This is a genomic window from Dechloromonas denitrificans, from assembly GCF_020510685.1.
Lineage (GTDB): Bacteria > Pseudomonadota > Gammaproteobacteria > Burkholderiales > Rhodocyclaceae > Azonexus > Azonexus denitrificans_A.
The window spans coordinates 1,195,019-1,424,486 of sequence record NZ_CP075185.1 but is presented as its reverse complement, the minus strand read 5'-3'; the positions used below and the strand labels follow the sequence as shown (position 1 = coordinate 1,424,486).

Sequence of the window (229,468 nt, the reverse complement as noted above, 5' to 3'; positions counted from 1 at the left end):
ATCAAGGTCAGCGCCCGGTATTTTTCGATCTCTAAGCATGGCGAGGAAGGCGCGAGGCTGCTGGCCTTTGCTGCACGGCAGGAGATGGAGACCTTGTGCAGCGGTTACCATGCGCCGCATGTGCCGGAGGGGTTTCAATTGGGTGCGAGCTAAGGGCAATCCAGCGACATCTGAGTAGAGGCAAAGTAGCTGCAATTCGAAGCCATGCCGACCGATGACTGACTGCTCAAATTCAGGTTGCTGACTTTCGTCACTCTGTTTTAGGGATGACGGGATCGGGCGCATCTCGGACTGTCGTTGATAGCGAGCGTGGCGACACAACGTTGCCCTTGAAAGCCCTAGAAGAGAAGCAACTGACCTAAGTCCTGCGTTGGAAGTATTTTTGCGCTCCTACTGGGGAGTCTTATACTTCGGTGCCCCGGGTGAACCTCAATGCATCCAAATGCTGGAGATGATGGAACGGGGCGAAGGTTTTTTTGCCACAAAATACGTCGAAGTGGGCGAGTTGGTAGATAGCAGCCCTCTCACCTGCAGTGCTAAAGCGGACTTTGCGAATGCTTCGAGGCATAATCGCCACCTCAAAAATTAGCCCTTCCTCGGGGGCTACTATTGTCTGTTCTTCGCCACAATCGAAAAATAATTTTCAGCCCTGTGGCGATGGGTCTGGATAACTAGCTTCAACTGATGGGACATCTGATGGGATTTGCCAAGTTACCAAAAACGAAAAACCCGCAATCCATTACTGGGTGCGGGTTTCGCGTTGTCGCTTTGGCGGAGAGGGTGGGATTCGAACCCACGGTACCTTGCAGTACGCCTGATTTCGAATCAGGTACATTCGACCACTCTGCCACCTCTCCAAAGCGGGCAAGATAATAGCACAAGAGATGCGCTGGACGACAAGATTACTACTACTGATTTTGGTTTTTTTCCCTGCCGCCTGCGGCGAGTGGGGAAGTATGCCCCTGCCTTTTCCGACCCCGGCCCAGCACGACCTCGTCGTTCTGACCAATTCGGGGCCGCTGACCCGCGTCGCCGACGACAACGGCAACGTCAATGGCCTTGAGCACGATCTCGCCGAAGCCTTCGCCCGGGAACTCGGGGTTGCGGTAAAGCATGTTGTTGTTCCGCAAGAAGAAATGGATGCCTATCTGGCCCGGGGCAATTACCATCTGGCGGCCGGCTGGCTGTCGCCGGTCGCCGATCGGCAGATTCAGGCGACGCCGCCGATTTTCCAGACCCACGACGTTCTGGCCCAGAACGATGCTTCGCTGCCGCTCACCGAACTCGACCAACTAAGCGGCAAGACCGTGCATGCGATGGCCGGATCGCGTCAGGCCGCCAACCTGCATCGGCTGGCCAAAACCATTCCACAGCTGACGGTCGTCGAAGTCCGGGACGGCGACATTCTCGATCTGCTCGAATCGCTCGGCAACAGCGAGGTCGAACTGGTCGCCATGGACAACAATCTCGAAGACATCGCCAACCAGTTTGTACCGAACCTGCGGACCTCGCTGACGCTCAGCGATGAGCAGCCGATTGTCTGGCTGCTCGGGCCGCACCCCAACCCGGAACTGGCCGCCCGGGCCAAGGCCTTCATCGAGCGCATTCAGCTCGACGGCACGCTGGCCAAGCTGGAAGATCGCTACTTTGGTCACGTTCGCCGCCTGAACCAGGCCGATGTCATCAAGTTCCTCGGCGAGATCGAGACCACCCTGCCGGACCTGCGGAAATTCTTTTACGCCGCGGAAGTCATCAGCGGCATCGACTGGCGATTGATCGCCGCGGTCGCCTATCACGAGTCACATTGGGATGCGAATGCGACCAGCCCGACCGGCGTGCGCGGCATCATGATGCTGACCGAAGAAACCGCCGACCGGATGAAGGTGAGCAATCGCCTCAATCCGCGCGAGAGCATCGTGGCCGGCGCCCGCTACATCAACCAGCTCAAGGAAATGCAGCCGGACGAGGCACGCGAGCCGGACCGCACCTGGCTGGCCCTCGCCTCCTACAACATCGGCCCCGGCCACTTCAACGCGGCCCGCACCATTGCCCGGCAACTCGGCGCTGACCCGACCGCCTGGTTCGAAATGAAGCACATCCTGCCGCTACTGGCCAAGCCGAAATACTACGAGCGGCTGAAATCCGGCCGGGCGCGCGGCGGCGAGGCGGTGATCCTGGTCGAGAACATTCGCAGCTACTACGACATTCTGGTGCGCAACGAGCCGGCCCTGCAGTCGATCTCCAGCAAGATGGAGAAGAGGATCGGCCTGCAGGGCGACGGCCCCGGGCTGAAACTCAAGCGCTGAGCTTCTCCAGCCCGCCCATGTAGGGACGCAGCACGGCGGGAACGGTGACGCTGCCATCGGCGTTCTGGAAATTCTCCAGGATGGCGACCAACGTCCGGCCGACGGCCAGGCCGGAACCGTTCAGCGTGTGCACCAGCTCGGTCTTGTTCTTGTCGTTGCGGAAACGCGTCTGCATGCGGCGGGCCTGGAAGGCGCCGAAGTTGGAACAGGACGAGATTTCGCGGTAGGTGTTCTGGGCCGGCAACCAGACTTCGAGATCGTAGGTCTTGGCGGCGGAAAAGCCCATGTCGCCGGAACACAGCGCCATGCGGCGATACGGCAGTTCCAGCTTTTCGAGAATGGTCTCGGCCTGCCGCGTCAGTTCCTCATGTGCTGCGGCGGATTGCTCCGGGTGCACGATCTGCACCAATTCCACCTTGTCGAACTGGTGCTGGCGGATCATGCCGCGCACGTCGCGGCCGCCGGAACCGGCTTCCGAACGGAAGCACGGGGTGTGGCTGACGAACTTCAGCGGCAGCGCCTCGGCAGCGAGAATTTCGTCGCGCACGATGTTGGTCACCGGCACTTCGGCGGTCGGGATCAGGTAGAGCGGATCCTGATCGCCGCGCAGCACCTTGAACAGGTCTTCCTCGAACTTCGGCAGCTGGCCGGTACCGTTCAGGCTGGCGGCATTGACCAGGTAAGGGACATAGACTTCGGTGTAGCCATGTTCGGCGGTGTGCGTGTCGAGCATGAACTGGGCAAGCGCCCGATGCAGGCGGGCAACGCCGCCCTTGAGCAGCGAGAAACGGGCGCCGGAAATCTTGGCGGCGGTGGCGAAGTCGAGCTGGCCGAGTTGCTCGCCAACATCGGTGTGATCCTTGACCGGGAAGTCGAAAACGCGCGGCGTACCCCAGCGCTTGATTTCGACATTGCCGCTTTCATCGCTGCCGACCGGCACCGACTCGTCGGGAATATTCGGCAACGCGGCGAGGATCGCGTTGAATTTTTCCAGCAGTTCGCCGAGGCGGGCTTCCGAAGCCTTCAACTCGTCGCCCAGCGCGCCGACCTGGGCCATCACCTCGGAGGCGTCCTGGCCCTTGCCCTTCAACATGCCGATCTGCTTGGACAGGCTGTTGCGCTGCGCCTGCAGTTCCTGGGTGCGGGTCTGCAGCGTCTTGCGCTCGGCTTCCAGCGCCTTGAATTCGGAAAAGTCGATCGGCTTGCCGCGCTTGGCGAGGCCCTCGGCCACGGCGTCGAGATTGGAGCGAAGTTGTTGGATGTCGAGCATGTTTTTTCCTGATTTTGGTCGGTCGACCGCAGCAATTATGGCAAAGGGCCGATTATACGCGATGCGACTGGAGGCCCGCGGCAGGTGGGACAAGCGCCCGTTCGGGGATTATCATGGTCGGCACGAATGCCGTCCGCCCCCCTCATGCCCAAGCCCTTCCGCCACTACCTGCCCGCCCTCGCCCTGCTTCTTCCCGTCACCTGTTTTCCGGCGGCCCCGGCGAGCACGCCGCAGCAATGGTGCGCGGCAATCGGCGAGCGCCTGGGCAGCGTCCCGCCGGCACTCTGCAACAAGCTTCAATTGCAGGCCGCCCCGATCCAGTCGGTCCGGCACAACGCCCTGATGTTCCGCGACCTGCCGCCAGCCCCGCGCAAGATTGCCAGCCTTGGCGCCCCCCCGAAACGGCCGCTACGCATCCTGCTGGTCGGCGGCATCCACGGCGACGAACTGACTTCGGCGTCGATTGTCTTTCGCTGGCTGCAATGGGTCGATGAAGCCGAACCCGGGCAGTACCACTGGCGGGTCATTCCGGTGGCCAACCCGGATGGCCTTCTGGCCAGCCCGGCGCAACGAATGAATGCCAACGGCGTCGATCTCAACCGTAACTTCCCGACCCCCGACTGGCACAGCAACGCCCACAGCTACTGGGCCAGCAAGACCCAGCGCGACCCGCGCCGCTTCCCCGGCAAGGATGCGATGTCGGAGCAGGAAACCCGCTGGCTGCACGACCAGATCGAAAGCTTCAAGCCGAACCTGATTGTCAGCGTCCACGCCCCGTTCGGCATCCTCGACTTCGACGGCCCGGCCCGCCAGCCGCGCCGCTTCGGCAGCCTCAGCCTCAACCGGCTGGGCATCTATCCGGGCTCGCTCGGCAATTACGGCGGGGAGCACAAGAACACCCCGGTCATCACCATCGAGCTGCCGCACGCGACCAGCATGCCGCCGCTGCGCGAACAGCGGAAAATCTGGGACGACATGTTGAGCTGGATACGGCAGAACCTGGCCAACAAGAATCTTTCGTGATTTAGCCAAGAACCCTGGCTCCGGCCGGCGCGGATCAAGCCGCCGACCGGGCGATGGTCTGCCCCTGATCCCTTATTTCTTGCCGGCCTGGCGATCCAGTTCGCGCAGATGCTGCAATTTCTCGCCGATCTTGCCTTCCAGCCCGCGCGGCGTCGGCTGGTACCAGCCCGGCTCCGGCATACCATCCGGCAGATAGCTTTCGCCGGCCGCGTAGGCTTCCGGCTCGTCGTGCGCGTAGCGGTAAGCATGGCCGTAGCCGAGTTCTTTCATCAATTTGGTCGGCGCATTGCGCAAATGCACCGGCACCGGCTGCGAACCGGCCTTGCTGACAAAGGCCCGCGCCTGGTTGTAGGCCATGTAGCCGGCGTTCGACTTGGCGGCGACGGCCAGGTAGATCACTGCCTGGCCGAGCGCCAGTTCGCCCTCCGGCGAGCCGAGCCGTTCGTAGGTTGCCGCCGCGTCGTTGGCGATCTGCATGGCGCGCGGGTCGGCCAGACCGATGTCTTCCCAGGCCATGCGGATGATCCGCCGGGCCAGGTAGCGCGGGTCGGCGCCGCCGTCGAGCATGCGGGTGAACCAGTAGAGCGCCGCATCCGGATTGGAACCGCGCACCGACTTGTGGAGGGCCGAAATCTGGTCGTAGAAGGCATCGCCGCCCTTGTCGAAACGGCGCAGGCTCTGGGCCAGCGTGGCCTCGATGAAAGCCCCATCCACCACGGCCAAACCCGCCGTATGCGCCGCCGTGCGGACCTGTTCGAGCAGATTGAGCAGACGCCGGGCATCGCCGTCGGCCAGACCGACCAGCCGTTCGCGGGCGCTGGCGTCGAATTCGAGATCGGCCAGCGCCCGTTCGCGAGCCCGGTCGAAGAGCTGCCCCATTTCGCTCTCGTCGAGCGATTTCAGCACATAGACCGAAGCCCTGGAGAGCAGCGCCGAGTTGACCTCGAACGAGGGGTTCTCGGTCGTCGCGCCGATGAAGGTAAACAAACCGGATTCGACGAAAGGCAAAAAGCCGTCCTGCTGCGCCTTGTTGAAACGGTGGATTTCATCGACGAACAGGATGGTGCGCTTGCCCTGGGCCCGCCACATCTCGGCCTGCACCACCGCCTCGCGCACTTCCTTGATGCCGGAAAACACCGCCGGCAAGGCGATGAACTCGCACTTGAACTGCGTCGCCATCATCCGCGCCAGCGTGGTTTTACCCACCCCCGGCGGCCCCCACAGGATCATTGAATGCGGCTGCCCGGAGGCAAAGGCCAGGCGCAGCGGCTTGCCCGGGCCGAGCAGGTGCTGCTGGCCGATCACCTCGTCCGGCGTCTGCGGGCGCAGTTGCTCGGCCAGCGGCACGCCAGTTTCAGGACCAGATTGGGAAAACAAATCGCTCATCGCCGTCTACCCCCAGGCCCCGGACAACACTTCGTTGAGCGCCGCAACAATACGCTCGCCCTCATCCCGCAGCGAACCGACTCGCGGCCCGAGCGCTTCCAGCGATAGCGAAACGATGTCCAGCGGATTGAGCACAACCGGCCGCCCCTCGACCGTAAAGGCCGGATTGACCGGTGACACTGGCAAATCGACCCGGCGAGCCAGCAGATCGCCGGCCACCAGCGGCACAACCACCCGCCGCCGCCGCGCATCAAAGGCCGCCGACTGCACAACCACGACATACGGCACCTGCGCCGCCTGCCGCCCGATATTGCGATGCACGTCGAACTGGCTCATAGGGTCGAGTGCTCCTCGGCCAACGAACCATGCGCCTCTTCAAAGCGGTTCCAGGCCCCGGACACCTCGGCGTAATGCTGCTGTTGATTCTGGCGCAACTGGCGCTCGCGCGCGACGAACTCGGCCAGCAAGCCGTCGACGGTAGCCGACAGATTGGCGGTGTAAAGACGCGCCTGAACAACGTTGCCGTCACTGAGCAACAGATTCACCGGGCGCTTGGCGGACGAAGGCGGCATGGGATTACTCATATCAATGCAAACGGTGCGCATAGTATGCGCATTCACCTGAGACACCAATCAGCGCACCGCATCAAGCGGCGAAACCACGCCACGCCCGCCCCGATTCAGCACATGGGTATAGATCATCGTCGTCGACACATCCGAATGGCCGAGCAATTCCTGAACGGTACGAATGTCGTAGCCCGATTCCAGCAAATGGGTGGCAAACGAATGACGCAACGTATGTGTCGAGGCTGGTTTGGCGATGCCCGCCAGCCCAACCGCCGCCTTGATTGCCCGCTGCAAGGCCTGTTCGTGCGTATGGTGGCGACGCTCGATGCCGCTGCGTGGATCGGTCGACAACTCACGCGCTGGAAACACCCAGAACCAGCCCCAGGCCTTGGGGGCAGAAGGATACTTTCGCGCCAGCGCCTCCGGCAGATAGACGCCTGGCCGTCCGGCCGCCTCGTCCCGCTCCCACAAGATCCGCACGCGAGCCAGATGCGCCTGCAGTGCCCGGACGGCCGATGCCGGCAGCACCGTCAGCCGATCCTTGCCACCCTTGCCGTGACGCACCGTCAATTCGCCGCGCTCGAAATCCACATCCTTGACCCGCAAGCGCACGCACTCCATCAGACGCATCCCCGTCCCGTAAAGCAAACCTGCCATCAGCGCATGCGTACCCTCCATCACCGCCAGTAGTCGCTCGACCTCACCGCGAGAGAGTACAACCGGCGTTCGCTTCGGCTTCTTTGGCCGATCCAGATCAGTCAGCCAGGGCAGATCGACGGCCAGCACATCACGATACAAAAACAACAGCGCCGACAAAGCCTGCTGATGGGTCGAAGCCGCCACCTTCAACTCGGAAGCCAGATAGCCGAGAAACGCCCGAACCTCGTCCCCCCCCATTTCCCGAGGGTGACGGCGACCGTGAAAAGCCACGAAACGACGCACCCACTCGACATAAGAACGCTCAGTCCTTATGCTGTAGTGCTTATAGCGAATCGCTTCCCGAACGCGTCCAAGCAAGGTCGAGGATTGGTTCAATTCCATGCCGTACCTGCCAACCAAAATATACTGTGTATAAATACAGTAATTCATCTCTAGCCATATGACAAGTACCTTTGGCGGCGCCATGTTCGCCAGCATAGACGGCGCGGGTCCGGGATACATGGCGCTCACGCCGCATATCCTGGCACCACGCCATGTTTCACCGCCATCCATCCTCGGAAATAATCCGGCCACACACCGCACAAGCCGCTCTAACTGGCCTTCTTCGGCTGAAGCGCTGACAAGGATAGATGGCTGTTTTCCAGAATGCATGGCGAAAACGCCATCCACTTCACGTTGGGCGTCATGAGCACGGATTCTCCGGCCTACAACGAGGCGCAGATCAAAGCCCGCGGCGAACTCGTGTCGTTGTGTCGCGCAATGCTGGCAAACGAGCTTTCCTTCTTCGAGGGAGCAATCCGGGCAAATTCTCTTCGTTCCACCGTTGGTACGCCGGACCATGACCCTGACTTAATGGCTTTCGTTGCCATAGCGTCCGAAACTGACCACCTTCCTCCGCTTCATTCTCAGCACCTCTGGTCGGCGAGTGCGCTTCAACGATTGCAACCTGAGTTTGAAAAGACGGAAATTTGGGCAAAGACATTCGCTCCGCAAGCCTGCAAGAATCTCATTGAAAGGTTCGCAAGAAAATGATGCCCAACAATCCGCTCCAGCCGACCGTCAAAAAGCTACGCTTTTTGCCGTCGGCTGAGCTTCCACGTTGGGCGTCGAACTCCCATGTATGACCTCCCAGAGAATTTCGATCCCGCAATATTTGTGGGTGGGCATCTTGAAAAGATTTCTTTCGGGGTTGGAACAATTCACCTCGACTTTGAATTGAACACTAATCTCACGCCAGGGAAATCCAAACCCGCATCAATTGTCGCGCTTTCATACGTGAAGCTTCAACTGCAGGGTTGCGAAGAAAAAATCGCGGTCGGCGCGTACGCGGATATTGGAAAACTTGGCTTGTTGCTCAATGAGTCGGTTACCAGTGCCTCACTGGTGGGGCGTCGAACAGTCAGACTTTACTTTGGCGAAGATCGCATAATTGAACTAGAGGAAGATGGAATTGAATTCGAGAGCTATCACCTTTACGTTCCGGGTTACGACTTAATTTATGTCTAGCCCAAGTTCACCGCACGACGCCCAACACTACGTTCCAGGGGACGGGCTGCAAGCTGCGCTTGCATCCCGCCCCTGAACTACGACGTTAGGTGCCAAAAGCATGGACTGGAACGAACACTTCGCTGCCTGGCTACAGGTTGTGAACAACCCGGGGCCTGAAGAGCACTTACAAATGCAAGCCGCTCGAAAGAGAGTCAAAAACAACTCGCCTAGCGACTGGTCATGGCTTGCCGAGGGAGTGGGCGAACCCAACAAAAAGCTATTTGTAGCCCAAGTCTTTCAACGCCAGCCACTTCCAAAGAGATTGTTCAAACCCTTTCTCTTGGCTGGAGTTCTCGAAAAAAACCCAAGCGCAAATCGCTATTTTATTGAGCCTTGCGTTCGCTCTTTCGGAACCCAAGCAGTTAACGAAGTGCTGCTGCAATATTTGAAAGAAGGTACAAACGAAGAAAAAGCAGGGGCTGCTAGCGCCATGTATTGGGTGCGCGGGGAGCAAAGCGACGAAGTCCGCGCTCAAATTCGAGAGGTATTTCTTCAAGAGTTTGTCGCCAATAAAGACATTGAGGTTCGGCGCCGCATTGTTCCAGCGTTGCAGCTCAATCCTGCGCTCTACAACGAAGAAATTCAGCCTTTAATCACCAAGGCCATTTCAATTGCTCGCACACACAGCGACGAGTACATTCGCCATCGCATAGAGATTCAGCTTGGCAGCGACGGTCCATTTAAAGGCATCCCCACTAACCATGGCACCTAACATTACGGTGAAAGTCGCTCCCTCCGGTCGCTGGACGTCCCGCAAGCGGGCCGCCCTTTACCTAAAACGTTGGGCATCATGAAATTACCAATCCCACGTTGCCTAATCCACTGGTTCGGTGCGTTGCTGTTTTTCGCTTGGGTTCCGGTCTGCCAAGCACAAACGCAGTCAGCACTTGGGCCTTGGTTGATCTTGGAGCGCAATTCAAACGAGCAGCCCGAGATCGTGTCCGTAATTCGAGATTTGCCGAGTAAGGACATACAGCAACGATTCCCAGTATTGCTGGAAATCATGTGGGGTTATGAGGCCTTGCCAAATGGGTTGCCAACGGAACGGGATTTGATACTGGCGAGAAAGCTGTACGCAGCTCTAGATTCTCTAGTTGGTGAGCAGGGTATTCATGCCTTGACGCGTACCGGTGGTGGGGGTCGAACGATGTACTACTACGTCAAAGAAGCGGGGGCGCTTAACAAAGGTATCCGTACGTTTTTCGATGCGTATCCGCCAATCTCTGTGAAAGTCGTTGCAGGTAAAGATCCTGCTTGGCAGCGCGTCAGGGAAATGCTGAGTGCTATCAAACGATGACGCCCAACATCGCAATCCACCGGACCTCCGGCAAGCTGCGCTTGCCTCCGTCCGGTGATTTTCAACGTTAGAGGTCTCTTGTGACCGACACAATTGCCATCGGAATCACGATTGCTGTCTTTGCATTACCGTGCGGGCTATTGGCTATGGCCTTACGGCACTTCGTTCCGCTGATTCGTGGTTTCAATGCACCGCTGTGGGTATATGCGCTTGGTCCAATCGCATTCGCATCAGATCGGTTTCTCTCCGAGGCGGCACGCCCTCACCGAAAACCTTTCATTCGCTATGTCTCAGCTTTTGTAATGGTGTCGCTTGCTTTGCTCGTCATTGCTTCGGGGGGCCTTGCGTGGCACCTCTAACATTCCAATCCACCGGACCGTCAAAAGCTGCGCTTTTGCCGTCCGGTGATTTACAACGTTGGGCGTCATATGCGCACTAGGCTCATCTTCGCCACAGTCGGCTTTCTTGCTGTCGCTGCACCCGCAGCCAGCATTGCAGGCGAACTGTATCGACTCCGCGTTGATCTTGACGGAGATCGGAAGGCTGAAGTTATTGAAGTCGCCACGACCCCAGCAAAGGACGCTTGGCGTTCGCGCGTCAATGTGAAAATTGGCGCAGCGAACTACTTCGCTGAGTTCTTCTCCGCTGAGTCCGACTTACCGGATATTCGGGTGGTGTCGATAGATCGCAAACGGCCCCAACGGCAACTGCTTCTTGAAACACCCGAGGCCGGCACATGCATCTACCATCTGCTCGCGTATATCGGAAACAAGCTCGTACCCTTGTTGCGTTTTGACTCTGGCCCAAGTTGCCAGCCTCCCCAGCCGCAAGGAAACGGCCATGTCAGTGTCTCCACATGGCAGGGGTTCTGGTCGAAAGAGGTTCGGTATCAATTAAGTTCAGATGGGAAGGCTCTCGTGGAAGAGCCGAAAACGATCTACTCGGTTGAAGTTGCCGGGGTTGCAGGGAAGCCTCTTGCCTTGCAAGGTGCCGAATGCCCCGCGCGAGTCATTCCGCCGGGAACCTACGTGAAAGTGAAGCTCTATGACTCGAAGAACAATCAGTATCGCGTACAGACCACAGACGGAAGCTGCGGGTGGATTCCGGCTTCCGATCTGAACTCGTTAGACGAGATAGTGAAAGAACTACCGTGGGCAGGCTAACTATGCCGCCCAATCGGGTAAGGGCCGGCTTCTAACCGGCCCTCCCCACACCACCCGGCATGCGGGTCCGCACCGGGCGGTTCATGAACAGGGCGCACACGATGTCCCTCATGCGTAGCCGTGAGCCTTCATCCAAAGATCGCGGATACTCGCCAGCCCCTGCGCCTTCAACCAATCGTTCGTCATCCCCACCTGCGTCGCCCGCGACCGCGACAAGTGCCAGTAGCTCTTGCTGCTGACGCCCGTCAGGATCGCCGTGCGCTTGCCGACGCCCAGCGCCAGAAGATGGCCGATCTTCGTTCGAGTGAGGCGCCACTGTTTCCAGTAGCACATGCGCACCCGTCGTCGCAGCCATTCGTCCAGTTCGGGAATCGGCCGGTAATACTCGGAGATGCCGAAGTAGCCCATCCAGCCACGCAGGTACTGCCCGAGCTTGTCGAACCGGTATTGCATCGAGACTCCCCAGCTTCGCCCCGTCAATTCCCGGATGCGGTGCTTGAAGTCCGCGAAGGCGGCATCCGACCAACGCAGCTTGCCCCTCTTGAAGGTGAAACCGAGGAACACACACTGGTCGATCTTCACCACTTGGCTCTTTTTCTCGTTGACCGGCAGTTTGAGCTGTCGGCCAAGATACGTGGTCAGACTGGCTTTGACACGCTGGCCTGCCCGTTCGCTCTTGACCAGTACCATCAGGTCGTCGGCGTACCGTACAAACCGGTGGCCTCTCCCTTCCAGTTCCCGGTCCAGATCGTCGAGCAGGATATTGGCCAGCAGCGGCGAGAGCGGTCCGCCTTGCGGCGTTCCCAACTCGCTGGGTTGAATGTCGTCATTGATCAATACGCCTGCCCGCAGGTAACGGCCGATGAGGGCCAGCAACCGCTTGTCGCCGATCCTGATGGCCACGCGGGCCATCAGGATGTCGTGATCGACATTGTCGAAGAACTTCGCCAAGTCGAGATCGACGGCGACGCGGTAGCCGGTCTGGATGTCGGCCTTCACCTGCTTGAGCGCGCCGTGGGCAGAGCGTTTTGGTCGGAAGCCATAACTCGATTCCGAGAATTCCGGATCGAATATCGGCGTCATGACTTGGGCGATGGCTTGCTGGATGACCCGATCAACTACGGTCGGGATACCCAGCGCGCGTTCGCCTCCGTCCGGCTTCGGGATGGTGACCCGTCGGACCGGCTGAGGTTGATAACGGCCATCGTTGAGGCTCTGGCGGATCGCTGGCCACTGGTCGCGGGCATAGGCCGGGAAGTCGTCGATGCGCAGGCCGTCAATGCCCGGTGCGCCTCGGTTGGACTTCACTCGACGCCACGCCTGTTTCATGTTGGCCGGCGACAGTACTGCTTCCATCAAGTCTTCGTGCAAGGCTGGCTGGGCAAGACCACGCCGGTCCCCGGCTCCCCCGGTCGGGTTCAATGTCGGGTTCGAGTGACTCACGGCTCCTCCTTGTCTGTTCATGTTCAGCCCTTCAGTCCGTACCGGCACCTACTACGGCCTCTGCTGACTCCTGACCGGTCACGACGACGATTGCTCGCCGTCGCGCTATGCCCTTCGTTTTCGCTCGCTGCCTGTTCGCTCGTCTGCGGTCGGCAGCTTGCCGCGACGCCTGGACCATTTTGTTGAGCAGCGCTCCCCACTGCTTTTGCGAAACGTCAGCGCATCGCTCGCCGATCAGATCTCCCCAGGTAAGAACGCGATGTGTCCGTGCACAAGCGCCGCATTTACCTTGTCCGCTGTATCCGATGGGCTTCGCCACGAGGTGCCAGCTCGCCCGCAAACCAGGCCTTCTATGCAGTTTCTGTCCGTCGCCTCGCACGTTTGCACTCCGGCTTCCTCCAGACAAGCCCTCACGACCTTGCCCTTGCCTTCGGCTAGTGGTTATCATCAATCCAATATGTCGAATCAATTTCGGTACTCCCACAGGGGACTTACACCCCATTACATCCCGCCCATGCTGGGCGCACACCCTGCGGTGCAGGGGACGCTGCGCGATAAAGCGTCGCGCTGCGCCCCTGACCTTGAACGTTGACGCTGTAGAAAAACCCTTCCCCAGCCCGATTTCCGGCAAAAAAATGGCGCAGGTTTTCTCTGCGCCATTTTGCTTTTTCATGCATCTGAACTGGTCAACCGCTGCATTCTGCTTTCGGGGTCGGCAGCGACCGTCTGGCGAGGGGATTACGCCCTTCTTTTGCCTACTGCCCGAACCCGTGATGCGCCAGCTTCTCGATGTTGTGCACCAGGCAATACAACTTCCACTGCGTGTCGACCTTCTGCCGCCCGCGTAGCGTGAACCGATCCAGCCGCTTGTTGTGCCGGATATTGCCAAACACCGGTTCGACCGTGGCAAACCTTCTGCCGTAACGGGCTTTGCCTTCTTCGCTGTCGATAGCCCGCTTCATCCGGTCGGTGTGGCTTTCTTTGGTTGTACTGGATTTACCCCGGAAGAAAGCGACCTGCCGGACTTTCGTCTTCTCCGGTGTGCGCAGGCATTTGTCACGTTGTGCGCAGGGCAGGCAATCGCGCAGGGTGCCGCTGTATTTGGTGGCGAGGTGGCCGTTGTGGATGCAGTTCGTGCCATTGCGGTAGAGCTGCTTGCCGGCTGGACAGGTGCAAATCCCGGTTTCCGGATCGAGCGTGAAGTCCTGTGGCCGGTATTGTTTTGTGGCTTTCTTCGGGTGCGCCTTGTCGTAGAGCGGATCAGGTTTCTGCTTGTGTTTGCCCTGATCCTTGAAGCGTTCGTCGCGTTGGCGCATGCCGTTGTCCGCAATCAGGGCGTTGATGTTCTCTTGGGCCAACGCCTTGAGGTTGCGTTCCGAGTGATAGCCGGCATCAGCCGTATAGAGCGTATCCGGGGTGGCTTGTGCCTGCGTGGCGCGCACGACCGGCAGCAACAGCTCCTGTTCAGAACCCGTGCCGTGGGCCTGGGCTTCGATGATGATCTGGTGCTTAGCGTCGACCGCAGCCACGCCGGTAAAGCCTTGAATGACGCCTTTGCCGGTCGCCATCTTGGCGCTGTCGGGATCGGTGCGGTTGCTCTTCCTGATGGCGCCCTTGCTGCCCTTTCTGTCTTTGGGGTTGGCGGCCAGCCATTGGCGTAGTTGGGCGGCTTCTTGATTCAGGCTTTCAGCACGTTGCCGAGATTTCTCGGCAAGATCCGGCTCGACAGGCCGGCGGTCGTTCGCGCGGTGGCGCTCAAGCATCTTCTTCGCGGCGGCTTCGAGCTTGTTGGCTTGGTGGGCGAAGTCGGCGCGGGTGCCGCTTTTGGCCTTCGATGCGTTGCTTGGCAACTTGACGCCGTCGATGGCAAACATTTCCCGGCCGATCAGGCCTTGCCGGTCGCAGAGGTAAAGCACCTGGGCGAAGAGCTGGGCGACTTCCTCGTCGAGGCTGGAGACGAAGGCGGCCAGCGTCGTAAAGTGCAGCGCACTATCGCCACTGAGGGCGATGAAGGTGACGTGTTCGCGGCACAGTCGCTCGATGCCCCGGCTACTCACCACGCCCTGGGCGTAAGCGCAGAGAATGACTTTGAGCAGCATCCCCGGCGGATAGGCACAGGCGCCGCTCAGGTCGTTGCGGTAACGGGTGTCGAAGAGGGAGAGGTCGAATTCGTGGTCGAGCAGGTGATGCACGGCATGTTCGAAACTGCCCGGCAGCAACTGCTTCTCCAGATCCACCGCCAGAAACCTCGGGCTGGTGTCGATTGCTTTGTAGCGGGCCATCGCCGTCTCCTGAATTCATCTTCAGGTTGGAACCTTGTTATTCCATATGGTTCACGGCACGATGCGGGCATGAATACACTTTTTCTACAGCTTCGTTAGACCTTTACCTTATGAAAAACTTTGCCCTCGGCTTTCTTAGCTGCCTGATTGTTGTTGCTGGTATTGCCATCCCATACTTTTGGCCCCCTGAGCTTTCGCTTGTGTTCAACAGCGTGTTCTGGTCCTCACTGCTAATGCTCGCGAATTCTGGTTTGTTGGTTGGGTATCTATATATTCGTGGCGGCTCCTCGCAAGGAACACATTTCTTCTTTGCGCTTTTGCTAATTTTGTCCGCCTCTCTTATGTATACAGGCTTTGAACAAATTGCTGCCAACACAGCGGAATGGGAGCCTTTAATGCGGACGAACTATCCGACCCTGTTCGTTCTTCTTCCCCAATTCATCAGCTACACGAAAAACATCGTTGCATTTGGGTTTGCAGCCCTTGGGGCGAGTGTTGCTGCAAATGTTATTACTGCAAGGTTCAAACCCAAGGTCTAACATGGCGTATATGGACTCCCCCAAAAAACAAGGAAACTGATCGATAGGTTTGGCCGTTGGATAACGCATGCAGTCGTATATCCGGCATCGATAGTGGGTTCTATTTGACCCGTGCCGACATGGAATCTGCCCACGGAGCGCCAATCGCTCAAAGCGGCACGCAAGCTGCCGGCAGAGTTAACGGCGTCAATCCGTGTGGGTGCGACCCAATTAGCCATGATGGGCGATCAGTCTCAAAGCAAACGCGAGGTGGGGGAACAACGAAACACGGTTTCTCCTTTCAGGCGGCCATAGCAAATGCTGTACGGTTGAGCTTCTTTTCCTGGTGAGGTTGCGGACTGCCGAACGGCACGTGATCCCGCAATACGGCATAACAGACCCTGGCCAACTTGTTGGCCAGGGCACAAGCTGCCTTGTTGTGATGCGCTCGCGCCTGGATCTCGGTGGCCCAGGTTCGCAAGCCATCAAGCGGTTTGCCTGCTCGCCGGGCCAGTTCGGCCGCGCGCAGCACGGCGCGGGCACCATGCGTCAGCAACATGCGCAGATAGCGATCTCCCTTTTTGGAAATCCGACCGAGCTTGCGACTGTTACCCGAGGAGAACTCTTTCGGCGTCAGGCCGAACCAACTCGCAAAGTGCCGGGCATCCTTGAAGTGGCTGACACTGCCGCCGGTCGCGGCGACCATCGCCGTTGCCGTCAACAGGCCAATGCCGGGAATGGTCAGCAATTCGGTACAGGCCGGGCTTTGTCGGGCGAGTGAAGTCAGCTCCCGCTCCAGTTGTGCGATCCGCAACTCAAGCAGGCGGATTTCCTCAATCAGCAATTTCATTGATTCGCGGATCAGCAGCGGAATGGGCGCATTCGGATCGGCCAGTGCCCGGCTCATGGCTTCGACACCGGTGCGCGCCCCTTGCGGCACGACCAGCCCAAACTCCCGACAAAAGCCGCGCAGCGTGTTGATCCGGGCGGTGCGCGTTCCCATCCAGCGGGAACGGATACGATGCAAGCCCTGCAGTGCCTGCTGCTCGACGGATTTCACCCGCACCGGCACGATGTCGGCACAGCGTGCCGCTTCGAGCAAGGCACAGGCATCGGCGGCATCGGTCTTGTTGCGTTTTACGTAGGCCCTGATATAGGCGGCAGGCAGTAGCTTGACTTCAATACCCAGGCCATTGAGCCAACGACCCCAATGATGCGCAGACCCACAGGCTTCCATGACGACCAGCCCGACGTCACGGTTGTGGAACCAGCATTCGAACTGACTGCGGGTCAGGCGCTGCTGCTCGACGACTTTCCACTTCTCATCAGCAATAGCGATTTGGAATACACTCTTGGCCAGATCAACTGCAACGGTAGTAGCATGCATTTCGGACTCCTTTCGTCGAAGACCGATCCCCATCCCCATGAGCACCGGCAACGCCAATTGGGCGCTGAAAAGACGGGGGAGTCCATCCCATCACTCAACCTCGCTCCCTTCGGTCGCTGGACGCTGCGCGATAAAGCCGCGCAGCGCCGGTTAGATCTACGTTAGAGGTCACAGTGAAAATTCACGGTTACGCTGACGAAGGCCTAGAAATTGAAGAGATCGTGCCTGCTGAGTTGGCCGAAATAACGCTCGTCGCCACACCAGAAGAACTACGGCGCATTGCGAAATTCCTCGAAAACTGTGCAAATGGGATAGAAACTCGTGGCACGTCTTGGGAGCATGAGCACCTTTCCGACAAAGATCGGTTCTTCATGGGCTCTCCTCACTTCGTCGTGTTTAACCCGGAGTGCGGCCAATGACCTCTAACATTCCGGTCAAGGCGCGGCCTTCGGCCGCTGGGACACGCGGCAAGCCGCGTGCCCCTTACCTACAACGTTGGGCATCCTGATGCAGCATTCATTATTTCCATCGGATGAAGCACTCCCGACATGGCTTCATACTTTATTGCTCATTCTTATTGTTTCGCCGTTCGCAGGTTTCCTGTTTTGGTTTGGCGTCAGCGCGGTTACTAGCGCACACCTGGACCCGTTGAGCGGTCCGGAATTTGGACAGTTCTTTTTCGGACCTTCTCCGCTTGAAGGCAAGGCGGCCAGGGTGGCCGGAGTCTCTTTGATCGCCTTTGGCGGTTCTTTCATGGCGATCGCCTTTAGGTTTTCACGCCTTGCAGGCGAGAACAGGCTGCCACGTTTACTGCCGTGGATTTTGCTGGCCATATCCCAGATATTGTCGCTTTGGGCAAAGTCAATCGCATGAATTGTCATGCCTGATCCATTGTCCAAGGGACGCGTCGCGATGGAGTAGCCTCACTTACCTTGAACATTCGGCGTCACAAGGCAACATTGCAACCTCCATCACTGCAATCACCAAACCCGGAAATGAAAGGAGCTAGACAATGATCTACAAAGGCAGTTGTCACTGTGGGCACATTGCATTCGAGGTCGAGAGCGAACTTACCCAGGTCGCCGATTGCAACTGTTCAATCTGCTCCCGGATGGGGGCGCTGCACTGGTTCGTCGCAAGAGATGCGCTGCGCTTACTGACGCCGGAAAGCAACCTTGCTACCTACACCTTCGGAAAGCACGTCATCAAGCATCACTTCTGCCCGAAATGCGGCATTCATCCTTTTGGCGAGGGAACTGATCCTTCGGGGAATCGCAAGGCGGCGGTCAATGCTCGCTGCCTTGAGGACGTCGACCTTTCGTCGCTCCCGGTAATGCATCTTGATGGCCGCTCGCGCTAGGCCATCGTCGAGACATCAAACCGAGCAGCGCAGGAGACCTTATGCCGAGGAATAAATGAACGAGTCCGCGAATCGGATGACCGAACCTGGCACCCCGCCAACCAATTCGGCCGTTGCCGACTGGCTTGGCGAGGATGCTTACCGATACTGGGAACTGATCAGGCAATTGATTGAGCAGAGCTACCCGGGCGTTTTTACGCCCGAGTGGCTGTATGGCGGGAAGAAACACGGCTGGTCGCTGCGGTACAAGAAGAACCGATCATTTTGTACGTTGGTCCCGGAGAAGAATCGCTGTGCGCTGGTAATAGTTTTTGGAGCGGACGAGCGGGCAAAAGTTGAAGCAATCAAGAGTGGCCTGACAACCAAGACCCGGATGGAATACGACCGGACGGCCACCTATCACGATGGAAAATGGCTGCTGCTGGTGATCGACACCGACAGCGTCGTAAAGGATGTCATGCTGCTCCTGGCCTTGAAACGGCGACCAATAAATGCCAAGAATGCATAGCCAACCGACCGAAACGCGAGGCAATTGTCTGGATGCTCTCAGGCGACAGCCGGATGGCTCATGGAAAGCATTTCGCGCCACTTGGAGCAAGCAGGAATGAAACCGAGAATCCGCGTCGAAATCGAGAGCGATCGCCTGTTGCCCAGTTGGGCGGTGACGCATTATCTGCAGCAAACCGAAATCAATTACCTGCGGCTGGTGACGACCCAGGAAATATCGCTGTATGCCCAGCGTGGCTATGACCTCAATCGCCTGGTCGTCGCCACCGAGTCGGCCGATCTTTTTCCCAAGGAACGGATCTCGATCTCGGCGTTCAAGGGCCAGATCGCGTTGACCGAAACACCCGAAGCGGCCGACCGCTTCTGGAAAATCATCGGCCGCCATGCCCGGCCGATGGTTTTCGTCGCCGATCCCGACCGCGCCGCCTATATCCCGCTCTATGACTACCTGGAATCGGAAGCGCTGGTCATTCGTCGCCTTGAAACCAACTCGCCCTTCAATGCCTCGCTGGAAGGCATGGCATCGGCCTTGCCCGACCTGATTTATGCCCGGGAGCGGGAGCAGCGGGCGCGCGATGAATGGCGAAACCAGCAAATCGGCCAGGCCGCCAGAAACATTCAGGACATCGCTACCGCCAGCCAGATCATCAACAGTCAGAACGCCCACCCCGGCCTTCGGTCCTATGCGAACCACATGCTTGAGCAGTTGCTGGAAAATCAACAGAAACTCAACGAGTCGGCCGGCATTACCGTGCGCCGCATCGACCAGGTTGTTTAATAACGCACCCGGCCGGAGCTCGGCAAAAGGCTACGCAATCCGGTAATTCAAACCTTGGTATCCAGTCAGGAGATCCGCCATGGGCAAACGCGAATATTTGCAGAATCAACTTGAACAGAAGATCAAAGGCTTCCGGGACGATTCGGCGCAACACAAGGCCCTGTACCGCAACTTGCGCTATCTGGTATTCGTCCTGACCGCGATTTCCACGTTGCTGGCCGGCCTGGCCCTGAAATTCCCCGAGCTTGGTTCGAGTATCAATGTGGCCATCGTGTTTGTCTCGGCGACAGTCGGCGTCGTCACTTCAATCGAGGGGCTGAGAAAGCCTGCCGAACTGTGGATTCACGAACGCACGACCTATTACGCGCTGATGGATCTCAAGCGGGAAGTGGAGTTCGAGCTGGACACCAACAGCTCCCCCGAAATGCTTGGACGGTACTTCTTCCGGATGCAGGAAATACTGGGTGCCTCGGGAGAAAAATGGACCCGCAGCATCGCCGGCGCTCAGCAACCCCTCAATGCCCACCTTGGTGCAGCCAGGGATAACGCCGCCGGCAAACCTTGAGCTTGCGGATGGCCCAATGCTCATTCCTGCCCCATTGTGCGAGGTATCTGGTAGGCTTCGCCCCTTGCCAGATCCGGCGAGCTTGCCCAGAAAAGCGGTAGCAAGCCCAGCGCCAGAATGCCTCCTTGAATTTGAAGGAGGAACAGCAAAGTTACCAGCCAGCGTTTTGTAGTGCGGAATATCCAGTGCGTGTCGCCGACCAGGCCCGGCACCAACCTTCCTCATTCGACGCCCTTTTTTCCTGTTTCATCTGCCATTTTGGCGATTAGAGGAGGCCTCTTGGCCAAACCAAACTACCAGTTCGAAAAACGCCAACGAGATCTCGCCAAGAAAAACAAGCAGGAAGAAAAGCGACGCCAGAAGCTGGCCGGCAATGCCGCCGACAAGCCGGCGGACGATGAATCGGAAAAACCGGCCGACAGCACCAGCGAAAGTGACGCCGGCCCGAAGTAGCACTACCCTGTTGCCGGGAACCGCGCTGGATCGTCAGGACCCAGCCGTTCCGCCGCAGCAACAGCGAGGCACCCCGACCGGACGGGCGGGACTGAACCAGAGATAGCACGTGACCGACGACACCCAGGCAAAAATTCGCATTGAGGCAATGGCCCCGGAGTTTTCCGACGCGGCACGCGCCTTGGCCGATCAACTCGGCTTGCCGCTTGCCGGCGAAAGCGAATTTGCCCTGCAACTCGGCGCCCACGGCTTGCAATTGCAGGCGCTGGGCGTTGAGCCATCCGGGCCGGTGCGCGTCGATTTTGTCGAGGGACCGTTGGCCCACCGCCGTCAGCAAGGCGGCGGCAGCGGCCAGATGATTGCCAAGGCGGTCGGCATCCAGCCGGGTATTCGCCCGGTCATCCTCGATGTGACCGCTGGTCTCGGCCGCGATGCCTTTGTGTTGGCCCAGCTCGGTTGTCAGGTCACGCTGATCGAACGCCAACCACTGGTCGTTGCCTTGCTCGCCGATGGCCTGCGGCGCGGCCTTGTCGACCAGGAAGTCCGGCCGATTATCGAGCGCATGCATTTGCGCGCCGGCAATGCCATTGAACTGATGCAGGCCTGGTCGGGCGAACCGCCGCAGGTCATCTATCTCGACCCGATGTTCCCGCACCGCGAAAAGAGCTCGCTGGTCAAAAAGGAAATGCGCATCTTTCGCTCTCTGGTCGGCGCTGACGACGATGCGCCGGAACTGCTGCAAGCCGCGCTGGCCCTGGCGAGCCATCGGGTGGTCATCAAGCGGCCGCGCAAGGCGCCGAGCGTCGCCGGTCCGGCGCCGGGCTATACGCTGGAAGGCAAGTCGAGCCGCTTCGACATTTACCCGAAAAAAGCCCTGAAACAGGCCCAGCCGCCGACGACGGCCTGAACGACAGCCGACGGCGCAGGGCTACGCAATCTAACGTATTCCGCCCGGACTCCTCGCTGCTTAATCTGACGCTGCACTGCAACAACGCAGTTTGACCAGATCACTCAACGTCCGAGGAGCTTCCATGAACAATCGTCGCAACTTCATCAAGGCAACCGTACTCTCCGCCGCCCTGGCTTCCATCGGCATCACGGCCCACGCCGCCGACACCATCAAGGTCGGCGTCCTGCACTCCCTGTCCGGCACGATGGCCATTTCCGAGACCGCGCTCAAGGAAACCGTGCTGATGACCATCGATGAAATCAACAAGTCGGGCGGCGTGCTCGGCAAGAAGCTCGAACCGGTCGTCGTCGACCCGGCTTCCAACTGGCCGCTGTTCGCCGAAAAGGCCCGCCAACTGCTGACCAAGGACAAGGTTGCCGTCACCTTCGGCTGCTGGACCTCGGTGTCGCGCAAGTCGGTGCTGCCGGTGTACAAGGAACTGAACGGCCTGCTCTTCTACCCGGTCCAGTACGAGGGTGAAGAACTCGAAAAGAACGTCTTCTACACCGGCGCCGCGCCCAACCAGCAAGCCATCCCGGCCGTTGAATACCTGATGTCCAAGGACGGCGGCGAAGCCAAGCGCTTCGTGCTGCTCGGCACCGACTACGTCTATCCGCGCACCACCAACAAGATCCTGCGCGCCTTCCTGAAGTCCAAGGGCGTCGCCGACGCCGACATCATGGAAGACTACACGCCCTTCGGCCACAGCGATTACCAGACCATCATCGCCAAGATCAAGAAGTTCGCCTCCGAAGGCAAGAAGACCGCCGTCGTGTCCACCATCAACGGCGACTCCAACGTGCCCTTCTACAAGGAACTCGGCAACGCCGGCCTGAAGGCCACCGATGTGCCGGTCGTCGCCTTCTCGGTCGGCGAGGAAGAACTGCGCGGCGTCGATACCAAGCCGCTGGTCGGCCACCTGGCTTCGTGGAACTACTTCATGTCGCTGAAGAACCCGGAAAACGACAAGTTCGTCAAGCTCTACCGCGACTGGGCCAAGAAGGCCAAGCTGCCGAACGCCGACAAGGTCGTCACCAATGACCCGATGGAAGCCACCTACATCGGCATCCACATGTGGAAACAGGCCGTCGAGAAGGCCAAGTCCACCGATACCGACAAGGTCATCGCCGCCATGGCCGGCCAGACCTTCAAGGCACCGAGCGGCATCATGTCGAAGATGGACGAAAAGAACCACCATCTGCACAAGTCGGTATTCATCGGCGAAGTGAAGGCCGATGGCCAGTTCAACGTCGTCTGGAAGACGCCCGGCCCGGTCAAGGCCCAGCCGTGGAGCCCGTTCATCACCGGCAACGACAAGAAGAAGGACGAGCCGGAAGTGAAGTAAGCCGGTCGCACTGTCAGTCGCAACAACGGGAGCTTCGGCTCCCGTTTGTCCATTGATGGCCAGCCATGCCGGCGCAGGCCGGCGACCAGCGATGACAATATCCTTTCGATAGGGCATAGTCGCCCCCCCCCCGCTTACTCCGACTCAAGATGGCTTCCATGACGACAGACTCACGAATGGGCATTCGGCTCGCCCAGCTGCATCTCTACGTCGATATCCATCTGCACGACCGCTATCTGGCGCCGCCGCTGGCCGTGGTGGTCGCCGCGCTGCTGACCAACTGGGTACCGGTGCTGTGGGCCGTCTTGTGGGCGGTGGTGGAACTGCTGATCATCGCCAACTACATCCGCGTCTATCGGGCCTTCAAGCGCAGCGACGTTCAGCCGCGCGACGAACGGCGCTGGGCCAGGCGCATTGCGCTGGCGCACGGGGCGCACATGCTGGCCTGGTCGTCGCTGGTTTTCTGGGCCTGGCACCCGGACAGTTTCCCCAGCCTGGTCTTCATCATGCTGGTGCATATGGGCCTGATCGCGCTGACCACCTCGATGAGCAACGCGCATATGCGCCTACTCTCGCTCGACATGATCTTCCCGGTGCTCGCCCTGCTCGGTCCGCCGCTGGTCGATCCGAGCTGGTTCAATATCGGCTTGAGCCTGCTGGGCGGCGGCTTCAGCGCCCTGATGATCCAGGTCGGCCGGCAGATCAACGCCTACTCGACCGAAGCCCTGGATCTGCGCCAGCGCAACGAGATCCTGATTCAGGAACTGGAGTCGCAGGCATCCCGGGATTCATTGACGGGCATCGTCAATCGCCGCTATTTCCTGGCGACCGCCGGCAAGCATCTGCAGGCCGCGCATCAACACGGCAACCCGCTGGCCCTGATGATCATCGACCTCGATCACTTCAAGCAAGTCAATGACCAGTACGGTCACCTCGGCGGCGACGAAGTGCTGGTCGCCGTCGTTGATGCCTGCGTCGGGCACCTGCGAAGCGGCGACTGTTTCGGCCGCCTGGGCGGCGAGGAGTTCGCGCTGCTCTTGCCCGATTCGTCCTTGCCGGAAGCGCTGGAAACGGCGGAGCGCCTGCGCCAGGCGACCGCAGCGCTGGCGCTGACGGTGCAGGGCAATATTGTCCGGCCGACCATCAGCATCGGCATCACGCTGCTGCAAGCCGGCGACGACAGCCTGTCCAGCCTGTTGCACCGGGCCGATCTGGCGATGTATGCGGCCAAGATGCAGGGGCGCAACCGGGTCATCTGCGCCGAGCAGTGCCCCCCGGAAAATACGCCGGATCTGCTGCCGGCCCTGCAGCCCCAGCCTTAGCCGCCGGGACGGCAGCGGCCGGAGATCCGCCACCCCTTGGGTCATATCCGACGCATTCCGTTGTCCTGTCTGAATCTCCAGCCGTCACCCCGGCAAAAAAAGACTGAACTATCCCGGGTAAACCCTGACCAATGCCCGACCGGTAAGCCGGCCCGACACGACGCTCGATGGCGTCGGTCGCGTCCGTCAGCACCCCGGGTGCCGGCGGCAATCATTCATCAACAGGGATTGGTTCATGTCTGAAATACAAAAAACATACAACGACAAGGTCGTCCGGCAATTTGCCGTCATGACCGTTATCTGGGGCATCGTCGGCATGCTCGTCGGCGTCATCATCGCCGCCCAACTGGTCTGGCCGGAGTTGAACGTCGGACCGTACTTCCATTTCGGCCGCCTGCGTCCGCTGCACACCAACGCGGTCATTTTCGCCTTCGGCGGCAGCGCGCTGTTCGCCACCTCCTACTATGTCGTGCAGCGCACCTGCCATGCCCGACTGTGGGGCGGCCCGCTGATCCCGCTGACCTTCTGGGGCTGGCAACTGGTCATCGTGCTGGCGGCGATCACGCTGCCGCTGGGCATGACGCAGGGCAAGGAATACGCCGAACTGGAATGGCCGATCGACCTGCTGATCGCCGTCGTCTGGATCTCCTACGCCGTGGTCTTCTTCGGCACGATAGCCAAGCGGACGGTGTCGCATATCTACGTCGCCAACTGGTTCTACGGCGCCTTCATCATTGCCGTCGCCCTGCTCCACATCGTCAACAGCATGGCGGTGCCGGTCTCGCTGACCAAGTCCTACTCGATGTATTCCGGGGCGCAGGACGCGATGATCCAATGGTGGTACGGCCACAACGCGGTCGGCTTCTTCCTGACCGCCGGCTTCCTCGGCATGATGTACTACTTCGTGCCGAAGCAGGCCGGGCGCCCGGTGTATTCCTACCGCCTGTCGATCGTGCACTTCTGGGCGCTGATCTTCACCTACATGTGGGCCGGCCCGCACCACCTGCACTACACCGCGCTGCCGGACTGGACGCAATCGGTCGGCATGGTCTTCTCGCTGATCCTGCTGGCGCCCTCCTGGGGCGGTATGATCAACGGCATCATGACGCTGTCCGGCGCCTGGCATAAGCTGCGCGACGATCCCATCCTGAAGTTCCTGATCACCTCGTTGTCCTTCTACGGCATGTCGACCTTCGAAGGCCCGATGATGGCCATCAAGTCGGTCAATGCGCTGTCGCATTACACTGACTGGACCATCGGCCACGTCCATTCCGGCGCCCTCGGCTGGGTGGCGATGGTCTCGATCGGCTCGATCTACTTCCTGCTGCCCAAGCTGTTCGGCCGCACCGAGATGTACAACCACCAGCTGGTGACCGTCCATTTCTGGCTGGCCACCATCGGCACCGTGCTCTACATCGCCTCGATGTGGATTGCCGGCGTGATGCAGGGCCTGATGTGGCGGGCGGTCAATATCGACGGCACGCTGGCCTACAGCTTCGTCGAAGGGGTCAAGGGTTCCTACCCGTTCTGGGCGATTCGCTGGCTGGGCGGCATTTTCTTCCTGTCCGGCATGCTGCTGATGGCCTACAACATGTTCCGCACCATCGCCGTCGGCAAGATCGCCGCCGTGCCGGTCCTGGTGCCGGCCCAACACCACGCCTGATTTCCTTCGAAAGGTTCCCACCATGGATATCAACGAACTGCGCTCGCTCCTTACCGTCGCCGGCTTGCTGTGCTTTCTGGCGATCGTCGCCTGGGCCTACAGCAAAAAGCGCCAGAAGGAGTTCGACGAAGCGGCCAACCTGCCCTTCACCGACCCCGAAGAACTCGACGAGCAGCGCAAGAAACTGCTGCTCCGCCACTGATCCTGTCGTAACCGTGATTGCCTCGCAAGCGTGAGGCAATCACCAGGCCGGCGCCCGGCGCCGGCCCATCAAGGCCGTTCATCATCAACGGCCAACCCGGCGTGGCGCCGACGCGTGTATATTCCGCCCTCGGCCGACAGCCCGCTCCGTTCGCCCCGTCGCGGTCCCGGTCGTTTCCAGAACATTGTCCCGAAACAGCCTTTCCATCGCCCAAAACCATGCCGCTACAGAATATCGTTCCCGCCGAGTACGACGCGCAACTGGCCGACAAGGTCGCCCTGTTCCAACAAGCTTTCGCCCCGCTCGGTGTTGCCGAACTCACCGTGGCCGCCTCGACACCGCTGCATTACCGCCTGCGCGCCGAGTTCCGGATGTTCCACGACAAGGGACGGGTCGATTACGCGATGTTCGCCCCGGCCGACCGGAAGGTGCCGGTGGTCATCGAGAGCTTCCCGGTCGCCGTCGAATCGATCTGCGAGCTGATGCCACGCCTGCGCGACCGTCTGCAAGCCAGCAACACCTTGAAGGATGGTCTTTTCCAGGTCGATTTCCTGGCCACGTTGAGTGGTGAAATGCTCGTCACGCTGATCTACCACCGTCCGCTCGCCCAGCGTTGGGAGGCGGCCGCCCGGGGACTGGCCGCCGACCTCAAGGTGCAGATTATCGGGCGGAGCAGAAAGCAGAAGGTCGTGCTCGAACGCGACTGGGTCATCGAACAATTCGAGCTGAATGGCCGCCAGCTCAGCTACCAGCAAATCGAGGCCAGTTTCACCCAGCCCAACGGCCAGGTGAACCGCCAGATGCTGGCCTGGGCCTGTCAGCAGGCGACCGGCCTCGGTGGCGACCTGCTTGAACTGTACTGCGGCAACGGCAATTTCACCGTGGCGCTGGCGCCGCTGTTCGCGCGCGTCCTCGCCACCGAAGTCAGCACCTCGTCGGTCAAGGCGGCGCAGTACAACATGGCGGCCAATCAGCTCGCCAATGTGGCGGTGGTCCGCCTGGCCAGCGAAGACATCAGCGCCGCGCTGGCCGGCAGCAAGGTTCTCAAGGAACTGCAGGGCATCGAGCTGAGCGACTACCGCTTTTCAACCCTGTTCGTCGATCCGCCGCGCGCCGGGCTCGACGCGCAAACCCTTGAACTGGCGAGCCGCTTCGACAATATCCTGTATATCTCGTGCAATCCGCAATCGCTGCAGGACAACGTCAGCGCGCTGCAGGCCACGCACGAAATCGCGGCCGCCGCGGTGTTCGACCAGTTCCCCTACACCCATCATCTGGAGAGCGGGCTGCTGCTCAAACGGCGGCCCTGAGCGGCGGGCCGCAGCGTGCTGCAAGCCGGTTAGCCGGCTTTCTTGCTGTCGCTGTCGTCCGGCGTGAAATACAGCGCAATGCCGAGGACGACCAGCCCCATCGGCCACCATTTGCGCAACAGGGTCATGACATCGATATCCAGCCAGTCGAGATTGACGGCCAGGACGAGCGCCCCGCTCAGGATCAGGGCAATCGCTGCGAAATTCCCTTTCATCTCCGCTCCTTGAGGCTCAGGCTCGCCGGACGCCCACCACGCCTTCGACGTCGTGGATCAGCGTCAGGGTTCGCTGCATCTGTTGCAGATTGGTCACTTCGACGGTAAAGCTCATGTGCGCCTTGCCCTGCTTGGACTGCGTATTGACGCCGACGACGTTGAGCTTTTCACGGGTGAAAATTTCGGAAATATCGCGCAGCAAGCCCTGCCGGTCGTGCGCATCGACCACGATGTCGGTGGCGAAAACGCCGGTGGTCTGGATGCCCCAGTCGGTTTCGATGACGCGCTCGGGATGCAGCGCAGCGAGGTTGGCGAAATTGGGGCAATCCATGCGGTGGATCGAAATGCCTTTGCCGCGCGTGATGAAGCCCTGAATCTCGTCGGGCGGCGCCGGCTTGCAGCAGCGCGCCAACTGGGTCAGCAGCTTGTCTACGCCGACGATCAGGATGCCCTGATTGCCTTCGACCGGCTTGCTCGGCTTGGTCCGCACCTCGTCCGGCAGCAGGGTTTCGGCCAGCAGGTCGCCGCCGCGCGCCACCGACTGGAACTGCCGCTGGTTGAGTTCGCCGCGCGCCGCCGCGATATACATGTCGTCGGCCCGGGAAAAGCCCAGCTTGTGCGAGAGTTCCTCGATATTCGCGCCGGTCTGGCCGGAGCGTTGCAGTTCCTTGCCGACCAGGGCCCGCCCTTCGGCCAGCGTTTCTTCCAGCGCCAGGTTCGAGAACCAGGCCCGCACCTTGACCCGGGCGCTCTTGGTATGGATGTAGCCGAGCGTCGGATTCAGCCAGTCGCGCGACGGGCCGCCGACCTTGGCGGTGATGATCTCGATCTGCTGGCCGGTTTCGAGCGGCGTATTGAGCGGCACCAGCTGACCGCCGACCCGGGCGCCCCGGCAGCGATGGCCGAGATCGGTATGGACGCGGTAGGCGAAATCGACCGGCGTCGAGCCTTGCGGCAGGTCGACCACCTTGCCCTGCGGGGTGATGACGTAGAGGGTTTCGTCGAGCGCCGCCTGCTTGTAATGGGAGATCCAGTCGGAACTGTCGGCGACTTCGTCCTTCCAGGTGAGCAGTTGGCGCAACCAGGCGATCTTCTCGTCGTAATCGTCCTCGTTCGTCCGCTTGCTGCCTTCCTTGTAGCGCCAGTGGGCGGCGACACCCAGTTCGGCGTGCCGGTGCATTTCGGTGGTGCGAATCTGGACTTCCAGATTGCGCCCGTCCGGGCATTGCACGGCGGTGTGCAGCGAGCGGTACTGGTTGCCCTTGGGATTCGAGATGTAGTCATCGAACTCCTTGGAGATCGGCGACCACAGGTTGTGCACAATGCCGAGGGCGGTATAGCAGTCCTTCAGGTCGTCGACAATGATGCGCAGGGCACGGATATCGTAGACCTCGGAGAACTCGACCCCCTTCTTCCGCATCTTGTTCCAGATGCTGTAGATGTGCTTCGGCCGACCGTAAATTTCGGCCTTGTTGACCCCCGCCGCTGCCAGTTCCTCGCGCACCTTGGCGACGGCTTCGGTAATGAACTGCTCGCGCTCGCTCCGCTTTTCGTCGAGCATCTTGGCGATTTTCTTGTAGGTCTCCGGGTGCAGGAAGCGGAACGACAGGTCTTCCAGCTCCCACTTCAATTCCCAGACCCCGAGCCGGTTGGCGAGCGGCGAATAGAGTTCCAGCGTTTCGCGCGCGACATGCACGCGCAGGTCATCCGGATTGGCCGCGTAATAGCGCAAGGTCTGCGTCCGGCTGGCCAGGCGGAGCAGCACGACGCGGATGTCCTCGACCATGGCCAGCAGCATCTTGCGCAGCACTTCGATCTGCGCCTTCATTTCGGCCGGATTGACTTCACCGGCTTCGATGTTGGCGGCGACGAAGCCCTTGGTGATCGGCCGCAGCTTGTCGAGCCGGGAAATGCCATTGACCAGATGCGCCGCCGCCTTGCCGAAGCGCTCCTCGATCTGGACGATGCCGTGTTCGGCATGCGACGGCACCGCGAACAGCACGGCGGCCATCCGGGAATCGGCGTCGAGCCGCAGCCCGGCAACGATGACCGCCATGCCCAGCGCGTGCGACCAGATGCGCTCGCCACTACCCAGCGTCTTGTCGCCGTAAACCTCCCAGGCGTACTCGACGGCCTTTTGCAGACGCGTCGCGTCGTCGGCGGAAATACCCACCGACAGAATCGCCAGGAACTGATCGAAGTCGCTTTGGGCAGCGACGGAATGAACGACGGAAACCATGTTAGGGATTATACCGTCTGAGCAGCGCTTGCCTGCTCAGGCATAATCCGCGACATGACCGCCAAGCACTCAAATTTTCTGACCAACCCCTATCTGCTGCTCACCCTGACCGCCCTCTTCTGGTCCGGCAACATGGTGATCGGCCGCGGCGTCCGGGCCGACGTCCCCCCGATGGCGCTGGCCTTCTGGCGTTGGGCCATCGCCTTCCTGCTGATCCTGCCGCTCGCCCTGCCGCACTTGAAGAGCCAGTGGCCGTTGCTGAAAAAAGGCTGGCCACCGATCCTGATCCTCGGCCTGGTCGGCGTCGGTGGTTACAACACCTTCGCCTACATCGCCCTGCAGTACACCTCGGCGACCAACGCGGTGCTGCTCAACTCCTTCATCCCGGTCGCCACCATCGCCATTTCCTGGGCCTTTCTCGGCAAACATCTGCGCCGCCTCGAAGCCATCGGCGTCGTCGTTTCGCTGTGCGGCGTGATGACCATCGTCGCCCGCGGCGACTTCAATGTGTTGACCCACCTCAACCTCAATCTCGGCGACGCCTGGATGCTCGGCGCGGTCCTGATCTGGGCCATTTATACCGTCGGTCTCGCCTGGCGCCCGGCCGGCGTGCACCCGATGCTGATGCTCGCCGCGATGACCCTGGTCGGCCTGGCCGCACTGTTCCCGGCCTACCTTTGGGAAATCGGCCAGGGTCGCCAGATCAATGTCAATCTCGGTTCGCTGGCCTCGCTGGCCTATATCGGGATTTTCCCCAGCTTCCTCGGCTACATCTTCTACAACCGTGGCGTCGGCGAGGTCGGCGCCAACAAGGGCAGCCTGTTCATCCACCTGATGCCGGTCTTCGGCACGCTGCTCTCGGTCATCTTTCTCCACGAGATACCGTTCTGGTACCACTATCTCGGCATCGCGCTGATCTTCGCCGGCATCTGGCTGACCACGAAAAAGTGATGGGCCTGTTCGACTGGTTCAAGCCCGACAAAGCCGGCGCCATTCCCGACGCACTGTGGGCGCAGACCATCGCCGGGCTGCCCTTTCTCGGCGACCTGGCGGCCGACGAGCAAGCCAGCCTGAAATTGCTCGCCGAACAATTCCTCGCTGAAAAGGAATTCAGCACCGCCGGCGGCCTCGAACTCACCGACGAAATCTGCGTCGCCATCGCCGCCCAGGGCTGCCTGCCCATCCTCCATCTCGGCCTCGCCGCCTATCGCGACTGGGTCGGCATCATCGTCTATCCCAACGAATTCATCGTGCCGCGCCACGTCCAGGATGAGGCCGGCGTCGTCCATGAATACGCCGACGTACTCTCCGGCGAAGCCTGGCAGGGCGGCCCATTGCTCGTTTCCTGGCACGACGTGCAGATGGCCGGCGACGGCTACAACGTGGTCATCCACGAATTCGCCCACAAGCTGGACATGCTGAACGGCGAAGCCGACGGCATGCCGGCCCTGCACTCCGGCATCGGCGAAGCCGAGTGGCAGCGCATCTTCACCGCCGCCTACGACGATTTCTGCCACCGCGTCGACGCCGATGAAGAGACGATCATCGACCCCTACGCCAGCGACAGCCCGGCCGAATTCTTCGCCGTGCTCTCGGAAAGCTTCTTCGAATTGCCGGACGTGGTGAATGCCGAATACCCGGCGCTCTACGCCCTGCTCAAACGCTACTACCGGCAGGACCCGCTGCAGCGCTGGCCAACCGGCGCATGACGCTAGCCGGACAGGGGATGCGGCGCCCCAGCCAGGCTGTAGGATGATGCCGCTATCAACCACCGGATGAAAATCATGGACGAATTCATGCAAGCGGCAATCGACGAGGCCAGGCTTGGCCTAGCCGAAGGCGGCATCCCGATCGGCTCGGTCATCGTTCATCAAGGGCGCATCATCGGCCGCGGACACAACCGCCGGGTCCAGCAAGGCAGCGCCATCCTGCACGGCGAAATGGACGCCTTTGAAAATGCCGGCCGTCAGCCGCCGCAGGTCTATCGCGAGGCGGTGCTCTACACCACGCTGTCGCCCTGCGCCATGTGCAGCGGCGCCATCCTGCTCTACGGCATCCCGCGAATCGTCATCGGCGAAAATAGGACCTTCCTCGGCGAAGAAGAATTGCTGCGGACCCGCGGGGTGGAGCTCGAAGTCCTCCAGAACCCGGTCTGCGTCGCGCTGATGCAGGACTTCATCGCCGCCAAACCCGAACTCTGGAACGAGGATATCGGCCAGCCGGCGACGGGTTGTTAAGCAGGGCGGGGGCTTGGCTGAAGACATGTTCGTCGAGTTTGAGCGCTCGACCGGAAATATCTCGATACCTGCGATGTGGCAACTATGCCGACCAGGCGCTCCCGGTCAGGAGTGGACCTAGGTCAAATTTGCTGCACCTCCCCCCCATCTCCTTCGGATGTCGTTTGCCATGAAACATGGATCAAACGCCGTATCCATTGCAGATATTGTGTTTCGCTACGAATGCTGCAATGCTTCAACCGCAAGCAATCACTTACCAGATCCAACAATTTCGGCGCCGGTGGTGCAGAATTTATTTCGCCAGCCATGATACTCACCCAAGGAAGCTGACGAATCATGATGTTAGCACTCCCCATCCGATCATATACACCACTGCTGCAGGAAGTAGGCACCTGCATAGGTGCCTACTGAACGTTAGCCATTTCATATCGAACCATGAGCACAAAAGAGATCAAAGTTGGCAATGTCATCCTCACGATTCCGGATAGCTCGGATCTTCACGTCGGGCAACCGCAGGATCGCAAGAAGTTGATCGCGGAAAGAGGCGAAGAAGCAAAACCAATTGCGAGTTTGCCGCACATTCCGAACCCAAATGATTTTGTTGGGGCGAGCACGTTCCAAGTACATGCCATTAGCCGAATTGGCACGTCCGAGAAGAAATGGGTTAACAAGGCGGGATTTCTAATCTTTGGCGTGGCCCCAATCGTCTTAGTGGAAGCGGTTTGTATCTGGGTTTGGGTCGAACAGGGCAAGTGGACTGCATTCGCAATCGCAAATGTGATGATTGCCTTCATCTACAGGCCACAAGGCAAAGCCGCCAGGAAATAGTAAAAATGGCTAACATCACAATCCACCGGACCTCCGGCAAGCTGCGCTTGCCTGCGTCCGGTGATTTTCAACGTTAGACCTTAGGAAATCATGCTCTTCGACCCGTACATATCGTTTTTTGAATCGCTGGTAAAGGCATGGAAGCGTGATGACAAGCGTGTTCGGGCAGCACTATTGCTGGCAACTGCGGCCACAGCTATCGCCATCTCGATCGCGCTGTTTGCCCAATCCGGGTTGGTCGACAAAAAGATCACCGAAACAATTGCTGGAGTAATCGGGGCACTAGCCGGGCTTGTCGCGGTTGGCGTTGCGGCATACCAAGGCCTCGCAGAGCAAGAGGCCCGAGAACAAAAGATCGAGACGGTGGAACAGCGCCTTCGCGAACACCCCGAGAAACCCCAACTCGCATGGGATCTCGCTAGGGTCAAGCTCGAAAGCTACCTAGATCGCAACCTCAGCCAGGTACGGTCGATATATTGGCTCACCCTGATCGTCATGCTCTGCGGCTTTGGCTTTGTTAGCTACGGGCTGTTTCAGGCATCCCAGAATCCCGAAAAGCTACCCGTATCAATTGTTGCTGCCGCTTCTGGCGTACTCATTAGCTTCATTGGCGGCTCTTTCCTGCTCATCTATCGGTCGATTTTGGCTCAGTCCAAGGAATACGTCACCGTCCTTGAGAGAATAAACGCCGTTGGCATGGCGGTACAGGTCATCGCAACAATCCCTGAGGCGAGCGCTGAGCTAAAGAGCCAAACAAAGGCAGAGCTTGCCAAACAGCTCTTAACCCTGTACGCGCACTCTGGCTCGCCAAGCGCTGGCGATAGCATGCCTAAGGTCTAACATGGCGCTCAACCTCGCTGCCTTCGGTCGCTGGACGCTGCGCGATAAAGCCGCGCAGCGCCGGTTAGCTCTACGTTAGGTGTCTTATGTCAGCGATCGCCCGAACACTACTTGGCATCTTGACCGTTCTGTGTTGTTCCTCCCCAGCACTTGCAAATGACCTATGCGTGGAAAGTGGGCTTGCCAGCATTTCACCCAGGAAAGACTGCCATACCATAGACGTCAAACTCGTAGATGGAGACAGCGAATACGTCGTCAAGATGGCACAAGCGTTCAAAGAAATGAAGCGCGACATGGATGTAATTTATGGAGTGAATCATTTCGCACTTCGTGCGCCGGATGGCGAGGTTTTCTATCTCGGAGAATTCAAACCGTGGGTCACGTCGTTATTCTGGCTGATTTGGTCCAGGCCCGACACGCTAGCAATGACAAGAATATACAGCGCAACAGCATCCACCCGAGGTGATGAAATCTTTGAAAAGGTACTGCTCAAACAAGGATCGCGTTTCTGTACCTTGTACAGAATGAAAAAGCCGTTTCTTGGTGAGGTTAAAGATTGCAGCGGAGACTATTCAGCACATATTCATAATTTTTTGCACAACGTTCACATCCTGCCTGATGTAATTCCTCCAAGCCAAGCCTGGCTTGAAGCGTGCAAAGCCTTCCTCGACGGAAGTGCCCAATTTTGCGGGGAGAATTATGTGAATCACTCGGCAACGATCGTGCGTCGCACCAGCGACGACAAGCTTAATTATGTTGTCGAGCTCAGCAATTATTTTGATGACACAAAGACCACAAGAAAAAACCGGCCAAACTATCTCGTTTACGTAATAGACCCCGAAAATAGGACCATACGATTTGTTTCAGCGAATGAAAAAAATAGCGGTCATAAGCAACTGGTCGAAATTGGTCAATAGCAACTGCCTGCCACCTAACAATCCGGTCAAGGCGCTCCCTCCGGTCGCTGGGACAGCCGGCAAGCCGGCTGCCCCTTGCCTAAAACGTTAGGCACTAGGTAATGACATCCATTGTCGTGAAAGTATTTGTCGCTCTAATTGCTATTGCGGCATTTTTCCTTGCAATTGGTCTTTCAGGCGCCGCGTTCTTTCTTTGGCCTACGAGCCTCACCGATCAGGAACTCAAAATCACGCCTGAAGTTCTAGCGGAGCTCCAAAAATTGAAGGAAGAGCGGAAGTTTAGTGAAGATAAAAATACTTTTTACCCCGGCGCTCCGAGTGAAGCTATTCGCGCCAGCGCCCAGGCGTCAGTTGATGCAATCATTCACTCGTTAGTTACTGGGTTACCTGCAAATCCAAGACGCTCGGTTGTACTTGGTACGTTCAAGCGTGCCTTGGCAGGGTTGGAGCAGCACGACTCCGAAGAACGAGACCAAGTCCTTATTTATCTCGAACGCATCATGTCTATTGTCGGGGTCACCAGCTCAGGTGAGCTATTAAATGTCTGGCGCTACGGTTTCCCGTATGGGTGGTTTCAGCACGCCTAACATTCCGGTCAAGGCGCTCCCTTCGGTCGCTGGGACAGCCGGCAAGCCGGCTGCCCCTTACCTAAAACGTTCCTGAACGCCCGCTTTCCATTTCTGGGTACGGCAGCCATAGGCACATTCGAGCCATCCACAAAGTGCAATGACGGCCATTCGATTTTGACCGCCAAGCAAACCGCCCGTTCACCGTTAACCTGCCGACAGCCTCCCGATGAAAGCCTCCAATGCCGCCAGCACCGCGGCCTCCTGATCGCGTTGCGGGGTGTGGCCGCAGTGGGCGAGTTTGAGCAATTGCGTGCCGGGCACTTGTTCGGCGATTGTATCGATCTGGCGCAACGTTGCGTATTCGTCGTCTTCGCCCTGGATGGCCAGCACCGGGCAGCGGATTTTTGCCAGGTAGGCCTCGATGTTCCAGTCGCGGAAGACCGGCGATAGCCAGGTGTCGTTCCAGTCGCTGAAGACCTGCGGCGTCTGGTCGTGGTGGTAGCGGGCCAGCTTCTTGGCCAGGTCGGTGGTTTCCCAGGCCGTGCGGGCGGCGTGAATGCCGGCCAGCGTAACGTCCTCGACGAATTCATGCGGCGCCATGACGGCGATGCCGAGCGGCACGGTCGGGAAAGCTCCGGCGAAGATCAGGGCGATGCTACCGCCGTCGCTGTGGCCGATCAGGATCGGCCGCTCGACGTGCAGAGCGGCGAGCAGGGCCGGCAGCGCTTCCTCGGCCTCGCGGTGCATGTAGCTTGGCGTGCGCGGCGCGGCATAGGGCTGCGAGCCGCCGTAACCGGCCCGCGACCAGACGATTACCCGGCAGCGGGTGGCCGCAGCCAGTTTGGCCGGAAAGTCGCGCCACATGGCGACGCAGCCCAGGCCTTCGTGGAGCAGCAGCAGGGTCGGCCGGCCTTCATCGGCAGCGGGAAGGTCGCGGTATTCAAGGAGCAGGCCATTGACGACAATATGTTTCATGGTTTCAAGAGGAAATCGCGCGCCACGGAAATTTGCGCTTCGTTGAGGAACATCGGCGCATGGCCAACATCGGGAATTTCAGCCAGTTGCGCACGCGGCCCGCGCGCCCCCATCTGCTGCCAGGTTTCGCGCGGCAGCAGGTCGGACTGGGCACCGCGCACGACCAGCGTCGGACAACGCAGCTGCTCGTAGATCGGCCACAAATCGATGTCCTTGTCGACGAAGGTCGCCTTGAACGGCGCGGCAATCGCCGGGTCGTAGAGAAAGCCCCAGCGGCCGTCGGCCCGTTGGGCGACGGTGTTTTCGGTCAGGAACCACCATTCGGCCTCGCTCAGATTGCCGAACGGTGCGCTAATCAGTTTGACGTAGGCCAGGGCGTCGGCGAACGTCGCCCAGGTCGGGTCGGCGCCGACATAGGCCGCGATCCGGTGCAGCGAATCGACGGTGATGATCGGCCCGACGTCATTGAGCAGCAGCTTGCCAATCGGCGTCCCTTCCTGGGCCGCCAGCGCGATGCCGATCAGGCCGCCCATCGAGGTGCCGACCCAGTCGACCCGCTCGACGCCGAGGCGGGCGATCAGCGTGACCATGTCGGCGACGTATTGCGGCACCTGATAGCCGGCCGGATTGCGCAGGTGAGCGCTCTTGCCGCGCCCGACGACATCCGGGCAGATGACCCGGTAATGCCCGGACATGGCCTTGGCCAGGGCGTCGAAATCGCGCCCGTTACGGGTCAGGCCATGGACGCAGACCAGCACGCGCGGATTGTGCGGGTCGCCCCACTCCGTATAGGCCATCCGGTGCAGGCCGGACGGACTGATGCATTGCACCTGCTGTTGCCGATATTCCATGCTGGCACCTCCGCCATAAATTCATCACTTGTCATGCCAATAGCGCCGATAAGCCCGCCGCCAGGCGGTTAGCGTAACACTTTCCGCGCCCAGTCCAATCTCCACCGCGCCATCGCGATCGGTACGCCAGAGGGTCATCGGCAAGGCCTCGTAGCGGGCAAGCACGGCTTCTTTCGGATGGCCGAAACGGTTGCGATAACCGACAGGGATAACCGCCGCCTGCGCCCCGACGGCGTGCAGGAAGGCCGGCGTCGAGGAGGTCTTCGAACCGTGGTGCGGCACGAGCAGGACATCCGCCGCCAGCTTCCCCGCATCACGGGCAAGCAGCGCCGCTTCGTCGGGCGCCTCGATATCGGAAGTCAGCAAAGCTGCCTGGCCGCCGGCTTCGATGCGCAACACGCAGGATAGATGATTGGTCTTGCTGTCCCGCTGATAGGCCTCGGCAGACGGATGCAGGACCCCGAAAACGACGCCGTCCCACACCCAGCGCTGGCCGGCCAGACAGGGTTCGCCATCGATTTCGGGCAGCGACGAACGCAGTTCGCCGACGGCCAGCGCCGCGCGCACCGACGCCGTGCCGCCCGAATGGTCGCTGTCGCGATGCGTCACCATCAGCATGTCGACCCGGTTGATGCCGAGCCAGCGCAGATAGGGCACGACGACGCGCTGACCGGCGTCCGATTCGGCGCTGTAGAGCGGGCCGGGGTCGTAGATCAGCGTGTGTTCGCGGGTCCGCACGACGCTCGCCAGTCCTTGCCCGACATCGAGTACGGTAATCCACGCCTCGCCTGCACCAGGCTTGTCGACCGGCCAGAACAGCGCCGGAATCAGCAGCGGGACGCCGAGCAGCCGGCCGGGCACGCCACGCGGCAGCAGGCAGACGGCGACGCCCAGGCCGGCCGCGACGGCGGCCCACAGCGGCGGCACCGGGGCCTGCCAGACCGGCCAGACGGCGCACCAACCCAAAAATAACATCAGCCAATCCAGCACCCAGTGCGCCAACGCGGCAATCGGCCACCATGGGACCAGCGCCGCAAGCAAGGCAAGCGGCGTGACGACGAAACTGACCAAGGGAATGGCCAGTGCATTGGCCAGCGGCGAGACCAGCGAGAACTGCTGGAAGACGAGCAGCAGCACCGGCAGCGAGGCCAGCGTCGCCGCCCACTGGACAACGCCCCAGGCGCGCACTTGCTGGCGCCAGCCCCGGCCCTCGCCGAGGCGCGCCGAACCGATGTAGAGCAAGGCGCCAACCGCCCCGAACGACAGCCAGAAACCGGCGGCCAAGACTGACCAGGGGTCGTAAAGAAGGACCACCAGCAGGGCCAGCAACAGCGTCCGGCTGGGCGCGATCAGCCGCCCGGAAAGGAGCGCCAGCGCGGCGACCAGCAGCATGTACAGGGTGCGCTGGGCCGGCACGGCGAAGCCGGCCAGCAAGGCGTAGACGAAGGCCGCCAGACACGCCGCCAGCAGACCGGCCTTCTGGGCCGGCAAGCGCAGCGCCAGAGCCGGCACCCGGCGCCAGCCGAAATTGACCAGCCAGCCGAACAGCGCGGCGACCATCGTGACATGCAGGCCGGAGATCGACATCAGGTGCGTCGTGCCGGTGCGGTTGAAGGTCGTCCATAGATCACCCTGGATCGCCCGCTGGTCGCCCACCGCCAGCGCCACCAGAATGCCGGCCCAGGGGTAGCGGTCGGCCGGCAGCATTTCGGCATAGCGGGCGCGCACCGCAAAGCGCAGACGCTCGATCAGGTAGTCCGGCTGCCAGACCATCTCGGCGAGGCGCTGCGGCGGATCGGGGCGGATGTAGCCGGTGGCCCGGATGTCGCGTTCGAGCAGCCAGGCCTCGTAATCGAAACCGCCCGGGTTGGCGTTGCCGTGCGGCCGCTTCAGGCGCACCGTGAAGCGCCAGCGCTCGCCGGGACGCAGCGGCGGGCGGTCGACCGCCGCGTCGGCGCCGCGCCCCTGATACCAGGAAAGCTGCAGCCGGTGCGGGACGACGGCGGCCTCGGTCAGCACCTTATCGACGACGAATTCGAAACGCGTGCCGCTACTGAAATCCTGCGGCAGCGCGGCGATCACACCGACCACCGCGATATCCCGGCCCTCCCACGCGGCGGGCAGCTGCTCGGCCAGCCGCAGATCGGCCCGCCAGCCGGCCCAGGCAAAGCCCAGCGCGCAGCACCCGACGATGGCCAGCAGCCGGCTCGGCCAGCCCGGCCAGCGCCAGCCGGGCAAGGTCAACAGCCCGCCGGCCAAGGCCCACAGCGGCCAGACCGGCAACTCCGGCTGCCTCTGCAGCGCCAGCACGCCAGCCGCAAAAGCGAGAATAAAAAGACGCATGCTGCAATAATAAGTGCATGCGTCACTACCTGAAAAAATACCTGCCCGACCACGAAACGATCCGCCGCAACCCTTGGCTGCGGCCGTTCGAATCAACCTTGTTGCACCCGCGCCTGTGGCATCTGAACCGTCACTCGGTGGCCGGGGGCGTTGCCGCCGGCCTGTTCTGCGGTCTGATTCCCGGACCGCTGCAGATGTTCGCGGCGGCCATCTGCGCCGTGGTTTTTCGCGTCAACCTGCCGCTCGCGCTGCTCGTCACCGTCTATACCAACCCGCTGACCATCGTTCCGCTCTATCTGCTGGCTTACCAGCTGGGCCGGCTGGCGACCGGCCAAAGCAACGGCTTCATCGCTCCGCCGGAATTCAGCCTGACCGACTTTGTCGGCTGGACCGAGGCCATGCAGGCCTGGATGCTGGTCGTCGCCAAGCCGCTCGGCGTCGGACTGGTCATCCTCGCCGCCGGCCTGGCGGTCATCGGTTACTTTGCCACCAAGGCGGTCTGGCGCGCCCACCTGATCGCCGCCTGGCGGCGGCGCAAAGCCATCAGGTCCTGAAGCGGGCCATTTCGCCGCTCAGGGTCTCCGCCAGCTGGCGAAGACTGTCCGCGGTAACTGCGTTGCCGTCGGCCGCCGCATTGTTCTCTTCGGCCATCTGGGCGATGCGCTCGACGTTCTGGGCGATTTCGGTACTCGCCGAGGTCTGTTCGCGCAGCGCCACGGAAATTTCCGATACGGCATCGGCAACCTGATGCGAGCGGGCTTGCACCTTGCCGATCGCGTCGCCGGCCAGCATGGCCTGTTCGACACCGCTTGCCACCCGCTCGACGCCGCGCTTCATGCTGGTCACCGCGGTTGCCGTCCCGGACTGAATGGCGCCGATCATGCCGGCGATTTCCTGGGTCGATTTGGCGGTTCGTTCGGCCAGCTTGCGCACCTCGTCGGCGACCACGGCAAAGCCGCGCCCGGACTCGCCGGCCCGCGCCGCTTCGATGGCGGCGTTGAGGGCGAGCAGATTGGTCTGGTCGGCAATATCCTTGATCGTGCCGACAATGGCCGAAATCTGGTCCGATTGCTGACCGAGTTCCTCGACCGCCGCGGCCGACTGATTGACCGTTTCGGCAATGGCCTGGATCTCGCTGGCGACATCCGCGACGATACGACCGCCTTCGGTCGCCAACTGATCGGAGGCGCGCGAATGGTCCTGCGCATCCTGGGCGTTCTTGGCAATGTGATCGACACCGACCGTCATCTGCTCGACCGCGGCGGCCATGCTCGAGGCGGAATCGCTTTGCGCACTGGTGCTGGTGGAAATCTGATGGCTTGAGGAAGCGAGCTGCTCGGCCGCCGCCCGCAAGTTTTGCACGTCGCTCTGAATGCGCCCGAGCAACTGGCGGAAAGCAACCGCCATGTCGTTGAAATCGCGACCGGCCGCGTGCAGCTCATCCGAACCGGTGCACTCGAAGCGCGTCGTCAAATCGCCGTCGGCCAAGCGACGGGCGCCACTGGAAAAGATATTGACGCTGCCGATCACTGAATAATAGGTCCCGATACTCAGGTAACCGACCAGCGCCATGATCACCGCCGCCAGGCCGAGATCGAAAATCAGCACCTGCTGCGCCGCCGTCTTGCGGCTCTGCAATTGCTGCTCGAACTGCGGAATCAGCGTCTCGAACATCATCTTGTAGCCGAGGTCGATGATCTCGGTGGTCATCGCAAAATAATCTTGCGGCGGCGTGACGAACTTTTCGCCGAGGATATCGTCACGCACCAGCGCCAGGGTCTTGTCGACGCCATCGGTAAACTGCTTGGCCGGTCCGCTCAGGCTGCCCTGCAGCCCGGGGTTGTAGCGCCCGACCTTGTCGAGGTTGTTGTTCTGGGCACGCAGGGTGTTGGCCATCTGCGCATTGAGCGAAGCGATGTCGATCCGCAACTGCGCCGACAGCTCCTTCCGGGTCAGCACACCGGTGCCGCGGGCCCGGGTAATGCCCAGCGGTTCAAGCATGGCCGGCATCTTGGACACCACCGTATCCATGAAATAGTAGGTATCCATCACCGGGTCGAGCGTCAGTTCGGTGGCATCGGCAACATCGATCATGAAGACCAGAACCTTGTCGATCATTGCCGTATGGCGTTTGAGATTATCCGGCGGCGCCCAGCCCAGACCCTGCGTGCGGATTTGCTCCCAATCCTGACGGATCGCTTGCCAGGCCGCCGACTGCCGCAGTTGCGGCGAGAGTTCGGCATCCGTCGCGGCTAGCGCGGCGACGACATCGTTTTCCTTAGCCGCGCGCTTTTCCTTCATCGCCTCGTTGCCGTTCAGCACGCCGGACGACAGACCCCGGTGTTGCTGCATCGACTGCGTCAGACGGTTCATCGGCTTGAGCATCTGCAGGCCCGCCAGTTCCTTGCTGGCCGTTTCGATATCGCGACTGAGATTGATATAAACGGTGAATAACAAAACCAGCATGACGGCAGCAACCGCCGCACCGAGCACGAAAAACTTGCTGGTGTAGCGCAACCGGTTCATCAGGGCGATGGCGGGGGAAAACAGGGCTTGCATGTACTTTTCTCCTGACCAGCTCAGAGGGCTGGATCATTTGCTGCAAAATCGAGCGCCGCAGCTTAAGCGCAAAAATTTCCGTCGTTCAGCATCAACACGCGGTCGGCGCGCGCCGCCAGGCTTCGGTCGTGGGTCACCATGACCAGGCTGGCCTGCTGGGTACGGACCCGCTCGAACAGCAAATCGAAGACCACCGATGCTGTATGACTATCGAGATTGCCGGTTGGTTCATCGGCCAGCAAGCACGATGGATTGCTGACCATGGCCCGGGCGATCGCCGCCCGCTGCCGCTCGCCGCCCGACAACTCACCGGGCCGGTGCTCCAGCCGATGGCCGAGACCGACCGCAGCGAGCATTTCGGCCGCCTTGGCCAGCGCGGCCTGGCGTTCGGTGCGCCGGATCAGCAGCGGCATGGCGACGTTTTCTAGGGCCGAGAACTCGGCCAGCAAATGATGAAACTGGTAAACAAAACCGAGATGCCGGTTTCGCCAATCGCCGCGCGCCACCTCGCCGAGCGCCGAAAAATCCCGGCCCATCAGCTTGACGCCGCCGGCCGACGGCGCATCCAGGCCGCCCAGCAAATGCAGCAGCGTGCTCTTGCCGGAACCGGAGGCGCCGACGATGGCCACCGTCTCGCCCGGCATGATCGCTAGGTCGATGCCGGCAAGGACCGAGACGTCCAGCCCGCCGCCGCGAAAAACCTTGGCCAGCCCGCTGGCCTGCAGAATCGGCTCACTCATAGCGCAGCGCCTCCGCCGGATTGACGCGCGATGCGCGCCAGCTTGGATAGAGGGTGGCCAGCAAGGCGAGCACGAAGGCGATCAACGTGACCCCCCAGACGTCGCTCCATTGCAGCTCGGACGGCAGATCGGAAATGTAATAAACCTCTTTCGACAGGAAATGCACACCCAGCATTCTTTCAATGAACGGCACCACGACATCGATATTCAGCGCCAGCGCGACACCGCCGACGATACCCAGACCGAGGCCGATGAATCCGACCAGCGCACCCTGCACGACGAAAATCGCCATGATCGACCGCGGCCGCGCCCCGAGGGTGCGCAAAATGGCGATATCCGCCTGCTTGTCGGTCACCGCCATGACCAGCGTCGAGACCAGATTGAATGCTGCCACGGCGACGATAAGCGACAAAATGATAAACATCATATTTTTCTCAATTTGGACCGCCCGGAAGAAATTGGCGTGGCTCTTCGTCCAATCGCTCAGATAGGCATCGGCGTCGATGAACCGGGCCAGTTCGCGGGTGATGCGCGGCGCCTGAAAGAGATCGTCCACCTTCAGCCGCACGCCGGTCACCCGGTCGCCCATCTGGTACAGGGTTTGCGCATCGGCCAGATGAATCAGCGCCAAGCCGCTGTCGTACTCGAACATCCCCACTTCGAAAATGCCAACCACGCGGAAAGACTTCAGTCGCGGCACGACGCCGGCCGGCGTCACGGTGCCCTGCGGGGCGATCACGGTGACCTTGTCACCGGTAAAAACGCGTAGCGAACGAGCCAGATCGGCCCCCAGTACGACGCCGAACTCGCCGGGCCGCAAGTCGTCCAGACTGCCGCTTTTGATCGTTGCGCGGAAATCGGCGACGCGATCCTCCTGGTCGGGCAGGATGCCGCGGATCAGCGCGCCCTTGACGCCGTTTTCGACGGTAAACATCGCCTGCGACTGGACGAAAGGCGCACTGGCCTTGACCTCCGGATGATTCATCGCCTGCGCGGCCAGGGCCGGCCAGTTTTCCAGTTCGCCATTGACGCCGGTAATCTGGATGTGCGAGGCGACCCCGAGAATGCGGGTGCGCAGTTCTTTCTGGAAACCGTTCATCACCGACAGTACGACGATCAGCGCGGCGACGCCGAGGCCGATGCCGAGCATGGAAATCATCGAGATGAAGGAAATGAAGTGGTTACGGCGTTTGGCCCGCGTGTAACGCAGACCGATCAGCAATTCGTAAGGCAAGGCCATGAACGAGGGCAGTCGGTAAAAGACGCTATGGTACACTTTTCCACCCTGAACCCCGCCCTCCCCTCCCTGTGCGCCTCACCCTGCTCGTTCCCGAACTGATCTGGCCAGAACCCGCCGACCAGCTGACCCTCGGGCAGCTGCACGCGCCCGGTTTGGCGTGGTTGCTGGCCCACGCGACCGGCGAGCGCCGGCCGCGCCGCCCCTTCGAAGCCGCCCTGGCCGGCCAGTTCGGCCTGGCCAACCCGACCTACGGGGCGCTCCGCCTGCTCGGCGAAGACGTCAGCGAGGCCGCCGTGGATGGACACTGGCTGTGCGCCGATCCGGTGCATCTGCGCTTTCACCAGGAACGCATCATTCTCGCCGATGCCGGCGCCTTCGACGTCGACGACGAAGAAGCCCGGGCCATCGTCAGCGCGCTGAATGCCGAATTTGCCGATATTGGCGAATTTCGCATGGCCACTGCGCGGCGCTGGTATCTGCGCCTGAAGACCGCCGTCGATCACGTCGCCGAGCCGATTTCCGCCGTCGCCGGCCGCCGGGTCGATAGCACGATTTCCGACAAGAACGCCACGCTGACCCGCTGGCTCAACGAAGTGCAGATGTTCCTGCACGGCCACCCGATCAACGAAAGCCGGCAAGCCGCCGGCAAGCCGGTGATCAACAGCCTCTGGCTGTGGGGCGGCGGCGCCCTGCAACGCCCGGGCCCCGGCCATTTCACCGCGGCCTGGTGCGACATCCCGCTGGCCACCGGCCTGGCCCGCGCCGCCGGCACACCGGTGCATCCGGCGCCAGCCGGACTAGCCCAATTGCTCGCCCTGGCCTCCGGCAAGACCAACCAGCTCGTCGTTCTCGACGCTCTGCTGCCGCCGGTTCTCTACGAAGACAGCGAAGGCTGGCGGGCGGCGCTGCTCGCCCTTGAAGCCAATTGGTTCGCGCCGTTGCGCGGCGCCCTCGGCCGCCGGATCCACACCCTGACTATCGTTGCCCCAACCATCTACGGCGAATTGACCTGGACCTTGCGCGGCAGCGACCGCTGGAAGTTCTGGCGCCAGAGTCGCCCGCTCGCTGCACTGGCCGCTCAACTGGCCGAAGGAAAGTCGTGACCCGCATCGTCAACCGCAGCATTCCGCAACGCGTCGTCTGGCAACTGGAACAACAGGGCCTGCATCCGCTGCTCGCCCGTCTCTACGCGGCGCGCGGCGTCAAGGACAAGGCCGAACTGGATTACGAACTGAAATCGCTGATCCCGCCGAGCGCCCTGACCCACGCCACGGACGCCGCCCACATGCTGGCCGATGCCATCGAGGCCGAAGCCCGGCTGCTGATCATCGGCGATTACGACTGCGACGGCGCTACCGCCACGGCGGTCGGCATGCGCGCCCTGAAAATGCTCGGCGCCGACGTCGATTTCCTGCTCCCCGACCGCTTCAAGCTGGGCTACGGCCTGTCGCCGGAAATCGTCGATGTCGCGGCGCAACAGTCGCCCGACCTGATCATCACCGTCGACAACGGCATCGCCAGCATCGAAGGCGTGAACCGCGCCCGCGAACACGGCATCGCAACGCTGATCACCGACCACCACCTGCCGGCCGAAACGCTGCCCGAGGCCGATTGCATCGTCAATCCAAACCAGCCCGGCTGCGACTTCCCGTCGAAATGCATCGCCGGCGTCGGCGTGATGTTCTACGTGATGCTCGCCCTGCGCGCCGAACTGCGCGAACGCGGCTTCTTCGCCGAGCGGCCGGAACCCAATTTCGCCAGCCTGCTCGACCTCGTCGCCCTCGGCACCGTCGCCGACGTCGTCAAGCTCGACCGCAACAACCGCATCCTCGTCAGCCAGGGCCTCAAGCGCATGCGCGCCGGCCAGTTGCACGCCGGCCTGGCGGCGCTGTTCAAGGCGGCCGGCCGCGACCCGAAAAAAGCCACGGCGATGGATCTCGGCTTCATCCTCGGGCCGCGCCTGAATGCCGCCGGCCGGCTGGCCGACATGCGCCTCGGCGTCGAATGCCTGCTCACCGACGATCCGGCCCGCGCCCTCAACATCGCCCAGCAGCTCGACGCGCTGAACCGCGAACGGCGCGAAATCGAATCGGGCATGCAGGAACAGGCGCTGATCCTGCTCGAGTCGCTCGATGCCAACGACAGCGCCTCGGGTATCGCGCTGTTCGACGAAGGCTGGCACGAAGGCGTCGTCGGCATCCTCGCCTCGCGCATCAAGGACAAACTGCACCGCCCGGTGTTTGCCTTCGCCCCCGGCGAAGGCGGCATCGTCAAGGGTTCCGGGCGTTCGATTCCCGGCCTGCACCTGCGCGATGCGCTCGATCTGGTCGCCAAACGCGCCCCCGGCCTCCTAGTCCGCTTCGGCGGCCACGCCATGGCGGCCGGCGCCACGCTGCGCGCCGAAAACTTCGAGCAATTCCGCGAACTGTTCGCCCAGGTCGCCGGCGAACTGCTCTCGCCAGCCGACCTGACCCGCACGCTGGAAACCGACGGCGCCCTGGAAGGCAGCTATTTCTCGCTGGAAACCGCCCGCCTGCTGGACAACGAAATCTGGGGCCAGGGCTTCCCGGCGCCGCTGTTCATCGATGAATTCGAGGTCGAGCAGCAACGCGTGCTCAAGGAAAAACACCTCAAGCTGCGCCTGCGCAAGGGCGAAACGCGGATCGACGCGATCCAGTTCAACTTCAGCAACCAACCGGGAAACAATACCCGGGTCGCTTACCGGCTCGCCATCAATGAATACATGGGCGTCGAAACGACCCAGTTGATGGTCGAGCATCTGGAATAGCGGGGCGATGCCCCTTTCGGAAACGCCCCGCCGACACCAGCTGCCGATCCGCGCGATCGCGCTGTCGCTGCTCTTGCACGGCCTCGTCCTGGTCATTCCGCAGCACGCGCCGGAGGGCACGGATCGGCCGGCCCGGCGCATCGAAGCCAGGCTGGCCCAACCGGCCCCGGCCACCCCGGCGAGCGCAGCGCCAGCAAAATCGGCGAGCAAGGCAGCGCCGGTCAAGCCGCGGGCGGAAAAACGGGTGATCGCGCTCGAGCGCGGCAAATCCGCCGTAACCAGCCCGCCGGCCCGCCAGTGGTCGGTCAAAGAGCGGGAAGAAATGAACAACTTCCTCAACGAGCTCGGCGCCCAGGCCCGCCCCGCCCCGACGCTGGCCCAGCGCTCGCTGGCCATGGCCCGCGAACTGGGCCGCGAACAGGCCCGCCAGGACGGTGAGGACAACGTCGAGCTGGAGCGCCTGCCGAACGGACCGCCGGCTGATCCATTCAGTCTCGAAATGTATCTCGATGCGATGGTCAAGAAACTCAACCGCAGCGCCGCTTTCGTCAGGAACGACCCGCGCGCCAAGGGCGTCCGCAGCGCGCTGGTCCGGGTCCGTCTCAAACCGGACGGCTCGCTGCACAGTTTTCAGGTGCTCAACGCCGCCGACCAGCAGGACGAAATCGCTTTCATCAAGGCCGTCGTCGAGCAGGCCGTTCCCTTCGCCGCCTTCCCGGCTGACTTGCGGAAATCGGCAAAATCGCTCGGCCTGCTGATCTGCATCCGGCCGCCGAGCAGCAGCGGCGGCTTCGGCTTCAGCCGCGACACCTCGGGACGAGGCTGCTGAAACGACAGGGCCGGCCTTCTCGCGAAGGCCGGCCCTGAGTACGATCAACGAAGATCGACTGGTTCTAGCTGGCGCTGGCCGAGCGCTTGCGAGCCACGGCAATACCGACCAGAGCTGCGCCGAGCAAGACCAGCGTGCCGGGTTCCGGAACATTCTGGTCGCCACCCGGATCGCGCGCCCACAGGGCGATGTGGGAAATGCTCTTCTGACCGTTAAAGACAGTGGTCAGATTCCAGTCACCCTCGAAATTAAGGATGGGATCGAGATAATTCGGCGGCGGTGCGACGCCGAACTGATCCGAGGTGAAGTCATAGACCGCGAAGCCGCCCTTGTCTCCACCGCCCTGCTTGAAAACCAGCGCAAACTGGTCGAAATAGTTCTTGCCGAACAAGGGTGCGGCATCGATGGCGATATTTTTGTCCGGCGTGAATTTCCAGGAACCGACGCCCGTAGCGGTGTCGTAGGAGGCCGAGAATATTTCGCTGCCGAACAAGGTATTCGGCAGACCGGCGATGCTGCTGACCGCCTGGAAGGTACCCTTGCCATTGTCACCGAAGTTGAGGCTGCCGAGGTAGATCCAGCCCGGATCGGGTTTGTTGTCACCGTTCAGGTTCGACGCCGGGTACTGGGCGGAAGTGAACTCGTAGCCGGTAAAAAAGCTGCCCTGCTTGTTCGGCTCGCCATTCATGTAGCCGTCGCCATACCAGCCCAGATTGGTCGTCGGCAGGGCATTGCCCGGCGCAACACCGGGTACGTCATTGCCGGGATAGACGCCGACGCAACTGTTGTATCCGATGGTTCCGGTAACGGTGGTCGTGCCAGGATTTTGCGCCTGGTAATACTCCGTGACATTGACATAGGAACCGCTCTGGTTGCATGCGAGTTGGGCCGCAAAGGCAACCGTCGAGCCAATGCTCAAGGCAAAGCCGACAGCCAGAAATTTCTTGTTGATCATGATTTGTTCCTCCAACACGATTGCTGGCCGTAAAGCACAGCGATTACCAATTTTTACGCCAATGAAAATACGCATCGGCGCGTCAGCAAGATCGGCTTACCGCCAGTGGCGATGAACACAAGATCGCCCCGCAACCTTACTTTGGTAATAGCAAATCGGGTGCCACTTCAACAAATCACTGATTTTTAACAAATAAAATATGACAACACTAAAAATCGCCAAAAACTGTAAAAAATGTCGACACTGACAAAGCACTGGTCAGCGATCGCTCAGTAGCGCACCCCGGCCGGCGGGGTGAACGAATCGAGCGCATGCAGATAGGCGGCGCGGGCGAAGGCACTCGGATCGGGCAGGTTTTGCTGGCTCATCGAACCCTTGAGCTGGCTCACCGATTCGTACTCCCGGACCTCCATCCAGTGCTTCAGGCCATCCAGCACCTCCATCAGGGCCGGCGGTCCGGATTGCAGCAGGGCGCTCGCCATATGCACGACGTCGGCCCCGGCGAGCAGCATTTTGAGCGCGTCTTCGGCGGTATGCACGCCACCGCTGGCCGCCAGCGTCAGTTCGGTCCGGCCACGCAGAATGGCGATCCAGCGCATGGTCAACAGGCCGTCGGCCGAACTCGACAACTGGACGCGGTCGACGACGCTCAGGCTGGCCAGATCGATATCCGGCTGGAAGAAGCGGTTGAACAAGGAGACGCCGGCCGCCCCGGCCTGCCTGGCCCGGTGTACGAAATTCGGCAGCGACGTGAAGAACGGTGACAGCTTCATGCTGACCGGAATGCCGACCACCGCCTTCAGTTCGCCGAGCAGCGACAGGTAGCGATCTTCCAGTTCTTCGCCGCCGAGCATCGGGTCGCCCGGCATGAACCAGGCGTTGAGTTCCAGCGCATCGGCCCCGGCCTCCTGCATTTCCTTGCCGAGTTCGACCCAGCCATTGAGCGAGGAGCCGTTCAGGCTGGCGATCACCGGAATATCGAGCCGCGCCTTGAGCGCCTGCAATTGTTCGAGATAGCCGTCGAGCTGGCTGCGGTAATCGCGGCCGGCCGGCAGGTGGCCGCTCGCCTCGCCAAAGCTGTCCGGATGGACGAGAAAGCGGTCGATCATCTTTTCGTCGTTACGGACCTCTTCTTCGAACAGCGAATGCATGACGATGGCCGCCGCGCCGGCATCTTCCAGATGCAGCACCGCGTCGAGGTGGCGGCTGAGCGGCGTCGACGACGGCACCAGCGGGTTCTTCAGCGCCAGGCCGAGGTAGGTGGTGGACAGATCAGGCATTGGGGGTCTCCTTTTGTTCGGCGGCTTCCTGGGCTTTTTCCTCGATCAGCGCCTCGGGCAAGGCCAGTTCGGCCAGCTCGACATATTCCTGATGGCGCAGTCGGGCATCGTTTTCGGCCTGGACCATGAAGCGTTCGGCGGCCTCCGGATGCTGGCGCTCGAGCACGGTAAAGCGCGCTTCGTTGCGGGCGAAATCGCGGAAGGGAATGCTCGGCGCCGCGCTATCGACCGACATCGGATTCCTGCCCTGCTCGCGCAGCCGCGGGTCGTAACGCAACAGCGGCCAGTGACCGGCCTTGACCGCCAGATCCTGCTGACTGTGGTTGTGCGACATATCGACGCCATGCGCGATGCACGGGCTGTAGGCGATGATGATCGAGACGCCGGGATAGCTCTCGGCATCGAGGAAAGCCTTCAGCGTATGGGTGTCCTTGGCGCCGTAGGCGACCTTGGCGACAAAGACGTTTTCGTAATCCATGGCGATGCGCGCCAGATCCTTCTTGCGGTTCGGCTGGCCGCCGGCGGCGAATTTGGCGACCGCACCGCGCGGCGTCGCCTTGGAATTCTGGCCACCGGTGTTGGAATAAACCTCGGTATCGAGGACCAGGATATTGACATCGGCTCCCGAGGACAGCACGTGGTCGAGGCCGCCGAAGCCGATGTCGTAGGCCCAGCCGTCGCCGCCGATGATCCACACGCTGCGCCGGATCAGGTATTCGGCGACGGCGGCCAGTTGCGCCGCGGCCGGCGTGGCGATGTGGGCCAGCTTGGCGAGCAAGGCGGCGACCCGCTCGCGCTGCTCATGGATGCCGGCTTCGCTGCTCTGGTCGGCATTGAGCAATGCGGCGATCATGCTGTCACCGACTTCCAGCGCCATCGCCTTCAATTGCGTGCGTGCCGCATCGGCCAGTTGGTCGGTAGCCAGCCGCATGCCGAGGCCGAATTCGGCGTTGTCCTCAAACAGCGAATTGTTCCAGGCCGGCCCGCGGCCTTCGGCGTTGGTCGTGTACGGTGTGGTCGGCAGGTTGCCGCCGTAGATCGACGAACAGCCGGTGGCGTTGGCGACCAGCATGCGGTCGCCGAACAGTTGCGTGGCGAGCCGGATGTAGGGTGTTTCGCCGCAGCCGACGCAGGCCCCGGAGAACTCGAAAAGCGGCGGCAGCAGCATCGAACCGGGAATGGTGTTGCGCTTGACGACATTGCGGTTGTAGTCGGGCAGCTTCAGGAAAAAGTCCCAGTTCTCGGCTTCCTGGGCACGCAGCGGCGCCTGCTCGGCCATGTTCAGCGCCTTGCGCGAGACGTTGCTCTTGTCGCGGATCGGGCAGATATCGACGCACAGCGTGCAGCCGGTGCAATCTTCCGGCGCGACCTGGTAGCTCATCTGCCAGCCGGCCGGGTAATCCTTGCTGCGCGGCGTCATGTGCTTGAAGGTCGGCGGCGCCTGCTCGGCCAGTTCGGCCGGGAACAGCTTGGCGCGGATGGCCGAATGCGGGCAGACGAAAACGCACTTGCCGCATTGCGTGCAGAGGTCGGTTTCGACGACCGGAATCTGCAGCGCCAGATTGCGCTTCTCGTATTTGGCGGTGCCGGTCGGCCAGGTGCCGTCGGCCGGGAACAGCGAGACCGGCAGCGCATCGCCGTGGCCGGCGATCAGCGGGATGGTCAGCTTGCGGACGAAATCGCTGAGTTGCGGCGCGGCGATGGCCGGGGCCGCAGCGCTGAGCGGCGCGCCGGCAAACGCCACCTGGTGCAGGCAGGCCAGCGTCTTGTCGATGGCCCGGAAGTTCAGCTCGGCGATGCGCCGGCCCTTGCGGCCATAGGTCTTCTCGACGGCGCGCTTGATCGCGGCAATCGCATCGTCGGCCGGCAGGATGCCGGAAATGGCGAAGAAGCAGGCCTGCATCACCGTATTGATGCGCCGCCCCATGTCGGCTTCGAGCGCCACTTGATAAGCATCGATGACATAGAAACTGATCTGCTTTTCGACCATCTGCCGCTGCATGGCCGGCGGCAGCGTGGCCCACACGCGGTCGGGCGGCAGATGGGTGTTGAGCAGGAAGACGGCGCCCGGCGCGGCATGCACCAGCAGGTCGTGGGTTTCGAGAAAGAGCGGCTGATGGCAGGCGACGAATTTCGCATCGCCCGCCCCGGTCAGGTAAGCCGAGCGGATCGGCTGCGGGCCGAAGCGCAGGTGCGAGACGGTCATCGCCCCCGACTTTTTGGAGTCGTAAACGAAATAACCCTGGACGAAGAGATCGGTCGCGTCGCCGATGATCTTGATCGAGTTCTTGTTGGCCGACACCGTGCCGTCCGAGCCGAGGCCGTAAAAGACGGCGGCGAAGGTCTGCTGCGCGGCGTCGGTGCGGAAAGCCGGATCGAACGGCAGCGACAGGCCGCTGACGTCGTCGCGAATGCCGACGGTGAAGGCGCGCCGCGACCGGGGCTGGGCCAAGGCGTCAAAAATGCCGCTGACCATGGCCGGGTTGAATTCTTTGGACCCCAGCCCGTAACGCCCGCCGATGACTTTCGGCAGGCTTGCGAAACGCGGCGCCTCGCCGGTGAAATCTTCGGCCAGCGCGACCAGCACGTCCTTGAACAGCGGCTCGCCATCGGCCCCCGGTTCCTTGCAGCGATCGAGCACGGCAATGCCGGTGGTCGTCGCCGGCAAGGCGGCGAGCAAGGCGGCCGGCGCCCACGGCCGGAACAGCCGGACTTTCAGCAGGCCGACCTTGGCGCCCTGGCGGTTGAGGTGCTCCACCGTCTCCTGCACCGTTTCAGCGCCGGAACCCATCAGCACGATGACCCGCTCGGCATCCGGCGCGCCGACATAGTCGAATAACTTGTAGTGGCGACCGGTCAGCTTGGCGAACTGGTCCATGCGTTGCTGGACGATGCCGGGGAAGGCGTCGAACCACGGATTCTGCGCTTCGCGGGCCTGGAAGAAGACGTCCGGATTCTGCGACGTGCCGCGCAGCACCGGGTGTTCCGGCGACAGCGCGCGACCGCGCAGGGCACCGATCAGCTCCGGCGGCAGCATTTTCGTCAGGACGGCATCGTCCACCGCGGTGATCTTGGCCACTTCATGCGAGGTGCGGAAACCGTCGAAGAAATGCAGCACCGGGATGCGTCCGGCCAGCGTCGCGGCAGTGGCGATGACCGCCATGTCGTGCGCTTCCTGCACCGAATTGGAGGCCAGCATGGCAAAGCCGGTGGCGCGCGTCGCCATCACGTCGGAATGATCGCCGAAGATCGACAGGGCGTGCGTCGCGACGGCGCGGGCGGCGACATGGAAGACGGTCGGCGTCAGTTCGCCGGCAATCTTGTACATGTTGGGAATCATCAGCAGCAAGCCTTGCGAGGCCGTGAAGGTGGTGGCCAGCGCCCCGGCCTGCAAGGCGCCATGCACGGTGCCGGCGGCGCCGCCTTCCGATTGCAGTTCGACGACATTGGGAATGCTGCCCCAGATATTGGTTTTGCCCTCTGCCGCCCATTCGTCGGAGAGTTCGCCCATGCCGGACGAGGGAGTGATCGGGTAGATCGCAATCACTTCGGAGACGCGGAAGGCAACCGAGGCAACGGCCTCGTTACCATCGATGGTAAATATCTTGTTCATGATAATTCCTGGCGAAACGGGCTGAATGCTGCAATGCAACATCCTAATTTTACGCCTAACGACCGCAACTTATGCCGGACCGGAGATATTTTGGCCGGCGCCAAGCGCCGCCCGGCCAGCGACCAGCCGGCGTCAGGCGCCGGCGCTTAGCTGCGCCGCCGCAACCCGCGCCGCGTTGTCCTGGAGAAAGGCCGGCACGGTGTCGGCCGGCAGGGCCTGCGAAAACAGGTAGCCCTGGAATTCCTCGCAACCGAGGCAGCGCAGGATCTCGAACTGCCCCTGGCGCTCGACGCCTTCGGCGACGATGCTCAAGCCGAGGCTTTGGCCGAGCGAAATGACGGCGCGCGGAATGGCCATCGCATCGGCATCGCGGTCGCATTCCATGACGAAGGAGCGATCGATTTTCAGGATGTCGAGCGGGAAACGCTTCAGATAGGCCAGCGAGGAGTAACCGGTGCCGAAATCGTCGACCGCGATGCGCACGCCGAGTGCCTTCAGATCGGACAGCGTGCGCACCGTCAGTTCGACATCGCCAGCCAGCATCGTCTCGGTCAGTTCCAGTTGCAGACAGGCCGCCGGCAGGCCGGTTTCGGCCAGCACCGTGCGGATCTTGCTCGCCAGATCCTGATCGGCGTACTCGCGGGCCGACAGATTGACCGCCATGGTCAAGCCGGCCCACCCGGCTGCCGCCCATTTGGCTGCCTGCTGGCAGGCGGCCCGCAGCACCAGAGCGGAAATCGGAATGATCAGGCCGGTTTCCTCGGCCAGCGGGATGAAACGTACCGGCGAGACGCTGCCCAGGGTCGGACTCTGCCAGCGGACCAGCGCCTCGAAACCGGCGACCCGGCCGGTCGCATCGACTTTCGGCTGATAGTGCACGCACAGCTCGTCGGCGGCCAGCGCGCTGCGCAGCGCCATCTCCATCTCGAGCCGCTCGTAGGCGGCGCTGTTCAATTCCGGCGTGTAGAAGCGGAACTGCCCCTTGCCGCCGGCCTTGGCGTGGTACATCGCGGCATCGGCCTGGCTGAGCAGCGTGGCGAAATCCTTGCCGTCGTGCGGGTACACCGTCACGCCGATCGACGCCCCGACCCGCAGATCGTGGCCGTCGAGGAGGACCGGCTCGGCAATGCATTCCTGAATGCGCTCCAGCGTTTGCGCCAGATCGCGGACGCTGGCCTGGTCGGCCAGGATCAGCACGAATTCGTCGCCACCGTAGCGCGCCACGGTATCGACTTCGCGCAGGCTGCGACTGAGACGCCGGGCGACGACCTGGAGCAGGCGGTCGCCGACGGCATGGCCGAGACTGTCGTTGATGATCTTGAAATTGTCGAGGTCGACAAAGGCCACCGCCACCTGCCGACCGCTGCGCCGGGAGCCGCCCATCGCCTGGTTCAAACGGTCCTGCAACAGATTGCGGTTGGGCAGGCCGGTCAATGGGTCGTGCGTCGCCTGATATTCCAGCTCGGCCTGGTGCTGGCGACGCTGGGTGATGTCCTCGACGGTGCCCTCGTAATACAGCAGGGCGCCCTCCGGACTGAGCACGGCATGGGCGTTTTCGGAAATCCAGATGCGGCTGCCGTCGCGCCGATAGACCTCCGACTCGAAATCGCGGACCAGACCGTTGCGCCGGATTTCACCGGAAAACGCGGCGCGCCGCGCCGGATCGACATACAGGCGGTGGGCGATATCGGCAATTTCATCGATCAGTTCGCGCGGCGTCCGATAACCGTACAGATCGGCCAGCGCCTGGTTGGCCGCCAGATAGTGGCCGTCGCTGGTGGTCTGGAACATGCCGACCACCGATTTCTCGAAGACGCTGCGAAAACGCATCTCCGCCTCGGCCAGCCGGAGCTGCCCGGCAACCCGCTCGGTAATGTCCTCGATAAAGCCTTCCAGTACCCGGCCGCCGAATTCGTCGATGACGCAGGTGCCGCGCTCCATCACCCACTTGTGCGCGCCGTCGCGGCAAACGATGCGGTATTCGATGCGATAGGGGGCGCTTCCTTCGACCGCCGTCATCACCGACTGCCGGACCGCTTGCCGGTCGTCCGGATGGATCAGGCCTTCCAGCGAGATGCGCTGGCTGCGTTGAAGTTCGTCCGCCGTGTAGCCAGTCAATTCGTGACAGCCGGCGCTGACGAAATGGACCGTCCAATCGGCATCGATGGCGCAGCGAAAGAGCATCCCGTCGAGATTGCCGACCAGCACCTTGAGCACCCGTTCGCTGTCGATCTGCTGCCAGATGCTGGTCTTGCCGGCCAGTTGGCCGGAGAAGAACGCCGAGAGGGAATTGACGCCTTGTCTCATCCGGCGACCGCGCTGCTCATTTCTGCCATCGCCGCCTGGCGCAGCAAGCCTTGCAGTTGCCCGCCGCTGTCGTCGATCCAGGCCACCACCGCATCGATCGCCCGACTGGCAATGACGAAATAGGCGTCCGGCGAAACACTGACCCCGTCGTTGAGCAGCATGCTGGTGCGCACGACATGGGTCAGATCGCCGATCATCGAGCGGGCCTGCCGGCTGATCCGGCCATCGTCAGCGGCCTGGGCGGCCTGATCGAGCAAGGCTTCGGCCCGGCCGACCAGGAACATCAGGCGGACCCGCGCCACCGCCGAACAGGCCTGGCGCGCCGCGACACTGCTGCCGATCGCCCGGGCCTGCCCGAGACACTCGGTGAGCAACGGCAGGCGATGGGCAAAGTTGCGCACCCGGCCGAGCTGATCGCCGGCGAACAGCGGTTCGATCCTCCGTTCGCCGAGCGCCGACAGCCAGCGCAAAAGCTGGGCGATCAGCTGGCCATGCTCGGCAATGCTCTGCTCGGCCTGCTTGCCGGCCTGCGACTCGACCAGATTGCGCCAGCGGAAAATAAACAGCCCGACCTCGTTGGCGGTAAAGCACGGCAAGGGCCGGGCGCCTTCAAGACGGGCGTGAGCTTGCAAGGCCGGCAACAGGGTTTCGACCAGAACCGCCTGGTCGCGCAGACGCGGCAGGAATCCGGCGTCGCCGGCCAGCCAGGCGCTGCTCATCCCACGATGTTTCTGGACATGGATCAGCAGCATGAAGAGGTGACGACTGACGGCCAGGGTTTCCGGGAATCCCGGCAGACCCTTGCGCCCACGCCCGCGCTGGCTCTGCCACAACATCAGCAGCGCGGCACTCGGCGCGAGAGCGGAAAGCAACAGGATCAATGGTGAGGTCATGGGCATTTTGATGCCGCGGTCACTTTTGCCGACCACGGCCTGATTCGGCGTCGATAGCAGACATTGCGCGACGCAAGCACAGCACTAGCAAGCCCTGTACCAGATCGACCGAGACAACGGACCCTTTTGAAAACAATGACATTTTTTCCGGCAAGGCCGCTGGCACCCGATCGTCATCTGAAAACATGCACCAATCCGGTGCAATCAACCCCATTTACATCGCCAGTCATTCCGTTGACTATGTTGTCGATGCAGACCAGCTTGGAGCATAGATACCGCAATGGCCCCCTCCAGCTTCTCCCTGAGCAGCCGACTCTGGCTGGTGTTGGCACTGGCCATGCTGCCGTTGTTCGCCTTGACGATTTACGACTATCGCAACCAGCGCCGCAACGCCATTGCCAGCATCGAGCAGGATGCGCGGCTGATGCTCCAAGCGACGCGCATCGAAGAACAGGCGGCATTGCGCCAGGTCCGCCAGATGCTCCGCATCATGGCGGCGGCCGACAACCTCAAGCAGCTCGATCCGGCCGACTGCACCGGCCTCGTCCAGCGCTTGCTCAAGTCGTCGGAGCACGTTTCCAACCTCGGCGCCGCCTACCCGAACGGCGATGTCTTCTGCTCGGCCGTCCCGTCGCCCGCCCCGATCAACGTCGCCGATCGTTCATGGTTCCAGAACTCGCTGACCAACCACGACATCTCCGACGGCCAGTTCCTGATCGGTCGCTTTTCCGGAAAGCCCGGTATCACCTTCGGTTTGCCGATGCGCGATGCGACCGGCAAGCTGCTGGCGGTTCTCTTTATCGCCAGCGACATCACCTGGTTCGATCGGCTGACCGAGAACTACCAGTTACCGTCAGGCTGGATCTCCACCCTCTTTTCCAGCGACGGCGTACCGATCTCGCGCTTTCCCGACCCGGACACCTGGCGCGGCAAGCTGCTGAGCGCCGACAGCAAGGCACGCTTGCTCGCTGCCCTGCAAAATTACCGGGGCAGCGTCGTGATGAGGAGCCTCGACGGCGTCGAGCGCCTGTACATCCTGCTGCCGATAAAAATCGCCAGCCAGTCGTTGATCGTCAGCATTGCCGTACCGGTCAACGAAACGCTGAAAGTCGTCGAGCGCCAATTCTGGCTGCGCCTGGCCATTCTGTCTGTCGTCACCCTGCTTTCGATGCTGCTGGCGCGCTATTACCTGCACAATCTGGTCGAGCGCTGGGTTGCCCAAATCAAGAATGCCAGCCGCAAAGTGGCCGACGGCGACTATGCGGCACGGATTGTTTCCGACAAGGAGCCGACCGAACTGGGCGAGCTGTCCAGACACTTCAACGACATGGCGGCGGCGCTGGAGCAGCGGGAAATCGAGCAACAGGAAGGGCGCCAGGCCATCGAAGCGCTCAATCAGCTGCTCGCCGCCAAGCTTGCCGAACTGGAAAACGCCGATCTCGATCTGCGCCAACTGTCGACGGCCGTCGAGCAAAGCGCGGCGAGCATCGTCATTACCGACGTCAACGCCCGGATCATCTACGTCAATCAGGCCTTCACCAGGGCCAGCGGCTACACCGCCGCCGAGGTCATCGGCCGGAACCCCAACGTGCTGCAGTCCGGCGACACGCCGCCAGCGACCTACCGGGAGATGTGGGCGACGCTGTCGGCCGGCCGTATCTGGCGCGGCGAATTCCTCAACCGGCACAAGAACGGTTCGCAGTACATCGAACTGGCGACGATCTCGCCGATCCGCCAGAGCGATGGCCAGATCGGCCAGTACGTCGCGGTCAAGGACGATATTACCGAGCGGCGCAAGAACGAGATCGAACTCGAGTCGTATCGCCACCACCTCGAGCAACTGGTCGAACTGCGAACCAGCGAACTGGCCGTCGCCAAGGACGCCGCCGAACGGGCCAACCGCGCCAAATCGGAATTCCTGGCCAACATGAGCCACGAAATCCGCACCCCGATGAACGCCATCATCGGCCTCAACTACCTGCTGACGCGCAGCCCGCTGACACCGGAACAGCAGGACAAGCTGCAGAAGGTAGCGGCGGCCTCGAACCACCTGTTGCAGATCATCAACGACATTCTCGACCTGGCAAAAATCGAAGCCGGCAAAATCGTCCTTGAGCGCCAGGTCTTTTCTCCAGCCGATCTGCTGCATTCGGTGGCCGACGTGATCCACGACCAGGCTGCCGACAAGGGGCTGCAACTGCTGGTCGCCAGCGGCGACCTGCCGGCCCAGGCGGTCGGCGACGCCACCCGGCTGGGCCAGGTCTTGCTCAACCTCGCCGGCAATGCCCTCAAATTCACCACGGACGGGTCGATCACGCTATCCGGCCAACTGCTGGCCGAGCGCGACGGCCGGCTGCTCTGTCGCTTTGCCGTGAGCGACACCGGCATCGGCATCCAGCCGCAGGACATTCCCCGCCTGTTCCACCCCTTCGAACAGATCGATGCGTCGACGACGCGGCGCTTCGGCGGGACCGGCCTGGGTCTGGCCATCGCCCGCCAACTGGCCGAACTGATGGGCGGCGAAGTCGGGGCCGACAGCACGCCCGGCGTCGGCAGCACCTTCTGGATCAGCGCCAGCCTGGAAGCAGCGCCGAGCGACCCCGTCCTGCCCCGAGCTGCCGCCAGCGCCCCGAACGACGAAGGCCGGGTGCATGGCCGCATCCTGCTGGTCGAGGACGACCCGATCAACCGCGACATCGGTGTCGACCTGCTCAGCCTGGCCGGCGCCGAGGTGATAACCGCCGAAGACGGACTGGCGGCGGTCGAGCGCTGCCAGCAGCAAAGTTTCGATCTGATCCTGATGGACATCCAGATGCCCCGGCTCGACGGCCTCGACGCGACCCGGCAAATTCGCGCCCTGCCCGGCTGCCAGTCCACGCCGATCGTCGCCCTGACGGCCAACGCCTTCGTCGAAGACAAGAACCTCTGCCTGGCCGCCGGCATGAACGATTTTCTCGCCAAACCGGTGAAAACCGAGGCCCTTGCCGCGATCTTGCGCAAATACCTGAAACGCGGCCCAACGGAGCGCCCGGCGGGCCTTACCGCCGCGACGGAAGCGCCGCCCGACCTGAGCCGGCTGGCCGTCGAGCTCGAGGCGCTGATTCCCCTGTTGATGACTGGCGACGTCGAAGCCAGCCGGAAATTCTCTACGCTGCAGCAGCCGCTGCGTGCGGCCTTCCCCGGCGAATTCAGCACGCTGCAACGGGCCATTGCCGCCTTCCATTACGAACAGGCGCTGACCATTGTCGATGCGCTGGTCGCCCGGCTGCGCTGACACAATATCGCGCCCGGCGGTTCGTCTCCCTTGCTTGCTGGCCCGTGGCGGGGGAAACTATCCGCTACCAATAAATATCCACCGAGGAGTGCCGAATGAACGATCTGGAGCGGGAATCAAAGGGCGAGTCACGGCCCGTCGTTCTCGCCGTGGATGACGTTCCCGACAACCTGAGCACTCTTTCCGAGTTATTGCGCGAACTGGATGTCAGCGTCCGGGTCGCCAACAGTGGCACGACAGCGCTCCGTTATGCCGATCTCGAGCCGCGCCCGGATCTCATTCTGCTCGACGTGATGATGCCGGGCATGGATGGCTATGAAGTGCTGAAGGAATTGCAGGCCAAGCCGGAAACGCGAAACATTCCGGTCATTTTCGTCACTGCCCTCGACAGTCCGTGCGAAGAGGAAGTCGGCCTGCGCCAGGGTGCCGCCGATTACATCGCCAAGCCGATCCGGCCGGCCGTGCTGAAAGCCCGGGTTCTCGCGCAACTCGAACTGAAACGGTCGCGGGACCGGCAAGCCAGCCAGCAAGCCGAACTGGAAAAGGAAGTCAGCCGCCGGGTCGCCGAAAACACCAAACTGCAAGTCCACCTGCAACTGGCGCTGGCCGCCGTCGGTTTCGGCACCTGGGAGCTGAACCATCAAACCGGGTTCACCGAATGGAACCAGTCGCTGTGCCAGATTTTCGGCCTCGAGCACAGTCCGTCCAGGGTTTCCGAGTTTCTCGACATGGTTTACCCGGATGACCGCCCGAGCCTGGAAAGCCGGCTTGCCGACTTGCGTCGCCCGGGCGACGAACTGTATTTCGAAGAATTCCGGATGCGCCACCAGGATGGCCACTGGGTCTGGATCGAAGCGCGTGGCCGGACGATCGAGCGCGACGCCCAAGGCGGCGCCCGGATTGCCGTCGGCAGCATGACCGACATCAGCCGACGCAAGCAGGCCGAAGTTGAACAGCAGCTTTCCTCGGTGGTTTTTACCAGCATCAGCGACGGCATCTGCATAACCGACCCGGACTGCCGGATTCTGCTGGTCAATGAGGCGTTCTCGCGGATGACCGGCTATGCGGCCGGCGAAGTGAAGGGCGAAAAGCCGAGTGTGCTCAAATCCGGCACCCATGGTCCGGCCTTCTTCCAGGCGATGTGGGCGGCGATCGATCGGCACGACAGCTGGCAGGGTGAAATCACCAACCGCCGCAAGGATGGCGAATTGATTACCGAATGGCTGAGCATCTCGGCCATGCGCGATGCAGGCAAGCGCCTGACCCATTACGTCGGCATCTTCAGCGATCTCTCGGAGCGCAAGTCGGCGGCCGAACGCATCCAGTACCTGTCAAGCTTCGATGCGCTGACCAACCTGCCCAACCGCAACCTCTTCGCCGACCGCCTGACCCAGGCCCTGATCAGCGCCCGCCGCTTCGGCCGGCAAACGGCGACCATCCTGCTCGATCTCGACCGTTTCCGCTTCATCAACGAAACGCTCGGCCCGCCGGCCGGCGACGAGGTCCTGCTCGAAGTGACCCGCCGCCTCAACCTGCAGGTGCGCGATGGCGATACGGTCGGCCGCCGGTCGGGCAACGAGTTCGGCTTCGTGATGGCCAACCTGAGCCAGGAGCACGATGCGATCGCCCTCGCCCAGCGCATCCTCGAGGCGATCTCGGTGCCTTTCGTGGTAGCCGGGCAAACGCTGGTCGTTACCGCCAGCATCGGCATCAGCGTCGCGCCGCGCGACGGCACGACGGCCGACGAACTGCTCAAGACGGCCGACACGGCACTGACCCGGGCCAAGGCGGCAGGCCGCAATACCTTCCGCTTCTATTCGCCGGAAATGGATGCCGACGCGGCGCGCCGGCTCGGTCTCGAAGCGGCGCTGCGCACCGCCCTGCAGAACGACGAGCTGAAAGTCTTCTACCAGCCGCAGATCAGCCTGGAGAGCGGCAACATCATCGGCATGGAGGCGCTGCTGCGCTGGAACAGCCCGCTGTTCGGCGCCGTCTCACCGGCCGAGTTCATCCCGATTGCCGAAGAAACCGGCCTGATCCTGCCGATCGGCGAATGGGTCCTGCGTACCGCCTGCCTGCAAACCCGCCAGTGGCTCGATCTCGGGCTGGCCTCGTTGCGCATTGCGGTCAACCTGTCGACGCGGCAATTTCGCCAGGCCAATCTGGTCCTGGTCGTCCGCCAGACGCTGGCCGACACCGGCCTGCCGGCCGCCGCGCTCGAACTGGAAATCACCGAAAGCGCCTTCATCGACGATGCCGAGGAAGCCATCGCCATGTGCCGCGCCCTGAAGGTCCTCGGCATCAAGCTGTCGCTCGACGACTTCGGCACCGGTTACTCGTCGCTGGCCTACCTTTCCCGCTTCCCCTTCGACAAGCTGAAGATTGACCAGGCTTTCGTCCGCGACATCACCGAAAACCCGGTCAACGCGGCGATTGCCACGGCCGCCATCGTCATGGCCCGCAGCCTCAATCTGTCGGTCCTCGCCGAAGGCGTCGAGACCGAGGCCCAGGCCAGCTTCCTGCGCGGCCGGCGCTGCGATGCGATGCAGGGTTTCCTGTTCAGCCGGGCGCTGCCGCCCGACGAGTTCGAGCAATTGCTGGCCGGCAACAAGCGCCTGCCGATCGCCGACATGCCGACCGACAGCGGCCAGACCCTGCTCCTCGTCGACGACGAGCCGAACATCCTGAATTCGCTGAGCCGCCTGCTGCGCCGCGAGGGTTACACGATATTGACGGCGACCTCGCCGCTCGACGCTTTCGAATTGCTCGCCCAGCAACCGGTGCATGTCATTCTGTCCGACCAGCGCATGCCGGAGATGTCGGGGACCGAATTCTTTTCCCGCGTCCGCCAGCTTTACCCGGACACCATCCGCATCGTCCTGACCGGCTACACCGATCTCGACTCGGTGACCGGCGCAATCAATCGCGGCGCCATCTACAAATTCCTGACCAAACCCTGGGATGACGATCTGTTGCGCGAACAAATCCGCGAAGCTTTCCGGCTGGTCAAGGAAACACGCCACAACCGCCGCCTGCCGGGGCAATGATGAGCCTGCCGCTGCCCAGCGCTCCCGAACACTACCTGACGCTGGCCATTGCCATCCTGCTATGCGGCATCGCCATCGGCCGCCTGCTCCGCCGGCCGGCGCGGGAGCGCGAGGCCGAGCAGCATTTCCATGCGATCTTCGACCATGCCATGCTCGGCATGGCCCGCTCGGGACTCGACAAATGCTGGATCGAGGTCAACCCGGCGCTGTGCAAGATGCTCGGCTATTCCGCCGCCGAACTGACCGGCAAGAGCTGGACCGAAGTGACGCACCCCGACGACCTGCCGGAAAATGCTGCCAAGTTCGCTGCCGTGCTGCGCGGCGAAGCCGACGGCTACGAGATGGAAAAGCGTTTCATCCGGCCGGACGGCTCCGTCGTGCACACGGCGATTGCGGCGCGCGGCATCCGCAAGGCCAACGGAGCAATCGACTCCTTCTCGGTAGTCATCGAGGACATCACGCAACGCCGCGAAACCGAAAGGCAACTCGCCCGCCAGGTCGAGCGCTCGCGGGTTTTGCTCGAACTGCCGCTGAAGGCCGAGCAGTTGGCCGAGCGGGAATTCGTCCAGTTCGCGCTGGAACAGGCCGAAACGCTGACCGGCAGCAGCATCGGCTTCCTGCACTTCGTCAATCCGGACGGCGAAAGCATCGAACTGGTCGCCTGGTCACGCAACACGCTGGAGAAATACTGCAGCGCGGCCTTCGACTGCCATTACCCGATCACCCAGGCCGGCATCTGGGCCGATGCCGTGCGGACCAAAGCGCCGGTCACCATCAACGATTACGCCACGGCGGCCAATAAACGCGGCCTGCCCGACGGCCACTCGACCCTGACCCGGCTGCTCAGCGTGCCGGTCATGGAGGATGGCGCCGTGCGCATGATGACCGGGGTCGGCAACAAGGCGACGAACTACACTCCTTTTGATGTCGAAACACTGCAACTGATCGGCAACGAAACCTGGCGTATCGTCCGCCGGCAACGCGCCGACGTCGCCTTGCGCCAGGCGACGCAGGTCGTCAATGCCAGCCCGGTGGTCTGTTTCCGCTGGGCGGCGTGCGACGGCTGGCCGGTCGTTTTCGTTTCCGACAATGTGCAGCAATGGGGCTATAGCGCCGACGACCTCAAGGCCGGCCGACCGGCTTTTGCCGAACTGGTGCATCCCGACGATCTCGCGCGTGTCGCCGCCGAGGTGGCGCGCCACACGGCAGCCGGGCAGGCCAGTTACGAGCAGGAATACCGCCTGATCACCGCCGACAACCAGGTGATCTGGGTCGTCGACCGGACGCAAGTCCTGCGCGATGACGACGGCCAGGTCGTCTTCTACGACGGGGTGCTGACCGACATCACCGAGCGCAAGCAACAGCAACTGAAAATCTCGGAAAACCTCTTCCAGCAGCAAAAACTCAACAAGCGTCTGGAAGAAGCCAACAACCAGTTGCTGCAGTCGGAAAAAATGGCCTCGATCGGCCAGCTGGCGGCCGGCATTGCCCACGAACTGAACAATCCGATCGGCTTCGTGCATTCCAATCTCGGCACCCTGGATGGCTACCTGCGCGACCTGATGGACATCATCGACACCTACGAGCGGATCATCAACGCCCCCGACAGCACTTGCCAGCAATCGCCGGCTCTCGAACATATCAAGGAAGAACGCGACTTCGCCTTCCTGCGGACCGATATCTTCAACCTGGTCGCCGAATCGAAGGACGGCCTCGGCCGGGTCCGCAAGATCGTCCAGGACCTGAAGAGCTTCTCGCGCGTCGGCGAGCAGGAATGGCAGGAAGCCGACCTCCACCAGGGGCTCGACTCGACGCTGAACATCGTCTGGAACGAACTGAAGTACAAGTGCAAGGTGGTCAAGGAGTACGGCGTCATCCCGCACATCCATTGCCTGATCTCCCAGCTCAACCAGGTCTTCATGAATCTGCTGGTCAATGCCGGGCACGCCATCGAAAGCGAAGGGACGATCACCATCCGCACCGGCTGCACCGGCGAGGACCGGGTGTGGGTCGAGGTCAGCGATACCGGCAAGGGCATCGCCCCGGAAAACATCAGCCGGATTTTCGAGCCCTTCTTCACGACCAAGCCGGTCGGCAAGGGCACCGGACTCGGCCTGTCGCTCTCCTACAGCATCGTCGAGCGGCACCACGGGCGCATCGAGGTCGACAGCGAACCGGGCCGCGGCTCGACCTTCCGGGTCGTGCTACCGATCCACCCGCCGTTTGCGCCGAGCGATAAAACGGCAACCGAAACGCTGGCCGGCTGACGCTTCGGCAAAATACCGGGCAAGGGCCGATCCTGGCGTTGCCAATCGCTGCTCAAAACGAATGCGCATACCCTGCGGGGCGACCGGATTGCCCGGACCAGCCATCGCCGACCAGTTGCCGGCCACACTCGTCAATCAAGCCAAAGACGGCATCGACGGCCAGCGTTGCCCCCGCGAAGTACTCCGGCACCGTCACGGAAATTTCCGAACTGACCAGCATTCGGGTGCGCACCAGCTCGGCCATCTGCTGCACCGCAAGCCTGGCGCCCGCCGCCTGCGCACTGCGCATGTCGCCCTCGGCAGCCTGCTTGAGCAAGGCCTCGGCGCGAGCAATCAGGAACATCAGGCGGACCCGGGCCACGGCGGAGCAGGCCTTGCGGGTCACCACGCTCAACCCGACGGCGCGCGCCTGACCAAGGCATTCGGCAAGCGCCGGCAGGCGGCTGGCGTAGTTGCGCACCATGCCGCGCGCGCCGCGGTCGCCGACCAGCGGTTCGAGCCGCGCCTCACCGAGGGCGGACAGCCACTGCAGGAGTTGCTCGATCAACCGACTGTGCTCGGCGATGCTTTGCTCGACCGACAGGCCGGCCAGTTTTTCCCGCAATTCCTGCCAGCGGCGCTGCAACAGTGAAAGGTCGTTGGGCGTCAGGCAAGGATGGGGTTTGTCGCTTTCACTACGGGCCACCGGGCGCAACGACTGGAACAGGGCGTCGATTTCCCGTGCCTTGCTGTCGAGCTTGCTGGCGAAACTGCGATCGCCGGACAACCACGCCGAACTCATGCCGCGATGCTGCTGGAAGTGCGCGGTCAGCGCCAGCAACGAACGGCAGCCGGCCAAGGAATTATCCAGCGAGCGCCCGGAATCGACCCAGCGTCGCCGCCGCTGCAGCAGCAGCGAAAGGCCGGCGATCAACACGGCCGCCCCGAGCATCGGATAAAAGATCCATTCCATCGCCATACCTCATTCGTATTGGTAGTTGTTCAGGGCGCCGGTCAATTGCACGGCCAAATCGCTCAGATAGCGCGACAGTTCGCTGTTTTCGCTGACCAGGTGTTCGTTGGCATCGGCCAGTTGCGCGACTTTCTCGATATCGCGCGCGATGTTCTGGCCGGCTTCGCTCTGCTCCCGACTGGCCGCGGCGATGTCGCGAATCAGGTCGAGCGTGCGCTGGGCGTTTTCCTCGACCCGCCGCAGGTCGCCGACCGCCTCGCCGGCATCGGCCAGGCTGTGGGCCGCCTCCCGGTTGGTCTGGGTCATCGCCGCGATCATGCCGGCGACTTCGCCATGCACGCCTTCGATCCGTTCGCCGATTTCGCGGGTGGCGCCGCTCGTCCGTTCGGCCAGCTTGCGCACCTCGTCGGCCACCACCGCGAAGCCCCGCCCCTGCTCACCGGCCCGCGCTGCCTCGATGGCGGCATTGAGCGCCAGCAGATTGGTCTGGGCGGCGATTTCCGAAATCAGTCCGACAATCGTGTCGATTTCCCGCGACCGCTCGCCCAGCCGTGCTGCGCTGCCCGCCGTTCGATCCACCGTCGCCGCCAGATCCTGCAGGCTGGCAGCCAGCCCCCCCACCCGCTCGCCCCCGGCCAAGGCCATCCGGCGCGACGCCTCGGCCACCTCGGCGGCGCCCTGCGCGCTGTCGCTGGTCATGCCCAGGCTGACCGTCAGTTCTTCCAGCGTTGCCGACGACGAGAAGGTGATATCGCGCTGGCGACGCACGCCGGCATCGCCGCCACTGGCGTTCTGCCGACTCTCGCTGGCGACGCTGGAAATTTCCTGCGACATCCGGGCGAAGCTCAGGAACAAGCCGGCCAGCGAACGCGCCATGCCATTCAGGCGCTCGGCCAGCGGCGCCAGCACGCCGCACTGCCGCGTATCGAGCCGCGCCACCAGCTTGCCGGCGGCCAGATCGTGGGCGAAGGCATCGATCATCGCCAGGCCATGCGCCAGGCTGTTCACCAGACGACTGGCGAGCAGCGCCGAAATCGCCAGCCCGAGACAGCCCAGCCAGCCGACGAAAAGAGAACCACCGCCGGCAAATCCGCGGGCCATGGCGGCCCCGGCGAGCGCGGCGAGCAGCCAGGAAGTCAGTAGAGGCAGGCGCAGCCTGGCCTGGAAGGGTTGGGCAGCAAACGAATCACGGTCGGTCATGGGGAGTCTCGGGCGTTATTGATATTGTTGCGTTGCAATATGCAAAACCCTTGCCACGTCGAAAGCGACGATATTTCCCATACGAATCAACAAAGCGCCAAAGGCCAGCTGTCAGCAAGGCCGGCGCGAATCCCAAAATGAGGCGCCCCCGGAAAATCCGCACCGACCGCGCACCGCCCTGGTGCCTGTCGATCTCGCCGCAGCCCCGGCCGAATGCCCCGGGTAACAGGCCGGTCATATTCCGGGCGCTCGCCAGCTATAATCCCGCCTTTGCAATGCACTGGAATTAGCCTCATGGAAGCCGAACAACTCAACAGCATCTCCAACAAGCTCGACGATCTGGCGCAACGCGCCGCCGAGCTGCGGAGGTATCTTTGACTACGATCACAAACGCGAACGCCTGACCCTCCTCAACCAGGAGATGGAAGATCCCAAGATCTGGGACGATCCGAAACGCGCCCAGGAACTGGGCCGCGAGAAAAAAGCGCTGGAAGACATCGTGCTCGTTCTGGAGGCCGTACAAGGCAGCCTCGACGACGGCCGCGAACTGTTCGCCATGGGCAAGGAAGAAGGCGACGACGAGACGCTGCATGCGGTCGAGGCCGATAACGCCGAAACCGAAAAGAAGATCGCCGCCCTCGAATTCCGCCGGATGTTCAACAACCCGATGGATCCCAGCCCCTGCTTCCTGGAAATCCAGGCCGGCGCCGGTGGTACCGAAGCCCAGGACTGGGCCTCGATGCTGCTGCGCATGTACCTGAAATACGGCGAAAAGAAGGGCTTCACGGTCGAAGTGATGGAAGAATCGGAAGGTGAAGTCGCCGGCATCAAGGGCGCCACCATCAAGTTCACCGGCGACTACGCCTACGGCACGCTGCGTACCGAAACCGGCATCCACCGGCTGGTCCGCAAGTCGCCGTTCGACTCGGCCGCCCGGCGCCACACCTCGTTTACCAGCATTTTCGTGTTCCCGGAAGTCGATGATTCGATCGAGATCAACATCAACCCCTCCGACGTGCGCACCGACACCTACCGCGCTTCCGGCGCCGGCGGTCAGCACATCAACAAGACCGACTCCGCCGTCCGTCTGACCCACGTGCCGACCGGCATCGTCGTCCAGTGCCAGAACGACCGTTCGCAGCACCGCAACCGCGACGAAGCCTGGCAGATGCTGCGCGCCCGCATCTACGAGTTCGAGCTGCGCAAGCAGCAGGCCGAACAGCAAAAGCTGGAAGATGCCAAGTCCGACATCGGCTGGGGCCACCAGATCCGTTCCTACGTGCTCGACCAGTCGCGCATCAAGGATCTGCGCACCAACTACGAAACCGGCAATACCCAGGGTGTCCTCGATGGCGACCTCGATCCGTTTATCGAGGCCAGCCTGAAACAGGGCGTTTAAGGCCGTCGCGGCCATCGCTCAGTGATGCGCCTCCTCGCCTGGCTGGCCGGCACGCTGCTTCTGCTCGTGCTGGCCGCCATCCTGCTGGTCCTGACGGCGCTCGACAGCACGCCGCTGGTCAGCCGTAGCGCGACCATCTCGCCGCAATCGGTGGCCGAGGCCCGCTGGCTGTTGCTGACCAACGATCCGCGCCGGCTACGCTCCGGCGAGGCACGCCGCACCGCCATTCCCGCCGCGCTGATCGACGAAGGCATCAACCATGTCGCGACGCGCTTCCTGCACGGCCGGGGCGCCTTGCTGCTCGGCGAAAATTCGGCCGAGATCCGCCTGACGCTGCAACCGCCGCTGCTGCCCGGCAATCGCTTCCTGAACATCAGCGCGATGGTGCAGGAAGTCGCCGGCCAGCCGCACATTTCCAGCGCCCGTCTCGGCCGCCTGCCGATCCCGCCGGCCTTGCTCGAACTGGCGCTGCATGGCGGATTTCGCCTGGCCGGCTACCAGCGGGAACTGACCCTCGCCCTGGCCGCCGTCCAGGAACTCCGCTTCGAACCCGAGCGCCACCGCGTCATCGTCGGCTACATCTGGGAACCGGCCCTGCTCGAGCGGGCCCGCTCGATCGCCGTCAACCCCGAGGATCTGGCCCGTATCCGCTCGGCCCACGAAATGCTGGCCGGCCTCCTTGACCACCATCGCCCCGGCGCCCGGGTCGCTCTGCCGGCCCTGCTCGGCCCGCTGCTCGACATCGACGGCAGCGACCAGCGCGCCAACCGGCGGGCCGCCATCTTCGTGCTGGCCGCCTATCTATCGGAAAAAAATCTCGCCGCGCTGATCCCGGAAGCCGCCAACTGGCCGAAGGTTCGCCCGGTCATGCCGACGCTGCTCGGGCGCGGCGACAGCGCCCAGCATTTCGTCGTCTCGGCAGCACTGGCCGCCTGGGCCGGCGAACCGATTGCCGAGGCGATCGGGCTCTACAAGGAAATTGCCGATGCCCACCACGGCAGCGGCTTCTCTTTTGCCGATCTCGCCGCCGACCGGGCCGGAACGGCCTTTGGCGAGTTGCTGCTCGGCCCGCCGGACAAGCTCGACCAGTTGCTGAAAACGCCCTTCGTAGACAGCGATCTTGCGCCATCGCTGGCCGGTTTGCCGGAAGGCCTCGGCCAACGCGAGTTCCGCCAGCGCTTTGGCGACACCGGCAGCCCGGCCTACCGGCAAATCGTCGCCGAAATCGACCGCCGCCTCGCCGCGCTGCCCCTCTATCGCCCGAGCGGAAAATCCTGAGCATGCTGACCAATCTTCTCGCCGCCCTGCCGACCCAGCTGACCGCCGAACAGTTCACCGAACTGCTCGCCCGACCCGGGCTGCGCATCGAGCGCATCGTATCGACCGGCCACCGCAGTCCGCCCGACTTCTGGTACGACCAGCCGGACGGCGAGTGGGTGCTCCTCCTGCAGGGCGAAGCGCAGCTCCGTTTTGCCGACGAAACCGACCCGCGCCGCTTGCAGGCCGGCGACTTCATCGATATCGCGCCACACCGCCGACACCGCGTTGACTGGACGCTGCCGGATCAGCCGACGGTCTGGCTGGCCATTCATTACGCGGCCAACTAACGCGGCACGCTTTCCCTGAACGGCCAAATCGGCGAAAATTCAGGGTTCTACGCGGTCCACCGCAGCAACCCCCCATTTCCAAGGACTATCCGCATGGCCACCACCGACAACGCCGAACAGCAAGTCCCGGTTCAACAGGACGAAAACCAGCTCATCGCCGAGCGCCGTGCCAAGCTCGCCGAATGGCGCAAGACCGGAAAAGCCTTCCCGAACGACTTCCAGCGCGAGAACACCGCCGCCAAGCTGCTCGAAGGCTACGATGGCAAGACGACCGAAGAACTGGCCGAACTGCCGGTCGAAGTGAAGGTCGCCGGCCGCATGATGCTGAAGCGCGTCATGGGCAAGGCCTCGTTCGCCACGTTGCAGGATCTCTCCGGCCGCATCCAGATCTACGTCACCCGCGACCGGGTCGGCGAAGAAGTCTATGCCGACTTCAAGACCTGGGATCTCGGCGACATCGTCGGCGTCGTCGGTACGCTGATGAAGACCAAGACCGGCGAGCTGAGCATTCAGGCCGCCGAAATCCGCCTGCTGACCAAGTCGCTGCGCCCGCTGCCGGACAAGTTCCACGGCCTGGCCGACCAGGAAATGAAATACCGCCAGCGTTACGTCGATCTGATCATGAACGAGGAAACCCGTTTCACCTTCCTCGCCCGCAGCCGCATCGTCGCCTCGATCCGCAACTACATGAATGGCCACGGCTTCCTCGAAGTCGAAACGCCGATGATGCACCCGATCCCCGGCGGCGCCTCGGCCAAGCCCTTCGTCACGCACCACAACGCGCTCGACATGCAGCAGTTCCTGCGCATCGCCCCCGAGCTGTACCTGAAGCGCCTGGTCGTCGGCGGTTTCGAGAAGGTCTTCGAAATCAACCGCAACTTCCGCAACGAAGGCCTCAGCCCGCGCCACAATCCGGAATTCACGATGATGGAATTCTATGAAGCGTATGCCAACTACCAGACGCTGATGAATTTCACCGAAGGCCTGCTGCGCCACGCCGCCCGCGAGGCGCTGGACCGCGAAGTGTTCACCTATCAGGGCCGCGAACTCGATCTATCCAAGCCCTTCCATCGCCTGACCATGGTCCAGGCCGTGTTGAAATACTGCCCGCAGTACAGCGAATCCCAGCTCAACGACGCCGACTGGCTGCGCGAGCAGCTAACCGCCCGCAAGGTCGAAATGCGCGGCACGCCGGGCCTCGGCAGCCTGCAACTGCTGTTCTTCGAGGAAACCGCCGAAGCCCTGCTCTGGGAGCCGACCTTCATCATCGACTACCCGGTCGAAGTGTCGCCGCTGGCCCGTGCCTCGGACAGCAACCCGGACATCACCGAACGCTTCGAACTGTTCATCGTCGGCCGCGAAATCGCCAATGGCTTCTCCGAGCTGAACGACGCCGAAGACCAGGCGGCGCGCTTTGCCGAACAGGCCAAGGCCAAGGATGCCGGCGACGAGGAAGCGATGTACTACGACGCCGACTTCATCCGCGCCCTCGAATACGGCCTGCCGCCGACCGGCGGTTGCGGCATCGGCATCGACCGGCTGATCATGCTGCTGACCGATGCGGCAGCGATTCGCGATGTCATTCTCTTCCCCCAAATGCGTCCCGAATGATGTGGTCGGCTGCGCTTGCCAATACGGCGTTGCAGCCGAGTTTGCATAGCGCTGCTATGCGGCACTCGGCTGCGCCTTGTCTTGGCTGCGCTCGCTCGACCACGGGCTATTAGTGAACGAAGAACAAACCCTCCAAGCCGCCGCCCGGGCGGCTTTGGCGGCCCACCCCAGTCGCGCCCTGGTGTTCGACCACGCCGGTCGACGCTATGTCGTCAAGAAGCTGGCGGCAAAGCCGCGCAAGCTGCTGCAGACGCTGTTCATGCGCTGGCTGGTCAAGCGCCTGACCGGCCAGCCCTTGCCGCTGAGCACCCTGGCCCTGGCGGAAGCAGCCGGGAGCATGGATTTCGAAGCCAATCGCCTGAAGGCACTGGCCAAAGCAGGCGTCCGCGTGCCGCGGGTGGTGCTGGTCACCCCGGAATTCTTTATCCTTGACTACTGCGGCACGGTCGTTGCCACGCTACTGGAAGACTGGCCGGCAGCCACCTGGCGTAGCGAACTGACCCGGCTGGCCGGCGAACTGGGCGAATTCCACCGGGCCGGTCAGTGGCATGGCGGCGCCCAGATCAAGAACATCACACTGCACGACGGTTTGAGCTACCGCATCGACTTCGAAGAGAATTTCGGCGAATTCCTGCCCTTGAGCGCCGCCCAGACGGCCGATCTCGTGCTGTTCCTGAATTCCATCTCGCTGGCCGGGCCGATTACCGAAAGCGAATCCCGCCAGTTGCTGCCGCAACTGCTCGACAGCTATTTCGCGGCCAACCCGGATCCGGAAATCAAACAGGTCATTCGCCGCGCCCGGCCGGTGCTCAAGCGACTCGCCGCGGTCGCCGGCCTCTTTCAGCGCTGGTCGAAGAAAGGCATCCGCCGGGTACTGATTCTGGTCGACGTGCTGGATGGCGTGAAATAAATGGACCTGCATCAGCTCCAGATCGCCAACGACAGTGTCCAGGATCGCCTGGTGCTGCGCATCGGCACCGAGGCCAACGAAGAGTTCCGGATCTATTTCACCCGCCACTTCCTGCGTGAAATCTGGCCGCACCTGACTGCCATGCTGAGCGGCCATCTCGGCGCAGCCGCGCCGGCCGCCCTGCCCGAGAGTGAGCCGGAGGCCGAGGCGGCCGGCTTCGCCGAACCGTTCCGCGAGGATCACCCCCGCTATCCGCTCGGCAGCACGCCGTTGCTGGCCAGCGAGGCGACGCTCGAAGCCGGCGCGCCAGGCGAGGCCCGATTCACGCTGCGCGAAGGCCGGGAACGCAGTTTCACGCTGGATCTCGACGCCGAGTTGCTGCAGATCCTGTGCGCCATGCTCCACGCCGCCAGCGAGCAGGCGCAATGGGATCTGCTCCTCGACTACGATGCCCCGGCCGCCATTGCCGGCCCCGGCGGGCCATCATCCCTGCTCCATTAGTGGACAAGCTGCAGCCCGCCCGCCTCGAATACGCCACCTGCGGCACGCCGTACTCGACGGCCTATGACGATCAGTATCACTCGGCCTACGGCGGCCCGGCCCAGTCGCGCTACGTCTTCCTCGGCGGCAACGAACTGCCGCAGCGCTGGCAAGGCAAGGACCGCTTCGTCATTCTCGAAACCGGCTTCGGACTCGGCCTGAATTTCCTGGCCACCTGGCAGGCCTGGCGCGCCGATCCGCAGCGCAGCCGCCGCCTGCATTTCGTCTCCTTCGAGAAACACCCGTTCACTGCCGCCGACCTCGCCATTGCCCACCAGGCCTGGCCGGAGTTCGCCGAGTGCGCCGGCCAACTGCAACAGCACTGGCCGGTCCTGACGCCGGGCATGCACCGCCTGCACCTCGATGCCGGCCAGGTCGTCCTGACCCTGATCTTCGGCGATGCCGCGACGCAGTTGCGCACGGTCAATGCTTCGGTGGACGCCTTCTTTCTCGACGGCTTCTCGCCGGCCAAGAATCCGGAATTGTGGTCGCCCTATCTGTGCCGGGGCCTCACCCGGCTGGCTGCCCCGGGCGCCACGCTGGCCACCTGGACGGTGGCCGGCGCGGTGCGGACGGCGCTCAACGACGCCGAATTCGAGATCCGGAAACGCCCCGGTTTTGCCGGCAAACGGCAGATGCTGGTCGGCCGTTTCCGCTCGCAACGCCCGAACCGCCACGCCGCGCCGACCGACCGCCGGGCCATCGTCATCGGGGCCGGGATCGCCGGCAGCACGACGACCTACCGCCTGGCTGCCGCTGGCTGGCAGGTCACCGTACTCGAACAGGCCGCCGCCCCGGCCAACGGCGCCTCCAGCAACCTGGCCGGAGTCTTCCGGCCACTGCCCAGCGCCGACGACAACCGCCTTTCGCGCCTGACCCGTGCCGGCTACCTGGCGACCCGCGCCCTGCTGACCGAACTGCCGGGCGCCCGCTGGGCCGCCTGCGGCGTCTTGCATGTCGGGCGCGATGCCGAGCATGAAGCGCAGCAACGCCGCGCCGTCGAGGCGCTCGGCTGGCCGCCCGAACTATTGCAATTCGCCGATCGCACAGCCGCCAGCCACCACCTCGGCTGGCCCGTCACGGCCGGCGGCTGGTGGTTCCCGGACGGTGGCTGGGTGCAACCGCCATCGGTCTGCCGGGCCGCCCTGGCGGCCTTCCCGGAACGCATCACGGTACGTTTCAATGCGCCGGTGGAACGTCTGGCGAAGACCGATAGCGGCTGGCAAGCCATCGCCGCATCCGGCGCCGTACTGGCCGAAGCGCCGGTGCTGATCATGGCGAGCGGCGTGGCCGCGCCGCGCTTCGCTCAATTCGCCTGGCTGCCGCAGTATGCTGCCCGCGGTCAGGTCAGCCATCTGCCGGCCCGGACCACCGCGTCGCTGGCGGCGGTCGTCGTCGGCAAACCGGGCTATGCCATGCCCGAGGTCGACGGCCTCTGCCTGATCGGCGCCACCCAGCAGGACGGCGACCTCGACCCGAATGAACGACAGGCCGACCATCGCGCCAACCTCGAACGCATCAACCGCCTGCTGCCGGGCTTCACCGAGGCCATCGAGCCGGCCGGCCTGCATGGCCGCGTCGGCTTCCGCCCGATGTCGCCCGACCGCATGCCGATCGTTGGCCCGGTACCGGAGGCCAGCGCCGCCGGCCACGGCCACCACCGTCTGCATACCCTGCCCCGCCAGCCGGGCCTGTGGTGCGTGCAGGGCTTTGGAGCGCGCGGCATCGTCTGGTCGGCGCTGATGGCCGACCTGCTGGTCAGCCAGATCGAAGGCGAACCGCTGCCGCTGGCCAACGACCTGGTCGATGCGCTCGCCCCCGGCCGCTTCCTGCTCAAGGCCAAGCAAGCGCCAAGCGAAGCGGGCGACGATACCTGAGACGAGCCGCTTCGCCTTGACATTGGCATTGACAGAGCGATCCTCGTGTAATAAAACCTCACTCGCTGCAGACCATTCCCCGATAACGACAAAGTTGCCATATCCAGCGTTGCAGCAGGCGTAGCGCCGGTCAGGCAGCGTTTTTCTCCCCAGCCCCTTGAAAGCGATCGTTTCATTTCAGGAGTTGTACGACGATGTTCGGCAAAATTGCTCGTTTCATTCGCGTCGGCGAACCAGCCGCCGCGCAGCAACATCCCCTGCTTGCCCAAGTCATTGCCACCGTCGGCGGCAATATCGAGGAGGCCCGCGACTTTACCAAGCTGGTGATACCGGCCATCGAGGGCATGCTCGCCTATCTTGACCGACAGATTGCCGCGCTGCCCGGCCCGGCTGCCGTCTCGGAACAGTTGTTCGGCACCGATCCGGTGGTCTCCACGCTGTTCCCCGAGGCCGACGAGATCGGCCGCGCATTCGGACGCAGCCTGGCCGTCAAGGAAACCCTGCCGGAGCTGGCGCGCGGTGGCCACGACGAGATTCACGCCCTGCTCGGCATGCGCTGCAAGCCGGCCAATGGTGCGGTGGCCGGCTTTGCCGACCATGTGCTGCACAGTCTGGCGCCGAGCGATTCCGATGCCCGGGAAGCGCTGCGCCGGGCAGCCTTCGACCGGCTGTTGCGGAACTTTACCGAACACGTCGAGAAACTTCGGCGCAAGGAACGCCTGCTCAAGCTCGAATGGGAATGGAACCTCCGCCATGACGTGGCCAAAACCATCGAAACGGCCGACGAGCCGGAATTCGTCTATGCCGCCCAGGAACTGACCCCCGACAATCTGCTGCGCGGCCTGATCGCCTGGCTGAACACGCCGGAACGCTTCTTCCGCCTCGAAGGCAGCGGGATCAGCATGCCCGGGGCACCGGCCGCGGCATCCAGCGAGCCGCCGGCCAGCCTGCCGATGCTCCACTGCAGCGACCGGCGTCAATGGCTGGTCTGCTTGATCCGTTTTTCGGCGGCCGACGCCTTGCAGGCATTGCAGCGGGAAACCCACACCCATCGCTACATTTTCATCTGACGCACGCTCTCCGCCCGGCAGGCGGCCCTGCTAAACTCTTCCTTTTCACGCCGACAAAGAAGAGAGACACGCATGAAGATTGAGACCATTGCCGTCCACGGGGGCTACTCGCCCGATCCGACCACCAAGGCCGTCGCGGTGCCGATTTACCAGACGACCTCCTATGCCTTCGACAGCACCCAGCATGGTGCCGACCTGTTCGACCTGAAGGTTCCCGGCAACATCTACACCCGGATCATGAATCCGACCCAGGACGTGCTGGAAAAGCGCGTGGCCGAGATGGAAGGCGGCATCGCCGCTCTGGCCATGGCATCCGGCATGGCGGCGATCACCGCCGCGATCATGACCATCGCCGAAGCCGGCGACAACATCGTCACCTCGAGCACGCTGTACGGCGGCACCTACAATCTGTTCGCCCATACCCTGCCGCAATACGGCATCGACGTCCGCTTCGCCGACTACCGCGACCCGGATGCCTTCGAAAAGCTGATCGACGGCAAGACCAAGGCCGTCTTCTGCGAATCGGTCGGCAATCCGCTGGGCAATGTCACCGATTTCGAAAAACTCGCCGAAATCGCCCACAAACATGGCGTGCCGGTCATTGTCGACAACACCGTGCCGTCACCGTACCTGTGCCGCCCGTTCGAGCATGGTGCCGACATCGTCGTCCACGCGCTGACCAAATACCTCGGCGGCCACGGCAACAGTATCGGCGGGATCATCGTCGATAGCGGCAAATTCCCGTGGGCCGAGCACAAGACCAAATTCAAGCGCCTCAACGAGCCGGACGTTTCCTACCATGGCGTCGTCTATACCGAAGCCCTCGGCGCCGCCGCCTACATCGGCCGCGCCCGCGTCGTGCCGCTGCGCAACATGGGCGCCGCGATCAGCCCGTTCAACGCCTTCCTGATCCTCCAGGGCATCGAAACGCTGGCCCTGCGCATGGACCGCACCTGCGAAAACACGCTGGCCATCGCCAAGTTCCTGCAAAACCATCCGAAGGTCGGCTGGGTCAATTACGCCGGCCTGCCCGATCACAAGGACCATGCATTGGTCCAGAAGTACATGGGCGGCCGCGCATCCGGCATTCTGAACTTCGGTGTCAAGGGCGGCAGCGTCGCCGGCGGCAAGTTCCAGGATGCGTTGCAACTGGTAACCCGGCTGGTCAACATCGGCGACTGCAAGACGCTGGCCTGCCATCCGGCGTCGACGACGCACCGCCAGTTGTCGCCGGCCGAACTGACCAAGGCCGGCGTGTCCGAAGACATGATCCGGCTCTCGGTCGGCATCGAGCATATCGACGACCTGATCGCCGATCTCGATCAGGCCTTGAACGCCGCCTGATCTTTCAGCACCGCACAAAACAAAACCCGGCCTGGCGCCGGGTTTTGTTTTTGCAACTCGAATTATTTCAGCCGTCGACCGCGCCGTTCGACGCCGGCAATGGCGGCTGCGGCCGGCTCACCACGTAGAGCACGATGGCGCAGAAGCCAAGGAAGATAACCGTGGTCAGCGCACTCGGCGTCCACGTGTCGGTCAGACCGCGCTCGCGCCACAGCCAGAAAAAAACACCGAAAACCGGCAGGGCCAGCACGGCACAAAAAACCGCCGCGACCAGCGCCACTTTTTGTCCGATGTGACGTTTCAGATTATTCACTCCACTTCCTCCACCATGAGCCAGATTGAGCGATTGTCGCGGGCATCGCTCGTTGACAGGCTGAGCGTTCCGCTCTGCTTGCCGGTTGCCTGGCGGCCGCCACCACCCAGTTCGATCCATTCGCCGAGCCGACCGGAAACGGTGGTCGACAAGCGCTGGGTATCGATAGTACCCCGGCCGTAGCCCGCCGGGCGGTCGGCCTGCTGGGTAATATCGAGGGTCACCCGATTGCCGTTCAAGCGCGGCGTCGCGTAAAACCCGCGCCCGACATCGCGGTAGAGCACGGTCTCGTTGATCACCGCGCCACCGGGACCGATCACCACCTGACGCATCGGAATCGGTAGCGAGCGGCCAATCTGGATGAAGGCCTCGCCGCCTTCGACAGTCTGCACCATTTGCCCGGCACTATCGCCTCTGACGCTCTTGGTGTCCCAGACGCGTGCTTCGACATTCGAACGGCGCGTGCTGCCGAGTACCACCTGCCCACTGGCCGCTGCACCGCGCTCGGCATCCTCGGCTTGCCGGTTTTCAGCGACGCGGATGATCAGCCGCCGCGTCGGCTTGTCGATCGCCGCCAGCGCCCGCTTGATCTCGGCCCGGTTCCTCGGCGAAGCGCGCAGAAAGAGCTGGTTGTTCGTCCCGCTCAGCGTCCCACCCGGCTCGACCAGCGGCAGCAGGATAGGCAATACCTGGTCGACGGTCTGGCTCTTTAGTTCGATGACTTCCAGTTGCTGGGCGGCGACCAAGCCGACCCACAGCGCGATGGCGGCGGACAACAGCATTTTCAGGGCGAATTTCATCGGTAACTCCTCACGCCGTCGTCAGGTGCGGCAAAGCGAGATATTCCTTCGAATGCATCTCGGTCAGGCGGCTGACCGTGCGGGCAAACTCGCTGGCCTGCGTGCCTTCCGTATAGAGCGCCTCGGGAGCGCAATCGGCGGTGGCGATCAGCTTGACCTTGTGGTCATAGAAGACATCGACCAGCCAGGTGAAACGGCGGGCTTCCGAGGCCTGATGCTGGGTCATTCTCGGGATATGCGAGAGCAGTACCGTATGGTAAGCCCGGGCGATTTCGAGGTAATCGTTCTGCGAGCGCGGGCCGCCGCACAGGGTCCGGAAATCGAACCAGATCACACCATGCCCACGGCGCAACGTCTCGACGTTCCGGCCGAGGATTTCGACCTGCCCGCCCTTCTTGCCATCCTCACCGGCCACCATGCGGAAGTATTCGAACATCTTCTTTTCGGCAGCCGCATCGGCCGGGTAGTGAAAGATTTCGACCTGCTCCAGGGCGCGCAGCCGATAGTCGACACCGGCCTCGACTTCGAAGACATCGAGATGCGTGTTGAGCAGCGCAATGGTCGGCAGAAAGCTCTCGCGATGCAGGCCGTTCGGATAAAGCCGGTCAGGCGGGTAATTCGAGGTCATGACCAGGATCACTCCCTTGGCGAACAGGCCTTCCATCAGGCGGCCGAGGATCATCGCATCGGCGATGTCGGACACGTGGAATTCGTCGAAACAGAGCAGCCTGACCTCGCGGGCGATTTGCTCGGCAACCTTGACGACGGGGTCGGCTTCGCCCTTGTATTGCTCCAGGTCACGGTGAATCTGCTGCATGAAGGCATGGAAATGAATGCGTCTTTTCCGGCGATAAGGCACGGAATCGTAAAAGCAGTCCATCAGGAAACTCTTGCCGCGCCCGACGCCGCCCCAGAAATAGACGCCCTTCGGCGGCTTCGGCGGAGTCAGCAGGCGTTTGAAGGTACTGCTGCGGTTTACCTTGAACGAGAGCAGATTTGTATAGAGGTCCTGCAAGGCGCTGGCAGCCGTCAGCTGGGCAGCATCGGCGATATAGCCGCGGGCATCGAGAAGATTCTTGTAGGCGTCGAGCATGCCCTGCGCGGCGACATTGAGTTTTCTATGGGGCATCGGGGGCAATTCAGGGGTAACGAAAGATGTATTGTCGCAAAATAAAAGGGCGGGTGCGTTGCCGCAACCCGCCCTGAAGGCTTGGAACGTCGTGCTTAGAAGTGCAGCGGACGCTTGTCGCAAGCCAGCGCGGCTTCGTGCACCGCTTCCGACAGCGTCGGGTGAGCGTGGCAGATGCGCGCCAGGTCTTCCGAGGCACCACCGAATTCCATCGCCACCACGGCTTCGGAAATCAGTTCGGAGGCATTCGCGCCGATGATATGGACGCCGAGGATACGGTCGGTCTGCGCACAGGCCAGCATCTTGACGAAGCCGGACGGTTCGCCCATGCCGAGCGCCCGGCCGTTGGCCATGAACGGGATCTTGCCGACCTTGTAGGCCACGCCATCGGCCTTCAATTGCTGCTCACTCTTGCCAACCCAGGCGATTTCCGGCGCGGTGTAGATGACGCCGGGAATGGTGTCGAAATTGCAGTGACCGGCCTGGCCGGCGATCAATTCGGCCACCATGACGCCCTCTTCCATCGCCTTGTGGGCCAGCATCGGGCCGCGCACCACGTCGCCGACCGCCCAGACACCCGGCAGATTCGACTTGCAGTGGCCATCGACCTCGACAAAGCCGCGGCCATCGAGCTTCAGACCGACCGCTTCGGCATTCAGGCCGTCGGTATTGGGCACCCGGCCAATCGAGACGATCAGGCGATCGGCATCGAGCTTCTCAGCTTTGCCGTCCTTGGTTTCGTAGGCAATCGAAACGCCCTTCTTGGTCGTCTTGATCTCGCCAATCTTGACGCCGGTATGAATGTTCAGACCCTGCTTGCCAAACAGCTTGGCCGCTTCCTTGGCGATATCCTGATCGGCAAACGACAGGAAGTCAGGCATCGCTTCGAGAATGGTCACTTCCGCGCCAACCCGCCGCCACACCGACCCCATTTCCAGACCGATAACGCCGGCACCGATAATGGCCAGCTTCTTCGGCACGGATTCCTGATTCAGCGCGCCTTCGTTGTCCATGACGATTTTCTGGTCGACCGGGACGTTCGGCAGATGCCTGGGCTTCGAGCCGGTCGCCACGATGACCTGCTTGGCCAGCACTTCCTCGCCACCAACCTTGACCTTCCACAGATCGCCTTCCTTGGCCACGAATGAGCCATGGCCGGGCAGCATGGTGACCTTGTTCTTCTTGAACAGGCCCTTGATACCGGAGGTCAGCTGGGTAACGATGGTGTCCTTGCGGCCCTTCATCACCGGCACGTCGATGCTCGGCTTGCCGACCTTGATGCCCTGGGCTTCAAAGCTGTGACCAGCTTCTTCGAACAGGTGCGAGGTATGGAGCAGCGCCTTCGACGGAATGCAGCCGACGTTCAGGCAGGTGCCGCCGAGGCGCGGTTCGCCCTTCGGATCGGCATAGGGATTGGATTCGCAGCAGGCGGTAGCAAAACCGAGTTGGGCAGCGCGGATCGCCGCGACATAACCACCGGGGCCACCACCAATGACGAGGACGTCGAATTGCTTGGACATGAATATCCTTTCAGATCTCAGATGTGCAAAAGGCGCCAGTCCCCTCCGGGAACTGGCGCCGGCGCAGAATGATTAGACGCCGAGGAGCAGGCGCGACGGATCTTCCAGCGCTTCCTTCATGGTCACCAGACCAAGCACGGCTTCGCGGCCGTCGATGATGCGGTGGTCGTAGGACATCGCGAGATAGTTGATCGGGCGGACGACAACCTGACCGTTTTCAACCATCGCCCGGTCCTTGGTGGCATGAATGCCGAGGATCGCGGATTGCGGCGGATTGATGATCGGCGTCGACATCATCGAACCAAAGATGCCACCGTTGGAGATCGAGAACGTGCCGCCGGTCAGGTCTTCGATGGACAGCTTGCCATCCTTGGCCTTGGCGCCGAATTCGGCAATCTTCTTCTCGATTTCGGCGATGCTCATCTGGTCGGCATTGCGGATGATCGGCACGACCAGGCCGCGCGGCGAACCGACCGCGATACCGATGTCGATGTAGCCGTGATAGACCACGTCATTGCCGTCGACCGAAGCGTTGAGAACCGGGAACTTCTGCAGGGCGGCGCAGGCAGCCTTGACGAAGAAACCCATGAAGCCGAGGCGAACGCCGTGGGCCTTCTCGAACTTCTCGCCATATTGCTTGCGCAGCGCCATGATCGGGCCCATGTTCACTTCGTTGAACGTGGTCAGGATGGCGTTGGTCGCCTGCGACTGCAGCAGGCGTTCGGCGATGCGGGCGCGCAGACGCGACATCGGGACGCGCTGTTCGGTGCGCGGGCCGGTATCGACACCGGTTGCCGGGGTCGGCAGGGCTACCGTAGCGGCAGTTGCTGCGACGACCGGGCCAGACGGCGCGGCAGATTTCGGCTGGGCAGCCACGGCATCTTCCTTAGTGACCCGGCCGCCACGGCCGGAACCGGTGACATCGGCGGCGGCAACACCCTTTTCGTCAAGGATCTTGCGGGCCGACGGGCTGGCCGTACCGGCCGGCGCAGCAGCAGCCGCTGCCGGAGCAGTTGCGGTGGCCGCGGCCTTCGGCGCTTCAGCCGCCGGGGCGGTTGCACCAGCCTTGGCTTCGGTATCGATGCGGGCAATCAGTTCGCCGGAGACGACCGTCTCGCCGTCCGCCTTGACGATCTCGACCAGCACGCCAGCACCCGGCGACGGAACTTCGAGGACAACCTTGTCGGTCTCGATATCGATGAGGATTTCGTCGCGAGCAACGGCATCGCCGATTTTCTTTTTCCACGAGGCCAGCGTGCCTTCGGCAACGGATTCGGACAGTTGCGGAACTTGTACTTCGATGATCATAGTGACTCCACTCTGCTTTAGTTATTAGTACTCGATCTTGCCCAGTGCGGACTCGATCAGTGCCTTTTGTTGCTCGTTATGCTTGGCCAGGTAACCGACAGCCGGCGACGGCGATGCCGGACGGGCGACCAGCAGCAGCTTCTTGGCACCCAAAGCAGTGTCAAGATGGTGACGCGAGGCGAACCAGTACCAGGCGCCCTGGTTGCGCGGCTCTTCCTGACACCAGACGACTTCGCTGGCTTTCGGATACTTCGCCATTTCCTTCTCGAGAGAATCCTTCGGGAAGGGATAGAGCTGCTCGATACGGACGATGGCGATGTCGCTGATCTTCTTCTCGCGACGGGCGGCGACCAGGTCGTAATAAACTTTGCCGGAACAGAGGATGACGCGCTTGACCTTCTTGGCGTCAATCGCATCGACTTCACCGATAACCCGCTGGAACTCGCCGTTGGCCAGTTCTTCGAGCGATGAGGCGGCATCCTTGTGGCGCAGCAGCGACTTCGGCGTCATGACGATCAACGGCTTGCGCTGCATACGCACGGCTTGACGGCGCAGCATGTGGAATACCTGCGCGGCATTCGACGGCACGCAGACTTCCATGTTCATCTCGGCGCAGGCCTGCATGTAGCGTTCGAGGCGAGCCGACGAGTGCTCTGGACCCTGACCTTCGTAACCGTGGGGCAACAGCATGACCAGGCCGCAGGCCCGACCCCACTTGGCCTCACCGGAAGAAATGAACTGGTCGATGACGACTTGGGCGCCGTTGGCGAAGTCGCCAAACTGGCCTTCCCAGATAACCAGCTCGTACGGATTGGCGGTGGCGTAACCGTAATCGAAGGCGAGCACAGCTTCTTCGGACAGCACCGAGTCGAAGCACTGGAAGCCGGCCTGCTTTTCCTGCAGGTTCTGCAGCGGCAGGTAGGTGCCTTCGTCCCAGTTTTCGCGGTTCTGGTCGTGGAAAGCCGCATGGCGGTGGAAGAAAGTGCCACGGCCGACGTCTTCACCGGAGATGCGAACACCGTAGCCGGAAACCAGCAGCGAGGCGTACGCCAGATTTTCGGCCATGCCCCAGTCAACCGGCAGCTTGCCCTCGCCCATCGCGGCGCGGTCTTCGGCGATCTTCTTCACACGGGAGTGCAGCGTGAAACCCTCAGGCAGGGTCGTCAGGCGCTGGGAAAGACGCTGCAGCTCCTTCATCGGCACCGTCGTATCGCAGGTTTCGATGTATTTTTTCGGCAGGAACGGCGTCCAGTCGATCATGTTCGGATGCTTGTAGCCGGCCAGCACCGGGTTGTACAACAGTTCGCCCTTGTCCAGATGTTCGCGGTACTCCTTGATCATCAGGTCCGGACCATCGGCCGGCAGCACGCCTTCGGCAATCAGCTTGTCGCCATAAACCTTGCGGGTGCCCGGATGCTTGGCGATCTTCTTGTACATCAGCGGCTGGGTGACCATCGGCTCGTCCTGCTCGTTGTGGCCGAGCTTGCGGAAGCACAGGATATCGATCACGACATCCTTCTTGAAGGTCTGGCGGAACTCGACGGCAAGCTGGGTGACCAGCGCGACTGCTTCCGGATCGTCACCATTGACGTGGAAGATCGGCGCATCGGCCATCTTGAAGATGTCGGTACAGTAATGGCCGGAGCGATAGTCGCGCGGGTCGCTGGTGGTAAAACCGATCTGGTTGTTCACCACGATATGCAGCGTGCCGCCCGTGCCGTAGCCGCGGGTCTGCGCAAAATTGAGCATTTCCTGATTGACGCCCTGGCCGGCAACAGCCGAGTCGCCGTGGATAATGACTGGCAGGACCTTGGACTTGCTGCCTTGGCCACGGCGAACCTGACGGGCGTAAACCGAGCCTTCGACCACCGGGTTGACGATTTCCAGGTGCGACGGGTTGAAAGCCAGCGTCAGGTGGCATGGGCCGGTCGACGTCGACACGTCGGACGAGAAACCCATGTGGTACTTGACGTCGCCAGCCGACAGATCGCTCTTCTTCTTGCCTTCGAATTCGGAGAACAGCATGGACGGGGCCTTGCCCAGCGTATTGACCAGCACGTTCAGACGACCGCGGTGGGCCATGCCGATGACGATTTCGTCAACACCGAAGTTGCCGCCAGCCCGGATGGTTTCGTCCATGGCGACGATCAGCGATTCACCGCCTTCGAGCGAGAAACGCTTCTGGCCGACATACTTGGTGTGCAGGTAACGCTCCAGCGTTTCGGCCGCGGTCAGCCGTTCGAGAATACGTTTCTTCTGGTCGGCCGAATAGGTCGGGCGCGAGCGGATGGTCTCGAGACGCTCCTGTAACCAGCGCTTTTCGGTGTACTCGGTCATGTACATGTACTCGATGCCGACCGAACCACAATAGGTTTGTTTCAGCGTTTCGAGAATGTCGCCGAGCTTGGCGTTGTCCGGCAGGCCTTTCAGGGAACCGACACTGAAGGTCTGGTTCAGATCGGCATCGGAAAACCCGTAAAAACCCAGTTCGAGTTCTTCGATCTTCGGACGCGGCAAGCGCTTCAGCGGATCGAGATCGGCCCAGCGGGTACCCATCGAGCGGTAAGCAGTAACCAGCTGCCCCACTGCGGATTGTTTCTTGTTGTCGCCACCAGTCGCGGCAGCCGGACGGAAACCACCATCCTTGGCCAGCTCGGCGAAGGCTGCAATGACCGGCGCATGCGCCACATCACGAGCAACAAAGCCGGGCATCTGGGCCAGGCGGTCAAAATAATCACGCCACTCCGCCGGCACAGCGGTCGGATTGTCGAGATAATTTTCGTACAGTTCTTCAACAAACGGCGCATTGCCGCCGAAGAACATCGTGCTGTCGAACAGTTGATTCATCGTAGTCATTGGCGTCCCCTTGAGGGTGTTGTCTTTTTGGGTAGCTGCGGGTCGCGGAGTGACAGAACTCCGCAGGTAGAAAAAGGGCGACCAAACGGCCGCCCGATTTTCAACTTAGCCGCGTTGGGCGAGCGGTACCACGTTGCGCTTGGCGGCGCCGATGTACAGCTGGCGCGGCCGGCCGATCTTGTATTCCGGATCGGTGATCATTTCTTCCCACTGCGTCATCCAGCCAACCGTACGGGCCAGCGCGAAGATACAGGTGAACATTTCGGTCGGAATGCCGATCGCCTTCTGGACGATGCCGGAGTAGAAGTCGACGTTCGGGTAGAGTTTCTTCTCGACGAAGTACGGATCTTCCAGAGCGATCTTTTCCAGTTCCATGGCCAGCTTGAACAGGCGATCGTTTTCCAGGCCCAGTTCGGACAGGACTTCGAAACAAACTTTGCGCATCAGCTTGGCACGCGGATCGAAGTTCTTGTAGACACGGTGACCGAAACCCATCAGCTTGAAGGAGTCGTTCTTGTCCTTGGCGCGGTTGATGTACTCGCCAACACGGGAAACGTCGCCGATCTGTTCGAGCATCTGCAGACAGGCTTCGTTTGCCCCACCGTGCGCCGGGCCCCACAGGCAAGCGATACCGGCAGCGATACAGGCGAACGGGTTGGCACCGGAGGAACCAGCCAGGCGCACCGTCGAGGTCGAGGCGTTCTGCTCGTGATCGGCGTGCAGCGTGAAAATGGTGTCGAGCGCATTGACCAGCACCGGATTCGGCGCGTATTTCTCGCACGGGTTACCGAACATCATGCGCATGAAATTGGCGGTGTAGTCCAGATCGTTGTCCGGATACATGAACGGGGCGCCGGTGTTGTACTTGTAAGCCATGGCGACGATGGTCGGCAGCTTGGCAACCAGACGATTGAAGCTGATATTGCGATGTTCAGCATCGGAAAAGTCCATCGCGTCGTGGTAGAAGGCGGACAGCGCGCCAACCACACCGGTCATCACGGCCATCGGGTGGGCATCGCGACGGAAACCGGAGAAGAACTTGGTCAGTTGCTCATGCACCATCGTGTGCTTCTTGATGGTGGTTTCGAAATCGCTCTTCTGCTTGGCGTTCGGCAGCTCACCATTCTTCAGCAGATAGGTGACTTCGAGGAAGTTGCAGTTTTCGGCCAGTTGTTCGATCGGGTAACCGCGATACAGCAACTCGCCTTTGTCACCGTCGATGAAGGTAATCGTGGACTTGCAGCTGGCGGTGGAGAGGAAACCGGAGTCGTAGGTGAACAAGCCGGTCTTGCCGCCCAGCGTACGAATATCGACGCAGTCATTGCCGTGCGTCGGGGACATGATCGGGAAATCGACGGGCGCCAGTCCATCGATTGTCAAAGTTGCCTTGCGTTCGGTCGTCATGGTTCTATTCCCTGTTCAGGTGTTGGTTATCACTGCACTGCCAAAAAAAGCGGTCAACGTTCCTAAGTTAAAACGCCAACCTTACTCAACTCTTACGAAGCATTGCCACGATTGGCTCCAACCGGGGATCATCACACTCGGCCTGACCGCTGATCAGGTGCCAGAGGTCATGATCCTCCATGTCGGCAAGCTCCACGAACGCCTGCTGCTGCTCTTCGTTCAGCTGCTCGAACTGCTGGTCGAGAAAGCGCGTCAGCGCGATATCGACCTCGAGCAGGCCGCGACGGATACAGCGCCAACGCAGGCGTTCGTAGTCTTTTCTTTCCATCAGACAGCGCGGCGAACCATCATGTCCTTGATTTTGCCGATGGCCTTGGTCGGATTCAGACCCTTCGGACATACGTCAACACAGTTCATGATGGTATGGCAACGGAACAGGCGATACGGGTCTTCGAGGTTGTCGAGACGCTCGTTGGTCGCCTGGTCGCGCGTATCGGCGATGAAGCGGTAAGCAGCCAGCAGGCCGGCCGGGCCGACGAACTTGTCCGGGTTCCACCAGAACGACGGGCAGGCCGTCGAACAGCAGGCACACAGGATGCACTCGTAGAGACCATTCAGTTCTTCACGGTCTTCCGGCGACTGCAGACGTTCGCGTTCCGGCGGCGGATCGTTGTTGATCAGGTACGGCTTGATCGAGTGGTACTGCTTGAAGAACTGCGTCATGTCGACGATCAGGTCGCGGATGACCGGCAGCGCCGGCAGCGGCCGCAGCACGATCGGCTGCTTCAGGCTGTCGATGTCGGTCAGGCAGGCCAGGCCATTCTTGCCGTTGATGTTCATGGCATCCGAGCCACAGACACCTTCGCGGCAGGAGCGCCGGTAGGAGATCGTATCGTCCTTGGCCTTCAGCTTGGTCAGCGCGTCCAGCAGCTTGCGGTCGGTCGGATCTAGCTCGACCGAGATGTCCTGCATGTAGGGCGCGTCGTCCTTGTCCGGATCGTAGCGATAGATACTGAATTGAACCATGCGTTTGCTCATTCTGAACTCCAATTAGTACGAGCGCGTCTTGAGCTCGACAGGCTCGACGGTGTGGGGTTGCATGTTGACCGGCTTGTAGCTGATCGAATTATCGACCGGCGAAAACAGGGTGTGCTTGAGCCACACCTTGTCGTTCCGGCCATTCGGGAATTCAGCGGTATCCGGGGCATCGTCGCGCACGTGTGCGCCGCGCGACTCCTTGCGTGCCTCGGCAGAGATCATCGTGGCCTTGGCAACCTCGATCAGGTTTTCCATCTCGAGCGCTTCGGTACGAGCCGTATTCCAGGCCATGGACTTGTCCTTGATTTCGAGATTGCGGGCAGCCTTCTCGATTTCGAGGATCTTCTCGACACCCTGTTTGAGCATGTCGTCAAAACGGAAAACGCCAGCATGATCCTGCATGGTGCGCTGCATCGCCAGACGGGTTTCGTGCACGTTGGCACCGCCCTTGCGGTTGTCCAGCGCGCTGATCCGGGCCAGGGTCTTGTCGGCAACATCCTTCGGCAGATCGCGGTGGGCGCGGCCGGCCCTGAGATCTTCCACCGCGGCATCGCCGGCCGATTTGCCAAAGACCAGCAGATCGAGCAGCGAGTTGGTACCGAGGCGATTGGCGCCGTGCACTGAAGCGCAGGCACATTCGCCGCCGGCATAGAAACCGGGCACCACGGCACTCATGTCACCACCTTGCGGCATCACGACACGGCCGGAGTAGTGCGTCGGGATACCGCCCATCATGTAGTGACAGGTCGGCACCACCGGCAACGGCTCCTTGATGCAGTCAACGCCGGCAAACTGGATACCGATTTCGCGGATACCCGGCAGGCGCTTCATGATATTGGCGGGATCGAGGTGGGTGATGTCGAGCAGGACGTAGTCCTTGTTGACGCCGCAGCCACGGCCTTCCTTGATTTCGGTGGTCATGGCGCGGGAAACCACGTCACGCGACGCCAGATCCTTGGCGTTCGGCGCATAGCGCTCCATGAAGCGTTCCTTGCTGCTGTTACGCAGAATGCCGCCTTCGCCGCGCACGCCTTCGGTAATCAGCACCCCTGCACCGGCCACGCCGGTCGGGTGGAACTGCCAGAACTCCATGTCTTCGAGCGGAATGCCGGCACGTGCCGCCATACCCAGGCCGTCACCGGTATTGATGAAAGCATTGGTCGAGGAGTAATAGATACGGCCAGCACCGCCGGTCGCGAAAATGGTGGCGCGAGCGTGGAAAATCACGATCTGGCCGGTTTCCATTTCCATCGCGGTCACGCCGAGGACATGACCTTCTTCGTCACGAATCAGATCAAGCGCCATCCATTCAACGAAGAATTGGGTATTGGCCTTGACGTTGCGCTGATACATGGCGTGCAGCATGGCATGACCGGTACGGTCAGCGGCAGCGCAGGAGCGACGCACCGGCTTTTCGCCGAAGTTCGACATGTGACCGCCGAACGGACGCTGGTAGATCTTGCCGTCGTCGGTCCGGTCAAACGGCATACCGTAGTGTTCGAGCTCAACGACCACTTCGTTGGCTTTCTTGCACATGAACTCGATCGCGTCCTGGTCGCCGAGCCAGTCGGAACCCTTGACGGTATCGTACATGTGCCACGTCCAGTGGTCTTCCTCAGAGTTACCCAGGGAAGCAGCAACACCACCCTGCGCCGCAACCGTGTGCGAGCGGGTCGGGAAAACCTTGGACAGCACGGCCGTCTTCAGGCCGGCTTCGGACAATTGAATCGCGGAACGCAGACCGGCACCACCGGCACCGACGATCACCGCATCAAACTTGAGAACAGGAATACTCACGCTTACAGCCTCCAGAGAATCGCAGCAGCCCACGCCGTGTAACCCACCAGCGCAGCAATGGTCAGAACGTGCAAGGTCAGGCGAACGCCCGTCGGCTTGACGTAATCCATCCAGATATCACGCACGCCAATCCAGGCGTGGTAGAAAAGGCTAACGAAGAAGAGGAAGGTCAGGAACTTGATCACGCCGTTCGAGAAGACACCTTGCCAGGCCTCGAAAGTCCCCGGACGGACAATCAACAGAACCGCGGCAATCAAGACCGAATAAACGGCCATGATGACAGCCGTCGCGCGCTGAGCGATCCAGTCCTTGAGGCCGTAATGAGCACCAACAACAGTACGGTTGATCACAGCAACACCCCCCAGAGAACCAGGGTCAGCGGAATGCTGACAGCGAGCACGATGCCGGCCGATTTGGCAGCAGCTTCCTTCTCGATACCGACATGCAGATCGAGCAGCAGAAAGCGGATGCCGGCGCAGAAATGGTGCACAAAGGCCCAGATCAAACCAGCCATCACAACTTTTGCCGGCAGCGTCGAAAACACCGACTTAAAGGTGGCGAAAGTCTCCGCCGAAGTCAGGCTGGCCGAAAAAAGCCAGAGCATTACCGGCAAAAAAAGGAACAAGCCGGCACCGCTAACGCGATGAAGGATTGAAACCTTGCCAGCCAAAGGCAACCTGATAGTGGTCAAGTCCAAATTCTTTGGACGCTTCTTGATGGTCATTTCTGCCATGAACGTCATCCCTCGCGTGAGTGTGCGGTTTTCCGCTTGTACGTGGTTCGAAAAGAACCGTAATTATACAATCAAAACCAGGCCGGACACGCCGGCCCGGGCTATTTCAAGCCGATCGGCAAGCCCGCCACTGCTAACCCAAATCATTGCGGTAATAGTGGTGGCGCGTGCAATAAAGACCACGTCGCCACTCAACCGGCTTGTTTCCATAGGTGTAGGCAGTCCGCTCGACAAGGAGCAGCGGATCACCCTCACCAACGCCCAACAGACCGGCACTGCGAGCATCGGCGGCAATTGCCCGGAGATGCTCTTCGGCCCGAATCATGCGAACGCCGAAATCGCTTTCAAACAAGCTGTACAGCGAGCGCTCCCCGCTCCGCAAGAGCTCCAGCGTCAGCCCGTCAAACAACTCGCTGGCCAGATAGATCTGATCGAACACCACCGGCTCGCCGCCGACCCGCAGCAGACGCTCGACACAAATCACCGGATCACCGACCGCCACGCCCAGCGCGGCAGCGACATCGACCGATGCGGGAATCGCCTGGCAGGAAAAAGGATCGCTGACCGAATGCGCCACGCCACCACCGTCCGGAACCAGGCGCAAAAAACGATAGAACGAACGCGGGTCGTTGTGGGTGGCGACAAAGGTGCCCTTGCCCTGCCGACGGACCAGCATGTTCTCGGCGGAGAGTTCATCGATCGCCTTGCGCACAGTCCCCTGGCTGACGTTGAAACGCCCGGCCAACTCGCCTTCGCTGGGAATGGCATCGCCCGGCCCCCACTCCCCTTCTTGCAGACTATGGATCAAAAAATCCTTGATCTGGCGATAAAGCGGACTGAAAGTCGGCGACGGGGGGCGAACGGCAGGACGGGAAGCGTCAGAAGTCATAGGGGTGAAATTTCAGCACAATTCCGGCATAGCGTCCACGAAAAGTTGTCTTATATAAGACAGATGATGATTTGACAGTGGCCCGCCGAACTTCTAACATCTTTGTCTCTCGCGCTTGCTGACGCAAGGTGCACTACCAAAGCTGGCGTTTGAGCAGACACGAACAATTTCAATCACGCTGTTTCATACAGGAGCGACATATGTCCAAAGCCCCCATGCGCGTTGCCATTACCGGCGCCGCCGGCCAGATCGGTTATAGCCTGCTGTTCCGCATCGCCTCCGGCGAAATGCTCGGCAAAGACCAGCCGGTCATCCTCCAGTTGCTCGACCTGCCGCAAGCTCAGCAGGCCGTGAAGGGCGTCATGATGGAGCTGGAAGACTGTGCCTTCCCGCTGCTCGCCGGCATGGTTGCCACCGATGACCCGAACGTTGCCTTCAAGGACGCCGACGTCTGCCTGCTGGTTGGTGCCCGTCCGCGCACCAAGGGTATGGAACGCGCCGACCTGCTGACCGCCAACGGCGCCATTTTCACGGTGCAAGGCAAGGCCATCGCCGAAAACGCCAAGGAAGACGTCAAGGTCCTGGTCGTCGGCAATCCCTGCAACACCAACGCCTTCATCGCTGCCGCCGCCGCCAAGAAGGTTGGCCGCACCAACCCGAACAACTACCACGGCATGCTGCGCCTCGACCACAACCGCGCCCTGTCGCAACTGGCCGGCAAGGCTGGCCGCGACGTTTCTTCGCTGAAGAAGCTGGTCGTCTGGGGTAACCACTCGCCGACGATGTACGCCGACTACCGTTACACCACCTCGAACGGCGACAGCGTCAAGGCCCTGATCAACGATCACGCCTGGAACAACGACGTCTTCCTGCCGACCGTCGGCAAGCGCGGTGCCGCCATCATCGAAGCCCGCGGCCTGTCTTCCGCTGCTTCCGCCGCCAACGCCGCCATCGACCACGTGCATGACTGGGTCCTCGGTTCCGACGAATGGGTCACCATGGGTGTGCCGTCCGACGGCTCCTACGGCATCCCGGCCGGTATCGTCTTCGGCTTCCCGTGCGAGTGCAAGGGTGGTTCGTTCAAGATCATCCAGGGTCTGGAAATCGACGAGTACAGCCGTGAGAAGATCAACATCACGCTCAAGGAACTGACCGACGAAGCCGAAGCCGTCAAGGACATGCTCTGAGAGTCGTTAGCTGCTAGTGATTAGTCGCTAGCAAAAGCAAGCAAGGGCCGCGGTAAAATACCGCGGCCTTTTTCGTTTCCAGATCAAGAATAGCCAACAACCGATAACCAGCGACCAACAACCACCATGCGCCATCCTAACGCGGTTCTTTTTGCCGGCGAGAAGCCCTTTCCCATCCTGCCCGCGGTCGACCACTACGCCGGCTCGGAAAAGCTGATGAGGAAGGCGCTGCAACTGCAGAAGGAACTCGGCCCGATCTTCGACATCACCTGCGACTGCGAAGACGGCGCCCATGCAGGAGCCGAGCGCGAGCATGCCGAAATGGCCGCCGCCGTCATCATGTCTGACGACAACCTGTTCAATCGGGTTGGCGCCCGCGTGCATGACGTGACCCACCCGCACTGGCGCCAGGACATGGAAATTCTCGTCCGCCTGGCCGGCAACCGCCTGCCCTTCATTACCCTGCCAAAGCCATGCAGCGCCGGAGATGTTCGCGTCCAGATCGAAGCACTGCGCGAGATCGAGGGCGAATTCGGCGTCGAACGCAGCATTCCGTTGCACGTACTGATCGAAACCCACGGCGCCCTGCGCGAAGTCTGGGAAATCGCCGCCCTGCCCGGCGTCGAGAGCCTTGACTTCGGCCTGATGGATTTCGTCTCCGGCCACCACGGCGCGATTCCCGGCAGCGCCATGCAGAGTCCAGGCCAGTTCGATCATCCGCTGGTCGCCCGCGCCAAGTGCGAAATCAGCGCCGCCGCCCTGGCCTGCGGCGTGGTGCCATCGCACAACGTAACGACCGAGTTGAAGGATATCGACTACATCAGGAACGACGCCCGGCGCGCCCGCAGTGAATTCGGCTTCCTGCGCATGTGGAGCATTCATCCGAACCAGATCGTTCCGATCGTCGAAGCCATGCGCCCCGACTTCTCCGAGGTCCAGGCCGCCAGCGAAATTTTGTGCGCCGCGCAAGACACGGACTGGGGACCAACCCAGCATGCCGGCAAGCTGCATGACCGGGCCTCCTACCGCTACTACTGGGAACTGCTCGAGCGGGCGCACATCACGGGCATGGATATCCCGGCCGCGGCGAAGAGCCGATTCTTTGGCTGAGCAGTTACCGATTCTCTATCGCGACGAACACATCGTCGTCATCGACAAGCCGCCCGGCCTGCTCGTCCACCGTTCGGAAATCGACCGCCACGAAACGCGTTTTGCCATCCAGATCCTGCGCGACCAGATCGGCCAGCGCGTCTGGCCGGCCCATCGACTCGACCGGGGCACTTCGGGCGTGCTGTTGTTCGGCCTGAGTAGCGAAATTGCCAGCCAGCTCGGCCGGCAGTTCGCAGCCGGTACGGTCGAAAAGCGCTACTGGGCCGTCGTCCGCGGCTATCCGCCAGCCGCCGGCAGCATCGATCATGCCCTCAGCCGGCAGCGCGACGCCTACGAATTCAGTGGCGAGCGAAGCAGCAGTGAAGCCCAGCCTGCACTGACTCATTTCCGGAAACTGGCCGAAATCGAATTGCCCGTCGCCGTCGACTGCTATCCGTGCAGCCGTTACGCCCTGCTCGAACTCGACCCGATTACCGGCCGGCGCCATCAATTGCGCCGCCACCTGAAACATCTGGCCCACCCGATCATCGGCGACGCAACCTACGGCAAGGGGCGGCACAACCGCTATTTCGCCGAACATCTCGATTGCCACCGACTGTTGCTGGCCTGTACCGAATTGACGTTCGAGCACCCGCTCAGCGGCCAGCGGCAACAAATAAAAGCGCCAGTATCGGGCGAGTTTGCCGCGATACTGGCGCGTTTTGGCTGGCAGCCGGTTCAGTAGCCGATCGAACTCTCGAGGCTTTCCTGACGACTGAGTTCGCGCTCAAGCTCGACAATATCCTGGCCGAGCGCATCGCGGGCCGAGACCATACCGACCGGAGCGCCATTGCCATCGATCACCGGCACGTGACGAAAGCCGCCTTCCGCCATCATGAGTAAGGCGTAGGCCAATGGTTTGTCGAGCCGGATTGTTTGCGGGTTGGCCACCATCACCCGGGACAGCGGCGTTGCTTCCGGATCGAGGCGGCCCGCCAGAACCTTGTTCAGCGCATCGCGCTCGGTGAAGATGCCGGCGATGCGCCCGTCTTCGACGACCAGCAGGGCCCCGATTTTCTTCTCGGCCATCAGGCACGATGCGGCACGCACGCTCATTTCCTTGTTTGCCGTAATCAGGGTGTGGCCGACGAGAATGTCACTGATCATTTTCCTGGGCATGTTTGTCTCCTTTTATTGATTGATGGGTGACGATATTGTGACCAATTCGGCGCAAAAGGCACAGCCTGCCGGCGCACTATTTCGACTTGATGACAATCACCGCGATGGCCACAAAGATGATGACCATACCAATCAGCTCAAGGTTCAATGACCACCCCGAGCAAGGAAAATCCGCTCAGGGAGCGAATTCATAGACCACCCGGACGCGCGCGTCGGCCTTGGTCAATTCAACAAAGCCGATACCGCCCGGATGCGACGCCACCCATTTGAGGATTTCATCCGGCGTATTGACCTTCTCCGGCGGTTGCATGCGGCCAGAGAAGACCTGCCGCGACCAGTACGCATTGACGTCGGACAAGTCCTTGCCGACCAGCGCTTTGTAGAAGCGCGCCCGATCGGGATGCGAGTCGACCAGATCGACCGGCTGCGCTTCAACCCCGTTGAAAAACTGCCGATAGCGACCGAAGAAAATATTCACGATTTCATTGCGCGTCATCACCGCGACGCCGGATCTGGCATTGACGATGACAACCAGTTCGGCCTGCGCCTCGCCCGCCGGCATCAGCGCCAGCCAGACACTCAGCAACAGGAAGCGAAGTAGGCCTTTGGTCATCGTTTTAAAAAACAAAATCCATGGTCAGCGAAAATACATCCATTCTGCCTGGCCACTCGCCTGTTTCGCGACGGTAGGGAAAAATCGACCGGGCATCGCCACGAATGGCATCCCACTGCGCCTTGAGGGCGACGTTGCGCGCCACATCCCAGCGGGCGCCGACTATCGCCGTTTTCTGATCGGACGCGGAATCGGCCATGACGTGCGCCACCGCCGGGTTCATGGTATTCCCGCGCCGCTTTGACTCGACCCGTGAATAGCCCAGATAAGGCGTCACCGGGCCGATCCGATAGCCGGCCAGGAGATAGCCGGCATCGGAACTCTGGAAAGCGTTGCTGCCCTGCTCGACATGGTTGAGCATCAACTGGAACTGCCACGGACCATCATCGTAAACAACGCCGAACGAGTAATAGTGGCTGCGCGTGCCGGCGGTTTCGAGATAGTCGAGCGAGGCACGGACGTCGGCCGGCGAAAACTGGGCAGCCGGAATGGCATAAAAATCCCGCGCTATCGGCAGGCTGTTATGGAATTTGATATTGGCGTAACCGAGACGGAACTGCCACGCCGCAAGCTGGTAATCCAGGTATCCGCCGACCATCGGCGAGCCATCCAGCTTCCATTGCTGATCGGCCAACGGAATATTGCCGTCGGAAATGCCGTAATAGAGCTTGCCGCGCAACACGTTGTCGCCAAGCGGCACGGTCAGGGCGACATCGGCGCCGTCAATGCTGGAAAAGGGCAGATACCAGAAATAATCGCCAAGCGGGCGGACCGTCAGGAAGGAATAACCGACCTGACGGGAATCGGCCAGCATGAAAAATTCCGTGCCCAGCCGCCCAGCCCGCAAACTGAGCGTTGGCGTCGGATCGTATTTGAGATAAGCCCAGGCAATATCCGGCGTAAAGGTCCGGTCGTAGCGATAACGGCTAACCCCCTGGACCACGGCCTCCAGCCCGGGAATGATGCGCCAGTTGGCCTGCAGGCCGAGCACGCTATCGACCCGCCCGTCCCACTGCGTCCGCGCCCCGCGCGGCTGCGAGATGTCGCGGACGAATTCGACCTCTTCGCTGGTCGTGCGCGCCACCCCGAGCGTACCGAAGCCGTGGACGGTCAGCGCTTGCGAATGCCCATCCTCATGGTCGGCCCGGACACCGGCGGAAAAGAAGGCAAAGCCGATGCCCGCCACGATGGCGTACAACACCCCGCGCCCCCGACGCGCTCGCTGACAAGCCGCTGCCAATAACGTACGAATCACAACCCCCAAGAAAAAACCCGACATCAACGCAGCCGGGTTTTTATTTTTCTCAAATCCCCGACTCAGGCGACCTGCGCCTCCGGCAACGCCACCTTCTGATCGACACTGAACTGGTAGTCCTTGAAGATATGCTCGGCCGACAGGAGCTGATAGCTGCCGTCGGCCAGACGATGCGTCGTGTCCTTCAGACGGTAGGTCAATTGACCACAGGTCCACAGGTCGAAATTGCGCATGTGGGTACACAGACAGGTCTTGTCCATCACCGTCACCTTGCGCGCCTCCGGATGGGCCAGCACTTCGCGGTTGTAGGCCGTGACATAGGCGCACTTGCCATTGGCGTCGAGCAGGTAGCCATACGCCTCGCAATTCGGGCGGATGCCATCGCCGATCGCCGGGCTGCCCTTGAGCATGCGCATCGGATAGCCGGTCGGGGATATCTGATTGACTTCGATATCGTCTTCGCTGGCCTTGAAATATTCCTGCTGGACCTTTTCCGGCAGGCCGCATTCCTTGGCGACGGTAAACCGCGTCGCCACCTGGACGGCGGCAGCACCGTGTTCGAGAAAACCGGTGGCATCGCTACCGGTAAAGATGCCGCCGGCGGCAATCACCGGAATGTCCAGATGCTCGTCCCGCAGGTACTTGACGACTTCGGCGATGATGGTCGCCAGATCGTACTGCGCCCAGTCCATGCCGAAACCGAGGTGACCGCCGGCCAGCGGGCCTTCGACCACGATATAGTCGGGCATGCGGTTGGTCCGGGCACTCTTCTTCAGGAACAGTTGCAGCGCCCGCAGCGACGACACGATGATGCCCAGCTTGGCATCGCGGAAGCGCGGGTGATCCTCGATCAGCGCGAAAGAGCCGAGGTGCAAACCGGCAGCCAGCGTGATGCCGTCGATGCCGGCATCGAGCGCCGCATTCATGCGAACCTTGAGCGTCTCTTTCGGCGCATTCATGGTCAGCTTTTCCATGCAGTTGATGAAGACCAGCCCTGAACCCTGCTTGCGCTCCATGGTGCCCTGAACGTGCAGGCGGGTGGCTTCAACCAGCTTGCCGAGGTCGAACTTGACCACGGACTTGTCTTCGTTCTTGACGTTGTACTTGTAGATCGCGAGCTTTTCCTTGACGAACTTGGTGTCGTAGCGCCGGTCGGCAACGGTCTTGATCATCGCGTCGGAAATGTGGCCGACGCCGCCCAGACGGGCCGCCTCCAAAGCCAGATCGGCGGTCGAAATATCAACACCCATGCCGCCGATCATGATCGGCACAAGTTCATGCTTGCCAAGCCGCAAGCGGAAATCATCCACACGCTTCATCTTCATCCTTCAGGAAAGTAGCCAGGCCCGGATTGCGCAATCGTAACTATGGCTAAGGGCAGAATTTTACGCGAATGTAGGGCTTCTTGCTTGCCCGCTCTGGGATAAATCAAGTCGACACGCACCGGACATCGCTAGACTTGCTGCTTTGAACACCAGTCGCCGTGAAAGGTTCGCCATGCGCTTCATCAACCACCCCCTCTGGCTGGTCGGCTTTCGTCCGTTTTTCGCGCTGGCCTGCCTGGCCGGAATGAGCCTACCGGTCGCCTGGGCACTGATCTTCAGCGGCTTGATGCCGGCCCCGGCCGCCACCTTCACCGCCGTTCAGTGGCACGCCCACGAAATGTTTTTCGGCTTCGGCTGGGCAGTGCTCGGCGGCTTTCTGCTGACCTCGACCAAGAACTGGGTAAATATTCGCGGCTACCATGGGCCGGCGCTGATGCTGCTGGCCGGGACCTGGATCCTCGAGCGAATCGGCATGAGCTTTGGCGGCAACTGGCCGGCGCCGTTGCCGGCAATCGCCAACAATCTGTTTCTCGGCAGCATCGTCGCCATGCTGCTGTGGACGCTGATCCGCCACCGCGCCCGCGACAGCTATCGCGACAACGTATTTTTCCTAGTGTTGCTGCCGGCCTTCCTGGTCGCCAAATACCTGATGCTCTACGGCAACGATTTCCCGGCCGGCTACAGCATGGCCATCGGCCTGTTCCGGCTGGCCTTGCTGGTGATGCTCGAACGTACCCTGACCGGTTTCATGAAAGCCGCCTTCCAGGCCAACATCCTGCGCCAGCCGAAACTGGACATGCCGATCAAGCTGCTCGGCCTGCTGCTGGTCGTCGAATTCGCCTTGCCCCGGCCATTGACCGCGGCAATCGCCTTCGCGCTGGCGATTCTGCTCGGCATCCGCTTCGTGTTCTGGAAACCGCAACTGGCCTGTAAACGGATCGACATCGGCATCATGTACGTCGGCTATCTGGCCATCGTCGGCCAGTTGCTGATCGAGGCGCTCGGGCATGTCTGGCAGTTCGTCTGGATCGGCTCACTGTCCGTCCATCTATTCACTTTCGGCGCGATGGGCACGGTCATTCCGGCGATGATCATCCGCATTTCCAAGGGCCACACCGGGCGCAAGGTGGTTTTCGACCGGCTCGACAAGCTGGCACTGTACATCATGCTGGCCGCCCTGCTGGTCCGCGTCGTCGTGCCGCAGATCTACCCGGCCGGCTACCTGCTGTGGATACAATTGTCGGCCGCCTGCTGGCTGGCCTGCTTCGGCATCCTCGGCTGGCGTTATATTCCGATTCTTTTCCAGGCCCGCCTGGACGGCAAGGAGCACTGATGCAGATCTGGGTCGATGCCGACGCCTGCCCCGGCGTCATCAAGGAAATCATCTTTCGCGCCGCCGAGCGGCTGAAAATCCCGACCATCCTGGTCGCCAACCAGATGTTGCGGACGCCGCCGTCGCGTTACATCCGCGCCATCCAGGTGCCTTCCGGCTTCGATGTCGCCGATCGCCATATCGTCGACCAGCTCGCCCCGGGCGATCTCGTCGTCACTGCCGACATCCCGCTCGCCTCGGGCGTCATCGCGCGTGGTGCCCATGCGTTGAATCCGCGCGGCGAGCTGTACACCACGGCCAACATCCAGGAACGCCTGACCATGCGCAACTTCATGGAAGAACTGCGCAGTGCCGGCATCGAAACCGGCGGTCCGGCGGCGCTCGGCCAGGCCGACCGGCAAGCCTTCGGCAATGCGCTCGACCGTTTTCTGGCGAAATACGCCGGCCAGTAATCAGGCAGCCACTTCCATACCGCGAAAGATCGAACAGCGCCGGAAAACGTCGACCGTCGGCGGCAGCGCTTTCTGATTGCAGTATTTGGTCACCAGCTTGGCCAGCCCCTTGATGTCGCGGCCGGTAGCTTCGGGAAAGATATCCGGCAGGCGTTCGAGCAAGTCGGGTTCGATCAGCAGGCCGAACTGCTCGGTCATCACGCCCCAGATTCGTCGGCGATCTTCACGCCCCGGCGGATGGAACTTGATCAACGCGATGCAGCGCGAAACGATCGCCTCGTCGATATCGTCGACCCGGTTGGTGGTCAGGAACAACAGCCCGTTGAAATATTCCAGCACACGCAGAAAGACGCCGACCACGGCATTCATCGTGATGTTGTCGTCACGCTTCTTGATGTAAACATCGGCCTCGTCGATCAGCATCACTGCGCCCCAGCGCTGGGCACGGGTCAGCACTTCCTTGAGCGCCGTTTCCATCGCCGCGACGTTCAGCCCCAACTGCCCGGAATGCACGCGGTAAAGCGGCCGCTTGATGATTTCCGAGTACACCTCGGCGGTCAGCGTCTTGCCAACCCCGGCCGGCCCGGCACAGAGCACGGTGGTGCCGCCCGACTTGCCGGCGACGATGTCGTCCATCAGCACGTCCATCTCGGCGGTCAGGATGTCGATCAGGTCGGTCTGCTCGGGCGGCAGCACCAGCTTGTCCTTGAGTTCCGGCTGGTAACGATAGGGCTGCATGTCGTCGACATGCACCCACAGGTAATGGTGCAGTTCGAGGTGGAACATCAGCATGTAGAAATGCACTGGCAGTTCGGTGAACATACCCTTCGGCAGCGTCGCCTGGGTCGCCTCGACCTCGGCTTCGTCCTTGCCGGACAGCCGCGAATTGCGGGCGATCCGGCGGACGAACTTGCACATGATGTCGCCGGTCGGATCGAGCGCCAGCACCCGTTCGCCGAGAATGCTCTCGTCGTTCACCAGGCGAGCCGCCGAGCCGGTCGACGACAGGATGATCAGGTCCTTGCGCGAATAATCGGTATCGCGATGCGTCGCCGTCGGGTTCTCGGCAAAGTAGCCGACGCCCGAACCGGAGAATTGCGCGCCGTACTGCGCCCGCCAGTCGAAATAGCGCGCCGCCGTTTCATCGTAGCTTTTGAGCAGGGCCGGCGTTTCCTTGACGAAGCCCTTGGCGGCGAAGATTTCGGCCACCGTCCGGCCGGCCACATCCGGCCCGGCAATGCGCAGCGTCGCCGTGGCCAGCCGCGCCTTGGCGTTGGCCTTCAATTCGATGAAGACCTTGCCGGTTTCCTCGTCCGACGGCGGCGTGAAGTCGAGCCGGGTCACGACGTAGGCCAGCGGCTTGCCGGTGATGTGGGCGGAAAACACCCAGCCGCGGCTCGAGTCTTCCGCCAAATAACGGGCGATGGCCGGGACCAGCATTTCCAGGTCTTCGGCTGCAAACCGGGTGCCGACATCGTGCAGGGCTTTCTGCAGCGTGGCGATCTGCGCGGCACGGGCGCGCAATTCCGGGCCGCCATCGGCATACAGGCCGCGGAGAAAATCGAGTTCCTCGTCGCTCAGCAGGTTGAACGCCAATTCGACCTTGTTGCCGAAGCGCAACTGCTCCTGCACGAAAGCCAGCCGCGGAAAGGCCTCGATCATCGCGGCGATGTGCGGCCGCTCGATTTGCAACTTCATGCTGGTCACTCCCTTGAGCATCGTTGCCTGACCTTCAGCGAATTCCATGCCGAGCGGATTACGCGGCGAAAACCGCTTTCAAACAATAACTTGCCGCAAAACGGGCTTTGTCGTTCTTGCGACAATCATTCCGTGGGATACTCCGCCCCCTCCCCAAAAATCGGAAAAACGCAATGACGGCCCCCGCCCAGAAACCCGGACTGCACCCCCGCAACAAGAATGCGGCCGGCTACGATTTCGCCGCGCTGACAGCGGTCGCGCCGGGACTCGTCAAGTTCGTGATCACCACCAAGGCGGGCACGCCGAGCATCGATTTCGCCAACCCGAGCGCCGTCAAGGCCTTCAACCGCGCCCTGCTCGCCCTGCACTACGGCATCAAGGGCTGGGAAATTCCGGCCGGCTACCTGTGCCCGCCGATTCCCGGCCGCGCCGACTACATCCACCACGCCGCCGACCTGCTCGCCACCTGCAACAAGAAAGTCATCCCGACCGGCGCCGGCGTCCGCGTGCTCGACATCGGCGTCGGCGCCAACTGCGTCTATCCGCTGATCGGTGCCGCCGAATACGGCTGGCACTTCCTCGGCGTCGATATCGACGAAGCGGCGCTGGCCAATGCCCAGATGATCCTTGGCAAAAACGAGCAGTTGGCCGGCATGATCGAACTGCGCCACCAACCGGTGTGGGACAACATCTTCACCGGCCTGCTGCGTTCCGGCGAAAACTTCGAATTGAGCATCTGCAACCCGCCATTCCACAATTCGCCGGATGACGTGCATGCGGTCAGCCAGCGCAAGTGGAACAATCTGAACAAGCCCGGCGCCAAGAAGGGTGCGGTGCAGCAGCCCCGCCTCAATTTCGGCGGCGGCGGCACCGAACTGTGGTGCAACGGCGGCGAGCGCGCCTTCGTCAAGAACATGATCGAACAGAGCGCCAATATTCCGAAGCGGGTGATGTGGTTCACCAGCCTGGTCTCGCAAGCCGACAACCTGGTGCATATCGAAGCCGCGCTGAAAAAGGCCCGGGTCGTCGACTCGCGCACCATCGCCATGGCCCAGGGCCAGAAGCAGAGCCGCTTCGTCGCCTGGACCTTCTGCGGCAACGGCGAACGCGAGAAATGGCGCAAGGAACGCTGGTCGGTGGCAACACCCACCGCCGACCAGGCACCGCGCTTCCCGGTCAGCACAAGCGCCGAACCAGCCACCGCGACGCCGGCGACGGAACTGCCGCTGGCCGGCAATACCGACTAAGCTTCGCCCTCGCCGCGCGCCGTGCTCAGGTAGTCGCGCCAGAGATGGCCGTACCGGTCGTCGAAAGTTTCGCTGAGCAGTTCGACGCTCTTGATCCGATCGACCCGGAAAGTCCGGAAGGCCTGGCGCAGCTCGCACCAGGCCCCGAGCGTCCAGCAATGCCCCCAGAAAACCAGACCGAGCGGCAGCAGCGTGCGTTGTGACAGCTCGCCGTCGGCCCGCCGGTAGCTGACCAGCACCTTGCGGCCGCTTTCCATGCCGGCCCGCAACTGCGCCATCGGTTCGCGCAGCGGCGCCGGCTGCAGGCAATCGAGTGCCAGGAAGCGCCGGCTCGCCGCGCCGACCTTCTCCTCCAGCGCCCGCGGCAGAACGGCCTCGATGCGCGCCATCGCCTGCTCCGCCGCCTTGCCCAGCGCCGAATCGCCCCAGGCCTGCACCAACTTGGCGCCGACCACCAGGGCTTCCAGCTCGTCGCCGGTAAACATCAGCGGCGGCACCTGGTAGCCACGGCGCAGGCGATAGCCGACGCCGGCCTCGCCGTCGATCGGCGCCCCGGATTTCACCAGATCGGCGATGTCGCGGTAGATGGTCCGCTCGGAAACTTCGAGCGCCTCGGCCAGCGTGGTGGCCGTAACGACGCGGCCGTGGCGGAGCAGCAGGATGATCTGGAACAGTCGGTCGGCCGGGCGCATGTCATGACGGGGAAAACAGGAATTTCAGCATAGCACGCCGTTTCGCAGGGCCGGCAATGCCTCCTGACACCATGCTGTCAGGAGCCCCCGGCCAGAATGCACGGCATCAACGGCACCCCGCCGCTGAACTTCATCAAGGAAAACATCATGGACAATCCGCTACGCTGGTTTGAAATTCCCGCCATCGACCTTAATCGGGCCGTCACCTTTTACCAGACCATCCTCGCCGTCGAACTGCGCCGAGAACACTGCGGTGGCGGCAACATGGCCATCTTTCCCTACGCCGAGCCCTACCCGAGCGGTGCACTGGTCGCCATGCCGCAGCTCGAACCGCGCGACAACGGCACGCTGATCTACCTCGATGGCGGCGCCGACCTCAATGCCGTTCTCGAACGCATTCCGGCGGCCGGCGGGACGATCGTCATGGCCAAGACCGACCTCGGCAACGGCATCGGCCACATCGGCCTGTTCATCGACAGCGAAGGCAACCGGGTCGGGGTCTACTCGCTGCACTGAGCCCCGGTCGCCCGGCGGCAGGGCGAAGGTAGGATGCAGGGCGGCTAGCCCTTATAATCGCGGGTTCCCGTTTTCATGGCTGCCACTGTGTCCGATCGCCTTGCCGTCCTGCCCCAATATCTGCTGCCGAAACAGGCGCTGACCATCCTCGCCGGCAAGCTCGCCGCCAAGGAGGCTGGCAAATTGACGACCGGCGTCATCCGCTGGTTCGTCCGCCGCTACAACGTGAACATGGCCGAAGCGGCCAATCCGGACATCGCCGGCTACCAGAGTTTCAACGAATTCTTCACCCGGCCACTGCAGGCCGGGGCCCGGCCGCTCGCCGATGCGGATTTCCTCTGCCCGGTCGATGGCGCGATCAGCCAGTTCGGCACCATCGAGCGCGACCAGATTTTCCAGGCCAAAGGCCACAGCTATTCGACCACCGCGCTGGTCGGCGGCGACCGCGAGCTGGCGAAGAAATTCGAGAATGGCAGCTTCGCGACGCTCTATCTCTCTCCGCGCGACTACCACCGCATCCACATGCCCTGCACCGGCAAGCTGCTGCGCATGATCTACGTGCCCGGCGCGCTGTTCTCGGTCAATCCGACCACGGCGCGCGGCGTACCCGGCCTGTTCGCCCGCAACGAGCGCGTCGTCTGCGTTTTTGAGACGGCGAGCGGTCCCTTCGTGCTGACCCTGGTCGGCGCCACCATCGTCGGCAGCATGGCTACCGTCTGGCACGGCATGGTCAATCCGCCGCGCCCGGGCGTCGTCCGCGAATGGCGTTACGACGACCGCAACATCGTCCTGCAGAAAGGCGACGAGATGGGCCGTTTCCTGCTCGGTTCGACGGTCGTCATGCTCTTTCCGAAAGCGGCCCTGACCTTCAATCCGGACTGGGCGCCGGCCGGCCCGGTGCGCATGGGCGAAACGATGGGCCGCACGCCGACCCAGGTCTGAACCCGCTCGCTAACCGGCGGAGCCGCGGCCAGCGGCTTACTCCGCCGGTTTTTCCTGGATGAGGCGGACTTCGCGCTGCGGGAACGGAATCTCGATGGCGTGGGCGCGGAAAATGCGCCAGATGGCGAGGTTGATGTCGGACACGACATTGCCCTTGCCCTCCTCCGGATCGCTGATCCAGAAGCCGAGTTCGAGGTTGATGCTGCTGTCGGCGAACTGCGTCAGAAACACCTTGGGCGGCGGATCGGCCAGGACGCGATCCTGGGCGCTGGCGGCCTCGGTCATCAAACGCATCGCCAGGTCGATATCGCTGTCGTAGGCAACCCCGACCACCGTCGTCAGACGCATCCGGGTATCCGAATAGCTCTGGTTCTGGACCACACTGCTGATCAGCGTCTCGTTCGGCACGATGAACTCGGTACCGCCCGGGTGCTTGAGCACGGTGTAGCGCGTCGTGATCTGCGTCACCTGCCCGACATCGCTGCCGACCTGGACGATGTTGCCGAGCCGGATCGAGCGGTCGAGCAGAATGATGAAGCCCGAGACATAGTTGCTGGCGATTTTCTGCAAGCCGAAGCCGAGGCCGACACCGAGCGCCCCGGTGAATACCGACAAGGCCGTCATGTCGATACCGACCAGCGACAGACTGGCGACCAGCGCGATCACCGTCAGCAAGGCCCGGGTAACCCGGATGCCGACGATGCGCAGGCTGGAATCCATCGATTCGACACGCATCAGCCGGGCTTCGATGACGCCGGCCACCCACAAGGCAAAAACCACGGTCAGGAAGACGGTGACCACGCCGTGCGAGATGGTCCACAAATCGAAGCGCTGCTTGCCGATGGCGAAGTCGACCTGCTCCAGCGCTTCGATCGCATACGGTGCCAGATCGGTGATGTAGAGCGCCATCCAGCTCCAGACCACGGCGGCGATGATGCGCTCCCAGGCGGTCAGCCAGGTGGCGCGCGGGAAGGCCTGGCGAAGCACGAAAACCACGCTGCGCACCAGGGCCATCGAGCCGAGCAGCGGCAGCGCCAGCTTGAGCAGATTGACGTGGAAAAACGGTTTCAGGGCCAGCCGGGTCAGGCCGACCAGGACCATGCCGGTCAACGGGAAAGCCAGCCGGGATCCGGCATCGCTCAACCGCCCGGCGCCCTCGACATGGCGCCCGCGCCACCAGCGCTCGATCAGGAAAGCGGCAGCCAGACAGACGAGAAGGGCAATGACCTGCCAGATGAAGTCGGGATCCCGAAAATCATCCCGCAGATCGTTGAACAGCCTCAGCGCCTCGCTGGCCTGACTCATGCCTTCTTGTCCAGAACGGCGGCAAAGAAGCCATCGGTGTTGTGCTGATGGGGCAACAGGCGCAGATAGTCGCCTTCCAGCGCGATGCCGTGCCTGGCCAGCACCGTCGCGGCCGGGGTCAGCGTGAACTCCGGATGGCTGGCCAGGAAGGCTTCGATGATCGCGTCGTTCTCGGCGGTCAACAGGCTGCACGTGGCATAAACCAGGCGACCGCCCGGGCGCACCATCTTGGCCGCGGCATCGAGGATGGACGCCTGCTTGACGGTCAGCTCGGCGACCGAGGCTTCACTCTGCCGCCATTTCAGATCCGGGTTGCGGCGCAGGGTGCCGAGGCCGGAACACGGGGCATCGACCAGTACGCGATCGGCCTTGCCGGCCAGGCGCTTGATCTTGGTATCGCGTTCATTCTCGATGCGCGCCGGATGGACGTTGGACAGGCCGGAGCGGGCCAGCCGCGGCTTCAGCTTGGCAAGCCGCTTGTCGGACACATCGTAGGCGTAGAGACGGCCGGTATTTTTCATCATCGCGCCGAGCAACAGGGTCTTGCCACCGGCGCCGGCGCAGAAATCGACGACCAGTTCGCCGCGTTTCGGCTCCATCAGATAGCCGAGCAACTGGCTGCCTTCGTCCTGAACCTCGAAGGTCCCTTCAAGAAACAGCGCATGCTTGGCCAGCGCCGGCTTTTCGCGCAGGCGCACGGCAATCGGCGACAACGGACCGGGAATGGCGGCGATGCCCTCCTCGGCAAAACGGGCCAGCAGGTCTTCCCGGTTGGTCTTCAGCGTATTGACGCGCAGATCGAGCGGCGCCGGCAGGTTCAGCGCGGTTGCCAGCTTGACCACTTCCTCGGCGCCGAATTGCGCTTCCAGCGCGGCATACAGCCATTCCGGCAGATCGCAGCGGACGGCCGGTGAAAACTCGCTTTCCGGCATCGCCCGGGCGGCAGCCAGCCATTCCTCTTCGTTCGCCTTGAGCACCGGCGCCAGTTCGCGCTGGCTCCAGCCGCGAATCACCGTCAGCGCGACAAGCAAGCGGCGGCGATCCGACAACTGGCCGGCACACCGCGCTTCCAGGCTGCGTCCCCGGCGCAACACGGCAAACACCGTTTCGGCGACAAAAGCCCGGTCGGCATGGCCGAGTTCGCGGTGCTCGCGGAAATAACGCGAGACAACAGCATCGGCCGGATGCTCGAAATTCAGCAACTGACCGAGTACGGCTTCGGCATGGGCAAACAGGGCGGGCGTAAAACGAGCTTTCATGGCAATCCTAATTCGGTGGCGACCTGCTCAAAGCTTTCGCCCTTTTTATCTGTAAAACGAATTTTAACCGGCAAGCGGTGATGATCGAGCGCGATCCAGATTTCGGTGACGTTATCGGTCTGCGCCCGCAGATGCAGCGTACGGAAATGGCCGGCCGGCACGTCGATCTCCTCTTCGCCGAGCGAATCGAGCCCGTAGCGCTCGTATTTCTTGCCGGTGACGACACCGATCGAACTGCCATCCTCCGGCTTCTTCAGGTAGGCGAGCTGGAAATTGAGCGACAGGATGTCCTGGGCGCCGGGCGCAATCGGCCGGACGCTGCCATCCCGGGACAGGCGCACGGCGCCGGACGACCAGTCGAAATCGGCATTTTCGTTGGCGTCCTGGCCATTCTTCAGGCTGCGCAGGGTTTCCGGCTGCAAACCGCCGGCCACCAGCCGGCCGCGGCTTTCGATCTCGAGGCGCACCGGCTTCAACAGGGCGGCCAGACCACTCGTTTCGGTCGTCCCGGTCAGCCGATAGCTGCCATCCTCGGCGAAGACCCAGCGATGTTCGGCGCGGCCGACCTGGAAGCCGAGCGACTCCTTGAAGATGGCGAAGCGGATCACGCCCTCCGCCGGAAGCACCGGCCTGGCCGGTGGCGGCGGAGGCGGCATGGCGGGTTCGGCAACGGACGTTGCCGGGACGCTTTCCGGCGCCACATCAGGCTCGGGTTGCGCCGGCACGGTGGCCGGCGCCGGCCGGGCACTCGCCATAGTGTGTCTTTTTGCCGACTTGGTCCGCGGCGGTTTGCTTTTTAACCGTGCCGCTTCGACCGGCGCGGCGGGCGGTGGCGGCTGCAACTCGGCCTGTAGCGGCGCCGGCTCCGGGCCGCCGCCGAACAACTCGACATCCGTCCCGAACAAGGCCGCCCCGTGGATCGCCAACGAGCCGATCAGAGCCAGGACGAAGACGATCGGCATTGCCGCTCAGCGCACCTCGGGCGAAATCAGCACGGCGCTGTCGACCGTATCGGCCGCCAGACGTACCCGCCCGTTTGCCAGCTGCAATCTGTCTTCGGCAAACCAGCGCACCGCCTGCGGGTAGATCCGGTGTTCCTGCTCGAGCACCCGGGCGGCCAGGCTGCTTTCGCTGTCGCCGTCGAGCACCGGCACGGCGGCCTGGATGATCACCGGGCCGTGATCGAGCGCCGGGGTGACGAAATGCACGGTGCAGCCATGAATCCGCACGCCCTCCTCGAGCGCCCGCTGGTGGGTGTGCAGACCGGGGAAGGCCGGGAGCAGCGACGGATGGATGTTGATCAGTCGGCCGGCGTAATGGGAGACGAAGCCATCGCTCAGGATGCGCATGAAGCCGGCCAGCACCACCAGATCGGGCGAAAATTGGTCGATGCACTCGGCCAGCGCGGCGTCGAACGCCTCGCGCCCGGCAAAGCCCTTGTGGTTGATGAAATGCGTGACGATCCCGGCCCGGGCCGCCGTCTCCAGCCCCGGAGCATCCGGCCGGTTGCTGATCACGGCGGCGATGCGGACCGGCAGATTGCCGGCATCGCGGGCGGCGATCAAGGCTTCCATGTTGCTGCCGCGGCCGGAAATCAGGATGACGATATTCTTCATTTCAAAAAACTCACCGGTAAAAAAATTGTGCTGACGACCGAATGGCCCAGCCGGGAAACGGTTCGGCCATTGCGGTCGGCGACGACCTTGGCCATGAAATCGAGCAGGCCCATCAGGCGGCCGAATTCGCGCTCGAAGGAGAGGTTGCGGTTGGCCGGATCAAGCTCGTTGGCAAGCAGGAACAATTCGCCCGCCGCATTGCGGTCGTTGCCGAGTTTCCACACCGCCACTTCCATATTGCGGGCGCAGTTGAACAGCTTCATTTCGTCGAGGCTGTCGAGCACGTAGAACTCCGCCTTGTGATCGAACGCGGCGTCGGCCATGGTCAGCAAGCCGAGCATCAGCGCTGCCACCCGGTCGCCGCTATAGGTTTCGCTGAAGGCCAGCGCCGCCGCCTTGCCTTCGCGCAGCCCGCCGAGCTCGGGCAGGCTGCGGTAATGGCGCATTTTCAGCCGTTCCAGCGCCGCCTCGCGACTATCGACGCCGGCTTTCTTCCATTCCTTCGGATTGCGCCGATACAGTTTGTCGGCGATCAGCATCAGACCGCCCATCACCTCGGCGCGATTGGTATCGGCGAAGCGATCGACCTCGGTCTTGGCCAGGTATTTGACATCCATCTCGGACGTCGTCCGGCCATCCTTGCCCAACTTGGTGGTGCACGCCGGCAGCGCCAGGATGAGCAGAACGGCCAGCCAGGCGGTCATCAGGCCGCCTTGCTCTTGAGGTACCCGACGCCAACCGGAATCAGCGAGAAAACGACGATGCCGATGATGATCAGCGACAGATTGGTCTTCACCCAGGCGATGTTGCCGAGCCAGAAACCGGCCAGACAGAGCGAGGCCACCCAGGCCAGCGCACCGATCAGGTTGAACAGCGTGAATTTGGCGTAGGACATCGCACCGATCCCGGCGACAAACGGCGCGAAGGTCCGGAACAGCGGCAGAAAGCGCGAAATGACCAGCGTCTTGCCGCCGTGCTTTTCATAGAAGGCATGCGTCTTGATCAAGGCATCGCGATTGAAGAAACGCGAGTTTTCCCAGTGGAAGACTTTCGGCCCGAGAAAACGGCCGATCTGGTAATTGACGGTATTGCCGAGGATGGCCGCCGCCGCCAGCACGCCCATCAGCACGAAGATATCCATGCCGCCCTCGCCCAGCGCGGCCAGTGCGCCGGCCACGAAGAGCAACGAATCGCCGGGCAGGAAAGGGGTCACGACAAAACCCGTTTCGGCGAAGATGATGAAGAACAGAATGCCGTAGATCCACAAGCCGTATTGCTGAACCAGCAGCATCAGATGCTTGTCGAGGTGCAGGATGATTTCGATGAACTGCGCGATGAATTCCATGCGGGTAACCGGGGTCTGGGAACAGACCGGGATTTTACCCCAAGGGTTGGCTGCCGGCCGTAGCGAAGCGACAGCCAGCCCCGGCCATCGCCGAGCCTGACTATGGACGTCTAGACCGGGCGGGAAGCCGAGGCCGAATCGAGCAGTTCCCGGAAGCGGCCAAGCGCCGTGGCGCAGGCGCTGCCCCCGGTTTCGGCCACCGACTCGCCGACGGCGCGCTGCCATAAACGCAAGGCGGCTTCGTCATCGAGCCCGGCCTGGCGGGCAAACCAGGGCAATACTTTCGGGGCGCGCAGAGCCGTCAGCTGACGCTGGAACTCGCCCACTTAAAACACCGGATTGATGAATACGTCTTTGAAGTAGGCATCGACGTCGTTCTTCAGCGGACGGAGACCCGGCAGGAAGTTGCGCGAGTCGCCGGCAATGGCGAGCGGCGCGTCGGCCTCGCCATTGAAAATGCTGGCATAGTCGACGGTTTCCGCGTCCTTGCAGCTCTGCTGGCCGAACGCATGAGCGAAAAATGATTTGATGGACATTTGCTGTACTCCTTTTATGACCTGCTTTGTTTGTTATTGGAAATATAGGAGTTATGCTGCACTGCAGCAAACAATCGTTTATTATGTTCGACATTAGATATACTTAACTCGATGCCTGCCTTGGGAGTTCGTCGTGGCCTACCGTCTGCCTCCCCTTTCCACCTTCCGGACCTTTGAAGCGGCAGCCCGCCAGCTCAGTTTCAAGTTGGCGGCGGCCGAGCTGCACGTCACCCCGGCGGCGGTAAGCCAGCAGATCAAGGCGCTCGAAAGCTATCTCGGCGTCTCGCTGTTTGTCCGCCGCTCGAACGGACTGCGCCTGACCGAAGACGGATCGGCGATGTACCCGAAAATCCGCGATGGCCTCGACTCCTTCGCGGCGGCCGTCGAATCGACCCAGCATCGGCGCCCCCCGGCGCTCAACGTCACCGCCCCGCCGGCCTTTGCGACGCGCTGGCTGGTACCGCGCCTGGCCCGCTATTCCGCCGCCAACCCGGCGGTAGCGATCCGCATTTCGAGCAACCCGGACAACATCGATGGCCAGTCAAGCCAGCCCGTGCCGCACAAGGAACTGATCGACCCGCGCCGCGACACATGCGAGGTCGAGATCCGCTACGGCAACGGTCATTACCCCGATCTGCTGGTGGAAAAGATGCTGACCCCGGACTACGTACTGGTCTGCAGCCCGCGCCTGCTCGAGGGCGAAGGGGCGCTGCGCACGCCGCAGGATTTGCACCGGTATACCCTGATCCACGACGAATCGATTCCCGCCGTCGACCAGCGGCCGAGCTGGCGGCTATGGCTGAAGCTGGCGGGCGTCAGCGGTATCGACAGCGAACGCGGGCCGCGCTTTTCCAACTCGATCATGGTTCTCGAAGCCGTTATCGAAGGCCAGGGCGTTGCCCTCGCCCTCCGCCAGCAGGTCGAGGCGGACGTCCTGGCCGAACGCCTGGCCATCCCGTTCGGCATCAGCATGCGCTCGGCCTATTCCTACTACCTCGTGATGGCCAAAGCGGTGGCCGAACAGCCGGTGGTGCAGAGCTTTCGACAATGGTTGCGGGCCGAGATCGGTCCGCTCTACGGCGACTGAGGCGGCCGGCGCGCGAAATCGCGTTCGTCCTTGCCGGGCAATCTGGGATAATCCCGCCATGCCGACGATTGCCCGCCTCCCCGACCTGCTGATCAGCCAGATTGCTGCCGGCGAAGTGGTCGAAAGACCCGCCTCCGTGCTCAAGGAACTGCTCGAAAACAGTCTCGATGCGGGCAGCAAGGCGATCCAGGTGCATCTCGAGGAAGGCGGCGTCAAGCTGATCCGCATCACTGACGACGGCTGCGGCATCGCGAAAGACGAACTGGCGCTGGCCCTGACCCGGCATGCCACCTCGAAGATCGTCTCGCTCGACGACCTGGAACGGGTCGGCACCCTCGGTTTTCGCGGCGAGGCGCTGGCTTCGGTCGCCTCGGTCGCCCGCCTGGCGATCAGCAGCCGCGAGCGCGGCGCCAGTCATGCCTGGAAGCTGAAAGCCGAAAGCGGTGCCGAGCCGGAACCGGCGGCGCTGATGGCCGGCACCGTCGTCGAGATGCGCGACCTTTATTACAACACCCCGGCCCGCCGCAAGTTCCTCAAAGCCGAGGGCACCGAACTCGCCCACTGCGCCGACGCCGTCAAGCGCCTGGCGCTGACCCGGCCGGATGTCGCCTTCAGCTTGACCCACAACGGCCGCAACCTGTTCCAGCTGGCGCCGGCCGACAGTGCCCGGCGCATCGCCGACATCCTCGGCGACGATTTCCTCGGCGCCGCCCGCCGCCTCGAAGCGGCCGCCGGTCCGCTGGCCATCGCCGGCTTCGCGGTCGACCCGACGCGCGCCACCGACACCAAGGACGGCCAGTACGTCTTCGTCAATGGCCGCTACGTGCGTGACAAGATCATCAGCCACGCCCTGCGCGAAGCCTACCGCGACGTGCTGCACGGCAGCCGCCAGCCGGCCGTCTGCCTGTTCATCAACATCGACCCGGCGCTGGTCGACGTCAATGTGCACCCGGCCAAGACCGAAGTCCGCTTCCGCGATTCGCGCGCCATGCACCAGTTCGTCTTCCACGCCATCCAGCGCACGCTGGCGACGGCGGTGACCGCGGAAAACCGCGAGTTTTCCGCCCCGGCCGGCGCTTTTCCCGAGGCATCGGCGGACCTCCGGCAAGCGGCGACCGCGCCGAGCGACTCCAGCTACGCCGCCAACTACCCGCCACCGCTGCGCCACCAGGCCAGCCTTGGCGTCGCCGAACCGGCCGCCGCCGCTTACCTCGCCTTCGCCAAGGCCACCCAGCATCTTGGCAGTCCGGCCTATGCCTCGGCCAATCCGGCCGGCGCCCCGCAGTTCAGCCCGGCCGAACCGGCAGAACAGAACGGCCCGCCGCTCGGCTATGCCCTGGCCCAACTGCACGGCATCTACGTGCTGGCCCAGAACGCGCGCGGCCTGGTGCTGGTCGACATGCACGCGGCGCACGAACGCATCCTTTACGAAAAGCTGAAGACCGCCTTCGACAACCGCCAGATCGCCACCCAGGCGCTGTTGATCCCGGCCGTCTTCTCGGCTGAGGCGCTCGATATCGCCGCCGTCGAGGAACACGCGGAAGCGCTGGCCGAGCTCGGTTTCCAGATTGCCCCGCTCGGCCCCAACCAGCTCGGCGTGCGCGCCGTGCCCGCCCTGCTCCAGTCCGGCGATCCGGCCGCCCTCGCCCGCTCGCTGATCGGCGAACTGCGCGAGCATGGCATCACCCAGCTGGCCACCGCCCGGCGCAACGAACTGCTCGCCACCATGGCCTGCCATGGCGCGGTGCGGGCCCGCCGGCAACTCACCGTGCCGGAAATGAATGCCCTGCTGCGGCAAATGGAAGAAACCGAGCGCGCCGGCCAGTGCAATCACGGTCGGCCGACATGGACCGAACTTGCGCTGGATCAACTCGACAAACTTTTCCTGCGCGGACAATAGGCCCATTTTTCGCCTATGACCGCCATGGATAGCGAACCGCCTCACCCGCATTCATCGGCCGACCGCAGCACCGACTCTTCGCGACGTATCGTCATCATTGCCCTCGGGGTGGCGGCTTTCTGCACCTACGTCGGGCTCGGCCTGGTCGGCCTCAAGCAATCGTACGACCGCGAAATGGAGTTCGCCCGGCGCAGCCAGGAAAACCTGGCCAAGGTCCTGGAAGGCCATGCCCGGAGCACGGTAGACAAGGTCGACACGGTACTGATGGCCGGCCAGTTGCGGCTGAACCAGGCCTTCGCCGGCGAAACGATGGATACGGCGACGATCAATGCAACGCTATCCCGCTACCTGGCGCTGATCGACGAATCGCAAAGCCTGCGTATCGCCAACCGGGACGGTCGTTTCATTTACGATTCCTCGGGCGAAATCGCCACGGCCCGGATTGCCGACCGCGCCTATTTCCTGCGCAACCAGGCCGAGAACAGCGGAAAACTGGTGATCTCCGAACCGCTGTTCGCCCGCATCACCAAGAACTGGGTGATCACGCTGAGCCGGCGCCTCAACGACCGCCACGGCAATTTTGCCGGCCTGGTCCAGGCCGCCGTGCGTGCCGACCATTTCGAGGCCTTCTACGCGGCCCTGCATCTCGGCCCGAGCCACAGCGTCACGCTGATCGACGACCAACTGCGGCTGGTCGCCCGCTATCCGGCGGCAGCCGAAAAACTCGGCCAGGCGATCGACAGCGCCACACTGCGCCAGCTGGTCAACGGCGGCAGCGGCCAGGACGGCCTGTACACCGCGCACTCCGGCGTCGATGGCGTCGAACGCCTGTACGCCCTGCGCAAGGTCGGCGACTACCCGCTCTATGTGCTGATCGGCCACGCCACCACCGATTACCTCGCCAACTGGTATCAGCAGGTCTTCTGGGGCGCCGTCAGCGCCTGCATTCTGGCCGTCGTGCTGGCCGGCTGGATCATCGTCTGGCTGCGCACCTACGACAACGCCCGACGCCTGGCGCGCGGCATGACCGAAGCCTACGAAACGACCATGCGGCGAACCCGGGCGCTGCTCGACAGCCTCCCCGACCCAGCCTGGCTGACCGACCGCAACCAGCGGATGATCGCCGTCAACGAGGCCTACTGCCAGGTCAGCGGCCGGCGCGAGACGGAAATACTCGGCCGCACCAGTGCCGAAATCTGGCCGGAAGAAACCGCCCGCGCCCTGCAACAGCAGGATGCCGAGGCCCTGAGCAGCCGCCGGCAGCAACGCCGCGAAGCCAGCCAGGAAGTATTCACCGGCGGCCGGCGCCACTTCGAATACATCTCCACCCCGGTTCTCGACAAGGCCGGCGGACTGGCCGGCGTCGCCGGCGTGGCACGCGACATCACGCAGCTGCACGAAGATCAGCAGCGCATCCGCTACCTGGCCGAACACGACATCCTCACCGACCTGCCGAATCGGGCGATGCTCGGCACCAGCATGGCGCTGGCGCTGGCCGATGCGCTCGGCGAGCAGGCGCAAATCGCGCTGCTGTTCCTCGATCTCGATAACTTCAAGTTCATCAACGACACGCTCGGTCACGAAGCCGGCGACCAGCTGCTTCTGCTGGTGGCGCAACGCATGCGCGCCAACCTCGACGAGCGCGACACGATCAGCCGCCAGGGCGGCGACGAATTCGCCGTTCTGCTGCAGGGCTTCAGCAACCTGTCCCGCGTCGCGATCATCGCCCAACGGCTGATCGACTGCATCAACCAGCCGTTCCAGATCGCCGGCCAGGAACTGCTGGTCGGCGCCAGCATCGGGATCAGCGCCTACCCGCAGGACGGTGCCGACATCGGCACGCTGCTGAAAAATGCCGATACAGCGATGTACCAGGCGAAAGAAGCCGGCGGCAATGCCTACCGCTTCTTCACGCCGGAGATGAATATCCGCATTTCCGAACGCGTCGCACTGGAAAACAGCCTGCGGCGCGCCATCCTCGGTCAGGAATTCCGTCTCCACTACCAGCCGCAGGTCGATGGCGCGAGCGGCAAACTGATCGGCCTGGAAGCCCTGATCCGCTGGCAACACCCGGAACGCGGCGAAATACCGCCCGGCCGTTTCATTCCGATCGCCGAGGAAAGCAACCTGATCAACACCATCGGCGAGTGGGTGCTGCGCGAAGCCTGCCGGCAGAGTCGGAGCTGGCTGGATCAGGGCTATCCGCCGGTGGTCATGGCCGTCAACCTGTCGGCCGTGCAGCTTCGTCAGCGCAACCTGACCGCCCAGGTCAGCGCCGCCCTGAGCGATTTCGGCCTTGAAGCGCACTGGCTGGAACTGGAAATCACCGAAAGCGCCTTCATTCGCGACACCGAACTGATCATCGAGATGCTGCACGAACTCAGCAAACTGGGCGTCAAGCTGTCGGTCGACGATTTCGGTACCGGCTATTCCAGTCTCGGTTACCTGAAACAGCTGCCCTTCACCCGGATCAAGATCGATCAGTCCTTTGTCCGCGAACTGCCGGACAACGAGGATGACGCCGCCATCATCCGCGCCATCGTCGGCATCGCCGACAGCCTGCAGAAGGAAGTCATCGCCGAAGGCGTCGAGCACCCGGCCCAGCGGGACTTTCTGCTCAGCCACGGCTGCCGGCTGATGCAGGGCTTTTATTTTGCCCGCCCAATGACCGCTGCCGCGCTCGAACCGCTGCTGGCCGATGACCGGACGTTTCCACCGGCCTAGGCGGAAGCGCCATCGCCGTCAATCGTAGAGCTAACCGGCGCTGCGTAGCTTTATCGCACAGCGTCCGCGACTGAAAGGAGCGGGGGTTGAGTGCCGGGGGTTAGGGATTTTCTTCCGTAAGCATGACACTGAAATCCGTTATTTCCTTCAAGTTAGGAAATTCTTCACTGCGCTGACCCCACCAATAAATGGACTCTCGGTACAGCAAATATAGAAACTTGTGATACTTCTGGTAGAACTCACTGAGGCTGAGAGTTGATGCGCGCTCATAGGCGACATGACCTATCGCCTTATTTCTGAACTCTCTGAAATCTTTCGCGAAATCAGCAGGAACGATAATGTCGTAGCAGCTAATGTGATTTACCCAAGATGGAGCTGTTCCATGTCTTATGGCATCTCGGTACTGATCCATAATTCGCTGAGCATGATGCATTACATACCATTCAATTATCTTTATTCGTTGATCACCCTTTTTGTTTGTGATGTCTGTGTTCTTGGCATCGCGAGCATGGCACCCCATGAGAAACTCGTACAAATGATGTATGAAGCTTGTATAGGCGTTGTAGGTTTTGTAGGTTTTGTAGGAAAGTTCTCGTGATTGGCCTCGCATTATCATCTGTTCGGCATGCTTGCTGAATTCTTTGAAAGCATCGTCGCACCTCAAGAACTCATGAGTTAACACGGTACAGTGATCATTATCTACGTCATCGCCAACCTCAAATTTCACCGTTCCCTCCAAATGCCTAACCGCGATCGAGCCGTCACTGTCCGGGCTCCTGACGCAGCTGGCGGTGCACCTCGCCGATATCGGGATTGCCCGGCAACACTTTGCCGTTGACTTCCAGCACCGGCAGATTGATCCGGGCCTGCCCGTCGCCGGCAATGATCGAATGCAGGCGCTCGGCCGCCCCGTTGTCGCTATCGACCGCATACAAGGTGTAAGCCAGCCGGTTGGCATCGAGCCAGGCGCGCATCCGCTCGCAATCGGTGCAACCCGCGATAACGTAGATATCAATCCGGTTGTTCCGGGCGTAATTGACTGGCGCCCCCGGCTCGACTGAATCTTCCTCGGCCTCCGCGGCGACGGCATCGCCCTGGCCAACCCGCATCGCCTGCAGGAAGCGCCCGGTCATTTCCGGATTCTGCCCGATACCGCGGAAGATCAGGCCGGACAGCACGGCCAGGGCAAGCAGGGCCATCACCACCCGCGCCCCGCCGCCGGCCGGCACCATGCCATGATCGTTTTCGTCCGCATCGCCGCCGATGAAAAGCAACGCCAGCGCCATCAGGGCGCCGAGCAGCGGCACCAGCGCAACCAGCGCCAGCCAGCCGGTCCGTCCGGTATCGTGCAGACGCAGCGCGATACAGCGCAGACTGTAAATCAACGACAAAAACAACCCGAAGCCGACAAACGCCGGTTTTCCGACGTATACCGCGAGCACTACGAAAGCCAACCACAGCGCACTGCTGACCAGCGAGCCGGCAAAATAATCGAGACGACCGAGCCGCCCGGCGAAGCCGATGCCGATGACGGCTGCCTGCGCTGCGCCGCTGGCCGGCCGTGAGCCGCCCGAGGTCGACCGGCGGGCCGCCAGCTCGGCCGCCCGTTCCTCGCGCGCCTGCGCTTCGGCCGCCGCCTGGGCGGCGAGATAGCGCGGCATGTCGAGGCCGCATTGCCGACATAGCGTGCGCTTGGGCTGTAGCGCACCACATTTCGGACATACCACTTCGCCACCGGCCACTGCCGCCGGGTCCGCCCCGTCTTGCCCGCCGCCTGGCGAGGCGCTCGCCTCGGCGACCGGCCGGGGCGCGATCAGCGCAAACAATTCGTCGCTGGTCGCTGCGGCCACCGCCGACGGTAGCGGCGAGGCGGCTGGCAATTCGCGAGGAGGTTCCGGCGGCACGGCGACCGGCGTCGGCGCGACAGCCGCAGCCAGCGGCTCGATGCGGGCCTGGAGATCGACCGAACGTAAACGGGAGGCCAGTTTTTCGGCCGCCTCGGCGGTCGCGCTGCGGGCCACAACGACCGGCTTGCCGCTCAGCATGCGCTCGAGTTGCTCGCCCTGCAGGCGGAATTCCCGTCCGACGTTGTCTTTGATATCGGCCAGCGCGCCGCCAGAAAGCGTCCGCCCGGACAAAACCACCCTGTATTGTTGTGTCATTTTTTGAATTTGGATACCCGACCAGCCGGCATTCTGCGCCGAATCATGCGGTTTGACTAATGGGCGGGCAGCGGCCACGTATAATCCGCGGACTTCCCCGCCACCCCGCCTACCCATGCTGATTCTCCCGCTTCCGGCCCGTCACGACTGGACTCGCCCGCCGCTGGCGACCATCCTGATCATGATCCTGTGCCTGATCGCCTTCCTGATGCAGGGCAGCGACCAAAAACGTTCGGCCGACGCCTGGCGCTTCTATCAGCAATCCGGCATGGCGCCGCGCGAAATGACCGCCTATCTGGCCGACCTCGAACTCCGCGGCAAAACGGCCCGGGCCGCCGAAGTGCGGCAGCAAACGGCGAGTCACGATGCCGCCGCGTTCCAGACGATGGAACGCGACATCGACTTCATGCAACGTCTACGCAGCAACCGGGTGATCACCGCTAGCCATGCCGATTTCCCGACCTGGCGATCCAACCGGACCCATTTTGAAGCCTTGCGCGCCCGCATCGTCACCGAACGCTTCAGTCTGAACGGACAAGACCCGAGCCTGGCGTCGCTGATTACCCACATGTTCCTGCATGGCGACATCATGCATCTGAGCGGCAACATGGCCGTGCTCTTCGTCGTCGGCTACACCGTCGAAGCGGCGCTCGGCCCACTCGGCTTCCTCGGCCTCTACCTGATCGGCGGCCTGGGGGCTGCACTGCCCGACCTGCTGGTGCCGTCCACCGCCTACAGCTATTCGCTCGGTGCCTCGGGCGCCATTTCGGCGGTGATGGCTGCCTACCTGGTGTTGTTCGGCCGGCGGCGAATCGATTTTTTCTACTGGCTGTTTTTCGTTTTCGGTACGGTACGCTGGCCGGCGCTGGCCATTCTGCCGGTGTGGCTGGCCAACGAATTGCTGCAGAATTTCGTCTTCGACCGCGGCGGCCACGTCAATTACATGGCCCATTTCGCCGGCTTGCTGAGCGGCGCGCTATTGATCGGCGCTTACCGCTGGCGACGCCAGGGCCAGAGCGCTGCGCTGGTGCACCGCCAGGACGCCGACCAGGCGCGCCTGCTCCAACAGCGAAAAGCTGAACAACTGGTGGCCGAAATGCAGTTCGGACCAGCCGCACTGGCCTACCGAAAACTGCTCGCCGAATACCCACCGGCCGAGCCGCGAATCGTCGAGGAATACCTGCGTATCGCCCGCCTTGCCCGCCAACCGGAACTGCTCACCGACGCCCAGCGGCAGCTGCTGAAAGCCGCTGCCGACCAGCCGCGATCAGTCGATCCGGCACTGTTGGCCGAAGCGCTCGACGCCATGCCGCGAGCCTTGCCGAAACTGACGGCGACGCAGTGGGAAGGCATTGCCGGACGACTGATCGTCAGCGGCCAGCTGGATAGTGCCGAACGCCTGCTGCTTCGCCTGATGTCCCATCCGGATAGCCGGAGCGCCGCGCTGCGTCAGGCCGACCGTCTGGCCGACGCCTTCATCGCCATCGGCGACACCGAGCGGGCCGCGCTGATGCGCCGTCTTTCCGGCAGTCGGCTCGCCGCGACGGCCGCGCCCGCCGAATAAGCCACAGCCCTGCCGGCGAATCAGACAGCCGGCGTTGCCGCCAGCCGATCGAGCAGCTCATTCAGGCGGGCGGCTTCGGCGGCCGCCGGCGTCTCCGGATAATGCGCGCGAATGGCAGCCAGCACCCGCCGGGCCTGCGCTTCGTCGCGCTGATGCTCAATCAGCAGGCGGGCGCCCAGGACATAGATCGACGCGGTGTCGGCATGCCCGGGAAAACGCCGGTCGAAGCCCTTGATCAGGCGCGCTGCGCCTTGCGGCCGGCGCGTTTCGAGAAAGGCTTCGGCGAGTGGCAGAATGCAGCTGCCCTGGGCCGGCAGATAGTCGGCTTGCTGCTGCCAGATGGCTTCGATCACCTCGATGGCCTGGTGCGTCCGCCCGGCTTGCAGCAGACCGGGCAGCCAACCGGCGGCATGGGCCAGCATCGCCTTTTCCTGACCGGGAACTGCCAGCAGCAAGCGATGCAGACGCAGGTTGCCGGCCGGATCGCCCGGCTGCTCGCCCAGTTCGGCCCGGGCAACGGCAATCGCCTCGTCGTAACGCCCTTCCTTGAGCAACGCGGCGGTCTGCGCGGCGCGCCGTTTTGCCGGGTCTTCGCCGGTACCAATCGTGGTCTGCCGCTCGAAATCGACGTCGACGGCCAGCCCGACTGTGTCGTGATACTGGTATAGGGCGTAGCCCATCAACCGGAACATCACGATGATGAAATAGGCGCCGAAGAAGCCGGCCAGCAGGCCGACCAGCGCCTGCGGCACGATCGGCATCAACAACTTGAGCAGGCCGCCGCTGCTTGAAGTGAGCAACAGCAGGCAGGCGCAGAGCCCGAGATAAGGACGACCGATACCGTACATCAAGGCCCACAGATGACCCGGCGACATCGACTCGCCGAGATCGTCGGTAACCGCCAGGACCATCACATTGGCCGGCAGAACCAGCGCGAAGAGGACGAACAGCACCATCGCCAGGTGGTAGCCGGCGATCGCCGCGACGTAGGCGCAGATCGTCAGGCCCACGGCAATCACGACCAGTTGCTTGTAGGGCCGGTACTTGCCGCCCCCGGCCGCAGCGTCGAACGCCGGACTATCGTCGAGATGGCCGCGCGCCGTGCGTTCGAGGACCCGGTAGCCGTGGCGCAGCGTGGCGATGAAGATGAGCAGTTCGAGCAACAGGTCGGCCGGCGAGAACAACATCGTGGCCAGAGCGGAAAGCAGCCCGAACGCGGCGCAGGCGAGCAGCGGCTCGATCGACAGCGGATAGAGGAAAAAACTGCCGAGTCGTGTCCAGTACGGCGGAACGGCGGATGGAGGTGCAATCATGAGGGCAAACCAGAAGTGGCGAGGCGGAAAATATCGGCGGCTATTCGATATGGATTTTTCGCCCCATTATCGCCTACCGGGAAGGCGGCAGCCCGGACAATTCCGCACATCCGTCAAGCGAGCGGCACTGCCTCGATTTGCCGAATCGGCAGCCAGACGGTAAACGTCGTGCCCCGCCCAAGCTCGCTGGCCACCTCGATCTTGCCGCCGTGCTTTTCGACGATGCCGTAGGAAACCGACAAACCGAGTCCTGTGCCCTTGCCGACCGGCTTGGTGGTGAAGAACGGATCGAAGATGCGATCGACGATTTCCGGCGAGATGCCGCTGCCAGTGTCGCCAATGGCAATCCACACCTTGTCCGCGGCACAGCCGCTGCGCAGCGTGATTTTGCCTTGCCGGGAGATGGCCTGGGCGGCGTTGACCAGCAGATTCATGAAGACCTGGTTGATCTGCGACGGCCGGCACTCGACCTGGGGCAGCGTGCCGTACTCGCGCACCACTTCGGCCTTGTACTTGATCTCGTTGGCGACGACGTTCAGCGTGCTTTCCAGGCCGGCATGCAGATCGACCCACTCGAGGTCGACTTCGCCGGTCCGCGAAAAATCGCGCAAATCCTGCACGATCCGGCGAACCCGGGCGGTCCCGTCGATCGACTCGGTGATCAGGCTGCCGATGTCCTCGCGCAGAAAATCGAGATCGGCCTTGCGGTGCAGTTCCTCAAGGCGCTCCTTGATGGCCGGATCGCCGGCGAGCAGCGGTTCGACCGTCAGCAGCGCGTCGTCGATCAGGTTCAACAGTTGGCCGACGTAGTTCTTCAGCGTGCCCAGGTTGGAATTGACGAAACCGATCGGGTTGTTGATTTCGTGTGCCACGCCGGCCGCCAGCTGGCCGATCGAGGCAAGCTTTTCCGATTGCAGCAACTGGTTATGGGCCTCCTCCAGCTTCAGGATCAGGGCGTGCTGCTCTTCCTTTTCGCGCTGCAAGGCACGGTTGATCCGTTCGTTCTCGCGGAAGGCCGTTTCCAGCGCCTGCGTCCGTTCGCGTATCTGGTTTTCCAACGTGACCGCATTCTGGAACATGCTGAAAGCCGAGCCCTTGGCGCCCATGTCGCGCTCGGCCCGGTTCATCAACGAGGTGATGATCTTGTTCAGACGGGCGATTTCGGCCCGCAGTGCCGCCTCATCGGGCGGCAAAGCAGTGCCTGCCGGTTCAGTCATCGATTTTCCCGAGCGGAGTGCCAATCGCAATGCCGGTAAAAGTCTGATTGACGTGGACACCGCCGTACTGTTCGCCATAGGTACTGAAACCGATCGTGTTGTGGCGATCGAATAGTTCGCCGGTCTTCCCGGTGAGTTGTTTGCGGACGAGTTCCAGATTGCGCAGGATACAGTCGCAACCGATGCACAACTGAAGCGGGCCGATTTCTTCCTGAACATGCTCGAACGCCTGTTGCAGATTGGCCAGGATATCGACGCCGCGCGCCACGCGCAGAACCAGCCCTTCCTCGATGGCGCAATAGAAGGTCAGGCTGCCGTCCGGATTGGCCTTCTGGATCGAACGCACATAATCGGTGCCGTCGATAACGACAACGATGGGCGTTTCGGCAAAGCGCTCCGGCGTCAGGTCCTCGACCGCCACGCCGAGAACGCGGGCGTATTCCCCGGCGGCTGGCAGACCGTTGATTTCCTTGACGATGCGATGTGTCGCATCAGCCTCGGTGACGACCAGCCTTTCGTTCTCGCTGATGAAATGCTGAGTTTTGAAAATACGGAATGGCAAAGGCGTACTGATCAGCACCAGCAGGGCGCTATCGTTATGGAAAGCCCCGTCGTGGAAAATCCAGGTGCTGACAAATTTCAAGTCGTCGCCGGCCGAACCGCCGCATAACGGGATGTTGCCGAGCACCGATTGCAGGGTATAGACCACCGGCTCTTCGCGCACCGACAGACCGTCGATCAGCAGCAGGGCGAAAGTATTGGCCGACGACACCGCGGGTGAAAGGCTACCCAGGCGGTCGACCAGCCTCTTGGCAAAGGCTTGCCCCTGCGCCATGTTGAAATTCTGCAGTTGCGGATAGCGATCGACGGCCGCGACGCAGACCGTCGAGGAAAAACTGACGCCGGACAGGCTATGGCCGCAATAACCGCCGGGACCGATTTCCCCCGCCGTGGTACAGCCGACCAGCGGCACATCGCCGAACAGGCGCTTCAATTCATCGGCCAGCGCAGCGAGATCGTAGGCGCTGGAACAAAAAAATATTACCAAGGCCATATCCGGCTGAATGACCCCGGCGTGGAACTCGCGCGCCGCCTGGCGCGCCTCGCTGGCGCGCGAATGGGCTCGGCGGAAGAAGCTATCGGTCGGCATGGTGTCTCCAGTATTTTCCGGTATTTATGTCGAGCTTTTTTGCTTTGACGCACAGCCAATTATCCTGAATTTCGGTTTCGTTTCGCGCCTTTTTTTGTTCTCACGGCCTGCTGCTCGCCAGCCGGCGCAACGGCCTATTCATGCGAAAATACAAAGATCGCTCAGGGGAAGTTTCCTCCTGACTTTTCCGGCGAGGCCGCGATAATTTAAGAATGATCCCTGAATGGCACATGACGTTTCCCTGATTACCACGATAGCTGCCGCCTTCGGCTTTGCCCTGATCCTCGGCTTTGTCGCCGAGCGCCTGAAGATGCCGGCGCTGGTCGGCTATCTGCTGGCCGGGATACTGATCGGCCCGGCGACCCCGGGCTTCGTCGCCGACGTCAATACGGCTTCCCAGTTGTCGGAAATCGGCGTGATGTTGCTGATGTTCGGGGTCGGCCTGCATTTTTCGCTCGGCGACCTGCTCTCGGTAAAACGCATCGCCCTGCCCGGCGCCGTGGTCCAGATGAGCCTGGCCACCGCACTGGGCACCGGGATCGGTTGGTGGTGGGGATGGGATTTGGGCGCCGCGCTGATCTTCGGCTTGTCGCTGTCCTGCGCCAGCACGGTGGTGCTGCTCAAGGCCCTGGAGGCGCGCGGCATACTGGAGTCGATGAACGGGCGGATCGCCGTCGGCTGGCTGGTCGTCGAGGATCTGGCGACGGTCCTCATCCTCGTGTTGCTGCCGCCGCTCGCCGGCGTCCTCGGCGGCACCGGTGGGCCGGTCGAAGGCGCCGCGCCGCTCTGGCAGACGATCGGCAAAACACTGTTCCAGGTGGCGGCGTTCATCGCCCTGATGCTGATCGTCGGCCGCCGCGCCCTGCCCTGGCTGCTCTGGCAGGTCGCCCGTACCGGTTCGCGCGAGCTGTTTACGCTGGCCGTGATCGCCAGCGCGATCAGCATCGCCTACGGCGCCGCCCAATTGTTCACCGTGTCCTTCGCCCTCGGCGCCTTCTTTGCCGGCACCGTGATGCGCAATTCGGAATTCAGCCATCGGGCGGCTGAGGAATCGCTGCCGCTGCGCGACGCCTTTTCGGTGCTGTTCTTCGTCGCGGTCGGGATGCTCTTCGACCCCCTGGTTCTGGTCGAAAAACCCGGTCACGTCTTCGGCACGGTGGCGATTATCATCGTCGGCAAATCGATTGCCGCGCTGGCTCTGGTGCTGACGCTGCGTTACCCGCTCAACACGGCGCTGGTCGTCGCCGCCAGCCTGGCCCAGATCGGCGAATTTTCGTTCATCCTGGCCGGCCTCGGCATGTCGCTCGGCCTGTTCTCGCAGGAAGGCATGAGTCTGGTGCTGGCCGGCGCCCTGATTTCGATTGCCCTGAATCCGTTCGTCTTCGCCGCCGTCACCCCCTTCCGCAACTGGGCGCTCAAACGCTCGGAACTGGCCCGGAATCTCGAGTGCCGGGAAGACCCCTACGCCGAACTGCCAACCAGTACGGAAGGCAAGTACCTGGCCGGCCAGGTCGTGCTGGTCGGTTTCGGCCGGGTCGGGCGGCGCATCGCCGACGCCTTGAGCGAGCTTGCCATTCCCTATGTCGTCGTCGAGCAGAACCGCGAGCTGGTCGATGCCTTGCGCAAACGCGGCGGCGCCGCCGTATCGGGCAATGCCGCCGACCCGGCGGTACTGATCCAGGCCCACATCGCGCACGCCGCGATGCTGGTCATCGCCACGCCGGATACCATCAACGTGCGCCAGATGTCCGATACGGCGCGCACGCTGAATCCGGCCATCGAAATCGTCCTGCGCACCCACAGCGAGGATGAAGCGGCCCTGCTCGACAAGGAAGGCATCGGTACCGTCTTCTTTGGCGAAGAAGAGCTGGCCAAAGGCATGACCAACCACGTCCGGCAACGTTTCTCGCCGCAGCTGACGGCGGCCGATTCCTGACCGTCCGGTGGCCGGGGCGCCTTACTGGATCGGTTTGGCTAGCTGGCTCTTGACGATCGGGCCGACCGCCTGCCAGACCATGCTGCCGCCACCGACCAGCACGGCCAGGCCGACGATCAGCTGAATCAGCAGGATGATCAGATCCGACTGCTGGCGGCTCATCTTGCGCCCGGGGTTGGTGGCCCCGCAATCGGGACAGGCTTCGGCCGAGGTATCGACTTGGTATCCGCAGGCGCGGCAGGGTACGAGCGACATGAGAACTCCCGAGGTTTTGTGCCGATTATAGGCCGGAGCGGCGGGCTGGCTGCGTGGTAGCATTCGCCGCCATGAATTCGCCCCGCCTCCCCCCCGCCATCCTGATCATGGGCCCGACCGCCTCGGGCAAGACCGCCGTCGCCCTCGAACTGGCCGACCGTTTCCCGGTCGAGTTGATCAGCGTCGATTCGGCCCAGGTTTTCCGCGACATGGATGTCGGCACGGCCAAGCCCGACCGGGCCACGCTGGAACGCTACCCGCACCGCCTGATCGACCTTATTTCGCCGGAGGAAAACTATTCCGCCGCCCGCTTTTGCCACGATGCGCTGGCCGCGATGGCCGAGATCAGCGCAGCCGGCAAGGTGCCGCTGCTGGTCGGCGGGACGATGCTCTATTTCCGCGCCCTGTTGCAAGGCCTGGCCGACCTGCCGCAGGCCGATGCCGCGCTACGCGCCGAGATCGATGCCGCGGCGGCGGCCGACGGTTGGCCGTCGATCCACGCCAAGCTGGCCCAGCTCGACCCGGTCACCGCGGCCCGTCTGCACAGTACCGACAGCCAGCGCCTGCAACGGGCCCTCGAGATCTGCCTGCTCACCGGCCGGCCGATGTCGGCCTTGCTGGCCGAAAGCGAACACCAGCGGCCGGCCTACGATTTCCTGTCGATCGGCCTGTTGCCGTCCGACCGCGCCGTGCTGCACGAGCGCATTGCCCGGCGCTTCGACGAAATGCTGCTGGCCGGGCTGGCTGACGAAGTGCGGATGCTGCGCGAGAAATACACGCTGCGTCCCGATCTGCCGTCGATGCGCTGCGTCGGCTATCGCCAGGCCTGGGAGGCGCAGGATGGCACGATCACCAAACGGGAATTGCGCGAGCGCGGCATCTTCGCGACCCGCCAATTGGCCAAGCGCCAGATCACCTGGCTGACCAATTCCTTCGCGGCGGAAAATTTCGACTGCCTGGAGCCGGCGCTCGGCGGCCGGATCGCCGCCCGCGTCGCCGCCTTCATCAACTCCTGAGCAGCCCTTCGAGGCTGCCCGCCAGGCCCTGCAGTTGTTCGATGGTGACCAGGCTGGCGTCCTGGGCGCCAACCATGCGCTGCATGAAACCGCCGGCCAACGCGGTCATCTCGTCTTCCTGCTGCTCGGTCAGGCCGAGGCTGACGAAGGACTTGATCAGCGCCTCCTGGAATTCGATCATCACCTGGGTCAATTCCAGCGAATTGCGCCGGTAGTTGGCTTGCACCGCCTCGAGCGTAGCGTGCACCCGCGGCAGCGCGGCTTCGATGCCGGCCCGTCGGCGCTGGGCCAGCGAATCGACCTCGATGGCCTGCATCCGCGCATCGGCCCCTTCGGCCAGCAAGGCGCCATTGTCCCGGATGCGGCCGCAGCGATCGGGATCGTCGAGCGGCATGTTCTTGACCATCAGCGTCACCCGACCGTAATTGAAGACGCAGCGCGAACTGAACTGGAATATCCGCCCGGACTGCCGGACATGGTTGAGCACCGACACTTCGAGCGGCAAATCGTGGCCGTGCTGGCTCAGCGAATAAGTCTCTTCGCCGAGGCGGAGTTGCACCGCCGCATCGAGCTCGTATTGGCGCATCGAATCGAGCAGCGCCGCGGCCAGTTCGGCGACGCTGCCGCAGGCGAAAGACTTGCTGAGGAACTGCAACACGACCCCCAGCTCGCCCATGCTGACCATCGCCGACATCGCGGTGCGCTGGGCGTAGCCGGCCTGTTCGTGCAAGGCCTTTTTCTCGGCCAGGATGCGCTTGGAAACCTGCAGTTTGCGCAATAGCTCGGTCGGCTCGAAAGGCTTCTGGATGAAGTCGTCGCCGCCGGCCTCGTAACAGAGCAGCCGGGTATCGATGTCGTCGCTCGCCGAAACGAAGACCACCTGAATATCCTGGGTGTCCCAGTCATTCTTCAAGCGGTGGCACAGATCGAGGCCGTCGATGCCGGGCCGCGCCATTTCGAGCAGGACGATTTCGGGCTTGTCGGCGGCGATTGCCGCGAGGCAGTCTTCGCCATTGGTAAAGCAGGTACGGCGAAAGTCATCCTCCAGGATGCCATCGATGGTTTTAAGGACGATCGGATCGTCATCGACGATATATACGCGCAATCTGGACTCCATTCGGTTCTTGATATTGTAGTGAGGGTACAGCGAGCATCCCGGCCATGTCGATGCCAATCGATTATTCTGCGACAGCCTCCTTGCGCTCGGCCAGCAGCGAATACACCGTCGGCACGACGAACAGCGTGAAGAAGGTCCCGAGCAGCATGCCGCCGACAATGACCCAGCCGATCTGCTGGCGCGACTCGGCACCGGCACCGCTGGCCAGCGCCAGCGGCACGGCGCCGAGGACCATCGCCCCGGTAGTCATCAGGATCGGCCGCAGACGCAGCGTCGATGACTCGATGACCGCTTCCTTCAGGCCGCGCCCCTTCTCCTGCAACTGGTTGGCGAATTCGACGATGAGGATGCCGTGCTTGGTAATCAGGCCGACCAACGTCACCAGACCGATCTGGCTGTAAACATTGAGCGTGCCGCCGCTCAGCCACAGCGCAAGCAGCGCCCCGGCGATCGACAGCGGCACGCTGAGCATGATAATGAAGGGATCGCGAAAGCTTTCGAATTGCGCCGCCAGCACCAGGTAAATGAAGGCCAGGGCCAGGCCGAAAGTGAGCAGCAACGAGGATGACGACTGGCGGAATTCGCGCGACTGGCCGTTGTAATCGACCGCATAGCCCGGCTGCAGGATCCGCCCGGCGACGCCGTCCATGTACGTCAGGGCTTCGCCCATCGTGTAGTTGGGCGCCAGATTGGCGGTGATGGTCACGGCGCGGCGCTGACCGAAGTGATTCAGTTCGCGCGGCGCAATCGTCTCCGAGACGCTGACCAGATTGTCGAGCGAGATCATGCTGCCGTCGCGGCCGCGGGCGTAGATGTCGCGAATGTCGTCCGGATTGCTGCGGTCGACGTCCGCCACCTGGACAATCACGTCGTATTGTTCGCCGTCGCGCTTGAAGCGGGTGACCTGACGGCCGCCGAGCAGGGTTTCCAGCGTCCGCCCGATGTTTTCCACGGAAACCCCCATGTCGGCGGCCTGGTCGCGCTTGACCACCACCGACAACTCCGGCTTGTTCAGTTTGAGGTCGGTATCGACATTGGTCAGCCCCGGGTTCTTCGCCAGTTCGCCAAGGAACTGGCTGGTCACCTGCTCCAGCTCCTCATACGAGGCCGACGTCGCGATGACGAAATTGATCGGCCGTTCGCGCGGGCTCTGGCCGAGCGAGGGCGGCGTCACCGGGAAGGCCAGGACACCGGGAACGGCCTGGAATTTCGGGAACAATTCCTTGGCGATATCCGGCGAACGGCGGCTGCGCTGACTCCAGTCGGTCAGGCCGACGAAGGAAATCCCCTGACTGACGATCGGGTTGCCGGCGACCACGAAATAACGGTCGATTTCCTTGGTCTGGCTGTAGATGTCTTCGAGCTGGCGGGCGTATTTTTCGGTGTAGCCGAGAGTCGCGCCATCCGGGCCGGAGAAAATGCCGAGAATGACGCCGCGATCCTCGATCGGCGCCAGTTCCGATTTCAGCGCCTTGAGCAGGAAGCCGCTCGAGGCCGCCACCACGACGAAGCCGAGCATGACGATCCAGCGCCGCTGCAAGGCGGTGGTCAACACCCGCTGGTAACCGGCATTCAGCCAGTTCAGGAAAGTCTCGATGAGGAGAAAGACCTTGCTGTGCTTTTCCTCGTGCTTGAGCAAGGCGCCGCACATCATCGGCGACAGGGTCAGCGCGACGAAGCCGGAAACCAGCACGGCGCCGGCCAGGGTCAGCGCAAATTCGATGAACAGCTTGCCGGTCCGGCCGGTCATGAAAGCGACCGGGGCATAGACGGCGGCCAGCGTCAGCGTCATCGCCACCACGGCGAAGCCGATTTCCTGCGCTCCCTGCAAGGCGGCCTGGCGGCGCGGCATGCCGTCCTCGATATGGCGATAGATGTTTTCCAGCACGACGATCGCGTCGTCGACGACCAGACCGATCGCCAGCACCAGGGCGAGCAGGGTCAGTGTATTGATCGTGAAGCCGAGGGTGAACATGATGGCGAAAGCGCCGACCAGCGACACCGGAATGGTGACCAGCGGAATCAGCGTCGCCCGCAAATTGCGCAGGAAGAAGAAGATGATCGCCAGGACCAGCAGGATCGCTTCGCCGATGGTCTTGAAGACGGACTGGATCGAGCGGTCGATGAAGATCGACGAATCGTAGGAGATATCGGCCGTCATGCCGGCCGGCAGTTCGCTGATCAGCTTCGGCAACTCCTTGCGCAAGGCCTGCGAGATCTCCAGCGGATTGGCCGTCGCCTGCTTGATGACGCCGAGCGACACCGCCGAACGGCCCTTGAAGCGCACCGAGGTGCGCTCGGCGGCCGGGCCGATTTCGACGCGACCGAGGTCGCTGATGCGGACCGGGTAGCCGTTCGCCGTTTTGACGATGACCGCGCCGAACTCTTCCGGCGTTTTCAGATCGCTGTTGGCGACCACCGAAAACTCGCGCTCGCGGCTCTCGATGCGGCCGGCCGGCACTTCGACGTTCTGCTTGCGCAGCGCGTCCTCGACGTCGGCCGGGGTCAGCTGGTAGGCGGCCAGGCGCTGGCGATCCAGCCAGATCCGCATGGCGAAGCGACGGTCGCCGAAAATCCGCACATCGGCCGCCCCCGGCAAGGTCTGCAGCTTGGGCTTGACGATGCGGTTGGCAATATCGGTGACCTCCAGCGCCGAATGCTTGTCGGAGGAAAAGGCGACCCAGATGATCGGGTTGGCGTCGGCCTCGACTTTGGCGATCACCGGCTCGTCGGTTTCATCCGGCAGCTTGTTGCGCACCCGGGAAACCCGGTCGCGCACGTCGGCCGCCGCCGAATCGGGCGCCTGCTCGAGCTTGAAACGCACCGAAATCTGGCTGTTTTCGGCCCGCGAAATCGAGGTAATCACTTCGACGCCTTCGATGCCGGCCAGCGAATCCTCGAGCGGCTTGGTCACCTGCGATTCGATGATGTCGGCCGACGCACCACGGTAGGTGGTGCTCACCGTCACCACCGGCTCGTCGATCTTCGGATACTCGCGGACCGGCAAACGGTCGTAGGAAACGATGCCGAGCAGCATCACCACCAGCGACAGTACGGTGGCGAACACCGGCCGCTTGATGCAGACCTCGGAAATCTTCATTTGGCGGCAGCCCCGGCCGCCGGCGTGTCCGCCCCGACGGCGCGCACCGCAGCGCCTTCGCGCAGCTTCAACTGGCCGGCCGTGACCACCACATCGTCGGCCGCCAGCCCATCCACCACTTCAACCTGGGCGGCGCGGCGGACGCCGAGCTTGACCTTGACCAGCACCGCCTTGCCATCGACCACCCGGTACACCGCCGGCTGGGTGCCGGGAACGATGGCCTGCTCGGGCACCATCAGCACCGCCTGGCGCTCGCCAAAGAGCAGGCGGACACGGACGAACAGGCCGGGCCGCAGCTTGCCGGCCGCATTGTCGAGCCGGGCCCGGGCGGAAATCGCCCGGCCGCCCTGATCGACCAGCGGATCGACGGCTTCGAGCCGTGCCGGGAAACGCTCGCCGGGCAAGGCATCGCTCGTCACTTCGACGCTCTGCCCCGGCTTCAGCCGGCCGAGATAACTTTCCGGCAAGCGGAAATCGACGCGCAGCGTGGCGATGTCTTCAATATTGATCAGGTCCTGGCCTTCCTTGACGTAATCGCCGACGCTGATGTTGCGCAAACCGACCATGCCCTTGAACGGCGCCACGATCCGGGTCCTCGCCACCTTGGCGGCCGCCAGCTGGACGGCGGCTTCCTGAATCTTCAGGGTGGCGGCGGAACTTTCCACGGCCTGTTCGCTGAGGAATTTCTTGCCGAGCAATTCCTGATTGCGCTGATGATTGCTTTTGGCCAGGGCCAGATTGGCCTTGGCCTGCGCCAGCTCGGCCTCGGGAATCGCCGCATCGAGCGCCACCAGCAAGGCGCCGCGGGCGACGATGGAGCCATCCTTGAAGCCGACCGCCGATACCCGCCCGGGCGTCTCCGGACGCAGCACGACGGATTCGCGGGATTTCAAGGTACCGACCGCCGCGACATCGTCGGCAAAGTCGCTGACCTTGACCCGGGCCACTTCGATGGCCATCGCCGAACCGCCCGGCTTGCCACCGGCGCCGCCCGCTCCCGGCGCTGCGGCGGCCGGCAGCGGCCCGTTGGTCGGCGCCCGGTTGGCGACATAGGCGAAATAGCCGACCGCCAGCAAGCCGGCAAGCGCCAGCGCGACGATTCCTAAATGGTTTTTTTTCTTCATGAGAGTGGCCAAGGCTGCACGCGGACCCGGTGGTCAGGCGAAAAACGGATTGTAACGAAGTGCCCGGTGGGCCAAAAATAAATCTGCCCGACCGACGCCAAACCCTCTAGTCGCCGGCCACTTGGTCGAAATCGGGCAAGCGCGGCGGGCGGCCGCAGGAGGCACATTCGACTTCCGGCTCGAAGGCGGCGCGACAGACATCCGCCCCCAGCCCCTCGACACCTTTGCGCAACGCCGCAACGCGAACCAGCACGACGCCGGCACTGAGCATTTGCAGATATTCCGCCACGCCGCGCGAGACGTCGATGACCCGCCGCCGGTGTTTGACATGCATCCGGTCGTTGACCTTGACGATGGCGCACAGGTCGCTATCCAGGCGATGCACGGCGACCAGGCTGCCGAGCGGGAAGTGATTGCTCGCCCCGGTGAATTGCCGGACATCGAAGGCTTCGCCGGTCGCCGTCTTGCGCCCCTGGAAACCGTGGCCGTAAAAACTGGCATGGCCATGCAGACCGACGGTGTCGGCGTCGAGAATTTCGGCCGGCCCGATGGCCGGAAGTACGGATTTTTTTGGCGGAGCGCCTTTGCCGGCAGCCTTGACCGGCTTCTTGGCCGCCTTGCCGGCCGGCGGCTTGGCGGATGGCGTCTTGCTCGCCGCCCAGACGGTCGACGAGACTTGCCACAACAGCAGGCTGCACGCCAGGGCGGCAGCCCGCCGCAGGCTGTCAGACCACGAGGGTCTGCGCTTCGTCACCCTGACGTGCCCGAATCTTGCCGATGTTATAGACGGCTTCGCCCTGCGCCTTCAGTTCGGCGATGGCGGCATCGGCATCGGCCGCCGCAACGACGATGACCAGGCCGATACCGCAGTTGAAAACGCGGTGCATTTCGTTCTCGGCGACATTGCCTTCGGCCTGCATCCAGTCGAACAGCTTCGGACGCGGCCAGGCAGCCTTGGTCAGTTCGGCGACGGTGTTTTCCGGCAGCACGCGCGGCACGTTTTCGAGCAGGCCGCCGCCGGTGATATGGGCCATGCCCTTGACCGCGACCTTTTCGAGCAGCGCCAGCACCTGCTTGACGTAGATGCGGGTCGGCGCCATCACGACGTCGGCCAGCGTCCGCTCACCATCAAATTTGGCATTCATGTCCGGATTGGAACGTTCGATGATCTTGCGGACCAGCGAGTAGCCGTTCGAGTGGGCGCCCGAGGAAGCCAGGCCGAGCACGACGTCGCCGGCGGCGATCGACTTGCCGTCGATGGCTTTCGATTTCTCGACGACGCCGACCGCGAAACCGGCCAGATCGTATTCGCCGGCCGGGTACATGCCCGGCATTTCGGCGGTTTCGCCGCCGATCAGCGCGCAGCCGGCCAGTTCGCAGCCCTTGGCGATGCCGCCGACGACGGCAGCGGCCGTATCGACATCGAGCTTGCCGCAGGCAAAGTAGTCGAGGAAGAACAGCGATTCTGCGCCAAGCACCAGGATGTCGTTGACGCTCATCGCGACCAGATCCTGGCCAACGGTGTCATGGCGGTTCAGATCGAAAGCCAGACGCAGCTTGGTGCCGACGCCGTCGGTACCGGAAACCAGCACCGGCTCCTGGTAACGTTTCGGCACTTCGAACAGCGCACCGAAGCCGCCGATGCCGCCGAGCACGCCTTCGCGCAGGGTCTTCCTGGCCAGCGGCTTGATACGTTCGACAAGGGCATCGCCCGCATCGATATCGACGCCGGCATCACGGTAGGAGAGGGAAGTAGTCTGGGTCATGGTCTGGGGAACTCGCCGGGCGCGGCGGTCAGCCGCTGGAAAAAAAGGCGATTTTACCCGAAACCGGCAGGCGCCCCTAACCTGCCGTCAGGCCACGAGATTTCGGCCGCCGCCAATGGCAACGGGATGAATTATCATGACGCCCATGAAAATCCTGATCGTCGACGATGAACCGGCCATCTCCGACACGCTGGCCTACGCCCTGCGCGGCGACGGCTTCACCGCCGAAAGCTGCACCCTCGGCGCCGAGGCCCTGACCTTGCTCGGGGCCGGCGGACATGATCTGGTCGTGCTCGACGTCGGCCTGCCCGACATGAGCGGTTTCGACGTTTGCCGCGCCCTGCGCCGCCATTCCGACGTGCCGGTGCTGTTCCTGACCGCCCGCTCCGACGAGGTGGATCGCATCGTCGGCCTCGAACTCGGCGGCGACGACTATGTCGCCAAACCGTTCAGCCCGCGCGAAGTGGTGTCGCGCATCCGCGCCATCCTGCGCCGGCTGCATCCGGAACCACGCCGGGCGCCACCGGCCAGTCCGCCGACCGGACGTTTCGCCGTCGATCGCGACGGGCAGCGTATCGCCTACCGTGGCACCTGGCTCAACCTGACGCGCTACGAATATCAGCTGCTTGCGCTGCTGCTGACCTGCCCGGGCCGCATCCTGAGCCGCGGCCAGATCATGGAAGCGATCTGGCAGGACGGCGGCGAAAGCCTCGAACGGACGGTCGACACCCATATCAAGACGCTGCGCGGCAAGCTGCGCAGCGTGCACGCCGACGAGGAAACCATCCTTACCCATCGCGGCCTCGGTTACAGCGTCGTCGCCGGATAAGGCCGCGATGAACATTTCCGTCCGGCTGTTCTTTGGCTATTTCCTGGTGGTCGGCCTGGCCGCCTGGTTCGTGCTCAACACCTTCACCCATGAAACCGAACCCGGCATCCGCCAGGCCACCGAGGAAACCCTGGTCGATACCGCCCACGTTCTCGCCGAGATGGCCGCCATGGAGCTGTCGGCCGGCCGCATCGGGCAAGGCGCCTTTGCCGACTCGCTGCGCGCCGCCACCCGGCGCAGTCCGCGCGCCAATATTTCCGGCGTCGAGAAGGAAACCATCGATTTCCGGGTCTATGTCACCGACCCGCACGGTATCGTCGTCTACGACTCCGAAGGCACGGCCGTCGGGGCCGATTACGCACAGTGGCGCGACATCGCCCGCGTCCTGCGCGGCGAATACGGCGCCCGCAACACCCTCGAAAACCCGGCCGATCCGAACTCCTCGGTGATGTACGTCGCCGCCCCGATCTTCTGGCAGGGCGAACTGATCGGCGTACTGTCGCTGGCCAAGCCGCTCGCCTCGTTGCACCCCTACATCGCCCGCGCCGAGCAGCGCGTCAAGCAGTCCGGCCTGTTGCTGCTCGCTGCCACCGCGGCGATCGGCCTGTTCTTCTCCGGCTGGCTGAGCTGGTCGATCAACCGGCTGCGCGCCTACGCCCGCGATGTCGCCGACGGCCGCAAGGCGGAACCGCCGACCAGCGGCGGCCGGCAGTTTTCCGAGCTGGCCCGCGCCCTGGCCGAGATGCGCGAACGACTGGAAGGCAAGCAGTACGTCGAAAGATACGTGCAGAACCTGGCGCATGAAATGAAAAGCCCGCTGACCGCGGTGATCGGCGCCGCCGAAATCCTCGAAGGCGATCCGCCGGCCGCCGACCGCCGCCGCTTTGCCGACAGCATCGGCGAGCAGGCGCGCCGCCTGCAGGCGATCATCGACCGCATGCTGATGCTTGCCCGGGTCGAACAATTGCAGGCGCCGGAAGGGATTGCCACGGTCGATCTGGCCGAACTCCTGAAAACCTGCATCGAACTGCGCCGCCAGCAGCTCGACGCCCGCCACCTCGATTGCCGGCTGAGCGCTACGCCGGTCAGCATCCGGGGCGACGCCTTCTTGTTGCAACAGGCCGTCCTCAACCTGCTCGACAACGCCATCGAATTCTCGCCGGAAGGCGGCCTGATCGAGCTTGCCCTGAGCCACACCGAAGAAGGCAGTGAAATCACCGTGCGCGACCACGGCGCCGGCGCCCCCGACTATGCGCTGCGGCAACTGTTCGACCGCTTCTACTCGCTGCCCCGCCCGGCCACCGGCCGCAAAAGCACCGGTCTCGGCCTGGCGCTGGTCAGGGAGGTGGCGCGGCTGCATGACGGTGATGCCGAGTTCGCCAATCACCCGGACGGCGGCGGGGTCGGACGGATTCGGCTACCGCCTGGTTAAGGCGAAAAAATGCGGCGAGTGTGAAATTTCTCCTTGCCTTCGCTCCGAAAACCCCCGGCAAAATAAAACGTAAGCCACTGTTTTTAAAAGAAATTTGTGTCGATATTGCTTACACTTGCCGGGCCGGCATTTGCCTGAAACTATCTGAATAGTTAAAAAATCAAGGGCTTGTCTTCGGTGGCCCCGTTTTTGCTGATAGCTGGTTTTTCCCGGACCAGCCTGACCATGAAAATTCTCAAATCCGCCCTTCTCGCCGGCCTGATTGCCACCGCCGGTGCCGCCCAGGCCGCTGCGGTCACGATTACCTTCGCCAACCCGATCTTCGATAGCCTGCCCGGGGCTGACTCGGACGCGGTGCGGGCGACCTACAAGACAGGCAACAGCACGCAGAACTTCTCGGCAAACGTCGGGCTGTTCACCGGTTCAGCCAGCAAATTGAGCGGCGTCGAAGCCGGCATCTTCATCAACGGGGTCAATGACGTACTGATGTACTGCTACGACATTTTTCAGTCGATCTCGGGTGGCAACAAGGTCGATTACACGATCAACTTCAATGGCCCGACCCAACGCACGCTCGATTTCCTCGGTGCGGTGAACTACGTGATGAACGGAAACTCGAACAGCTGGAACGACCCCTTCGCCTGGGTGCGGCCGCTGACCGGGTTGCAGGGCTCGGCCATCCAGCTCGGCATCTGGGAAAGCCTGTACGAAAATCCGTCGAAGAATTGGGACATCACTAAAGACGGCTTCACGGCCACCGATTTGCAGGCCGAGACCAAAGACTGGCTGACCAATTTCTTCAACGCCATTCCGGCGGCCAAGAGCCTCGACAAGAAATACGCAATGACGCTCACCTCGCCGTATTACCAGGACATGATCACCGCCGACCCACCGGTCGCTGCCGTCCCGGAACCCGAGTCGCTGGCCCTGCTTGGCCTGGCCCTTGGTGCTCTGGCTCTGACGCGCCGCAAAACTCGCCTCTAAACGGTCGTCCGGCGCCAGCTTGCTGGTGCCGCCCGAGCAAGGCCCCGGCCGCACTGGCCCGGGGCCTTTTCCATTTCAAGTCCGGCCCGCCTCATTGGCTGGCAGCACGGCGCAGCGCGATCAGGCCGGACGGACGCCGGCCATCCAGCGATAGAACATCCGCTTGGCCAGTTCGACGACCAGCAGGTAGGCGACGACCATCGCCCCGAGGATCGCGTAGAACTTCAGGGGTGGCGCGACGAAGCCAAAGTAGCTGCCGACCGGCGTGAAAGGCAGAATCACCGCCAGGCCGACGATCAGCAGCGAGGACGCGAAGAGCACCGGATGCGGACGGCTTTTGAGCAGGTTTCCCCGGGTCCGGATGATGAAGATGACCAGCACCTGGGTGCAGAGCGATTCGACGAACCAGCCGGTCTGGAACAGCTTTTCATCGGCCTGCAGCACGGAGAGCAGGATGTAGAAGGTCAGGAAATCGAACAGTGAGCTGATCGAGCCGATAACCAGCATGAAATTGCGCACGAAGGCCATGTCCATGACGCGCGGCGTGCGGATATCGACGGCATCGACCTTGTCCAGCGGGATGGGGATTTCCGACAGGTCGTAGAGGATGTTGTTGAGCAGAATCTGGGTCGGCAACATCGGCAGGAAGGGGAGGAACAGCGCCGCGCCGGCCATGCTGAACATGTTGCCGAAATTGGAACTGGTGCCCATCAGGATGTACTTCATGATGTTGCCGAAAGTCCGTCGCCCTTCCTCAACCCCGGCATGCAGGACATGCAGGTCATGGCGCATGAGGATCATGTCGGCTGCTTCCTTGGCCACGTCGACGGCCGAATCGACCGATAGCCCGACGTCGGCCGAATGAAGCGACGGCGCGTCGTTGATGCCGTCGCCAAGATAGCCGACGACATGGCCGCGCGCCCTCAGGGCGCGAATGACCCGTTCCTTCTGGGCCGGATTGACCCGGCAGAACAGGTTGTTGTTATCGACCCGCGCCTGCAGCGCATGATCGTCCATCTCGGCGATTTCCCTGCCGAGCAATATTCCGCTGACCGGTATTTTCAACTCGCCGCAGACATGCCGGGTGACCAGTTCGCTGTCGCCGGTCACCACCTTGATGCTCACCCCGAGCCGGTTCAGCCCAGCCAGCGCGGCAGCGGCACTGGCCTTCGGCGGATCGAGAAAAGCGGCAAAGCCGGCCAGCACCAGTTCGCTTTCGTCGCTGACCACGGCATGCGGATGATCCAGCGGCACCTCCCGCCAGGCGATCCCCAGCGCCCGGAAGCCTTCTTCCTCCAGCGCATGGAACTGCCCGGCAATGGCGGTTCGCGCGGCGTCATCGATGGCCAGCGGACTTTCGCTGGCGGCCGTCTGGTACTGGGTGCACAGCCCGACGATCTCGTCCGGCGCGCCCTTGACCACCAGCCAGCGGGTCTTGCCGTTGTCGATCAGCACCGAGACACGACGCCGCTCGAAGTCGAAGGGAACCTCGTCGATCTTTTTCCACTGGCTGCTATCGATCTGTTGATGCGCCAGGATCGCCTCATCGAGCGGGCTTTTCAGGCCGGTCTCGAAAAAACTGTTGAAATAGGCCAGTTCAAGGACGCGTTCGCTCGGCTTGCCGTCGGCATCGAGATGCTTTTCCAGACGAATCTTCGCTTCGGTCAACGTGCCGGTCTTGTCGGTGCACAACACGTCCATTGAGCCGAGGTCCTGGATCGCCGACAGGCGTTTGACGATCATGTGCCGCTTGGCCATCCGCAACGCGCCGCGCGACAAGGTCACCGAGACCACCATCGGCAGCAGCTCCGGCGTCAGGCCGACGGCCAGCGCCACGGCGAAGAGGAAGGATTCCAGCCAGGGCTTGTCGAAGAACATATTGACGAGAAGGACAAACATCACCATGAGGACCGTCAGGCGCATGATCAGCATGCCGAAACGGCGGGTCCCCAGCTCGAAGGAGCTGGCTTCCGCCGGTTTGGCAACGCTGTCGGCAATTTCGCCGATCGCCGTTGCCGCACCGGTCTTGACCACCACCACCCGGGCGCTGCCGCTGATTACCGAGGTGCCCATGAAAACCGCGTTGGTCGCCTCCTGCAGGTCATCGCCACTACCCGACGGCGGGCCGGGGCGTTTCTCAACCGGGTAGGTCTCGCCGGTCAACAGCGACTGTTTGACGAAAAGATCGCGCGCCTCGACCACCAGCCCGTCGGCCGGAATCAGGTCGCCGGCCGACAACAGGACGAGATCGCCGGGCACCAGTTCGCCGACCGGGACATCCCTCGACACACCATCGCGCAGCACGGTGGCCCGCACCGAGACCGACTGCCGCAACTTGTCGGCGGCGGCGTTGGCCCGATGCTCCTGGACAAAATCGAGGGTGACGCTGAGCAACACGATGCTGCCGATGATGATGAAGTTGGTCACCTCGCCGGTCAGCGCCGAAACGCCGCTGGCGACCAGCAGGATCAGGACCAGCGGATTCTTGAAACGGGCCAGGTACTGGCGCCACAAGGCTTTCTGGGGACGGTCGCGAAATATGTTGGGACCGAACTGGTCAAGACGCGCCTTCGCCTCGGCCCCGGACAAACCCGCCGCGGCAACTGCCGCCCCCTGCTCCCCCGGCGTTTGCGCCACAAGCCACCACGGCCGAACTTTTGCATCTGCCGGCATTTGACATCTCCTGACTGGCCAGTTGGCCACCGGCGTTCAGGATAAGCCGATTTGGCCGATCCGGCAGCGCCATGAGCCCCGACTTCACGCCCGCTTCACACGGCTTCACCCTGCCTTCGACAGGCGTTCACGCGACGCGCCGAAACTTGGCTCACTTTCAAACAAGGGAGCCTGAAATGGACAAGAGACTGTTCTACAAGATTGCCGCGATCTGCATCATGTCGCTTTTGCTGCTGGTGCCGCTGGCCCTGATCAAGGACCAGATCCGCGAGCGCAGCCAGCGCCAGAACGAAGTGCAGGCGAGCATCGCCAACAGTGCGGCCGGGCCGCAGACGCTGGTCGGGCCGATACTTGCCGTGCATTACCGCGAACAGGTCGAGATCGCCGTACCCAAGGAAGAGCAGTCCGGGCGGGGCGAAACCCGAATGCAGGTGGTCGAGCGGACCCTGCTGTTGCCGCCGGAAAGCCTCAACATGGCCGGCGAAACGGTGGTCGAAACGCGCAACCGGGGTATCTACCAGGCCCGGCTGTTCCGACTCGGGCTGATCAGCAGCGGGCGTTTCGTCGTCAAGCCCCTGGCCGAGACGCGCACCGCCGGCCGTATCCTCGAGGCACGGGCCGAACTGGTGCTCGGCATTTCCGATCCGCGCGGCGTCAATAACGACCCCGAGGCGATCATCAACGGCAAGCCGCAGCGTTTCGCCTCGCCCGGCGCCACTGGCGCGGATGGCAAGGAGTCGCCGGTACGCCGCCTGAGCATCAACCTCGGCCCGCTCGATGTGCAGCGCGAAAGCCGCTTCGACTTCAGTTTTCCGCTGCAATTGACCGGCACCGCCCGACTGGCCATCGCGCCGACCGGCGAAGCGAACCACATCGAGTTGAAATCGGCCTGGCCGCACCCGAATTTTGCCGGCCGTTTTCTGCCCACCACCCGCACGGTGAGCAAGGACGGCTTTACCGCCGATTGGCAAATCTCGCATCTGGCGCGCAACTTTGAGGCGACGCTGAACCCGGCGCGCGGCGAATTCCTGAGCATCGATTTCGTCGATCCGGTCAATGTCTATCTGCAGTCCGAACGCGCCGTCAAATATGGCGTGCTGTTCATTGCCCTGACTTTCGCCGGCTTTTTCCTGACCGAAATCCTGCGCCGTTCGCCGATCCACCCGATGCAGTACCTGCTGGTCGGTCTGGCCCTGGCCATCTTCTTCCTGCTGCTCATCGCCTTCTCGGAACATCTGCCCTTCCCTCTCGCCTACGGCCTGTCGGCGGTGGCCTGTATCGGGCTGATCGCCACCTACCTTTCCGGCGCGCTGGGCGGCGTCCGCCAGGGCTTTGCCTTCGGCGCCGGACTGACCGGCCTCTACGGCGTGCTGTACGGCGTCCTGCTCTCCGAGGACAACGCCCTGCTGATGGGCAGCCTGCTGCTCTTCCTCGCCCTCGGCGCCACCATGCTCGCCACCCGCCGCCTCGACTGGTATCGCCTCGGCACCCAGCTCAACGGCCAGGCCGAACAATGAACCGCCAACCGACCGGGCGGCTGGCCTGCGGCGCCGCCCTCCTTTTTCCGCTGCTGCTGCTCGGCCTCGCCTGGCACCTGAAGCACCCGCTGCTGTACTGGCTGCGTCACGTCGAAACGCCGCTGCTGCTGGCCCTGGCGACCGGCGGCCTGGCTTGGCGGCGCGGCTTTCCCGGCCGCCTGCCGGTGGCCTTGCTGCTCGCCGTCATCGTTGTCACACTGGCCCGCGAAGGCGAGTATCAAGCCCAGCGCGCCGCCGTGCTGGCCGGCGGCGACAGCCTGCGAACGGTGGGGGAGCATTTCATCGTCGGCTTCACCGACTTTGCCGAACTGCAGCCGCTGGCCGCCGGCGGCCTGATCGGCGGCATCTACCTCGGCAAACGCAATCTGCGCGGCCGCAGCATGGCCGCCGTGGCGGCCGACATCGCCGCCCTGCAGGCCGTTCGACGACGGGCCGAGCTGCCGCCGCTGATCGTCGCCGGCGACCAGGAGGGCGGCCCGGTGTCGCACCTCTCGCCGCTGCTCGAAGCGATGCCACCGCTGGCCAGCCTGGTCGGCAGCAACGATCCGCCGGCCGCGGCCCGGTGCTACGGCGCCCGCCAGGGACGCGGTCTGGCGGCGCTCGGCGTCAATCTGAACTTCGGCCCGGTACTCGATCTGCGCCCGGCCGCGCCGGACCAGCCGCACGATCGGCTGAGCCGGATCGCCGCCCGCGCCATCGCCGCCGACCCGGCCACCGTCGGCGCGGTGGCATCCGGTTACATCGACGGCCTGGCCGACAGCGGCGTGCGCGCCACGCTGAAGCACTTCCCCGGCCTCGGCCGGGTGCGACAGGACACCCATCTGCGGGCCGCCCAGCTCGACGACTCGCCGGCAACCCTGGCCGCCGATTGGCAACCGTTCCGCCAACTGGCCGGCCATTCCGGCGCGGCGATGATGCTCGGTCATGTGACGCTGGCCGCCATCGACCGGCAACGCGCCGCCTCGCATTCGGCGGCGGTGATCGATGGCCTGCTGCGTAGCGAGTGGGGCTACGACGGCGTGCTGATCACCGACGACCTCAACATGGGCGCCGTCTACGATCTGGGCATTGGCCGGGTGGCGAGCGAAGCACTGGCGGCCGGCGTCGATCTGGTGCTGGTTTCCTACGACCCGCGCCAGTTTTACCGGGCCGTGTACGCGGCGGCCGACGCGCTGGAGCGCGGCGCAATCGCCCATTCCCGCTTGCGGCACAGCGCCCGGCGGCTGGCCGAGTTGCTCCCGCCGGCCGAAAGCCGAGCCGAGTTCCGGAGCAATGCTAAAATCGCGGCCCCTGTTTCATTCCCATGTCCCGATGCGCCAGCTGATTCTCGATTTGCTGCCGGAAAGCCCGCCCACGCTGGATAACTTCGTGCCCGGCGGCAATGCCGAAACGCTGGCGGCGCTGACCGGCTGGCTGGCCGGCGCCCGCGCCGAAACCTCGTTCTACCTGTGGGGCGAAGCCGGCTCGGGATGTTCCCACCTGCTGCTCGCCAGCGGTTTTGCCTACGTCGATGCGGTCAGCGATCCATCACTGGCCAAGGCCCCGGCCAGCGGACAACTGGCCGTGGACCACGTAGACGAATTGAACGACGCCGGCCAGATCGCGCTGTTCAATCACTTCAACCGCCTGAAAATGGCCGGCGGCATGCTGCTCACCGCCGCCCCCCAGCCGCCGGTGCATCTGGCCCTGCGCGAAGACCTGCGGACCCGGCTCGGTTCGGGCCTGATCTACCGCCTGCAACCGCTGTCCGACACCGAGAAGGCCGAAGCGATTGCCGCCCAGGCCAAGGAACGCGCCTTGAAACTGTCGCCGGAAGCGATCAACTACCTGCTGCGCCACGCGCCGCGCGACATGCGCACGCTGTCGATGCTGGTCGTCGCGCTCGACCAATACACCCTCGAACAAAAACGCCCCGTCACGCTGCCGCTGCTGCGCGAACTGCTCAACCTGGAAACGAACGCATGAACCTCGCCCTCTTCGACCTCGACAACACCCTGCTGATCGGCGATTCCGATTTTGAATGGGCGCAATTTCTGATCAGCAAGGGCGTCGTCGATCGCGAGTTGCAGGAAGCCAAGAACATCGAGTTCTACGAGCACTACAAGGCCGGCACGCTGGACATCTACGAATTTCTGATCTTCCAGTTGGCGCCGCTGACCCGCCACAGCCGGGCCGAACTCGATGCCTGGCACCGCGAATACATGGACCGCCACATCCGCCCGATCATCAGCCAGCCGGCCCGCCAACTGGTCGACGAACACCTGGCCAATGGCGACCTGTGCGCCATCGTCACCGCCACTAACAGTTTCGTCACCGGGCCGATCGCCCGCGAACTGGGCGTTCCGCACCTGATCGCAACGACCGCTGCGGTCGATGCCGCAAACGGCGCCTTTTCCGGCGGCCCGCGCGGCACGCCATCCTTCCGCGACGGCAAGATCGTCCGCGTCGAAAGCTGGCTCGAATCGCTCGGCCTGTGGTGGGGCAGCTTCGACGACAGCTTTTTCTACAGCGACTCGCACAACGACTTGCCGTTGATGGGCAAGGTGAAGACGCCGGTGGCCGTCGATCCGGACGACAAACTGCGTCAGCACAGCAGCGAATTGGGCTGGAAGATCATTACATTGCGGTAAAATCCGCCTTTTCCCGTAGCGCCTCGGGCGCTCATTGAACGGTAATACGTGATCCGCAAACTCATTTCCCGCGTTTTTGGTGGCAAGAAGCCCTCGGCCAACCACCACGAGCCCGCTGTCATTCCCGTCTCCACCCACGGCATCACCCGTGACCGCATCAGCGTCGGCAGCCGGCGCACCTGCGAAACCCTGCAGCAGCATGGCCACAAGGCCTACGTCGTCGGCGGCGCTGTGCGCGACCTGCTGATCGGCGCCGAGCCGAAGGATTTCGACATCGCCACCGATGCCACGCCGGAAGAAGTACGCCACGCCTTCCGCCGCTCGCGCATCATCGGCCGCCGCTTCCAGATCGTCCATGTGATGATGGGGCAGGAGACGATGGAGGTCACCACCTTCCGCGGCACGCTGGGCGCCGACACCAAGACCGACGAACATGGCCGGGTGCTGCACGACAACGTCTTCGGCAGTCAGGCCGAAGATGCCGCCCGCCGCGACTTCACGGCCAACGCGCTGTATTACGATCCGATCACCGAGGCGGTCATCGACTATCACCATGGTGTCGGCGACCTCAAGCAAAGAACCCTGCGCATGATCGGCGAGCCGCGCGCCCGCTACCGCGAAGACCCGGTGCGCATGCTGCGCGCCGTGCGCCTCGCCGCCAAGCTCGGCCTGACGATCGACCCGGCGGCCAGCAAGCCGATCCGCGAAATGGCCGGCCTGCTCGAAAACGTGCCGGCCGCCCGCCTGTTCGACGAAATGTTGAAGCTGCTGACCTCCGGCCACTCGGTCAAATGCATCACCCAGTTGCGCGACGAAGGCCTGCATCACGGCCTGCTGCCGATGCTCGACGTGATTCTCGAACAGCCGATGGGCGAAAAATTCGTGATGGCCTCGCTGGCCAACACCGATACCCGCGTCCGCCAAGGCAAGGGCGTCTCGCCGGGCTTCCTGTTCGCCACGCTGCTCTGGCACGAAGTGCTGGCGCACTGGGAAAAGCTCAAGGCCAAGGGCGAACCGAAGATCCCGGCGCTGCATCAGGCGATGGATACGGTGATCGAGGTGCAGGGCGAAAAGCTCGCCATCACCCGCCGTATCGCCGGCGACATCAAGGACATCTGGGCCCTCCAGCCGCGCTTCGAACAGCGCGCCGGCAAGCGCCCCTACGGCCTGCTCGAACAGCCGCGCTTCCGGGCCGGTTACGACTTCCTGCTGCTGCGTGCCGAATCCGGCGAAATCGACATGGAACTGGCCGAGTGGTGGACGCGCTTCCAGAATGTCGATGGCGACAAGCGCGCCGAGATGCTGATGCCGGAACAGGCGGCCGACAAGAAACGCCGGCGCCGCCGCAAGAAACCGGCCGAAACCGCCGCCGAATGAACACGGCCTACGTCGCGCTCGGCGCCAATCTCGGCGACCCGGCCGCCACTGTCCGCGCCGCCTTCGGGGCGCTGGCCAATCTGCCGGAAAGCCGTGTCGCGCAATGCTCCTCGCTTTATCGCACGGCGCCGGTCGGCAAGCTTGATCAGCCGGAGTTCGTCAACGCCGTCGCCCGGCTGGAAACGACACTGGCCCCGGAAGCGCTGCTCGACGCACTACATGAGTTGGAGCAGCGCTTCGGCCGCGTCCGCGCCGAGAAAGACGGGCCACGGACGCTTGATCTCGACCTGCTGCTCTACAACGACCACTTTCTCGACCTGCCGCGTCTGACCCTGCCGCACCCGCGCTTGCACCTGCGCGCCTTCGTCCTCTACCCGCTGGCCGAAATCGCCCCCCAGCTGATCATTCCCGGGCGCGGCGCCATCGCCGCCTGGCTGCCGGCCGTCGCCAACCAGGGTATCGTCAAGCTGTGAACCTGTTCGGTTTCAACATCCCCGTACTCTGGCAGACGGTGGTGCTGCTGGCCCTGTCGAACGTCTTCATGACTTTCGCCTGGTATTCGCACCTCAAGCATCTCAACGAAAAGCCGTGGTGGATCGCCGCGCTGATTTCCTGGGGCATCGCGCTCTTCGAATACCTGATCCAGGTGCCGGCCAATCGCATCGGCCATACCGAAATGAGCCTCGGCCAGTTGAAGATTCTGCAGGAAGTCATCACCCTCGCCGTCTTCGTTCCCTTCGTCGTTTTTTACATGGACCAGCCACTCAAGCTTGACTACTTGTGGGCGGCTCTGTGTATCCTAGGCGCCGTCTATTTCGTTTTCAGGACTTGAATGTCTGCCCAAACCATCACCCGCCGCCTGACCCAGGCCGACCTCGCCAAGCTCTACGCCGCCGGCGAAAAAGTCGTCATGTTCACCTGTTACGACGCCAGCTTTGCCCGTCTGCTTGACGGTGCCGGCGTCGAATCCCTGCTGATCGGCGACTCGCTGGGCAATGTCATCCAGGGCCACGACACCACGCTGCCTGTCACTGTCGCCGACATCGCCTACCATACCGCCGCTGTCAAGCGCGGCTCGGATCGCGCCTTCATCATTGCCGACATGCCGTTCGGCAGCTATCAGGAATCGCCGGAACAGGCCTTCCGCAACGCCGTCACGCTGATGGCGGCCGGCGCCCAGATGGTCAAGCTGGAAGGCGGCCAGGACATGGCCCGGACCGTCGAATTCCTCACCCAGCGCGGCATCCCGGTCTGCGGCCACCTCGGCCTGACACCACAATCGGTGCATGCGCTGGGCGGCTACAAGGTCCAGGGCAAGGGCGAAGCCGCCGCGCAACGCCTGAAGGACGACGCCCTGGCCCTGCAAAATGCCGGCGCGACGATGCTCGTTCTTGAAGCCATTCCCGCCGTGCTGGCCGGCGAAGTCACCGCCGGCCTGGGCATCATCACCATCGGCATCGGCGCCGGCAAGGATTGTTCCGGCCAGGTCCTGGTAGTGCACGACGCGTTCGACATCCCGCCGGGCAAGAAAGCCAAATTCGTCCGCAATTTCATGGCCGGCGCCAGCAGCATCGCCGACGCCGCCAGCCTTGCCGTTGCCGCCATCAAGGACGGCAGCTACCCCGCCCCCGAACACACTTACGCCGCTTAACACCATGCAAATCCATTCCTCCGTCGCCGACCTGCGGGCGGCGCTCCAGGGGCGCGCTCGCGTCGTTTTTGTGCCGACCATGGGCAACCTCCACGCCGGCCACATCAGCCTGATGGAACAGGCGCGCGCCCACGGCGACACCGTGGTCGCCAGCATCTTCGTCAATCGCCTGCAATTCGGCCCGAACGAGGATTTCGACCAATACCCGCGGACCCTGCAGGCCGATGCCGAGAAGCTGGCCGCGGCCGGCGTCGACGTGCTGTTCGCGCCGGGCGAGGCCGATCTCTACCCCGAGCCGCAGGAATATGTCGTCGAACCGCCGGCCATCCAGCATCAACTCGACGGCGAGTTCCGCCCCGGCCATTTTCGCGGTGTCGCCACCGTGGTTCTCAAGCTGTTCAACATCGTCCAGCCGCAGGCCGCCCTGTTCGGCAAGAAGGACTACCAGCAGTTGATGGTCCTGCGCAACATGGCCCGTCAGCTGGCGCTGCCTATCAACATCGTCGGCGGCGAAACGGTACGGGCCGAGGACGGCCTCGCCTTGTCGTCGCGCAATGCCTACCTGAGTCCGGCCGAGCGCAACGAAGCGCCGCGCCTGTATCGCGAGCTGAACAAGATCCGCGACGCCATCCGGGCCGGCGAAAGCGACACGACCAAGCTGGAAGAAGCCGCCGTGGCTGCATTGACCGCCGCCGGCTGGAAACCCGACTATGTTGCAGTGCGGCAACAGTCCGACCTGGCCGCACCCAAGGGTACAAACCTCCCGCTGGTGGCGCTGGCCGCCTCCCGGCTCGGGACCACCCGGCTCATTGATAACATTGAAATTTGAGGCGTTTTTTGGTGCCGACCAAAGCCGTTGACAGGGGGGCTATTGTCGCTACAATGCCCTTCCCCCAACTTCTGGATGAGTGGAACCATGCAGAGAACGATGCTGAAATCCAAGTTGCACCGCGTGACGACCACCCACGCCGACCTGCACTACGAGGGTTCCTGCGCCATTGATGAAGACCTGCTCGAAGCGGCCAACATCAAGGAATACGAACAGATCGACATCTGGAACGTAAACAACGGTGAGCGTTTCACCACCTATGCCATTCGCGCCGAGCGCGGTTCCGGCGTCATCTCCGTCAACGGTTCGGCCGCCCGCCGCGCCGCCCCGGGCGACATCCTGATCATCGCCACCTTTGCCGTATACAACGAGATCGAACTGGCCAAGCACGAGCCGGATCTGATCTACGTCGATACGCAGAACCGCATCACCCGCCACGGCCACAAGATCCCGACGCAAGCTGCCGCTGCCTGATCGCTCGGCCGCAACGCCCGCCGCCAGTCATTTGCCGAACGAGGCCGAACCGCATGGTTCGGCCTTTTTTGTCTGGCCGGCCCGGCAAGGTGGACCGCCGACCGCCCGGCCGTTAAGATTGCCGGATGAACACACGTATCCTGCTCGTCGAAGACGACGAACGGCTGGCCGAACTGACCGCCGAATACCTCACCAAGAATGACCTGACGGTCAGCATCGAGCCCCGTGGCGACACGGCCGAGACGCGCATTCTGGCCGAACAGCCCGACCTGGTCATTCTCGACGTCATGCTGCCGGGCAAGGACGGCTTCGAGGTCTGCCGGGCCGTCCGGCCGCAATACCGCGGCGTAATCCTGATGCTGACCGCCCGCGACGAAGATTTCGACCAGATTCTCGGCCTCGAAATGGGCGCCGACGACTACATTGCCAAACCGGTTCAACCGCGCGTGCTGCTCGCCCGCATCAAGGCACTGTTGCGCCGCCTGCCGGTGGCCAGCGACAGTCAGGGCAGCGAAACCGAAGCGATGGTCTTCGGCCAGTTCCGGATCAGCCAGTCAACGCGGACCGCCTCGCTGGGCGGCACCAGCATCGACCTGACCACCGCCGAATTCGACCTGCTCTGGCTGCTCGCCTCGCATGCCGGCAACGTGCTATCGCGCGACGACCTGCTGCAGGAACTGCGCGGTATCGGCTTCGACGGCCTGGATCGTTCGATCGACGCGCGCATCTCGCGGCTGCGCAAGAAACTGAACGACGACCCGGACAATCCGACCCGCATCAAGACGGTGCGCGGCAAAGGCTATCTGTTCAGCAAGCATGACTGGAACTGACCCCGGAGAGCTGGCCGAGAAAGAGCGCAATCACGGCCTCGCCCGGTCGCTCTTTCGCGTTTCGCTGCCGCGCTGGCGGGGTGGACGCTACAGCCTGTCGAAGCTGTTCTTCAATTTCTACCTGCTGGCGATGGGCTCCTTCGTGGCCATCGCCTTCACCGCCGACTTCGTCATTTCGACCGCCCAGCGCGGCATCACCGACGACTATGCACGGCGCTTCATGCGCGGCACGATCACGCTGATCGAAGACGAACTGGCGCGCCAACCGCGCAGCACCTGGCCGCACAAGATCAAGCAGATCGACGACAAGTTCTCCTATCGCCTCGGCATCGTCGAGCGCATCACGCTCGACCGGACGCTGACCCCCTACCAGGTCGACAAGCTCGACGCCGGCGACATTGCCATCGATCACGATGGCGACATCATGTACCACCGGCTGGGCACCAGCAGCCAGGTCCTCGTGGTCGGGCCGCTCGCCTCGAACCGCAATCCGGAGCTGAAGGACCGCCTGCCGCTCGAATTGCGCCTGCGGTTGCTGACCTGGAGCCTGACCGGCCTGATTTTCGGTATCGCCCTGTGGTTCTGGGTCCGCCCGGTCTGGCGCGACCTCGAATCCCTGCGCCAGACAGCCCGCGACCTCGGCGACGGCGACTTCGAGGCACGCTCCCCGCCGGCCCGCAGCCAGCTCTTCTCGTCGCTCTCGGAGACCATGAACAGCATGGCCGAGCGCGTTCAGCAACTGCTCGCCACCCACCGCGAGCTTTCCTGCGGCATCTCGCACGAATTGCGCACACCGATCGCCCGCATGCGCTTTGCGCTGGAAATGCTGGCCGAAACCGATGAACTGGCCGAGCGCCAGCGGCTGTGGGCGATGATGGAGGACGACCTGGACGAGCTCGACCACCTGATCGATACCAGCCTGACCTATGCCCGTTTCGAGCGGGAAGCCCCGGAACCGCATTTCTCCAGCGTGCGCTTCGCCGAGTGGCTGACCCAGGAGGTCGATTCGGTGCGTCTGCTCGGCCGCAAGCTGTCGGTCACGGTGGATACCGGGAAATTGCCGGAAAACCTCAACGTCGATCTCGACCGCAAGGCGATGCCTTACGCCCTGCGCAATCTGCTGCGCAACGCGTTCAAATACGCCAGCCAGCAAATCCGGGTCAGTGCCGAAATGATCGACGACCGCATCCTGATCCACGTCGACGACGACGGCATCGGCATCCCGCCGGCTGAGCGCGAGCATATTTTCTCAGCCTTCACCCGTCTCGACCGGTCGCGCGACCGCGCCACCGGCGGCTACGGCCTCGGTCTGGCGATTGCCCGCCGGGTACTCGAACTCCATGGCGGCAGCGCCACGGCGGATGCCGCACCGCTCGGCGGCGCGCGCTTTACGCTGTGCTGGAAAGCGCACCAGTAACGCCCCTGCCGGCGCCGTTACAAAGCGTCATCAAAGATCAAACCCTGTTACGGCGCGGCAACGCTTGCGCAACAGACGCCTGGCCGGCCCCTCCGTAAAATGCAAGGCATTGAAGAACAACAAGCCCGGCAAGAGGAGAAACAGGAAATGATCGAAATGACTATCAAAGAATTTATGGATGCCGCCCGCCTCTACCTTTTCGGCATGCCGCCGGCTCCCCAGCCGGTCCTCGCCAGAATTCCGGCCCGCCCGATCCGCTAATGTCCATGGCCGACCATCTGCCCATCAGCGAAAGCCTGGGCGTCTTTGTCGGAGTTTCCGGCTTTGACTGGCTGGCGGAAGGACAGGCCGAACCGCTGAAGGCGGTCCTTGCGGCGATTGCCACCGGGGCGGTGATCATGGTCAGGCGACACTGGTTGCAAAAGCATCGCAAGGATTAAGCGACAGATTTACCCCCTCGAAATCCCCCCTTTCGAGACCTCCCTGTTACCCCGCCTTCGTGGCGGGGTTTTTTTTGGGCTGGAGGTCAGGCAGGAAATTGCTCTTGCATTTTGCCGGGGATCATCCAACATCACCCGTAACCCGCAAACAGGAGGCTCCCCCAATGAAATCCCGACTTGTCGTCTTGCTGCTGTTGATCACCACGCTGCTCTCGGGCTGCGGCTATAACCAGGTCCAGACCAATGACGAGGCGGTCAGCGCCGCCTGGTCCGAAGTGCTCAACCAGTACAAGCGGCGCGCCGACCTGATTCCCAATCTGGTGTCCATCGTCCAGGGCTACGCCGCACATGAGAAGGAAGTCCTGACCAAGGTTACCGAAGCGCGCGCCAGTGTTGCCGGGATGAAGGCAACGCCGGAACTGGTCAATGACGAAGCCGCTTTCGCCAAATTCCAGAAGGCCCAGGCCGATCTCGGCGGCGCCCTGGCACGGCTGCTGGTGGTTGCCGAAAACTATCCGCAGCTGAAGGCCGACGCCAATTTCCGGGATTTGCAGGCGCAGGTCGAAGGCACGGAAAACCGCATCGCCGTAGCCCGCAATCGCTATATCAAGGCGGTCCAAGAGTACAACGTTTCGGTGCGCACCTTCCCGAACAACCTGACGGCAATGGCGATGGGCTGGAAACCGAAAGCCAACTTCACGGTCGAGGACGAGAAGGCCGTGGCGACGCCGCCGACCATCCGTTTCGACAACCCCGCCCCGGCGCCCGCCCGCTAAGTCTTTCGCATGCGCCGCCTGCTGGCCCTTCTGGCGCTCTGCCTGCCCGCCCTGCTGGCGGTTGCGGCGGCAGAAGCGGTGCCGATTCCGGCCCTGACGGCACGGGTCACCGATCTGACCGCCAGCCTCTCGGCGGCCCAGGCCGGCGAACTGGAAGCCCGGCTGGCCGCCTTCGAGGCCAAAAAAGGCAGCCAGGTCGTCGTCCTGGTGCTGCCGACGACGCAGCCGGAGCCGATCGAGCAATTTGGCATTCGCCTGCTCGATGCCTGGAAGATCGGCCGCAAGGGCATCGATGACGGGGCGATCCTGATCGTCGCCAAGGATGACCGACGCCTGCGCATCGAAGTCGGCTACGGCCTGGAAGGTGTGCTCAACGACGCCACCGCCAAACGGATCATCGACGAAACCATTACGCCGAAATTCAAGGCCGGCGACCTGCCGGGCGGCATCGCCGCCGGCGTCGACGCCATCCTTGCCGCCGTCGACCGGGAAGAACTACCGGCCGCCACAGCCCGCGCCAACAGTGCGGCCTCGGGTGGTGGCCGGCTGAATATCGACAGCTTCGGCGAAAACACCTGGCTGATCGGCCTCGGGATCATTGCCGTCGGCGGCGCCATCATCCGCTATTTTCTCGGCAACCTGCTCGGCTCGGGCGTCGTCGGCGGCGTCACGGCGGGGCTCGGCTGGCTGTTGACCGGAAGTATCCTCGGCGCACTGGCCGGCGCGGCCATCGGCTTTTTTGTCGCCTTGCTCGGTCTCGATCTGTTGCTCAGCGGCCTGGCCAGTGGCGGGCGGGGCGGCAGTTCAGGGGGCGGCGGCTTCGGCGGTGGTGGTGGTTCGGGCGGCGGCGGTGGCGCCTCGGGGAGTTGGTAAATGACGATTAAACGCATTCTGCGGCACTGGCTGCTCCCGCCCTGGCTGGTCAGGCGCCGTTTTGGACCGGCCCTGCTGGCGGCCATCGCCGCGGCGATTGGCGAATCGGAAAAACTGCACCGCGGCGAACTGCGTTTCGTCATCGAAGGTCGTCTGTCGCTACTCCAGCTATTGCGCGGACTGAGCACGCGGCAACGGGCAATTGAGCAATTCGCCGACCAGGGGGTCGGCCATACCGCGGAACATAGCGGCATCCTGATTTACCTGCTGCTCGCCGAACGGCAGGTCGAAATCGTCGCCGATAGCGGCATTACGGCGAAGGTCGAACAGGCCGAGTGGGATGCGCTGTGCCACGGCATGACTGCACAGTTTGCCCAAGGGCATTACCGCGAGGGCGCGCTGCAGGGCATCGCGCAAGCCACCCGCCTGCTCTCCCGACACTTTCCGGCCGGGGCCGACAACCCGAACGAACTGGCCGACCCGCCGCTGCTCGTCTAATGCCGGGCATTCTTGGCCTCCGCCCAGGCTTGGCGCCGCTCCTGGCGCTGTGCCTGCTGCTGCCGCTGCCGGCCGGCGCGCTGCCCGGGCTGGCCGAGGTCAAAGCCGCCTACACCGCCTCCGAAGCCATGCTGCTGGCACGCGACGGCCGGCCGGTGCACCGTCTGCGCCTCGACAAGACGGTGCGGCGCCTGGCCTGGACACCGTATGCCGAGATTTCGCCGGCCCTGATTCGGGCGGTCATCGTGTCGGAAGACCAGCGTTTTCTCGAACACGAGGGAATCGACTGGCGGGCGGCCGGCAAGGCGGCCTGGACCAACTTCTGGGGCGGCCGGACGCGGGGCGCCAGCACCCTGACCATGCAACTGGCCGGGCTGATCGACGAAGATCGCCAGCAACGCGGCCGTCGCTCGGTTTTCGGCAAGATCTCGCAGTCCGCCGCCGCGCTGCGTCTTGAAAGTTTCTGGAGCAAGCGGCAGATCATCGAGGCTTACCTGAATCTGGTCAGCTTCCGCGGCGAATTGCAGGGGGTCGGCGCAATGAGCCGACAGTTGTTCGGCAAATGGCCGCATGGCCTGGACGAGCGCGAAGCAGCGCTGGCCGCCGCCCTGCTCCGCTCGCCGAACGCGGCACCGGGGCGGGTCGTCAAACGCGCCTGCAAGCTGCTGCAGGAAATGGACCGGGCCGGCGAATGCGCCGGCCTCGAAGGCTTTGCCGCACAGGCCCTGAACGGCGGTCTGCAGGACACGACGTCCGGCGACGGCGAACAATTGGCGCCGCATCTGGCCCGCAAGCTGCTCCAGCAGCCCGGCCAGGCCATCCGCTCGAGCCTCGATGCCGATTTGCAGCGTTTTGCCAGCGCCGCGCTGCGCCGCCACCTCGCTGCCCTGAACCGGCAGAACGTCGAGGATGGCGCGCTGCTGGTCATCGACAACGCCAGCGGCGAGATTCTCGCCTGGGTCGGTTCGAGCGGCGATCTGTCGGGCGCCGCCGAAGTCGATGGCGTGACGGCATTGCGTCAGGCCGGCTCGACGCTGAAGCCCTTCCTCTACGCGCAGGCCTTCGAGGCCCGCCAGCTGACGCCGGCCTCGCTGATCGAAGATGCTCCGCTGAGCCTCGATACCGGCAACGGTCTATACACCCCGCAAAATTATCAAGCGCATTACCAGGGCTGGGTCTCGGCGCGCCGCGCGCTGGCCGGCTCGCTGAATGTGCCGGCCGTCAAAACGCTCGTCCGCCTCGGGCCGGACCGCTTCCAGCAGCGCCTGAAAGAGACCGGCTTCGCCAGCCTGACGGAAAGCGGCGACTGGTACGGTTACAGCCTGGCCCTCGGTTCGGCCGACATTTCGCTGCTGATGCTGGCCAACGGCTACCGGACGCTGGCCAACGGCGGCGTCTGGTCGCCGCTGCGCGCCACGCCGGGCCAGGTTCCGCCCGCACAGCCCTGCCGAAACCAAGGCTGCGCGGGCGTTTTCAGCGGCAAGGTGCACGCCGCCTATCGGCCGGCCAGCGCTTTTCTGATTGGCGACATCCTGGCCGACCGCAGCGCCCGTGCCGCCACCTTCGGCCTCGAATCCTGGCTGGCCACGCCGTATTGGGCTGCCGTCAAGACCGGCACCAGCAAGGACATGCGCGACAACTGGTGCGCCGGCTATTCGCCTCGTTACACAGTCGCCGTCTGGGTCGGCAATGCCGGCGGCAGCCCGATGCACGATGTTTCCGGCATGTCCGGGGCGGCGCCGGTATGGCGCGAGGTGATGGACTGGCTGCACCGCGGCGAGACGACCAACGGCCGCCCCCGCCAGAGCAGCCGGCCGCCGGCCGCACCGGCCGGGATCGTGCGGATACCGATCCGCTTTGTGCCACCGCACGAGCCGCCGCGTGACGAATGGTTCGTCGCCGGCAGCGAAATGCCGGTGATCCGCGCCGCCCAGGCCGGTGCGCTGGCCCGCATCAGCTACCCGGCGGCCGGCAGCATCATCGCTCTCGACCCCGACATTCCGCCCCACCTGCAACGGATACCGCTCCGCCTCTCGGCCCCGGCCGCCCCAGGTTGGATCTGGCGCATCGACGGACAACGACTTGGAACCGCCGGTACCAACTCCCGCTGGCTGCCGCAACCGGGACGACACCGTCTGACGCTGGAAAACGGCGCGGGCGAGACACTCGACAGCGTCGTCCTCGACGTCCGCTCCCTGAAGGGACGCGGACGATAGCACGGTATATCCAGAACGCTTAACGGTGTAAATTGAGGTTACAAAATATCCATAACCTCAAGAAGGGGAATAATCATGTTCAGCATGAGCATTCGTGGGCGCCTGATTGCGCTCGTCACATTTCTTGCCGCAGCCCTGATCGTCACCGGCAGCATCAGTTTCTACATTGCCCGCAGCGCCGAGGCCGAAATCGAATCGATTTTCAAGCACGAGGCAGTGCCGATGCGCGAACTGGCCCGGATTCGTCGCCTGGTCGTTGAAAACAGCGGCCAGATATTCCGGGCCATGCAGCACAACCCCGGCACTGACTATGCCAAGCTGCACGACCACCCGGTCAGCGCGCACCTTGAAGTGATCGAGAAGAACCTGAAATGGATGGACGAGACCTTCGTTTCCTTCAAAGCCAATCTGCTGCCGGATAGCGAGGAACTGAAGCTTTTCCAGGAATTCGAGCCGCTCTACGCCCGCTATGCCAGCGAAGTCGTCCAGCCAACGATGACGGCGCTGGTCAACAGCGACTATTCGGCCGCCACCGTGGCGCATTTTCTGAAGGCCAACGCCCAGTTTGAAGCCAAAATAAACCCGTTGATGCGCAGCATCGCCGAGGCGCAGGAAAAGGCGGTCAAGGCAAGTTACGAAACCTCGACCGTCCAGAACCGGCGTTTCATCTGGATCTCCGTGGTCACGCTGGGTCTTGGCCTGCTGATCGGCCTGCTCATCGCCGTTCACACCATCCGTTCGATCACCCTGCCGCTCGACGAGATGCAGGCGCTGATCACCCGTGCCGCGCGCGACAAGGATTTCACCGGCAGCATTCGGATCCGCAGCCGGGATGAGGTCGGACTGACGGCCGAAGCGTTCAACGATTTGCTCAAGGCGTTGCAGCAAAGCCTGGGCGCCGTCCGTCATGAAATCATCAAGGTCGACGAAGCGACGGCCACGCTCTCCCAGGCCGCCAGCCAGGCGGCTCAGGCGTCGGCGGCGACCAGCGAGTCGTCGTCATCGATGGCGGCCTCGCTGGAAGAACTTTCGGTCAGCATCACCTCGGTATCCGACCACACCCGCGAGGCCCTGGCCCTGGCCAACCAGGCCGGCGAGCACTCGGAAACCGGGGGCAGCGTGATCGGCAGCGCGGTTTCCGCGATGGCCGCTATCGCCGTCGAGGTACGCAGCGTCGGCGCGACGATCAGCGAACTGGGCCAGCACTCCGATCGCATCTCCTCGGTGGTACAGGTGATCAAGGATGTCGCCGACCAGACCAACCTGCTCGCCCTGAATGCCGCCATCGAGGCGGCCCGGGCCGGCGAACAGGGACGCGGATTCGCGGTGGTGGCCGACGAGGTGCGCAAGCTTGCCGAACGGACGAGCAAGGCCACCGGCGAGATCGGCGGCATGATCGGCGACATCCAGAGCCGGTCGAAGAGCGCCGTGCTCGCCATGGACGGCGCCATCAGCCGGCTGGAAAACGGCTCGGAGCTGGCCAACCGGGCCGGCCAGGCGATTGCCGCGATTCGCAGCGCCAACAGCGAGGTCCAGCGCGTCTTTGCCGATATCGACGAGGCCATGCATGAGCAGGGTGCCGCCAGTTACGACATTGCCCAGAAGGTCGAGCAGGTCGCCCAGGCTTCCGAAGAAAGCAGCGTCAGCGTCGGCATCTCGGCCAGCGAAGCGGCCAATATCCGCGATCTGACCAACAGCATGCGGGCCACCGTCGAGCGCTTCAAAATCTGACGTCCCGCCAAGGCAGCCCACGCGCCGGCTGCCTTGTGGCAAACTCCGGCCCATGCACGCGCTCCCCCACCTCACCGCGATCGACTGGCTTTCGATAGCCATTTTCTTTGCCTGCTGGGCCGGCTATGCCTGGTTTTCCGAGCATAGCCAGAGCGGCTCCGCCGGCCTGATCGGAACCAGCCAGAGCTATCGCCTGCTGTGGGCCTTCCGCATGCTGGAACGGGACAACCGGGTGATGGATTCGACGCTGATCGGCAACCTGGTGACCAGCGTCTCCTTTTACGCCAACACCACCATCTACATCATCGCCGGCCTGGTCGCGGCGCTCGGCGCTTCCGACCGGCTCCTCAGTTTCACCACCGAGTTGCCTTTCGGCGGCGCCGGCAACCGCGAACTGCTCGAAATCAAGCTGATGCTGCTGCTGGCTTCCTTCGTCTTTGCCTATTTCAAATTCACCTGGTCGCTGCGCCAGTTCAACCTACTTTCCATCCTCGTCGGGGCCGCACCGCTGGGCAAGGCCGGCGAGCCCGGGATCGACACTTACGCCCACCAACTGGCGATCGCCAACAATCTGGCCGGCGACGATTTCAATCGCGGCATCCGTGCCTATTACTTCGGCCTGGCCGCTTCCGGCTGGCTGCTCCATCCGCTGGCCCTGGCCACGCTGGCCATCCTGGTGCTGATCGTGCTCTATCGCCGCGATTACCGCTCGGCCGCGCTGGCCATGCTGCGTCGCGGGCGCTGAAGACATGCAACGGCAAAGCCAGCTGGCCGGTATCGGCTTCGGCCTGCTGGCTTACGTCATCTGGGGCTTTTTCCCGCTCTATTTTCGGCAGCTGACGCACATTCTGCCGATGGATGTGCTGTCCAATCGTGCCGTCTGGGCCTGCGTCTTCGTCGGCATCCTGCTGACGCTGCGCGGCAGCTGGTCGAAAGTGGTCGCGGTTTTCCGAACGCCGCGCCAGTTCGCCATGCTGACGCTGGCCGCCCTGCTGGTCGGCAGCAACTGGCTGATCTTTCTCTGGGCGGTCGCCAATCAGCAGGTCGTCGCGTCCAGCCTCGGCTATTTCCTGACGCCGCTGATCAATGTCCTGCTCGGCCTCTTCGTACTCAAGGAGCGCCTGAACCGGCTGGAATGGATTTCGGTCGCCTTCGCCATTGCCGCGATCGCCAACGAGATCATCACCCTCGGCAGCCTGCCCTGGGTTTCGCTCCTGCTCGCCGCCACCTTCGGCACCTACGGGCTGGTGCGCAAGCAGGTGCCGGTCGACCCGCTGTCCGGTCTCTGGCTGGAAACGCTGGCGATGCTGCCGATCTGCGGCATCTACGCGCTCTGGCAGGCGGACAACGGCCATCTGGTTTTTGCCACCCACGACACCGCTACTGCCGCCTTGCTGATCGGCGCCGGCATCGTCACTGCCTTTCCGCTGATGGCCTTCGCCGCCGCCACCCAGCGCCTCGGCCTGGCCACCCTGGGCATGCTGATGTACATCAATCCGACCCTGCAATTCGTCACCGCCGTGTGGATCTTCGGCGAACCGATGCAGACGGAGCGGCTGATCAGTTTCGCCCTGATCTGGCTCGGCCTTTTCGTTTACAGCTGGAGTTTGTGGCAGAAATTCCGGCGACCGGCCTGATGCGCCGTCAGCTGATCTACGCCATCGTCTTCATCGAAGGCTTCTGCTCGCTCGGCGCCGAAGTCATCGCACTGCGCCGGCTGGTGCCGCATATCGGCAGTTCCATCGTCGTCACCGCGCCGACCATCGGCTTCTTCCTGCTCGCCCTGGCTCTCGGCTACGCCTCCGGCGCCAAGGTGGCGGCCAACTATCCGGCGGTCGTCGCCCGCAATTTCCTGATCTCAGCCGGTCTGGCCGGCCTCGGTCTGGCCGGCGTCACCGTCGATGGGCTGTTCGCCCACCTGCAACCGGCCTGGATCGCCTACCTCTTCTTCATCGGCGGCGTGCTCTGCCCGCTGGCCTGGTTGCTCGGCCAGACCGTGCCCATCCTGACCAACCTGATGAAGCATCAGCGCACCGGCGAGGCGAGCGGCATGGCGCTCTACTGGTCCACCCTCGGCTCCTTTCTCGGCTCGCTCAGCCTGTCGCTACTGGTCATGCAGTGGCTCGGCGTTTCCGCCGCCGCTTTCGCCTGCGCGCTGGGGCTACTGATCGGCACGCTGCTACTCACCGGGTTGCAGTGGAAAACGGTCTTTTTCTCGCTGGCGACCGCTGCCCTCGCCGCTGCGGTCAACCTGCAGCATCCGGTAACCGCCGATACCGCCTACGCCGAATACATCGTCGGCAATGTCGACCTGCCGGGCCAGCAAAACCCTCGCGCCTTGTGGGTGAACAAATCGGTCGCCTCACTACTCGACGATTCGCAACCGCCCAATTACACGCGCTACATCAAGCACCTGCGGCAGATCCTGCTCGACGATCTCGGTTTCAAAGACAAGGAAATACTCGTTCTCGGCGCCGGCGGCTTCACGCTATCCCACCGGGAGCCGCTGAATCGCTACACCTATGTCGATATCGACCCGGCGATCAGGGAGATCGCCGAGCGATACTTCCTGCACGAACCGGCGCGTGGCGAATTCATCGTCGACGATGCCCGCCGCTTCGTTGCGACCAGCGAGCGGCGCTTCGATGCCGTGGTGGTCGATGTTTACAGCTCGCACACCTCGATCCCCAGCCACCTCGTGACCCGCGAATTCTGGGCCGGCACCCGGCGCGTGCTGAAGCCGGACGGCATCCTGCTGGCTAACCTGATCCTCGACGGCAAGCTGGAAAGCCCTTATGCCCGCAACCTGCTGGCCACCATCGACAGCGTTTTCGGCCGTTGCGCCATTGCCGTGCTGCACAAGGCCAAACCTCTGGCCAACGTCGAAGTCAGCTGTTTCGCCAGCAGCCGCCCCGGGGAAACCGGCATCTATGTCGATGAGAAAAACCGGGCTGATCTCGACCGGGCGAGGTAAGTTCAGCCGAGTCGGCAGCGTCCGGGTTCATCCCCGGCGGCGCAAGGCCATGTGTGCCGTAACCATCTGCGGGATCTGCCGGTCGAGATCGGAATCTCTCTGGCAACCGAGCATCAGATACAGCAAGCCGCGTGCAAACGCCCAGGTATCGCGGGCCGCCGCCGACGGTTCGAGGCCTTCGCGCAAAAAACCCTGTTCAGCAGCCCGGCGATAGACCCGCTCCATTTTTTCCAGGAATTCCTTGGCCGGACGGGAAACATCCTCCTGCACACTGGCGAACTCATCGACATATTCGCAACGCGAGATCATGATTTCAAAAACCTCGCGCAGTGCCGCACAGTCATCCAGCATTCGGTAAAAATCCTTCAACGAGGCCTCGATGGCATCGAGCGGATTGTCATAGGCCTCGGACTGCATCAGCGCATCGGTCCGTTGGACCATCGGCCCAAAGACATCATCACGCATGGCAAAGAACAACTCGGCCTTGTCCTTGAAATGCCAGTACACCGCCCCGCGCGTGACACCGGCTTCCTTGGCGATCTTGTCCAGTGTTGACCGGCTGACGCCGCACTGGTGAAATACCGCACGCGCCGAATCGATGATGTCCTTGCGGGTTTTCTCCGCATCTTCCTTGGTTTTTCTAGCCATTGTCTCCCTCTCGGCCCAGTCGCATCACTCGGCCTCTGCAAACATCTCAAGTCGATCGGTTGATCGCCGAAAGAAATTTACATACATTCGTGATTGTATATAATAGCTCAAAATAACTCTCAATGGAGTACCCCAATGACTTCCGGAAACCTGCCGCGGCGCAAAGCCCTGTCACTCATCATCGGGGCCACCGCCCTCAGCGCCGCGCTGCTCGCCGGCTGCTCGGACAAAAAGCCCGCCGCCCCGGCAATGGGTCCGATGCCGGTCACCGTGCTCGAAGTCCAGCCGCAGCGCGTACCGTCCTCCATCGAAGTCATGGCGCAAACCGAAGGGGCGCGCGAAACCGAAGTGCGCGCCCGGGTTGGCGGCATTCTCGTCAAGCGCCTTTATCAGGAAGGCGAGACGGTCAAGGCTGGCCAACCACTGTTCCAGATTGACCGTTCGACCTACGAAATCGCACTGGCCGACGCCAAGGCCAAGGCCGAGCAGGCCAGCCGCGAAATGCATCGGCTGAAAGGCCTGATCGATGCCAAGGCAATCAGTCAACGCGAATACGACGACACCGTTTCTGCCAATGCCATTGCCCAGGCGGCACTGCATCAGGCCGAGCTGAACCTGTCCTGGACGACCGTCACCGCCCCGGTGGCAGGCACCACCGGCCGGGCCACGAAGTCGGAAGGCAGCCTGATCAGCATCGGTGCCGACAGCCTGCTCACATCGGTCTATCAGAGCAATCCGATCTGGGTCAGTTTCAGTCTGGGTGACAGCGATCTGGCCAAGCTGCCGAACGGCCGGGTCACTGCTACTAATGTCAGCGGGGTCGAACTGATCCAGGGCAATGGCACGGTCTATCCGAAGCCCGGCAAACTGAATTTCCTGGCCAGCAACATCGACACCACGCTCGGCACCCAGCAATTGCGGGCCGAATTCGAGAACCGCGACAACCAACTGCTGCCCGGCCAGTTCGTCCGCATCCGCCTGCTCACCGGCGAGCGCGACGGCGTCTTCCTGGTGCCGCAATCGGCCGTGGTGCAAACCGAGCAAGGCCCGATCCTGATGCTGGTCGGCGAAGGCGACAAGGTTGCGCCACGCCCGGTACAAGCCGGCGAGTGGTACGGCAAGGACTGGGTCATCCTCGGCGGACTGAAAGCCGGCGACAAGGTGATCATCGACAACCTGATCAAGCTGCGTCCCGGTGCACCGGTCGCCCCGCACCCGCCCGCCGCCCCTGCGGCGCCTGGCGCGCCGGCTGCGGAAAGTGCTGCCAAGCCGGCGGCCAAGGGCTAAGGGGTCGCCATGTCAAAATTCTTCATCAACCGACCTATTTTTGCGTCGGTCATCTCGATCATCATTGTCATCGCCGGGCTGGTCGCCGCCCAGGTGCTGCCGATCGCCCAATATCCGCAGATCGCCCCACCGACGGTACTGATTACCGCCACCTACCCGGGCGCTTCGGCTGAAACGCTGGCCAAGACGGTCGCTGCACCAATCGAGGAGCAGTTGAACGGGGTCGAGAATCTGCTTTATTTCACCTCCTCGGCCTCGGCCAACGGCTCGCTGACCATCACCGCCACCTTCGAGGTCGGCACCAATGTCGATGCCGCCTCGGTCAACGTCAACAACCGCGTCAAGGCGGCCGAACCACGGCTGCCGGAAGAAGTGCGGCGTAACGGCGTGATCGTCCAGAAGCGCTCGAACGACATTCTGAAAGTCATCGCGCTGGAGTCCGAGGAAAACCGTTTCAACACGCTTTTCCTGTCCAACTACGCCAGCCTGAACATTGTCGACGAGTTGAAACGGGTCAAGGGCGTCGGCGACGTCATCATTTTCGGTGCCCAGGACTACTCGATGCGCGTCTGGCTGAAGCCGGACCGGATGGCCCAGCTCGGTCTGACGACGAGCGAAGTCGCCGCGGCGATTCGCGCCCAGAACGCCCAGAATGCCGCCGGCAAGATCGGCCAACAACCGGCACCAAGCGACCAGATGCTGGCCTACACGGTGACCGCCAAGGGCCGCCTGCTGACCCCGGAAGAGTTCGGCAACATCGTCATTCGCGCCAGCGGCCCGAACGGCGTGCTCTATCTCAAGGACATCGCCCGCATCGAACTCGGCGCCTACAGCTACGACCAGAGCGTCAAGGTGGACGGCAAGCCGACCATCGGCATGGGCGTTTTCCTGCAGACCGGTGCCAACGCGCTGGAAGTGGCCAAGCTGGTCGAGAACAAGATGCAGGAGTTGAAAACGAAATTCCCGGAGGGCATGGGTTACATCACGCCTTTCGATACCACGCGCTTCGTTTCCGCCTCGATCAATGAAGTGGTCAAGACCCTGATCGAAGCCATGGTCCTCGTGCTGGCCGTCGTCTATATCTTCCTGCAAAGCTGGCGGGCCACACTGATCCCGATGGTCGCCGTGCCGATCTCGCTGATCGGCACCTTTGCCGGCCTCTGGCTGTTCGGTTTCTCGATCAATACGCTGACGCTGTTCGCGATGGTGCTGGCCATCGGCATCGTCGTCGACGATGCCATCGTCGTGCTGGAGAACGTCGAACGCCTGATGGCCGAGGAAAAGCTGTCGCCCCGGGATGCCGCCATCAAGGCCATGCACCAGGTTCAGGGCGCCCTGGTCGCCATCGTCCTGGTGCTCTGCGCGGTGTTTATTCCGGTCGCCTTCCTGGGCGGCATTGCCGGCCAGCTCTACAAACAGTTCGCAGTCACCGTCGCGGTCGCCGTCGTTCTTTCCGGCGTCGTCGCGCTGACCCTGACGCCGGCGCTGTGCGCCCTGCTGCTCAAGGCGCAGCATACGGAAAGCAAGCTGTTTGCGCCGTTCAACCGCCTGTTCGAGCGCTTTACCCGTTCCTACACCACGACGGTCGGCCTGACGCTAAAGCACGGCATCATTGGCGGCGTGATATTCGCGCTGGTGATCGGCGTGACGGTCTTTTTCTTCCGCATCATCCCCGGCAGCTTCGTCCCGGCCGAAGACCAGGGCTACCTGATTTCGGCACTGATGCTACCCGATGGCGCAACCCTGAAGCGCACCGAGCAGACCGGCGAGAACATCCGCAAGATGATCGGCAGCGATCCGGCCGTCCGGCACACTTTCGTCGTCTCCGGCTTCGACCTGATCGGCGGCGGCAACAAGCCCAACGCCGGCACCATCTTCATTCCGCTCAAGGACTGGAGCGAGCGCGAAGCCAAGGCGCAGGATCTGGCCGGCAAGTTCATGGGTATCGGCATGATGCAGCCGGACGGCATGGCGCTCGTCTTCAACCCGCCACCGATCATGGGCCTGGGTTCGGCCGGCGGTTTCGAGGTTTACCTGCAAAACCGCGTCGATGGCGATACCAAGCGACTCAACGAGGTGGCCCAGGCATTCATGGCCGAATTGCAGAAGCACCCTGAGTTCACCCGTATCTCCACCTTCTTCCGGCCGACCGTGCCGCAACTGTTCGTCGAAGTGGACGAACCGAAGGTGCTCGCCCTCGGCATCCCGCTGACCAGCGTCTATGAAGCCCTGCAAAGCACGATGGGCGCGCTCTACGTCAATGACTTCAACAAGGCCGGGCGGGTCTATCGCGTGCAGTTGCAGGCCGAGGCCAGCTACCGGATGAAACCGGAGGATCTCGGCAAGATCTACGTCCGCAGCACGACAACCCAGGCAATGATTCCGCTGTCGGCGATCAGCAAGGTGAAGAACGTCGTCGGTCCGGAGCAGGTCGAGCGCTTCAACGGCTTCGTCGCCGCCAAAATCATGGGCGACAGCAAGCCCGGCATCAGTTCCGGCGACGCCATCAAGATCGTCGAGGAAGTGGCTGCCGCCACGCTGCCCAGCGGCTTCGAAATTTCATGGACCGGTCAGGCCTTCCAGGAAAAACGCAGCTCGGGCTCGTCGCTCTATGCCTTCGGCTTCGCCATCATCATGGTCTTCCTGATCCTCGCCGCCCAGTACGAAAAGTGGTCGCTGCCGCTGGCCGTCATCATGGCTGTGCCTTTCGCGCTGATGGGTGCGCTGACCGCGATCTGGCTGCGCAACATGCCGAACGACATCTACTTCCAGATCGGCCTCGTCGTGCTGATCGGGCTGGCCTCGAAAAACGCCATCTTGATCGTCGAATTTGCCGCCCAGAAGTACGCCGAAGGGATGAACGTCGTCGATGCCGCGCTGGAAGCCGCCCGCCTGCGCCTGCGGCCGATCGTCATGACCTCGCTCGCCTTCGTGCTCGGCGTCTTCCCGCTGGTCAAGGCCAGCGGGGCCGGCGCCGCGGCCCGCCAGTCGATGGGGACCGGCGTCTTCGCCGGGATGATCGCCGCCACCTTCATCGCCACGATTTTCATTCCCCTCTTCTTCATGTGGCTGGAGCGCGGCAAGCAGATACTGCCGGCCGGCCACGACGATGTCGCCCACGCGGAGGAAAACTAAGATGCGTACCCTGCCTCCCACCCTGCCGAAAATCCGCCTCGCCGCGGCGTTGGCCACAGCCCTTGCCCTGAGCGGCTGCGCCATCGGCCCGGATTACCTGCGACCGAGCAACTGGCTGCCCGCCACCTTCAGGGAAGCGGCCCCTGCCGCTGTCCAGCAAGATGCCGCGTCGAACAGCGCGGTCGACGCGCAGTGGTGGTCGCTGTTCGCCGATGCCACGCTGAATGAACTGGTCGATCAGGCACTCGCGAATAACGCCGACCTGCGCACTGCGATTGCCCGTCTCGAACAGGCCAACGCCCTGGCCCGCGAGGCCGGTGCCGCCTTCTTCCCGGAAATCGACGGCGAAGCCAGCGGCAGCAACCGGAAACTGAGCACCAAGACCGCCACCTGGACGAGCAGTTCGCCGAAGTTCCAGCACGCCCGCAGTGCAGCGCTGACGACGTCCTACGAGCTGGATATCTGGGGCCGCGTCCGGCGCGCCAACGAATCGGTTCAGGCCAGCCTGCTGGCCAGCCAGTATTCGCGGGACGCCATCCGGTTGACCGTGGCCGGTCTGGTTACCAGCAATTACCTGGCCCTCCGTGCCTACGATGCGGAACTGGCCGTTACGGCCGAGTCGCTGGCCAGTCGGGAAGCCAGCCTGAAGCTGGTGAAGACGCGGGTCGATGCCGGCCTCGTGTCGCCGCTTGACCTCTATCAGGCCGAAGGCGCGCAAGCCGCCCTCCAGGCCCAGCAAGCCGACCTGCGGCGCCTGCGGGCCCTGGCCGAGCACCAGCTGGCGCTGCTCACCGCCAAGCCGGACCTGGCGATCGCGGCCGGCGACATCCGCCAGTTGCCGCTGCCGCCGATCCCACCGGCCGGCCTGCCGGCCGACCTGATCGAAAGCCGGCCCGACGTCCGCGAAGCCGAGCAAAAGCTGGTCGCGGCCAACGCCAATATCGGCGTCGCCAAAGCCGGCTACTACCCGAAATTCTCGCTGACCGGCAGCGTCGGCACGGAAAGCAAGACGCTCGGCGACCTGTTCGGTGCCGGCGCCAACACCTGGTCGATCGGCCTCGGGCTGCTCATGCCGATCATCGATTTCGGCCGCACCTCGGCCCGTGTCGATCAGGCCAAGGCACTCAACGAGCAGTCGCTGATCGCCTGGCAGAACACGCTGCAGACCGCCTACAAGGAAGTCCGCGATGCGCTGGTCAATCTGCGCGAAAACGGCAATGCCGAAACAGCGCAGAACGTCCGGGTCTACAACACCCAACAGGCGCTCGACATCGCCAACCGGCGCTACGACGCGGGTTATTCCGGTTACCTGGAAGTACTCGATGCCCAGCGCAGCAACAACGATGCGCTGCTCGCCATGATCGCCACCCGCCAGGCCCGGCTGGTCGCCGCGGTCGAGTTGTTCAAGGCGATTGGCGGCGGCTGGAAGGACCAAGCGGCGAAGCGCGGCTAAGGCCTCCAGCGCCACCGCTGCCGCCCGGGCAGCACGGCGATGAAACCTGCCCGTAGTCGGCCGCAAGGCCAACTGCCGGCAGGTTTTTTTTATGTACAATGACTCACAAAAAATTGACAAATAACGGAGACAAATGATGGGCGTCGTATTCGCCAAAACCCCCAAGGGCCAGGATGAAATTACCAGTAAAGCGGGCGGACTGACGCCACGCGTTCGTCGCGTGCTGATTTTCGTCGATGGCAAACGGACCGTCGATGAAATGCGCGGCATGTTGCAGGCCGACGATCTACAGCACACTCTGGGCATGCTCGAGGAGGCCGGTTACATCGCCCTGCCCAATGCCGCTTCAAGCCAGCCGTTGCCCTCGATCACCGCTTTCGGCAAATTGCCGGCAACGCACGATCCGGTTCGCCTGCAACAGGCACGCAATTTCATGATGAACACGGTAAACGCCTTTGTCGGCGCGCTCGGTGCCAGTTCCCTGCTCGATCGCATCGAGAAAGCCGACAGTCACCCCGGCCTGCGCGACCTGTACGACGAGTGGTATCACGCCATCGTGATGTCGCGCGATGGCAAGCGCGAAGCCGAAGCCTTGCGCAGCAAGTTGCTGAACGTCATTTAAGCCGCGGCTCCGCTGCGTTCAGGGCGAAACAAGCTGCACCCTGAACGCCTCGCTCACTCGCTGCTGGCTTTCGGCTTGCGGCTGCGCGGCTTGCGCGCTTTCGGCGCCTCGGCCGGCTGCACGGCCTCAACCACCACGGCCGGCGGGGTGCTTTCCGCCTCCTGACGCGGCCGGCGACCACCGCGCCGGCGCGGACTGGCCGCTACCGGCACATCGACTGACGGGGCCGGCGTTTCGACAACGACCACCGGCACCGCTTCGACCGGTGCCACCTCAGGCTGCACTGCCACCGCCGGCTCCTTGCGCGGCCGGCGACCACGCCGGCGCGAGGCCTGGCCGGCCACCGCCGGCTCGTCAGCGGCGCTTTCGGCCTTGACCGGCTTTATCTGGTCGACCACAGCCGGCGCGATGTCAACTGGCAGGGCGACAGGCTCAGTCACGGTTTCTGCCGCAGCACTGGCCAGCTCCGCTTCCGGCGCCGCGACACGCGCTTGCACCCGCGTCACGTAAGCGCCGGATTTGTCATCGCGCCCGAAGCCGAGCAGACCGCGATTGGCCGCCTCTTCCAGCAAGTTGCCAAAACTGCGGAAACCGTAATAGTTTTCGTTGAACCCGGGGTTGCGGCGCTTGATCACTTCCTTCAGCACCGAGGCCCAGATCCGTTCGGTTTCGCCGCGGTCGGCGATCAGGTCGGCGAAGGTGGCGGTGGCCAGTTCGATGGCCTTGGCCTTGCGCGCTTCGAGTTTTTCGCGGCGGCCCTTTTCCTCTTCCGGCGAACGGCGCGGCGCCGGCTCGCGATTCTCCCGGCGGCCGGCATGATTGCGTTCGCCCTCGCGGTCGCGCACCAGATCGTCGTAATAGATGAATTCGTCGCAGTTGGCGATCAGCAGATCGGAGCACGACTGCTTGACGCCGACGCCGATCACCCGCTTGGCGTTTTCGCGCAGCTTGGAGACCAGCGGCGAGAAGTCGGAATCGCCGCTGATGATGACGAAGGTATCGACATGCGACTTGGTGTAGCACAGGTCCAGCGCATCGACGACGAGACGGATATCGGCCGAATTCTTGCCGGATTGGCGAACGTGCGGGATTTCGATCAGTTCGAAATTCGCTTCGTGCATCGCCGACTTGAAAGTCTTGTAGCGATCCCAGTCGCAATACGCTTTTTTGACGACAATGCTGCCTTTGGCGAGCAGGCGCTCGAGCACCGGCTTGATGTCGAATTTTTCGTACTGGGCATCGCGCACGCCAAGGGCGACGTTCTCGAAATCACAAAAAAGGGCCATGCTGGCGGTATCGTTGGGGGCGGCCATGGGATTTAGTCAGTTATCAGGAAAAGCCGAGTATACCTGCCTGCCGGATGCCGATGCACCGGAATGCCGAGAGGCCGGTATCATGGCGGCTCACCGAACCGATCGCCCCGATGCCCGACGCACCTCCTCCGCCACCCCGCCTGTACGATCTGCTGCTGGCGAGAACCACCCGACTTCCCGTTACGCTGCTGCTGATCGCGACCAATGCGCTGATTTTCGGGCTGATGCTCAATGCCGGCGCCGGACTGTGGCATTCGAACAATGGCGTGCAACTGGCCTGGGGGGCCAATTTCGGACCGGCCACGCAGGACGGCCAGTGGTGGCGGCTGGGCAGCGCGCTGTTCCTGCATTTCGGCCTGATCCACATCGTCATGAACCTGTGGGCGCTATGGGATGGCGGACAGCTGGTCGAACGCATCTACGGCCACCTGCGCTTTGCCGTCATCTATTTCGTCAGCGGCCTGAGCGGCAACCTGCTCTCGCTGGTCATCCAGGGTAACGATGCCGTTTCCGGCGGGGCCTCCGGCGCCATTTTCGGAATTTACGGAGCCTTGCTGATCTACGTCTGGCGCGAACGCAAGCTGCTCGACCCGCATGAGTTTCGCTGGTTGTTCTGGGCCGGTGCCGCCTTTACCTGCGTCAGCATCGGGCTGGGCCTGGTCGTTCCGGGCATCGACAACAGCGCGCACATTGGCGGCCTGCTCGCCGGCGCCCTGCTCGGCACGCTGCTTGGCCGACCGGTGCTGGGCGACAGCCCCTGGCCGCGGTGGCAGCGCGGTGCCGCCGGCTTGTCGTGGGCGGCCGCGATCGCTGGCCTGCTGACCCACATTCCGCCGCCGAGCTATCGGTGGAGCGAGGAAATCGCCGCCCGCCAGGAAATCCGCGAATTCCTCGAACGGGAAACGCGGATCCAGGCCAGTTGGCAGGACATCATCCGGCAAGACCGGCTGAATGCCGAGTCCATCCAGGAGCTGGCCAAACGCATCGAATTCGAGATTACCGAACCGTACGGCGAAAGCCTCGAGCAATTCTCCCAATTGACCCTCGACGAATCCGCCCCGTCGGCCGAGCAGATCGAGTCGCTACGGGCCTATAGCGAAAAACGCCGGGAGGTTTCGCAAGCCCTGGCCGATCAACTGCGGGCGAGAAGCCAGTTCGGCCCGACTCTGCCGCATCGGCGAGGCATGCCACCGGCTGCCCCAGCCAGCCCGGACACGGCCGGACAGTAGCCAAATCCGGCTGGCCGGCAACCATTCGCCGGGCAAAATTCAAGCTGCCGGCGCTTGCCGTCTATTTCAACTGCATTCCGCTTTTTTAGCCGACATCAAAGCCCCCCGCCGGCGTCGCCGCCTAACATCGGCCCGCCAAACAATTTCCGAAAGGGGGAATAAACATGAGCGGCGCGTTCACCAAATCGATGGCGCGGAACATTTTTTACGGGGGGACGGTTTTCTTCTTCCTGTTGTTCCTGGCGTTGTCATTCGACACTCACTCGCAACTTCCCAAACGCGACATGCGGCAGAACATCACGCCGCAGATCGCCGAGGGCAAGAAGCTGTGGGAAGTAAATAACTGCATCGGCTGTCACACCCTGATGGGTGAAGGGGCCTACTTCGCACCGGAACTGGGCAATGTCATCGTCCGTTACGGCGACGAAGGCGTCAAAGCGTTCATCCAGAGTCGCCCGAAAGAAGGCATCCCGGGTCGCCGCAGCATGCCGCAGTTCAACTTCACCGACGAGCAATTGAATGCCATCGTGGCCTTCCTGAAGCACGTCAATTCGATCAACGATGCCAACTGGCCGCCCAACGACCAAGGCTGATCGAGAGGAGAAACTGAACATGCAATTCAAATCGCAAGCGGTTGCAAAACCCTACTTCATCGCGGCAATCGGCCTTTTCGTCGGCCAGATCCTGTTCGGCCTGGTTCTTGGCCTGCAGTATGTGATCGGCGACTTCCTGTTCCCCGCCATTCCCTTCAACGTGGCCCGCATGGTCCACACCAACCTGCTCATCGTGTGGCTGCTCTTCGGCTTCATGGGCGGCGCCTACTACATGATCCCGGAAGAATCCGAGACCGAACTGTTCAGCCCGAAACTGGCGCTGCTGATGTTCTGGATCTTCCTGGTCGCTGGCGCGCTGACCATTGTCGGTTACCTGACCGTACCGTACGCGACGCTGGCTGAAATGACCGGCAACAACCTGCTCGAAACGATGGGCCGCGAGTTCCTCGAACAGCCGCTGCCGACCAAACTCGGCATCGTCGTCGTCGCCCTGGCCTTCCTGTTCAACATCACCATGACGGTGCTGAAGGGCAAGAAAACCTCGATCTCGATCGTGCTGCTGCTCGGCCTGTGGGGACTAGCCGTCTTCTTCCTGTTCTCCTTCTACAACCCGGTGAACGTCGTTCTCGACAAGTTCTTCTGGTGGTGGACGGTGCACCTCTGGGTGGAAGGCGTCTGGGAACTGATCCTCGGTTCGTTCCTGGCCTTCGTGCTGATCAAGACCACCGGCGTCGACCGGGAAGTCATCGAAAAGTGGCTGTACGTGATTGTCACCATGACGCTGATCACCGGCATCATCGGTACCGGTCACCACTACTACTGGATCGGCACGCCGGAATACTGGCAGTGGTGGGGTTCCATCTTCTCCGCTCTGGAACCGATTCCGTTCTTCGCCATGACCGTGTTTGCCTTCAACATGGTGAACCGTCGCCGCCGCGAGCACCCGAACAAGGTTGCCGTACTGTGGGCGTTGGGCACCGGCGTGATGTCCTTCCTCGGCGCTGGCGTGTGGGGCTTCCTGCACACCCTGGCTCCGGTGAACTACTACACGCACGGCACGCAGATCACCGCCGCTCACGGTCACATGGCGTTCTATGGCGCCTACGTGATGGTCGTGCTGATGATGATCTCCTACGCCATGCCCATCCTGCGCGGCCGTGCTGCCAACACCAACAAGTCGCAAGTCCTGGAAATGTGGGCGTTCTGGCTGATGACCATCGCGATGACTTTCATCACGCTGTTCCTGACCGCCGCCGGCATCCTGCAAGTCTGGCTGCAACGCGCTTCCGACAGCCCGCTGCCGTTCATGGTGGCGCAGGACAAGATCGCGATCTTCTACTGGTTGCGTGAAGGCACCGGCGTCATCTTCCTGATCGGCCTGCTGCTCTATGTCTCCAGTTTCTTTGTAGGTGGAGACAAGAAGGAAGCCGCTTAAGACTGATTCCTCCTCAAGTAGCATTTATGGCGCGGGTTGCGAAACCCGCGCTTTTTTTATGGTCGTTCCCCGCCTCGCCCGGCCAACGGCCAGCCCAATCCGGTGTCGGATTTCTTTACAGTCAAAAGCGGTTATTAGTCACATTTATGTAACCTGCCGTGAATCTATTCACGTTTGCTTTTTCCTCTCCGTGAAATAAATCACGTTTTTTATTCGGCAACAGCCACTGCTGTCGTCTATTTTTACAATAATGCGACCCGGCTTCCAATCACCCCACAGTTAATGCCGATTGAATTTCTTTATAAATACAATACGTTGTTTTTAAACACAATAAATAAACTGGCACGCACATTGCTTTTTTACTCCGGAAACAATTTCTTTGGGAGTAAAAAATGAAAAAAGCTCTATCCATTATCAGCTTGGCCTTGGGCATGCTCGGTAGCCAGTCGGCCACCGCACTGCCTTACACCGAAGTCGGCGATGCAGGTTATTCGCTGGCCACCGCGCAATTGCTGCCCGGTGCCACGACATCCATTTCCGGCACGCTGGATACCGTCGATATCTACCGTTTCTCTTGGGCCGGCGGCCTGTTCTCGGCGTCAACCAGCAGCAACTTCGACCCGATGCTTTACGTCTTCAATCTGGCCGGCAACACCCTGGCATTCAACGACGATAATTATTCGCTCCAGTCCTACGTAGCAGTGTCCCTGGCCCGGGGCGATTATCTGCTGGCGATCGATCACTACTCCTACAACTACGGTGGCAACCTTGGCGGATTTGCCAATGCCGGCAGCAGCGTTGGCGGGCAGTCCTATACCATCAACCTCGGGCAGCCGACCGTTTCGTCGACCGTCCCCGAGCCGGCCTCCCTGGCCCTGGCTGGTCTCGCCCTGGCCGGACTGGCCGTCAGCCGGCGCAAAAGCCGTTAATCATCGGCACCTCTGCAAACCCCGCTGCGGCGGGGTTTTTTATTGTCTGATGCTTTTCATCGCGGCCGGCGCGGTGGCTGTTCGACCGGGCATGCCGAGTTCTCCGGTCGTTACTTAGGACACATCAAGTTATCACCGGGCAACGCTCGCTATGATCTGCCGCATGACTGCAATCACCCTGCCTGTAGCCGCGACTTCGGACAAACGCCTGCCCGGCGATCTCGCCATCTGGTTCTTCATCCTGGCCGAGATGCTGGCGTTTGCCGTGTTTTTCGCCTCCTACGCTTTCGCCCGCGCCCACGACGTCGAGCTGTTCAATACCTACCAGCGGACGCTGGATCGCAATGCCGGGGCGCTCAATACGCTGCTCCTGATCACCGGCTCGTGGTTCGTCGTACTCGCCGTCCAGGCGGCACATCGCGATGACCGGCCGGCGATCAGCCGCAATATCCTGCTCGGCTTTATCTGTGGCGGCGGCTTCCTGACCGTCAAGGTCTTCGAATATGCGGAAAAGTTCGGCGCCGGCATTTCGCTGTCGACCAATACCTTCTACATGTTCTACATCTCGCTGACCTTCTTCCATTTCATGCACGTCATCCTCGGCATGGTGATTCTCACCGTGCTCTGGGTGCAGTCGCGCAACGGCGCCTACGGCAGCCATAACGCGCATGGCCTGGAAAGCGGCGCGGCCTACTGGCACATGGTCGATCTGCTGTGGATCATCCTTTTCCCGCTCGTTTATGTGATGCGCTGATGACTGCCCTGAAAAACCCCGCCCACCGCGCCTGGCTCGTGCTCATCGTCGCCACCGGCATCACCTGGTATCTCGGTGAAGTTGGCGCCGCCGGCACCTCGGCCATCGTCGCCATGCTGGTCATCGCCTTCATCAAGGGCCGGCTGGTCATTCTCGATTTCATGGAGTTGCGCAGCGCGCCGCTGATGTGGCGCCTGCTGCTCGAAGGCTGGTTGATTCTCGTCTCCAGCCTGATATTGCTGGCTTACTGGATGTCTCTCAAATGAACGATCTGCCCTTCTACGAACCTTCCGGCAACGAAATCGCGCTGTTCGAACACGCCTTCCAACAGCGCCTGCCGCTGCTGATCAAAGGCCCGACCGGCTGCGGCAAGACGCGTTTCGTCTCGCACATGGCGGCCCGCCTGAAACTGCCGCTGTACACCGTGGCCTGCCACGACGATCTGACCGCCGCCGATCTGGTCGGCCGCCACCTGATTTCCGACCAGGGCACCTACTGGTGCGACGGCCCGCTGACCCGCGCCGTGCGCGAAGGCGGCATCTGCTATCTCGACGAAGTGGTCGAGGCACGCAAGGACACCACCGTCGTGCTACATCCGCTGGCCGACGACCGGCGCATCCTGCCCATCGACCGGACCGGCGAAACGCTGGAAGCACCGGCCAATTTCATGCTGGTGGTTTCCTACAACCCCGGTTACCAGAATCTGATGAAGGGCCTGAAACCCTCGACCCGCCAGCGCTTCGTCTCGATGCGCTTCGATTTCCCGGGCGCCGAGCGCGAACGTTCCATCCTGATCGGCGAAACCGGCTGCGATGCCGATCTCGCCACCCGCCTGGTCGGCATCGCCAAATCCTTCCGCGCCCTCAAGGACCGCGATCTCGAGGAAGTCGCCAGCACCCGCCTGCTGGTCTATGCCGCGACGCTGATCAAATCCGGCTTCGATGTCTCCGCCGCCTGCCGCGCCGCCTTGGTCGAAAGCCTGACCGACGACGAGGAAACGGTCGAGGCGCTGATGGAAATCGTCAATGCCACTTTCGGCCGATAAACCGGCAGCCGATGGCCAGACCCTGGCCATCCTCGCCGAAGCGCTCTACCTGGCCAACCTGCTGGTCGCGCCAGGCATCGCCTTCGGCGTGCTGTGGTGGCTGTGGCGCAAGAACAAGGACAGCGCTGCGCCGCTCGCCCGGCAACATCTCAAGCAAACCACCTTCGTCAGCCTGTACGGCGGCATCCTGATCGTCGCGCTGACCGCCATCTTCCTGGCCGTCGGCGGCCTGCACTGGGAATGGACCTGGGTCGTCGTCATCCTCTATTTCACCTGCTTCCACTCGACCCTGGTCATGTTCGGCATGTTCGGGCTGGCCAAGGCAATGGCCGGGCAAGTCTGGCGCTTCCCGCTGATCGGCCCCTCCCTCAAGTGAGCAAGCCGGCCCTGCAGCGCTACCGGGTGCTGGCGCAAATCGGTTTCTTTGCGCTCTTCACGCTGACGCCGATTTTCGACCTTTTCCGTTACGACCTGACCGAAAAGCACGCCTACTTCCTGACCATGCCCTGGCACCTCGGCATCGACGACCTGATCGCCGGCCGGGTCGATGCCGGGGCGGCGGCGCTCAACCTCGTCCTGTATCTGTTCCTGCCGGTCCTCGGCACCTTGGCGCTGATCGTCGGGGTCGCCTGGAAATGGGGCCGGCTGTACTGCGGCTGGCTGTGCCCGCATTTTTCGGTGGTCGAAACGATCAACCGGCTGATGCTCGCCGCCACCGGCAAGCATTCGGTCTGGGACCGCAACAAGACGCCGCCCTGGGAACCGGATGGCAGCCCGGCCCGGCGCGACAAACGCTATTGGCTGCTGGTCGTCCCGGCGGCCATCGGCTTCGCCTTCGCCTGGGCGGTCGTCGGGCTGACTTACCTGATGCCGCCGTTTCAGGTTTATGGCGGCCTGCTCACCGGCACGCTGTACCGCGGCGAAGTGATTTTCCTCAGCGCCGCGACGACGGTACTGAGCCTCGAATTCCTTTTCGCCCGCCACCTGTTCTGCCGCTACGCCTGCGCCATCGGCATCTTCCAAAGCTTCGCCTGGATGGGCAACAAGCAGGCGATGGTCGTCGGTTTCGAACGCGAACGACTGACCGACTGCGCCTCCTGTCTCGACGGCAAGGGTTCGGCCTGCGACGCGGTCTGCCCGATGCGGCTGAAACCGCGCAACGTCAAGCGCTGGATGTTTGCCTGCACGCAATGCGGCCAGTGCCTGTCGGCCTGCGGCACGGTCAACAAGGACAACCCGAACGGCGCCTTGTTGCATTGGGTGAAGAACGACGAAGCGCGGCGCAATGAGGCGCGTTTTTCGGTTCTATCAAATACCGACGAAGACGCGGGCGGGAAAATATAGATATGGAAGAATTCGTCGGAAAAGTCTGGCACAACTGGGTCACCCGCACCGCCGCCGGGCACTACCCGGAAGCAGCCGTCAAACTGGCCGAAGTCGAAAAGACCGTCGGCATCCTGTTTCGTGCCTTCGGTGGCGACCCCGGCCTGAAGGTCGCAGCGGCGACGGCTGAAACGCACGGTGCCCGACGGCGCTGGCTGCAGCGGCTGGCCGGCACCGGCGAGAAACAGGCGCTGGCCCGGCGCGATGCCGAAACCCTGCGCCTGCCGCCGGAAATCACCGCTTTTCCCGACAAGACGCTGAATCGCGATCTTTATCTGTGGCTGGCCGCCCTTGCCGCCAGCGACGTCGCTCCCGAGCAGCCGTGGTTCATCCGCAACCAGCGCGCCAGCCAGGCCGCGCTGTCCAACTACCCGGGACTGGCCGCCCGCTATAGCCGACTGGTCGCCGCCCATCTGGCCGCCCGCATCGCCCCAGCCGAACTGCAAGCCGACGAAGCGGCCCAGGAATCGGCCATCCGCCAGGCCCTGCTCGAACCGGCCTCGGTCGATGGCCTGCCGCCGCTGAATTCCCGCCAGTCCAGACCGCCGCAGCCGGTACTGCTCTGGCTGATCGCCGCCGAGGCGCCTGTCACCGGCCAGGTTGCCGACCCTGGCGAGCATCTGCCGCCGGAAGGCAGCAGCAGTTCCGAGCCGGGTAAAGATGCCCACAAGGCTGAACAGGTCGAGACGCCGGACAACAAGGCGCCGATGCTCGCCAGTTTCCGCGCCGAAAGCCTGCCGACCTGGGCCGAGTACGTGCGGGTCAACCGGGCCTACGACGACGACGAAGATCCGAACGCCCGCAATGTCGCCAACGATCTCGACAAGCTGTCGCTGACCCGCGACGGCCAGACCGCCGTTTCCCGCGTCAAGTTCGACCTCGACCTGCCCTCCGCCGCCGAGGATGACACGCCGATCGGCCCCGGTATCGCGCTGCCGGAATGGGATTACCGCAAGGCACTGCTGCTGCCGAAACACTGCCATCTACAGCCGATGATCGCCCACGATGCCGGGCGGGCCGCCTTGCCGCCCGAACTGGCGGCCACCGCCAGGAAGCTGCGCGGCCAGTTCGCCGCCCTCGCGCCGCAACGGCGCTGGCTGAAAGCGCAGCCGGACGGCGCCGAACTCGATGTCGATGCCTGTGTCCGCAACCACGCCGACCGCCACTCCGGCCATACGCCGGAAACCGGCGGCTATCTCGCCCAGGCCCGCTGCGAGCGCGATCTGGCCTGCCTGCTGCTGGCCGACCTGTCGATGTCCACCGATGCCTGGATTTCCGACACCCACCGCATCGTCGATGTCATCCGCGATTCGCTGCTGCTCTTTTCCGAGGCGATGACCGCCACCGGCGACCGCTTCGGCATCTACGGCTTTTCGTCGCTGCGCCGGCAGAACATCCGCTTTCATCTGCTCAAGGATTTCAACGGCCGTTACGACGACGCCGCCCGCGCCCGCATCCTGGCCATCAAGCCCGGCTTCTACACCCGGATGGGTGCCGCGCTGCGTCAGGCAGCGAGCATCCTCTACGAACAGCAGGCCGGCCGCCGGTTGCTGCTGATCATTACCGACGGCAAGCCGAACGATCTCGATCTCTACGATTCGCGCTACGGCATCGAAGACACCCGGATGGCCGTCTATGAGGCCCGGCGCATGGGGCTGACGCCGTTCTGCGTGACCATCGACCGCGAGGCCGGGACCTACCTGCCCTACCTGTTCGGCCCGGCCGGTTTTTGCGTCATCCGCAAGCCGGAGGAACTACCGCGCCGCCTGCCCCTGCTCTACGCCCAATTGACTAGGGATTAGTCCCTACGTCGTATTGCTGCTGAACTAGCCCGATGCCACCATCGGCCGGTCACTTTGAGGCAGCAAACTACATGCAGGCTAATCACCCGATCAATATCGAGGCCCTTTTAACCCACGTTCCACTGTTCAACGGCCTGGCTGCCGAAGAAATCGCCCGCATCGCCCGCTCGACCCGGGAAAGCCACGCCAGCAAGGGCGACATCCTGTTCCACAAGGGTGATCCCTGCAACGGCTTCCATCTGCTGGTCTATGGTCAGGTCAAGCTGGCCTTCACCTCGTCGCAAGGCACCGAAAAAGTCGTTGAAATCCTGACCCAGGGCCAAAGTTTTGGCGAAGCGCTGATGTTCCTGGAAAAACCCTACATCGTCTTTGCCCAGGCACTGACCGACTCGCTGCTGCTGCATGTCTCGAAAGCGGCGGTCTTCGAGGAATTGCAGCGCGACCACAACCTGTGCCGCAAGATGCTGGCCGGCATGGCAATGCGTCTGCACGAACTGATGAGCGATGTCGAATCCTATTCGCTGCACTCCGGCAAACAGCGCATCATCGGCTACCTGCTGCGCGAACTGCCGGATGAGGACCTCAAGGGTACCAACGTCGCAATCACCCTGCCGACCAACAAGGGCGTCATCGCCTCCCGTCTCAACCTGACCCAGGAACATTTTTCGCGCATCCTGCACGAACTGACCGAACTCGGGCTGATCGTCGTCGAGGGACGGAAAATCCACATTCCCTGCGTCGCCAATCTGCGCAAGCACGAGTAGAGCGAGGCACGGCACGCAGCAAAAAGGGGCGGAAAACCGCCCCTTTTTCATGCTTTGGCGCGGTCCATCAGTCGGTCAGCAGCTTGCCCTTGGTCAGCAGGTCCTGAATGATCGCCACATCGTTGAGCGTACCGCTCGCCGTCAGATCGACGTTGGACAGCACGATCTGCTGCGTAACGCCACCGGCCGCCCCGGTCGGGCGGACATCGATCACCGTATCGAGACCCGATTTGGAGAAGTTCAGATAGTTGTCGAGCGTCGCCGCATCGGTCGCACTCGGCAGCAGATCGCGCAGATCGAGCACATCGCCGCCAGCCGCTTGCGCCGCCGGAGAAAAGTCGGTAATCGTATCGCGGGCCGGAATGGCCACTGTTCCCTGATCGGCCAACGACCAAGCAAAGGTATCAGAACCCAGGCCACCGGTCAGCGCATCGCTGCCAGCCCCTCCGATCAGCCGGTCGTCGCCAGCGCCGCCGATCAGCATGTCATTGCCAGCCAACCCGGACAGCACATCGTTACCGTCGCCACCGGCCAGGACATTGTGATTGGCGTTGCCGACCAGACTATCCGCCGCTGCCGTACCGACGACTGAGTCGCTGTCATTGACCACGGACAGCTGTTTGCTGACCGTGCCGTTGGTGGCATTGGTGGCGCTTACCGTAATCATGTAAGAGCCGCTGCCGTAGTCACTGAGCGCCACTTCGGTGGCATTCCATCCGGAAATATCGACCGTGCCGGAGGCATCGACCAAAGCGGAATGGGCACCGGAAGAAACCACCGTGCCACTCACCAGACCGGACAAAACAGTACTGACCGCATCATGGACGTCCAGGGCGAAACGAATCGTCTGACCGTCATTGGCAATCACGTTGCTTTGATTGCCCATCAATTCGGTCTCGTAGATCGCCTGAATCTGGCTCGCCGTCAGCGTCTGGTCGTAGATCCGAACGTCCTCCAGAGTGCCGTTGAGGAAGCGGTGCGCCGCCCCACCGTCATCCGCAGTAACGCCCAGTCCGAGGAAGTTGTTGGGGACGATGATGCCGGGATTCAATATACGACTGGCTTCCAGTACGCCATCCACGAATACCCGCGTAGCACCTGTTTCAAAATCATGCGTGACAACAACCTGGTGCCACACACCATCGTTGATTGACGTGCTACTCATCACCCCGACGTCATCCCGCATGCCGAGGCCAATCTGTCCGGCCGCATTGATTGACCCCCACTGGATGTCGGCAATCCAGCCATTGTTCTCCGTACCGATGACCGACGGCGAATTCCAACCGACACCACTCCCGACCTGTGTCGTCTTGATCCAGAAGGACAACGCGGCTTCCTGAGAAGCGGCATGCCCGGCCAGCGCTTCCGTCACACTCGGGGCAAGCGCCAACCAACCGCCATCCCGTTGTGCCGAAGCCCCACCCACACCATGAAATTCGATGGCAGTCGAGCCATTTCGTCCGGTCGTCCAGGTAGGAGAAAGATCGGCTGCCGGATTCAAGCCCGCCTTGTTGTTGTCGGTAATCGTCGCAACCTGATCGACGAGCGGATTGTAGTTCGTGGTAGACGCACCAGCCCCTTCATTGAACTGCCAGTAATCCACCCAACTGGCGGAAAGGGTCGGTGCCGTCCCCGCAGTGTTGACGCTGTAGCCTTCGGTGTCGACGCCGGTGGCGCTGTTGCCGGCGGCATCGGTGGTCGTCACGCTGGCCTCGATGGTGCGGTCCGGATCGGCGGCCAGGGCGCTGCCCGGGACGTCGATGCTGAAGGTGTGGCCGGCCAGCACCGGGCCGGTGTAGGCCGTGCCGTTGATCGTCAGGGTGACGGTGTCGCCGACCTGGACGTCGCCGCCGACCGTGCCGGTGATGGCGATGGTCTGGCCGGCTTCGGCGGCACTGATGATGTCGTCGGCCGTGATGTTCGGGTCGAGCGTGATGCTGGCGACCGGCGCGGCGGTGTCGATGCCGACCGTGTCGCTACCTGCCGTGCCCGGGTTGCCGAGCGCGTTGCTGTAGCTGCCGGTGCCGACCGAGACGCTGCCCACGCCGGTGTAGCCGGGGTCCGCCGTAAAGGTGGCGGTGAACACTTTCGGGTCGGCCGTGGCGGTCAGGCCGCTGACCGTACCACCGCTGGCGACGATGTCGATGGCCGTGAAGCCGAAGGGCACTTCGCTGAAGGTGAAGGTGACGGTGGAGACGTTGTCGGCAACGTTGAGCGCGGGGTCGACGATGTTCACCACGACGCTCGGGCTGCCGGTGGCGACGCCGTAGCCTTCGGTGTCGACGCCGGTGGCGCTGTTGCCGCCGGCATCGGTGGTCGTCACGCTGGCCTCGATGGTGCGGTCCGGATCGGCGGCCAGGGCACTGCCCGGGACGTCGATGCTGAAGGTGTGGCCGGCCAGCACCGGGCCGGTGTAGGCCGTGCCGTTGATCGTCAGGGTGACGGTGTCGCCGACCTGGACGTCGCCGCCGACCGTGCCGGTGATGGCGATGGTCTGGCCGGCTTCGGCGGCACTGATGATGTCGTCGGCCGTGATGTTCGGGTCGAGCGTGATGCTGGCGACCGGCGCGGCGGTGTCGATGCCGACCGTGTCGCTGCCTGCCGTGCCCGGGTTGCCGAGCGCGTTGCTGTAGCTGCCGGTGCCGACCGAGACGCTGCCCACGCCGGTGTAGCCGGGGTCCGCCGTAAAGGTGGCGGTGAACACTTTCGGGTCGGCCGTGGCGGTCAGGCCGCTGACCGTGCCACCGCTGGCGATGATGTCGATGGCCGTGAAGCCGAAGGGCACTTCGCTGAAGGTGAAGGTGACGGTGGAGACGTTGTCGGCGACGTTGAGGGCGGGGTCGACGATGTTCACCACGACGCTCGGGCTGCCGGTGGCGACGCTGTAGCCTTCGGTGTCGACGCCGGTGGCGCTGTTGCCGCCGGCATCGGTGGTCGTCACGCTGGCGTCGATGGTGCGGTCCGGATCGGCGGCCAGGGCACTGCCCGGGACGTCGATGCTGAAGGTGTGGCCGGCCAGCACCGGGCCGGTGTAGGCCGTGCCGTTGATCGTCAGGGTGACGGTGTCGCCGACCTGGACGTCGCCGCCGACCGTGCCGGTGATGGCGATGGTCTGGCCGGCTTCGGCGGCACTGATGATGTCGTCGGCCGTGATGTTCGGGTCGAGCGTGATGCTGGCGACCGGCGCGGCGGTGTCGATGCCGACCGTGTCGCTGCCTGCCGTGCCCGGGTTGCCGAGCGCGTTGCTGTAGCTGCCGGCGCCGACCGAGACGCTGCCCACGCCGGTGTAGCCGGGGTCCGCCGTAAAGGTGGCGGTGAACACCTTGGGGTCGGCCGTGGCGGTCAGGCCGCTGACCGTGCCACCGCTGGCGATGATGTCGATGGCCGTGAAGCCGAAGGGCACTTCGCTGAAGGTGAAGGTGACGGTGGAGACGTTGTCGGCGACGTTGAGGGCGGGGTCGACGATGTTCACCACGACGCTCGGGCTGCCGGTGGCGACGCTGTAGCCTTCGGTGTCGACGCCGGTGGCGCTGTTGCCGCCGGCATCGGTGGTCGTCACGCTGGCGTCGATGGTGCGGTCCGGATCGGCGGCCAGGGCACTGCCCGGGACGTCGATGCTGAAGGTGTGGCCGGTCAGCACCGGGCCGGTGTAGGCCGTGCCGTTGATCGTCAGGGTGACGGTGTCGCCGACCTGGACGTCGCCGCCGACCGTGCCGGTGATGGCGATGGTCTGGCCGGCTTCGGCGGCACTGATGATGTCGTCGGCCGTGATGTTCGGGTCGAGCGTGATGCTGGCGACCGGCGCGGCGGTGTCGATGCCGACCGTGTCGCTGCCTGCCGTGCCCGGGTTGCCGAGCGCGTTGCTGTAGCTGCCGGTGCCGACCGAGACGCTGCCCACGCCGGTGTAGCCGGGGTCCGCCGTAAAGGTGGCGGTGAACACTTTCGGGTCGGCCGTGGCGGTCAGGCCGCTGACCGTGCCACCGCTGGCGATGATGTCGATGGCCGTGAAGCCGAAGGGCACTTCGCTGAAGGTGAAGGTGACGGTGGAGACGTTGTCGGCGACGTTGAGGGCGGGGTCGACGATGTTCACCACGACGCTCGGGCTGCCGGTGGCGACGCTGTAGCCTTCGGTGTCGACGCCGGTGGCGCTGTTGCCGCCGGCATCGGTGGTCGTCACGCTGGCGTCGATGGTGCGGTCCGGATCGGCGGCCAGGGCACTGCCCGGGACGTCGATGCTGAAGGTGTGGCCGGCCAGCACCGGGCCGGTGTAGGCCGTGCCGTTGATCGTCAGGGTGACGGTGTCGCCGACCTGGACGTCGCCGCCGACCGTGCCGGTGATGGCGATGGTCTGGCCGGCTTCGGCGGCACTGATGATGTCGTCGGCCGTGATGTTCGGGTCGAGCGTGATGCTGGCGACCGGCGCGGCGGTGTCGATGCCGACCGTGTCGCTGCCTGCCGTGCCCGGGTTGCCGAGCGCGTTGCTGTAGCTGCCGGCGCCGACCGAGACGCTGCCCACGCCGGTGTAGCCGGGGTCCGCCGTAAAGGTGGCGGTGAACACCTTGGGGTCGGCCGTGGCGGTCAGGCCGCTGACCGTGCCACCGCTGGCGATGATGTCGATGGCCGTGAAGCCGAAGGGCACTTCGCTGAAGGTGAAGGTGACGGTGGAGACGTTGTCGGCGACGTTGAGGGCGGGGTCGACGATGTTCACCACGACGCTCGGGCTGCCGGTGGCGACGCTGTAGCCTTCGGTGTCGACGCCGGTGGCGCTGTTGCCGCCGGCATCGGTGGTCGTCACGCTGGCGTCGATGGTGCGGTCCGGATCGGCGGCCAGGGCACTGCCCGGGACGTCGATGCTGAAGGTGTGGCCGGTCAGCACCGGGCCGGTGTAGGCCGTGCCGTTGATCGTCAGGGTGACGGTGTCGCCGACCTGGACGTCGCCGCCGACCGTGCCGGTGATGGCGATGGTCTGGCCGGCTTCGGCGGCACTGATGATGTCGTCGGCCGTGATGTTCGGGTCGAGCGTGATGCTGGCGACCGGCGCGGCGGTGTCGATGCCGACCGTGTCGCTGCCTGCCGTGCCCGGGTTGCCGAGCGCGTTGCTGTAGCTGCCGGCGCCGACCGAGACGCTGCCCACGCCGGTGTAGCCGGGGTCCGCCGTAAAGGTGGCGGTGAACACCTTGGGGTCGGCCGTGGCGGTCAGGCCGCTGACCGTGCCACCGCTGGCGATGATGTCGATGGCCGTGAAGCCGAAGGGCACTTCGCTGAAGGTGAAGGTGACGGTGGAGACGTTGTCGGCGACGTTGAGGGCGGGGTCGACGATGTTCACCACGACGCTCGGGCTGCCGGTGGCGACGCTGTAGCCTTCGGTGTCGACGCCGGTGGCGCTGTTGCCGCCGGCATCGGTGGTCGTCACGCTGGCGTCGATGGTGCGGTCCGGATCGGCGGCCAGGGCACTGCCCGGGACGTCGATGCTGAAGGTGTGGCCGGCCAGCACCGGGCCGGTGTAGGCCGTGCCGTTGATCGTCAGGGTGACGGTGTCGCCGACCTGGACGTCGCCGCCGACCGTGCCGGTGATGGCGATGGTCTGGCCGGCTTCGGCGGCACTGATGATGTCGTCGGCCGTGATGTTCGGGTCGAGCGTGATGCTGGCGACCGGCGCGGCGGTGTCGATGCCGACCGTGTCGCTACCTGCCGTGCCCGGGTTGCCGAGCGCGTTGCTGTAGCTGCCGGCGCCGACCGAGACGCTGCCCACGCCGGTGTAGCCGGGGTCCGCCGTGAAGGTGGCGGTGAACACTTTCGGGTCGGCCGTGGCGGTCAGGCCGCTGACCGTGCCGCCGCTGGCGATGATGTCGATGGCCGTGAAGCCGAAGGGCACTTCGCTGAAGGTGAAGGTGACGGTGGAGACGTTGTCGGCGACGTTGAGGGTGGGGTCGACGATGTTCACCACGACGCTCGGAGTTCCAGGAGTTCCAGGGGTACCGGCCACATCAACGGTTCCCCCTGTCGGAATCAATGCGCCACCATCGAAAGTCTCGACGGTACGGCCCTGCGGCGTGCCAAACTGGAAAGCCAGCGGATCGACCGCTTCGACGACGCGCAGGAATTCGACGAAGGTGTGACCTTCGTTGCCGCCCGGGCCAGCCGCCCCGGCTGCCGGATCTTCCAGCAAGGCATCGAGATCGCCGCCGGTGGTCAGGGCCTTGGTAATTTTCTCGAAGCCTTTTTGATCGTTGACCACGGCGCTATCGAAAGCATCCGGTTTTTCCAGCGCCACGACTTCGGCGTCGAGGCTGACCGTTTCGCCCGGCGCGACGATCATCTGGCGGCCATCGGCCAGCAACAGCGTTACTTCGCCACCATCCGCCGCGACCACTGCTTCGCCTTCGCGTATCGCATCCCCCGCCTTGAGGCGCCGCATCTTGCCATCCTGGTCGCGGGCGAATGCCGCACCGGAAATAGAAGCGACGGTGGCAACGATTTGGGCTTGAGGCATGGTGATACTCCGGACACTGTTAGCGATTCGGCCAGTGTACGGAGCCCGGGACTGGAGGGCTATTGCACCAAAGTACAGTTCTCCACGGCAGCGTGAAATACCTCACGCCGGCCAGCCATGCTCAGCTGTTTATTTTCAGCGAAAGCTGGAGACGATCGCGCAGACCGAGTTTTTCGAAAATCGAGGTCAAATGCGCCTTGACCGTTCTTTCCGAGATCGACAGCTGGCTGGCGATTTCCTTGTTGCTGGCCCCGCCGGCAACCTGTTGCGCAACCTGGGTTTCGCGCTCGGAAAGCAACGCTGCCCAGTCGTCATTTCTGGCGTCGCCGGCGCGCTGACCGAGGAGACGGGCGGTACTGCCGACCAGCCGCTGCAACAGCGACTGCCCGATCCACAGCCCGCCATTGCCGACGACGAGGGCAACCTGCTTCAGCACCTCGGGCGCCGCGTGGGTGTTGCAACAACCCGCCGCGCCGGCGCTCAAGGCCTGCATCACCACACCCTCATCCGGCTCGTCGCAAAGCAGTACCAGATGCTGTCGCTCGGCCAGGCCAAGCCTGGGCAATACGGTGCCGATCATTTCGCCGGCCCGCAGACGAAACCACAGGATGCCCGGCTGGCTGGCCGGAATGCCGTGCACCTCGGCGCGCGCCAGCAATTGGGCGGCCGGCATTGCCTCCAGCCAGGTGGCAACCGGCCGCGTGCCGCTATCGCATATCCAGTGCTGCATCAGCGCTCCGTCATGGCGACGCTCTTGGCGCGCAGTACCGGTTTCAACAGATAGGCCAGGACGCTTTTCTTGCCGGTCAGGATATCGACTTCGGCGATCATCCCGGGAATGATCGGCAGATTGGCGTCGCCAAAGCCGGGCCGGTTGGTTCTGACCCGAACTGTGTAAAAGGCATTGCCCTTGTCGTCGGTGACGGTATCAGCGCCGATATGCTCGAGCGTGCCCTCCAGCCCGCCGTAGATCGAGAAATCGTAGGCGGTGAATTTGACCATGGCCGGCTGGCCCGGACGCAGGAAGGCGATGTCGCGCGGCTGAACGCGCGCTTCCAGCAACAAGGCATCCTCCAGCGGCACGATCTCGATCATGTCCTTGCCAGGCTGCACCACCCCGCCAACGGTATTGACCAGCAGACGCTTGACCGTGCCCTTGACCGGCGAACGGATCGACGACTGCTTGACCCGGTCGGACAGTGCAACGCCGCCCTCGGTCAGGCTGTTCAGCTTGGCCACCGTTTCCGAAAGCTCCTTGCCGGCGTCGTTGCGGAAGCTCAGCTCGACCTCTTCGATCTTGCGATGCGCCTCGTTGATCGCCGCCTGGACGCGGGTTATCTGCGCCGAAGCCATGTCACGCTCGCCCCGGTAACGGGAGACGTCGCGCTCGAGCCGCAACAGTTCGACTTCCGAGACGGCGCCGGAATTGATCAAGGGCCGGGTCACCGTCAATTCCCGGGAAGTCAGGTCGTAGCCTTGGGCCGCCTGGGCCCGCCTGGCCTGCGCCTCGTTCAGTTCCTGCTGGCGCTGGGCGAGCTGCTGGCGGGCAATGGAAACCGCGGCATTCATTTCGTCCCGCTTGGCCTCGTAAAGCTGCAGTTCCTGCTGGACAATTTCCGGAGCCCCCTTGGCGACCTCGGCCGGCGGAATGAAGGCCTTGCCGTCGGACAAGGCCTTCAGGCGGGCCGCCCGGGCCATCAGGCCGAGGGATTGCGACTGGTTTTCCTTGACCGAGGAGGCAAAGCGCGTTTCATCGATTTTGATCAGCAACTGGTTGGCCTGAACGATATCGCCTTCGCGCACGAGAATTTCCGAAACCAGGCCGCCATCGATGCTCTGCAGCACCTGCAACTGGCGCGACGGAATCACCTTGCCTTCGCCGCGCGTCACCTCGTCGAGCTGCGCCACGGCGGCCCAGAGCACGAAGATCGCGAAGACGATACCGATCGAGCGCAACAACACGCGGGCCCGCAACGGCTCCTGGCGCAGCATGGCCAGATCGGCGTCGGTGGCGAAATCGACCACTTCGATTTCTTCCCGGCTCGGCAAACGCCCGAGAATCCGCTCGACCCGCGGCGCATTCCTTTCGGCGACCCGCTCCAGCCAGCCATGCACGGCCGCCAGCATCGATTTCAGGCGACTCATGATGCCCTCCCGACCCGGCCGCTCTGCAGGGCCTGGATGACCTGATCGCGCGGACCGTCAGCAACGATGCGGCCATCGTCCACGACGATCACGCGACTGGACAGATCGAGCAGGCTGTTCCGGTGCGTGACGATGAGCACGGTTTTGTGGGCGGCAGTCGCCTTGAGGCGCTGCTTGAACTGTTGTTCGGACGAGAAATCCATCGCGCTGGTCGGTTCGTCGAGCAGCAAGATCGGCGGATCCATCAGCAGCGCGCGAGCAATTGCGACGCCCTGGCGCTGGCCACCGGACAGCGATTCGCCGCGTTCGCCGATCATCATCTCGAAGCCATCCGGATGGCGATTGACGAAGTCGCTCAGGCCGGCCGCTTCGGCCGCGGCGAGGATGGTCGCATCGTCGGCATAGGGGGCACCAATCGCGATATTGTCGCGCAAGGTCCCGTAAAACAGCGTGACATCCTGGGCGACGTAGCCGATATTGCGCCGCAGATCGGCCGGATCCAGCTGGCGCAGATCGACGCCGTCGATCGTCACCGCCCCGCCGGTTGGCTGATAGAGGCCGAGCAGCAGCTTCTGCAGCGTGGTCTTGCCGGAGCCGATGCGGCCGATCACGACCACTTTCTCGCCGGCCGCGATCTTGCAGCTGAAACCTTTGAGCGCCGTCACCGAACAGTTCGGGTAAGAAAACTCGACGTCGCGAAATTCGATATTGCCCTTCAGCTCGGGGCGATGGACAAAAGCCGCATCGGCTGGCCGCTCGACCGGCCTGGTCATCACCTGTTCCAGCGAGGCCAGAGACACCTTGGCGTTGTGATACTGCATCAGCAGACCGACCATCTGGCCAAGCGGGGCAACCGCCCGCGAGGTCAGCATGGTGCAGGCGATCAGGCCGCCCATGCTGAGCCGGCCGTCGCCGATCAGGTACACCCCCGCAATGACCACCACGACATTGACCAGTTGCTGGATTTCCATGGCACCGTTGGTCGCGGCAGCCGACAGAAAACGCATCTGGTTATTGACCCGGGAAACGAAAGCCACCGATTTTTCCCACTTCGACTGCATCACGCTTTCCGCGCCCTGGGTCTTGATCGTTTCCAGCGCGGTCAGACTCTCGATCAGCGTCGCATTGCGCAGGGCGCCCGCCCGATAGGTCGTTTCTGACAGTTCGTGCATCTTGTGCTGCAGGATATAGGCGTAGATCGCCACGGCGACGATGGCGAGCAAGACTGGGATGACCAGTTGCCAGGCGATGATGGCAATGACGAAGACGAAGAGAAAGGCAAACGGCAGGTCGATAAAGGCGGTGACCGAAGCCGAGGTGATGAAATCGCGCACCGATTCGAAAGAGCGCAGATTGGCGGCGAACGCCCCGACCGCCGCCGGCCGCGACTCCATGCGGACGCCCAGCACCCGTTCCATGATCGTCGCCGACAGTTGCATGTCGATGCGCGCACTGGCCAGATCGATGAAATAGCCGCGCAAGGAACGCAGCATCATGTCGATGCCGATCAGCAGCACGACCCCGAGGCCGAGCACCCACAGCGTCTCGAGGGCGCGATTCGGAATGACCCGGTCGTACACATTCATCGTGAACAGCGGCATGGCCAGGGCCATGACATTGATCAGCAGGGCGGCCCCGAGGACATCACGGTAAACCTGCCACTGGTCGGACAAGGCGCCCCAGAACCAATGGCGGAGCTTGATCTCGCCGACCTGCGGCGTCCGTTTGTCGAAACGGAAATGCGGCCGGGAAAAAATCGCGACCCCGGTGTAACGGCTAGCCAGCGCCGCACGCGACAACAGGACGGAACCCTGCCCGGTTTCCGGGAAAAGAAGCCGGGCGTTTTCGCCCGATTCGTCCCAACCGAGCAGGACGCAGGCCTCTTCGCCCTTGAGCAGCAGAATGGCGGGCAGCAGCACCGCGTCGATCCGATCGAGCGCACGCCTGACCAGTTTGGCGGAAAGACCGGCCCGACTGGCCGCCCGACCAAACAACGACGGGGTCAGCGCGCCTTTTTCGAGGGGCAGTCCGGCGACCAGCGCGGCGCGGGTGCTTGGCCGGCCATGGATGCGGGTGAGTTCGACCAGGCAGTCAAGCAGTGGGTCATGGTGCAAAACATCCTCCCGCACCCCGGAATTGCCTGCCTCAGCCAGGCTGCTCATATCCTCCACCATGCCGCTGCTCTACGCTTCTGATTTGGCCAAAAAACGGAGTCTAAAGAAATCAAAATAAAAAAGGCGGTCGAAACCGCCTTTTTCAATTGGAGTGTGAAATTTCACACCATTAAAGGCACGATCAGGAGCGCTACCAGGTTGATGATCTTGATCAACGGATTGACCGCCGGCCCCGCCGTATCCTTGTAGGGATCGCCAACGGTGTCGCCGGTCACAGCGGCTTTATGTGCATCCGAGCCTTTTCCGCCGAAATGTCCATCTTCGATGTATTTCTTGGCGTTATCCCAGGCCCCGCCGCCCGTCGTCATCGAAATGGCGACGAACAGCCCGGTGACGATGGTCCCGACCAGCAGGCCACCCAGTGCCACCGGACCGAGAAGCAGACCAACGACGATGGGCACGGCGACCGGCAGAATCGACGGAATCATCATTTCCTTGATGGCCGCCACGGTCAGCATATCGACAGCCTTGGAATAATCCGGCTTGGCCGTACCTTCCATGATGCCGGGAATTTCCTTGAACTGGCGGCGCACTTCGACAACCACGGCACCAGCCGAACGGCCAACCGCTTCCATGGCCATCGCGCCGAATAGGTAGGGAATCAGACCGCCGATGATCAGACCGATGATCACCATGTGGTTCGACAGGTCGAAGGTAAAGGGCAGACCCGTGGTTTTATCCAGGCCGAGCGCATGCGTGTAATCGGCGAACAGCACCAGGGCGGCCAGACCGGCCGAACCGATGGCATAGCCCTTGGTCACCGCCTTGGTGGTGTTGCCCACCGCATCAAGCGGATCGGTGACATTGCGCACTTCCTCGGGCAAACCGGCCATTTCGGCGATACCACCGGCATTGTCGGTAATCGGACCATAGGCATCGAGGGCGACGACGATACCGGCCATCGACAGCATCGAGGTGGCAGCGATGGCGATACCGAACAGCCCGCCCAGTGCATAGGCGGCGTAGATCGAGGCGCAGACCGAAAGGACCGGCAGCGCCGTCGACTTCATCGACACGCCGAGACCGGCGATGATGTTGGTCCCGTGCCCGGTGGTCGAGGCTTCGGCAACATGCTTGACCGGCGCATAATCGGTACCGGTGTAGTACTCGGTAATCCAGACCAGCGCGGCAGTCAGCACCAGGCCAACGAGAGAACAACCGAACATCGTTGCCGTATTGATCGTCGAGCCATCCGGCAGCACCGCCCCGGCGCCGATCAGCCAGGAAGTCACCGGATAGTAGGCAGCCAGCGCCAGCACCCCGGCGACGATCAGGCCGCGATAAAGAGCGCCCATGATCTTGCCGCCCTCGGTGGCCTTGACGAAATAGCAACCGATGATCGAGGCGATGATCGAGACACCGCCCAGGGCCAGCGGATAGAGCAACAAGTTTTCACCCAGCGCCGGCGTCGCCTTAATCGTCAACGCCGCCAGGACCATGGTCGCAACCACGGTCACGGCGTAGGTTTCGAACAGGTCGGCCGCCATGCCGGCGCAGTCACCGACGTTGTCGCCGACGTTGTCGGCGATCACCGCCGGATTGCGCGGGTCGTCTTCCGGAATACCGGCTTCAACCTTGCCGACCAGGTCGGCACCGACGTCGGCGCCCTTGGTAAAGATGCCACCACCCAAACGGGCGAAGATGGAAATCAGCGAGGAACCGAAGGCCAAACCCACCAGCGGCTCGATGACATGACTCAATTCGGCATCCGGTGCATTAACCGACTTGAGGAAGACAAAGTAGCCGGCCACGCCGAGCAGCCCGAGCCCGACCACCAGCATCCCGGTAATCGCGCCACCCTTGAAGGCGACATCGAGCGCCGCCGCAATGCCACCGCGGGCGGCTTCGGCCGTCCGCACATTGGCGCGCACCGAAACATTCATGCCGATGAACCCGGCCGCCCCCGACAGCACGGCGCCGATCAGGAAGCCGATGGCCGTCAGCCAGCCCAGCTTGGGCACGAAGCCAATGACCAGGAAGAGAACAATGCCGACCATGGCGATGGTTTTGTACTGTCGGCTGAGATAAGCCTCGGCGCCTTCCTGGATCGCCTTGGCGATCTCCTGCATGCGGTCGTTGCCGGCCGGTAACGCGAGAATCTGTCGACTGGAAACCCAGCCATAAAGTACTGCCAAAACGGCGCACCCAAGCGCCAACCACAACGCTTCAGACATATTCACCCTCCCTTGGCTAAAAAATCAAACCTTGAACGCACCCAGTTTTTTTGTGACGGTCACGTTCTTCAGACGAACATAATCAGGTAGCCCGTTGCGATACGGCGGCGGATCCTCGCCTTCGATCAGCGGCTGCAAATAGGTGCGGCAGGCATCGGTAATGTGGAAACCGTCGGCCGAAATGAATTCAGCCGGCATCTTGCGTTCGACGTTGGCGATATCCTTCAGCGGTGCATCGCCGATTTCCCAGCGGTAGGGCTTGTCCGAAAGGCGTTTGATGGTGGCCATCACCGCATTCTTGCCCTGCAGCGCGAGATCGACCGCCGCCACACCCAGCGCATGCGCCTGCTCGACATCGGTCCGCGAAGCGAGATGGCGGGCCGAACGTTGCAGGTAGTCGGCCAGCGCCCAGTGATACTTGTAGCCGAGCTTGTCCTTGATCAGTTGGGCAACGATCTGACCAACGCCGCCCAGCTGCGAATGACCGAAGGCATCCTTGCTGCCGGACTCGGCAATCAGCTTGCCCGCGGCATCCGACAAGCCCTCGGATACGGCAACGGTGCAATAACCGTAGCGCTTGACGCATTCGTCCGCCCGCGCCAGGAAACGCTCGGGATCGAAAGGCACTTCGGGGAATAGCAGGATGTGCGGCGGTTCCCCGGCATTCTCGGCAGCCAATCCACAGGCGGCGGTGATCCAGCCGGCGTGACGGCCCATCACTTCAAGGACGAAAATCTTGGTCGAAGTCCGGGCCATCGAGGCCACGTCGTAGCCCGCTTCGCGGCTCGAGGTGGCGACATATTTGGCGACCGAACCGAAACCGGGGCAGCAATCGGTCAGCGGCAGATCGTTATCGACCGTCTTGGGAACGCCGACGCAAACCACCGGGTAACCCATTTTTTCGGCGATCTGCGACACCTTCCAGGCGGTGTCCATCGAATCGTTGCCGCCGTTGTAGAAGAAGTAACCGATGTCGTGCGCCTTGAATACCTCGATCAGGCGTTCGTACTGGGCACGATGCTCGTCCACGCTTTTCAGTTTGTAGCGGCAGGAACCGAAGGCGCCGCCCGGCGTAGAACGCAGGCGGGCAATATCGGCGTCGGATTCGAGGCTGGTGTCGATCAGGTCTTCCGTCAGCGCACCGATGATGCCATCGCGACCGGCCAGCACTTTCCCGATTTTATCGGGATGGCGGCGCGCTTCCTGGATGAGGCCGCACGCCGTCGCATTGATGACGGCGGTGACGCCCCCCGACTGCGCGTAGAAGGCGTTTTTCACCGTCATTTTCCTTCTCCTATTTCAGCGCGTCAAAAACGCTCTTGGTGATGCCATCGACGCTGCCGACGCCAGCCACCTTGCGCACTTTCGGTGCCTTGGCATCGCCGGCGGCCGCCCACTGGCTGTAGAAATCGACCAGCGGCTTGGTCTGCGAATGGTAGATTTCCAGACGCTTGAGGACCGTTTCTTCCTTGTCGTCGTCGCGCTGGACCAGATCTTCACCGGTCACATCGTCCTTGCCAGCCACCTTCGGCGGGTTGAACTTGACGTGATAGGTGCGACCGGAAGCCAGGTGAGCCCGGCGCCCCGCCATGCGTTCGACGATATCGCTATCCGGCACATCGATTTCGAGCACGAAATCGAGCGGAACGCCGGCATCCTTCATTGCCTGAGCTTGCGGAATGGTGCGCGGAAAACCGTCGAACAGGTAACCGTTCTTGCAGTCGTCCTGGGTCAGGCGGTCCTTGACCATCCCGATGATCACGGCATCGGGCACCAGGCCGCCGGCGTCCATGTGTTTCTTCGCTTCCAGACCAAGCGGCGTACCGGCCTTGACCTGAGCGCGCAGCATATCGCCTGTGGAAATTTGCGGGATGCCGAATTCTTTAGAGATGAATGTGGCTTGCGTACCCTTGCCGGCGCCGGGTGCGCCCAACAGAATCAATTTCATTAACAGTCCCTCGGATTTAACTATCGAAAAATATTATTATCGGCTTCGAAAAGCCTTGTTGGCAGCCGTTCTCTAAAAGAGAAAAATTACTCGCTATTTCAAACTCGGTCAAACAGTTTGCGCATCCGCTCAGCATCTTCGGGGGTATCGACCCCCGCTGCCGGCGCCGCGTCGATCAGCGCGACACTGATCCGGTAGCCATGCCAAAGCGCCCGCAATTGCTCGAGCGATTCGAACTGCTCGGTCGGCGCTACGCTCAATCCGGCATAAGCCTTCAAAAAGCTGGCCCGATAGGCATAAAGCCCGACGTGGCGATAGGCCGGAAAACCGGCCGGCAAGGTCTCGCCGCCATTTTCGCGGGCGAAGTGATCGCGGGCATAGGGAATCGGCGCCCGCGAAAAGTAAGCGGCATCGCCATCGGCGCGACAAACCACCTTGACGACGTTCGGATTGAAGAAATCGCCGGCCTCGGTGATCGGATGCGCTACCGTCGCGATGTCGGCGCCACTGGTCGCCAGTTGCCGGGCCGTCTGGATGATGATTTCCGGATCGATCAGCGGCTCATCGCCCTGCACATTGACGACGATGGTCTCGCCACTCCAGCCACGCTGTTCGACCACTTCGGCCAGACGATCGGTACCGGTCGGATGGTCGGCCCGCGTCATCAGCGCGGCGATTTCACAGGCCTCGGCCGCGGCACGCACTTCCAGGTTGTCGGTCGCCACCCATATCTCTTCCGCCCCGGCAAGCCGGGCCCGCTCGGCGACCCGGACGATCATCGGCTTGCCGCCGAGATCGAGCAGCGGCTTGCCCGGCAAGCGGGTCGACGCGTAGCGCGCCGGAATGACGATCTTGAAGGCCACAGCGGACATTACTGACCGTCCGCCGGCAGTTGTCTCGCCTCGTCCTCGAGCATGATCGGAATGTCGTCGCGAATCGGGAAGGCCAGTTTGCACGGCTTGCAGACCAGTTCCTTTTCGGCTTTGCGGTGTTCGAGATTGCCCTTGCAAATCGGGCAGACGAGGATATCAAGCAGCCTGGCGTCCATGGAGTTTCTCCAGAATAAGTTCAATGAGGGCCGGCGACAGCTCGGCCTCGACGGGCAAAACCCAGGTTTCGCCTGCCGTCAGACCGGCGCATTTTACTGCATCCTTCTCGGTCATCAGCAGGATGCCGTCACCGGCGAAAGCCAGATCGGCAGCCGAATAGGCGTGGTGATCGGGAAACGGGTGTTCTGCGCAAACCAGACCCAAGCCTGCCAGGGTGCGGAAAAATCGCCCCGGGTCGCCAATCCCGGCTAGGGCGTAGAGCTTTCGTCCGGCCAAGGACTCGGCGCCGCAGGTCTGCCGGGAATCGCCAAGCCGGTAAAAGTTTTCGGCCCGCAGGCGCATTGCGAACTGCGCCACCGCTTCGCCAATCCGGCTGTCAGGCAAGCCATTGCAGACAACTGCGTCGACCGTCGCCAGACGGCTCAAGGATTCGCGCAACGGCCCAAGCGGCAGACGCCAGCCGTTGCCGGCCCCCCGACCATCGAAGACGGCCAGTTCGACATCGCGCGCCAGCCGGTAGTGCTGCAGACCATCGTCGCACAACACAATATTCACTTCGGGATGCGCCGCCAGCAAGGCCTGGCCTGCCGCAACCCGATCACGACCAACCCAGACCGGCCGGCCGCTGCGGCGGGCCAGCAGAATCGGCTCGTCGCCGACCTCGGCGGGCGACGAAGTGCTCAGCACCGGACGGGCTTGCGCGTTGCTGGCACCGTACCCCCGGCTGACGATGCCCGGCCGCCAGCCGCGAGCGCTTAACTGGCCGGCCAGCCAGATGGTCAGCGGCGTCTTGCCGGCGCCCCCGACGGTGATATTGCCAACCACGACGACCGGCACCGGCAAGCGCACCGGCCGGGCCTGCCGACGATTCACCCAGGCGAGAAAAACGAACAGCCCGGCGAGCGGCAAAAGCAGCGGCAGCAAAAGCCACAACGCCGGCGAAAGCCGGCGTTGCTCAAACCATTGACGCTGCAGCCAGCCAGCCAGCATCAGCGTGGCGCTTGGGTGGCGAAGGAAATATGCGGGTAACCGGCGGTCTGCGCCGCCTGCATCACATCAACCACGCTCTGGTGCGTCGCCTTGGCATCGGCATTGATGACGATCACCGGATCGGCGCGCGTCCCGGCGGCCCGCTGCAGGGCTTCGGAAATCCCCTTGACGTCGGTGGCGGCCAATGGCGACTTATTGACGAGAATCTGGCCGGAGGCCGTTACCGCCACATCGATCTCGTTCGGCTGTTCCGCCTGCTTGCTGGCGTCCGCCGTCGGCAGATTGATTTCCAGACCGGAGAATTTCGAATAGGTCGTCGTCAGCATCAGAAAAATGATGATGACCAGCAACACGTCGATCATCGGGATCAAATTGATTTCCGGCTCTTCCCGGCTACGCCCACGCTGGAAATTCATGGCTTACTTCCGGTCACCATGCATGTATTCGACCAGACGGACCGCCTGCTGCTCCATCTCCACCACGTAGCCATCGACCAGCGCGCGGAAATGCCGCCAGAAGATCATGCTCGGAATGGCAATGAAGATACCGAAACCGGTGTTGTACAGCGCCATCGCGATGCCGTGTGCCAGTTGCTGCGGATTACCGCCGGTCGGGGCCTGCGAACCGAAAATCTCGATCATCCCGACAACCGTGCCAAAAAGCCCCATCAGCGGGCTGATCGAAGCGATGGTGCCGAGCGTCGTCAGATAACGACTCAACTCGTGAGCGACCGCCGCGCCAGCCTCCTCGATCGATTCCTTCATGATCTCGCGGGAATTGCCGACGTTGCGCAAGCCGGCCGACAGCACGCGGCCGAGCGGCGAATGGCGTTCCAGTTCTTCGAGCAGCTTGTCGTTATTGGCGCCGCGCTTGAATTCGCCGACCGAGCGCTGGAGCAGGCCGTGCGGCACGACCTTGCTCCGCCGCAAGGCGACCAGGCGTTCGATAATCAGGGCAACGGAAATGATGGAGGCCAAAAGCAGGGGCCAGATGGGCCAACCAGCAGCCTGAACGATTGCAAACACGTGGGGAATCCTCGCTGGAAATTTAACCCGGGATTTTGCCTCGCCTGAGTAACAGGGGCAAGCGACAATTTGCCGCAGCAAAATCCGGGCGTATACCGCTTATCCCCAAAAGCTGTGGATAAGTCTGTGAATGACTTGTCATCAACTGCGCTAAACCCAGCCCGGCAAAGGATTTTTCTTGCTCTGCCAAAAAACAAGGCAACTAGTTTATATCTCTAATAATCAATAACTTGACAAATTATCGCCGTGTCAAGGCCACGCCCACCGAGGAGACCTTCAGGTTACAATCGGCCGATGGTCAGCCCTACACCACCTGTCAATAATTCCATACTCTCCGTCTCCGCCCTGAACCGTCTGGTTCGCGAATGCCTGGAGAGCGCCTTTCCGCTCACCTGGATTGGCGGCGAAATTTCCAACCTGACTTACGCGGCTTCGGGCCACGTCTATTTTTCACTGAAGGATGCCAGCGCCCAGGTGCGCTGCGTCATGTGGCGCAGCCGGGCACAACTGCTCGGCTGGCGCCTGGAAAACGGCCAGAAGATTGAAGCGCGCGTCCTCGTCTCGTTTTACGAGCCGCGCGGCGAATTCCAGCTGAATGTCGAAGCCATTCGCCGGGCCGGCCAGGGCGACCTGTTCGAACGCTTCCTGCGTCTCAAGGCCCAACTCGAAAGCGAAGGCCTGTTTGCCGTGGAAAACAAACGGCCGCTCCCCAGCTTTCCACGCCACCTGGCCATCGTCACCAGCCTGCAAGCCGCGGCGCTGCGCGATGTCCTGACCACGCTCCGCCGCCGGGCGCCGCATCTGCGCATCACGCTTTTCCCTTGCACGGTTCAGGGCGAAGGGGCCGGCGAAAAAATTGCGGCGGCCCTGGCCCTGGCCAACACCGATAGCTGCGACGCCATCATCCTCTGTCGCGGCGGCGGCAGCATCGAAGACCTCTGGGCCTTCAACGAGGAGTGCGTCGCCCGCGCCATTCGCGCCTCGGCCATCCCGGTCGTTGCCGGTGTCGGGCACGAAACCGATTTCACCATCGCCGACTTTGCCGCCGACCTGCGCGCCCCGACCCCGACCGCCGCCGCCGAACTGCTCAGCCCCGATCGCGACGCCCTGCTCGCCCGGCTGGACGGGCTGCAAAACCAGTTAGCCCGGCGCATCGAGCGCTCTTTGGCCGAACGCCAGCAGCATCTCGACTGGCTCGCCACCCGGCTGCTGCACCCGGCCGAGCGGATCGCCCAGCGCAAGCTCGACGTTCAGGCGCTGGCCCGTCGCCTGCACCACGCGCTGAGCTACCGGAGCGAAGCCGGCCAGCTGCGCCTGAACATTTTCCGGCAACGCCTCAACGCCGCCCGGCCGCAGCCGCGCACGCAGGGCGAACACCTGACGCACCTGCACTACCGCTTGAATCATCTGACCCACTGGCAAATTTCCCAGCAGGCGGCGAAACTTAATTCGCTAGCCAGTGGTCTGAGCCAACTTGACCCGAGCGCGGTACTCGCTCGGGGTTATGCTCTGGCCATTGACCGGAACGGGCGCGCCGTTCGCGACGCGGCTGCACTGACTCCCGGTGAAACGCTCCGCCTGAGCTTTGCCCGGGGAGCGGCCAGCGTCGTCGTCGATAAAGTTGTCGCACCGCCCGAAGCTGACTAGAATTTTCGATTTACCCCTCAATACAACGGAGAAAATAAATGGAACACCAACTACCCCAACTGCCGTTCGCCAAAGATGCCCTCGCCCCGCACATGTCGGCCGAGACCTTTGATTACCACTACGCCAAGCACCACCAGGCCTACGTCACCAACCTGAACAACCTGATCAAGGGCAGCGAGTACGAAAATCTCGATCTCGAAGCCATCGTCAAGAAGGCCCCGGCCGGCGGCGTGTACAACAACGCAGCGCAGGTCTGGAACCACACCTTCTTCTGGAACTGCCTGAAGCCGAACGGCGGCGGCGCTCCGGCCGGTGCGCTGGCCGCGGCAATCAACGCCAAATGGGGTTCGCTGGATGCCTTCAAGACCGCCTTCCAGACCTCGGCCGTCGGCAACTTCGGTTCCGGCTGGACCTGGCTGGTCAAGAAGGCCGACGGTTCCGTCGACATCGTCAACATGGGCGCCGCCGGCACCCCGCTGACCACCGGCGACAAGGCTCTGCTCTGCGTCGATGTATGGGAACACGCCTACTACATCGATTACCGCAATGCCCGTCCGAAGTTTGTCGAAACCTTCCTGAACAACCTGGTCAACTGGTCGTTCGCGGAAGCCAATTTCGCCTGATTCGGCTCAGCTAAAAGACAAAACCCTCGCCGCGGCGAGGGTTTTTTCATTTCAGGCGAAGGATTTCCGGCAGAAAGACTTCGGTGACCAGCACCTGCTGCCCGCCGAGACGGTGCGCTGAGCGGCGTGCCCAGAGATACTCGCCGAATGCCCCGAGCATGGCGGCCCGCCGATAGAGCGGATGACGCCGGTCCAAGCGCCGATACTCGATGCCCCCGCGGTGAAAGCCGGGAAAGAAAAACAGCAGCGAACCGAGCGAACGCGTGCCAAGACGGGACAGCCAGCGGGTCAGGCGGCCATTGGCGGCGGCAGACAGCGTGGTATGGGCAAAAATCACCGGGACGCCGTCGCATTCGAGAACCACTTCGCGTACCCGCACCAACGCCGGGCCGCCCGCCTCGTCGGCCAGCGCCGCGCCCTTGCCCTGGGCCAGCAGGCGCACCCGAAAATCGGCACACTGGCGCTGACAGCGGGCGGTCAGCGAACCGGGCTCGGTCAGCCAGGAACGCAGGCGGGGTTCCGGGGCGGCACCACGAAAGCGTCGATACCAGCCGCTGCGCCGACTCACTGCGGACGCGGCGCCTTGTCGATCCCCTTCAACTTGGCGCCGGGCTTGATGCCGCGCTGGGCGAACCAGCCGAGATTCATTTCCAGCGCATAACGGGCCGGCACCTTGGCGCAATGGTTATTCTCGGTCTGCGGCTGCATGTTCTCGATATTGATGATGGTGCCCTCGGCATCAAGGAAGGCCACTGAAAGCGGGATCAGCGTGTTGCGCATCCACATGCAATGGGTGTTTTCCTGCGGGAAGACGAAGAGCATGCCGCGCTGCGGCGCCATCGCCGCGCGATTCATCAGGCCGATCTGGCGGTTCTGGTCGCTCGCCGCCACTTCGGCCTCGATGCGGTGAAGGCCGGCACTCAGTTCCATCACCGGCATGGCATTCTGTCCCCAGCCGGCAGCACTGAACGTTAGGCCGCAAAGCGCTGCCAAGACGATTTTATTCATTGAATTTTCCTTGCAAATCCTGGTAACTGCCGTCGATCTGTCGCCATTCACCGAGCGCCAGACCGTCCAGCGTCGCCGCCCCGATGGCAGCCCGTATTAGACGCAGCGTAGGATAACCGATGGCTGCTGTCATCCGCCTGACCTGGCGATTCTTGCCTTCGCTGATGCGGATTTCCAGCCACGAAGTCGGGATCGCCGCGCGAAAGCGGATCGGCGAATCGCGCGGCCACAACCCGGCCGGCTCGTCGATCAGCCGGACCCTGGCCGGCCGCGCGGTGAAATCCGAGAGTTTGATGCCGGCCCGCAGCCGGTCCAGCGCCGCCTCGTCCGGCACACCCTCGACTTGCACCCAATAGGTCTTTTCCAGCTTGTGTTTCGGGTCGGCGATCTTGGCCTGCAGCTTGCCGTCGTCGGTCAGGATTAACAGCCCTTCGCTGTCGGCATCGAGCCGGCCGGCCACGTACACATCCTTGACCGGAATGAACGCGTCCAGCGCCCGCCACTTGCCTTCCGGCGTGAACTGGCTGAGAACGCCGTAGGGCTTGTTGAACAAGACGATGGAAGACACGGCTGCAGGGCTTCTCGGGCTAAGGGGACTGCAATTTTCGCCGATTTTCACGGTTACCGAAGGAATCCGGACAAAAGGGCCGGTCGGCCTGAGACGTAAAGCATTTGGTGCCTTGGGCGAGACTCGAACTCGCACAGCTTGCGCCACTACCCCCTCAAGATAGCGTGTCTACCAATTTCACCACCAAGGCTGCTGCATCCGGAGATGCTGACTTGCTTCATACGTCGACGAAGGGGCGCGATTGTAACGGGGAATTGGCCTCCCGTTAAGCCCCCTTCAATGATAGAAGGCGTAACCGATGAGAATCGCCCCGACCAGCCCGACGGCGTCGGCAATCAGGCCACAGGCCAGGGCATAGCGGGTCTTGGTGATATTGACGCTGCCGAAATAGACGGCCAGTACGTAGAAGGTCGTTTCCGTCGAACCCTGGATGATCGCCGCCAGCTTGCCCTGGAAGGAATCGACGCCGTAGGTCGTCATCACATCGACCATCAGGCCGCGCGCGCCGCTGCCGCTCAGCGTCTTCATCAGGCCGACCGGCAGCGCCGGCACGAAATCGTCGTTCAGGCCGACCGCCAACACGGCGCGGCGGATGGCCTCGATGACGTAATCCATGCAGCCGGTGGTACGAAAAACCGAAATCGCCACCAGCATGGCGATCAGGTAGGGAATGATCTGCACCGCGACGCCGAAGCCCTCCTTGGCGCCCTCGACAAAACTCTCGTAGGCATCGATGCCGCGCCAGGCCGCGACGACAACGAACAGCACGATGATCGAGACGATCAGGCCGCTACCAAGCAGGCCGATCATCTGCGCCATCTGCTCCGGCGGCAGACTGCCCAGCCACCAGTACAGCCCGCCCATCAACCCGACAAAGCCGGCGAAGAAGGCCAGCACCGGCCGGCAGAACAAGTTGATGCGCTGCCAGATGGCGACCGCCACCAGCCCGGCGCAGAACGAGACGAAGGTGCCGAGCAGGGTCGGCAAAAAAATGTCGGCGGCGTTGAAGCCGACCAGCCCCTGCTTCAACGCGATGCTCTGGCGGATGGCGATCACCGAGGTCGGAATCAGCGTGATGCCGGCCGTGTTGAGGACCAGGAACATGATCATCGGGTTGCTCGCCGTGTCCTTGTGCGGATTGATCTCCTGCAACTCGCGCATCGCCTTCAGGCCAAGCGGCGTCGCCGCGTTGTCGAGGCCGAGGATATTGGCGCTGACATTCATCACGATGCTGCCACTGGCCGGATGGCCGGCCGGGATATCGGGAAAGACGCGGCGAAAGAACGGCCCCAGCGCCCGACCGAAAAGCTGGATCAGCCCGCCCCGTTCGCCGATCTTCATCACCCCCAGCCACAGGCTCATCACGCCGACCAGCCCGAGCGAAATATCGAAACCGGTCTTCGCCGTATCGAACAACCCGGTCAGCACACGCGTGAAGATTTCCAGATCGCCTTGCAGCAACTGGACCACCGCCGCAACAAAGCCGACGAGGATGAAAGCGACCCAGATTCGATTGAGCACTGGCGGACCGGCGGGAAGGTTGAAAGGCCGCCAGTCTAGCCGGCTAGCCAGAGGCTGTCACCGCGCCGCCCTGGCGCGGTTCGAGGCTCGGCCCTATGACACGAACTGCGGCAATCCCCAGGCCTCGCGCCAGCGCTCGTACTCGGCTTGCGGCAACTGCACCAGCAGCGGCGCCGCCGCACCGTCCAGCCAACCGGCAATCGCCGTCATGTCGGCCAGCGACATCGCCGTACACCCGGCCGTCGGCACACCTTCGGACTCCCAAACATGCAGGAAAATACACGACCCGGCGCCCGGCACCGACGGCGCGCTGTTATGCGCCACCACAGCCCCCACGACATAACGCTGGTCGCTACGCAGCATGTCCTCGCCGGAAGCCCAGTCGGGCTGAGCTACTGATGACTGATCGACGATCTGGTTGTAGTAAGCAGAGGCCGGGTCGTCGATGGCCTTGAGATCGGGCGTCGCCTGCCGGTAAGGCAGCTTGGCGACGCTGGCGAAAGCGCTGTCCGGCGCGGCATCACCGAACAACGCGGCGATCGCGAAAATACCGGCCGGCGCGCAGCCGTCGCCTTCGCGCTTCTGGCGCTCTCCCTCAATGACCTGCCGGGAATGCAGCCCCCGCCCCCAGGCCAGCCCGGCACGCCCGAGCGCCACGGCAACCGGCGGCCCGACAGGCTGCCAGTCGTCGGCAGAACCAGAACGCGCGAAGCGCAGAAGCCGAGCGCACGTTCCATTCCAATCAGCTCCAACACATAGCAATAGCTGATTCGATGGCAGCGCGGATTTTGAAGATGAATCCATCATAGAAGACAGAAGATCACTATAAATTGAGGTGATTGGACAAGCCGCAATTTGGCTGAGTATCCGCCAATGATCCAAGGGATGCGCCAATCTCAAGTATTAGGAGCCCATTCTGACTATTCTTGAGCGACGTCGCAAACCGGCCACAACCGGTCCCTCAAGAAAGCGCCGCATAACGGACATTGGCTGGTCCGTATGATTGTTGATTGATAAGGAGACCGGCATCAGATAATCTCTTTGTCATTCACAAGCTTACAGGCGATTCAATCGTGTCCCTATTATCAGCAATAACGCTGACGTTTCTGCGCCTGAATAGCTGTTATGCCTATTCAAACTGACCTCGGATTTTCGGTTGAAGGTTTCCTTGCGAGACAAAACCGTGCATTGCTGCGCGACTTCTCCAAGTCTGGCCTGTCCTTGGTTGCAGCCTCGCCAGAAAAGCTGAAAGACATGCAGCGTTTTTGGGGTTGGACTGTAGAGCAGTTGCCGGGGTGTTTGCCATCAAGCGCCTGCGTCGTAAGAAAGGGCGGCAACTTTGATCCAGAGTGCTGGGCACGTTGGGACTACCGAGGCTATCGAAAAGCATTCGCTTCCTATTTGTGCGTTTGCTACCCAGAGTTCAATTCAATATTGGGTGAGAATGTCCATGTCGACCACCTTGAACCACGATTCCGATTTTCAAAGGGAGACAGCTATTTCGTCCGTCTTCATCTCATCAGAAGAAATGTTAATGCAGCGTATGGTGCTGGGTTTGAAAGAAACTTTTACCAAGCCGAGCGCAAAAAATCATTACATGGAGCGATTCACATGTCGTGGCTAGGCTTTTGTAAAGCATATGGCATCCTTCCACCTGGAAAAAACGTCGGCACTGCTGCATGGCAAACGTGGGCAAGAAATCAGGCAAGAGAGTTTGCCCAAGAGTCCGGCGAATCAGCACCGGATGCATATGCCGGGCTACTCGGCGTTCTTCAACTTGGTTACACAGGGTACTACTCAGGTGAGGCTCAGGACTTTGACTTTGAATCGGTACGCCGCGCCTATCAATGAATATGCATAACCCTGCGCTCGAGGCGACCTGCGCGAAAAGCCGCGCAGGCCGTTCACTTCCACGTTAGATGCTTACCGACCCTTCATCGACCTTTCAGCTAATTGACCAATCCACATTTCGGGTAGGAGGTCGAGTGCTGTCGTGTTGTTACTGCGACCCACCTTTTGATGGGAAATACAGGTATTTAGCAGACGGGACTTCAGATGAGCGCGACAACATCTGCGAGCATCTTTTCATTCATGACTTTAGAGACACGCGCCCAACTGATTTACCAAATGGCATTTCAATAACTATAGTCAATCCAAGGTCTGAATTTCGGCACGTTAATTTTGCCAAGATCAGGAAGGTCGACGACCGGTCGGAACTCGTCATCGTTCTCTGCTTTGACTATCCGGACTGGCACCTACCTGTAAGTCTTCCCCACTTTGCCGAGAGTTACTGCGAAGCACTCAATCAACAAGTTGAGGGGGCCATTCAAAGTGATATCGAACACTCGGATGTCGGCCTATTTATCTCCTGTGCAATCAGTGTTCCGCCATCTATTAACTTTTGGTCTGCTTATCAAAAGGCGAACGGCCAAATACTTTCTGTCTATCGAAAATGTCTCGCAGACATTTGCAAACGACAACACCAACCGACATACAAAGCGCAGCCGCAGGGCGATGAGAACTCAGGCGCCAAGTGGTGGTTTAGATACGTCATTGTTCCCGTACTTGGGAGTGGAGCTGTTGCAGCAGTGGCGGCTGGGATAGCAGCGCTATGGAAGTAAAAGCATCTAACACTACGTTCGAGGCGACCTGCGCGAGAAGCCGCGCAGGCACCTCAACTTCACGTTCCTGAACGTCCGCTTCCAAATCTGGCTACGACAGCAAAGGGCACAGAACCGTCACCCAAATAACTATCTGACCGCCCGCGGCCGCAACAAGCTCAGGCCGCCGCCGATCATCCTTCATCAGTGACTCGTCCCCTCCGACTTGCTGATCTTGTTCCACACGTTGTACTTGCCGACCGGCTTGTTCATCGGCAAGCGCTTCACTTCCTTCAGCGTCGCGGCGTCGTAGATGATCAGCGCGCCGTCGTTTTCCCACAGGCTGGCCAGCACGTATTTGCCGTCGCGGGTGAATTCGACGTGGGCGAAGGTCTTGCCCGGCTCGGGCTTGAGTTCGGCGACGATTTCGAGTTTTTCCTTGTCGATGATCTGCATGGTGTCCTTGAACTCCTTGCTCATCATCGAATCGGTCCAGGCATAGCGGCTGTTTTCGTGGCTGCGCATGAAGAAGCCGGGGCCGCGCGTCTTGATCTGCTTGATGGTCTGCCAGGTCTGCATGTCGATGATGCTGATCAGGCCCTCGTTGAGATTCGGCGTCGCCATTACCGTCCGGCCCTGCCAGGTCCAGCTGATGCCTGAACCGAGGTGCGGCATGCCGGGCAGTTCGAGGTCGGCGATTTTCTTGCGCGCATCGAGATTGACTACCTGGCCGCTGACAGCGCTCTTGGCGTCGTTGCGCGAGGCGCCCATCACTTCGTCGTAGCCCTGCGTGAAGTAGAAGTCGTCGAGGTAATCGTCGAGCTGCGTGCGTTGCGGATTCAGAAAGCCGGGAATGAAGGCGCCTTCGCGGTACTTGAAGTCATGGATCATGCCGGCCGGAATGTCATCCGCCTTCGGGTTGTAGGAGACCTCCCACACCTCTTTCACGTCCTTTAACGCGGCAACGAAGCTCTGGCGCGGCGCCGCATCGTAGACGGCGGAAACCCGTGAGCTCACCTTGCCGTCCTTGTCGGCGACCGGCAGGATTTTCTTCAGATTGAGGTCGGCATCGAGGATGACCAGGCTGTGCGGCAGGTAGTTGGCCACCGCCACCCACTTGCCGTCGCCGGACACGGCCGCGTTGCGGGTATTGATGCCGGCCCGCACTTCGGCGATGACCTTGAGGTTCCACAGGTCGAACTTGGTGATCCAGCCATCGCGCGAGGCGAAGAAGACGTAGCGCCCGTCCGGCGTGAATTTCGGCCCGCCGTGCAGGGCGAAGCGCGACTGGAAGCGATGGATCGGTTCGAGCTTGTCGCCGTCGAGAATGGATACGTGGTGATCGCCGGTTTCGACGACGACAAACAGGTTGAGCGGATCGGCCGTGAATTGCGGCTTGTCCGGCAGGCTGCCCGGTGCGTGATTGACGATCCGCGAGGCGGTGATTTCCTTCTCGCCCCAGGCCGGCATCGGCTTGATCGGCGCATAGGCGTAATCGACCAGCGCCTTGATTTCGTCGGCCGACAGCTTGTCGCCAACGCCCAGCATCTGGGTCGCCGGGCGGCCGTCACGAATGACTTTCTCGGCCTCCGGTTTGCGCAGGCGGCCGAGGTTTTCGGGCAGCAGGGCCGGGCCGATGCCGCCCAGACGGTCGGCGCCATGACAGGAAGCACAATGCTGTTTGAAATTGGCCGGGGCATCGGCCGCTTCCGCCAGCTGTGCCATGCCGAACAGGAAATAGACGGCAAAGCCGGCTGGAATCAGGATCTTCCAGTTCATGATGCAATTTCCTCATCGGCCAGGTAGCAGCCCGGGTCTTCCGCCCAGGCATCACCGGTCATTTGTTGCGCCCGCACCCGGGTGTTGCCGTTGCAGATCTGCCGATAGGCGCATTCGCCACAGCGTCCCTTGACCGCCCGCGGGTGCTGCTTGAGGCCGGCCATCAGCGGATCCGAGGTGTCCGGCCAGATCTGCGAGAACGGTCGCTCCTTGACGTTGCCCAGATTGTGGTGCCACCACATGGTGTCCGGATGCACGTTGCCGAGGTTGTCGATATTGGCGACATTGACGCCCGATGAGTTGCCGCCCCACTGGCGCAGCTTGGCCTCAACATGCGCCGCCTGCTCCGGAAAACGCCGGCGTACCCAGTGCAGGAAATAGACGCCGTCGGCGTCGTTGTTGCCGGTGGTGAATTCCTTGTTCAGCCCGCGCTGCTGGTAGTCCCAGCAGGTATCGAACAACAGGTCCATCGCCTGCCGCGTCAGCTGGTGTTGCGCGTCGTCCTTGCGGTTCTTGTTGCCGCGCCCGGCGTAATTCAGATGCGAGAAATAGAAGCGGTCGATGCCCTCGTCCTCGACCAGCCTGAGCAGGCCCGGCAGGTCGTGCGCGTTGTCCTGGGTCATCGTGTAGCGGACGCCGATTTTCAGGCCGAGGTCGCGGCACAGCCGGATGCCCTTCAGCGAGGCGGCAAAGGCGCCGTCCAGACGGCGGAACTTGTCGTGCGTCGCGCCGATGCCGTCGAGCGATACCCCGACGTAGTTGAAGTCGCATTCGGCAATCCGGGCAATATTGCTTTCGTCGATCAACGTGCCGTTCGACGACAAGCCAACGTAAAAACCCTTGGCCTTGGCCCGTTTGGCGATATCGAAGATATCCGGCCGCAGCAAAGGCTCGCCGCCGGAGAGGATGAGCACCGGGACGTGGAATGCCTTGAGGTCGTCCATCACCGTGAAAACCTGATCGGTGGTCAGCTCGCCGGGAAAGTTGGTGTCGGCCGAAATCGAATAACAATGCTTGCAGGTCAGGTTGCAGCGCCGGATCAGGTTCCAGATCACAACCGGGCCGGGCGGATTGCGCTTCGGACCGAGCGGCGTCGGATCGGCAATTTCCTGCATGTACTGGGAGATGCGGAACATGGATTTCTTCCTTTTGGACGTGCTGTATTCAACGGCAGGCTGCCGGCCAACTCCTTGATGCGCGTCAACCGCCGAAAAATTCAGGCGTTACAGAGGCACCCGGCCCTTGCGATATACTCTTTCAATGACCCTCAACGCCTCGAACACCATCGCTAGCGAACCGACGCTACCGACTACCTGGTCCGGACAGCTCAACGGCCAATTGCAGGACGGCGAAACACTGCAGGCCTGGCTTGAAATCGACCTCGACAGCCGTTTGCACTTTGCCAGCGGCCTGGTCGCCGTCACCGACCGCCGCCTGCTCGCCCGCGCCACCGATGGCAGCGCCTGGCTGAGCTGGCCGCTACGCGCCGGCCTTCATCTCAATCATCTCGATCACGCCGGCGTCGGCACGCTGGAACTGGTCGACGAGCAGGGTCGCCTCGCCTGCTGGCGCTACACGCTCGGCCACAACCTCGCGGCCCTGCGCATCATCACCGAATTCGACCTGCACGTAAAAAGTCTCGTCAGCGGCCAACCGATCGTCCGCCTGAGCGACGATTTTTGCCCGAAGTGCAAGGCGCCGCTCGAACCCGGGCAGGACGAATGCCCGATCTGCACCCGCGAAATCTCGACGCCGCCGTCGACCTGGACGCTGTTCCGCCTGTGGCGCTTCGCCCGTCCCTATAAATGGAAGCTGCTCGCCGGCTTCTCGCTGACCCTGCTATCCACCGCCGCCACCCTGGTCGCCCCCTACCTGACCATGCCGCTGATGGACAAGGTGCTGATTCCCTTCCAGAACGGCCAGCCGATCGACTGGGATCTGGTCAGCCTTTACCTCGGCGGCCTGTTCGGCGCAGCCTTCTTCGCCTGGCTGCTCGGCTGGCTGCGCACCTACATCCTGGCGCTGGTTTCCGAGCGCATCGGCCGCGATCTGCGGACGACGACCTACGAACACTTGCTCAACCTGTCGCTCGAATATTTCGGCGGCAAGCGGACCGGCGACCTGATGGCGCGCATCGGCACCGAAACCGACCGGATCAATGTCTTCCTGTCGCTGCACCTGCTCGATTTCGCCACCGACGTGCTGATGATCGTGATGACCGCCGGCATCCTGTTCTCGATCAATCCGTGGCTCGCGCTGGTCACGCTGGTGCCGCTGCCCTTCATTGCCTACATGATCCATTACGTACGCGACAAGCTGCGCACCGGCTTCGAGAAGGTCGACCGCGTCTGGGCCGAAGTGACCAATGTGCTGGCTGACACCATTCCCGGCATTCGCGTCGTCAAGGCCTTCGCCCAGGAAAAGCGCGAAGCCGAGCGCTTCCGTGAAGCCAACGGCCGCAACCTGGCGATCAACGACCGGCTGAACAAGACCTGGTCGCTGTTCTCGCCGACTGTCACGCTGCTCACCGAAGTCGGCCTGCTCGTCGTCTGGGCCTTCGGCATCTGGCAGATTTCCAAGGGCGACATCACGGTCGGCGTGCTGACCGCTTTCCTCGCTTACATCAGCCGCTTCTATACCCGGCTCGATTCGATGAGCCGCATCGTCTCGGTCACCCAGAAAGCGGCGGCCGGCGCCAAGCGGATTTTCGACATCCTCGATCACGTCTCCAGCGTGCCCGAGCCGACCAACCCGGTGCATCTGGGCAAAGTCGAAGGCCGCCTCGAATTGAAGAAGGCCAGCTTCCGCTACGGCACCCGCGCCGTCACCCGCGATGTCGATCTGGTCATCGAGCCGGGCGAAATGATTGGCCTCGTCGGGCACAGCGGTTCCGGCAAGAGCACGCTGGTCAACCTGATCTGCCGCTTCTACGACGTCACCGAAGGCGCGGTTTTCATCGACGGCGTCGATGTCCGCTCGGTGCCGATCGCCGAATTCCGCCAGAACATCGGCCTGGTGCTGCAGGAACCCTTCCTGTTCTTCGGCACGATTGCCGAGAACATCGCCTACGGCAAGCCCGATGCCAGCCGCGCCGAGATCATCGCCGCAGCGCGCGCCGCGCACGCGCACGAATTCATCCTGCGCCTGCCGCACGGCTACGATTCGCTGGTCGGCGAACGCGGCCAGGGCCTCTCCGGTGGCGAGCGCCAGCGCATCTCGATCGCCCGCGCCCTGCTGATCAATCCGAAAATCCTGATCCTTGACGAAGCGACCTCCTCGGTCGACACCGAAACCGAGAAGGAAATCCAGAAGGCGCTCGACAACCTGGTACGCGGCCGAACCACCATCGCCATCGCCCACCGCCTGTCCACGCTCAGGAAGGCCGACCGACTGGTCGTCATGGATCGCGGCCGGATCGTCGAAGTCGGCAACCACGACGCCCTGATGGCGGTCGAAGGCCACTACTACAAGCTTTATCAGGCGCAGGCGCGCAACGTCGATACCGAACAGGAAAGTCGCCGGGGCGGTGACACGGCCAGCAAGGAAAACACCAAATGACAACGCCGGATTTCACCCTGGAACGCAACGCCTACGGTCAACTCGTGCTGACCAGCCCAACCGGCGATCGCCACGTCGGCATTGTTCCCGTCCGTGCCTTCCCGATTGCCGCACCCGACGAAGGCATTGCCCTGGTCAACGCCGAAGGCCACGAAGTCGGCTGGATCGACAGCGTCGCCAGCCTGCCGCCGGCGCTCAGCCAGCTGGTCGACGAAGAGCTGGCCAGCCGCGAATTCGTGCCGGAAATCGAGCAGATCGTCGAGGTCTCCAGCTTCGCCTGCCCGAGCACCTGGCAGGTCGTCACCAGCCGCGGTCAGGCCGCAGTGGTGTTGAAGGGCGAGGAGGACATCCGGCGTCTTTCGCAAACCCGGCTGATGATCGCCGACACGCACGGCATCCAGTTCCTGATTCGCGACATCGGCAAGCTCGACCGCCACAGCCGCAAGCTGCTCGACCGCTTTCTCTAACGCAGCCAGCCGGACAGCAACATTTTTTTGCCGGCAGTCAGCCGGGCGCTGACGAAAGCGTTAATAATTGTCAGCTGCCCCAACAATTACTACAGCCAACGACGGAGCTGGGCGAAACAAGCATGAAGAAAAACGAAATCATCATTCGGGACATCATTACCCTGCGTGGCCCGAACATCTGGACCTATCGGCCGGTACTCGAAGCCTGGGTCGACATCGGCGAACTGGAAGACTTTCCCTCCAACAAGATTCCCGGGTTTTACGAACGCCTCGCGGCCTTGCTGCCCTCGCTGGTCGAGCATCGCTGCAGTTATCAGGAGCACGGCGGCTTCCTGCGCCGCGTTCAGGAAGGCACCTGGGCCGGCCACATTCTCGAACACGTAACACTTGAATTGCAGAACCTGGCCGGCCTGCCCGGCGGCTTCGGCAAAACGCGCGAAACCTCCGAGCGCGGCGTGTACAAGGTTGCCGTCCGCGCCTGGCACGAGGAAGTCACCCGCACCGCGCTGTACACCGCTCGCGATCTGGTGATGGCGGCGATCAACGACACGCCCTTCGACATCGAAAGCACGGTCGAGAACCTCGGCGACATGGTCGACTCCAAGTGTCTCGGCCCCTCGACCGCCAGCATTGTCGATGCCGCCGACGAGCGCGACATTCCGGCCATCCGCCTGCTCGACGACGGCAATCTGGTGCAGATCGGCTACGGCGCCGCGATGCGCCGCATCTGGACGGCGGAAACCGACCGGACCAGCGCCATCGCCGAAACCATTTCGCGCGACAAGGACCTGACCAAGGAATTACTCTCCTCCTGCGGCGTGCCGATCCCCGAAGGGCGCGAAGTGCGCAGCGCCGAAGATGCCTGGGAAGCCGCCGAAGACATCGGTCTGCCGGTGTGCATCAAGCCGGTCGACGGCAACCATGGACGGGGCGTCTTCATCGACGTCAAGACCCGTGAAGAAGTCGAAAAAGCCTACGCCATCGCCGTCGAGGAAGGCAGCGCGGTCCTCGTCGAGCGCTCCCTGCCCGGCACCGAACACCGCCTGCTGGTCATCGGCAACAAGCTGGTCGCCGCCAACCGGGGCGACATGGTGATGGTCACCGGCGACGGTAAGTCGACGGTCCGCGAACTGATCGAAATCCAGGTCAATTCCGACCCACGCCGCGGGCCGACCGAACTGCATCCGCTGTCAATCATCCGCCTCGATTCCGCCGCCCGGATGGAACTCGAACGCCAGAACCTGACCGCCGACGCGGTACCGGCCAGCGGTCGCGAAGTGCTGATCCAGCGCAACGCCAACCATGCCTTCGACGTCACCGACGACGTGCATCCGGAAACGGCTGCGCTGGCCTCGCTCGCCGCCCGCGTCATCGGCCTCGACATCGCCGGCATCGATCTGGTCTGCGAAGACATTTCCAAGCCGCTGGCCGCCCAGGGCGGCGCCATCGTCGAAGTCAATGCCGGCCCCAGCCTGCTGATGCACCTCCGCCCGGGCGTCGGCAAGCCGCGCCCGGTAGGCAAGGCGATTGTCGCGAACCTGTTCGGCGAAAAGGAAAATGGCCGCATCCCGGTGGTCGGCGTCACCGGCACGCACGGCAAGACCTCGGTCGCCAAGCTGGTCGCCCATCTGATTTACATGTCCGGCAAGCGCGTCGGCCTGGCCTGCAGTGACGGCGTCCATCTCGACCGGCGGCACGTCCAGAAGGCCGATGCCGCCAACTGGACGGCCGGCCATCGCCTGCTGCTCAACCGCGCGGTCGATGCGGCGGTGATCGAGAACGGCGCCCGCACCATTCTCGGCGAAGGTCTGGCCTACGACCGCTGCCAGGTCGGCATCGTCACCAACATCGATCAGGCCGCCGAAGATCTGGCGCGCTGGGACGTCCATCCGAGCGGCGGCGAGTTCTACACGACTTACCGCAACACCTATCGCACCCAGGTCGATGTCGTGCTGAGCAAGGGTTATGCCGTGCTCAATGCCGAAGACCCGGTGGTCGCCGACCTCGCCGAACTGTGCGACGGGGAAGTGATCCTGTTCGCCGCCAATCCGGCCTGCCCGGCCCTGGCCGCCCACCTGGCCGCCGGCCAGCGCGGCGTCTTCGTCCGCGAGGGGCGGATCACCGTTGCCACCGGCAATGACGAAGCCTGGCTGCTGTGCCGCCTCGGCGACGTACCGGTGATCGGCAAGCAGAAAGACCCGGAAACCATCGCCAACGTTCTGGCCGCCGTCGCCGCCGGTTGGGCGCTCGGCATCACCTTCGATGCGATCGGCACCGGCCTCAAGACCTATGGCCTGGAACTGCCGGCCCTCTCCTCGCTGCTCACCCAAACAGCCAAGAAGCCGCGCAAAGCGGCAACCCGAAAATAACAAGGATTCAGCGTCATGGACGTTACCCGTATTCGTGCCCTGCGCGGCCCCAACCTGTGGAGCCGGCACACGGCGATTCAAGCCATCGTCACCTGCCAGGATGCCGAATGTGCCATCGCCAATTTGCCAGGCTTTGAAGCCCGCCTGCGCGAGCGTTTCCCGGAACTCGGCGACCTGATCCCGGCCGACCATCTCGACACCGTCTCGATGGCCCATGCGCTGGAATTCGCTGCCCTCGGCCTGCAGGCCCAGGCCGGCTGCCCGGTCACCTTCAGCCGGACGGCCCAGACGGTCGATAGCGGCGTTCTCCAGGTCGTCGTCGAATATACCGAAGAGGATGTCGGCCGACTGGCCTTCGAGCGCGCCGAGCAACTCTGCCTCGCCGCCCTCAACGACACGCCGTTCGACCTCGACGCCACCCTGAAGGAGCTGCGCGATCTCGACGAAGACATTCGCCTCGGCCCATCGACCGGCGCCATCGTCTCGGCCGCCGTGGCACGCGGCATTCCCTATCGTCGCCTGACGCAGGGCAGCCTCGTCCAGTTCGGCTGGGGCAGCAAGCAGAAGCGCATCCAGGCGGCGGAAACCTGTTTCACCAGCGCGATTGCCGAATCGATCGCGCAGGACAAGGAACTGACCAAGAAACTGCTGCACGCCGCCGGCGTCGCCGTACCGCTCGGCCGGCCGGTCGAGAATGAGGACGACGCCTGGGCCGCCGCCCAGGAAATCGGCCTGCCGATCGTCGTCAAGCCGCGCGACGGCAACCAGGGCAAGGGCATTTCGGTCAATCTGACCAGCGAGGACCAAGTCCGCCGCGCCTATCGCGTCGCCATCGAATTCCGCGACGACATCCTGGTCGAAAAATACCTGCCGGGCCACGACTACCGCCTGCTGGTCATCGGCGACAAACTGATCGCCGCCGCCCGGCGCGACCCGCCGCTGGTCATCGGCGACGGCGTGCACACCGTCCGCGAGCTGGTCGATATCGTCAATCGCGACCCCCGCCGTTCCGACGGCCACGCCACCTCGCTGACCAAGATCCGTTTCGACGAAATCGCCCTCGCCCGCCTCGCCGAGCAGGGTTTGGAGGCGACCACCGTGCCGCCGCGCGGGACGCGCGTCATCCTGCGTAACAACGCCAATCTGTCGACCGGCGGCACTGCCACCGACGTCACCGACGACGTTCACCCGGAACTCGCCGCCTGCGCCGTCACCGCCGCCCAGACTGTCGGCCTCGACATTTGCGGTATCGACGTCGTCTGCGACACGATGTTGAAGCCGCTCGAAGACCAGGGCGGCGGCATCGTCGAAGTCAATGCCGCGCCCGGCCTGCGCATGCACCTCGACCCGTCGTTCGGCAAGGGCCGCGCCGTCGGCGAGGCCATCGTCGGGATGATTTTCCCCGATGGCGACAATGCCCGCATCCCGGTTGTCGCGATTGCCGGCACCAACGGCAAGACCACGACCAGCCGCCTGATCGGGCGCATTTTCGAAAGCAACGGCCTGCGGGTCGGCATGACCAGTACTGACGGGGTTTATATCGAAGGCAAGCGCACCGACGACGGCGACTGCAGCGGCCCGCGCAGTGCGCGCAACGTGCTGCTCCACCCCGACGTCGATGCGGCCGTCTTCGAGACGGCGCGCGGCGGTGTGCTGCGCGAAGGCCTTGGCTTCGACATGTGCGACGTCGCGGTGATCACCAATATCGGGATCGGCGACCACCTCGGCCTCAATTTCATCACCACGGTGGACGAACTGGCTGTCGTCAAGCGCGTCATCGTCGAGAATGTCGCCCCGAAAGGCACCGCCGTCCTCAATGCCAGCGATCCGGTAGTGGTCGCCATGGCCCAGCACTGTCAGGGAGACGTCATCTTCTTTTCCCAGGATCGGGCCAACCCGGTGCTGGCGACGCACCGCGCCCAGGGCAAGCGCGTCGTCTATGTCGAACGCGACGCGATCATCTGTGGCGAAGGACGCAAGAAACACAGCATCCCGCTCGCCAATATCCCGCTGACCCGCAATGGCACGATCGGCTTCCAGGTCGAGAATGCGATGGCCGCCACCGCCACCGGCTGGGCTCTCGGCTACGACTGGGAAGTCATCGAGCGCGCCCTGGCCGGTTTTGTCAGCGATGCGCAAACCGCCCCCGGCCGCTTCAACGTGTTCGACTACAAGGGCGCCACGCTGATCGCTGACTACGGCCACAACCCGGATGCCATCCAGGCGCTGGTCGGCGCCATCGAGAACATGCCGGCCAAGCGCCGCTCGGTGGTGATCAGCGGCGCCGGCGACCGGCGCGACGATGACATCCGCCAGCAGACCGAAATCCTCGGCGATGCCTTCGATGACGTCATCCTCTATCAGGACGCCTGCCAGCGCGGCCGCCAAGATGGCGAAGTCATTGCCCTGCTCCGCCAGGGCCTGGCCCATGCCAGCCGGACCAAGCAGATCGATGCGATCACCGGCGAGTTCATCGCCATCGACAGCGCCCTGGACCGTCTGCAACCCGGCGACCTCTGCCTGATCCTGATCGATCAGGTGGAAGAAGCCCTGGCCCATATCGCCAAGCGGATCGCCGACGCCGGTTAAGGCGGACTACCCCGGCCAAGCAAAGAGCCCGGTTCAGCCGGGCTCTTTGCTTTTCGGCGTGGCGGAACGGCCAGCCTTGCTGCCGTTATGTCGCGAGGCGCAGGCCGGACTTCTTGAGGATTTTTGTCGAATAGAGAATATCGCTGCTCCGACAGGCATCGCCAAGCAGACGACCAATTTCGGCCGCCTTTTCGGCGCACTCGTCGCGCGAACTGCCATGCACCATGGCGAACAGGTTGTAAGGCCAGGCCGGCAAGGCACGCGGACGACGATAGCAGTGGGTGACGAAAGGCAAAGCACCGACGGCCGCTCCCAGTTCGTCGATCCGCTCGTCGGCGACATCCCACACCGTCATGCCGTTGGCTGTCCAGCCGATGGCGTAATGGTTGGGCACGGCACCGATGCGGCGGATGACGCCGGAATCAAGCAGTCCCTGCAGGCGGCGCAGCACCGTCTCGGCCGGCAAGCCGAGTTGCTCGCCGAGCGCCTGATACGGTCGCGGGACCAGCGGCAGCCCACCCTGGGTGGCAACGATCAACGCCCGGTCGAGATCGTCGATCATGCGCGCACCGCCAGCTTCATTTCGACAAAATATTCGCGTTCTTTCGGAAAGGCATGCACGCTCAGGCCGGTATCGCGCTCGATGCGCGCCACGGCGTCGGCGATGCCGGCCGGTGTTTCGGTGGCGAGGACGAACCACATGTTCAGGGTGTGCTCGCGGCGATAGTTGTGGGCAACCTGCGGCAGCGCATTGACCAGCGCCGTCACTTCGTCGTAGCGCGCTTCCGGCACGGCCAGGGCGGCCAGCACGAAAGCACCGCCCATCCGCTCGATGTGCACCATCGGCCCGAAGCGGGTCAGTATCTTGTCGGCCAGCAGGCGTTCCAGGCGTTGCAGCAATTCCTCTTCGCCTATCCCCAGCCGGCCGGCCACTTCGGCATAGGGCCGGTCGCAGAGCGGAAACCCGCCCTGTAATTTATCGATGATCTGGCGGTCCACCGCATCCAGCTCACGCATAGCGCGCCCCGTTCTGCTTGAAGCGGGTCAGCGAGAACAGCACGTCGTGCGCGCAATCGGCGAGGCCATGGCGCTGGCGCAGTTCGGCTATGGTGCCTTCGACCTCGCTGCGTTCGCGGCCGTGGATCATGCAGAACAGGTTGTACGGCCATTCCGGCAGGTGGTTCGGCCGGCGATAACACAGCGTCACCGCCGGTTCCTCGGCGAGCGCCCGGCCGATTTCGCTGACCCGGTCATCGGCGATGGCGTGCACCAGCATGGCGTTGGCCGTGTAGCCCAGCTCGTGATGGCGGACGACCACGCCGAAACGCTTGATCGCGCCCTCCTCCTGCCAGCGCCGGATGTGGCCGAGAACATCTTCCTCAGAACTGCCAACGCGCTCGGCGATCAGCGCAAAGGGCCGGCTAAACAGCGGCAAGCCTTCCTGCAGCACCGAAACCAGGCGGCGTTCTGCTTCGCCGAGCGGCGCGGCCGGCGGCACGGCCTGGACGGCGGCCGGGCGTTTCTCGGCATTGCCGGACAGCGAAAAGCCGAGATCGATGTGGAATTCCTCAAGCAGCGGCAAGGCCAGCAAGGGATAACCGCTGGCCTGTTCAATCGCCCCCAGCGCCGCCTGCAACCGCCCTTCGCTGGCGGCCGTGACGACGAACCACAGGTTGTAGCGATGTTCGCGCTCGTAGTTGTGATTGACCTCCGGAAAGCGGTTGACCGCGGCGGCCACGGCGGCGAGGCGCGCCGGCGGCACAGCCATCGCGGCCAGCGTCGAAGCGCCGATCCGCTTCGGCGCGAAAACGGCACCGACGCGGGAAATCTTGCCCGCCCGGCGCAACGCTTCGAGGCGGCTCAATATCTGCCGTTCGGCAATCCCCAGGCGCTCGGCGAGCTCGGCAAAAGGCGCCGGACAGAGCGGGAAGTCGCGCTGGAAGTCGTTGAGCAGGCGAAAGTCGAAGGAGTCTTCCATCAGAAGCCAATGCGCGCGGCGCGCGTCGTGAAAAAAATACCGGAAGGGTTGTCCACGGCGATCTCGCCCAGTTTGGCGAAATTCTCGGTGTTGTAGATCAGTACCTTGTTGTCATCGCGCGCCGACAGCCAGACGTTTTCGCCACGCGGCGCGAATTCCATGTGCAGGATGCCCTTGCCCGGCTCGAAGGCATGCGTGACCTGGCCGGCCAGCGTGTCGATGACATCGATCTTGCCGTTGTCCGGGAAAGCGAAATTGACCCAGACCTGCCGGCCGTCCGGGCGTGCCATGACAAACACCGGCTGACCGCGCACCGGAATGCGGCCGACTTCCTTCCAGGTCGCGACATCGACGATCAGCACCTCATGGCGGCCGATCGCCGGCAGATAAGCCTTGCCCTGCGCCACCGACCAGCCGCGCAGGTGCGGCATCTTGAAGACCGGCAGCTTTTCCTCGCCGCGACCGTACTTTTCGAGGATCTTGCGGGCGCCCTTGTCCGGTTGCCAGAGGTCGAGCATGGCGACGCCATCCTCGCCGAACAGGCCGGTCAGGAAATAGCGGCCATCAGGCGTCACCAGGCCGTCGTAGGGCTGATTGCCGGCCGGGAAGCGCTGCGTCGTCGGCTGACGCGGATTGGAAAAATCGCTGACCCAGATTTCGCCGCCCTCGAACAAGGCGTAGGCAAACTTGTTGCCCGCCGTATCGGCCAGGCCGACCACCTTGGAGAATTTGCCCGGCGCGTACTCGGCCGGCACTTCGGAGAGCAGTTCCAGCGTCTCGGCATCGAAGGCCTTGATGCCGCCCGGTGTGTAGTTCTGGGCGACGACGATGCGCCCATCCTGAGAAATCGAGCCGCCGATCGCATTGCCGGACTGGATGACGCGCTTGACCAGCTTCGCTTCCAGCAAATCGATCTTGCTCAGCCCGCCATCGCGGCCGAAGACATAGGCGTAGCGGCCATCGCGCGAATAGACGGCGGACGCGTGCGAGAGATCGCCGAGGCCGTCGATCCGGGCGTACGGCTGGCGAGACGTGGTATTGACCAGCGTGACGCGCCCGGCGGCCCGTTCGATGATCAGGCCGAGATCGCCGGTGCCGCGCAATTGGGGCGCCGCGCAGGCATTTACCAGCAAGGCCAGCAGAAAACACAGGAACAGACGCATCACACCCTCACTCGGGAAAAGCCGTCATCAATTTTTGCACTATCCAGTCCGCCTCGTTTTCCGACATGAACTGCTTCCATGGCGGCATCGGCGTTCCGGGGCGTCCGTAATAAATCGTTGCGGCCAGCCCCTCGGCCGGCTTTTCGGCCAGGTTTTCCGGCAGCAAGGGCGGGCCGAGCCCGCCTTTCAGCGTCATGCCATGACATGACCCGCAATCCTGGCGGACCAGATGGATCAGCTCCTTTTGCCGTGTTGCATCGGGCTCGCCCGCCCAGGCCGCGGCGGATGCCAGCCACAGGGCAATAACCAGCCTACTCGCCGACATGGATCACCCCGGTCATTTCCGGGTGCGGGCCGCAGTGGTATTCGTAGCGACCGGCCCGCTCGAAGCGGTACGACCAGCTTTCATCGGGAAACATTCGTTCCGACTCCGGCACGCCGCCAATCGGCAGAATCACCGAATGACTGGTGCGTTTTTCGTGATTACTCCAGCGCACCGTGTCGCCGACATGAATGCTGACTTCCGGCGGGTTGAAACGGTAATTTTCGATCCGCACATCGACCACTTCCTGAGCATTCGCGCCAGCGGCAAGGAGCGCTGACAGCGCCAGCACTCCTTGTTGCCTCGACCACCCGGCGCGCATCATTGTTCCGCTGCGCTCATCGCCTTATTGCTTGACCGCCTTGACGTCGCCATCAACACCGAGACCCAGCGTGTGGCCAAAGGAAACGTGATGGAAACGGCCGCCGGCATTGTCGGCGTGAATCGCTACGCCAAACGGCACGGCCTTGCCGGCTGCCAGATGGACGCCACCAGCCAGCTTGCGGGTAAAGGTCACCGTGTAGGTATCGCCGGCCTTGCCGCCTTCGGCCGTCACGCCAGCCTTGCCACCTTCCATGTTGCGCTTGTCGGTAACCGTACCGTCGAACGCCTTGCCACTGCTCCGCCACTGCATCAGGTCCATCGCCCCCGGCGTCGCGTACTTGGTCTTGGTATCGGCCGCCCCCGGCATGGTCCGGGCGTCCTTGTGACAGGCCGCCCAGCAGCCGACCTGATCGCCCATCGCCACCTTGTCGTTGGGGAACATGACGCTGGCCTTGACCTCGTTGTCCTTGTCGGAATGGTCGAAACCACCGCCTGGTGCCTTGAACGTCAGACGCACATAAAGGTTGGTCGCATCGTAGGCGGCCTGCACGCCGACCGGGTAGGTCATCGTCTTCGGCGCGCCTTTCGGTTCCATTTCCTTACTGGCCAGACGCTTCAGATCGAGGCTCAACTTGCCGTCTTCAACGTGACAGCCGGCACAGCTCTCGCCTTTTTTCAGGCCGCTGGCGCCGCTGTGGTCGCCCTTGCCGGTCACCCACTCGATCGGGGCGGCGCCCGGATGGAAGACGTGCAGCTCTTTCTTCGGTACCTTGCTCCAGTCGGGGGTGGCCAAGGCAGCCTGTGAGCCGAGAGCCAGGAAAGCGCCCATGACAGCCAGCGAAACGAAATTCTTTTTCATCGTGGTATCTCCACTTAAAACGATCGGCGGCGACGAAACCAGTCGTCATCCTGTTGTCTGCGTTCCATATGCTACGGGGGCTTTCGCCCCCGTAGCTTTGTGACAAGTCAAATAATCGGCAGGCGATTAATAGATGTCGTGCTGCGTGTTATAGACGTTGAACTTGCCGGTCGGGGTGATCATCTTCGGATCGGTAATCACCTTCTTCACCGTCAGCGTCGCATCATCATAGACGACGATGGCCGACTGGTCGGTCTTGCCGCCCCACAGGGAGATCCAGACTTCCTTGCCGTCGGCGCTGTATTCCGGATGCACGGCGCGTTTCACAGCCTTGGTCGGCGGCAGCCCGGAGTCCTTGGCCACGTTGATGACCCTGGTCGGCTTGGAAAGATCGGCCATGTCCCAGACCGAGACGGATTCAGCCAGATCCTTGTCGGAATTCTGTGCCGAGTCGGCCCACAGGTGCTTGGACTTCGGATGCGTCTTGACGAACAGATTGCCCGGCACGTGCTTGATTTCCTGGACGACCTTCCAGTTGTACTCCTTGAACTTGGCGTTCTTCTTGTCGTCCGACGGCGTCGAGATCAGCGTCAGGACATCGGCGCCGAGGTGACCCGTCGCCCAGACCGGACCGAACTTGGGATGCGTGAAGTTGGCGCCGCGACCCGGGTGCGGGATCTTGGCGACATCGACCAGCGCGGCCAGCTTGCCGGTCTTGGTATCGACTGCGGCAATCTTGTTGGAGGCATTGGCCGCCACCAGGAAGTAGCGCTTGGAAGCATCCCAGCCGCCGTCATGCAGGAACTTGGCGGAAGCGATGGTCGTGGTCTTCAGGTTTTCGATGTCGGAGTAATCGACCAGCAGGATCTGCCCGGTTTCCTTGATGTTCACCACCCATTCCGGCTTGATGAAGGAAGCGACGATCGAGGCGACGCGCGGTTCCGGATGGTATTCGCCATCGACCGTCATGCCACGGGTAGACACCACCTTGCGCGGCTTCAGTGTGTCGCCGTCCATGATCACGTACTGGGGCGGCCAGTAGGAACCGGCGATGGCGTACTTGTCTTCGAAGCCCTTGAACTTGGAGGTATCGACCGAGCGGGCATCGAAACCGATCTTCACTTCAGCCACGACCGCCGGCTTTTCCATCCACAGGTCGATCAGGCTCAGACGGCCGTCGCGACCGATCACATAGACATAACGGCCGGAAGCGGAAAGACGGGAGATGTGCACCGCGTAACCGGTCTTGACGATGCTGCGGATTTCCTTGGTGTCGCCGTCGATCAGCGCCACTTCGCCGGTGTCGCGCAGGGTGACCGAGAACATGTTCTTCAGGTTGTAGTTGTTCATCTGCTTGGTCGGACGATCCTTGACCGGCACGATGACTTTCCAGGAATCCAGCGTTTCCTTGAAGCTGTATTCCGGCGGCACATCCGGCGTGTTCTGGATGTACTTGGCCATCAGCGACAACTCTTCCTTGGTCAGGATGTCGTCGAAGTTCACCATGCCGCCATCGGTGCCGTAACCGATGATCTTTTCCAGACGTTGCTGACCGAGCTTCAGCGTACCGCCCTCGGTGACGTTGCCGTCCTTGTCCTTCTTCGACCAGTGCGGCTCGAGATTCTTGCCGGTGGCGCCCTTGCGCAGCACGCCATGGCAGCCGGCACAACGCTCGAAATAAATCTTCTTGGCCTGCTCCTTTTCAGCAGCCGTCATCTCCGGACCCTTGGCGGCCTCCTGAGCAAACGCAGAACCCATGGCTGCAGCCATGGCGGTCATCATCAGCATCCCCACTACGGTTTTATTCATCTTCCCTCTCCTGGATAGAAACAAAACACCTTTAACCCTCAACGGGATGGGCGCTAGGTTGAACCTCCGCCCGACTCGCATCCTTGATGCCCATCAATCTTTTTTTGATGCTTTATTATTTGAATTCAGGAGCTTGTAATCACAAATAACTATGTGATTAGTTCTTTGGTTGTAGATCGCACGATTCCCTTACCAAAGCTATTGGCACACGCCTGATCCAGCATTAGCATGGCCGCCCAAAGGCAGGGAGAAACCATGAACAAAGCGAACAAACTGGAAGGTGGCAAGGTCTGGCTGGTCGGTGCCGGACCGGGCGACCCGGACCTGCTCACCGTCAAGGCCGCCCGCCTGATCGCCCAGGCCGATGCGCTGGTATACGATCATCTGGTCGGCGAAGGCATCATCCAGCTCGCCCGCCCCGACGCCCGGCAAATCTACGCCGGCAAGGAAGCCTCGAAACACACGCTGCCCCAGGATTCGATCAACCAGTTGCTGGTCGACCTCGCCCGCGAAGGGCTGTCGGTCGTTCGTCTGAAAGGCGGCGACCCGTTCATTTTCGGCCGCGGCGGCGAAGAACTGGAAACCCTTGCCGCCTCCGGCATTCCCTTCGAAGTCGTCCCCGGCGTCACGGCGGCGGCCGGTTGCGCCGCCTATTCGGGCTTTCCGCTGACCCATCGCGACCATGCCCAGGCCCTGACCTTCGTCACCGGTCACCTGAAGGACGGCACGGTCAACCTCGACTGGCCGTCGCTGGCCCGCCCCAATCAAACCGTGGTGTTCTACATGGGCATCGGCGCCGCCGAAGAAATCTGCCGCCAGATGATCAAGCACGGCCTGCCGTCGATGACCCCGGCCGCCGTGGTGCGCAACGGCACGCTGGCCAGTCAGCAGACATTGCTCGCCACACTGGGTACACTGCCGCATCGCGTCGTCGAATCCGGCATCAAGCCGCCCGCGCTGATCATCGTCGGCAGCGTGGTCGGCCTGCACAAACAACTCAACTGGTTTGAAAAAACATGAAAATCCTCTGGCTGATCGCCGCCCTCTTTGCCACCCAGGCACATGCCTACAGCAGCGACGAGATGCGCGGCGACTGCCAGGCAGCCGAAGAGTTCTACCAACAGAAAAAAAACAGCGACCCCTTCCAGTCGATCCGTAGCGCCCGCTGCATCGCCTACGTCGCCGGATTCGCCGATGGCTATGCGGTTAGCGACTACCTGGCCGACAAGGTTGGCGTCAAACTCAACGCCTTCTGCCTGCCGAACGATAGCGATCTGTCCTTCCGTCTGGTCCGCGCCGTCCTCGCCCACCTCGACCGCCAGCCGCCCAATTCGACAACCAGCACGGCGATGCTGGTCGCCAACGCGCTGGCCAAATCCTTCCCCTGTGCGGATTCGCTTGAACCAAAGAAGTGATTCATGGATAATTCGGCCTCCATTCGCCCCGATGGCGGAATCGGTAGACGCAGCGGATTCAAAATCCGCCGCCGAAAGGTGTGCCAGTTCGAGTCTGGCTCGGGGCACCAGTAATAAAGTGCTTAGCCCAGTTCACAAGACTGGGCTTTTTGCTTTCTTGTTTTCAGCTTTTTCTCGGTAGCCGGTCCGGCCTGACACCAAGATGAAGCGCATCCGGGAATACCCAGCCCTTGCGTGAATTGTTCCTTGAAATAGCCGGCGCCATCTGGCTCAGAGCAAACCTCTTGGCTGGCCATGCCCTGTTGAATCTGCTGGACGACCCGGCCATCCTGGCGATCGGCTTCTGCTGATCGAATTGCGCCTGGTATCTCCAGGAATGCGACCTATACTGAAAGTGCCTACCTGATAACGGTTGCTGCCCGCGATGGTTGCAGTCGGCACCATCTGGCGCGGGACGTTGGTCTCCAACCGCCGTAGGATAGGCTAGCCGGCGAGACCGGTGGCGCGGTTTGATTCTCAGATTGCTGAGCGCCTTGAAAAATCAGCTAAAGCGACAGGAAACCCGTTCGAATGTAAAGATTCGAGCGGGTTTCTCATATCCGGCGGGCTCATTGGCAAGCGCGCTGCCGTCACTTCGGCCTTCGTCAGAAGACGGGCATTCAGAACTTCCAGCCGTAGGCGATCCCAAGAATGTCTTCCGACAGGTGGATATCTGCCTCGCCACCGCCGTAAGCGGCCGGGATCGAGCCGGATCCCTTGACGGTTTTCTTGAAGCCATGCGTGTAGGCCAAGCTCAGTTCGCCGTCCTTGCCCAGATTCCAGGTCGCGCCCAGGCTCAGGTGATCCTGGATCGCGCCCGGCGCCAGAATGTTGAGGAAAGTCTGATCCGCCGGGATCGGCTGGCTGGCATGGCTGTAGCCGGCCCGCCAGGTCCAGTCGCGCCATTCGTAGCTGACACCGAGTTTGGCCACCGTAACGTCCTTCCAGCCGAAACCCGGGCCATTCGAGGAGCCGAAGAGATTGCCCGAAAACAGCGTGGCAATCGGGGTGCCGACCGACTTAATGTCGCTATATTCGATCCGTTGCGCGTCGAGCGCCAGCGTCAGCGCAGAACTCGCCTGCCAAGCCACGCCGATACCGTAATTGGCGGGAATGTCGAAGCCGCCGTCTTCGGCAAACAGGCCCTTGTACTTGTCGAGATTGCCCATCCGGGTCTTCGAGGCCCAGGTGGCTCCGATGCTCAGTTCGGGGGTCAGTTTGCCGGTATAGCCGAGACGAAAACCCCAGCCGGTCGATGAGTCGACGCCGCGATTGGTCAGACTGTTCGGCGCCGCCGACGAGCCGGCAAACGGCCCGATGCCTTCGGCCTTGAAGCGTTGATAGGCGAAATTGACGGCCAGGCCGAGCGCATGATTTTCGTTCAGCTTGTAGGCGAGCGACGGCGAGATGAACAACTGCTCAAGGTTTATGCCGGCCGAACCACTGGCACCGAAGGCACGAAAGGGATTGCTGCCGTAGTCGGTATTCATCCCACCGTTGCCATAAACGGCGACGCCGGCCGCGAGCTGCGGCGACAACTGGCGGACGTAGCCGATTTCGGGAATCAGGAAATTCCGGGTGTCGTTGGCATCGTAACTGCCATTTGCCGTCGCGCCACCGGGCAGATTGTTGCCGGATATTTCCGCGCCACGGCTCGGCCGAAACAAAGTGGCGCCGATGTCGAGCCGATTGCCGACGAAGGCGGTGCCGGCCGGGTTGGTCGCAGCGGCCAGCGCATCCTGTGGCAAGGCAATGCCGACACCGGCTATGCCCTGCGACTTCACACCAAAACCGTGTGAAAAATAACCGTTGGTGGCAAGCGCCAGGCCGGGGACTAAAACGACCGGCAGGATGGCGGCCTGAACAATTTGGCGGATTCTCATTGTGGGGGACCTCTGAATCATCGTTGTGGGTTAAGCGAAGACGCCACCCTAAGCACCCCCGCCACGCAACCAAACGAATCACTTCTGCAATGCTTATCGGCGGCAGCCGTTATATTGAAATAACCGGAAACAGGCGGTCTTCAGTTGCTTGCCGACGCCTTCAGCCGGCGTTTTCGTGCGCCACGCATCCATTCGTAAGCCTCCATGCCAAATATCATGGCGATGACGAATACGGCGGCCGGCAGATAGCCCGCCCCCAGGCCGACCAGGGCCGGCCCCGGACAAAGGCCGGACAAGCCCCAGCCGATGCCGAACAACACGCTGCCAACGATCAGCGGCCGATCCACTGCGCCGGCCTCGGCCGGTGGATAGACACCGCCCAACCAGCTCTTGGCGCGCCGCCCCGCCCTCCGGAAAGGCCAGACGGCAACCCCGATGGCACCAGCCATCACCAGCCCCAACGACGAATCCCAAAGACCGGCGAAGTCGAGGAAGGCCAGCACCTTGGCCGGATCGGTCATACCGGAAATGATCAAGCCGAGACCGAAAAGCAGGCCAAGCAACAGGGCAATCAAGACATGCATATCAGCCCCCAACCAGGTGACGGGTAACGAACACGGTGACCGCCCCGCTCGCCATAAAACTCAGCACGGCCGCCCCGGAACGCTTCGAAAAGCGCGCCAGGCCGCAAACGCCGTGACCGCTGGTGCAGCCATTGGCCAGACGGGTGCCGAATCCGACCAGCACGCCAGCCACGCCGACGATGGCCCAGTCTCCGGGGCCGGACTGCACCGGGCCGACCGGCGCCAGCCCCTGCTGCGTGCACAGCAACCAGAGCCCCGGCGAGACGATCAGCCCGAGCAGGAACATGGCCCGCCACCCCACCCTGTCGCGCTCTCCGGCGATCAAGTTGCCGAGCAGACCGCTGATCCCGGCGATCATTCCGTAGGAACGGAAGAGCAGTGCGGCACTGAGACCGATCAGGCTACCGCCGACCAATGCGCTCCAAGGAGTGAAGTTTCCCCAATCGATGATCATCGAACCCATCCTGTTGCAAAGGCGCGAAATTAGAGATTTCGCACATTCCAGAAAAGGATCAAATTTTCATATCAATATACCGGCCATCGGCTAAAGCCCGGGAGCCCGGCCCGTCAATGCGCCCGGCTTGTCTACAAGGCGTTGGCCGGCTTGAGCGGCAGACTGACTTCAGGCCGGAACACCACTTTCAGCAGTGCGCCACCCAGCGCGACGGACTGCATGGCCAGCACGCTGCCGCCATGTTGCCGGGCAATTTCCCGGACGATGGCGAGGCCGAGTCCATTGCCGTCGCTGACGCTGCCCGGCGGCCGGTGGAAGCGCTCGAAGACTCTCTCGCGCTCGCCTTCGGCGATGCCCTGGCCGCTGTCTTCGACGGTCAGCCAGGCCCCGCTCGCGCTCTGGCCGCAACTGACCGTCACCGTGCCGCCTTCCGGCGTATAGCGCAGCGCATTGTCGAGCAGGTTGCCGAGCAGCTCCTGGAGCAGCAGGCTATTACCCCGCACGAACGCCGGCCGCAGTTCGAAGCCAAGATCGATGTGCTTGGCGATGGCCGCCGGCAGCCAGGTTTCGGCCGCCTGGCAGGCGATCTCTTCGAGCGACACCTCGGGTTGCGTCTGGGCGAGCGTCGGCTCAGCCCGGGCCAGGGAGAGCATCTGGTCGACCAGGTGGGAGAGGCGCTGGGCGGCTGCCCGAATGCCTTCCAGCTTGGCCGGGGTGTCGGGCGAGGATTCGCTGATGCTGGCTTCGACCTGGGCCTGCAGCGCGGCGATCGGCGTGCGCAGCTGGTGGGCGGCATCCGAGATGAAATTGCGCTGGCTGGACAGCGAGCGATCAAGGCGTTGCAGCAGCTCATTGATCTCGGTCACCACCGGTTGCATTTCCTCCGGGACATCGACCCGGACCGACCGCAGGTCGGCCTGCGAGCGACCGGCCAGCTCCTGGCGCAACGAGGCCAGCGGCCGCAGGCCGGAGCGCACGCCGAACCAGACGACGCTGATGCTGACCAGGGCGAGAAGCAGTTCGGGCAGCAGCATGCCGAGCAGGATTTCGCGGACCAGGGCGTTCCGCTTGATCAGCGTTTCACCGGCCAGCACCGTCAGGTCATGACCGGACAGCTGCTTCTGCAACGCAGCGACGCGGATCGGCTCGCCATCGAGCTGGGCATTGAAATAGGATCGCCCCTCGCTGCCCGCCGTCCGGAAGTTTTGCGGCGCCGGCATCGGCAGGCCGGCATTGCCGTCGAGCAATTCGCCCCGGGGGCCGCGCACCGAATAGAACACGCGGTCGAACTTGTCGGTCAGCAGGACGGCGCGCGCCTGTTGGGTGAGCGGCAGTTGCGCCTTGCCATCGACCATCCGTAGCTGGTCGGCGATGGCCAGCGTGGTGTCGAACAACGCCCGATCGTAGGCCTTGGTGGCGCTCCGCCAGGCCACCCAGTAGGCGGTCCCGGCGCCGGCCAGAAGCAGCGCCAGCATGGCCGGCAGCAGCCGGCGCAACAGCTGGACGCGCAGGCTAGTCGAGGTCATCGCACGTCTCGGAGGGCTTTTCCAGGAAGTAGCCAAGACCGCGGACGGTCCGGATGGTGATGCCGCCCGGTTCGAGTTTGCTGCGCAGGCGCGAAATGAACTTCTCGACCGCATTGGGCGAGATGTCGTCGTCCCAGCGATAGAGCGCCTGCATGATCTGTTCCTTGCTGATGATGCGATTGACCCGGCCGGCCAGGAATTCGAGTGCCGTCCATTCGCGGGCGGTCAGTTCGAGCGCCTTGCCATCGAGCCAGGCCCGCTTGCCGACGGTGTCGAGCTGCAGGCGGCCGAGCTGCAGCGTCGTCTCCGGCGTTCCCTGACCGCGCCGGATCAGGGCCCGCACCCGGGCTTCAAGTTCAGCCAGGGCTACCGGCTTGACCACGTAGTCGTCAGCTCCCAGGTCGAGCAGGCGGACGCGCTCCTCGAGTGCCATGCGCGCCGACAGGATCAGCACCGGCGTGCGCTGCTGACGCTGGCGCAGGCGTTGCAGCACGTCGCTGCCATCCAGCCCGGGCAGGCCGAGGTCGAGCACCGTCAAATCGAAGGACTCGGTCTTCAGCCAGTTGTCGGCCGTCTGACCATCGCCGGTCACTTCGACCAGGTAGCCGGACTTCCGCAAGGTGCGGGCCAGGCCATCGGCCAGCAACGGGTCGTCTTCGACAAGCAGGATGCGCATCAGGGTCAGATAACGGTCAGGAAGGTCTAATACGATACCACTCCCCCATACGCGGTATATCGATGCGACGCTTACTTTTCACGCTATTGCTGCTGCCCGTTGCCGGCCTTGCCCAGCCCCCCGCCCCGCTGTCGCTGCCCGAGGCGGAAGCACTGTGGCGCGAACACAGCCGGGAACTCCGGCTGGCCGGCGCGGCGGTCAGCGGGGCTGCCGCCGACGTCAAGACGGCCGGTCAGATTCCCAACCCGGATGTCTCGCTCAATGCGCTGTCGATCAGCCCGTGGTCCGGCTACGGTGCCGGCGGCTGGAAAGACAAGAAGATGGACACCCAGCTGCGCCTTGACCAACTGGTCGAACGCGGCGGCAAGCGCGATTTGCGCGTCAAGGGGGCGGAAGCCCGGCTCGACGCGGCGCGTTTCGATCTCGACGACGCCGCCCGCCAGCAACTGGGAACGCTGCGTTACGCCTATTACAACCTGCGACTGGCCCAGGAAAAGCTGACGCTGGCCGGCGAAACCGCCGGGCTGTACGGCAAGGCCGCCGAGGCCGGCAAGCTGCGCCAGAAAGCCGGCGACATTGCGCCGGTTGACCTCTCGCGGCTGCAGATCGACCAGGCGCGGGCGGCCGGCGATGCCCGCCAGGCGCAGACCGAACTGGAGCAGGCGCAGGTGGCGCTGGCCTATCTGATTGGTCGCGAAGCCGATGCCCGGCAGTTACAGGCCGGCGACAACTGGCCGGCGCTCGAAGAGCAGGCCTTG

General features: G+C 62.8%; 208 protein-coding genes and 3 tRNA genes (2 of these 211 cut by a window edge). 109 read left to right on the top strand and 102 right to left on the bottom strand.

Translation table 11 applies throughout. From position 1 onward, the window contains the following. Window positions 1–153, top strand: the end of a protein-coding gene (locus KI611_RS06825; RefSeq protein WP_226419076.1) for an AP2/ERF family transcription factor. It extends 360 nt beyond the left edge of the window; 153 of the gene's 513 nt are visible here — the last part of the coding sequence; the start codon falls outside the window, past its left edge; it ends in the stop codon at window positions 151–153. 616 nt (window positions 154–769) lie between these two features. Here the strand turns inward: KI611_RS06825 and KI611_RS06820 are convergent. Further along, window positions 770–857, bottom strand: a tRNA-Ser gene (locus KI611_RS06820). 99 nt (window positions 858–956) lie between these two features. Here KI611_RS06820 and mltF point away from each other — a divergent pair. Further along, complete coding sequence (gene mltF / locus KI611_RS06815) at window positions 957–2,306, top strand: membrane-bound lytic murein transglycosylase MltF (protein WP_226419075.1); 1,350 nt, start codon at window positions 957–959, stop codon at window positions 2,304–2,306. On the opposite strand, the gene serS is transcribed toward mltF, so the two are convergent. Beyond that, window positions 2,296–3,576 carry a serine--tRNA ligase gene (gene serS / locus KI611_RS06810; protein WP_226419074.1) on the bottom strand — a complete coding sequence of 427 codons (1,281 nt, stop codon included), beginning with the start codon at window positions 3,574–3,576 and terminating at the stop codon, window positions 2,296–2,298. The genes mltF and serS overlap by 11 nt on opposite strands. Window positions 3,577–3,702: 126 nt before the next feature. Here serS and KI611_RS06805 point away from each other — a divergent pair, with 126 nt between their 5' ends. Then, entirely contained in the window at window positions 3,703–4,599 is an 897-nt protein-coding gene (locus tag KI611_RS06805; protein ID WP_226419073.1) for a M14 family zinc carboxypeptidase, read from the top strand. Window positions 4,600–4,671: 72 nt separating this feature from the next. Here KI611_RS06805 and KI611_RS06800 read toward each other — a convergent pair whose 3' ends face one another. The 4 genes from KI611_RS06800 to KI611_RS06785 are packed head-to-tail and all read right to left on the bottom strand — an operon-like array spanning window position 4,672 to window position 7,592. After that, a complete protein-coding gene (locus KI611_RS06800) occupies window positions 4,672–5,985 on the bottom strand; it encodes a replication-associated recombination protein A (RefSeq protein ID WP_226419072.1) in 1,314 nt (437 codons plus the stop codon). A gap of 6 nt (window positions 5,986–5,991) precedes the next feature. Beyond that, a complete protein-coding gene (locus KI611_RS06795; protein WP_226419071.1) occupies window positions 5,992–6,321 on the bottom strand; it encodes a CcdB family protein in 330 nt (109 codons plus the stop codon). Further along, window positions 6,318–6,557 (bottom strand): type II toxin-antitoxin system CcdA family antitoxin, encoded by a 240-nt coding sequence (locus KI611_RS06790; RefSeq protein ID WP_226419070.1) that lies wholly within the window; start codon window positions 6,555–6,557, stop codon window positions 6,318–6,320. Before KI611_RS06790 ends, KI611_RS06795 begins: the two co-directional genes overlap by 4 nt. Window positions 6,558–6,617: 60 nt before the next feature. Beyond that, window positions 6,618–7,592 (bottom strand): integron integrase, encoded by a 975-nt coding sequence (locus tag KI611_RS06785; RefSeq protein ID WP_226419883.1) that lies wholly within the window; start codon window positions 7,590–7,592, stop codon window positions 6,618–6,620. Window positions 7,593–7,856: 264 nt separating this feature from the next. Here KI611_RS06785 and KI611_RS06780 point away from each other — a divergent pair, with 264 nt between their 5' ends. From KI611_RS06780 to KI611_RS06760, 5 genes are all read left to right on the top strand, one after another. Next, window positions 7,857–8,243, top strand: coding sequence for a DUF2489 domain-containing protein (locus tag KI611_RS06780; protein ID WP_226419069.1), 387 nt, complete (start codon window positions 7,857–7,859; stop codon window positions 8,241–8,243). 84 nt (window positions 8,244–8,327) lie between these two features. Then, the gene (locus KI611_RS06775; protein WP_226419068.1) at window positions 8,328–8,717 is read left to right on the top strand and encodes a hypothetical protein; all 390 of its coding nucleotides are present in this window, start codon (window positions 8,328–8,330) and stop codon (window positions 8,715–8,717) included. A 100-nt stretch (window positions 8,718–8,817) separates the two neighbouring features. Beyond that, window positions 8,818–9,471 carry a hypothetical protein gene (locus KI611_RS06770; protein WP_226419067.1) on the top strand — a complete coding sequence of 218 codons (654 nt, stop codon included), beginning with the start codon at window positions 8,818–8,820 and terminating at the stop codon, window positions 9,469–9,471. Window positions 9,472–9,549: 78 nt separating this feature from the next. Then, window positions 9,550–10,056, top strand: coding sequence for a DUF695 domain-containing protein (locus KI611_RS06765; RefSeq protein WP_226419066.1), 507 nt, complete (start codon window positions 9,550–9,552; stop codon window positions 10,054–10,056). A 428-nt stretch (window positions 10,057–10,484) separates the two neighbouring features. After that, a complete protein-coding gene (locus tag KI611_RS06760; protein WP_226419065.1) occupies window positions 10,485–11,219 on the top strand; it encodes an SH3 domain-containing protein in 735 nt (244 codons plus the stop codon). Between the two features lie 108 nt (window positions 11,220–11,327). Here the strand turns inward: KI611_RS06760 and ltrA are convergent, their stop codons facing one another. After that, the gene (ltrA, locus tag KI611_RS06755) at window positions 11,328–12,662 is read right to left on the bottom strand and encodes a group II intron reverse transcriptase/maturase (RefSeq protein ID WP_226419064.1); all 1,335 of its coding nucleotides are present in this window, start codon (window positions 12,660–12,662) and stop codon (window positions 11,328–11,330) included. A gap of 755 nt (window positions 12,663–13,417) precedes the next feature. Beyond that, window positions 13,418–14,944 carry an IS1182 family transposase gene (locus KI611_RS06750; protein ID WP_226419063.1) on the bottom strand — a complete coding sequence of 509 codons (1,527 nt, stop codon included), beginning with the start codon at window positions 14,942–14,944 and terminating at the stop codon, window positions 13,418–13,420. Window positions 14,945–15,054: 110 nt separating this feature from the next. Here KI611_RS06750 and KI611_RS06745 point away from each other — a divergent pair, with 110 nt between their 5' ends. Then, the gene (locus tag KI611_RS06745) at window positions 15,055–15,483 is read left to right on the top strand and encodes a hypothetical protein (RefSeq protein WP_226419062.1); all 429 of its coding nucleotides are present in this window, start codon (window positions 15,055–15,057) and stop codon (window positions 15,481–15,483) included. 280 nt (window positions 15,484–15,763) lie between these two features. On the opposite strand, the gene KI611_RS06740 is transcribed toward KI611_RS06745, so the two are convergent. After that, the gene (locus tag KI611_RS06740) at window positions 15,764–16,849 is read right to left on the bottom strand and encodes an IS110 family transposase (protein WP_226419061.1); all 1,086 of its coding nucleotides are present in this window, start codon (window positions 16,847–16,849) and stop codon (window positions 15,764–15,766) included. A gap of 173 nt (window positions 16,850–17,022) precedes the next feature. Here KI611_RS06740 and KI611_RS06735 point away from each other — a divergent pair, with 173 nt between their 5' ends. Continuing rightward, window positions 17,023–17,268, top strand: coding sequence for a hypothetical protein (locus KI611_RS06735; protein WP_226419060.1), 246 nt, complete (start codon window positions 17,023–17,025; stop codon window positions 17,266–17,268). 135 nt (window positions 17,269–17,403) lie between these two features. Here KI611_RS06735 and KI611_RS06730 read toward each other — a convergent pair whose 3' ends face one another. Further along, the gene (locus tag KI611_RS06730; RefSeq protein ID WP_226419059.1) at window positions 17,404–17,730 is read right to left on the bottom strand and encodes a hypothetical protein; all 327 of its coding nucleotides are present in this window, start codon (window positions 17,728–17,730) and stop codon (window positions 17,404–17,406) included. A 131-nt stretch (window positions 17,731–17,861) separates the two neighbouring features. On the opposite strand from KI611_RS06730, the gene KI611_RS06725 reads away from it, so the two are divergent. The 4 genes from KI611_RS06725 to KI611_RS06710 all read left to right on the top strand — a co-directional run bounded on the left by KI611_RS06725 (window position 17,862) and on the right by KI611_RS06710 (window position 20,059). Then, entirely contained in the window at window positions 17,862–18,209 is a 348-nt protein-coding gene (locus KI611_RS06725) for a GFA family protein (RefSeq protein WP_226419058.1), read from the top strand. 55 nt (window positions 18,210–18,264) lie between these two features. Next, window positions 18,265–18,717 carry a DUF3788 domain-containing protein gene (locus KI611_RS06720; RefSeq protein ID WP_226419057.1) on the top strand — a complete coding sequence of 151 codons (453 nt, stop codon included), beginning with the start codon at window positions 18,265–18,267 and terminating at the stop codon, window positions 18,715–18,717. A 96-nt stretch (window positions 18,718–18,813) separates the two neighbouring features. Further along, on the top strand, window positions 18,814–19,494 hold the full coding sequence (locus KI611_RS06715) for a hypothetical protein (protein ID WP_226419056.1): 681 nt from the start codon (window positions 18,814–18,816) through the stop codon (window positions 19,492–19,494). A 79-nt stretch (window positions 19,495–19,573) separates the two neighbouring features. Next, window positions 19,574–20,059, top strand: a complete 486-nt coding sequence (locus tag KI611_RS06710; protein WP_226419055.1) for a DUF4231 domain-containing protein — start codon at window positions 19,574–19,576, stop codon at window positions 20,057–20,059. A gap of 20 nt (window positions 20,060–20,079) precedes the next feature. Here KI611_RS06710 and KI611_RS06705 read toward each other — a convergent pair whose 3' ends face one another. Next, the gene (locus KI611_RS06705) at window positions 20,080–20,271 is read right to left on the bottom strand and encodes a hypothetical protein (protein ID WP_226419054.1); all 192 of its coding nucleotides are present in this window, start codon (window positions 20,269–20,271) and stop codon (window positions 20,080–20,082) included. Window positions 20,272–20,338: 67 nt separating this feature from the next. On the opposite strand from KI611_RS06705, the gene KI611_RS06700 reads away from it, so the two are divergent. The 7 genes from KI611_RS06700 (at window position 20,339) to trmA (ending at window position 27,303) form a co-directional block, all read left to right on the top strand. Further along, window positions 20,339–20,512, top strand: a complete 174-nt coding sequence (locus KI611_RS06700) for a hypothetical protein (protein WP_226419053.1) — start codon at window positions 20,339–20,341, stop codon at window positions 20,510–20,512. Between the two features lie 109 nt (window positions 20,513–20,621). Then, on the top strand, window positions 20,622–21,419 hold the full coding sequence (locus KI611_RS06695; protein ID WP_226419052.1) for a class I SAM-dependent methyltransferase: 798 nt from the start codon (window positions 20,622–20,624) through the stop codon (window positions 21,417–21,419). A 124-nt stretch (window positions 21,420–21,543) separates the two neighbouring features. Next, entirely contained in the window at window positions 21,544–22,806 is a 1,263-nt protein-coding gene (urtA, locus tag KI611_RS06690; protein ID WP_226419051.1) for an urea ABC transporter substrate-binding protein, read from the top strand. A 158-nt stretch (window positions 22,807–22,964) separates the two neighbouring features. Then, window positions 22,965–24,128, top strand: coding sequence for a GGDEF domain-containing protein (locus tag KI611_RS06685; protein ID WP_226419050.1), 1,164 nt, complete (start codon window positions 22,965–22,967; stop codon window positions 24,126–24,128). Window positions 24,129–24,363: 235 nt separating this feature from the next. Beyond that, a complete protein-coding gene (gene ccoN / locus KI611_RS06680; protein ID WP_226419049.1) occupies window positions 24,364–25,791 on the top strand; it encodes a cytochrome-c oxidase, cbb3-type subunit I in 1,428 nt (475 codons plus the stop codon). 22 nt (window positions 25,792–25,813) lie between these two features. Then, window positions 25,814–25,993: a cbb3-type cytochrome oxidase subunit 3 gene (locus KI611_RS06675; protein WP_226419048.1), complete on the top strand. Its 180-nt coding sequence runs from the start codon at window positions 25,814–25,816 to the stop codon at window positions 25,991–25,993. A 218-nt stretch (window positions 25,994–26,211) separates the two neighbouring features. After that, a complete protein-coding gene (trmA, locus tag KI611_RS06670; RefSeq protein WP_226419047.1) occupies window positions 26,212–27,303 on the top strand; it encodes a tRNA (uridine(54)-C5)-methyltransferase TrmA in 1,092 nt (363 codons plus the stop codon). Window positions 27,304–27,332: 29 nt separating this feature from the next. Here trmA and KI611_RS06665 read toward each other — a convergent pair whose 3' ends face one another. After that, window positions 27,333–27,518, bottom strand: a complete 186-nt coding sequence (locus KI611_RS06665) for a LiaI-LiaF-like domain-containing protein (protein WP_226419046.1) — start codon at window positions 27,516–27,518, stop codon at window positions 27,333–27,335. A gap of 16 nt (window positions 27,519–27,534) precedes the next feature. Beyond that, complete coding sequence (locus tag KI611_RS06660) at window positions 27,535–29,757, bottom strand: RelA/SpoT family protein (RefSeq protein WP_226419045.1); 2,223 nt, start codon at window positions 29,755–29,757, stop codon at window positions 27,535–27,537. A 54-nt stretch (window positions 29,758–29,811) separates the two neighbouring features. Between KI611_RS06660 and KI611_RS06655 the strand changes: the two genes are divergently transcribed. From KI611_RS06655 to KI611_RS06645, 3 genes are all read left to right on the top strand, one after another. Next, window positions 29,812–30,708, top strand: coding sequence for a DMT family transporter (locus KI611_RS06655; protein ID WP_226419044.1), 897 nt, complete (start codon window positions 29,812–29,814; stop codon window positions 30,706–30,708). Beyond that, window positions 30,708–31,466 (top strand): zinc-dependent peptidase, encoded by a 759-nt coding sequence (locus KI611_RS06650; protein ID WP_226419043.1) that lies wholly within the window; start codon window positions 30,708–30,710, stop codon window positions 31,464–31,466. Before KI611_RS06655 ends, KI611_RS06650 begins: the two co-directional genes overlap by 1 nt. A 75-nt stretch (window positions 31,467–31,541) precedes the next feature. Next, a complete protein-coding gene (locus tag KI611_RS06645) occupies window positions 31,542–31,994 on the top strand; it encodes a nucleoside deaminase (protein ID WP_264180089.1) in 453 nt (150 codons plus the stop codon). A gap of 122 nt (window positions 31,995–32,116) precedes the next feature. Here the strand turns inward: KI611_RS06645 and KI611_RS06640 are convergent, their stop codons facing one another. Next, complete coding sequence (locus KI611_RS06640) at window positions 32,117–32,332, bottom strand: hypothetical protein (protein ID WP_226419041.1); 216 nt, start codon at window positions 32,330–32,332, stop codon at window positions 32,117–32,119. Window positions 32,333–32,429: 97 nt separating this feature from the next. On the opposite strand from KI611_RS06640, the gene KI611_RS06635 reads away from it, so the two are divergent. The 4 genes from KI611_RS06635 to KI611_RS06620 all read left to right on the top strand — a co-directional run bounded on the left by KI611_RS06635 (window position 32,430) and on the right by KI611_RS06620 (window position 35,166). Then, window positions 32,430–32,822 (top strand): hypothetical protein, encoded by a 393-nt coding sequence (locus tag KI611_RS06635; protein WP_226419040.1) that lies wholly within the window; start codon window positions 32,430–32,432, stop codon window positions 32,820–32,822. Between the two features lie 90 nt (window positions 32,823–32,912). Then, window positions 32,913–33,662: a TRADD-N-associated membrane domain-containing protein gene (locus KI611_RS06630; RefSeq protein WP_226419039.1), complete on the top strand. Its 750-nt coding sequence runs from the start codon at window positions 32,913–32,915 to the stop codon at window positions 33,660–33,662. A gap of 86 nt (window positions 33,663–33,748) precedes the next feature. Next, on the top strand, window positions 33,749–34,579 hold the full coding sequence (locus KI611_RS06625; protein WP_226419038.1) for a hypothetical protein: 831 nt from the start codon (window positions 33,749–33,751) through the stop codon (window positions 34,577–34,579). Window positions 34,580–34,680: 101 nt separating this feature from the next. Next, window positions 34,681–35,166 carry a DUF4844 domain-containing protein gene (locus KI611_RS06620; protein WP_226419037.1) on the top strand — a complete coding sequence of 162 codons (486 nt, stop codon included), beginning with the start codon at window positions 34,681–34,683 and terminating at the stop codon, window positions 35,164–35,166. 186 nt (window positions 35,167–35,352) lie between these two features. Here the strand turns inward: KI611_RS06620 and KI611_RS06615 are convergent, their stop codons facing one another. Genes KI611_RS06615 through KI611_RS06605 form a run of 3 tightly spaced genes read right to left on the bottom strand, consistent with a single transcriptional unit; the run spans window position 35,353 to window position 39,317 of the window. Further along, entirely contained in the window at window positions 35,353–36,123 is a 771-nt protein-coding gene (locus tag KI611_RS06615; protein WP_226419036.1) for an alpha/beta fold hydrolase, read from the bottom strand. Then, a complete protein-coding gene (locus KI611_RS06610; RefSeq protein WP_226419035.1) occupies window positions 36,120–36,974 on the bottom strand; it encodes an alpha/beta fold hydrolase in 855 nt (284 codons plus the stop codon). The genes KI611_RS06615 and KI611_RS06610 overlap by 4 nt, the downstream gene beginning before the upstream one ends. Before the next feature lie 24 nt (window positions 36,975–36,998). Beyond that, a complete protein-coding gene (locus tag KI611_RS06605) occupies window positions 36,999–39,317 on the bottom strand; it encodes a DNA internalization-related competence protein ComEC/Rec2 (RefSeq protein WP_226419034.1) in 2,319 nt (772 codons plus the stop codon). A gap of 17 nt (window positions 39,318–39,334) precedes the next feature. Between KI611_RS06605 and KI611_RS06600 the strand changes: the two genes are divergently transcribed. Beyond that, window positions 39,335–39,871, top strand: a complete 537-nt coding sequence (locus tag KI611_RS06600; protein WP_226419033.1) for a DUF2062 domain-containing protein — start codon at window positions 39,335–39,337, stop codon at window positions 39,869–39,871. On the opposite strand, the gene KI611_RS06595 is transcribed toward KI611_RS06600, so the two are convergent. The 3 genes from KI611_RS06595 to KI611_RS06585 all read right to left on the bottom strand — a co-directional run bounded on the left by KI611_RS06595 (window position 39,861) and on the right by KI611_RS06585 (window position 43,856). Then, window positions 39,861–41,876 carry a methyl-accepting chemotaxis protein gene (locus tag KI611_RS06595; protein WP_226419032.1) on the bottom strand — a complete coding sequence of 672 codons (2,016 nt, stop codon included), beginning with the start codon at window positions 41,874–41,876 and terminating at the stop codon, window positions 39,861–39,863. The genes KI611_RS06600 and KI611_RS06595 overlap by 11 nt on opposite strands. Window positions 41,877–41,938: 62 nt before the next feature. Further along, a complete protein-coding gene (lolD, locus tag KI611_RS06590) occupies window positions 41,939–42,616 on the bottom strand; it encodes a lipoprotein-releasing ABC transporter ATP-binding protein LolD (RefSeq protein ID WP_226419031.1) in 678 nt (225 codons plus the stop codon). Next, window positions 42,609–43,856: a lipoprotein-releasing ABC transporter permease subunit gene (locus tag KI611_RS06585; protein WP_413464015.1), complete on the bottom strand. Its 1,248-nt coding sequence runs from the start codon at window positions 43,854–43,856 to the stop codon at window positions 42,609–42,611. Before KI611_RS06585 ends, lolD begins: the two co-directional genes overlap by 8 nt. A gap of 68 nt (window positions 43,857–43,924) precedes the next feature. Here KI611_RS06585 and KI611_RS06580 point away from each other — a divergent pair, with 68 nt between their 5' ends. Genes KI611_RS06580 through KI611_RS06570 form a run of 3 tightly spaced genes read left to right on the top strand, consistent with a single transcriptional unit; the run spans window position 43,925 to window position 47,473 of the window. Next, the gene (locus KI611_RS06580) at window positions 43,925–44,959 is read left to right on the top strand and encodes a hypothetical protein (RefSeq protein ID WP_226419030.1); all 1,035 of its coding nucleotides are present in this window, start codon (window positions 43,925–43,927) and stop codon (window positions 44,957–44,959) included. Further along, the gene (gene recJ / locus KI611_RS06575; protein ID WP_226419029.1) at window positions 44,956–46,644 is read left to right on the top strand and encodes a single-stranded-DNA-specific exonuclease RecJ; all 1,689 of its coding nucleotides are present in this window, start codon (window positions 44,956–44,958) and stop codon (window positions 46,642–46,644) included. Before KI611_RS06580 ends, recJ begins: the two co-directional genes overlap by 4 nt. A gap of 7 nt (window positions 46,645–46,651) precedes the next feature. Next, window positions 46,652–47,473, top strand: a complete 822-nt coding sequence (locus tag KI611_RS06570; protein ID WP_226419028.1) for a hypothetical protein — start codon at window positions 46,652–46,654, stop codon at window positions 47,471–47,473. 64 nt (window positions 47,474–47,537) lie between these two features. On the opposite strand, the gene KI611_RS06565 is transcribed toward KI611_RS06570, so the two are convergent. The 6 genes from KI611_RS06565 to KI611_RS06540 form a co-directional block, all read right to left on the bottom strand. Then, window positions 47,538–48,428: a PEP-CTERM sorting domain-containing protein gene (locus tag KI611_RS06565; protein WP_226419027.1), complete on the bottom strand. Its 891-nt coding sequence runs from the start codon at window positions 48,426–48,428 to the stop codon at window positions 47,538–47,540. A 269-nt stretch (window positions 48,429–48,697) separates the two neighbouring features. Continuing rightward, on the bottom strand, window positions 48,698–49,708 hold the full coding sequence (locus KI611_RS06560) for a dihydroorotate dehydrogenase-like protein (protein ID WP_226419026.1): 1,011 nt from the start codon (window positions 49,706–49,708) through the stop codon (window positions 48,698–48,700). Then, window positions 49,701–53,321, bottom strand: a complete 3,621-nt coding sequence (gene nifJ, locus KI611_RS06555; protein WP_226419025.1) for a pyruvate:ferredoxin (flavodoxin) oxidoreductase — start codon at window positions 53,319–53,321, stop codon at window positions 49,701–49,703. The genes KI611_RS06560 and nifJ overlap by 8 nt, the downstream gene beginning before the upstream one ends. A 132-nt stretch (window positions 53,322–53,453) precedes the next feature. Continuing rightward, entirely contained in the window at window positions 53,454–55,628 is a 2,175-nt protein-coding gene (locus KI611_RS06550; RefSeq protein WP_226419024.1) for a putative bifunctional diguanylate cyclase/phosphodiesterase, read from the bottom strand. Continuing rightward, a complete protein-coding gene (locus KI611_RS06545) occupies window positions 55,625–56,521 on the bottom strand; it encodes a nitrate- and nitrite sensing domain-containing protein (protein WP_226419023.1) in 897 nt (298 codons plus the stop codon). The genes KI611_RS06550 and KI611_RS06545 overlap by 4 nt, the downstream gene beginning before the upstream one ends. Window positions 56,522–56,540: 19 nt before the next feature. Then, window positions 56,541–56,708 carry a hypothetical protein gene (locus tag KI611_RS06540; protein WP_226419022.1) on the bottom strand — a complete coding sequence of 56 codons (168 nt, stop codon included), beginning with the start codon at window positions 56,706–56,708 and terminating at the stop codon, window positions 56,541–56,543. Between the two features lie 93 nt (window positions 56,709–56,801). Here KI611_RS06540 and KI611_RS06535 point away from each other — a divergent pair, with 93 nt between their 5' ends. From KI611_RS06535 to KI611_RS06525, 3 genes are all read left to right on the top strand, one after another. Further along, window positions 56,802–59,795, top strand: coding sequence for a response regulator (locus KI611_RS06535; protein WP_226419021.1), 2,994 nt, complete (start codon window positions 56,802–56,804; stop codon window positions 59,793–59,795). Between the two features lie 95 nt (window positions 59,796–59,890). Then, window positions 59,891–62,842, top strand: coding sequence for an EAL domain-containing protein (locus KI611_RS06530; protein WP_226419020.1), 2,952 nt, complete (start codon window positions 59,891–59,893; stop codon window positions 62,840–62,842). Next, window positions 62,842–65,109 carry a PAS domain S-box protein gene (locus tag KI611_RS06525; RefSeq protein ID WP_226419019.1) on the top strand — a complete coding sequence of 756 codons (2,268 nt, stop codon included), beginning with the start codon at window positions 62,842–62,844 and terminating at the stop codon, window positions 65,107–65,109. Before KI611_RS06530 ends, KI611_RS06525 begins: the two co-directional genes overlap by 1 nt. 52 nt (window positions 65,110–65,161) lie before the next feature. Here the strand turns inward: KI611_RS06525 and KI611_RS06520 are convergent, their stop codons facing one another. Further along, window positions 65,162–66,061 carry a nitrate- and nitrite sensing domain-containing protein gene (locus tag KI611_RS06520; RefSeq protein WP_226419018.1) on the bottom strand — a complete coding sequence of 300 codons (900 nt, stop codon included), beginning with the start codon at window positions 66,059–66,061 and terminating at the stop codon, window positions 65,162–65,164. Window positions 66,062–66,070: 9 nt separating this feature from the next. Further along, window positions 66,071–67,261, bottom strand: a complete 1,191-nt coding sequence (locus KI611_RS06515; RefSeq protein WP_226419017.1) for a methyl-accepting chemotaxis protein — start codon at window positions 67,259–67,261, stop codon at window positions 66,071–66,073. A 294-nt stretch (window positions 67,262–67,555) separates the two neighbouring features. On the opposite strand from KI611_RS06515, the gene prfB reads away from it, so the two are divergent. The 9 genes from prfB (at window position 67,556) to KI611_RS06470 (ending at window position 77,619) form a co-directional block, all read left to right on the top strand. Beyond that, window positions 67,556–68,660, top strand: a protein-coding gene (gene prfB / locus KI611_RS06510) for a peptide chain release factor 2 (RefSeq protein WP_226419016.1) whose coding sequence is annotated in 2 segments (ribosomal slippage) — window positions 67,556–67,636 and window positions 67,638–68,660 — 1,104 coding nt in all. Because the reading frame shifts where the segments join, the coding sequence is not laid out codon by codon here. A 21-nt stretch (window positions 68,661–68,681) separates the two neighbouring features. Further along, window positions 68,682–69,938, top strand: a complete 1,257-nt coding sequence (locus KI611_RS06505) for a hypothetical protein (RefSeq protein ID WP_226419015.1) — start codon at window positions 68,682–68,684, stop codon at window positions 69,936–69,938. A 2-nt stretch (window positions 69,939–69,940) separates the two neighbouring features. Beyond that, complete coding sequence (locus KI611_RS06500; protein WP_226419014.1) at window positions 69,941–70,267, top strand: cupin; 327 nt, start codon at window positions 69,941–69,943, stop codon at window positions 70,265–70,267. 93 nt (window positions 70,268–70,360) lie between these two features. Then, window positions 70,361–71,878, top strand: a complete 1,518-nt coding sequence (lysS, locus tag KI611_RS06495) for a lysine--tRNA ligase (protein WP_226419013.1) — start codon at window positions 70,361–70,363, stop codon at window positions 71,876–71,878. A 112-nt stretch (window positions 71,879–71,990) separates the two neighbouring features. After that, a complete protein-coding gene (locus KI611_RS06490) occupies window positions 71,991–72,788 on the top strand; it encodes a hypothetical protein (protein WP_226419012.1) in 798 nt (265 codons plus the stop codon). Continuing rightward, window positions 72,789–73,289 (top strand): hypothetical protein, encoded by a 501-nt coding sequence (locus KI611_RS06485; RefSeq protein ID WP_226419011.1) that lies wholly within the window; start codon window positions 72,789–72,791, stop codon window positions 73,287–73,289. After that, window positions 73,289–75,205, top strand: a complete 1,917-nt coding sequence (mnmC, locus tag KI611_RS06480) for a bifunctional tRNA (5-methylaminomethyl-2-thiouridine)(34)-methyltransferase MnmD/FAD-dependent 5-carboxymethylaminomethyl-2-thiouridine(34) oxidoreductase MnmC (protein ID WP_226419010.1) — start codon at window positions 73,289–73,291, stop codon at window positions 75,203–75,205. The genes KI611_RS06485 and mnmC overlap by 1 nt, the downstream gene beginning before the upstream one ends. A gap of 194 nt (window positions 75,206–75,399) precedes the next feature. Continuing rightward, window positions 75,400–76,275 (top strand): hypothetical protein, encoded by an 876-nt coding sequence (locus KI611_RS06475; protein WP_226419009.1) that lies wholly within the window; start codon window positions 75,400–75,402, stop codon window positions 76,273–76,275. A gap of 72 nt (window positions 76,276–76,347) precedes the next feature. Further along, window positions 76,348–77,619, top strand: coding sequence for an O-acetylhomoserine aminocarboxypropyltransferase/cysteine synthase family protein (locus KI611_RS06470; RefSeq protein ID WP_226419008.1), 1,272 nt, complete (start codon window positions 76,348–76,350; stop codon window positions 77,617–77,619). Window positions 77,620–77,686: 67 nt separating this feature from the next. Here KI611_RS06470 and KI611_RS06465 read toward each other — a convergent pair whose 3' ends face one another. The 13 genes from KI611_RS06465 to KI611_RS06405 form a co-directional block, all read right to left on the bottom strand. After that, window positions 77,687–77,932: a hypothetical protein gene (locus KI611_RS06465; RefSeq protein ID WP_226419007.1), complete on the bottom strand. Its 246-nt coding sequence runs from the start codon at window positions 77,930–77,932 to the stop codon at window positions 77,687–77,689. Then, window positions 77,929–78,732 (bottom strand): hypothetical protein, encoded by an 804-nt coding sequence (locus KI611_RS06460; protein ID WP_226419006.1) that lies wholly within the window; start codon window positions 78,730–78,732, stop codon window positions 77,929–77,931. The genes KI611_RS06465 and KI611_RS06460 overlap by 4 nt, the downstream gene beginning before the upstream one ends. A 10-nt stretch (window positions 78,733–78,742) precedes the next feature. Further along, the gene (gene zapE, locus KI611_RS06455; RefSeq protein ID WP_226419005.1) at window positions 78,743–79,861 is read right to left on the bottom strand and encodes a cell division protein ZapE; all 1,119 of its coding nucleotides are present in this window, start codon (window positions 79,859–79,861) and stop codon (window positions 78,743–78,745) included. Window positions 79,862–79,956: 95 nt separating this feature from the next. Further along, the gene (gene lpdA / locus KI611_RS06450) at window positions 79,957–81,381 is read right to left on the bottom strand and encodes a dihydrolipoyl dehydrogenase (protein ID WP_226419004.1); all 1,425 of its coding nucleotides are present in this window, start codon (window positions 81,379–81,381) and stop codon (window positions 79,957–79,959) included. A 72-nt stretch (window positions 81,382–81,453) separates the two neighbouring features. After that, window positions 81,454–82,689, bottom strand: a complete 1,236-nt coding sequence (odhB, locus tag KI611_RS06445) for a 2-oxoglutarate dehydrogenase complex dihydrolipoyllysine-residue succinyltransferase (RefSeq protein WP_226419003.1) — start codon at window positions 82,687–82,689, stop codon at window positions 81,454–81,456. A gap of 24 nt (window positions 82,690–82,713) precedes the next feature. Next, window positions 82,714–85,545: a 2-oxoglutarate dehydrogenase E1 component gene (locus KI611_RS06440; RefSeq protein ID WP_226419002.1), complete on the bottom strand. Its 2,832-nt coding sequence runs from the start codon at window positions 85,543–85,545 to the stop codon at window positions 82,714–82,716. 105 nt (window positions 85,546–85,650) lie between these two features. Beyond that, window positions 85,651–86,949, bottom strand: coding sequence for a citrate synthase (gene gltA, locus KI611_RS06435; RefSeq protein ID WP_226419001.1), 1,299 nt, complete (start codon window positions 86,947–86,949; stop codon window positions 85,651–85,653). Between the two features lie 85 nt (window positions 86,950–87,034). Next, window positions 87,035–87,277, bottom strand: a complete 243-nt coding sequence (locus tag KI611_RS06430; protein WP_226419000.1) for a succinate dehydrogenase assembly factor 2 — start codon at window positions 87,275–87,277, stop codon at window positions 87,035–87,037. Beyond that, the gene (locus KI611_RS06425; RefSeq protein WP_226418999.1) at window positions 87,277–87,987 is read right to left on the bottom strand and encodes a succinate dehydrogenase iron-sulfur subunit; all 711 of its coding nucleotides are present in this window, start codon (window positions 87,985–87,987) and stop codon (window positions 87,277–87,279) included. The genes KI611_RS06430 and KI611_RS06425 overlap by 1 nt, the downstream gene beginning before the upstream one ends. A gap of 12 nt (window positions 87,988–87,999) precedes the next feature. Continuing rightward, a complete protein-coding gene (gene sdhA / locus KI611_RS06420) occupies window positions 88,000–89,784 on the bottom strand; it encodes a succinate dehydrogenase flavoprotein subunit (protein WP_226418998.1) in 1,785 nt (594 codons plus the stop codon). Between the two features lie 2 nt (window positions 89,785–89,786). After that, complete coding sequence (gene sdhD / locus KI611_RS06415) at window positions 89,787–90,134, bottom strand: succinate dehydrogenase, hydrophobic membrane anchor protein (RefSeq protein WP_226418997.1); 348 nt, start codon at window positions 90,132–90,134, stop codon at window positions 89,787–89,789. After that, the gene (gene sdhC / locus KI611_RS06410; protein ID WP_226418996.1) at window positions 90,131–90,517 is read right to left on the bottom strand and encodes a succinate dehydrogenase, cytochrome b556 subunit; all 387 of its coding nucleotides are present in this window, start codon (window positions 90,515–90,517) and stop codon (window positions 90,131–90,133) included. Before sdhC ends, sdhD begins: the two co-directional genes overlap by 4 nt. A 133-nt stretch (window positions 90,518–90,650) precedes the next feature. Next, the gene (locus KI611_RS06405) at window positions 90,651–91,406 is read right to left on the bottom strand and encodes a GntR family transcriptional regulator (protein ID WP_226418995.1); all 756 of its coding nucleotides are present in this window, start codon (window positions 91,404–91,406) and stop codon (window positions 90,651–90,653) included. Window positions 91,407–91,606: 200 nt separating this feature from the next. Between KI611_RS06405 and KI611_RS06400 the strand changes: the two genes are divergently transcribed. The 3 genes from KI611_RS06400 (at window position 91,607) to KI611_RS06390 (ending at window position 94,427) form a co-directional block, all read left to right on the top strand. Continuing rightward, entirely contained in the window at window positions 91,607–92,593 is a 987-nt protein-coding gene (locus tag KI611_RS06400) for a malate dehydrogenase (protein WP_226418994.1), read from the top strand. A 126-nt stretch (window positions 92,594–92,719) separates the two neighbouring features. Beyond that, on the top strand, window positions 92,720–93,703 hold the full coding sequence (locus KI611_RS06395; RefSeq protein WP_226418993.1) for an HpcH/HpaI aldolase/citrate lyase family protein: 984 nt from the start codon (window positions 92,720–92,722) through the stop codon (window positions 93,701–93,703). Next, the gene (locus tag KI611_RS06390) at window positions 93,696–94,427 is read left to right on the top strand and encodes a tRNA pseudouridine(65) synthase TruC (RefSeq protein ID WP_226418992.1); all 732 of its coding nucleotides are present in this window, start codon (window positions 93,696–93,698) and stop codon (window positions 94,425–94,427) included. The genes KI611_RS06395 and KI611_RS06390 overlap by 8 nt, the downstream gene beginning before the upstream one ends. On the opposite strand, the gene KI611_RS06385 is transcribed toward KI611_RS06390, so the two are convergent. The 4 genes from KI611_RS06385 to KI611_RS06370 all read right to left on the bottom strand — a co-directional run bounded on the left by KI611_RS06385 (window position 94,421) and on the right by KI611_RS06370 (window position 98,048). Next, a complete protein-coding gene (locus tag KI611_RS06385; RefSeq protein WP_226418991.1) occupies window positions 94,421–94,861 on the bottom strand; it encodes a cyclic nucleotide-binding/CBS domain-containing protein in 441 nt (146 codons plus the stop codon). The genes KI611_RS06390 and KI611_RS06385 overlap by 7 nt on opposite strands. A gap of 175 nt (window positions 94,862–95,036) precedes the next feature. Then, the gene (locus KI611_RS06380) at window positions 95,037–95,474 is read right to left on the bottom strand and encodes a hypothetical protein (protein WP_226418990.1); all 438 of its coding nucleotides are present in this window, start codon (window positions 95,472–95,474) and stop codon (window positions 95,037–95,039) included. Between the two features lie 4 nt (window positions 95,475–95,478). Beyond that, entirely contained in the window at window positions 95,479–96,675 is a 1,197-nt protein-coding gene (locus tag KI611_RS06375) for a hypothetical protein (protein ID WP_226418989.1), read from the bottom strand. Window positions 96,676–96,791: 116 nt separating this feature from the next. After that, complete coding sequence (locus KI611_RS06370; protein WP_226418988.1) at window positions 96,792–98,048, bottom strand: nitronate monooxygenase; 1,257 nt, start codon at window positions 98,046–98,048, stop codon at window positions 96,792–96,794. Window positions 98,049–98,226: 178 nt separating this feature from the next. Here KI611_RS06370 and KI611_RS06365 point away from each other — a divergent pair, with 178 nt between their 5' ends. Both KI611_RS06365 and KI611_RS06360 read left to right on the top strand, forming a co-directional pair. Further along, window positions 98,227–99,387, top strand: a complete 1,161-nt coding sequence (locus KI611_RS06365; RefSeq protein WP_226418987.1) for an NnrS family protein — start codon at window positions 98,227–98,229, stop codon at window positions 99,385–99,387. Beyond that, a complete protein-coding gene (locus tag KI611_RS06360) occupies window positions 99,387–99,839 on the top strand; it encodes a YaiI/YqxD family protein (RefSeq protein WP_226418986.1) in 453 nt (150 codons plus the stop codon). Before KI611_RS06365 ends, KI611_RS06360 begins: the two co-directional genes overlap by 1 nt. Here the strand turns inward: KI611_RS06360 and KI611_RS06355 are convergent, their stop codons facing one another. Then, window positions 99,840–101,537 (bottom strand): AAA family ATPase, encoded by a 1,698-nt coding sequence (locus KI611_RS06355; RefSeq protein WP_226418985.1) that lies wholly within the window; start codon window positions 101,535–101,537, stop codon window positions 99,840–99,842. Between the two features lie 173 nt (window positions 101,538–101,710). Between KI611_RS06355 and rlmF the strand changes: the two genes are divergently transcribed. After that, the gene (gene rlmF / locus KI611_RS06350) at window positions 101,711–102,784 is read left to right on the top strand and encodes a 23S rRNA (adenine(1618)-N(6))-methyltransferase RlmF (protein ID WP_226418984.1); all 1,074 of its coding nucleotides are present in this window, start codon (window positions 101,711–101,713) and stop codon (window positions 102,782–102,784) included. Here rlmF and KI611_RS06345 read toward each other — a convergent pair. Beyond that, a complete protein-coding gene (locus tag KI611_RS06345; protein WP_226418983.1) occupies window positions 102,781–103,476 on the bottom strand; it encodes a helix-turn-helix transcriptional regulator in 696 nt (231 codons plus the stop codon). The genes rlmF and KI611_RS06345 overlap by 4 nt on opposite strands. 96 nt (window positions 103,477–103,572) lie before the next feature. On the opposite strand from KI611_RS06345, the gene KI611_RS06340 reads away from it, so the two are divergent. Next, window positions 103,573–103,992, top strand: coding sequence for a VOC family protein (locus tag KI611_RS06340; RefSeq protein ID WP_226418982.1), 420 nt, complete (start codon window positions 103,573–103,575; stop codon window positions 103,990–103,992). An 87-nt stretch (window positions 103,993–104,079) separates the two neighbouring features. Then, window positions 104,080–104,934, top strand: coding sequence for an archaetidylserine decarboxylase (gene asd / locus KI611_RS06335; RefSeq protein WP_226419881.1), 855 nt, complete (start codon window positions 104,080–104,082; stop codon window positions 104,932–104,934). A 36-nt stretch (window positions 104,935–104,970) separates the two neighbouring features. Here asd and KI611_RS06330 read toward each other — a convergent pair whose 3' ends face one another. The 8 genes from KI611_RS06330 to KI611_RS06295 all read right to left on the bottom strand — a co-directional run bounded on the left by KI611_RS06330 (window position 104,971) and on the right by KI611_RS06295 (window position 110,995). Further along, window positions 104,971–106,239, bottom strand: coding sequence for a mechanosensitive ion channel family protein (locus KI611_RS06330; protein WP_226418981.1), 1,269 nt, complete (start codon window positions 106,237–106,239; stop codon window positions 104,971–104,973). Next, window positions 106,236–107,498 (bottom strand): RsmB/NOP family class I SAM-dependent RNA methyltransferase, encoded by a 1,263-nt coding sequence (locus tag KI611_RS06325; protein ID WP_226418980.1) that lies wholly within the window; start codon window positions 107,496–107,498, stop codon window positions 106,236–106,238. Before KI611_RS06325 ends, KI611_RS06330 begins: the two co-directional genes overlap by 4 nt. After that, entirely contained in the window at window positions 107,495–108,460 is a 966-nt protein-coding gene (locus KI611_RS06320) for a DUF3108 domain-containing protein (RefSeq protein WP_226418979.1), read from the bottom strand. The genes KI611_RS06325 and KI611_RS06320 overlap by 4 nt, the downstream gene beginning before the upstream one ends. Window positions 108,461–108,466: 6 nt before the next feature. After that, entirely contained in the window at window positions 108,467–109,114 is a 648-nt protein-coding gene (gene purN / locus KI611_RS06315) for a phosphoribosylglycinamide formyltransferase (RefSeq protein ID WP_226418978.1), read from the bottom strand. Then, window positions 109,111–109,818 (bottom strand): hypothetical protein, encoded by a 708-nt coding sequence (locus tag KI611_RS06310; protein ID WP_226418977.1) that lies wholly within the window; start codon window positions 109,816–109,818, stop codon window positions 109,111–109,113. Before KI611_RS06310 ends, purN begins: the two co-directional genes overlap by 4 nt. Next, complete coding sequence (locus KI611_RS06305) at window positions 109,818–110,459, bottom strand: DedA family protein (RefSeq protein ID WP_226418976.1); 642 nt, start codon at window positions 110,457–110,459, stop codon at window positions 109,818–109,820. The genes KI611_RS06310 and KI611_RS06305 overlap by 1 nt, the downstream gene beginning before the upstream one ends. Window positions 110,460–110,569: 110 nt before the next feature. Next, on the bottom strand, window positions 110,570–110,785 hold the full coding sequence (locus KI611_RS06300) for a hypothetical protein (RefSeq protein ID WP_226418975.1): 216 nt from the start codon (window positions 110,783–110,785) through the stop codon (window positions 110,570–110,572). Then, complete coding sequence (locus tag KI611_RS06295; RefSeq protein WP_226418974.1) at window positions 110,786–110,995, bottom strand: hypothetical protein; 210 nt, start codon at window positions 110,993–110,995, stop codon at window positions 110,786–110,788. 133 nt (window positions 110,996–111,128) lie between these two features. Between KI611_RS06295 and KI611_RS06290 the strand changes: the two genes are divergently transcribed. The 3 genes from KI611_RS06290 to KI611_RS06280 are packed head-to-tail and all read left to right on the top strand — an operon-like array spanning window position 111,129 to window position 116,706. Then, entirely contained in the window at window positions 111,129–112,082 is a 954-nt protein-coding gene (locus KI611_RS06290) for a LysR substrate-binding domain-containing protein (RefSeq protein ID WP_226418973.1), read from the top strand. Between the two features lie 58 nt (window positions 112,083–112,140). After that, the gene (gene mutL, locus KI611_RS06285) at window positions 112,141–113,982 is read left to right on the top strand and encodes a DNA mismatch repair endonuclease MutL (RefSeq protein ID WP_226418972.1); all 1,842 of its coding nucleotides are present in this window, start codon (window positions 112,141–112,143) and stop codon (window positions 113,980–113,982) included. Between the two features lie 24 nt (window positions 113,983–114,006). Next, window positions 114,007–116,706, top strand: a complete 2,700-nt coding sequence (locus KI611_RS06280) for an EAL domain-containing protein (RefSeq protein ID WP_226418971.1) — start codon at window positions 114,007–114,009, stop codon at window positions 116,704–116,706. Window positions 116,707–116,806: 100 nt separating this feature from the next. Here KI611_RS06280 and KI611_RS06275 read toward each other — a convergent pair whose 3' ends face one another. Beyond that, window positions 116,807–117,433, bottom strand: coding sequence for a hypothetical protein (locus tag KI611_RS06275; protein ID WP_226418970.1), 627 nt, complete (start codon window positions 117,431–117,433; stop codon window positions 116,807–116,809). Window positions 117,434–117,467: 34 nt separating this feature from the next. Beyond that, window positions 117,468–118,868, bottom strand: coding sequence for a DUF805 domain-containing protein (locus tag KI611_RS06270; protein ID WP_226418969.1), 1,401 nt, complete (start codon window positions 118,866–118,868; stop codon window positions 117,468–117,470). Between the two features lie 115 nt (window positions 118,869–118,983). Between KI611_RS06270 and KI611_RS06265 the strand changes: the two genes are divergently transcribed. Beyond that, window positions 118,984–120,432 (top strand): rhomboid family intramembrane serine protease, encoded by a 1,449-nt coding sequence (locus KI611_RS06265; protein WP_226418968.1) that lies wholly within the window; start codon window positions 118,984–118,986, stop codon window positions 120,430–120,432. Between the two features lie 20 nt (window positions 120,433–120,452). On the opposite strand, the gene KI611_RS06260 is transcribed toward KI611_RS06265, so the two are convergent. The 3 genes from KI611_RS06260 to nosP form a co-directional block, all read right to left on the bottom strand. Then, window positions 120,453–121,745 carry a hypothetical protein gene (locus KI611_RS06260; protein WP_226418967.1) on the bottom strand — a complete coding sequence of 431 codons (1,293 nt, stop codon included), beginning with the start codon at window positions 121,743–121,745 and terminating at the stop codon, window positions 120,453–120,455. Between the two features lie 113 nt (window positions 121,746–121,858). After that, window positions 121,859–122,962, bottom strand: a complete 1,104-nt coding sequence (locus tag KI611_RS06255; protein WP_226418966.1) for an ATP-binding protein — start codon at window positions 122,960–122,962, stop codon at window positions 121,859–121,861. Beyond that, window positions 122,955–124,112, bottom strand: coding sequence for a nitric oxide-sensing protein NosP (gene nosP, locus KI611_RS06250; protein WP_226418965.1), 1,158 nt, complete (start codon window positions 124,110–124,112; stop codon window positions 122,955–122,957). Before nosP ends, KI611_RS06255 begins: the two co-directional genes overlap by 8 nt. 223 nt (window positions 124,113–124,335) lie before the next feature. Here nosP and ybaL point away from each other — a divergent pair, with 223 nt between their 5' ends. Further along, window positions 124,336–126,048, top strand: coding sequence for a YbaL family putative K(+) efflux transporter (gene ybaL, locus KI611_RS06245; RefSeq protein WP_226418964.1), 1,713 nt, complete (start codon window positions 124,336–124,338; stop codon window positions 126,046–126,048). Between the two features lie 21 nt (window positions 126,049–126,069). Here the strand turns inward: ybaL and KI611_RS06240 are convergent, their stop codons facing one another. Then, window positions 126,070–126,303 (bottom strand): hypothetical protein, encoded by a 234-nt coding sequence (locus KI611_RS06240; protein ID WP_226418963.1) that lies wholly within the window; start codon window positions 126,301–126,303, stop codon window positions 126,070–126,072. Window positions 126,304–126,374: 71 nt separating this feature from the next. Between KI611_RS06240 and miaA the strand changes: the two genes are divergently transcribed. Beyond that, on the top strand, window positions 126,375–127,319 hold the full coding sequence (miaA, locus tag KI611_RS06235; RefSeq protein ID WP_226418962.1) for a tRNA (adenosine(37)-N6)-dimethylallyltransferase MiaA: 945 nt from the start codon (window positions 126,375–126,377) through the stop codon (window positions 127,317–127,319). On the opposite strand, the gene KI611_RS06230 is transcribed toward miaA, so the two are convergent. From KI611_RS06230 to purM, 5 genes are all read right to left on the bottom strand, one after another. After that, a complete protein-coding gene (locus tag KI611_RS06230; protein ID WP_226418961.1) occupies window positions 127,309–128,424 on the bottom strand; it encodes a two-component system response regulator in 1,116 nt (371 codons plus the stop codon). The genes miaA and KI611_RS06230 overlap by 11 nt on opposite strands. Before the next feature lie 73 nt (window positions 128,425–128,497). Then, entirely contained in the window at window positions 128,498–131,536 is a 3,039-nt protein-coding gene (locus tag KI611_RS06225) for an efflux RND transporter permease subunit (RefSeq protein WP_226418960.1), read from the bottom strand. Continuing rightward, the gene (locus tag KI611_RS06220) at window positions 131,533–132,660 is read right to left on the bottom strand and encodes an efflux RND transporter periplasmic adaptor subunit (RefSeq protein ID WP_226418959.1); all 1,128 of its coding nucleotides are present in this window, start codon (window positions 132,658–132,660) and stop codon (window positions 131,533–131,535) included. Before KI611_RS06220 ends, KI611_RS06225 begins: the two co-directional genes overlap by 4 nt. A gap of 106 nt (window positions 132,661–132,766) precedes the next feature. Next, window positions 132,767–133,414, bottom strand: a complete 648-nt coding sequence (locus KI611_RS06215; RefSeq protein WP_226418958.1) for a septal ring lytic transglycosylase RlpA family protein — start codon at window positions 133,412–133,414, stop codon at window positions 132,767–132,769. Continuing rightward, complete coding sequence (gene purM, locus KI611_RS06210; protein ID WP_226418957.1) at window positions 133,386–134,426, bottom strand: phosphoribosylformylglycinamidine cyclo-ligase; 1,041 nt, start codon at window positions 134,424–134,426, stop codon at window positions 133,386–133,388. The genes KI611_RS06215 and purM overlap by 29 nt, the downstream gene beginning before the upstream one ends. Window positions 134,427–134,562: 136 nt before the next feature. Between purM and creB the strand changes: the two genes are divergently transcribed. The 3 genes from creB (at window position 134,563) to KI611_RS06195 (ending at window position 137,671) form a co-directional block, all read left to right on the top strand. Then, window positions 134,563–135,255: a two-component system response regulator CreB gene (gene creB / locus KI611_RS06205; RefSeq protein WP_226418956.1), complete on the top strand. Its 693-nt coding sequence runs from the start codon at window positions 134,563–134,565 to the stop codon at window positions 135,253–135,255. Between the two features lie 7 nt (window positions 135,256–135,262). Then, window positions 135,263–136,687: a two-component system sensor histidine kinase CreC gene (gene creC / locus KI611_RS06200; RefSeq protein ID WP_226418955.1), complete on the top strand. Its 1,425-nt coding sequence runs from the start codon at window positions 135,263–135,265 to the stop codon at window positions 136,685–136,687. 225 nt (window positions 136,688–136,912) lie between these two features. Further along, a complete protein-coding gene (locus KI611_RS06195; protein WP_226418954.1) occupies window positions 136,913–137,671 on the top strand; it encodes a PEP-CTERM sorting domain-containing protein in 759 nt (252 codons plus the stop codon). A gap of 120 nt (window positions 137,672–137,791) precedes the next feature. Here KI611_RS06195 and mgtA read toward each other — a convergent pair whose 3' ends face one another. Next, window positions 137,792–140,344, bottom strand: a complete 2,553-nt coding sequence (gene mgtA, locus KI611_RS06190; protein ID WP_226418953.1) for a magnesium-translocating P-type ATPase — start codon at window positions 140,342–140,344, stop codon at window positions 137,792–137,794. 176 nt (window positions 140,345–140,520) lie between these two features. On the opposite strand from mgtA, the gene creD reads away from it, so the two are divergent. The 22 genes from creD (at window position 140,521) to KI611_RS06080 (ending at window position 160,598) form a co-directional block, all read left to right on the top strand. Further along, window positions 140,521–141,861, top strand: a complete 1,341-nt coding sequence (gene creD / locus KI611_RS06185; RefSeq protein ID WP_226418952.1) for a cell envelope integrity protein CreD — start codon at window positions 140,521–140,523, stop codon at window positions 141,859–141,861. Beyond that, a complete protein-coding gene (locus KI611_RS06180) occupies window positions 141,858–143,246 on the top strand; it encodes a glycoside hydrolase family 3 N-terminal domain-containing protein (RefSeq protein ID WP_226418951.1) in 1,389 nt (462 codons plus the stop codon). The genes creD and KI611_RS06180 overlap by 4 nt, the downstream gene beginning before the upstream one ends. Continuing rightward, entirely contained in the window at window positions 143,194–143,847 is a 654-nt protein-coding gene (gene hda / locus KI611_RS06175) for a DnaA regulatory inactivator Hda (RefSeq protein WP_226418950.1), read from the top strand. Before KI611_RS06180 ends, hda begins: the two co-directional genes overlap by 53 nt. Further along, window positions 143,844–144,512, top strand: coding sequence for an HAD family hydrolase (locus KI611_RS06170; RefSeq protein WP_226418949.1), 669 nt, complete (start codon window positions 143,844–143,846; stop codon window positions 144,510–144,512). The genes hda and KI611_RS06170 overlap by 4 nt, the downstream gene beginning before the upstream one ends. A gap of 48 nt (window positions 144,513–144,560) precedes the next feature. After that, entirely contained in the window at window positions 144,561–145,889 is a 1,329-nt protein-coding gene (gene pcnB, locus KI611_RS06165) for a polynucleotide adenylyltransferase PcnB (protein ID WP_226418948.1), read from the top strand. Next, entirely contained in the window at window positions 145,886–146,362 is a 477-nt protein-coding gene (folK, locus tag KI611_RS06160; RefSeq protein WP_226418947.1) for a 2-amino-4-hydroxy-6-hydroxymethyldihydropteridine diphosphokinase, read from the top strand. Before pcnB ends, folK begins: the two co-directional genes overlap by 4 nt. Continuing rightward, the gene (locus tag KI611_RS06155) at window positions 146,359–146,721 is read left to right on the top strand and encodes a DMT family protein (RefSeq protein ID WP_226418946.1); all 363 of its coding nucleotides are present in this window, start codon (window positions 146,359–146,361) and stop codon (window positions 146,719–146,721) included. The genes folK and KI611_RS06155 overlap by 4 nt, the downstream gene beginning before the upstream one ends. After that, on the top strand, window positions 146,722–147,540 hold the full coding sequence (gene panB, locus KI611_RS06150) for a 3-methyl-2-oxobutanoate hydroxymethyltransferase (protein WP_226418945.1): 819 nt from the start codon (window positions 146,722–146,724) through the stop codon (window positions 147,538–147,540). It abuts the gene before it with no gap. A gap of 4 nt (window positions 147,541–147,544) precedes the next feature. Further along, window positions 147,545–148,369: a pantoate--beta-alanine ligase gene (gene panC, locus KI611_RS06145; RefSeq protein WP_226418944.1), complete on the top strand. Its 825-nt coding sequence runs from the start codon at window positions 147,545–147,547 to the stop codon at window positions 148,367–148,369. Window positions 148,370–148,456: 87 nt separating this feature from the next. Continuing rightward, window positions 148,457–148,843 carry an aspartate 1-decarboxylase gene (gene panD, locus KI611_RS06140; protein ID WP_226418943.1) on the top strand — a complete coding sequence of 129 codons (387 nt, stop codon included), beginning with the start codon at window positions 148,457–148,459 and terminating at the stop codon, window positions 148,841–148,843. 125 nt (window positions 148,844–148,968) lie between these two features. After that, entirely contained in the window at window positions 148,969–149,673 is a 705-nt protein-coding gene (locus KI611_RS06135) for a winged helix-turn-helix domain-containing protein (RefSeq protein WP_226418942.1), read from the top strand. After that, window positions 149,660–151,090 carry an ATP-binding protein gene (locus KI611_RS06130; protein ID WP_226418941.1) on the top strand — a complete coding sequence of 477 codons (1,431 nt, stop codon included), beginning with the start codon at window positions 149,660–149,662 and terminating at the stop codon, window positions 151,088–151,090. The genes KI611_RS06135 and KI611_RS06130 overlap by 14 nt, the downstream gene beginning before the upstream one ends. A gap of 99 nt (window positions 151,091–151,189) precedes the next feature. Next, entirely contained in the window at window positions 151,190–151,351 is a 162-nt protein-coding gene (locus KI611_RS06125; RefSeq protein ID WP_226418940.1) for a hypothetical protein, read from the top strand. Then, the gene (locus tag KI611_RS06120; protein WP_226418939.1) at window positions 151,351–151,530 is read left to right on the top strand and encodes a hypothetical protein; all 180 of its coding nucleotides are present in this window, start codon (window positions 151,351–151,353) and stop codon (window positions 151,528–151,530) included. Before KI611_RS06125 ends, KI611_RS06120 begins: the two co-directional genes overlap by 1 nt. Window positions 151,531–151,694: 164 nt before the next feature. Then, window positions 151,695–152,306, top strand: coding sequence for a LemA family protein (locus KI611_RS06115; RefSeq protein ID WP_226418938.1), 612 nt, complete (start codon window positions 151,695–151,697; stop codon window positions 152,304–152,306). 9 nt (window positions 152,307–152,315) lie between these two features. Beyond that, complete coding sequence (locus KI611_RS06110; protein ID WP_226418937.1) at window positions 152,316–153,179, top strand: TPM domain-containing protein; 864 nt, start codon at window positions 152,316–152,318, stop codon at window positions 153,177–153,179. Further along, complete coding sequence (locus tag KI611_RS06105) at window positions 153,180–153,677, top strand: TPM domain-containing protein (RefSeq protein WP_226418936.1); 498 nt, start codon at window positions 153,180–153,182, stop codon at window positions 153,675–153,677. Window positions 153,678–153,706: 29 nt separating this feature from the next. Then, window positions 153,707–155,893: a penicillin-binding protein 1C gene (gene pbpC, locus KI611_RS06100; RefSeq protein WP_226418935.1), complete on the top strand. Its 2,187-nt coding sequence runs from the start codon at window positions 153,707–153,709 to the stop codon at window positions 155,891–155,893. Window positions 155,894–155,968: 75 nt separating this feature from the next. Then, window positions 155,969–157,624: a methyl-accepting chemotaxis protein gene (locus tag KI611_RS06095; RefSeq protein ID WP_226418934.1), complete on the top strand. Its 1,656-nt coding sequence runs from the start codon at window positions 155,969–155,971 to the stop codon at window positions 157,622–157,624. A 52-nt stretch (window positions 157,625–157,676) separates the two neighbouring features. Beyond that, entirely contained in the window at window positions 157,677–158,369 is a 693-nt protein-coding gene (locus KI611_RS06090; protein WP_226418933.1) for a DUF599 domain-containing protein, read from the top strand. 4 nt (window positions 158,370–158,373) lie between these two features. Continuing rightward, the gene (gene rarD, locus KI611_RS06085) at window positions 158,374–159,261 is read left to right on the top strand and encodes an EamA family transporter RarD (RefSeq protein WP_226418932.1); all 888 of its coding nucleotides are present in this window, start codon (window positions 158,374–158,376) and stop codon (window positions 159,259–159,261) included. After that, a complete protein-coding gene (locus tag KI611_RS06080) occupies window positions 159,234–160,598 on the top strand; it encodes a fused MFS/spermidine synthase (protein WP_226418931.1) in 1,365 nt (454 codons plus the stop codon). The genes rarD and KI611_RS06080 overlap by 28 nt, the downstream gene beginning before the upstream one ends. A 27-nt stretch (window positions 160,599–160,625) precedes the next feature. On the opposite strand, the gene KI611_RS06075 is transcribed toward KI611_RS06080, so the two are convergent. Beyond that, the gene (locus tag KI611_RS06075) at window positions 160,626–161,246 is read right to left on the bottom strand and encodes a TetR family transcriptional regulator (RefSeq protein ID WP_226418930.1); all 621 of its coding nucleotides are present in this window, start codon (window positions 161,244–161,246) and stop codon (window positions 160,626–160,628) included. A 135-nt stretch (window positions 161,247–161,381) separates the two neighbouring features. On the opposite strand from KI611_RS06075, the gene KI611_RS06070 reads away from it, so the two are divergent. The 4 genes from KI611_RS06070 to KI611_RS06055 all read left to right on the top strand — a co-directional run bounded on the left by KI611_RS06070 (window position 161,382) and on the right by KI611_RS06055 (window position 167,743). Continuing rightward, window positions 161,382–162,533 carry an efflux RND transporter periplasmic adaptor subunit gene (locus tag KI611_RS06070; protein WP_226418929.1) on the top strand — a complete coding sequence of 384 codons (1,152 nt, stop codon included), beginning with the start codon at window positions 161,382–161,384 and terminating at the stop codon, window positions 162,531–162,533. Window positions 162,534–162,542: 9 nt separating this feature from the next. Then, on the top strand, window positions 162,543–165,668 hold the full coding sequence (locus KI611_RS06065; protein WP_226418928.1) for an efflux RND transporter permease subunit: 3,126 nt from the start codon (window positions 162,543–162,545) through the stop codon (window positions 165,666–165,668). Between the two features lies 1 nt (window position 165,669). Beyond that, entirely contained in the window at window positions 165,670–167,121 is a 1,452-nt protein-coding gene (locus tag KI611_RS06060; RefSeq protein ID WP_226418927.1) for an efflux transporter outer membrane subunit, read from the top strand. A gap of 133 nt (window positions 167,122–167,254) precedes the next feature. Continuing rightward, on the top strand, window positions 167,255–167,743 hold the full coding sequence (locus KI611_RS06055) for a hypothetical protein (protein ID WP_226418926.1): 489 nt from the start codon (window positions 167,255–167,257) through the stop codon (window positions 167,741–167,743). 53 nt (window positions 167,744–167,796) lie between these two features. Here the strand turns inward: KI611_RS06055 and KI611_RS06050 are convergent, their stop codons facing one another. Beyond that, window positions 167,797–169,056: an NYN domain-containing protein gene (locus tag KI611_RS06050; RefSeq protein ID WP_226418925.1), complete on the bottom strand. Its 1,260-nt coding sequence runs from the start codon at window positions 169,054–169,056 to the stop codon at window positions 167,797–167,799. Between the two features lie 110 nt (window positions 169,057–169,166). Between KI611_RS06050 and KI611_RS06045 the strand changes: the two genes are divergently transcribed. The 11 genes from KI611_RS06045 (at window position 169,167) to KI611_RS05995 (ending at window position 178,951) form a co-directional block, all read left to right on the top strand. After that, entirely contained in the window at window positions 169,167–170,285 is a 1,119-nt protein-coding gene (locus tag KI611_RS06045; RefSeq protein WP_226418924.1) for a rhomboid family intramembrane serine protease, read from the top strand. Window positions 170,286–170,449: 164 nt separating this feature from the next. Continuing rightward, entirely contained in the window at window positions 170,450–170,878 is a 429-nt protein-coding gene (locus KI611_RS06040) for a c-type cytochrome (protein WP_226418923.1), read from the top strand. Between the two features lie 19 nt (window positions 170,879–170,897). Next, on the top strand, window positions 170,898–172,274 hold the full coding sequence (locus KI611_RS06035) for a cbb3-type cytochrome c oxidase subunit I (protein ID WP_226418922.1): 1,377 nt from the start codon (window positions 170,898–170,900) through the stop codon (window positions 172,272–172,274). Between the two features lie 392 nt (window positions 172,275–172,666). Further along, window positions 172,667–173,203 carry a DVUA0089 family protein gene (locus tag KI611_RS06030; RefSeq protein ID WP_226418921.1) on the top strand — a complete coding sequence of 179 codons (537 nt, stop codon included), beginning with the start codon at window positions 172,667–172,669 and terminating at the stop codon, window positions 173,201–173,203. 163 nt (window positions 173,204–173,366) lie between these two features. Then, a complete protein-coding gene (locus KI611_RS06025) occupies window positions 173,367–173,957 on the top strand; it encodes a cytochrome c oxidase subunit 3 family protein (RefSeq protein ID WP_226418920.1) in 591 nt (196 codons plus the stop codon). After that, window positions 173,957–174,223: a cytochrome C oxidase subunit IV family protein gene (locus KI611_RS06020; RefSeq protein ID WP_226418919.1), complete on the top strand. Its 267-nt coding sequence runs from the start codon at window positions 173,957–173,959 to the stop codon at window positions 174,221–174,223. The genes KI611_RS06025 and KI611_RS06020 overlap by 1 nt, the downstream gene beginning before the upstream one ends. Then, the gene (locus tag KI611_RS06015; RefSeq protein WP_226418918.1) at window positions 174,220–175,002 is read left to right on the top strand and encodes a CbbQ/NirQ/NorQ/GpvN family protein; all 783 of its coding nucleotides are present in this window, start codon (window positions 174,220–174,222) and stop codon (window positions 175,000–175,002) included. The genes KI611_RS06020 and KI611_RS06015 overlap by 4 nt, the downstream gene beginning before the upstream one ends. Then, on the top strand, window positions 174,983–175,378 hold the full coding sequence (locus KI611_RS06010) for a hypothetical protein (protein WP_226418917.1): 396 nt from the start codon (window positions 174,983–174,985) through the stop codon (window positions 175,376–175,378). The genes KI611_RS06015 and KI611_RS06010 overlap by 20 nt, the downstream gene beginning before the upstream one ends. Further along, on the top strand, window positions 175,375–176,346 hold the full coding sequence (locus KI611_RS06005; protein ID WP_226418916.1) for a 4Fe-4S binding protein: 972 nt from the start codon (window positions 175,375–175,377) through the stop codon (window positions 176,344–176,346). The genes KI611_RS06010 and KI611_RS06005 overlap by 4 nt, the downstream gene beginning before the upstream one ends. Window positions 176,347–176,348: 2 nt before the next feature. Then, window positions 176,349–178,187: a nitric oxide reductase activation protein NorD gene (locus KI611_RS06000; RefSeq protein ID WP_226418915.1), complete on the top strand. Its 1,839-nt coding sequence runs from the start codon at window positions 176,349–176,351 to the stop codon at window positions 178,185–178,187. A gap of 71 nt (window positions 178,188–178,258) precedes the next feature. After that, window positions 178,259–178,951, top strand: coding sequence for a Crp/Fnr family transcriptional regulator (locus KI611_RS05995; protein ID WP_226418914.1), 693 nt, complete (start codon window positions 178,259–178,261; stop codon window positions 178,949–178,951). Between the two features lie 67 nt (window positions 178,952–179,018). Here KI611_RS05995 and KI611_RS05990 read toward each other — a convergent pair whose 3' ends face one another. The 12 genes from KI611_RS05990 to KI611_RS05935 form a co-directional block, all read right to left on the bottom strand. After that, window positions 179,019–185,444: a retention module-containing protein gene (locus KI611_RS05990; protein ID WP_226418913.1), complete on the bottom strand. Its 6,426-nt coding sequence runs from the start codon at window positions 185,442–185,444 to the stop codon at window positions 179,019–179,021. A 121-nt stretch (window positions 185,445–185,565) separates the two neighbouring features. After that, window positions 185,566–186,174: a response regulator transcription factor gene (locus KI611_RS05985; RefSeq protein ID WP_226418912.1), complete on the bottom strand. Its 609-nt coding sequence runs from the start codon at window positions 186,172–186,174 to the stop codon at window positions 185,566–185,568. Next, window positions 186,174–187,589, bottom strand: a complete 1,416-nt coding sequence (locus tag KI611_RS05980) for an HlyD family type I secretion periplasmic adaptor subunit (RefSeq protein WP_226418911.1) — start codon at window positions 187,587–187,589, stop codon at window positions 186,174–186,176. The genes KI611_RS05985 and KI611_RS05980 overlap by 1 nt, the downstream gene beginning before the upstream one ends. Further along, on the bottom strand, window positions 187,586–189,751 hold the full coding sequence (locus KI611_RS05975) for a type I secretion system permease/ATPase (protein ID WP_226418910.1): 2,166 nt from the start codon (window positions 189,749–189,751) through the stop codon (window positions 187,586–187,588). Before KI611_RS05975 ends, KI611_RS05980 begins: the two co-directional genes overlap by 4 nt. Window positions 189,752–189,864: 113 nt before the next feature. Then, window positions 189,865–191,937, bottom strand: a complete 2,073-nt coding sequence (locus tag KI611_RS05970) for a sodium-translocating pyrophosphatase (protein ID WP_226418909.1) — start codon at window positions 191,935–191,937, stop codon at window positions 189,865–189,867. Between the two features lie 24 nt (window positions 191,938–191,961). After that, a complete protein-coding gene (locus tag KI611_RS05965; RefSeq protein ID WP_226418908.1) occupies window positions 191,962–193,221 on the bottom strand; it encodes a 6-phosphofructokinase in 1,260 nt (419 codons plus the stop codon). Between the two features lie 10 nt (window positions 193,222–193,231). After that, on the bottom strand, window positions 193,232–193,885 hold the full coding sequence (gene adk, locus KI611_RS05960) for an adenylate kinase (protein ID WP_226418907.1): 654 nt from the start codon (window positions 193,883–193,885) through the stop codon (window positions 193,232–193,234). A gap of 98 nt (window positions 193,886–193,983) precedes the next feature. Beyond that, window positions 193,984–194,757 carry a 3-deoxy-manno-octulosonate cytidylyltransferase gene (kdsB, locus tag KI611_RS05955; RefSeq protein ID WP_226418906.1) on the bottom strand — a complete coding sequence of 258 codons (774 nt, stop codon included), beginning with the start codon at window positions 194,755–194,757 and terminating at the stop codon, window positions 193,984–193,986. After that, window positions 194,757–194,933, bottom strand: coding sequence for a Trm112 family protein (locus tag KI611_RS05950; RefSeq protein WP_226418905.1), 177 nt, complete (start codon window positions 194,931–194,933; stop codon window positions 194,757–194,759). The genes kdsB and KI611_RS05950 overlap by 1 nt, the downstream gene beginning before the upstream one ends. Then, a complete protein-coding gene (gene lpxK / locus KI611_RS05945; protein ID WP_226418904.1) occupies window positions 194,914–195,924 on the bottom strand; it encodes a tetraacyldisaccharide 4'-kinase in 1,011 nt (336 codons plus the stop codon). The genes KI611_RS05950 and lpxK overlap by 20 nt, the downstream gene beginning before the upstream one ends. Continuing rightward, window positions 195,924–196,340, bottom strand: coding sequence for an ExbD/TolR family protein (locus KI611_RS05940; protein WP_226418903.1), 417 nt, complete (start codon window positions 196,338–196,340; stop codon window positions 195,924–195,926). The genes lpxK and KI611_RS05940 overlap by 1 nt, the downstream gene beginning before the upstream one ends. A 3-nt stretch (window positions 196,341–196,343) precedes the next feature. Beyond that, a complete protein-coding gene (locus KI611_RS05935) occupies window positions 196,344–196,949 on the bottom strand; it encodes a MotA/TolQ/ExbB proton channel family protein (RefSeq protein ID WP_226418902.1) in 606 nt (201 codons plus the stop codon). Window positions 196,950–197,243: 294 nt separating this feature from the next. On the opposite strand from KI611_RS05935, the gene xseA reads away from it, so the two are divergent. Next, window positions 197,244–198,596, top strand: coding sequence for an exodeoxyribonuclease VII large subunit (xseA, locus tag KI611_RS05930; protein WP_226418901.1), 1,353 nt, complete (start codon window positions 197,244–197,246; stop codon window positions 198,594–198,596). Window positions 198,597–198,634: 38 nt separating this feature from the next. Next, entirely contained in the window at window positions 198,635–199,219 is a 585-nt protein-coding gene (locus tag KI611_RS05925; RefSeq protein WP_226418900.1) for a superoxide dismutase, read from the top strand. A 46-nt stretch (window positions 199,220–199,265) separates the two neighbouring features. Here KI611_RS05925 and KI611_RS05920 read toward each other — a convergent pair whose 3' ends face one another. From KI611_RS05920 to KI611_RS05895, 6 genes are all read right to left on the bottom strand, one after another. Next, the gene (locus tag KI611_RS05920; protein WP_226418899.1) at window positions 199,266–199,787 is read right to left on the bottom strand and encodes a chorismate--pyruvate lyase family protein; all 522 of its coding nucleotides are present in this window, start codon (window positions 199,785–199,787) and stop codon (window positions 199,266–199,268) included. After that, window positions 199,784–200,227, bottom strand: coding sequence for a DUF192 domain-containing protein (locus KI611_RS05915; protein WP_226418898.1), 444 nt, complete (start codon window positions 200,225–200,227; stop codon window positions 199,784–199,786). Before KI611_RS05915 ends, KI611_RS05920 begins: the two co-directional genes overlap by 4 nt. Beyond that, window positions 200,220–200,795: a pseudouridine synthase gene (locus tag KI611_RS05910; protein WP_226418897.1), complete on the bottom strand. Its 576-nt coding sequence runs from the start codon at window positions 200,793–200,795 to the stop codon at window positions 200,220–200,222. The genes KI611_RS05915 and KI611_RS05910 overlap by 8 nt, the downstream gene beginning before the upstream one ends. A gap of 105 nt (window positions 200,796–200,900) precedes the next feature. Beyond that, window positions 200,901–200,985, bottom strand: a tRNA-Leu gene (locus KI611_RS05905). An 86-nt stretch (window positions 200,986–201,071) separates the two neighbouring features. Further along, window positions 201,072–202,316 (bottom strand): nucleoside recognition domain-containing protein, encoded by a 1,245-nt coding sequence (locus tag KI611_RS05900; RefSeq protein WP_226418896.1) that lies wholly within the window; start codon window positions 202,314–202,316, stop codon window positions 201,072–201,074. A gap of 93 nt (window positions 202,317–202,409) precedes the next feature. Further along, window positions 202,410–202,973 (bottom strand): L,D-transpeptidase family protein, encoded by a 564-nt coding sequence (locus KI611_RS05895; protein WP_226418895.1) that lies wholly within the window; start codon window positions 202,971–202,973, stop codon window positions 202,410–202,412. A gap of 468 nt (window positions 202,974–203,441) precedes the next feature. Here KI611_RS05895 and KI611_RS05890 point away from each other — a divergent pair, with 468 nt between their 5' ends. Next, window positions 203,442–204,167, top strand: a complete 726-nt coding sequence (locus KI611_RS05890; RefSeq protein WP_226416314.1) for a hypothetical protein — start codon at window positions 203,442–203,444, stop codon at window positions 204,165–204,167. A gap of 953 nt (window positions 204,168–205,120) precedes the next feature. On the opposite strand, the gene KI611_RS05885 is transcribed toward KI611_RS05890, so the two are convergent. Next, window positions 205,121–206,695, bottom strand: a complete 1,575-nt coding sequence (locus tag KI611_RS05885; protein ID WP_413464006.1) for a cytochrome D1 domain-containing protein — start codon at window positions 206,693–206,695, stop codon at window positions 205,121–205,123. After that, window positions 206,692–207,831 (bottom strand): heme d1 biosynthesis radical SAM protein NirJ, encoded by a 1,140-nt coding sequence (gene nirJ / locus KI611_RS05880; RefSeq protein ID WP_226418894.1) that lies wholly within the window; start codon window positions 207,829–207,831, stop codon window positions 206,692–206,694. The genes KI611_RS05885 and nirJ overlap by 4 nt, the downstream gene beginning before the upstream one ends. Before the next feature lie 124 nt (window positions 207,832–207,955). Between nirJ and KI611_RS05875 the strand changes: the two genes are divergently transcribed. The 4 genes from KI611_RS05875 (at window position 207,956) to cphA (KI611_RS05860) (ending at window position 215,678) form a co-directional block, all read left to right on the top strand. Further along, complete coding sequence (locus KI611_RS05875) at window positions 207,956–210,253, top strand: ABC transporter ATP-binding protein (RefSeq protein WP_226418893.1); 2,298 nt, start codon at window positions 207,956–207,958, stop codon at window positions 210,251–210,253. Continuing rightward, window positions 210,250–210,720: a DUF1854 domain-containing protein gene (locus KI611_RS05870; protein WP_226418892.1), complete on the top strand. Its 471-nt coding sequence runs from the start codon at window positions 210,250–210,252 to the stop codon at window positions 210,718–210,720. The genes KI611_RS05875 and KI611_RS05870 overlap by 4 nt, the downstream gene beginning before the upstream one ends. 122 nt (window positions 210,721–210,842) lie before the next feature. Further along, entirely contained in the window at window positions 210,843–213,089 is a 2,247-nt protein-coding gene (cphA, locus tag KI611_RS05865) for a cyanophycin synthetase (RefSeq protein WP_226418891.1), read from the top strand. A gap of 15 nt (window positions 213,090–213,104) precedes the next feature. Then, the gene (gene cphA, locus KI611_RS05860; RefSeq protein ID WP_226418890.1) at window positions 213,105–215,678 is read left to right on the top strand and encodes a cyanophycin synthetase; all 2,574 of its coding nucleotides are present in this window, start codon (window positions 213,105–213,107) and stop codon (window positions 215,676–215,678) included. Between the two features lie 85 nt (window positions 215,679–215,763). Here the strand turns inward: cphA (KI611_RS05860) and KI611_RS05855 are convergent, their stop codons facing one another. The 8 genes from KI611_RS05855 to KI611_RS05820 all read right to left on the bottom strand — a co-directional run bounded on the left by KI611_RS05855 (window position 215,764) and on the right by KI611_RS05820 (window position 222,133). Next, window positions 215,764–216,240: an AsnC family transcriptional regulator gene (locus tag KI611_RS05855; protein ID WP_226418889.1), complete on the bottom strand. Its 477-nt coding sequence runs from the start codon at window positions 216,238–216,240 to the stop codon at window positions 215,764–215,766. Continuing rightward, a complete protein-coding gene (locus KI611_RS05850) occupies window positions 216,237–216,695 on the bottom strand; it encodes an AsnC family transcriptional regulator (RefSeq protein WP_226418888.1) in 459 nt (152 codons plus the stop codon). The genes KI611_RS05855 and KI611_RS05850 overlap by 4 nt, the downstream gene beginning before the upstream one ends. Beyond that, entirely contained in the window at window positions 216,688–217,656 is a 969-nt protein-coding gene (locus KI611_RS05845) for an AsnC family transcriptional regulator (RefSeq protein ID WP_226418887.1), read from the bottom strand. Before KI611_RS05845 ends, KI611_RS05850 begins: the two co-directional genes overlap by 8 nt. After that, entirely contained in the window at window positions 217,656–218,819 is a 1,164-nt protein-coding gene (locus KI611_RS05840) for a cytochrome D1 domain-containing protein (protein ID WP_226419879.1), read from the bottom strand. The genes KI611_RS05845 and KI611_RS05840 overlap by 1 nt, the downstream gene beginning before the upstream one ends. Window positions 218,820–218,826: 7 nt before the next feature. Then, entirely contained in the window at window positions 218,827–219,144 is a 318-nt protein-coding gene (locus KI611_RS05835; RefSeq protein ID WP_226418886.1) for a c-type cytochrome, read from the bottom strand. Next, window positions 219,131–219,433, bottom strand: coding sequence for a plastocyanin/azurin family copper-binding protein (locus KI611_RS05830; RefSeq protein WP_226418885.1), 303 nt, complete (start codon window positions 219,431–219,433; stop codon window positions 219,131–219,133). The genes KI611_RS05835 and KI611_RS05830 overlap by 14 nt, the downstream gene beginning before the upstream one ends. A 54-nt stretch (window positions 219,434–219,487) precedes the next feature. After that, complete coding sequence (locus KI611_RS05825; RefSeq protein ID WP_226418884.1) at window positions 219,488–220,324, bottom strand: ethylbenzene dehydrogenase-related protein; 837 nt, start codon at window positions 220,322–220,324, stop codon at window positions 219,488–219,490. 126 nt (window positions 220,325–220,450) lie between these two features. Further along, entirely contained in the window at window positions 220,451–222,133 is a 1,683-nt protein-coding gene (locus KI611_RS05820; RefSeq protein WP_226418883.1) for a cytochrome D1 domain-containing protein, read from the bottom strand. Window positions 222,134–222,388: 255 nt separating this feature from the next. Between KI611_RS05820 and cobA the strand changes: the two genes are divergently transcribed. The 3 genes from cobA (at window position 222,389) to KI611_RS05805 (ending at window position 223,658) form a co-directional block, all read left to right on the top strand. Then, window positions 222,389–223,153, top strand: a complete 765-nt coding sequence (cobA, locus tag KI611_RS05815) for a uroporphyrinogen-III C-methyltransferase (protein ID WP_226418882.1) — start codon at window positions 222,389–222,391, stop codon at window positions 223,151–223,153. After that, window positions 223,150–223,548, top strand: a complete 399-nt coding sequence (locus KI611_RS05810; RefSeq protein WP_226418881.1) for a Rap1a/Tai family immunity protein — start codon at window positions 223,150–223,152, stop codon at window positions 223,546–223,548. Before cobA ends, KI611_RS05810 begins: the two co-directional genes overlap by 4 nt. Before the next feature lie 25 nt (window positions 223,549–223,573). Further along, window positions 223,574–223,658: transfer RNA gene (locus KI611_RS05805), tRNA-Leu, on the top strand. Between the two features lie 549 nt (window positions 223,659–224,207). On the opposite strand, the gene KI611_RS05800 is transcribed toward KI611_RS05805, so the two are convergent. The 5 genes from KI611_RS05800 to KI611_RS05780 all read right to left on the bottom strand — a co-directional run bounded on the left by KI611_RS05800 (window position 224,208) and on the right by KI611_RS05780 (window position 228,710). Beyond that, window positions 224,208–225,470 (bottom strand): OmpP1/FadL family transporter, encoded by a 1,263-nt coding sequence (locus KI611_RS05800; RefSeq protein ID WP_226418880.1) that lies wholly within the window; start codon window positions 225,468–225,470, stop codon window positions 224,208–224,210. A gap of 140 nt (window positions 225,471–225,610) precedes the next feature. Then, window positions 225,611–226,054 carry a DUF6691 family protein gene (locus tag KI611_RS05795; RefSeq protein WP_226418879.1) on the bottom strand — a complete coding sequence of 148 codons (444 nt, stop codon included), beginning with the start codon at window positions 226,052–226,054 and terminating at the stop codon, window positions 225,611–225,613. A 1-nt stretch (window position 226,055) separates the two neighbouring features. After that, complete coding sequence (locus tag KI611_RS05790; protein ID WP_226418878.1) at window positions 226,056–226,508, bottom strand: YeeE/YedE family protein; 453 nt, start codon at window positions 226,506–226,508, stop codon at window positions 226,056–226,058. A 131-nt stretch (window positions 226,509–226,639) separates the two neighbouring features. Beyond that, window positions 226,640–228,034, bottom strand: coding sequence for a sensor histidine kinase (locus KI611_RS05785; RefSeq protein WP_226418877.1), 1,395 nt, complete (start codon window positions 228,032–228,034; stop codon window positions 226,640–226,642). Beyond that, a complete protein-coding gene (locus KI611_RS05780) occupies window positions 228,021–228,710 on the bottom strand; it encodes a response regulator transcription factor (RefSeq protein ID WP_226418876.1) in 690 nt (229 codons plus the stop codon). The genes KI611_RS05785 and KI611_RS05780 overlap by 14 nt, the downstream gene beginning before the upstream one ends. 62 nt (window positions 228,711–228,772) lie before the next feature. Here KI611_RS05780 and KI611_RS05775 point away from each other — a divergent pair, with 62 nt between their 5' ends. Next, window positions 228,773–229,468: the 5' portion of a TolC family protein gene (locus KI611_RS05775; RefSeq protein WP_226418875.1), read on the top strand. It continues 546 nt past the right edge of the window; only the first 696 of its 1,242 coding nucleotides appear in the window; it begins with the start codon at window positions 228,773–228,775; its stop codon lies beyond the right edge, outside the window.

Excerpts from the sequence above, each read along its gene's own strand:
- mltF (WP_226419075.1), top strand. The coding sequence starts at position 957 with ATGCCCCTGCCTTTTCCGACCCCGGCCCAGCACGACCTCGTCGTTCTG.
- serS (WP_226419074.1), bottom strand. The coding sequence starts at position 3,576 with ATGCTCGACATCCAACAACTTCGCTCCAATCTCGACGCCGTGGCCGAG.
- KI611_RS06805 (WP_226419073.1), top strand. The coding sequence starts at position 3,703 with ATGCCGTCCGCCCCCCTCATGCCCAAGCCCTTCCGCCACTACCTGCCC.
- KI611_RS06800 (WP_226419072.1), bottom strand. The coding sequence starts at position 5,985 with ATGAGCGATTTGTTTTCCCAATCTGGTCCTGAAACTGGCGTGCCGCTG.
- KI611_RS06795 (WP_226419071.1), bottom strand. The coding sequence starts at position 6,321 with ATGAGCCAGTTCGACGTGCATCGCAATATCGGGCGGCAGGCGGCGCAG.
- KI611_RS06790 (WP_226419070.1), bottom strand. The coding sequence starts at position 6,557 with ATGCCGCCTTCGTCCGCCAAGCGCCCGGTGAATCTGTTGCTCAGTGAC.
- KI611_RS06785 (WP_226419883.1), bottom strand. The coding sequence starts at position 7,592 with ATGGAATTGAACCAATCCTCGACCTTGCTTGGACGCGTTCGGGAAGCG.
- KI611_RS06780 (WP_226419069.1), top strand. The coding sequence starts at position 7,857 with ATGCATGGCGAAAACGCCATCCACTTCACGTTGGGCGTCATGAGCACG.
- KI611_RS06775 (WP_226419068.1), top strand. The coding sequence starts at position 8,328 with ATGTATGACCTCCCAGAGAATTTCGATCCCGCAATATTTGTGGGTGGG.
- KI611_RS06770 (WP_226419067.1), top strand. The coding sequence starts at position 8,818 with ATGGACTGGAACGAACACTTCGCTGCCTGGCTACAGGTTGTGAACAAC.
- KI611_RS06765 (WP_226419066.1), top strand. The coding sequence starts at position 9,550 with ATGAAATTACCAATCCCACGTTGCCTAATCCACTGGTTCGGTGCGTTG.
- KI611_RS06760 (WP_226419065.1), top strand. The coding sequence starts at position 10,485 with ATGCGCACTAGGCTCATCTTCGCCACAGTCGGCTTTCTTGCTGTCGCT.
- KI611_RS06750 (WP_226419063.1), bottom strand. The coding sequence starts at position 14,944 with ATGGCCCGCTACAAAGCAATCGACACCAGCCCGAGGTTTCTGGCGGTG.
- KI611_RS06745 (WP_226419062.1), top strand. The coding sequence starts at position 15,055 with ATGAAAAACTTTGCCCTCGGCTTTCTTAGCTGCCTGATTGTTGTTGCT.
- KI611_RS06740 (WP_226419061.1), bottom strand. The coding sequence starts at position 16,849 with ATGCATGCTACTACCGTTGCAGTTGATCTGGCCAAGAGTGTATTCCAA.
- KI611_RS06730 (WP_226419059.1), bottom strand. The coding sequence starts at position 17,730 with ATGACAATTCATGCGATTGACTTTGCCCAAAGCGACAATATCTGGGAT.
- KI611_RS06725 (WP_226419058.1), top strand. The coding sequence starts at position 17,862 with ATGATCTACAAAGGCAGTTGTCACTGTGGGCACATTGCATTCGAGGTC.
- KI611_RS06720 (WP_226419057.1), top strand. The coding sequence starts at position 18,265 with ATGAACGAGTCCGCGAATCGGATGACCGAACCTGGCACCCCGCCAACC.
- KI611_RS06715 (WP_226419056.1), top strand. The coding sequence starts at position 18,814 with ATGAAACCGAGAATCCGCGTCGAAATCGAGAGCGATCGCCTGTTGCCC.
- KI611_RS06710 (WP_226419055.1), top strand. The coding sequence starts at position 19,574 with ATGGGCAAACGCGAATATTTGCAGAATCAACTTGAACAGAAGATCAAA.
- urtA (WP_226419051.1), top strand. The coding sequence starts at position 21,544 with ATGAACAATCGTCGCAACTTCATCAAGGCAACCGTACTCTCCGCCGCC.
- KI611_RS06685 (WP_226419050.1), top strand. The coding sequence starts at position 22,965 with ATGACGACAGACTCACGAATGGGCATTCGGCTCGCCCAGCTGCATCTC.
- ccoN (WP_226419049.1), top strand. The coding sequence starts at position 24,364 with ATGTCTGAAATACAAAAAACATACAACGACAAGGTCGTCCGGCAATTT.
- KI611_RS06675 (WP_226419048.1), top strand. The coding sequence starts at position 25,814 with ATGGATATCAACGAACTGCGCTCGCTCCTTACCGTCGCCGGCTTGCTG.
- trmA (WP_226419047.1), top strand. The coding sequence starts at position 26,212 with ATGCCGCTACAGAATATCGTTCCCGCCGAGTACGACGCGCAACTGGCC.
- KI611_RS06665 (WP_226419046.1), bottom strand. The coding sequence starts at position 27,518 with ATGAAAGGGAATTTCGCAGCGATTGCCCTGATCCTGAGCGGGGCGCTC.
- KI611_RS06660 (WP_226419045.1), bottom strand. The coding sequence starts at position 29,757 with ATGGTTTCCGTCGTTCATTCCGTCGCTGCCCAAAGCGACTTCGATCAG.
- KI611_RS06655 (WP_226419044.1), top strand. The coding sequence starts at position 29,812 with ATGACCGCCAAGCACTCAAATTTTCTGACCAACCCCTATCTGCTGCTC.
- KI611_RS06650 (WP_226419043.1), top strand. The coding sequence starts at position 30,708 with ATGGGCCTGTTCGACTGGTTCAAGCCCGACAAAGCCGGCGCCATTCCC.
- KI611_RS06645 (WP_264180089.1), top strand. The coding sequence starts at position 31,542 with ATGGACGAATTCATGCAAGCGGCAATCGACGAGGCCAGGCTTGGCCTA.
- KI611_RS06640 (WP_226419041.1), bottom strand. The coding sequence starts at position 32,332 with ATGATTCGTCAGCTTCCTTGGGTGAGTATCATGGCTGGCGAAATAAAT.
- KI611_RS06635 (WP_226419040.1), top strand. The coding sequence starts at position 32,430 with ATGAGCACAAAAGAGATCAAAGTTGGCAATGTCATCCTCACGATTCCG.
- KI611_RS06630 (WP_226419039.1), top strand. The coding sequence starts at position 32,913 with ATGCTCTTCGACCCGTACATATCGTTTTTTGAATCGCTGGTAAAGGCA.
- KI611_RS06625 (WP_226419038.1), top strand. The coding sequence starts at position 33,749 with ATGTCAGCGATCGCCCGAACACTACTTGGCATCTTGACCGTTCTGTGT.
- KI611_RS06620 (WP_226419037.1), top strand. The coding sequence starts at position 34,681 with ATGACATCCATTGTCGTGAAAGTATTTGTCGCTCTAATTGCTATTGCG.
- KI611_RS06615 (WP_226419036.1), bottom strand. The coding sequence starts at position 36,123 with ATGAAACATATTGTCGTCAATGGCCTGCTCCTTGAATACCGCGACCTT.
- KI611_RS06610 (WP_226419035.1), bottom strand. The coding sequence starts at position 36,974 with ATGGAATATCGGCAACAGCAGGTGCAATGCATCAGTCCGTCCGGCCTG.
- KI611_RS06605 (WP_226419034.1), bottom strand. The coding sequence starts at position 39,317 with ATGCGTCTTTTTATTCTCGCTTTTGCGGCTGGCGTGCTGGCGCTGCAG.
- KI611_RS06600 (WP_226419033.1), top strand. The coding sequence starts at position 39,335 with ATGCGTCACTACCTGAAAAAATACCTGCCCGACCACGAAACGATCCGC.
- KI611_RS06595 (WP_226419032.1), bottom strand. The coding sequence starts at position 41,876 with ATGCAAGCCCTGTTTTCCCCCGCCATCGCCCTGATGAACCGGTTGCGC.
- lolD (WP_226419031.1), bottom strand. The coding sequence starts at position 42,616 with ATGAGTGAGCCGATTCTGCAGGCCAGCGGGCTGGCCAAGGTTTTTCGC.
- KI611_RS06585 (WP_413464015.1), bottom strand. The coding sequence starts at position 43,856 with ATGGCCTTGCCTTACGAATTGCTGATCGGTCTGCGTTACACGCGGGCC.
- KI611_RS06570 (WP_226419028.1), top strand. The coding sequence starts at position 46,652 with ATGCCCCTTTCGGAAACGCCCCGCCGACACCAGCTGCCGATCCGCGCG.
- KI611_RS06565 (WP_226419027.1), bottom strand. The coding sequence starts at position 48,428 with ATGATCAACAAGAAATTTCTGGCTGTCGGCTTTGCCTTGAGCATTGGC.
- KI611_RS06560 (WP_226419026.1), bottom strand. The coding sequence starts at position 49,708 with ATGCCTGATCTGTCCACCACCTACCTCGGCCTGGCGCTGAAGAACCCG.
- nifJ (WP_226419025.1), bottom strand. The coding sequence starts at position 53,321 with ATGAACAAGATATTTACCATCGATGGTAACGAGGCCGTTGCCTCGGTT.
- KI611_RS06550 (WP_226419024.1), bottom strand. The coding sequence starts at position 55,628 with ATGAGACAAGGCGTCAATTCCCTCTCGGCGTTCTTCTCCGGCCAACTG.
- KI611_RS06545 (WP_226419023.1), bottom strand. The coding sequence starts at position 56,521 with ATGACCTCACCATTGATCCTGTTGCTTTCCGCTCTCGCGCCGAGTGCC.
- KI611_RS06540 (WP_226419022.1), bottom strand. The coding sequence starts at position 56,708 with ATGTTTTCAGATGACGATCGGGTGCCAGCGGCCTTGCCGGAAAAAATG.
- KI611_RS06535 (WP_226419021.1), top strand. The coding sequence starts at position 56,802 with ATGGCCCCCTCCAGCTTCTCCCTGAGCAGCCGACTCTGGCTGGTGTTG.
- KI611_RS06530 (WP_226419020.1), top strand. The coding sequence starts at position 59,891 with ATGAACGATCTGGAGCGGGAATCAAAGGGCGAGTCACGGCCCGTCGTT.
- KI611_RS06525 (WP_226419019.1), top strand. The coding sequence starts at position 62,842 with ATGAGCCTGCCGCTGCCCAGCGCTCCCGAACACTACCTGACGCTGGCC.
- KI611_RS06520 (WP_226419018.1), bottom strand. The coding sequence starts at position 66,061 with ATGGAATGGATCTTTTATCCGATGCTCGGGGCGGCCGTGTTGATCGCC.
- KI611_RS06515 (WP_226419017.1), bottom strand. The coding sequence starts at position 67,261 with ATGACCGACCGTGATTCGTTTGCTGCCCAACCCTTCCAGGCCAGGCTG.
- KI611_RS06500 (WP_226419014.1), top strand. The coding sequence starts at position 69,941 with ATGCTGACCAATCTTCTCGCCGCCCTGCCGACCCAGCTGACCGCCGAA.
- lysS (WP_226419013.1), top strand. The coding sequence starts at position 70,361 with ATGGCCACCACCGACAACGCCGAACAGCAAGTCCCGGTTCAACAGGAC.
- KI611_RS06485 (WP_226419011.1), top strand. The coding sequence starts at position 72,789 with ATGGACCTGCATCAGCTCCAGATCGCCAACGACAGTGTCCAGGATCGC.
- KI611_RS06475 (WP_226419009.1), top strand. The coding sequence starts at position 75,400 with ATGTTCGGCAAAATTGCTCGTTTCATTCGCGTCGGCGAACCAGCCGCC.
- KI611_RS06470 (WP_226419008.1), top strand. The coding sequence starts at position 76,348 with ATGAAGATTGAGACCATTGCCGTCCACGGGGGCTACTCGCCCGATCCG.
- KI611_RS06460 (WP_226419006.1), bottom strand. The coding sequence starts at position 78,732 with ATGAAATTCGCCCTGAAAATGCTGTTGTCCGCCGCCATCGCGCTGTGG.
- zapE (WP_226419005.1), bottom strand. The coding sequence starts at position 79,861 with ATGCCCCATAGAAAACTCAATGTCGCCGCGCAGGGCATGCTCGACGCC.
- lpdA (WP_226419004.1), bottom strand. The coding sequence starts at position 81,381 with ATGTCCAAGCAATTCGACGTCCTCGTCATTGGTGGTGGCCCCGGTGGT.
- odhB (WP_226419003.1), bottom strand. The coding sequence starts at position 82,689 with ATGATCATCGAAGTACAAGTTCCGCAACTGTCCGAATCCGTTGCCGAA.
- KI611_RS06440 (WP_226419002.1), bottom strand. The coding sequence starts at position 85,545 with ATGACTACGATGAATCAACTGTTCGACAGCACGATGTTCTTCGGCGGC.
- gltA (WP_226419001.1), bottom strand. The coding sequence starts at position 86,949 with ATGACGACCGAACGCAAGGCAACTTTGACAATCGATGGACTGGCGCCC.
- KI611_RS06430 (WP_226419000.1), bottom strand. The coding sequence starts at position 87,277 with ATGGAAAGAAAAGACTACGAACGCCTGCGTTGGCGCTGTATCCGTCGC.
- KI611_RS06425 (WP_226418999.1), bottom strand. The coding sequence starts at position 87,987 with ATGAGCAAACGCATGGTTCAATTCAGTATCTATCGCTACGATCCGGAC.
- sdhC (WP_226418996.1), bottom strand. The coding sequence starts at position 90,517 with ATGGCAGAAATGACCATCAAGAAGCGTCCAAAGAATTTGGACTTGACC.
- KI611_RS06405 (WP_226418995.1), bottom strand. The coding sequence starts at position 91,406 with ATGACTTCTGACGCTTCCCGTCCTGCCGTTCGCCCCCCGTCGCCGACT.
- KI611_RS06400 (WP_226418994.1), top strand. The coding sequence starts at position 91,607 with ATGTCCAAAGCCCCCATGCGCGTTGCCATTACCGGCGCCGCCGGCCAG.
- KI611_RS06395 (WP_226418993.1), top strand. The coding sequence starts at position 92,720 with ATGCGCCATCCTAACGCGGTTCTTTTTGCCGGCGAGAAGCCCTTTCCC.
- KI611_RS06385 (WP_226418991.1), bottom strand. The coding sequence starts at position 94,861 with ATGCCCAGGAAAATGATCAGTGACATTCTCGTCGGCCACACCCTGATT.
- KI611_RS06380 (WP_226418990.1), bottom strand. The coding sequence starts at position 95,474 with ATGACCAAAGGCCTACTTCGCTTCCTGTTGCTGAGTGTCTGGCTGGCG.
- KI611_RS06370 (WP_226418988.1), bottom strand. The coding sequence starts at position 98,048 with ATGAAGCGTGTGGATGATTTCCGCTTGCGGCTTGGCAAGCATGAACTT.
- KI611_RS06365 (WP_226418987.1), top strand. The coding sequence starts at position 98,227 with ATGCGCTTCATCAACCACCCCCTCTGGCTGGTCGGCTTTCGTCCGTTT.
- KI611_RS06360 (WP_226418986.1), top strand. The coding sequence starts at position 99,387 with ATGCAGATCTGGGTCGATGCCGACGCCTGCCCCGGCGTCATCAAGGAA.
- KI611_RS06355 (WP_226418985.1), bottom strand. The coding sequence starts at position 101,537 with ATGAAGTTGCAAATCGAGCGGCCGCACATCGCCGCGATGATCGAGGCC.
- rlmF (WP_226418984.1), top strand. The coding sequence starts at position 101,711 with ATGACGGCCCCCGCCCAGAAACCCGGACTGCACCCCCGCAACAAGAAT.
- KI611_RS06345 (WP_226418983.1), bottom strand. The coding sequence starts at position 103,476 with ATGCGCCCGGCCGACCGACTGTTCCAGATCATCCTGCTGCTCCGCCAC.
- KI611_RS06340 (WP_226418982.1), top strand. The coding sequence starts at position 103,573 with ATGCACGGCATCAACGGCACCCCGCCGCTGAACTTCATCAAGGAAAAC.
- KI611_RS06330 (WP_226418981.1), bottom strand. The coding sequence starts at position 106,239 with ATGAGTCAGGCCAGCGAGGCGCTGAGGCTGTTCAACGATCTGCGGGAT.
- KI611_RS06325 (WP_226418980.1), bottom strand. The coding sequence starts at position 107,498 with ATGAAAGCTCGTTTTACGCCCGCCCTGTTTGCCCATGCCGAAGCCGTA.
- KI611_RS06320 (WP_226418979.1), bottom strand. The coding sequence starts at position 108,460 with ATGCCGATCGTCTTCGTCCTGGCTCTGATCGGCTCGTTGGCGATCCAC.
- purN (WP_226418978.1), bottom strand. The coding sequence starts at position 109,114 with ATGAAGAATATCGTCATCCTGATTTCCGGCCGCGGCAGCAACATGGAA.
- KI611_RS06310 (WP_226418977.1), bottom strand. The coding sequence starts at position 109,818 with ATGACCGCCTGGCTGGCCGTTCTGCTCATCCTGGCGCTGCCGGCGTGC.
- KI611_RS06305 (WP_226418976.1), bottom strand. The coding sequence starts at position 110,459 with ATGGAATTCATCGCGCAGTTCATCGAAATCATCCTGCACCTCGACAAG.
- KI611_RS06295 (WP_226418974.1), bottom strand. The coding sequence starts at position 110,995 with ATGTCCATCAAATCATTTTTCGCTCATGCGTTCGGCCAGCAGAGCTGC.
- mutL (WP_226418972.1), top strand. The coding sequence starts at position 112,141 with ATGCCGACGATTGCCCGCCTCCCCGACCTGCTGATCAGCCAGATTGCT.
- KI611_RS06280 (WP_226418971.1), top strand. The coding sequence starts at position 114,007 with ATGGATAGCGAACCGCCTCACCCGCATTCATCGGCCGACCGCAGCACC.
- KI611_RS06270 (WP_226418969.1), bottom strand. The coding sequence starts at position 118,868 with ATGACACAACAATACAGGGTGGTTTTGTCCGGGCGGACGCTTTCTGGC.
- KI611_RS06265 (WP_226418968.1), top strand. The coding sequence starts at position 118,984 with ATGCTGATTCTCCCGCTTCCGGCCCGTCACGACTGGACTCGCCCGCCG.
- KI611_RS06260 (WP_226418967.1), bottom strand. The coding sequence starts at position 121,745 with ATGATTGCACCTCCATCCGCCGTTCCGCCGTACTGGACACGACTCGGC.
- KI611_RS06255 (WP_226418966.1), bottom strand. The coding sequence starts at position 122,962 with ATGACTGAACCGGCAGGCACTGCTTTGCCGCCCGATGAGGCGGCACTG.
- nosP (WP_226418965.1), bottom strand. The coding sequence starts at position 124,112 with ATGCCGACCGATAGCTTCTTCCGCCGAGCCCATTCGCGCGCCAGCGAG.
- ybaL (WP_226418964.1), top strand. The coding sequence starts at position 124,336 with ATGGCACATGACGTTTCCCTGATTACCACGATAGCTGCCGCCTTCGGC.
- KI611_RS06240 (WP_226418963.1), bottom strand. The coding sequence starts at position 126,303 with ATGTCGCTCGTACCCTGCCGCGCCTGCGGATACCAAGTCGATACCTCG.
- miaA (WP_226418962.1), top strand. The coding sequence starts at position 126,375 with ATGAATTCGCCCCGCCTCCCCCCCGCCATCCTGATCATGGGCCCGACC.
- KI611_RS06225 (WP_226418960.1), bottom strand. The coding sequence starts at position 131,536 with ATGAAGATTTCCGAGGTCTGCATCAAGCGGCCGGTGTTCGCCACCGTA.
- KI611_RS06220 (WP_226418959.1), bottom strand. The coding sequence starts at position 132,660 with ATGAAGAAAAAAAACCATTTAGGAATCGTCGCGCTGGCGCTTGCCGGC.
- purM (WP_226418957.1), bottom strand. The coding sequence starts at position 134,426 with ATGACCCAGACTACTTCCCTCTCCTACCGTGATGCCGGCGTCGATATC.
- creB (WP_226418956.1), top strand. The coding sequence starts at position 134,563 with ATGACGCCCATGAAAATCCTGATCGTCGACGATGAACCGGCCATCTCC.
- creC (WP_226418955.1), top strand. The coding sequence starts at position 135,263 with ATGAACATTTCCGTCCGGCTGTTCTTTGGCTATTTCCTGGTGGTCGGC.
- KI611_RS06195 (WP_226418954.1), top strand. The coding sequence starts at position 136,913 with ATGAAAATTCTCAAATCCGCCCTTCTCGCCGGCCTGATTGCCACCGCC.
- mgtA (WP_226418953.1), bottom strand. The coding sequence starts at position 140,344 with ATGCCGGCAGATGCAAAAGTTCGGCCGTGGTGGCTTGTGGCGCAAACG.
- creD (WP_226418952.1), top strand. The coding sequence starts at position 140,521 with ATGGACAAGAGACTGTTCTACAAGATTGCCGCGATCTGCATCATGTCG.
- KI611_RS06180 (WP_226418951.1), top strand. The coding sequence starts at position 141,858 with ATGAACCGCCAACCGACCGGGCGGCTGGCCTGCGGCGCCGCCCTCCTT.
- hda (WP_226418950.1), top strand. The coding sequence starts at position 143,194 with ATGCGCCAGCTGATTCTCGATTTGCTGCCGGAAAGCCCGCCCACGCTG.
- KI611_RS06170 (WP_226418949.1), top strand. The coding sequence starts at position 143,844 with ATGAACCTCGCCCTCTTCGACCTCGACAACACCCTGCTGATCGGCGAT.
- folK (WP_226418947.1), top strand. The coding sequence starts at position 145,886 with ATGAACACGGCCTACGTCGCGCTCGGCGCCAATCTCGGCGACCCGGCC.
- panB (WP_226418945.1), top strand. The coding sequence starts at position 146,722 with ATGTCTGCCCAAACCATCACCCGCCGCCTGACCCAGGCCGACCTCGCC.
- panC (WP_226418944.1), top strand. The coding sequence starts at position 147,545 with ATGCAAATCCATTCCTCCGTCGCCGACCTGCGGGCGGCGCTCCAGGGG.
- panD (WP_226418943.1), top strand. The coding sequence starts at position 148,457 with ATGCAGAGAACGATGCTGAAATCCAAGTTGCACCGCGTGACGACCACC.
- KI611_RS06135 (WP_226418942.1), top strand. The coding sequence starts at position 148,969 with ATGAACACACGTATCCTGCTCGTCGAAGACGACGAACGGCTGGCCGAA.
- KI611_RS06130 (WP_226418941.1), top strand. The coding sequence starts at position 149,660 with ATGACTGGAACTGACCCCGGAGAGCTGGCCGAGAAAGAGCGCAATCAC.
- KI611_RS06125 (WP_226418940.1), top strand. The coding sequence starts at position 151,190 with ATGCAAGGCATTGAAGAACAACAAGCCCGGCAAGAGGAGAAACAGGAA.
- KI611_RS06120 (WP_226418939.1), top strand. The coding sequence starts at position 151,351 with ATGTCCATGGCCGACCATCTGCCCATCAGCGAAAGCCTGGGCGTCTTT.
- KI611_RS06115 (WP_226418938.1), top strand. The coding sequence starts at position 151,695 with ATGAAATCCCGACTTGTCGTCTTGCTGCTGTTGATCACCACGCTGCTC.
- KI611_RS06110 (WP_226418937.1), top strand. The coding sequence starts at position 152,316 with ATGCGCCGCCTGCTGGCCCTTCTGGCGCTCTGCCTGCCCGCCCTGCTG.
- KI611_RS06105 (WP_226418936.1), top strand. The coding sequence starts at position 153,180 with ATGACGATTAAACGCATTCTGCGGCACTGGCTGCTCCCGCCCTGGCTG.
- KI611_RS06095 (WP_226418934.1), top strand. The coding sequence starts at position 155,969 with ATGTTCAGCATGAGCATTCGTGGGCGCCTGATTGCGCTCGTCACATTT.
- KI611_RS06090 (WP_226418933.1), top strand. The coding sequence starts at position 157,677 with ATGCACGCGCTCCCCCACCTCACCGCGATCGACTGGCTTTCGATAGCC.
- rarD (WP_226418932.1), top strand. The coding sequence starts at position 158,374 with ATGCAACGGCAAAGCCAGCTGGCCGGTATCGGCTTCGGCCTGCTGGCT.
- KI611_RS06075 (WP_226418930.1), bottom strand. The coding sequence starts at position 161,246 with ATGGCTAGAAAAACCAAGGAAGATGCGGAGAAAACCCGCAAGGACATC.
- KI611_RS06070 (WP_226418929.1), top strand. The coding sequence starts at position 161,382 with ATGACTTCCGGAAACCTGCCGCGGCGCAAAGCCCTGTCACTCATCATC.
- KI611_RS06065 (WP_226418928.1), top strand. The coding sequence starts at position 162,543 with ATGTCAAAATTCTTCATCAACCGACCTATTTTTGCGTCGGTCATCTCG.
- KI611_RS06060 (WP_226418927.1), top strand. The coding sequence starts at position 165,670 with ATGCGTACCCTGCCTCCCACCCTGCCGAAAATCCGCCTCGCCGCGGCG.
- KI611_RS06055 (WP_226418926.1), top strand. The coding sequence starts at position 167,255 with ATGATGGGCGTCGTATTCGCCAAAACCCCCAAGGGCCAGGATGAAATT.
- KI611_RS06050 (WP_226418925.1), bottom strand. The coding sequence starts at position 169,056 with ATGGCCGCCCCCAACGATACCGCCAGCATGGCCCTTTTTTGTGATTTC.
- KI611_RS06045 (WP_226418924.1), top strand. The coding sequence starts at position 169,167 with ATGCCCGACGCACCTCCTCCGCCACCCCGCCTGTACGATCTGCTGCTG.
- KI611_RS06040 (WP_226418923.1), top strand. The coding sequence starts at position 170,450 with ATGAGCGGCGCGTTCACCAAATCGATGGCGCGGAACATTTTTTACGGG.
- KI611_RS06035 (WP_226418922.1), top strand. The coding sequence starts at position 170,898 with ATGCAATTCAAATCGCAAGCGGTTGCAAAACCCTACTTCATCGCGGCA.
- KI611_RS06030 (WP_226418921.1), top strand. The coding sequence starts at position 172,667 with ATGAAAAAAGCTCTATCCATTATCAGCTTGGCCTTGGGCATGCTCGGT.
- KI611_RS06025 (WP_226418920.1), top strand. The coding sequence starts at position 173,367 with ATGACTGCAATCACCCTGCCTGTAGCCGCGACTTCGGACAAACGCCTG.
- KI611_RS06020 (WP_226418919.1), top strand. The coding sequence starts at position 173,957 with ATGACTGCCCTGAAAAACCCCGCCCACCGCGCCTGGCTCGTGCTCATC.
- KI611_RS06015 (WP_226418918.1), top strand. The coding sequence starts at position 174,220 with ATGAACGATCTGCCCTTCTACGAACCTTCCGGCAACGAAATCGCGCTG.
- KI611_RS06010 (WP_226418917.1), top strand. The coding sequence starts at position 174,983 with ATGCCACTTTCGGCCGATAAACCGGCAGCCGATGGCCAGACCCTGGCC.
- KI611_RS06000 (WP_226418915.1), top strand. The coding sequence starts at position 176,349 with ATGGAAGAATTCGTCGGAAAAGTCTGGCACAACTGGGTCACCCGCACC.
- KI611_RS05995 (WP_226418914.1), top strand. The coding sequence starts at position 178,259 with ATGCAGGCTAATCACCCGATCAATATCGAGGCCCTTTTAACCCACGTT.
- KI611_RS05990 (WP_226418913.1), bottom strand. The coding sequence starts at position 185,444 with ATGCCTCAAGCCCAAATCGTTGCCACCGTCGCTTCTATTTCCGGTGCG.
- KI611_RS05985 (WP_226418912.1), bottom strand. The coding sequence starts at position 186,174 with ATGCAGCACTGGATATGCGATAGCGGCACGCGGCCGGTTGCCACCTGG.
- KI611_RS05980 (WP_226418911.1), bottom strand. The coding sequence starts at position 187,589 with ATGAGTCGCCTGAAATCGATGCTGGCGGCCGTGCATGGCTGGCTGGAG.
- KI611_RS05975 (WP_226418910.1), bottom strand. The coding sequence starts at position 189,751 with ATGAGCAGCCTGGCTGAGGCAGGCAATTCCGGGGTGCGGGAGGATGTT.
- KI611_RS05970 (WP_226418909.1), bottom strand. The coding sequence starts at position 191,937 with ATGTCTGAAGCGTTGTGGTTGGCGCTTGGGTGCGCCGTTTTGGCAGTA.
- KI611_RS05965 (WP_226418908.1), bottom strand. The coding sequence starts at position 193,221 with ATGACGGTGAAAAACGCCTTCTACGCGCAGTCGGGGGGCGTCACCGCC.
- adk (WP_226418907.1), bottom strand. The coding sequence starts at position 193,885 with ATGAAATTGATTCTGTTGGGCGCACCCGGCGCCGGCAAGGGTACGCAA.
- kdsB (WP_226418906.1), bottom strand. The coding sequence starts at position 194,757 with ATGTCCGCTGTGGCCTTCAAGATCGTCATTCCGGCGCGCTACGCGTCG.
- KI611_RS05950 (WP_226418905.1), bottom strand. The coding sequence starts at position 194,933 with ATGGACGCCAGGCTGCTTGATATCCTCGTCTGCCCGATTTGCAAGGGC.
- lpxK (WP_226418904.1), bottom strand. The coding sequence starts at position 195,924 with ATGCTGGCTGGCTGGCTGCAGCGTCAATGGTTTGAGCAACGCCGGCTT.
- KI611_RS05940 (WP_226418903.1), bottom strand. The coding sequence starts at position 196,340 with ATGAATTTCCAGCGTGGGCGTAGCCGGGAAGAGCCGGAAATCAATTTG.
- xseA (WP_226418901.1), top strand. The coding sequence starts at position 197,244 with ATGGTCAGCCCTACACCACCTGTCAATAATTCCATACTCTCCGTCTCC.
- KI611_RS05925 (WP_226418900.1), top strand. The coding sequence starts at position 198,635 with ATGGAACACCAACTACCCCAACTGCCGTTCGCCAAAGATGCCCTCGCC.
- KI611_RS05915 (WP_226418898.1), bottom strand. The coding sequence starts at position 200,227 with ATGAATAAAATCGTCTTGGCAGCGCTTTGCGGCCTAACGTTCAGTGCT.
- KI611_RS05890 (WP_226416314.1), top strand. The coding sequence starts at position 203,442 with ATGCCTATTCAAACTGACCTCGGATTTTCGGTTGAAGGTTTCCTTGCG.
- KI611_RS05885 (WP_413464006.1), bottom strand. The coding sequence starts at position 206,695 with ATGAACTGGAAGATCCTGATTCCAGCCGGCTTTGCCGTCTATTTCCTG.
- nirJ (WP_226418894.1), bottom strand. The coding sequence starts at position 207,831 with ATGTTCCGCATCTCCCAGTACATGCAGGAAATTGCCGATCCGACGCCG.
- KI611_RS05875 (WP_226418893.1), top strand. The coding sequence starts at position 207,956 with ATGACCCTCAACGCCTCGAACACCATCGCTAGCGAACCGACGCTACCG.
- KI611_RS05870 (WP_226418892.1), top strand. The coding sequence starts at position 210,250 with ATGACAACGCCGGATTTCACCCTGGAACGCAACGCCTACGGTCAACTC.
- cphA (WP_226418891.1), top strand. The coding sequence starts at position 210,843 with ATGAAGAAAAACGAAATCATCATTCGGGACATCATTACCCTGCGTGGC.
- cphA (WP_226418890.1), top strand. The coding sequence starts at position 213,105 with ATGGACGTTACCCGTATTCGTGCCCTGCGCGGCCCCAACCTGTGGAGC.
- KI611_RS05855 (WP_226418889.1), bottom strand. The coding sequence starts at position 216,240 with ATGATCGACGATCTCGACCGGGCGTTGATCGTTGCCACCCAGGGTGGG.
- KI611_RS05850 (WP_226418888.1), bottom strand. The coding sequence starts at position 216,695 with ATGCGTGAGCTGGATGCGGTGGACCGCCAGATCATCGATAAATTACAG.
- KI611_RS05845 (WP_226418887.1), bottom strand. The coding sequence starts at position 217,656 with ATGGAAGACTCCTTCGACTTTCGCCTGCTCAACGACTTCCAGCGCGAC.
- KI611_RS05840 (WP_226419879.1), bottom strand. The coding sequence starts at position 218,819 with ATGCGTCTGTTCCTGTGTTTTCTGCTGGCCTTGCTGGTAAATGCCTGC.
- KI611_RS05835 (WP_226418886.1), bottom strand. The coding sequence starts at position 219,144 with ATGTCGGCGAGTAGGCTGGTTATTGCCCTGTGGCTGGCATCCGCCGCG.
- KI611_RS05825 (WP_226418884.1), bottom strand. The coding sequence starts at position 220,324 with ATGAAAAAGAATTTCGTTTCGCTGGCTGTCATGGGCGCTTTCCTGGCT.
- KI611_RS05820 (WP_226418883.1), bottom strand. The coding sequence starts at position 222,133 with ATGAATAAAACCGTAGTGGGGATGCTGATGATGACCGCCATGGCTGCA.
- cobA (WP_226418882.1), top strand. The coding sequence starts at position 222,389 with ATGAACAAAGCGAACAAACTGGAAGGTGGCAAGGTCTGGCTGGTCGGT.
- KI611_RS05810 (WP_226418881.1), top strand. The coding sequence starts at position 223,150 with ATGAAAATCCTCTGGCTGATCGCCGCCCTCTTTGCCACCCAGGCACAT.
- KI611_RS05800 (WP_226418880.1), bottom strand. The coding sequence starts at position 225,470 with ATGAGAATCCGCCAAATTGTTCAGGCCGCCATCCTGCCGGTCGTTTTA.
- KI611_RS05795 (WP_226418879.1), bottom strand. The coding sequence starts at position 226,054 with ATGCATGTCTTGATTGCCCTGTTGCTTGGCCTGCTTTTCGGTCTCGGC.
- KI611_RS05790 (WP_226418878.1), bottom strand. The coding sequence starts at position 226,508 with ATGATCATCGATTGGGGAAACTTCACTCCTTGGAGCGCATTGGTCGGC.
- KI611_RS05785 (WP_226418877.1), bottom strand. The coding sequence starts at position 228,034 with ATGACCTCGACTAGCCTGCGCGTCCAGCTGTTGCGCCGGCTGCTGCCG.
- KI611_RS05780 (WP_226418876.1), bottom strand. The coding sequence starts at position 228,710 with ATGCGCATCCTGCTTGTCGAAGACGACCCGTTGCTGGCCGATGGCCTG.